We start from the raw sequence: 230,686 nt of genomic DNA on the forward strand, positions 1-230,686 counted from the left end.
GTGAACTACGTGAAGGGCATCGCGCACGACACGGGGCGGCTGTTGTGCCGGGGGGAGGTCATCCACCTGGGCGGCCGCGTGGCGACGGCGCAGGGGCGGCTGGTGGACGAGAAGGGCACGCTCTACGCGCACGGCACCACGACGTGCATGGTGTTCCGGCCGCCGGGCGCGGGCGGCAAGGAGTAGTCGCCATGCGCTACACCGCTGAGCACAAGCAGGCCACGCACGCGCGCATCCTCGCGGCGGCGGAGAAGCTGTTCCGCGCGGAGGGCTTCAGCGGTGCGAGCGTGGAGCGGGTGATGCGCGCCGCGGGCCTGACGGTGGGCGGCTTCTACGCCCACTTCGCCTCCAAGGAAGCGCTGCTCGCGGAGTCGCTGCGCGCCTTCATGGCGGTGAACAAGTCGCGCTGGCTCGCGGGGCTGCGGGAGGCGCGGGGGCAGGAGTTCCTGGAGCACTTCGCGCGGCGCTACCTGAACCAGTACGACCGGGACACGGGGGACACGAGCTGCATGATGCCGTCGCTCCTGTCGGACCTCACGCGCGCGAAGCCGGAGGTGCAGGCCGCGTTCGGACAGGGGCTGGAGGCGCTGGTGGGCGAGGCCCAGGCGCAGCTCCCCGCGCGCGAGGGCGCGACGCCCCGGCAGCAGATGCTGGCGACGGTGGCGCTGTGCTTCGGCGCGATGACGCTCGCGCGGGCCACCGCGTCCCAGCCGCTGGCGGGGGAGATCTTGGACGCGGCGCGGGCGCTGCTCATCGCGGGGGCTCCGGTGGAGGAGGAAGAGAAGCAGCACTCGCCCCGGAAGCGCCGTGCAGGAGCCATCGCGGATGCGAGGCGCCCGCCCGCGCGCCTTGCCCGTCCCTCGCGCAAGAAGTCCCAGTGAGGGGGCGTCCCGCCGGCGTGTGTCCTCGTGCGTCCGCATTCCGGGCTGGACGGCATGGGGGCCTCCGTGGAGTCCTTCCGCGCGGATGACGGACCGGGTGAGCGGGGTGGATGCAATGAAGACGCTGGTGGCTCGCGCGGGGCTTCTGTGCCTGGCGCTCACGCTGGGGGCCTGTGCCTCCGTGCCCCTCGCGGCGCCGTGGGAGGACGCGGATCACCTCCGCTACAACATCCTCTACACGAACGACCCCGCGCCGGGCCTGAACGTGGAGGTCTTCCTGCCGAGCTCGTTGCCGCGGTCGGTGCCGCGGTCGTACCCGCTCGACTTCCTCTTCCGGCAGCCGGGGCGGGTGGGGTCCCTGGTCGCCACGGCCCAGGACGGCACCCGGTTCGAGTTCTTCCCCCGGGAGGGAGGCGTGGTGCAGGCCCCCCGGGGGACGAGCGTCATCCGCTACCACTACCCGCTGGCCTCCGCCCCGGGAGGCAGCGGCCGGCACCTGTTCGGAGGCATGGGGGAGGGGGACGCGTGGCACGTGGCCGGCAAGGCCTATCTGCTGACCCCCCGCCACGTGACGCCCGAGATGCGCGTGGACCTCACCGTGTCCGGCGCGGACGCGCTCCTGCCCTGGCAGCCCGATGCCAGCGGCGTCTACCGCCTGAGCGGCGCGGACCTCATCGACGCGGGCTTCCATGCCTTCGGCGGCAGGCGCTGCGAGGCGCGCGTCGGCGCCTCCGTGTTGGAGGTCGCGGTGCTGGGCCGCTTCACGCACCTGACGGACGCGGAGCTCTGCGCGTGGCTGGAGCAGGCCGGGCGTGAAGTCGTCACGGTGCGCAAGGCGTTCCCGTTCCCGCGCGTCACCGTGCGCGTCGTGCCCGTGCCCGGCAAGGCCACGCCCGGCGACTTCGGCATGACCTTGTGGAGCGCTCCGCCCAGCATCTCCATCCTGGTGGGCCAGGACGCCACCGCCGCGTCCTTCGCGAAGGACTGGGTCGCCGTCCACGAGCTGTTGCACCTCACGCATCCGACGCTGATGCCCCGGGAGGCCTGGCTCACCGAGGGCCTTGCCACCTACTACACGGAGCTTGCCCGCGCCCGCTCCGGACGCCAGACGTCCCAGCAGGCCTGGCAGGAGCTGGCAAACGGCTTCGCGCGAGGCCAGGCCGCCGCACGCTCACGCCCCATGAAGGCGGTCATCGCCGAGGAGGGGAACTTCATGGGCATCTACTGGACCGGCGCGCTCTTCGCGCTCCACCTGGACGTGGAGCTGCGCCGCGCGACGCAGGGCCGCGGCCGCCTGGAGGACGTGCTGGAGTTGCTCGCCACGCGTGGCCCCACCGCGACACTCGAAAGCTTCGGTGCCGCCGTGGACACGGTTGCCGGCCAGCCCCTCTTCGACGCGCTGCTCGCCCGCCACCTGCCGAAGCCCGCCTTCGCCGAACTGCCCCCCTTGCTGGAAGCGCTGGGCGTCCGAATTGACCCGGGTGGCGTCAAGCTCCATGCTGCGCCGGACAGTGGATTGCGTGAGGCAATGGACGGCGGACGCACCCCGGACGACGCGGGGTGAACACCCGCGAAGAGGAAGAGGCCTGTAACCGGCTTCCGGATGTCGCGTATCGCATGCGTCCACGGCGTCACGCGTGAGGAGCGCGTGGAGGTGACGGCCACTCCACGCGGTTCAAGCCGTTGTTGTCCGTCCCCCCGTAGTCACACCCCCTGCGGTACGAAAGGAAGCAACACATGAACGTCAAGGCTCTTGCGGCGGTTGTCGGCACCCTGTCCCTCAGCGCGCTGGCCACCGGCTGCGCGTCCAACAAGGCGTCGGAGGGCAGCAAGGTGCACGCGGCTTCGCCGGGCGCTCCCGAGGCCTCCGAGTCCAGCGCGGCTCCCGCCGAGGGCACCGCTCCCGCCGCCGCCCCCGCCGCGACCCCGGAGAAGGGCGCCGAGGGCAGCTGTGGCGCCGGCTCCTGCGGCGCCGGCTCCTGCAGCGGCAAGAAGTAGTCCTCCCCGGGAGGGCCTGCGTGACAGGTCTCCTCCCAGGCTCGCGGGCGGCGGGAAGGGTTCTTCCTGCCGCCCGTGTTGTTTCCACCCCTCGCATCCGCGAGTCCCCATCTCCCGGCTCCAAGGAGGAGCGCCGCATGCCGTCCCCCCGCTACGCAGACCGCCATGGGTTGAAGCCGCTGGGGGCGGGCATCGGGCTGCGCCGCGACTTCTACGAAGCCTTGCCGCGCACGCCGCGAGCGCTGGACTGGGTGGAGATCATCCCGGAGAACTTCCTCACGCTGGGTGGCCGCTCCCAGCGCGCCCTGGACGCGTGCCGCGAGCGCTGGACGCTGCTGCCGCACGGGGTGGGGCTCAACATCGGCGGGCCGGACGCGCTGGATGACGACTACGTCACCCGCCTGGCCGCGCTGGTGAAGCGCCTGGACGCGCCGTTCTTCTCCGACCACCTGTGCTACTCGCGCCTGGGCGGCGTGCACCTGCACGACCTGTTGCCGCTGCCCTTCACGGAGGCCGCGGTGGAGCACGTGGTGCCGCGCGTGCGCGAGGTGATGGCGCGCGTGGAGCGCCCCTTCCTCCTGGAGAACCCCAGCTACTACGCCGCCATGCCGGGCGGCACGCTGAAGGAGGCGGACTTCCTGCGCCAGGTGGTGGAGGCCGCGGACTGCGGCCTCTTGCTGGACGTGAACAACGTCTGGGTCAACGCGCGAAACCACGGCTACGACCCGCGCGCCTTCGTGGACGCGCTGCCCCTGGAGCGCGTGGTGCAGGTGCACCTGGCCGGCCACGACGCGAGGGAGACCGTCCTCATCGACACGCACGGCGACCGCGTCTGCGACGACGTGTGGGCGCTGTACCGCTACACCCTGGAGCGCACCGGCCCCGTGTCCACGCTGATTGAGTGGGACCAGGCCATCCCGTCCCTCGACGCCGTGCTGGACGAGGCGGACCATGCTCGGGGCGTGCTCGCGGAGGGAACACGATGAAGTCGTCGTTGAAGCACTTCTTCGACAGCATGGACGCGTACCTCGCCGGCCCGCCGGGCGCGGAAGGGTTGCTCAAGCTGTCCGCGTCGCACCCGGGCTGGGACGTGGATCCGGAGCGCATGGCGCTCTACGGCCAGTTCGTGCGCGGCCACGTGCGCTCCACGCTGGAGAAGCTCTTCCCGCTGACGCGCAAGGCGGTGACGCCGGAGGCGTGGGACGCGCTGGTGGAGGGCTACACCCGCACGCGCCCCGCGCGGCACTACGAGCTCAACCGCCTGGGCGAGGGCTTCGCGCCCTTCGTCGCGGACGCCGCCGCGAAGGGCCTGCCCCCGTTCCTGCCCGCGCTGGCGCGCTTCGAGTGGACGGACTTCGCGGTGTTCGCCTCCGAGGAGGACCTCCCGGACGCCGTGGAGCGCCTGACGCCCAACCCCACGCTCGCGGTGCTGGAGCAGCCCTACCGGCTCTGCGCGTTCGTGCGGGCCCGGGGCGCGGAAGGCGCGCCCGTGGCAGGGGAGGAGCTGGCGCTGCTCTGGCGCCATCCGGAGCGGCTGGTGACCTTCTACATGGAGGCCACGCCGCCCGCGCTGCTGGTGCTGAAGATGGCCGTGGAGGGCCTGTCCGAAGAGGCCGTCGCCCAGGCCACCGGCATGGCCGCCCCGGACGTCCACGCACAGGTGGCGCGCTTCGCGAAGGACGGCCTGGTGCTGCGGCCCCAGGTGTGAGGCCGCGGTCGCGGGCTCAGGCGATCCCGGTGCCAGACCCGTTCGCCGTGGGCGAGGCGCTGCGGGAGTCCCCCTCGCCCGAGCTCGAGTCCGTGTTGCGGACCTCCTTCCCGGGAACCCACTCCTGGAGGAACGCCGTCACCGCGTCGCCGATTTTCTCGAGGCCGTCGCCGATGTCCCGGACGGCGTCCCGGAGGTGTTGGAAGACAGGACTGTTCAGGATCCGGATGAACGGCGGGTCAATCCCTCCATTCGCCTGGGTCGAGCCGGTGTCGCCGGAGCCGCCGGACAGGTCCTGGGGGAAGAACGGGACGCTGTAATCGGGGGCCGGCCGGGTGCGCGCGTACTCCGGCTCCCCCAGCCTGGCCGGTGGCTTGTCGGAGGACGCGGGCTCGAACGCCGTGGTCGACAGCGCCTGGACCTTCCGGGCCAGGACCGTCTGTCCTTCCCCGGCCACCTTCGGCGGCGGCGGCGGAGCGACCCTGGGCGGCGGCGGCGGTAGGGCCTTCGGGTGGATGGGAAGGGGCATGACGGGGTTCTCCTGGAAGGACTGCTGTTCTCATTGTCCGAGAATCCGGGCGGAAGTTGCGGTGGGCCCGGCTCAGGGATGGACGTGTTCTCTTCTCCACTTCGCCACGGTCCGGGCGAGCTCCGCGGTGGGTTCCCCGGCCTCGGTGAGGGCCGCGAGCGCGGTGTCCGCGAGCGCCAGGGCCTGGGGGCGTGCGTCACCCGCGTCCCATGAGGCGCGCGCCAGCTCGAACTGGAGCACCGCCATGCGCTCCGGACTCCAGCCCAGGGGGCGGATGATGGCCAGGGCGCGCTCCGCGGCGTCACGGGCCCGCCGGGGCTGCTTCAGCTCCAGCGCGGTCCGCGCCAGCTCCGTGAGGCTGGAGACGAGCCAGGGCGACTTCGGGCCCGCCTGCGCCTCCTTGAGGGCCAGCAGCCGCTCCAGCTCGTCGGAGGACTCGCGCGCCCGGCCCAGCCTGCGCAGGAGCGCGGCGCGCGCCTCGCGCGTGGCCAGCGTGGCGTTGTTCTTCGGCTCCAGCAGGCGGCCCTGGAGCGCCAGGACGCGGTCGTAGCCCTCCAGCGCCACGTCCAGCTGGCCCCTGCGCGCCTGCATCCGGGCCAGCTCCTGGAGTGACACGGCGTACTCCGCGTGCTCCCGGCCCCGGCCGCGCTCGGTCAACGCCAGCGCCTGCGCGTGGTAGCGCTCCGCGACGTCCCACTCGCCCAGGTCTTCGTGGATGCGGCCCAGGTCGTTGTGGAGCCGCACGGTGGCCAGGTGCGTGTCGCCCAGCATGGCGCGGCGCAGCTCCAGGGCCTGGGTGTAGAGCGGCAGCGTGGCGCGTCCTCCCTCCAGCGCGCGGCGCGCGTCCGCCAGGAGGATGAGGGTGTTGGCGACGGTGGGGTGATGCGCGCCCAGCAGCCGCCGCTGGGTGGCGAGCGCCCGCTCGTACATCTCCCGGGCCTCCCGGGGACGGCCCTGGCGCTTTCGCACCAGCGCGAGGTTGGTCAGGACCTTGACCGTCTCCACGTGCTCCGGGCCCAGGACGCGCTCGCGCACGGCGAGCGACTTCTCATAGTGCTCCGTCGCCTGGGGAAGCAGTCCCTCGCCGAAGTAGAGGACGCCCAGGTTGTTCTCCAGCTGGGCGGCGACCTCCTCCACCGGGCCGGAGCGCTCCAGCAGCGACCTGGCGAGCACGGCCAGCTCCAGCCCCTGGTCCATGTGCTCCAGCTCATAGCCCGTGATGAAGACCCGCTCCGTCACGGCGCGCAGCGCCTGGAGGTCGTGGCGTCCCGCGAGCGCGGCGTGGAAGCTGGCGGTGTAGCTGCGCTCCGCGTCCTCGTAGCGGGCCAGCCGGTACTCCAGCCAGCCCTGGGCATACAGGGCCTCCGCCTCCAGCGGCCGGTACGCCAGCTCGCGCGCCACCGCGAGCGCCGCCTGCGCATCCGCCAGCCCCTGCGCGAAGCGCCCCGTCTCCAGCAGCACCTGCGCGCGGGAGAGCTTCGCGCGCGCGTCCGCGAGCTTCGCGGCCACCCCGGGCCCTTCCGGCGGCGGCACCACGGCGAGGAGCGACTCCACGCGCGCGCAGTCCGACACGCGCGGCAGCTTCTGCGACGCCTCCGCGGCCTTCTCCACCAGCGGCGCGTCCGCGTGCTCCAGCACGTCCGCGAACACGCCCAGCGACTGCAGCCGCGAGTCCAGGCACGCCATGCGCAGCGCGAGCACGGACTCCGGCTGCTCCTGCCGCACGCGCGTGGCCTGGCAGGTCCGGACGTAGCCCGCCTCCCAGCCGCGGGCGTAGTCCTCCAGGTTGCGCACCACCGCCTCCGCGGCCTCCGCGGCCAGCGGGCTGCCGGTGGCGGCCAGCGCCTGCTTCACCTTCGCGCCCCGGGCCTCGCTCCAGACGGGGGACATGCGCGCGGGGGCGCCGCCGCAGGGGTCGGACGCGCTCCGCGACACGAGCGCGAGCGCCGCGACCACCGCGAGGCCGAGCGCGCCCACGGCGACCTGGGTGCGCCGGCGGGGCGGGTCGCGTGCCAGGTCCTCCAGCAGCGCGTCCATGGACGGGTAGCGCTCCGCCGGTGACACGCTCAGCCCGCGCACCACCGCGCGGCGCACCCACGCGGGCACGCCGGTCTCCTTCACCGGAGCCTGGAGCCGGCTGAAGTCCGGGGGCTGGCCGCGCGCGAAGGGGCGGACGCCGAAGAGGGCTTCGTACAGCGCGACGCAGAAGCTGAACTGGTCGCCGCGCGCGTCGCCGGGCTCACCCCTCCACTGCTCGGGCGGCATGTACGCGGGCGTCCCCATGAGCGAGCCCGTGCGCGTGAGGTCCACGGGCCCGGGCGTGGGCGTGATGCCTTCCGGGAGCGCGCCCGGTGCCAGCGCAGTGGAGCCCTCCGGCAGCCGCGCCAGCCCGAAGTCCGTCACCCGCACGCGGCCCTGGCCGTCCACCAGCACGTTGTCCGGCTTGAAGTCGCGGTGGATGAGGTGCGCCGCGTGCGCCGCGGCCAGTCCCAGGCCCGCCTGCCGGTACGCGGCGAGCACCTCGCGCCACGAGCGCGGCTGTTCCTTCAGCCACTGGCGCAGCGTGCGGCCCTCGACGAACTCCATCGCCATGAAGAGCCGGCCGCCCACCGTGCCCACGTCGAAGACGGTGATGACCTGCGGATGCGACAGCCGCGCCACCGCCTGCGCCTCGCGCAGCAGCCGCTGCTCCAGCTCCACCGCGCCGTCTCCCTTGAGCGTGCGCACCAGCTTGAGCGCCACCTTGCGGTCGAGCTGCGGGTCATACGCGCTCAGCACCACGCCCATGCCGCCGGAGCCCACCCGGTCGATGACGACGTAGCGGCCCAGCACGGTGCCCCGTCCGAACGCCTCGTCCTGGACGCGCGGCCGGCCCGTGTCGGGGCGCTCCGGAGGCAGCACGTCGGGCAGGGTGGAGGGCTCGCTGCCCCGGGCCGCCTCGGCCACCAGCGCGAGGCACGTGGAGCACGCATCCAGGTGCGCCTCCACCGCGCGGGCCTCCTCGGCGCCGAGCGAGCGCGCGCAGTACGCCAGCAGGGTGTTCTCGTCGGGGCAGGTCATGGCGGGGCTCAGCGCAGCAGGTGACGCACGCTCAGGTCCAGGCCGCTCAGGAGCGATTGAGCCAGGCTGTGCAGTTCCGGTTCGTCGACGTTGAGCCGGCGGCGCAGCTCCGCGTGGGTCCGCTCGGCGAGCGTGTCGCGCGCGGCCTTGAGCCAGCGCGTCATGGTGGCGCGGCTCACCCCGTGCACCCGCCCGATGTCCTCCACGCCCACGTTCTCCACTAGGTGCAGCCGCAGGAAGGTGCGCTGGCGGGGCTCCAGCGACGCGAGCGCCGCGGCGATGGACGCCTCGATATCCGCGTGGTGACGGTGCTTGAGCGCCGCGAAGGATGGATCCTCCGAAGGCAGCAGCGTGGGCAGCAGTGCCTCCACCGGACGCGTGGCGCGCTCGCGCAGCTCGGTCATCGCCAGGCGCAGGGCGACGGTGCGCACCCACGCCTCCAGCGGTCCCCGGCCGTCGTACTCCGCCAGGCGCGGAGGCCCGTCCGGCCGGGGCAGCAGCAGCCGCTCCCGCAGCCGTTGCAGCGCCTCGTCCACCACGTCCGGCGCGATGCCCCGGCGGCCCAGGGCCATGCGCGCGGCGGGGAGGTGCTGGCGCTCGAAGTGGGCGAGCGCCGCGGGCACTCCCCGCGCGCAGGCACACGCGAGGAAGAGGTCCTCCGCGTGTGCGACCGGAGCGCCCCCGGAAGCCGCCGTCCGCGCGGCGAGGTGGGCAAGGAAGTCCTCGCGCGGCAGCTCCACCCCGGGCCATGCGGCGCGGGCCCGGAGGTAGATGGCGTCGGCGGGGGCGGACGGCTCCATGGGGCAGGGGAGTCTAGCGAAGAAGCGGCCTACCCGATTCCGAGCTGCCGGCGCACCTCGGCCGCATCGTCGTTCACCTGCTGGACGTACAGGTTGGAGTCGTTCTCCACCGGCGGCGCGTAGCGGTTGACCAGCGCCGTCCAGTCCCCGCTGTCCAGCTCGGCCCGGTAATGGGTCCCCAGCAGCTTGAAGTACGCCTCGATGCCCTGCTGAAGCGTGGGCCAGCCCGCGAAGCTGCCGGAGGCGTCCGGGGACGTGAAGGCTTCGAACGCGCCCTCCTGGCCCACGAACTTGAGGTTGCCCGGGTTGTTGGCCGCGACGGACGCGCCCGCGGTGCCCCACTGCGACTCCTTCCACAGCATCGCGAGCGCCAGGTCGATGGGCACGTCGTACTTCTCGGCCATGCGCATCAGGAACTCCCCCTGGCCCTCGAAGCCGGACTCCGCGAGGGACGTGGCGCCCGGCGCCAGCCGCACCGACTCCAGCGCCTGGCCCTGGGCCGTGACGTCCGGGGACGGCGCGTCGGTGGGGGCCACGCCCGGGGGCGGGTGGATGGCGACGGAGTAGCCGCCGTACTGGTGCTCGCCGAGGAAGCGCTGGAGCTCCGCGGGCGTCAGCTCCGTCACGGTGCTGGACGGGTCATGGACGATGAAGTTGCCCTCGGGCGTCATCCCGGTGACGGCGATCCAGTGCCCGCCGCTGAAGTTGCCGGAGGTGAAGGCCGGCGACTCGTTCTGCAGCATGACGTGGCTCTCGCCGTTGACCGCCACCAGGTTGCCGGAGGCGAGCTGCTCTTCAATCCAGCCCACGTCGGTCCCCGGGTTGACCTCCGACGTGAGGCCGTTGTTCGCGGCCATCCGCTGGATGTCCGCGTACCCCACGCCCGCGGAGGTGATGCCCACGCCCTGGCCCAGCTGGTTGATGAACGCGCCGTCGGACATGCCGGTCCCCAGGCCGTAGCCCTTGAGGATCATCGCCATCGTGGTGGGGCCGCAGTTGGACTGCTGGTTCCAGTCGTCCTCAGTGCCTTCGGAGGACATCTGCTTGATGGAGGGCACCGGGTAGCGCTCCCCGGGCCGCGCCGGACCGCCCGTGGGCGTTCCCCCCGGGGTGCCCGTGGGCGTTCCCGGGGTGCCCGTCGGGGTGCTCGGAGGACCGGAGGGCGAGCCCGTCACCGCGCCCGGAACGGCCGGGAGCTGGAGCGTCGCGCCCGCGATGATCAGGTCCGGGTTGGTCAGGCCGTTGAGCTGGACGATCTGGTCCGCGATGGCCTCCACCGGCCCCGGCACGCCCTGCTGCATCAGGTTCCAGGCGAGGTCGCCCACGGTGTCCCCCGGCTGGACGGTGTAGGCCGTCGTGGCCGGCGAGCGCGGGGGCAGGGCCTCGCGCAGGGCCTCCCCCGCGTCGCGCAGCCGCTCTCGCAGCACGGCCTGCCGGAAGTCCTCCAGGGAAGGGTGGGGCACCGTCGGAGGCCGAGGGGGGCGGCGATCGAAGCCGTCCGGAAAGTGATGGGCGCCAGCGGGGCGGACCGCCGCGCGCGGGGCGGGCTTCGCCGGGGGAGCGGGCAGGGAGGGACGGGAGGGCGCCAGGGAAGAGAGGAGATTGCGAATGGTCATTTCAAACTCCGAAGACAGCGTTTGAAATGTTTGTCGATAAAATGCGAATTGTTGTTTCGTTCCCCCTGGTCGATTTGGCGGACGGCGCCCCGGGCTGAAATCCCCAGTTGAATCAGTAGGTTGGAAGAAAGTGGAGGTGGAAATGAGCCACTAATCCGGCCCGGCCCGTCTCCCTGTGGGGCGGGGTGAAACAGGATATTCAATTGGCGTCTGTCTTTGCTTCGCGGCTGCCTGGAGGCCTCCTTCCCGACAGGGGGCGGGCGGTCATGACGCTTCGCGCTGGCCTCCAGGGGCCGGTCGGGGGGAAGAATGGGGGACGTCGTTTCCCACCGTGAGGTCCTTTGTCATGCGCGTCATCAACTTCAACGCCGGCCCCGCCGGTCTGCCCCTGCCGGCCCTCGAGCAGGCCCGGGATGAGCTGCTCGACTTCCATGGCACGGGCATGTCCGTCATGGAGCACAGCCACCGTGGCAAGGACTACGAGGGCGTCCACGACGAGGCCGTCGCGCTGCTGACGGAGCTGTTGGGCATCCCCGCCACGCACCAGGTGCTGTTCCTCACCGGCGGCGCGTCCCAGCAGTTCGCGCAGGTGCCCATGAACTTCCTCACGCAGGGCGCCTCCGCCGACTACCTGATGACGGGCGTCTGGAGCGAGAAGGCCTTCGACGAGGCGAAGTACTTCGGCGCCCCGCGCATCGCGGCCACCACCGTGCAGCCGGACAAGCGCTACCTGCGCGTGCCCCGGCAGGGAGAGCTCCAGCTCGACCCCCAGGCCGCCTATGTGCACCTGACGAGCAACAACACCATCTTCGGCTCGCAATGGCACACCTTCCCGGACGTGGGCCGCGTGCCGCTGGTGGCGGACATGAGCTCGGACTTCCTCTGGAAGCCCACGGACGTCAGCCGCTTCGCGCTCATCTACGCGGGCGCGCAGAAGAACCTGGGCCCCTCCGGCGTCACGCTCATCATCGCGGCGAAGGACTTCATCGCGAAGGGGCGCAAGGACATCCCCAAGTACTTCCGCTACGCGACGCACGCGGAGAACAACTCGCTCTACAACACGCCCCCCACGCTGGCCATCTACCTGGTGCGCAACGTGCTCCAGTGGGTGAAGGGGCTGGGCGGCCTCCCGGCGCTGGAGCGGCGCAACCGCGAGAAGGCGGACGCCCTGTACGGCACCATCGACCGCAACGCGGGCTTCTACCGGGCCCCGGTGGAGCGCGAGTCCCGTTCAGTGATGAACGTCGTCTTCCACCTCCCCACCGAGGAACTGGATGCGGCCTTCGTCGCGGAGGCGAAGAAGGCCGGGATGGTGGGAATCAAGGGCCACCGCACGGCGGGAGGCATCCGCGTGTCGCTCTACAACGCGGTTTCGCCGCAGGACGTCAAGACGCTGACGTCCTTCATGGATCAATTCGTGAAGACGCACGGCTAGGTTTGCGTCCAACATCGCGCAGGAACCCACCCGGAGGTTTTCCATGAAGAAGACGCTGACCGCCGTGCTGCTGTCGCTGACCCTCGCCGCGCCCGTCATGGCCAAGGACATCGCGGGGGTGAAGTACCCGGACACCGCCACCGTGGCGGGCAAGGAGCTGAAGCTCAACGGCGTCGGCCTGCGCAAGAAGGCCATCTTCAAGGTCTACACCGTGGGCCTCTACGTGGAGAACCCCACGCAGGACGCCGCCGCGCTGCTCAACGCGGATGAGGTGAAGCGCGTGCGCATGTTCATGAAGCGCGACCTCAAGAAGGAGCAGATCACCGAGGCCATCGAGAACGGCTTCAAGAAGAACGCCGGCGCGAACCTGCCCAAGCTCCAGGACCGCCTGAACACCTTCAAGAACGCCATCCCCGCGGAGGTGAAGGAGGGCCAGGAGCTCATCCTCACCTACGTCCCCGGCAAGGGCACCAACGTGCAGGTGTCGGGCGGACAGGCCATCGACGTGGAGGGCAAGGACTTCGCGGACGCGCTCTTCTCCGTGTGGCTGGGCAAGGACCCCGTGGATGACGGCCTCAAGAACGGGATGCTGGGCAAGGAAGACTGACGCACCGCCTCCCCTGAGCTTCTTTCGCGCGCGCCCCGGGCGTGTCCCTTCTTCACTCGGAGGGACGCTCCCCGGGGCGTCGTCGTTTCGCGGCGACGCCATTGCTTCAATGGTGGACAGCGCGGGGCGCCCCTGTCACACGCTCGTGAGTTGCCGCTGGAATGCCCTGGCGCATCCGGCGTTGATGCGCGCCAAAACCGCACCCCACCCCTGTCCGTGCTGGAGAACGCTGTGAAGCGACTGGCCCTGTTCGCCGCCTCCTGTGTCCTTGGCGCCGCCTGCAAGACGGCGGAGCCCACCCCCGAGCCGCCCCGGGCCTCCACCCCGGCCCCCGTGGCCAGCGCCGCCCCGTCGGAAGCGGCCGCGCCCGCCCCGTCCGAGCCCGGGGCCCCCAACGCCAACGTGCCCATGGCCGAGCGCCCCATGCCCCCGGGCCTGGACGCCGCGGTGATGGACCCGTCCGTGAACCCCTGTGACGACTTCTACCAGTACGCCTGCGGCGGCTGGCTGAAGACCACGGAGATCCCCGCCGAGCGCGCGCGCTGGAGCCGCGGCTTCGAGACGGTGGCCGAGCGCAACCAGACCGTGCTGCGCGACATCCTCACGAAGGCCGCGGAAGGGCAGGGCGAGGGCACCCCGGAGGAGAAGAAGCTGGGGGACTACTACGGCGCCTGCATGGACGAGGCGAAGCTGGAGGAGTCGCTGCCCACGCTGCGCACCTACCTGGCGAAGCTCAACGGCCTGAAGAACGCGGAGGCCGTGGCGAAGGCGGTGGCGTGGCTGCACGCGCGCAACGTGAACGCGCTGTTCCGCGTGACGTCGGACCAGGACCAGAAGGACGCCACGCAGGTCATCGCCGTCGTGGACGCGGCGGGCCTGGGCCTGCCGGACCGCGACTACTACCTCAAGCCGGACCTGAAGATGCGCGAGGCGCGCGCCGCCTACCAGGCGCACGTGCAGAAGGTGTTCGAGCTGCTGGGCGACGCGCCCTTCGTCGCCAGCCGCAAGGCCACGGGCATCGTCGCCATCGAGACGCGCCTGGCCACCGCGCGGCTGCCCAAGGCCGAGACGCGCGAGCCGGAGAAGGTCTACCACCGGCTGGAGCGCCAGGGCCTGAAGAAGCTGGCCCCCGCCTTCCAGTGGGACACGTACTTCGCCGAGGTGGGGCTGCCCGCCGGTGAAGCGCTCAACGTGACGCAGCCGAAGTTCTTCTCGGAGGTGTCCGGGCTGGTGCGCCAGCAGCGGCCCACGGACATGGGGCCGTACCTCTCCTACCACCTGGTGAAGAAGGTGCAGACGGCGCTGCCCAAGGCGCTGCGCGACGAGTTCTTCCGCTTCGAGTCCACGGTGCTCACCGGCGCGAAGGCGGACCTGGCGCGCTGGAAGAAGTGCGTGGAGGCCACCGACGACGCGCTGCCGCACGCGCTGGCCAAGCCCTTCATCGCGCGCACCTTCGGCGCGGAGGGCAAGGCCACCACGCTGGACATGGTCCAGCAGATTGAGCAGTCCTTCGAGCGCAACCTGGACACGCTGTCCTGGATGGACGCGGAGACGAAGGCCCAGGCGCTGGTGAAGGTGAAGAAGATCACCAACAAGATCGGCTACCCGGACCAGTGGCGCAGCTACGACGGGCTGGACGTGAAGCGCGACTCGTTCCTGGACAACCTGCTGGCGGCGGACGCGTTCGAGCAGGCGCGCCAGCTGCGCAAGGTGGGCCAGCCGGTGGACCGGCAGGAGTGGTTCATGTCTCCGCCCACGGTGAACGCCTACTACAACGCGGCCACCAACGAGATTGTGTTCCCGGCGGGCATCCTCCAGCCGCCCTTCTTCGGGCGGGACGCGTCCGCGGCGGTGAACTTCGGCGCCATGGGCATGGTGGTGGGCCACGAAATCACCCACGGCTTCGACGACGAGGGCCGCCAGTTCGACGCGGACGGCAACCTGCGCACGTGGTGGACCCCGGCGTCGGACAAGGCCTTCCGCGAGCGCGTGGCCTGCGTGAAGAACCAGTACGACCAGTACACGGCCGTGGACGACGTGAAGGTGAACGGCAAGCTCACCCTGGGCGAGAACGTCGCGGACCTGGGCGGCCTCAAGCTGGCGTACGCGGCCATGGAGGCGTACCTGGCCAAGTACCCGGACCAGGCGGCGAAGGCGAACTCCTACCGGTTCACCCCGGGGCAGCAGTTCTTCCTCGCGCACGCGCAATCGTGGTGCTCGAAGATTCGTAACGAGGCTGCGCGGCAGCGGGCGCTGACGGATTCGCACTCGCCGGCGTTCCTGCGCGTGAAGGGGCCGGACGTGAACCTGCCGCAGTTCCAGCAGGCCTTCTCCTGCCCCGCGGGGTCGAAGATGGTGGCCCCGGCTGCGAACCGCTGTGAGGTCTGGTAGGCCTTCGGGCCCTACCTGGAGGAGGACGTCATGGGAATCTGCTCGTGGCTGGTGTTGGGCGGTATCGCAGGCTGGCTGGCCAGCATCATCAAGGGCACCAACGCCCGGATGGGGATGTTCGCCAACATCGTCGCCGGCATCGTCGGCGCGATGGTGGGCGGCTGGGTGTTCAGCTTCTTCGGCGGCAGCGGCGTGACGGGCTTCAACCTGTACTCGCTGCTGGTGGCCACGGTGGGCGCCGTCATCCTGCTGTCCATCCTGCAGATCATCCGCAGATAGGGCCCTCCCGCGTCGCTGCCTAGAAGAGCGACAGCTGGGGGGAGGTGGAGGGCCGCGCGGGGCGCCGGAAGGTGTCCGGCGCGGCCTCCGTGACGGACGAGGCGCGCATGCCCACCTTGCGCGCCGCCGTCGCGAAGAGCTGGTGGATGGTCTGCGCGTAGAGCCCTTCGCCGCGCATGCGGTGCTTGAAGCGGCCGTCGGTGAGCTCCCCGCCGCGCGTCTCGCGGATGCGGTGCAGCACCCGGTCCGCTCGCAGGGGCAGCTTCGCGCGCAGGCGCTCCTCGAACACGGCCTGCACGGGGCCTGGAAGCCGCAAGAGCGTGTAGTGCGCGCGCGCGGCACCGGCCTCGCGCGCGGACGCGAGCACCCGCGCGATGTCCTCGTCGTTGAGGCCGGGGATGATGGGGGCCACGGACACGGCCACGTCGATGCCGGCCTCCGTGAGCTTGCGGATGGTGGCCAGCCGGCGCTTCGGCGTGGCGACCACCGGCTCCATGGCGCGCGCCAGCTCCTCGTTGTGGAAGGGGAGGCTGATGCTCACGCTGAGCCGGGCCTCGCCCGCGAGCCGCTGGAGCACGTCCAGGTCGCGCTCGATCAGCACGCCCTTGGTGATGATGCCCACGGGGTTGCGGTACTCGGCGCAGACCTCCAGGCACTGGCGGGTGAGCCGCAGCGACGCCTCCAGCGGCTGGTAGCAGTCCGTGACGCCGCTGAAGACGACCGTCTCGCCCTTCCACGACGGGCGGTCGAAGGCCTCGCGCAAGAGCTCCGGGGCGTTGGGTTTGACGACGAGGCGGGTCTCGAAGTCGGTGCCCGCGCCGAAGTCCAGGTACTGGTGCGTGGGGCGCGCGTAGCAGTAGGCGCAGGCGTGGAGGCAGCCCCGGTACGGGTTGACGCTCCAGGAGAAGCACACGTCGGGGCTGTCGTTGCTCGCGATGATGGAGCGGCTGTGGTCCTCCCAGACTTCCAGGCGCGCCGGGGGGATCTCGTCCAGGTACTCCACCGCGGTGCTCGCCCAGGGGTTGGGCGGATTGTCGACGGGACGGGCCTTCACCTTCCCAGGGTGTGACTGAAAGCGCGTTCAGTCAAGGCGTTGCTGGGAGTGTTGGAAAGAAGAAGGCCGGTGGTTCCAGGAAGGAACCACCGGCCTTGGTTCTTCAGAGCGGCGGAAGGGATTCGAACCCTCGACCCCGAGCTTGGGAAGCTCGTGCTCTACCAACTGAGCTACCACCGCGTGCGACGGGTGAAGCAGGGCCCAAAGTAGGGGCGGGGCCCTGCCTTGTCAATCAGAAGTCGGGGCTACTCCCCCTCCTCGACGGTGAGCTGGTACGAGTCCTGGAAGTTCGCCTCGCGGTTCTTCGCGTCGCGGACTTCGAAGACGTAGACGCCGGGCTCGGCGCTGTAGCGGATGGTCTCCGGCTGGTCGCCCTTCGCGCGGTCGGACGTCTGCACCAACGACAGCTTCCCGTCCGGCTGCAGCCGGTGCAGGTACAGCCCCACGTCCACCTTGAGGATGCCCAGCAGCGTCGCGGTCAGCGCCGTGCGCACCGGCCGGTCGGACAGGTCCACCCGGTAGTAGTCCACGTCCTTCGCCGGATACACCGTGCCCCGCACCGCCTTGCTCAACGTCAGGTCCTGCGCGCGGTCGGACGTGTTGTTGGGCTCGCGCTCCTCGCTGCCGTTGTCCGGCACCGTCGTCACGCTGATGCGGTAGGGCTGGTCCGCGTTCTCGAAGTCCCGCACGAACTTGCCGTTCACCTTGCGGAACGACCCCTCCACCCGGAAGTAGCAGGTGCCGCTGCACGCGACGTTGTTGAGCCGCTCCGGCTCCTTCAGCGCCCCGTCGTTGGCCTTGAGCAGCACCGTCTCCTTCAGCCCGTCGCCCTGCGGCGGCTCCACCATCGACAGCGTCAGGTCCAACCGGTCCACGCCCGACAGCTCCACCTTCGCCAGCACCGGCTCGCGCGCCGTCAGCACGTAGTGGTCCACGTCCGACTTCGGCGACAGGAAGCCCTCGCGATAGCCCGCCCCCGTCAGCGGCGTGGCCTTGAGCAGCTCGTCGTTGGGCTCCAGCTCCGCGTGCGCCCCCGCCTCCTCCTGGGACACCGTCAGCGTGTACGGCACCTGCGCGTTGTAGGTGCGCCGCTGCGCCTTGCCCGTCCCCGTCCAGCCGCCCTTCACCACCACGTAGACCACCCGGTCCGTGGCCCGCACGCCGATGTTGCGCAGCGCGAGCGGCTCGCCCTCCTTGCCCTGCAGCGTGAACAGCGGCGCCTCCGCGGCGGACAGCACCGAAATCTCCGGCCGCACGCCCTCCACGGCGGACAATTCAATCTTCAGCGCCACCGACGGCACCTCGGGCTCGGGCGGAAGGCCCGCGTCCACCACCTGGGCGGCCAGCGCACCGCCCAGCTCCCCGATGGGCGCCGTCGGGGCCGCGTTCTCCGGCGGCGGCGCGGGCGGCTCGCCCCCCCCGAACGTGCCCTCCGGGGTGGGGGAGGGCGCCGCGTTGTCGTCGATGACCGGCGTCTCGTCCGGCACGGGCGGCGGCGGAACGGCCGCGGGCGTCGAACCCGGCGCCGGTGCCCCCGGAGCCTGGGCGCCGCTGTCCTGCGCCGCCGGCACGTCCTCGGGCGCGACCGGACCGGCCAGCTCCACCCGGTACCAGTCCTCGTCCCCCGAGTGCCCCAGGAACGCCGTCACCGTCTGCCCCAGGGGCAGCGCGGCGGCGTCCACGGCGCGGTCGTTGGGCTCGCGCTCCTCGCCGTCGTTGGGCTGGCGGTACTTCACCTCCAGCGTGTACGCGCCGCCCATGCCCTTGCGCGCGGGCGACACCACCAGCCAGCGCTCCTGCTCCACGTAGAGGTTCGGAAGGCGCTCGCCCTTGCCCTCGCCCTCGCTGTTGACGCCCACCAGCCGGTTGCGGTCCTGGTCGTAGACGTCCAGCTTCACGTCCCCGCCGGGCAGGCCCGTCACCGTCACGTCCGCGATGCGCGGGGTGCCGGGGGCCAGCCGGTACCAGTCCTCGTCCAGCTTGTTGGGCTCCGCCGCAAGGCCCCCCGTCACCACGCTGTCGCGCGTGACGGCCAGCGCCTGGTCGGGCCGCTCGTTGGGCTCCTTCTCCGTGAGGGCGGAGGGGCCCGTCTCCACCGCGCCCGCGTCCGGCGCTTCCGCCGGCACGTCCTTCTTGCACGCGGCCACCCCCAGCAGCCCCAGGACACAGACCCAGCCCCAACGTCGCATCACGTCCTCCTCCTCGGTCGGTCCGCCTTGTCGGCCTGGGCGTGTCCGGGTGTCAAGCACCCCCAACCCCCGGCGGGCCGCTTTCATCCGGGGTTCCCCGTACGTCGCCTGGAGAACGTCCGGTCCCACGTCGCGGCCCACCGCGAGGTCTGGTGACGGCGGAAGGGACACACCCGGACTGGAGCCCCGGGGTGGGGACGATCCAAGATGCGCCCCATGCGCCGCCTGTCCCTGGTCTCCCTGCTGCTCGTGTCCCCATCCGTCCTCGCCGCTGGGCCCGCCGCGCCCGGCTATGCCCAGGCGGAGGCCTGGGCGGAGAAGGAGGCGCGCCCGGACCACTACGTGCCCTTGAACCTCCTGGACGGCAGGGACACCACCGCCTGGTGCGCGGAAGGGGAGAAGCCCGCCCACGTCTTCATCGGCTTCAAGGAGCCCGTCACCCTGGACGAGGTGCGCGTCTACACGGGCGACGGCACGTCCCGCGACGCGTTCAAGGCCAACGGCCGCGTGCGCAAGTTCACCCTCACCAGCGTGGACGCGTCCCGCAGCGTCACCGTGCAGGACAAGCGCGGCCTGCAGGCCGTGCCCCTGTCCCAGCCGCTCTTCGGCGCGCGCTTCATCCTGGAGGTGACCGACCGCTTCCCCGGCACCAAGGAGGGCGCCCCGGTGTGCCTCACCGACGTCGTCCTCTACTCGGGCGGCAAGCCCCTCAACGGCCCCGCGCTCGCCACCCGGTACAAGTACGACGCGCGCGTGGCCCCGCTCGTGGGCACCTGGTTCGGTGGCCACGAGGGGGCGCCGGAGCGCTTCCTCTCCTTCTTCGTGGACGGCACCTGGCGCTTCTCCCTGGAGCCCCTGGAGACGCCCGAGCCCACCACCGTCGTCAGCGGCACCTACACCGTGTCCGGCAACCGTGTGACGCTGGACATCCCCAAGAAGGGGAAGGTGACGGCCCGCTTCGAACGGACCCCGGCCGGCGAGGGGCCGAAGGCGGCCGCCGCGCTGTCGCTGGACGGGACGCTCCCCGAGGAGTGGGGGAGCGATTTCCGCAGCCAGCCGTGAAGGCGCCCGGGCCGGCGTGAGAGGGCCCGGGCCGCGGCCTAGATGGCGGCCTTGGCCTTCTGCTTGCCGCTGAAGGCGCGGAAGAACTCGATGATCTTCTTCTCCGCGGCGGCGGTGTCGTTCGCGTCAGCGAACTCCGACTCCAGGAAGATGCCCCCGCACGACTCGCAGGTGTCGAACTGCAGGGGGTGATGCCGGTCCCCGCCGACGTAGCGGACGAGGTCCACCTGGCAGTCGGGGCACTGGCCCGTCAGGGCGTCGGCGTCCATCTTGCCGCCCTGTCCCTCCAGGCCGGGAAGGTTGTTGTGGAGGAGGATCCGGTTCAGATCCGCGACGTCGATCCACAAACCGCCACACTCTTTACATTCCCGCAACGTCTCGTGATCCCCTTCGAGATCAGTCATTTCGGCGTTGCAACCGGGGCAATTCATGGGGCGGCTCGTTCTCCTGAAGGGGGGAGCACTGGGTGCTCCCCGGTGAATGGAGAATGATAGGTCGCACAAAAATTGGGATGCAACCCGTGCCGCCGCTTCTGTTGGCAACGCGCCGTCTACCGGCCCCCTGGGCTCAGGTCGACGCTCAGGCCGACGCTCAGGCCGACGCTCAGGCGCGCTCCTTCACGCGGCGGATGTCCGCTCCCAGGCCCCGCAGTTTGCGCTCCAGCCGCTCGTACCCGCGGTCCAGGTGGTAGACGCGGCTGACCTCGGTGTGGCCGTCCGCCCGCAGGCCCGCCAGGATGAGCGACGCGCTGGCGCGCAGGTCGGTGGCCATCACGGGCGCCCCGCTGAGCGCCTTCACGCCCTTCACCACCGCCGTGTGCCCCTGGATGGTGATGTCCGCGCCCAGCCGGTGCAGCTCCGGCACGTGCATGAAGCGGTTCTCGAAGATGTTCTCGGAGATGACGGACGTGCCGTGGCTCACCGTCATCAGCGCCATCAGCTGCGCCTGCATGTCCGTGGGGAAGCCCGGGTGCTCCGTGGTGGTGATGTTCACCGACTTGATGGACCTGGGCGCCTTGCAGCGGATGCCGCCGTCCTCCACCGTGAGGGTGCAGCCCGCCTCGCGCAGCTTGTCCATCACGGCGTCCAGGTGCTCCGGCCGCGCGTGCTTCACCAGCACGTTGCCCCCGCTGATGGCCGCCGCGACCAGCAGCGTGCCCGCCTCGATGCGGTCCGGGAGGATGGCGTGCTCCACCGGGTTGAGGGACTCCACGCCCTCGATGGTGATGACGGACGTGCCCGCCCCCTCCACCTTCGCGCCCATCTTGTTGAGGACGCGCGCCAGCTCCTCCACCTCCGGCTCTCGCGCGCAGTTCTCCATCACCGTGCGGCCCTTCGCGAGGACCGCCGCCATCATCACGTTCTCCGTGCCGGTGACGGTGATGACGTCGAAGTTCACCATGCCGCCCTTGAGCTGCTTCGCCCGGGCCTCCACGTAGCCTTCGGTCAGGTGGATGTCCGCGCCCAGCGCCTTGAGCCCCTTCAGGTGCTGGTCGATGGGCCGCGCGCCAATGGCGCACCCGCCCGGCATGGACACGCGCGCGCGGCCGAAGCGCGCGACGAGCGGCCCCAGCACCAGGACGCTGGCGCGCATGGTCTTCACCAGCTCGTAGGGGGCCTCCGGGGTGATGTCCCCCTCGATGCTGATTTCACACGTGTCCGCCTTCCTGCCGGTGAGCCGCTCGGCCTCGCAGCCCATGGTGCGGAGCACTTCCAGCATCGTGGCCACGTCCGCCAGGTCCGGCACGTTGCGGAAGGTGGTGGTGCCGTCCGCCAGCAGCGCGGAGGCCAGGATGGGCAGCGCCGCGTTCTTCGCGCCGGACACTTCCACCTCACCGTGCAGCGCGGTGCCACCCTTCAAGACGATCTTGTCCATGTCTTTCCCGTGCCCTCTTGCGGTGCTGCTGCCGGGCCGCACGCCCGTGGCCCTCAGGCCGCGGGCTGTGTCCCGAACGCCATGCGTTCACGCCGCTCCAGGTCCTTCTCCACGCGCGCGTCCGCGTACCCCGCGGCGCGCAGGAGCTCCAGGACGGCGCTGCCCTGGGTCTCGCCCATCTCCAATGCAAGCAGTCCGCCAGGCTCCAGCACCCGCCGGGCGCCCTGAATCACCCGGCGCAGCGCGGTAAGCCCATCCGGCCCGCCATCCAGCGCCAGCCGGGGCTCGCGCCGCACCTCCGGAGACAGCCCGGCGATGTCGCCCGAGTCGATGTACGGCGGGTTGGACACCACCACCCGGAACGTCTCGCCCGGGGGGAGGGGAGCGAAGAGGTCGCCCTCCAGCACGCTCACGCGCTCGGCCACGCCCAGGGCCTGCGCGTTCTCACGCGCCAGCGCGCACGCGTCCTTGGACAGGTCCGTGGCCAGCACCGTCGCCTGGGGCCGCTCCGCCGCCACGCTGATGGCGATGCAGCCGGAGCCCGTGCACACGTCCAGCACGCGGCTGGGCGCGTCCTTCGGCACCGAGTGCAGCACCGCCTCCACCAGCAGCTCCGTCTCCGGCCGGGGGATGAGCACGCGCGCGTCCACCTTGAACGAGCGGTTGTAGAACTCCTTCGTGCCCGTCAGGTAGTTCGTGGGCTCGCCCGCCATCCTGCGCTCGATGAGCGCCTTGAAGGCGGCCAGCTCGTCCTTGGACAGGGGGCGGTCCAGGTCCACGTACAGCCGCACCCGGCCCGTCTTGAGCACGTGCGCGAGCAGGATCTCCGTCGTGAGCCGCGGGGCGTCCACCCCGCGCTTCTCGAAGTGCCCCGTCGTCCAGGTGAGGATCCGGCGGATGGTCCAGACGTCGCTCATGATTCGCTGGGGGGCCGCCCGCCGCCCGTCTGCGCCTTGAGGGCCTCCGCCTGGTAGTGCGTACGGCAGGCGGTGATCACTTCGTCCACGTTGCCCACCATGATGGCCGGCAGGTTGTGCACGGTGAGGCCGATGCGGTGGTCGGTGAGCCGGTCCTGCGGGAAGTTGTACGTGCGGATCTTCTCGCTGCGGTCGCCCGTGCCCACCTGGCCGCGGCGCATGGAGTCGCGCTCGTTGCGGATGCGCTCCTGCTCGATTTCGTAGAGCTTCGCGCGCAGCATGCGCATGGCCATGGCGCGGTTCTTCCCCTGGCTCTTCTCCTGCTGGCACTTCACCACGATGCCGGACGGCTTGTGGATGAGGCGCACCGCGGAGTCCGTGGTGTTGACGCTCTGGCCGCCGGAGCCCGTGGAGCGCATCACCTGCATCTCGATGTCCGCCGGGTTCACCTGCACGTCCACGTCCTCCGCCTCCGGCATCACCGACACGGTGATGGTGGAGGTGTGGATGCGGCCCTGCGTCTCCGTGGCCGGCACGCGCTGGACGCGGTGCACGCCGGACTCGTACTTCAGGTTGCTGAACACCGCGTCGCCGGACAGCGTCACCGTGGCGTCCTTCACGCCGCCGGCGTTGCCCGCGCTCATGTCCACGATGTCCGCCTTCCAGCCCCGGCGGTCCGCGTAGCGCAGGTACATCTGCATGACCTCCTCGGCGAAGAGGGCCGCCTCGTCGCCGCCCGCGCCCGCGCGGATCTCCAGGATGACGTTCTTGTCGTCATTGGGGTCCTTGGGCAGCAGGAGGATCTTCAGCGACGCCTCCAGCTCCTCGCGCTGCGCCTTCAGGCCGGGCAGGGCCTCCTTGGCGTAGGCCTTCTCGTCGGGGTCGGCGCTGGACAGCCACGCCTCCACCTCGTTGAGGTCCGCCAGCACCTTGCGGTAGCCGCGGAAGGTCTCCACGAGCTTCTCCAGCCCGGCGCGCTCCTTGGACACCTTCTGGAGCTTCGCCGTATCGGCGAGGATATCGGGGTTCGACAGGTCGGCCGTGAGCCGCTCGAAACGGCGCTCGACCTCTTCCAGTTTGTCAATCATGCGTGGTTCCCGGGGCGTCTTGCCCCTTTGGCCGCCCCGTGGCAAGGGCCGAGGGCGTCAAGGAAAACCTTGGCCGTGCGGGCAGCGGCATGTAAGAACGGCCCCCGTCGCCGCCCGGTGCGGCTCGATTCACGCTCAACACGGAGTCCTTCAACATGGCCGCACAGAAGGGAAATCGTTCCAAGAAGAAGCTGAAGAACCGCGCCAAGACCCGCAAGGCGCAGCTCAAGCGCCGCCGCACGCGCTTCAAGCGCGGCCAGCGCAACAACAAGTAGTCCCGGAAGCTACTGCCCCCCTCTCACACTGGAGGAGGGGGGCGGTGGGCTCCCTGCTCCCCCGGCTTCCAACGCCGGGAGCATCCGCTCCAGCCCCGGTGTCCCCTGCGACGCGGTGCGCAGCAGCGTCATCACCCCTTCGGCCTCGGCACCCGTCACGGGCACCGGCTGGACGGGGAACTCGGGGTAGCGGTCGGTCCTGAGGGGCAGCACGTCACTGGAGAGATAACCCGAGGAGTCGAAGCGCGCCCGCCACAGGACGCTGCGCTTGTCCCGGGGGTTCCAGTTCCCGCCGAACACGAAGTTGCCCAGCGAGTAGACCACCGGCCTGCCCTGGTACAGCTCCATGGACTGGAGCACGTGCGGGTGGCTGCCCAGCACTCCCGCCGCCCCCGCGTCGATGGCCGCGTGCGCCAGGCGCACCTGGTACGGCTCCGGGGTGGTGTTGCCCTCGATGCCCCAGTGGAAGAAGGGCAGCACCAGGTCCGCCTGGGCCTTCGCCGCGGCGATGTCCTCGCGCAGCATCCGCTCCATCACCTCCACGTCGGAGAAGTGCCCCGCCACGCCCGGCGTGGTGTCCGTGGCGTAGACCTCCCGGGGCTCGATGTTGCGCGTGCCCAGGAAGAAGTAGCCCAGGAACGCGACCTTCAGGCCCCCCACGGTGAGGACCGCCGGGCGGCGCGCCTCCGCCAGGGTGCGGCCCGCGCCGAAGTAGGGGATGCGCGCGGCGTCCAGGGCGGCAAGGGTGTCCAGCAGGCCCTGCGCGCCGTAGTCCATCATGTGGTTGTTGGCCAGGCTCACCACGCCCACGCGCCCCGCGGTGAGCACGTTCACCAGCTCCGGGCGCGCGCGGAAGTTGAAGTTCTTGGGCAGCTTCTGCGTGCTGTCCGTGTACGGGCACTCCAGGTTCACGACGAACAGGTCGCCGGAGTCCACGATGGGCATCACCTCGCGGAAGCCGTAGGCGAACATCTCCTCGCGCGTCTTCCCCTTGGCCACCTGGTCGTCGAAGTACTCCTCGTAGTGGTAGCCCACCGTCACGTCGCCGCCCACCACCAGCGTCACCGGGCGGGCGGGGGCTGGAGGGGTCGGCTGCCCGGTGGGGTGTCCGGTAGTGGACCCGGCCGGCGTGGCGGGCGGGGCCTCGCGCGGCGGGCCTTCCGTGGCGGCGGAGGGCTCCAGGCCCGGGGGCGGCCCCGAGGGCGTCACGGGGCGGGGATGACAGGCGGAAAGCGACAGCAGGAGCAGCAGGGCGGCGTGGCGCATGGGCAAGGGGAAACTCTACCTTGCACGGGGAAACGCGCGACGCGTAGATTGCCGCGCGCCCATGGCCCGGGAAAAGGACAACATCGCTCTGTCCGACGAGCACAACACCCGCGGCATCGAGCTGGCGGATCGCGGCTGGCTGGACGAGGCCATCAAGGAGTTCCGGAAGGCCATCGACCTGGACCCCACGTCGGCGCACGCGCACGACAACCTGGCCACGGTCTACGCGGAGAAGAAGCAGTTCCGCGAGGCGCTGGGCGAGTACCTCACCGCGCTCAAGCTGGAGCCGGAGAGCGCCACCGCCCACTACAACCTGGCCTGCTTCCTCTCCACCCACGCCAGCGAGATGGCCGTGGAGGAGTACAAGGAAGCCATCGAGCTGGATCCGGAGTACCCGGACGCCCACCTGAACCTGGGGCTCACCTACGCGGACCAGGGGCGGGTGGAGGAGGCGATGCGCGAGCTGCACTCCGCCATCGAGCTGGACCCGCAGGACGCCTTCCCCCGGCATGAGCTGGCGGCGCTGATGATGGACGAGGGCGACTACCGCTCGTCCATCACCCAGCTGAAGGAAGTGGTGCGGCTGGAGCCGGACAACTTCGAGGCGCAGCTGGACCTGGGCATCTGCTACGCGCAGAAGGGCTTCTACGCGGAAGCGGAGCGCGCCTACGAGCGCGCCCGGGCGCTCAACGCGGAAGACCTCCTGCTCAACTACAACCTGGCGGCGCTGTACGCGCTGTGGGGCCGTCCGAAGGACGCCGTCCAGTACCTGCAGAAGGCGCTGGCGGCGGACCGGCAGAAGGTCCTGGGGTGGCTGTCCGCGGACCCCATGTTCGACGTGCTCAAGGGCGATCCGGACTTCGAAGCCCTCTTCTGAGGGAATCACACAATGGAATGGGTTTTCCTGGGGCTGGCGCTGCTGCTGGTCGTCGCGAACGGTTTCTTCGTGGCGACGGAGTTCGCCATCGTGAAGATCCGCGCCACGCGCCTGCAGTCCCTGGTGGACGAGGGCACGCCGGGCGCGGGCATGGCCCTGAAGATGGTGGGCGAGCTGGACGCGTACCTGTCCGCCACCCAGTTCGGCATCACGCTCGCGTCGCTGGGCCTGGGCTGGCTGGGTGAGCCCGCGTTCGAACACCTGCTGCACCCGGTGATGGAGAAGGTGCTGCCGGAGGCGGTGGCGGCGAAGTACGGCTCCACGGCGGCGGGCATCCTCGGCTTCAGCATCATCACGTTCCTGCACATCGTGATGGGGGAGCTGGCGCCCAAGAGCGTCGCCATCCAGCGCGCGGAGCAGACGACGCTCGCGGTGGCGCTGCCCATGCGCGCGTTCTACTTCCTCTTCTACCCGGCCATCCGGCTGCTCAACTGGCTGGCGGGGCTGGTGCTCAAGGCGGTGGGCCTGCACTCCGCCAGCGAGACGCACGAGGCCACCAACGAAGAGGAGCTGCGCGTCATCCTGCACAGCTCCGCGCAGGCGGGCGCCATCACCACGGCGCGGGCGGAACTGTTGGAGCGCGCGCTGGAGATGGCGCAGAAGACGGCGCGGCAGGTGATGGTGCCGCGCAACCAGATGCGCTACCTGGACGTCGAGGAGCCGCTGGACAAGAACGTCATCGACGCGCGGGCGTCCGGGCACACGTGGCTGCCGGTGTGCCGGGGCAACCTCGACGAGCTCGAGGGCGTGGTGAACGTGAAGGACCTGTTCTTCCTCCTGTCGCGCGGCGAGCTGCGCAGCCTGTCCCAGGTGCAGCGCCCGGTGCTCTTCATCCCGGAGAACGCGACGCTGGAGCAGCTCCTGGCGGAGTTCCGCCGCCGCCGCCGGCAGATCGCCATGGTGGTGGACGAGCACGGTGGCACGTCGGGGCTCGTCACCATCGCGGACGTGGTGGCGGAGGTGGTGGGCGACGTGGCGGAGCTGGGCCGGCGCGTGGAGGAGGTCCGCGCGCTTCCGGGCGGCCGCTTCGAATTGCCCGGCACCGCGCAGCTGGACGACCTGGAGGCCCAGCTGGACGTGAACTTCGACCTGGACGACGAGGAGAAGGGCGAGGTCACCACCATCGCCGGCTACCTCATGACGAAGCTGGGCCGGGTGCCGGAGAAGGGCGACAGCCTCAAGCTCGACATGTGGCGCATCCTCGTGGAGGAGGTGGACGGCCCCCGCGTGGTGCGCGTGACGGTGGAGCCGCAGTCGCGCCCCACCGCGGTGCCCAAGGACGGCGGCGGCCGCCCCTCGGAGCCGCCCGCGCCCTCCGGCGAGACAGGGTGAAGGCCTAGCCCTTGGTGGGCTTCACGGCCTTCTTCTTCGCGCCGCCCTGGATGGAGGCCGGCTTCACCTTGGCGTTGGGCCGGTCCACCTTGAGCAGCTCCAGGTTCGTTTCTCCGTCCGTGGTCAGCTTCAGGATGCCCACGTCCGGCGCGAACCACATGAAGCTCTCCATGGAGCGCCCCTCCGCGCCGGGGCGGCTGGCGCGGGCCGTGGTGATGTTCTTGATCTTCAGCGCCTTGAAGGTGCCCGCCGCGACGGTGACCTCCTCCTCGCCCACCACCGTGGCCTCCTTGTCGAAGGTCGTGGCGATGATGGGGCGCAGGCCGCCCTTCTTCGCCGGGGGCTGGAGCTTCACCGACAGGCTGTTCTTCCAGGTGCCGCCCGGCACCATCACGGACGGCGCCGGCACGGCCGCGCCCTCCGCGTTCACCACCTGCACGTCCATGCCGGACGCGGACAGGAGCGTGCCCTCCAGGCCGCCCAGGCCCGTGCGGACACCGTTGGCGTCGCAGGTGAGGTCCGTCTGGCCGCTGCGCCCCTTGAGGCTCACCGCCAGCGTGGCCTTCACCGTCCCGTCCGGGGCCGGGGCGACGTCCTTCGTCGCCAGCACCAGCTCCGAGGAGCGGCCCGCCCGGTAGGTCAGCGACAGGCCTTCCTCCATGGGGAACCAGGGGTTCGGACAGGGGGCCGGCGCCGCCGCCGCCACCATGTCAGACCGGGGTGCTACCTGAGACGTCGGGGACGCGCCCACGAGGAGCGACAGGGCAAGCAAGGGCTGAAACGTAGGACGCCTCCAGAAAGATCAAGTGGAAGGTAGGGTGGGTCGGCTGCTTTGCAAGGGTGGTGCAAGGCCTCGGGCACACGGGCCTGTAGCACTCGACATAGGGTCATGCGTGGCATGGTCACGCTTGATCCCCGGTGGGGTGCGTTGGTACTCCTGCCGAACGCTGCGGAGCCGATTTTCCGGCCTCGCGCGCGTTTTCACCCCGTCACACCGACGGCCGTAGGGAGAACCGCTGGCATGCGAATCAAGCGCCTGGACATCACCGGCTTCAAGTCGTTCATGGAGCGGAGCGTCTTCTCCTTCGACGAGGGCGTCACGGGCGTCGTCGGCCCCAACGGGTGTGGCAAATCCAACGTCGTGGACGCCATCCGCTGGGTGATGGGCGAGCAGAGCGCGAAGAACCTGCGCGGCCGCGGCATGGAAGACGTCATCTTCAACGGCTCGGAGAACAAGCCGCCCCTGTCCATGGCGGAGGTGTCGCTCACCTTCCTCGTGGACGACACGGACACGCTGTCGCCCCAGTACCAGGGCTTCAGTGAAATCACCGTGACGCGGCGCCTCTTCCGCAACGGCGACTCCGAGTACCTCATCAACAAGACCGTCTGCCGCCTGCTGGACATCACGGAGCTGTTCCTCGGCACGGGCGTGGGCACCAAGGCCTACTCCATCATCGAGCAGGGCCGCGTGGGCCTCATCGTCTCCAGCAAGCCGGAGGACCGCCGGCACCTCCTGGAGGAGGCCGCGGGCGTCACCAAGTACAAGGCCCGCCGCAAGGCCGCCGAGCGCAAGATGGAGGCCACCGAGGCCAACCTCCTGCGCGTCAACGACATCACCGGCGAGCTGGAGAAGCGGCTCGACACGCTGTCGCGCCAGGCGAAGAAGGCGGAGAAGTACCGCAAGCTCAAGGCGCGCATGCGGGAGATTGATTTGCACTCCACCAGCCACCGCTCGCTGGAGCTGATGGCGGAGAAGCGCGTGCTCCAGTCCCGCCTGGAGAACCTGGGCGGCGAGGAGCGCGAGGGCCTGGACAAGGTGAAGGAGCTGGAGGAGGCCATCACCCGGCGCCGCGCGGAATTGGACGCGGAAGGGGCCGCCCTCCAGCAGTACGCCGGCGAGGTCCACGCGCTGGAGAGCGCCCTGCAGCGCGAGGCGCAGGAGCTGGCGTACGGCCGCCGTGACTTCGAGGAGACCCACACGCGCGTGGAGTCCGCGCAGGCGGAGCTGGACGCGCTGCTCGCACGGCAGGCGGAGGTGGTGCAGACCATGACGGCCCGCGAGGCGGAGCTGTCGGGCATCGCCGGGTCGTACAAGGAAGACGAAGTGGCCATGCAGGTGGCCCTGGAGGAGCAGCGCCGCGTCTCCGTCCTCCAGACGGAAATCTCCCTGCGCCTGGAGCAGGAGCGGGCGGGGCTGGTCGCCGTGGCCACGCGCCTTGCGAACCACGAGAGCAACCTGGTCAACCTCGCGCGCCAGCGCGCGGACCTGGAGGCCCGCCGCGCGAAGCTGGCCGGTGAGCTGGAGGCCCTGCGCGCCCAGGAGCAGGAGCTGGACTCCGTGCGCACCCAGGCGGCGAAGCACGTGGAGGACACGCGCCACCTGGCCTCGGAGCTGGCCGAGCGCCGGGGCCAGGAGGAGGAGGCCCTCACCCGCACGCGCGAGGCCTTCACGGAGAACGAGGTCCAGGTCATCGCGCTGCGCGAGGAGCTGAGCGACAAGCGCAGCCGCCTGGCCTCCCTGGAGGACATCCAGAAGAACTACGACGGCTTCGACCGGGGCGTGCGCGCCGTCATGGTGCGCGCCGCGGAGGCCGCCCGCGAGCAGGGCATCTTCGGCCTGGTGGCGGATGTCCTCACGGTGAACTCGCCGCGCTACGAGCGCGCGGTGGAGGCCGCCCTGGGCGAGCGGCTCCAGCACGTCATCGTGGACAGCCGCGAGAAGGGCGTGGAGCTGGTGGAGTACTTGAAGGGCCACGCCGAGGGGCGCGGCACCTTCCTGCCGGTGCCCTCCGGCGAGCAGGCCCGGGCCTTCGTGGAGCCGGACCTCACGCGCCCGGGCGTCCTGGCGCACGCGCTGAAGGAAGTGTCCTGCGAGCCCGCGCTGGAGCCGGTGCTCAAGCTGCTGCTGGGTGACGTGGTCATCGTCCAGGACCTGGCCGCCGCGCGCGAGTACGCGGAAGCCACCCCCGTGCCGTGCACGCTCGTCACCCTGGAGGGTGAGGTCTTCCGCACGGACGGCTCCATCACCGGCGGCGAGCGCGAGGGCGCGGCGGTGGGCGCGCTCCAGAAGAAGCGCGAAATCGCGGAGCTGGCGGCCGAAGTGGCCCGGGTGGAGGAGCGCTACAACGAGATTTTGACCCGCCACTACACGCTCCAGAAGCAGATGGGGCAGGCGGAGGCCGTCCTCAAGGGCCTGGGCAAGGAGCAGCACGCGGAGGAGGTCAACCTGGCCAGCCAGGAGAAGGACCTCCACAAGGCGAGCGAGGACCTGGCCCGGGTGCGCGAGCGGCTGCGCTCGCTGGAGGGCGAGGAGGGGCAGCTCTCGCAGAGCCACACCGCGCTCGCCAACGAGGAGGAGTCCAGCCGCGGCGAGGTGGCTCACGGCCAGGCGGACCGCGAGGCGCGCGAGGAGCGCGTGCGCCAGTACGCCGGGGAGCTGGAGGGGCTGCGCCAGCGCGCGGACACCGCGTCCTCGGACCTGATGGGCCTGCGCGTGAAGGTGGCCGCCGGCAGCGAGCGCGGCGAGTCCGCGCGCAAGGAGCTGGAGAGCCTGGTGGCGCAGCGCCGCGACATGGAGGCGCGCGTCAGCCGCCTGCAGGCCACGGTGACGGACGGCCGCGCCAAGGTGGAGGTGCTGCAGGGCCGGCTCGCGGAGCTGGAGTCCACCCGGGAGCAGCGCGCGGAGGAGCACCGCGTGGCCGCGGAGGCCCTGGAGGCCCGCCGCACCGCGCACACCACCGCCACCACCGAGGTGCGCGAGCAGGACACCGCCTTCCGCGAGCTGCGCGGCCGGCTGGACGAGCTCATGCAGGGCCTGTCCCAAATCACCCTGCGCGAGAAGGAGATTGGCCTGGAGCTGGAGCACCTGGCCGCCGGCATCCGCGAGCGCTACCAGCTGGAGCTGTCCGCGGAGCTGCACAACTACCACCTGCTGGCGCCGCTCTCGCCGGAAGTGGAGAGCGAGCTCAAGGACCTGCGCGCCCAGGTGGAGAAGATGGGGGAGATCAACCTCACCGCCATCGACGAGCACGCGGAGCTGTCCAAGCGCTTCGAGTTCCTCTCCACCCAGCGCCAGGACCTCCAGGCGTCCATCAGCCAGCTGAAGGAAGCCATCGTCCGCATCGACGCGACCAGCCGCGAGCGCTTCAAGCAGACCTTCGACGTGGTGAACGACAAGTTCCAGGCCATCTTCCCGCGCCTGTTCGGCGGTGGCCGCGCCAGCCTCATCCTCACGCAGGAGGGCCCCAACGGAGAGCCGGGCGTGGAAATCGTCGCCCAGCCCCCGGGCAAGAAGCTCCAGAGCGTCAACCTGCTCTCCGGCGGCGAGAAGGCGCTCACCGCCGTGGCGCTCATCTTCGGCATCTTCCTCATCAAGCCCACCCCCTTCTGCCTCCTGGACGAGGTCGACGCCCCGCTGGATGAGGGCAACGTGGGCCGCTACAACGACATGGTGAAGGAGATGAGCCGCCAGTCGCAGTTCATCCTCATCACCCACAACAAGCGCACCATGGAAATCGCCGACACGCTCTACGGCGTCACCATGGAGGAGCCCGGAATCTCCAAGCTCGTCAGCGTGAAGATGCGCGAGGCCTCCGCGCACAACGACGACAAGGTCCCCGCCGCGTCGTAAGGGCGCGGGGCAGGGCAGTGCGCTGAAAAGAAGACGGGCGCCCCGGAGAAGTTCCTCCGGAGCGCCCGTTCTCATTTCAGCGGCTCACGCCGAAGGGTTACTTCTTCTTCGCCGGCGCGTAGCTCTTCTTCGGGCAGGCGCCCTGGTCCGCGGCCAGACGCTGCTGGGCGGCGGAGAGGTCCTTCTGGGTGTTGGCCAGGGCCTCCTGGCTGGCGGTCTCCACCGGGGCCCAGTCTTCCTTCTGGGCCTTGAGCTGCTGCACCAGCGTCAGGGTCGTCTGGTCCACCGTCTCCTGCGCCTTGAGCGCGTCCACCCACTTGGTTGCCGACTCCACCAGCGCCTGGCACTTGGAGGACAGCTCGTCGAAGAGCTTGTAGTCCTTCGTCTTGGTGTACTTCTGCACGACGGCGTCATACGTGTCCGCCGCGTTGGTGCGCGCGCCGAAGGCGATGGCGGACGCGGCGGCCGTCTGGGTGCGCGCCAGCTCCAGCTGGAAGAAGCGCAGCTCCGGCGGCATGTCCGCGGAGGCCTCCACCGGGGCCTGCGAGTTGAAGAACACGAAGCGGAAGGGGAACTTCAGCTCGCCCGTCGTCGCCGCGGGCATCTTCGCGATCTTCGCCTGCAGGCAGGACGCGAGCTGGTCACCCTCGGTGCTGCCGGAGGGCTTGAAGACGACCTCCGTGGGGTTCGGCTGGCCCTTCACGATGTGGATGTCGGACGTCAGCACCGGCGGCGTGGACGCCTTGTAGCCGGCGAAGCAGTCACACCAGCTCTTCTCCGCCAGGCGCACCGTGCCGGAGAAGTCCGAGCCCTCGTTGATGCCCATGGTGACGGAGGCGTTGTTGGCCGTCGCGTGGTCGTACTCGTACGAGGCCTCCACCGGCTTGGCGTCCGCCGCCAGCGCCGCGGGCTTCACGTGCGTGTCCAGCACCTGCTGGATGCAGGTCGTGCCGGCCGGGGTGAGGTTCTCACCGGAGACGGCGTGCGTGGCGCCCTGGGCGTTGACGGTCGTCTTCACCGTCACCTTGGTGCTGGCCGCGGGACCGCGGTTGGCCGGGTCCACCAGGCACTCCAGCACGTCCGGACGGACGCTCAGGAGCGCGCCCACGAGGACGCCCTCGTTGGCGGGAGAGGGCAGGGTCTGCTCGTGCGGGAAGCAGGTCGCCAGGTCGAACGGAGGCTGGTTGGTGATGCGCAGCCGCTCTTCCTTGGTCAGCTGCTTCTGACCCTCGGCGGGGGCATCGGTCTTCTGCTGACCGGCACAGGCGGCGGTGAGGATGACGGAGGCGACGGCGAGACGTCTCAGCATGGTGAGGCTTTCTCCCGGTTGGGGTGTTTGGGACTGCGCTCGGGCGCTCACTTCTCCAGGCCCTCGGCGTTCTTGAGGTCCTTGAGGCGGAGCCCGTTCTTCTTCAACAGGCGGTAGAGGCTCTGCATGGACAGGCCGGTGCGCTGCTCCGCGGCCTTCATGTCGAAGGCCACCTCGCGCATGATTTCGGCGAAGTACAGCCGCTCGAAGTCCGCGAGCACCCGGTCCTTCGCTTCGTGGTACGGCATGCCGGTGACGATGGCCGTCACGTTGGTGGCGGGCTCCGTGCCTTCCGTGCGCTTGGGCGCGTGCGCCAGGAAGTCCAGCCAGCTGGTGTTGCCCGTCTCCTGCATCAGCGCGCCGCGCTCCAGCACGTTGCGCAGCTCGCGCACGTTGCCCGGCCAGTCGTAGCCCTCGAAGAGGGCCAGCGTCTGCGGCGTCAGCTCCAGCGCGGCCTTCATCCCGCGCGACAGGGCCTGCGAAAGCGTGGGGATGTCGTCGCGGCGGGTGCGCAGGGGCGGCAGCCGCACGCGTGCCACCGCGAGCCGGAAGTAGAGGTCCGCGCGGAAGCGGCCCTGGCGCACGTCCTCCTCCAGGTTGCGGTGCGTGGAGGCGATGACGCGCACGTCCACCGCCACCGGCTGCCCGTCCAGCGACGGCACCTCGCGCGTCTCCAGCACGCGCAGCAGCTTGCCCTGCACGGACAGGGGCAATTCGCCCACCTCGTCCAGGAAGAGGGTGCCGCCGCGCGCCGCCTCGAAGATGCCGCGCGCGGCCTTGTCCTCGTTCTCCCCGGCGCGCAAGCCCCCGAACAGCTCGCGCTCCGCCTTCTCCTCGGAGATGAGGTTGCAGTCCACGACCTTGAAGGCGCCGTGGCGGCGCAGCGAGTGCTGGTGCACCGCCCGCGCGGCCAGCTCCTTGCCCGTGCCCGTCTCACCCTCGACGAGCAGGTTCATGTCCTCGCGCGCGATGCGGCGCAATTCCGTGAAGACCCAGCGCATCTTCTCCGAGCTGCCCACGAGCTGCCCGAAGGACTCCGTGCCGGCGACCTCCACCTCCGTCGCGCGGGCGGCCACCTTCACCACGAGCTTCGTCTTGCCCAGCTCCACCTTGTCGCCGCTGCTGACGAAGGCCTGGAGGATGCGGCGGCCGTCGAGGAACGTGCCGTTGCGGCTGCCGGTGTCACGCAGCAGCAACCCCTGCGGCAGCCGCTCCACCTCCAGGTGACGGCGGCTCACCGTCGGGTCGCTCAGCACCAGGTCCCCCGCGGCGTCGGAACCCACGCGCACCAGCCCGTCCCGCGTGGTGACCTTCTTGCCCTTGTCCGGACCGCCCACCACCTCCACCGTCCACTCGTGAAGGGGGACGCGGGTGGCCTGGGCTTCGCGCTCCGCCTGGACGGTTTCGGTGACATCCGGTCTGTCAATCATGGTCACGGACCCCTGGTCGCAACGGGGCGCGGGGGGCAGAAAGACCCCGCCTCGCCCTGAATCCCGCCTCTTTAGGGGGGACTGCACACAGGGGGCAAGCGGAACAAGTGGACTCGGAAACGTCCGTTGAAGGTGAAGACAGAAGGGGCCCGGTGCGCCCCCTACCGGGGACGTCGGGCCTGCCTCCCGTGCGTCGTCACGCGTCAGTACTTCGCGGGGGCGTCGCTCGCGGGGAACGACTCCTTGGACTGCTCATCCACCGCGTCGTCGTTGGCGTTCCCGCCCGAGCGCACGCTGGCGTTGGTCTGGCTCTTCACCTCGCGCATCGGCACCTTGCCCTTGGACCCGGAGGCGGCCGCGCGGCCCGTGCCGGCCTGCGCGTTCACCATGCGCGCGCCCAGCAGGTTCTTGGCGCGCTCGGCCAGGTTGCGCTGCTCGTCCTGCCAGTCCCGGAAGAGCTGCGCCAGCTCCTGGTCCCCCGCGGCCTCCGCGTCGCGCAGGTACTGCTCGCTCACCGACGCGCCCTTGAGCAGGTGATAGAGCGTGCTGATGAGGTCGTGGTGCTCGTCCCGGGTCCCCGTCGTTTCCTGTCCGCCCGCCATGGTGTTCCTCCCGTGAAAGGGGTGAATGCCTTGACGGAGAAGCTAGGCACGGTGGGCACGGGTGGCGTCCGGACCCGGGGCCCGGCCGCCTGGCTGCTTACGCGTGGAGCATCGGGTCCAGCTTGCCCTCGCGGTCGAGCGCGGCCATGTCGGAATAGCCGCCCACGTGCGTGTCGCCGATGAAGATCTGCGGCACGGTGCGCTGGCCGCCGCTCATCTCCACCAGCTTCGCGCGGGCGTCGTCGTCCCCGGTGACGTCCACCTCTTCGTACGCCACGCCCTTGCGCTTGAGCAGGTCCTTCGCGCGCACGCAAAAGCCACAGTAGGTCGTCGTGTAGATCTTCACGGGCTTCATGGATTTCCTCCTGGTCTCTTGATGCCAAACCTAAGGGTCCGTTGCGCGCGCGACCACGGCCTTGCCGCGTGCCTGGCCCCTTGAAACACAACGGCCCCCGGCAGCCCTGGTGGGCGCCGGAGGCCGTCAAGTCCCGTCCCCCGATGCGCGCGGGGAAGGGTGGGGCGGCTACATGCCCATGCCGCCCATACCGCCCATGCCACCCATGCCGCCCATGCCACCGCCCGCGGCGCCCTTGTCGTCGTCCGCCTTCGGGCGCTCGGCGACCATGGCCTCCGTGGTGAGCATCAGCGAGGCGACCGACGCCGCGTTCTGCAGCGCGGTGCGGCTCACCTTGGCCGGGTCGATGACGCCCGCGGCCAGCAGGTCCTCGTAGGTGCCCGTGGCGGCGTTGAAGCCGAAGGCGCCCGTGCCCTCCTTGACCTTGTTCACCACCACGCTGCCCTCCAGGCCGCCGTTGCCGACGATCTGACGCAGCGGCTCCTCGACGGAGCGACGGATGATGTCCACGCCGGACTTCTCACCGTCGGCGACCTTCAGGTTCTCCAGGGCCTTGAGGCAGCGGATGTACGCCACGCCGCCGCCGGGGACGACGCCCTCTTCCACGGCCGCGCGGGTCGCGTTGAGCGCGTCCTCCACGCGGGCCTTCTTCTCCTTCATCTCCGTCTCGGTCGCGGCGCCCACGTTGATGACGGCCACGCCGCCCACGAGCTTCGCGAGGCGCTCCTGGAGCTTCTCACGGTCGTAGTCGCTGGAGGTCTCCTCCACCTGGGCGCGGATCTGCTTCACGCGCGCCTCGATCTCCGTCTGCGCGCCGGAGCCGTCGACGATGGTGGTGTTGTCCTTGTCGATGGTGACGCGCTTGGCGCGGCCCAGGTCCTGGAGCGTCAGCGTGTCCAGCTTGATGCCCAGGTCCTCGGCGATCATCCGGCCGCCGGTGAGGACCGCGATGTCCTCCAGCATGGCCTTGCGGCGGTCGCCGAAGCCCGGCGCCTTCACCGCCGCCACGTTCAGCACGCCGCGGATCTTGTTCACCACCAGGGTGGCCAGGGCCTCGCCCTCCACTTCCTCGGCGATGATCAGCAGGGGCTTCCCGGCGCGCGCCACCTGCTCCAGGATGGGGAGCAGGTCCTTCATCGACGAGATCTTCTTCTCGTGGATGAGGATGAGGACGTCGTTCAGCACGGCCTCCATGCGCTCCGGATCCGTCACGAAGTACGGGGACAGGTAGCCGCGGTCGAACTGCATGCCCTCGACGACGTCCAGGGTGGTGTCCAGGCCCTTGGCCTCTTCCACCGTGATGACGCCCTCCTTGCCGACCTTCTCCATCGCGTCCGCGATGATCTGGCCGATGGTGGTGTCACCGTTCGCGGAGATGGTGCCAACCTGGGCGATTTCCTTGTTGCCCTTGGTCGGCTTCGCCAGCGTCTTCAGCTCGGCGGTGATGGCGGCGACGGCCTTGTCGATGCCGCGCTTGATGTCCATCGGGTTGTGGCCCGCGGCGACCAGCTTCGCGCCCTCGCGGAAGATGGCCTGCGCCAGCACGGTGGCCGTCGTGGTGCCGTCACCGGCGACGTCGGAGGTCTTGGAGGCGACCTCCTTCACCATCTGGGCGCCCATGTTCTCGAACTTGTTCTCCAGCTCGATTTCCTTCGCCACCGTCACGCCGTCCTTCGTGATGGTGGGGGAGCCGAAGCTCTTCTCGATGACGACGTTGCGGCCCTTGGGCCCCAGGGTCACCTTGACCGCGTCGGCCAGGATGTTCACGCCGCGCAGGATGGCGTCACGCGCGCGCACTTCGAAAATGATGTCCTTCGCCATGGTCTGAATCCTCTAAAGGTTGGGAGTGGGAAGACGAACGGCGGGCTTCACTTCTCGATGATGCCCAGCACGTCCTCTTCGCGGAGGATCAGGTGATCCTCGCCGTCCAGCTTGATCTCCGTGCCCGCGTACTTGCTGAAGAGGATGGTGTCGCCGGCCTTGATGTCCATGGCGCGCACCTTGCCGTCCTCCAGCACCTTGCCGTTGCCGACGGCGATGACCTTGCCCTCGAGCGGCTTCTCCTTCGCCGTGTCGGGGATGAAGAGGCCACCCTTGGTCTTGTTCTCCTCGGCGACGCGCTTGATGATGAGCCGATCCTGCAGGGGACGAATCTTCATGGCTTGCTCCTGTGAATCGCGGCTGCCGGAGGCGGACGGAAGGTCCGGACCGGGACGCCGCAGGGGTTGTTGAAAAAGAGCCTGTGGGCCCCGGCGTTGGCACTCGCACCCGCTGAGTGCTAACGCCCAGGCGCGGCGGATAATAACCAGGGACTTCACCTCGTCAAGCGACGTCGGGACATCTGTCCGGATGCGGCTAAACACCCGTCCTGATTGGGCTTTTCGCAAAAAGATTCCCGCGCGGCGCGCCTGCCCGCAAGGCCGTCCCGGGTGTCGTGCCGTTGGCACTCGGCGCCCTGGAGTGCCAGCGTAAGTCCTTGATAAGACTTGGGTCCCTTTTGCCTGTCCCTTCGCGGGTGACTACGCTTGTGGGGAGCGTGTCCTGGGAGGTCCGGGCGCCGGCCCGGTGGCCTTCCAGGCTTCATCCGGGAGGTGTGCTCGATGAGCGGACTGGTGACGTCCTCTTCCTCGCTGAAGGAGTTCTTCCGGGAACTCCTCTTGGAGGTCGCGGCCCGGCAGCGGGTGGCGCTGGGCGAGTCCACCGAGTTCTATCTGGTGAACCTGCTGGCGGAGTTCGCGGCCACGGACAAGCTGTTCAGCCGTGACGCGGAGGGCCGGCGCGACCACGAACCCCTGGCGGAGCTGTACCACCGCGCGCTGCAGCAGGAGCGCGAGGAGCGCATCCGCACGCTGCGGCGGCTGGGAGACGTGTCGCTCTACAAGGTCGGCTTCTTCTCGGGCGCGTTGCAGCAGGGGATGGTGGGCCCCGACTACTACATCCAGATGGGCGGCGCGGCCTACGGACAGGTGGCGGAGCTGGTGCCCCCGGGCGGCTTCACCGGCGTGTACCGCGAGCTGTGCGACAAGTTCCGCTCGCTGGTGGAGGTGCTGGAGGAGATCAGCGCGCGCGGACTGATGAGCGCGGGGCCGGAGGGCGCGCTGCGCGTCTACGAGTCCTGGTCGCGCACGGGAAGCGACCGGCTGGAGCGGGTGCTGGTGGATGCGGGTTGGGTCCCGCGCAAGGGGTCGCTTGCCAACTGACGCCGCGGACTTCCCGCTCGTGGGAAGGCTCCAGGCCCACCTGGAGGCCATCTACGGCTTTGAGTGCGAGGCCCGCGCGGAGGCCTTCGTGGTGGTGGACGCGGAGGTCGCCGCGCTCCTGGGCGGCACCGGGCGCGCGCCCGAGGAACTGCTGGTGCTGGAGGCCCGGGGCGACCTGGAGGTGGCGCTCTACCTGGACCCCTCCTTGCGCGAGCGCATGGAGCGCTACGCGGGCAGCCCCCTGGGCTCCGTGCTGGAGGGTGACCTGGACGGCTACTGCCAGGTGACCGAAGGCGTCAGCCACTTCCTCTACGTCGCGCACACGGCCCACTACGAGCGCACGGTGTCGCTCCTGGAGCTGGAGGCCCAGGCGGAGGTGGACAAGTTCGTGGTCTGCCTGCTGCACCGCTGGGGGGAGGGCGTGGCCGGGTGGGCGCGGGAGCTGCTGACGCGCCTGTTCGACCGGGTCGCGTACCAGCCGCTGCTGTCCGGGGAGGAGCGCTGGCGCTACGAGGAAGCGAACCGGCTGTCCCGGCGCTTCTGCACGCGGCTCATGCCGCACGTCCTGGACCGGCGGTTGGACCGGCTCCTCGGCGACCTGCGTTATGCGTACCGGCTGGGCGCGGAGGCCAAGCTGCGCCACTTCGCGCACGGCGGTTGAGGGGTCCCGGCCGTCCTCCGCTTCGGGTAGGGTGGAGGGCATGCCGCGCGAGGCGTCCTCAGGAGGCATCGTCATCCGCTTCCAGGACGGTGCCTGGGAGGTGGCCGTCATCCGTCCGCACGGGCGCCACCTGTGGGCGCTGCCCAAGGGGCACGTGGACCCGGGCGAGTCGCCGGAGCAGACCGCGCGGCGCGAGGTGCGGGAGGAGACGGGGCTCTCCTCGGTGGTGCTGCTCGCGCCGCTGGGGGAGATCCGCTACGTCTACCAGTTCCGCGGGCAGCGCATCTTCAAGCGCGTCCACTTCTTCCTCTTCCGCTACGAGGCGGGAGAGCTGGGGCCGCTGCCGGGGCCGCGCGTGGAGGTGGACGAGGTGCGCTGGATGCCGCTCGAGGGGCTGATTCCGGCGCTGGGCTACAAGGGTGAGAAGGCCGTCGCCGGCCGGGCGCTGCGGTGGATGCGCGCCCAGGGCCTGGCGTCCGGGGCTCCTCCTCCCGTGGAGGAGAAGGAGCCGGGATAGGACGGAAGGCTACTTCTTGGCTTCCTCGCCCACGTACTTGCCGGACAGCGCCTCGCGCACGTCGCGGTCGAACTTCACGCGCTGGGTGGCGACCTCGCGCAGGGCGAGCACGGGCGGCTTGTTCTTCGAGGTCTCGATGATGGGCCGGGCGCCGGCCATCAGCTGGCGCGCGCGCTTGGCGCCCAGGAGCACCAGCGCGAACCGGTTGTCCACGTAGGGAAGGCAGTCTTCAACGGTAACGCGGGCCATGGAACATCCTTCTTGGCTCTGATCCGAGCCGATGGAAGCCTCTCAACCTAAAGAGCAGGTCTGGATCAGTCAAGGAAGGATGGCGGGCCGCAAGCCCCACCGGGCGCCCAGCCGGGCACCGCCTCCCCGCCCGCCCTCCGTCTCCCGTGACTGGCGGCCAGCGGACGGACTCGCACTCTGAGTGTTGGTTGGCATACGCTCCCTTCTCAGCCTCCGGAATCCGAGAGCCCGGGGCCTCAACGGATCCGGAAGCGCGCGTTGTTTTTGCGAGTAGGGAATAGGACTCCAGGGTGGGTCCTCATCACCCCGCGCCGGCGGACTTTCCGGGGCGCGGGCTCGCAGGAGGAGGTTCCGCATGAGCGCAGGAGCGTCCCGTGGCGCCGGTCGTGCCGGGCGGGTGGCGGTGGGGGAGGCGGAGGCATGGGAGGGCTGTCCGTGGTGAGCGGGCCGGTGCTCGTCACGGGGCCCACGGGCAACGTGGGGCGGGCGGTGGTGCGCGCGCTGCTGGCGGAAGGGGTGGCGGTGCGCGCGGCGGTGAAGTCACCGGAGCACACGGTGTCGCTGCTCAAGGAGATGGACGGGGACGTGATGCCGGTGCCGCTGGACTTCCGGCGGCCGGAGACGTTCCTCCCCGCGCTGGAGGGCGTGCGGGGCGTGTTCCTGATGCGGCCGCAGGTGCTCGCCCACGCGGAAGGGACGCTCCACGCGTTCGTGGACGCGGCCGCCACGCAGGGCGTGAAGCAGGTGGTGTTCCTGTCCATGGCGGGCGCGGAGAAGCGCGCGTGGGCGCCGCATCACGCGGTGGAGGAGCACCTGAAGCGCTCCACCGTCGGGTGGACGCTGCTGCGCCCGGCGTTCTTCGCGCAGAACCTGGGGGACGCGTACCGCGAGGACATCCGCCAGGACGGCCGGCTCTACATGCCCGCGGGCCACGGCAGGGTGGCCTTCGTGGACGTGCGCGACGTGGGCGAGGTGGCGGCGCGGGCGCTGCTGGACACGTCGCTGCGCAACCGCGCCTTCACGCTCACCGGCCTGGAGGCGGTGACGTTCGACGAGGTGGCGTCGGTGCTGTCGGAGGTGCTGGGCCGCCCCATCCGCTACGTGCCCGCGTCGGTCCCCGGCTACGTGCGCCACCTGCACCAGCGCCGGCTGTCGTGGGACCAGCTGGGCATGCAGACGCTGATGCACGTGGGGCTTCGCTTCGGGAAGGCGGAGCAGGTGGACCCCACGCTCACCAACCTGCTGGGCCGCCCCACGCGCACGGTGCGCCAGTACATCGAGGACCACGCGCCGCTCTGGCGCTGACGAGGCCCGGGCGTCCTCAGGCGTACCAGAGCGCCCAGGCGATGAGCACCACCTGGAGCGGCAGCCGCGCCCAGAGCAGCGCCCGGGGAATCTTCCGGAACTGCTCCGGGTGCTGGGCCATGTAGACGTTCGCGGGGAACACGGCCACGAACAGCGCCACCAGCCCCCAGGCCGCGAGCCGCGTGGTGGCGGGCACCAGCAGGAAGATGCCCAGCAGCACCTCCGCCACGCCGCTTGCGAGCACCAGCTCCCGGGGCCGGGGCAGGTACGGCGGCATGATGCGCATGTACATGCGGGGCTTGAGGAAGTGGTTCACCCCCGCGGCGACCATGAACAGCGCGAGCACGTACTGCAGGATGGTTTTCACGTCCATGGGCGGTGGGGCTCCTCGCGGCGGCATGCAAGCCCGCGCGAGGCGCCTGAGTCCACGCCTACTTTCCGGCGAACGCCTCACCGACGATGGCGCGCGCCTCCTGGACGATGGTGTCCAGGTGCGCCTGGTCGCGGAAGCTCTCCGCGTAGATTTTGTACACGTCCTCCGTGCCGGACGGCCGCGCGGCGAACCAGCCGTTCTCCGTCGTCACCTTCAGGCCGCCCAGGTCCGCGTTGTTGCCCGGCGCGCGCGTGAGGCGCTGGAGGATGGGCTCGCCCGCGAGCGACGTGGCCTTCACCGCCTCCGGGGACAGCTTCTTCAGCGCGGCCTTCTGCGCGGACGTGGCCGGCTGGTCGATGCGCGTGTACAGCGGCGCGCCGAACTTCCTGGCCAGGTCCTGGTAGTGCTCGCCCGGGTCCTTGCCGGTGCGCGCGAGGATTTCCGCCGCGAGCAGGTCCAGGATGATGCCGTCCTTGTCGGTGGTCCACACGGTGCCGTCCTTGCGCAGGAAGGACGCGCCCGCGCTCTCCTCGCCGCCGAAGCCCAGCGAGCCGTCCAGCAGCCCGTCCACGAACCACTTGAAGCCCACCGGCACCTCCACCACGCGCCGGCCCAGGTCCTTGCCCACGCGGTCGATGAGGCTGCTGCTCACCAGCGTCTTGCCCACCGCCGCGTCCGCCTTCCAGCCCGGGCGGTTGCGGAAGAGGTAGCTGATGCAGACAGCGAGGTAGTGGTTCGGGTTCATCAGCCCCTGGCTGCGGGTGACGATGCCGTGGCGGTCGGAGTCCGTGTCGTTGCCGAACGCGAGCGCGTACTGGTCCTTGAGCTTCACCAGGTTCGCCATCGCGTACGGCGACGAGCAGTCCATGCGGATCTTCCCGTCGTGGTCCGCGGGCATGAAGCCGAAGGTGGGGTCCACGGTGGGGTTCACCACCGTGAGGTCCAGGCCGTACTTCTGGGCAATGGGCGCCCAGTAGTGCAGGTTGGAGCCGCCCAGCGGATCCGCGCCCAGCTTGAGCTTCGCGCCCCGGATGACCTCCAGGTCCACCACGTTCGCCAGGTCCGCCACGTACGGGGTGATGAAGTCGTACGGCTTCACCGTGGCGCTGGAGCGCGCCCGCTCGTAGGGGACGCGCTGGACGGCCTTGTTGCCCGCGGCCATCAGCTCGTTGGCGCGCTTCTCCACCAGGGAGGTGACGTTCGTGTCGGCGGGGCCGCCGTTGGGCGGGTTGTACTTGATGCCGCCGTCCTCCGGCGGGTTGTGGGACGGGGTGATGACGATGCCGTCCGCGAGCCCGCTCGTGCGGCCCCGGTTGTACGTGAGGATGGCGTGGGAGATGACCGGCGTGGGCGTGGCGCCGTCCGTGTAGCGGACCTCCACGCCGTGCGCGGCCAGCACCTCCAGCGTGGAGCGCTGGGCGGGCTCGGAGAGGGCGTGCGTGTCCATGCCCAGGAACAGGGGGCCGTCATAGCCCTGCTGCTTGCGGTACTCGCACAGGGCCTGCGCCACCGCGAGGATGTGCGCCTCGTTGAAGCTGCGGCGCGCGGCGCTCCCCCGGTGACCGGAGGTGCCGAAGGCCACGCGCTGCTCGGCCACGGACGCGTCGGGCGTGTCGTCGTAGTACTGCGCGCGCAGCTTCTCGGGGTGGATCAGCAGGTCGCGCGAAAGGGGCTTGCCAGCGGAAGGGTGTGCCATGACGGGGCCACCCTAGCCGCGCGCGCTTTCCAAAGGGGAGCCGAAGTCGCATCCCCTGTCCGGCGCCGCACCCGCCCCGCCGCGCTTCCGTCCAGTAGCGGGCGGGAGCGCGGGCGGTCAGGACGGGGGCGCGTGTCTTGAAGCCGTCAGCGCGCCACGGCGACGGAGGCCGCGGAGGAGGAGGCGGGAGGCAGGGCCTCGGGCGCGGGGGGCTCGTCCTCCTGGGGCTGGGCGGCGTGCTCCGGCAGGAACATCAGCAGCACCAGCGCGGGGATGGCCGCCGCGGCGGTGAAGGCGAAGAACGTGGGCCAGCCCATCCACGTGGCCAGGAAGCCGGACAGGGAGCCGATGAGCCGGTTGGCGATGGTGCCCAGCGCGGACAACAGCGCGTACTGCGTGGCGCTGAAGCTCTTGTGGCACAGCGACATCAGGAAGGCCGCGAACGCGGTGACGCCCAGGCCGGTGCACACGTTGTCCACCGCGATGGTGGCCGCGAGCATCAGGTCGTTCTTGCCCACCAGCGCCAGGGCCATGAAGGCCAGGTTGGTGAGGCCCTGCGCGGCGCCGAAGATGAACAGCGCGCGGCGCATGCTGAGCTTCACCATCAGCACGCCGCCCAGCAGGCCTCCGCCGATGGTGGCCACCATGCCCAGCGTCTTGCTGAGCGCGCCAATCTCCGTGTTGGAGAACCCCAGCTCGATGTAGAAGGGCGTCACCATGCTGGCGGCGATGCCGTCCCCCAGCTTGTAGAGCACCAGGAACGCCAGCACCCCCAGCGCGTACTTGCGGCGGAAGTAGTCCACGAAGGGCCGCACCACCGCGTCCGCCAGGTTGCGCGGAGGCCGCACGCTCTGGGGCTCCGGGGCCAGCAGCGTCGCCACCACGCCCACGCCCATGAGCAGGCCCATCACGTGGTACGTGCGCGACCAGCCCAGGTGGTCCGACAGGATGAACGCGAGCCCGCCCGCGACGAGCATGCCCAGCCGGTAGCCGGTGACGTACATCGAGTTGCCCAGCCCGCGCTCCTCCATCGTGAGGATGTCCGTGCGCCACGCGTCCGCGACGATGTCCTGGCTGGCGGACAGGAACGTCACCACCACGGTCATGCACGCCATGGCCAGGGGCGCGTCCTTCGGGTTCACCAGCCCCATGGCGGAGATGGCGCCCATGAGCAGCACCTGCGTGAGCAGCATCCAGCCGCGCCGCCGGCCCAGGAAGGGCAGGGTGTAGCGGTCCATCAGCGGCGCCCACAGCACCTTGAAGGTGTAGGGCAGCGCCACGAGGCTGAAGATGCCAATCGTCTTGAGGTTCACCCCCTCGTTCTTCATCCACGCGGACAGCGTGACGCCGGTCAGCCACAGGGGGAGGCCGGACGCGAAGCCGACGGCCATCAGGAGCCAGATGCGCCGGCTCTTCAAGACGGTGAGAAGCGAGGAGTTGGGCATGGGGGCGCGGGAAGACAGCCGCCAGCATAGAGAATCCACCCCGCGCGTCACCTTCCGGAGGCCCGGGACTGTCCGCCCGGCTGCTGTCCGGCCCTGAGCCCGGGCGGCCTCTTCGGGGCTACGGGTTCAGCGCGGACACGTCCGGGCAGCTGCCCCGGTCACCCTCGGTGGGGTTGAGGAAGTCCCAGTTGCGCTGCATGAAGGTGATGCGCGTCCGGGCGTCCCAGCACTCCGTGTACTGCGCTCCCTTCGCGTCCCCCTCCAGGATGTTGAGCACCAGCACGCCCCGGCCGTCCGGCGTCCAGCGCGCCAGGATGTCCAGCGTCTCCTGGAGCCCGCCGGGCACGAAGTCCACCGCTGGCAGCCGGAACGCCATCTCCCCCAGCCCCTCCGGCGTCTGACGCGACGCATAGCGCGTGAGGGGCACCGTGGCCCCCGCGCCGGTGAAGAGCAGCTCCACGCTCGTGGGCAGGGCCTGGGTCTGGTAGTCGATGTCCAGCCGGTCCAGCGCGGTCGCATCCTTCGTGTCGAAGCCGTTCTTGCGCGCCTCCTTGAGGTCCAGCGCGAGCGTCCCCGTGCCCTTGCGGATGCCGCCGTCCGCCTTGAAGGTGCCGGGCAGGTAGGTCCACCACGCGCTCTCGCCGCTGCCCATGGCGCGGTATTGGAGGAGATAGGCGAAGTCGACGCCCTGGCGCTCCATCACGAAGCGCAGCTCGTGGCCCGGGTGGTCCTTGGCGGGGAAGGGGCCCCAGATGCGCCGGTCCGTTTCGCGCGTGGTGGGCGGGGCGTTGCGGAACAGCTCCAGCAGGGAGAGCAGGCCGTCCACGCTGGTGTTGAACCGCGTGCCCGCCGTGTAGGCCTGGAGCGCGAGCTCCGACGTGCCGCCCAGCACCAACGACGCGCCCAGCCGCTGCGCGCGCGTGTCCAGGCCCTGGCCGGAGCGGGCGGTGTCCGGCAGCTTCGCGGCCAGGTCCTCGCGCTGGGGCAGGGCGTTCTGGAACTCCAGGTCGTCGTTGGAGAAGTCGCCGCCGCACGCGACCGCGAGGAGGCAGGGGAGGGCCAGGGCCAGCTTTCGCGTCACGGGGTCCCTCATGGCTCGTACGTGAGGAGCGCGGCCAGCTCCCAGAACCCCAGGGAGCGCTGCGCGTCGACGGTGTATTGCAGGTACTGCAGGCGGGTGCGCGCGGTGAGGTTCAGGCGGCGCGTGAGCTGGAAGCGCGCGCCGGTCGCCAGGCCCGGCGACACCATGGCGAAGCGCTGATCCGGGAACGCCCCGTCGTCGAACTTGCGGCCCATGATGAGGTACGCGACGCGCACGCCCACGAACGGGGAGACGCGGCCCACGGGCCACTCGGCGGTGAGGCTGGTGCCCACGTTCACCACGGAGTAGCGGTACGCCGGCCCCTCCAGCGTGGGCAGCGCGAGCACGCCGTTCGTGCCGCCCACCGCCGCGTCGAAGCCCCAGACCCAGTCGCGGCGGAAGTAGTCGTGCAGCTCCGCCTCCGCGCCGAACAGGGGCACGGAGAGGAAGAGGGACTGGCGCGTCTGGGCGTCGAAGAAGGACTGGAAGCCGCCGGTGAGGCCGAAGGTCCACCAGGCGCCCTTGTCCAGCATGGCGCCCTTCACCGGGTCGTCGGAGAAGGGCGCGTCCTTGAAGCGCGGCTCCTGCAGGATGGTCGTGCGTCCGCGCGCGACCTCCACCTCGCCAATGCGCAGCCGGTCGCTGAGGCGGCGCTTCACGCGGTAGGTGCCGGGGGCCAGGGCCACGCGGCGCTCGGTGTCCGCGGCCTTGTCCAGCTCCGCGACCACGAGGCCCGCCGGATCCACGAAGTAGTAGGAGCCCGCGGGGGCGTTGCCGGGGACGACCAGGCCTTCGGCGGCCGCGCGCAGGTCGGTGAGGACCAGGTCGCCGTTGCCCGCCAGGTCGTAGCTGAACGTCGGGTGCTGGGGGCCCGCGCTGCTGTCGGCCGTGTCCGCGACGGTGCGGGCGTAGGCGTGCGAATAGGCCTCGAAGAGCGTCACGCGCCCGTCGCCGCTGCGGTCCGCGTCGCCCAGCAGGCCGCTGGCCAGGTGGTGGGAGAAGTAGCTGCCGCCCAGCGCGTCCGACTCCTGCGAGTCCTCGTCCGCGGCGCTGGAGGTGAGGATGACGACGCCCCGGGCATCGCGGGCCGCGCCGGACTCCACGTCGAAGGCCGGGGCCTTGCGGGCGCCCTTGGTACGGGTGAGCGCGCCGGAGCGGCAGGAGTCGAGGATGGCGATGCGGATGTCCACGGGCGCGTCCGCCAGCCGGCGCTTGAGCGCGTCGAAGGCGAGCTGTGAGGCGCCCAGCCGCAGCGCTCCGTCCTTCGCGTGGCCGGAGTAGTAGACGAACAGCGCGGTGCGCTCGCCGCGAGCCTGGGCCGCGCGGGCCCGCTGCTCCAGGTCCGACAGCGCGACGAGGAAGTCCTTCGCGTCGTCATCCAGGAGGAGCTTCGCGTCGGCCGGAGCCACGCCGCCCAGCCGCGTGAGCAGGTCGTGCATCTTGCGCGCATCGTCGCGCGCGTAGCTCAAGGGCCGCGTGTCCGCTCCGCCCGTGTCGTTGCCCGCGATGAGCGCGAAGCGGTGCAGCGTGTCCGCGCGCGCGGCGGTGGAGGCCAGCGCCAGCGCGGGAATCGACGCCCGCATCGCCGCTGCCACGGCCCTCGCCCAGGCCTCCATGGGAGCAAGCCACCCTCGCGCCTGTTGAACAGGGCCGTCGCTCATGGCTTCAGGAGGATCCACTGCGTCTGCGCGCCCGCCACGTCCAGCGGCGCCATGCGCGTGACGTCCCGGCCCGCGGCGTCGAAGGCCTTCCGGGCCGCGTCGCTCAACGCGTCCATCGACACGGGCGCGTCCGTCAGCACCAGCACCACGCGCTCCGCCCCCGCGCCGGTGAACTCCACGCTCTCCGGCAGCCAGTGCTGTCCCGCGCCCGGCTCCACCGCGAGGCTGTCCCCGGACTCCGGATACAGCGGCGTCACCTCGCCCTGCGCATCCACCGACAGCGCCGCCACGTAGCGGTACGCGTCCGCCGTGTAGCCCAGCCGCACACGCTCGCCGGGCTGAAGCGCTTCCGGCGCCTCCGTGCCCGCCACCCGCTGCGGATCCATGCCCCCACCGATTCGCAGCTCCGCGCCCGCGCCGCCCTTGAGGCGATTGCCCGCCACGGGAGGCCGGGCCGGATCCGCAGTCCCGTGGGTCTCCAGCAGCGGACGCGCCAGCACCAGCACCACCACGGACGCCGCCACCGCCATCAGCGGCCGGACCCACTGTGCACGGGTCGCCGGCTGCTCGGAGGCCTTCACCTGCCTCGCGTGGGCGCGCTCCACGCCGGCCTCGAAAGCTTCGAATGGAACCTCCGCCTCGAAGGCGGCCTGCGCGTCCACGAAGGACCGGAGCGTCGCGCCGCACGCCTCGCACGCTTCCGCATGCGCCTGGGCGCGGGTGGCCTCCGGGGCGGGGAGCTCGCCGGCGTGCAGGCGGCGCAAGGTCCAGCTCGATTCATGCGCGCTCATCGGACGCTCAGCTCCTCTCCACCCAGCTCCGCGAACTGCTCCAGCCGCTTCCTCACCGTGGGCACCGAACGCCCCAGCACCGCGGCCACCTCTTCCAGGGTCATCCCGTCCACGTGGTAGTGGATGGCCGCCGCCTGCGTCTCCGCGTCCACCCGGGCCAGCAGCTTGCGCACCAGGTCGCGCGTCTCCATTGCCTCCGCCCCGCCGTGGCCCTCCGAACGGGCCGCCTCGTCCCGCGCGAACCACTTCCGCCACGCCGCCCCTTCCGAGCGCAGCTGGTTGAGGCAGTGGTGCGTGGCGATCTTCATCAACCACGTGAGCGGTGACGCCTCCGCCCGGAACGAGTCCCCGTGCACGAGCACACGGGCGAAGACGTCGTGCATCGCGTCCTCCGCCCGGCTCGCGTCCTTCAGCAGGTAGCGGCAGCGCTCACGCACGCTGCCGCCGTACTTCACGTACAGCTCGCGCAGGACGGCCCGCCGGTCCTCGTTGGGACGGGGAGTCACCACCTTCAGGGCCAGCGGGGTCGGTCCGGTCACGCGCGGCTGTAGCCTACCGTGACCCGGCTCACAGCGACGAGTACACCGCCGTCGTGAACCCGCCGCAGGCCGCCTCCGCCTCGCCGTAGCCCACGCGCGGGTCCAGGCTGACGCGGAAGTAGGTGCTGAGGAAGTTCGTGTCCCAGCACTCGTTCAGCGTGGCCTCGCCCGCCAGGTCGCCCCCCGTCACCTTGATGTCCGAGCGGCCCGCCCCCGTCGCCGTCCAGCGGCTCTTGATGGACAGCCGCTCCAGCTTCGCGCGCAGCGGATTGTCCTTGTCGATGTCCTGGTCCGTCGCGAACTCGAACTCGCCGCCCGCCGTCGCGGACGCCTTGTAGTGGTAGTTCCCGTCCACGCGCTTGCTGGCGTCGTTCTCGTCACGCACCTGGCGGAAGTCCGCGTCCACCGTGGCCTCCGCGGTGGCGCTCGGGCGCGCGTAGCGGATCTCCACCGTGCCCACGTGGTCGTCCGCGTCCGGCAGCGTGCGCGCCGCGTCCCAGTCGATGAACAGCTCGCCGGAGCCGAAGCCCTTCATGCGCTCGCCGTCCGCGTCCACCGCCACCTGCTGCGTGCCGGACAGCACCGCCCGGAAGGCGCTGTCCTCCTCCGTCTTCGCCTTGCCCTCCAGCACCCAGGAGAACGACGCCTCCCCCGACTTCGTCACCGTCAGCCGCCACGACGTGGGGCTCAGCGCCTCCGTGCTCGGACCCCACACCGCCTTGTTCTCCTCCAGCGTCGTCGGCGGATACTTGACGATCTGCTCGATGAGGTTGAGCACCCACAGCGTGCCGCCGTTCACCGCCACCGTGGCGTTCACCGTCGCCTGGTAGTACTCGGCCTTCTGTCCCTGGCCGTACTGCGCGGAGGGGCCGGCCGCCGTCAGGCCCTGGCCGTCCTGCTTCGGCGCCTTCACCTGCGTCATCTCCTTGGAGGGCAGGCCGTCACGGAACGTGTCCGCGTCGTTGCCCTGGACGTCGCTGCAACCGGCGAACAGCAGGGAGGCACACAGCAAGCTCTTGCGCAGCATGGTCGGGTGTCCTTTCAGGGCCCGTCGTGCGGGCCGTACGGCAGGGAATTCGCCCCTATGGACACCGGCCGGGCGAAAAACAGAAAAAGGGCTCGCTCGGGTGGGAAAACCTCAACGAAACCAGCCCCTTGGCGGCTGGCTGCCTGCTCCCCGGGCGCTCACGGCCGCTTGCCCGACGGTTGAAATGGGCCATCCCTACCTTTCGCCCATGGAAAAACGACACCCGAACCATCCCGGGGAGATGGGTACGGACGCCACGCTGGCCGAGCGGGAGCGTGAGCCGGACGAGATCAACGCCCGCGCCAGAGCCGTCGGTCTGCTTCATGAGGCCGGGGTGCCGTTCGTGGTGGGCGGGGCGTATGCCTACGCCACCTATACCGGCATCTACCGCGACACCAAGGACCTGGACCTGTTCCCGCGCAAGCAGGACGCCATCCGCGCCCTGGACGTGCTGGAGAAGGATGGCTGGCGCACGGAGCGGCCCGACGAGGTCTGGCTCTACAAGGCGTACAAGGGCGACTACTTCGTCGACTTCATCTTCTCCTCCGGCAACGGGGTCGCGACGGTGGACGACGAGTGGTTCACCCACGCCAAGAAGGCCACCATCTTCGGCTACGAGTGCCTCATCGCGCCGGCCGAGGAGATGATCTGGTCCAAGGCCTTCGTCACCGAGCGCGAGCGCTATGACGGCGCGGACATCAACCACCTCATCCTCAAGGCAGGGCGGGAGATGGACTGGGACCGCATCCTCCGGCGCTTCGACCGCTATTGGGAGGTGCTGCTCAGCCACCTGATGATGTTCCGCTTCGCGTACCCCAGTGAGCGCGACATCGTGCCCAACTACGTGATGACGGAGCTGATGAGCCGCACGCTCCAGACGGTGCGCGACGGCAACTGGGATGAGCGTCTGTGCCGGGGCAACCTGGTGTCCAAGGTGAACTACCACGTGGACATCCACCACTGGGGCTTTGGGGACGGCAGGGCGTGGGACGAACAGGACAGACCCGAGGGGGGGACGACCCGTGGTGCGAGATCCGAGCTCGAAGATTCGGCTGGCGGCGGTCGGTGATCTGCACTGCCGGGATGATCAGCACGGGCGGTTCCGCCAGCTCATCAAGCAGGTGAACGCCTCGGCGGACCTGCTCCTGCTGTGCGGTGACCTGACGGACCGCGGGATGGCGGAAGAGGGCAAGGTGCTGGCGGAGGAGCTCTCCGCCTTGCGCGTCCCGTGCGCCGCGGTGCTGGGCAACCACGACTACGAGCACGGGCAGGTGAAGGACATCTGCTCGGAGCTCTCCAAGGTCGGGGTGCACATCCTCGACGGGGACCACTTCATCTTCGAGAAGACGCTCGGCGTCGCGGGGGTGAAGGGCTTCGGAGGCGGCTTCGGCAACGCGACGTTGCAGGCGTTCGGCGAGGGCCAGACGAAGTCCTTCGTGCAGGAGGCCGTCACGGAGTCGCTCAAGCTGGAGGCGGCGCTCAGCCACCTGGACACGCCCAAGAAGGTCGTGATCATGCACTACGCCCCCATCCCGGAGACGCTGGAGGGGGAGAACATCGAGATCCGCCCCTTCCTGGGGACCAGCCGCCTGTCGATGCCCATTGACCACTACGGCGCGGCCTACGTCTTCCACGGCCACGCGCACCACGGCGCGCGCGAGGGCAAGACGAAGAGCGGCATCCCGGTGTTCAACGTCGCCATGCCGCTGCTCACCAAGTTCACGCCGGAGCAGCGCTTCGCCCTGCTGGAGGTGTAGCGCTCCTCAGGGCGCGGGAGCCCCGCCGTCCACCGCTTCGGACGGCGCCTCCCGCAGGTCCGCGGCGCGCGTGGGCAGGTCCGCCACCGCGCCCATGGACACCTCCACCAGGTCCGGCCCGGAGCCTCGCGCGTAGAGCCGGTCCTCCGTGTCCGGCACGGCGTCGCCCAGCCACAGCCGCGCCAGCTCGCGCCCTTCCGCGTCGCGCAGCACGACGCCCCGGGACGCGTCGGTGATGCCGTAGCGCTCCCAGCGCTTCACCTTCGCCTCGCCGAACGCGGCGGCCTTCAGCGCCTCCAGCCGGCCCAGGAGCTTCACCACGCGGAAGTGCAGGGCGCGTCCGCCACCGGGGCCCTCCACCTGCCACGCCTCGCTGTTCCCCTCGCCGCGCGTCACCACCACGGGGGCGGCCTTGCCTCCGGGATGGAACTCCAGCCGCCGCACGGCGTCGCGCGGGAACGACAGCACGCGCCGGTCCCTCAACTCCTGCACGCCCACGTCCAGCGTCGTCAACGCGCGGGCCTCCACCTCCGCCAGCGTGGCGCGGGCGCCCTGTTCACGAAGCGCATGGACGACGGGCGAGCCCTCGCGTGTCACCTGGGCCAGCCGGACGCGGATGGGCTCACCGGAAGCAGGGACGAAGCGCGCGTCCACGACGGGGGTGTCCAGGCCCAGGGCCTTCCGGGTCGCGGCGGTGTCCTGGGGGAAGGACAGGGCTCGCTGTCCCGCGAGCTCCTTGAGCAGGTCCGTCAGCTGGCCGGGGTTCGCGCGGGTCTGCTCCGGCTTCTCCATCCGCCACGACTTGCCGTCCGCCTCGCGCGTCAGCACGTACGCGTGGTCCTTCGCCGTGACCTCGATGGACTGGAGCGTCGCGAGGTCCAGCGGTCCCAGGAACTCCTTGGCGCGCAGCTCGAAGGGGCTCTTGTCCAGCGAGTACCGCACGGCCCCGTCCGCCGCGTACACGGTCGCGTCGCCTTCGCGGCGTACGTAGACGGAGCCGTCGAAGGGGTTCTCATCGCCACCGGCCAGCGTCACGGTGCGCTGGCGGGACGGCTCCTCCGCGCCCTCGCCGTTCGCGTCCGGAAGGTACGCCCGCGCGGTCACGGTGAACTTCGGGGATGCAAGGCCGTACTTCTTCAGGTCCGCGTCCGACGGAGAGGCGTTCACGGTGGCCTTGAACTTCGCCGAGGTGAGCTGCTGCACCAGGGCCTCCACCGCGTACGGATCCGCCTTCGCCTCCACGGGCGACACGAGCCGCCAGCCTTCCGGCGTCCGCTCCAGCTCCGTGGTGGCTCCGCGCGCCTTCACCGTCAGGTGCGTGAAGACCGGCGCGGCATCCGGAGCCGCGCCACGTGAGGGCTCCGCAGGCTCGGTCGCGAAGAGCTTCGGCGGCGGAGGCGGCTTCTCCGCGTCGCGCGAACACCCGGCTGACAGCCACAACCCCAGCATCACGACAGTGGAAGTCCTCACCGGTTCCTCCGGGACAACCAGACCGCGAGTCCCACGCCCAGCAGTGACAGGGGGAAGAGGTCGGTGGCCACGAAGCGCAGGGTCCGCATCTGGTCCTCGCTCAGCTCCAGGGTGGACGTCTCACGGTCGGGGGGGCGCAGGGTGATCTTCTCCACCTGATGGGACGCCCAGCCCAGGGCGTTCATCACCAGGTTGCGGTTGGCCTCGTAGCGCCAGTTCGGATCCAGCAGCAGCTCCGACTCGCCCACCGCCACCAGCCGCGCCTCGTCGAAGCGCTTGTGCTCCGCCCCGCGCGTGTCCCGGGACGCGGCGGCCACGAGCGTGAGCTGCCCCATCTTCTCGCCGCTGGACGGAGTGGTGTCCTCCAGGGGGCGCGACTCCACCCACGCATGGGGCGAGCTGAACAGCACGGGCTCCACCGTCACTCCCGGCAGCAGGAAGCCCTCGCGGATGAGCGTGAAGCTGCGGGCCGTGGGCAGCTGCACGTTGAAGCCTCGCTCCTGCAACGGGCGCGTGATGGCGTGCTTGCCGTAGAAGTTCGACATGAGGACGAACGGGTTCCCCGAGTTGAACCGCGGATCCGCCGCCACGCCTTCGTCCACCTGCACGCCGTAGTCCGCGAGGAACAGGCCCAGCCCGTCCTCCGTGTTCGCGTCGGTGAAGTACAGCAGCCGGCCGCCTTCCCCCAGATAGGTGCGCAGGGCCGCCACCTCCGGCGCCGTGTAGTCCTGCTTCGCTCCGGCGATGATTACCAGCCCCGCGTCGCGAGGCACCTCCTTGCGGCCCAGGAGGTTGAGCGGTTCGGGGCGGTAGCCCTCGCGCTGCAGCTGGCGCCGGAGCTCCGACAGGCCGTCCCCACCGGCGGGGGGCTCCAGCGGCCACTCGCCGTGCCCCTCGAGGAAGTACACCTTCAGCGCGCCCGTCGCGCCCAGCTGGATCAGGGCGTTCGTCAGCTCCTGCTCGGCGGGGAGGGGCAGGGTGGTGTGGGGCGCGGCATCGCCCTCGCCGCGCGAGATGACGACCAGCGTCTGGCCGTCCTTGAGCTGGTACTTCGCGGCCAGGGACGGCTCGCGGCGCGGATCCACGAAGGTGTAGTCGAACGCCTCCGGCGCGGCCTCGTGGTAGCGCCGGAACAGCTCCTCCAGCTCGCCATAGGACGGGTGCGTGGGCGGGACGAGCGCCAGCGCATGGGCCTTCTCCTTCAGCCCCGCCAGCGTCTGCACCGTCTGCGGCGCGAGCGAGAAGATGCGCTCCCGCGTCAGGTCCCACCGCTGGTTCTTGCGGAACGCGAGGACGTTGAGCGCCACCAGCACGCCCAGCACCGCCAGCGTGGCGAGCACCGAGGACGCGAGGAACCGTCCCGTGCGCCGCGTCCCCGCGCGTCCCAGCTCCCGCCGGTGCGCGACGACATAGGCCGCGAGCATCGCCGCGCCCAGCACCGCCTTGCCTCCCGCGAGCGCCACGCTGCCGGAGGTGAGGAACAGCGTGAACGGGCTGGACAGGAGGAGCAGCAGGCCGAAGGCCCCCAGCACCCGGGTGACGTGGGTCGCTCTCATGGTCACGCGTAGCGCTGCGCTTCCACCGCGCGGTGGGTGAGCAGCAGCGAGAACAGGATGACGGACGCGAAGAACACCAGCGCCTGCACCTCCAGCACGCCCTGGATCATCCCCTGCAGCTGGGTGTCGAAGGACAGGTAGGCCAGGACTGAGCGCAGCGGCTCCGCGGTGGACTGGGCCACGCCGCGCAGGAGCATCCACGGCAGGAGCACGGTGAAGGTGAGGAACGCCGCCAGCATCTGGCTCTCCGTCAGCGCGGAGATGAACAGCCCCACCGCCATGCAGGTCGCGCCCCAGAGCAGCACCGCGCCGTAGCCCAGGAGCACCGTGGGCCACTCCAGCGCGGAGCCGGACGGGCCCGAGCCCACCACCGACAGCAGCACGGGGAACACCAGCGTCAGCCCCAGCGTGACGAAGATGAGCCCCAGGCCGCCCAGGTACTTGCCCAGCACGATGTCCACCGGCCGCACCGGCGTCGTGAGCAGCAGCGCGAACGTCTTCTGGCGCTTCTCCTCCGCGAACAGCCGCATGGACAGGAAGGGCGCGACGAAGAGCGTGATGATCAACACCACGCCCCACAGCTGCACCACCACGCCGTCGGTGAGGTTGCGGTAGACGATGGAGTCCGGAGGCAGCCGGCTCCAGCCGTGCTCCCGCGCCAGGGACTGCACCTGCTGGAACTGCTCCAGCAGGCTGACGAAGAAGAACGACGAGAGCGCCGCCATCGCGGTGATGACGGCGTAGGCCCACGGGGTGGTGAAGGCGACGGCCAGCTCCTTGCGGGCAATGGCCAGGGCGGTGCGCATGCGCTGGGGGTTCCTGTTCAGGCGGCGGTCAGCTTGATGAAGACTTCTTCCAACGACGCGTGCTCGCCCTGGCCATGGGACTTCGCCAGCTGGCCGATGGCGTCATGGGCCACCACGCGGCCCTGGTGGAGGATGAGCACCGTCTCGCACGTCACCGTGACCTCCGGGAGGATGTGCGTGGACAGGAGCACCGTGTGCTTGCCCTTGAGGCTCCGGATCAACGCGCGCAGGTCCGCGCGCTGCGCGGGATCCAACCCTTCCGTGGGCTCGTCGAGGATGAGCACCGGCGGCGAACCGAGCAGCGCCTGCGCGATGCCCACGCGCTGCTGGTAGCCCTTGGACAGGTTCTGGAGCACACGGCCCAGCACGTCGCTCACGCCGGTGAGCCCCGCCACCCGCTCCACCTCCGCCTTCACCGCGCGGCCGGGCACCTGCTTGAGCGCGGCCACGAACGTCAGGTAGCCGTGCACCGTCAGCTCCGGGTACAGCGGCGGCGTCTCCGGCAGGTAGCCGATGCGCCGTTTGACCTCCATCGGGTGCGTGGACACGTCGAAGCCCGCCACCTTCACGCGGCCCTCGGACGGAGGGAGGAAGCCGGTGAGGACCTTCATCGTGGTGGACTTGCCCGCGCCGTTGGGGCCAAGGAAGCCCAGGAGCTCTCCCTCACCCACGGTGAAGGACAGGTCCTCGATGGCCACGCGATCGCGATAGCGCCGGGTGAGGTTGCGCACCTCGATGATGGGCTTCTCGGTGATTGGCATGCGCGGGGGCGAACTCTACACTGCCCCGGAAGCGAGGCGTGGATGCCAATCGTGGTGCAGAAGTACGGCGGCTCATCGGTCGCTGACGCGGAGAAGCTCGGCAAGGTCGCGCGCCGCGTGAAGCAGAAGCGGGACGCGGGCTATCAAGTGGTCGTCGTCGTGAGCGCCATGGGCGACACCACGGATGACCTGCTCTCTCTGGCCAAGAGCGTGTCCCAGGACCCGCCCCGGCGTGAGCTGGACATGCTCCTCACCTGCGGCGAGCGCATCTCCATGGCGCTGCTCTCCATGGCGCTCCAGGAGCAGGGCGTGCCGGCCATCAGCTTCACCGGCAGCCAGAGCGGCATCATCACCAACGACGCGCACGCCCAGGCGCGCATCGTGGAGGTGCGCCCCTACCGCATCCAGGACGAGCTGACGCACGGCAAGGTCGTCATCGTCGCGGGCTACCAGGGCGTCTCCTACAAGAAGGAAGTGACGACGCTGGGGCGCGGCGGCTCGGACACCACCGCGGTCGCGCTGGCGGCGGCGCTGGACGCGGAGGCGTGTGAAATCTACTCCGACGTGGACGGCGTCTTCAGCGCGGATCCGCGCGTGGTGCCGGACGCACGCAAGCTGGAGTCCTTGAGCTACGACGAGATGCAGGAGCTGGCGAGCGCCGGCGCCAAGGTGCTCAACGCCCAGGCGGTGGAGTGGGCCAAGGCGCGCGGCATCACCATCCTCGCGCGCACCGCGCACGGCCAGGGCACCGGCACCAGCGTGCAGGAGCTCGCCGTGCCCACCGACAGCCGCGTGAAGGGCGTGACGGCGGACACGGAGATGGCCGTGCTCGTCGCCCAGGCCAGCGTGCCCCTCCAGGAGCTGCTGGAGTTCCTGGACGCCCGCGCCGTCCGGGGCCGCACGCTCGCCCATGACGGACTGCCGGGCACGCCGGGGCGCACGTTCCTGGCGGTGCCGCTCGCGGACATCCACGGCCCGGAGGCGCTCCAGCGCGAGCTGGCCACGCGCTTCGGCGCGGGGGTGGAGTGGCAGGACGGCTGGGGCACCGTCACCTGCGTGGGCGTGGGCCTCAACGCGGACTGGGTGCCGTTGCGCAAGGCGTTGTCAGCGGCCGAAGCCCTGTCTGCCCGGGTGCACGCCGTGAGCACCTCGCCGCTGCAGGTGACCCTCCTGGTGGACAAGGCCCACCTCAAGACCCTCACGGCCCGTCTGCATCGCGAACTGCTCGGTAGCTGACACGCCCTGCGCGCGCACAACCTTCGTTGATCCGAACACTTGCGGGTTGTCCCTGGGGACGAAACGCCATTGTTTGTCGAACTGCCGTTCCCAAGGGGGGCAGGGCCCTTCCCTCTCCAGAGTCGATGCCTACCCTCCGCCCCTGAACACCTTGGAGGGCTGGCATGGGACACGGGCGTCGCTGGATGGGGCTGGGGGTGGTGCTGGCGCTCCTGGTGACGGGGGCCTCCGGATGCAAGGACTCCGGTCCGGCGCCCGGCACGCCGCCCCCGGGCGACCGCCATGATGATCCGCCCCTCAACAACGACGACGCGGGCGTCATCGGTCCGGACGGCGGCATCGTCGTTCCCGAATACGACGCGGGCACTCCGGAGGAGGAGCCGGACGCGGGCACGCTGCCTGACGGTGGCAGCGCGCTGCCCGAGCGCGACCCGGATGCCGTCCACAAGGAGAACCAGAAGAAGGGCACCACGGGCTGGCGCATCGACAAGAACGCCAACAGCCGGGAGATTGAAGGCTACGCCCTCAAGGCCACCCTGAAGCAGGGCGAGTCGCTGCGCGTGGCGGTGTCCCTGTCCGAGGAGCGCAAGTTCAGCTGGTTCGTCTACCGCCTGGGCTACTACGGCGGCGTGGGCGCCCGCGAGGTCGCGCGCGGCGGCCCGGTGCAGGGCACGCGGCAGGCGGACTGTCCGGCGGATCCAACGACGGGTGTCATCGCCTGTTCCTGGTCTCCCACGCTGGAGATCCCCATCGGCGAGGACTGGGTGCGCGGCGTGTACGTGGTGAAGCTCGTGCGCGACGACCGGCCGTCGCGCTACGTGCCCTTCTTCGTGCGGGACGCCAACCCGCGCGCGGAGGTCGCGGTGCTCATGCCCACCGCGAACTGGGCGGCGTACAACACCTGGGGCGGCACCAGCCTCTACGATGATCAGAAGGGCGTGATGAAGGCGCATGGCGTCGCGCGCGCCTTCCAGTCCTCCTACGACCGGCCCTACTACCGGGGCCAGGGCTCCGGGCACCTGATGTTGGACGACCTGAGCCTGGTGACGTGGCTGGAGTCCCAGGACCTGGACGTGGGCTACTTCACCGACGAGGACATGGACGAAAGCTACGACTTCCTGCGTGGCGCGAAGGTGCTCGTGATGTCCGGCCACGATGAGTACTGGTCCTCCAGGCAGCGCGACCACGCGGACCGCGCGCTGTCGGAAGGACGGTCCATCATCAACCTGGGCGCGAACAACGCGTACTGGCAGGTGCGGATGGAGCCCTCCGCGGACGGCCGTCCGCGCCGCATCGTGACCTGCTACAAGGGCGCGCCGCAGGACCCGTACAAGGACCAGCGCAGGACGGTGAAGTTCCGCGACCTGCCCGCGCCACGTCCGGAGAACGCGCTCCTGGGCGTGCAGTTCGCCGCGCGCTGGCACCAGTGGCCCTTCCCGACCGTCATCACCAACCCGGACCACTGGGTCTTCAACGGTACGGGCTTCAAGGCCGGTGACACGCTGTGGATGGCGAACGGCTACGAGGTGGATCAGCTGGTGAACAACGGCCGCCAGCCGGCCGGCGTGGAGGTGCTCGCGGAGTCCCCCTCGCTGTCGCTCCAGGGCGGCTTCGGCTTCGCGCACATGGTGGTGCGCAAGCAGGGGGACGCGTACGTCTTCTCCGCGGGCGGCATCGACTTCGTGCAGAAGCTGGCCGGGGTGGCGGACCGCGTGGCGGATCCGCGCGCGGGCCGCATCGTGGCCAACGTGCTCTACAAGGCGCTGGGCCGGAAGCTGCCGGGCGACCTGGTGAAGTTCCAGCCCCCGGCGGCGCCCGCGCCCATGGGCCCGTTCGCCGCATCCGTGACGACGGTGGCGGGACAGCCCGGCAAGCGCTGCCACGCGGGCGCGAAGGTGGCGCCGGATGAGCTGGGCGCGCCGCTCGCCGTCGCCGTGCTGCCGGATGGCGGCTGGGCGGTGGCGGACGCGCTGGGCAACGCGGTGAAGCGCGTGTCCGCGGACGGGAAGATCCGCACGGTGCTCGACAAGCTCTACGGCCCCATGGGCATCGCCGCGGACGCGCTGGGCAACCTCTACGTGTCCGACACCGAGAACGCCGTCATCCGTCGCATCACCCCCGAGGGCAAGTCGGAGGTCTTCGCGGGCACCTCGTGGGGCTACCAGGACGGCCCCGCGCTGGCGGCCGCCTTCAACCAGCCGGCGGGCCTGTCCTTCACGCCGGACGGCACCGCGCTGCTCGTGGCGGACCTGAACAACAGCGTCATCCGCCGCATCGACATGGTGACCCCGGGCAACCCGGTGACGACGCTCCAGGGTGACTGGCTCTACCGTCCCTCCGCGGTGGTGCAGGCCGCGGACGGCACCGTCTACGTCGTGGAGAGCGGCATGGCGCGCGTGGTGCGCGTGCGCGACGGCGTCACCACCGTGGTAGCGGGCTCCACGCCCGGCTACCGCGACGGCGACCCGAAGGAGGGCCAGATGCTGCCGTACCTGGGCCTGGCGCTGCTGCCGGACGGCTCGCTCGCCATCTCCGACCCGGGCAACTACCGCGTGCGCCGGCTCGTCTTCGACGCGTCGGGCGAGCCGCAGAAGCTGACCACGCTCGCGGGCAGCGGCCGCTACGGCGCGGAGGACGGCGCGGGCAGGGACGCCCAGCTGGTGCTGCCCGCCGGGCTCGCGGTGGGACCGGACGGCACGCTCTACGTCGCGGACGCCGGCAACTCGCTGGTGCGCGCCATCCAGCGCTGACTACCGGCCCGGGTTGCGCATGCCGCCCAGCGGCGGCGGCGCGTCCATCTCCTGCCGCGTGCGCCGCCGGTCCGGGGTGTCGCGCGGCAGCTCCACGAAGGTGCACATCTCGCAGAGCCGGCTGTAGATGCGCTCGCCCACGCGCTCGCGCAGCAGCTCCGCGTCCTTCATGGCGGAGCGGGCGTCGTCCGTGGTGCGGTAGCCCGAAGGCGCGCTGCTCCGGGCGCCCTTGCGCTCCGGCTCCAGCGAGTAGTTCGTCGCGAAGAGCGTCGTGCGCCCCGCGTTGTAGCGCCGGGCGATCAGCTCATCGAGCGTCTCCATCTCGAAGGGACTGCCGCGCCCCTTGCCCAGCTCGTCGATGGCGAGCACCTCCACCTCCGACAGCGGCCCGATGATCTCCCCGCCGCTCTTGCCGTCCTGGAAGCCGCGCCGGATGGTCGCGTAGAGGAGGGAGATTTCGACGTAGCGGGACTTCACGCCCATCTCCAGCACCAGGTGGCCGAGCGTCGCCGCGAGCAGGTGCGTCTTGCCCGTGCCCACCGGCCCGCTCAGCACGAAGCCCTTGTTGGTGGCGCCCTTCACGTACTGGTGGGCGAAGTGCATCGCCACGCCGCGGCCCCGGTCCTGCGCCTCGTTGAAGGGCCGGTAGTTGTCGAACGACGCGTGCGCCATGACGCCCGGCATCTGCACGTCGTTGTAGAGCGCCACCCGCGTGCGCCTGAGCGTGCACACGCACGGCTCCAGCACCTCATACGTCCGGGCGCCCATCTTCGCGCTGAAGGTGCCTTCCTTCTGCACCAGGATGTGCCCGCGTCCACCGCACACCGGGCAGTCCGCCGAGCACGTACACACCCGCGCCGACGCAAGCTCTCCGCGCCGCTCGATGAGGTACGTCCGCCCGCCGCACAGCCCACACGCCTCGCCGTTCGCCTTGGCAGCCATCGTGCCCAGCCAATAACACCGTCCCCCGCGCCCGTCAGCCCACTGACCGGCCGTTCAGGCGTGCGGGAAGAGGCCCACCTGTCAGGTCTCCTTCATGTCCAGCCGCCGTCTGACGGCCGCCTGGAGCCGGAAGCGCCGGGCCACGCGCCGCGCGCGGGCCGTCATCAGCTGCTGTTCACCGGTGCGCGCATCGCGCCACACCGTGCGTCGCTCCGAGAAGGGCAGGGCGCGCAAGAGCGCCATCAGCGCCCACGCCTCCTGTTGATCCATCGCCGCGGGCTCGTGTGGCACGCACGCGAGCACCGTGTCCAGCAGCCGGTGCACCCGGGGCGCCAGCGCGGTTTCACGCTCCGTCAGGGCCCGCAGCGCCGCGCACAGCCGCGCGTGCCGCACCTCTTCCCAGGAGCGCGCGGGGCGCTTCTTGGAGGACGGGCGCGCCTCCTCACCCTGGCCCGCGGACAGGTCGCGATACTTGCGGATCTCCGTCTCCACCTGGCGCCGGCACGCGCGCAGTGAGCGCAGCACCGGCTCTCCGGGCCGCGCGTCCCACAGCGCCTTCTCCGCCGAGCGCGAGATGCCGCGGGCCACGACCTCGAAGGGCACGCCTTCCCGCGCCCACGCGGTGACGAGCTCGGTGTCCAGCGCGGACAACATCAGGCCCGCGCCACGCACCGCGAGGAAGTAGTCCTGCACCAGTTCTTCGAAGCTGGCGCTCTCCGGCAGAAGGCTCATGATCCGACAACCACTCCAGGCAGGGCGACCAGGCGAACAGCCGCCAGCTTCCCATACCCGTTGGGGCCGCCGGTGCAACCTTCCTGTCGCTGTCTGAAGCGGGCCTTTTCCACAGCGAAATTGAAGTTTTCCCGCCTGCTATCCAACGGACCGGACGTCCGTCCGTCCAAGTTGACCCGCCTTGCGGAAACCGCGCATAGTACGGGTCCCCTCATGGAAATTCCCGAAGATTCCCGGACACTTGCCAAGCAAGCAGGCATCCAGGGACGCCGGTTCCCCGCTCCTAGGAAGACCATGCGCCGCTCGTTACTCGTTTGCCTCGTTCTCCTGACTTCCATGGCTTCGGCCCAGGAGAAGAAAGCACTGCGCGACGCTGACCTGGGCAAGAAGTCCACGACCACCGTGGACAAGTCCCTCGCTGGCGACATCACGCGCCCGAAGGAAGCCCAGCAGGCCGCTCCCGCGCTTCAATATGATCAGTTCCGCCTGGGCGTGGAGGTGCAGGTCGCCTCCAAGCGCCGCGAACAGATCGAATCGCTGAAGAAGATCATCTCGCTGTCTCCTGATCAGAAGGAGGCCCCCAGCCTGCTGTTCCGCCTGGGCGAGCTCTACTGGGAGGAGTCGAAGTTCTTCTTCTTCGAAGCCAACCGGAAGGACGACGAGCTCATCGTCGCCATGAACCGCAACGACGCCGCGGCCCAGCAGAAGGCCAAGGCGGAGAAGGCGGAGCTGATGGCGAAGGTGAAGGAGAACGGCAAGTACGCCGTCGAGCAGTACACGAAGATCGTCCAGGAGTACCCGAAGTTCGAGCGCACGGACGAAGTGCTCTTCTTCCTCGGCCAGTACCTGATGGAGGACGGCCAGGACAAGAAGGCGCTCGTCGCGTTCAAGCGCCTGGTGGAGAAGTACCCGCAGTCCAAGTACATCCCGGACGCGTACTTCGCCTTCGGCGAGTACTACTTCAACAACTCCAAGGGCAAGCGCCCGGAGCTGGAGAAGGCGCTCGCGGCCTACAAGAAGGCCGCTGAGTTCCCGGAGAACCAGGTCTACGCCTTCGCCCTCTACAAGCAGGGCTGGTGCTACTTCAACATGGGCGAGTACGAGTCCGCGAAGGACAAGTACAAGACCGTGGTCCTCTACGGTGAGCTGGCCGGCGCCGGCGCCGTGGAGAAGGACGGCAAGGCCAAGGCGAAGGGCTCGCTGGTGCGTGAAGCGCGCGGCGACTACGTGCGCGCGTTCGCCCGCGAGGGTGACGTCACGCAGGCCCGCGCGGACTTCGGCAAGGTCGCCACCAATCCGGAAGACCGCTTCGCGATGATGAAGCAGCTCGCGAACCTGTACTACGGCGACGGCAAGGACCGCGAAGCGGCCATCACCTACAACTCGCTGATCAAGGAGAAGCCGCTGTCGCCGGAGGCTCCTGGCTTCCAGGGCAAGATCGTCGACTGCATCCTGCGCATGGGCAACAAGGAGCGCACCGTGGCCCAGGTGCGCCGGCTCGTGAAGATCATGAAGGACGTCGAGTCCTCCGGCGTCATCAAGGACGACAAGGACAAGAAGGCGCTCGCGGAGGCGAAGGAGCTGTCCGAGCGCACGCTCTCCAACCTCGCCGTCACCTGGCACAACGAGGGCAAGAAGACGCGCAGCGAGGAGACCTTCAAGTACGCGGACGCCGTGTACAGCGACTACCTCACGCTCTTCCCGGAGAACCCCAAGGCGTACGACCTGCGCTTCTTCTGGGCGGAGCTCCTCAACGACAACCTCCAGAACTTCGACAAGGCCGCCGCCAACTACACGCTGGTCGTCCTCCAGGACGCCAAGGTGCTGGAGGCCAAGGACGACAAGGGCAAGCCCAAGCCGGGCAAGCCGGGCAAGTGGCTGACCAACGCCTCCTACAACGCCGTGCTCGCCTACGACGAAGTGGTCAAGGCGGCCGAGGCGCGCGGCGAGGCCAAGTCCGAGTCCGCCGGCACGGACATCCAGAAGAAGATCGCCATCCCCACGCTGAAGAAGTCGCTGCTCGACGCGTGCGAGCGCTACCTCAAGTACGTCCCCAAGGGCGACAAGCGCGTGGAGATCGCCTTCAAGGCGGCGAACATCTACTACCGCCACAACCACTTCGACGAAGCGGTGCTGCGCTTCTCTGAAATCGCGCTCGGCTACCCCGAGTACAAGTTCGAGGACGGCCAGCGCGCCGCGGAGATCGCCGCCAACCTCATCCTCGACTCGTACAACCTGCTGGGCGACTTCGCGAAGGTCAACGAGTGGGCCCGCCGCTTCTACGCCAACGACAAGCTGGCCACCGGCAAGTTCCGCGACGACCTGGCGAAGCTGATTGAGCAGTCGTCGTTCAAGCTGGTCAGCCAGCTGGAGGAGAAGAAGGAGTTCTCCAAGGCGGCCGAGGCGTACCTGAACTTCGTCCACGACTTCCCGCAGACGGAGATCGCGGACCTGGCGCTCTACAACGCGTCCGTCGACTACTACAAGGCGAAGAGCCTGGATAAGGCCATCGAGGTCCGCAAGCGCCTGTTCGCGGAGTACCCCCGGTCCAAGTACGTGCCGGACTCCATCTACGCGAACGCGGAGGCGCTGGAGGCCATCGGTGACTTCGAGGAAGCGGCGACCACCTACGAGCTCTACGTGCGCGGCTACGAGCGCAACCTGAACGAGAAGGGCGGCGCGCCCGCGGCGAAGGCCAAGGCGAAGAGCAAGGCCAGGGGCAAGGCGAAGCAGGCCTCCAACGACTCCGGCCCCGCGAAGCCCGCGGTGGTGCAGAAGTGGGACGAGTCCAAGGCGCAGATCGCCCTGTTCAACGCGGCCACCTACCGCGAGGGCCTGGGCCAGCTGAAGGCCGCGCTCAAGAACCGCGAGCACTACATCGAGCTGTGGCCCAAGTCGAAGGACGCCGAGGCCGCCTTCCTGTCCGTCGTGGACCTGCACGTGAAGCAGGGCGCGTACATGAAGGCCATCAAGCTGCTGGAGGAGTACGAGCGCGACAACATGCGCTCCCAGAGCAAGTTCCTCATGGCCGAGGGCCGCATCGTCGACATCTACACGAAGATGAAGAAGACGCGCGACGTGGCGCGCATGAACAAGCGCATCTACGAGTACTTCGACCAGCTGCCCCGCCGTCAGCAGACCGCGCTGGAGAAGCCCGCGCTCGCCGCCGCCGCGCAGGCGAACCTGCTGGCCATCGAGCCGGACTGGCACGAGTTCCGCCGCCTGAAGCTGTACTGGGGCGTGCCGCCGTCGCCCGAGCGCTTCAAGGGCTCGCTGGCCGACAAGGGCCGCGCGCTGGAGGTGGTGCAGAAGAAGTACGTGCAGACCGTGGCCCTGGGCGCCCCGGAGCCGGCCATCTGCGCGCTGCAGCGCATTGGCCTCGCGTATGACCACATGGCGGAGCTCGTCGTGAACGCGCCCATGCCGCGCGGCCTGGACGAGGAGTCGCAGCAGGCGCTGCGTGACGAGTTCAGCAACCAGGCGCAGCCGCTCAAGGACAAGGCCACGGAGGCCTTCTCCAGCGCGGTGGCCAAGAGCCGCGAGCTGGGCGTGTTCAACGACTGCGCCGCGGCGAGCCTGAAGATCCTGCGCACCACCTACGCCCCGGACCGCTACCCGGAGGTGCTGGAGGAGAAGCTCGCGCTGAAGAACAAGGAGCTGGTGCTGGGCGGCGACCTGCTGGCCGCCGTGCAGGACATCCCGCCCCCGGTCACCAAGGTGGAACCGGAGAAGCAGGCCAAGAGCGAGGCGCTCAACGAGGACCTGTCCGCGCTGACCAACGCGCTTCGCCAGCAGACCGAGTCCGAGGTCGCCAAGCCCGCCGCCGCGTCCCAGGACGGCAGCGCCCCCAAGAAGACCGTTGATGATCAGGAGCCGGAGGACTTCCTCTAATGAATCGCCGCATGCACCCGTTCCGCCCCCTCCTGCTGGCCACGCTGGCGCTGACCGCCGTCGGCTGCTCCACCACGCAGACCGCCGCCCCGACCCCTGCCGCCAAGCCCGTGGCCGCCCCCACGGGCCCGGTGTCCATCTCCAACCGCGCCATGCTGCTGTTCGATGACGCGGTGAAGTCCTTCGACGCGCAGAAGAAGGCCAAGGCCTTCGACTACCCGTCGCTGGAGCGCAAGTTCAGGGCCGCCCTGGAGGCGGACCAGAACCTCGCGGAGGCCGAGTACAACCTGGGCGTCATCGCCGAGCGCATGGGCAAGCCCGACGAGGCGAAGGCCCGCTACGCGGCGGCCCTCACCAAGAAGCCGTCCCTGCGGCAGGCGTCCGACAACCTGGCCATCATGAAGCAGAACGGTGGCGACGTGGCCGGCGCGGTGGCGCTCTACCAGGACGTGCTCACGCGCTACCCGGATGACGCGGGCTCGCGCGCGCGCCTCGCGGAGATCTACCGGCAGAACAACGACCACGACAAGGCGATGGAGCTGTCTCGCGCCGCGCTCATGCGCGACCCGATGAACACCAACGCCCTCAAGGTGATGATCCGCAGCTACCTGGACCGCAAGCAGCTGGCCATGGCGAAGCTGGTCGCGCTGCGCGCGGTGAAGCTGGACAGCACGGATCCGGAGCTGCACCAGGCCGTGGGCCTCATCCTCCTCAAGGAGGGCGACAGGGAGGGCGCGCGCCTGCAGTTCAAGAGCGCCCTGGAGGCGAAGGCGGACTACGTGCCGGCGCACGTGGAGCTGGCCCAGCTGGCGCTCAACGCGGAGGACTTCCCCGGCGCGGAGGAGCACCTGCGCCGCATCCTGCAGTCCGACGGCAAGAACGCCGCCGCGCACGTGGACCTGGGCATCGCGCTCAAGGGCCAGGGCCAGTACGACAAGGCCATGCAGGAGTACGACGAGGCGGAGAAGCTCAACCCGGACCTGGGCGCCACGTACCTCAACCGCGGCATCATCCTGCACAAGGTGAAGGACGCCCCCGAGCGCGCGGTGGAGCTCTACAAGAAGTACGTCGCGCTGGCGGGCGGCGAGGTCGCGCTCAACGCGGAGTCCCCCGTCTTCGGCCTCATGCGCGAGGCGGAGAGCATCGTGCAGGCCAAGCGCGAGGCGAAGGCCGCGGAGGACCAGGCCAAGCAGATGGAGGCCCTCCAGGCCCAGCAGCAGGCCGCGATGAAGGCGGAGGAGGCCAAGCAGAAGGGCCAGACGCCGCCGCCTCCTCCTGGCGCCGCGACGCCCGTGTCCGGCACCGGCACCGCCCCGCAGGCCACTCCGGCCGCCGCGACGGGCGCGCAGCAGCCGGCCGCGACCCCCGCCGCGGGGAAGCAGGCAGAGCCTGCCCAGAAGAATGCAGCCCCGGTGGACTCGGACGAGCCCACGGACGACCTGCTGTGATGTGGGAGACGCCCGCCAGTGGCTTCACGCTGGCGGCGCGGCTCGGGAAGATGCGAACCTTGAGAGCCCCCCGCGCGCAAGGGCGGGGGCCGCCATGCGGAAACACCAGTGGGCCTTCGGAAGGGGCCCCACGTGGAGGCAGGATGCGGAAGTGGCTGATGCTGTGCGTGACGATGTCGGTGGCCCCGGCCTTCGCCCAGGACGAGGGCAAGGCGCAGGGTGAGGGTGGCGGCGCCCGGATGCAGAAGACGACCAACATCGACTTCGAGGACGACACCATCGAGGGTGATCTCACGAAGCCGGATGGTGAGTACGTCGAGGCGCGCAAGACCGTGAAGCACTCCAACCTCATCCGCATCCGCGAAGACTTCGAGGACAAGGTGATGCAGTCCGTGGGCGAGCTGTAATCCCCCCTCCACGAACTGAAAACCGCGGCGGGAACCTTCCGCCGGCACCGTTGTCCAAGAGCGCAAAGCCTACCTGGAGCCCCCCATGGCCGTACCCCTGACACTCAAGGTCTTCAAGGGCGACACGCTGGTCGCCTCCAAGGACTACGAGCGCGACATCATCAAGATTGGCCGTCTGTCCTCCGCGCACCTGTGCCTGGAGGACGACAAGGTCAGCCGCATCCACTCCGTCATCGAAGTGGCCGCCGACGGCTCCATGTCCATCATCGACATGGGCAGCGTCGAGGGCACCTACGTCAACGGCAAGCGCGTCAACAAGGGGCAGGTCTCCTTCGGTGACGAGGTCCGCGTGGGCGGCACCACCATCCGTCTGGAGAACCCGGCCGCCGTCGCCGCGGTGAACCTGGCCGCCGCCGTCGCGCAGGCGGACGCGCCCACGGACAAGAACCCCACCATCGCGCCGGTGGCCCCCGCCGCCGCCATCGCGCAGGCCGTGGCCGCGCCCGTCGCCGCTCCGGTGGCCGCGCCCGTCGCGACGCCGGCTCCGGCGCCCGCCGCCGCGCTGGACGCGTCCGTCGCGCCCACGCAGAAGAACGTCGTGGTGCCCGCCCGGGCTCCCAAGGCCAGGGCCGCCGTGGCCGTGGAGGACGACACGCACGAGGAGCAGGACGCCGCGCCGCGCGTGCGCACCGTGAAGAAGACGAAGTCCAGCGGCCCGCAGGGCGTGTCGCTGCGCCTGCTCTGGGGTGACCAGCGCGTGGGCGAGTTCTTCGTGCCCCCCGGCGCGAAGAAGGGCTTCACGGTCGGCAGCGCCAAGGGCGTGGACTTCGTGATGGGCGACACCAAGCTGGGCGCCCCCACGTTCGAGGTCCTGCGCACCGACGGCCAGTCCTTCACCTTGCGCTTCGTGCGCAAGATGAAGGGCGAGCTCACCCGCAAGGGCGAGACGCTGGACCTGGAGGCCGTGATGGAGTCCGGCAAGGCCTCCCAGGACGGCGACGCCTACGGCCTCACGCTGGAAGCGGACGACTTCGTCTGGGTGGACCTGGGCGGCCTCACGCTGGAGGCGCAGTTCCAGCCGGTGCCCAAGCGCGTCGTCGTGCCGGTGGGCGAGAGCATCGACTACACGGCGCTCAACATCTTCCTGGTGATGTTCTTCATCGCCACCGCGTTCGTCATCCACTCCATGAACCAGAGTGGGGAAGGGGACGAGTACGCGGATGAGCTCGCGGGCAACGACGCGCGCATCGCGAAGCTGATCATCAAGGCTCCGGAGGCCCAGAAGAACAAGTTCCTGGAGAAGCTGAACCAGCAGAAGGAGAAGAAGTCGGGCGAGATGGCCCAGAAGTCCCGCGGCGACGAGGGCCAGATGGGCAAGAAGGACGCGCCCAAGTCCAACAACCGCACCGCGCCCAAGGGCGACCCGAACAAGAAGGACGAGGCGCGCGCCCTCACCGCGAAGATCTTCGGCGGCGGCAAGGGCGGCATCTCCACCATCTTCGGCAAGGCGGGCCTGGGCGGCGAGCTCAAGAGCGCCATGGGCAACATGTTCGGCGCCAAGGCCGGCGACGCGGGCGGCTTCGGCGGCCTGGGCCTGCGCGGCAGCGGCGGCGGCGGCGGCGGCACCGGTGACAGCATCGGCATCGGCGGCATCGGCACCAAGGGCCGTGGCGGCGGCAGCGGCAGCTACGGCACCGGCGTGGGCACGCTCGGCGGCAAGCAGAGCGTGGACGTGGGCATCACCTCGTCCGATCCGGAGGTCATGGGCTCGCTGGACAAGGAGCTCATCCGCCAGGTCATCCAGCGCAACCGCGGGCAGATCCGCTACTGCTACGAGAGCCTGCTCAACCGCTTCCCCAAGCTGGGCGGCAAGGTGTCCGTGAAGTTCGTCATCAGCGCCAACGGCTCGGTGGCCACGTCCAACGTCGCGCAGTCCACGGCGGGCAACTCGGACCTGGAGACCTGCGTGGCCGGCCGCGTGCGCACCTGGAAGTTCCCGGAACCCAAGGGTGGAGGCTCCGTGATCGTCACCTACCCGTTCATCTTCAAGCAGGCCGGTGACTGACGTAGAATCAACACATCCGTAAGTCCGCGCGGGCGGTCCTGGACACAGGGCTGCCCGCTTCTTCAATTCACCCCTCCCGCCCCCGCGGGAGGCCTGCCCCCCACCAGGCCGCCTTCCATGCAGAAACTTGCTCCTCTTGCCCTGAGCGCCGCCCTCCTTCTTCCCGCGATGGCGGGCGCCCAGGACACCCCCAGCGCCGGCTCCAACGCGATGAAGGACCGGCCCGCGGTGACCTTCAACGAGGTCGAGCGCGGTGTGTACTTCGGCGTGTACGGCGGTCCCTCGTGGATCACCAACCCGCCCGCGGACTCCGGCCCGCGGCCCTTCTCCTCCGGCCAGATGGCCCAGGTGGAGCTGGGCGTGGACCTGGGGGAGCGCCTGTCCCTGGGCGTCTTCTTCATGGGCTCCGCCAACCGCGCGGGCGCCGAGTACGTCGGCTACTCGCAGGGCGCCGCCTCCGGTGACTTCACCATGCTGGTGCCCGGCGCCGTGGCGCGCGCCCGCCTGGTGGGCTTCGCCGACAGCCAGGAGGTCAAGCGGACGTGGATCTACGCCCGCGCCGGCGTGGGCTACGCGATGTTCTCTCCCAAGAAGCTCCTCCCGGATTCCGACATTCTTGTGTTTGCCGGGCCCGGAGTGGAGTACTACACGCGGCTGCGCCACTTCTCGGTGGGGCTGGAGGTCGTGGGGAACTACCTCGCCTCCAAGGGCGCCTTCGGGTTCGCGGTGGCGCCCAACATTCGCTACGCGTTCTAGCGGGAGATTCACGTGGCTCAGGAGAATGGAAGCGGTGGATCGCGTCCGGGTGGACGCGGTCCGAACGGGGGCGCGCCGGGCCAGGGGCCCCGTCGTGACGGACCGGGAGGCTTCGGCGGTCGTGGCGGTCCTGGCGGTGGCCGGGGCGAAGGACGCGGCCGGGGTGAAGGCCGAGGCCGTGATCGCGACGCGGGCCCGGTGGGTCCCGGCCAGCGCGTCATCGCCGAGCTGAGCGTGCTGGAGAAGGCGCTCTCCAAGAACGACTTCGCGGCGGAGAAGGGTCCGCTGGAGGCCATCGTCCGCTCGCTGCGGCCCATGAACCTCAAGTCGCTCGACGACCTGGACCTCAACACGCGTGGCCGTCTCATCACCACGCTCCTGCGCGTGCAGCGTCAGCCGAAGCCGGCCCTGCCGGAAGCGGGCGCGGAAGGCGCGGCGCCGGAGGCCGCTGCCTCCACGGAAGCCGCTCCGGCCGCGGAAGGCGCGGCCGAGGGTGCCACGCCGGCCGAAGGGGGCGCGCCCGCCGAGGCGGCTCCCGCGGCTCCTGCCGTGGATCCCGCCAAGGAGAAGCACGCGGCCTGGGTGGACGTGATGGCGCTGGTGGGCCGGGTCTGGCGGGCCGCGGGTGACGCGGACCGTTCCCAGGCGGCCTTCGCGCTGAGCGGCCGTGAGCCGACGCCGGAGCCCGCGGCCCCGGCCCGCGAGGAGCGCGCCGAGCGTCCTCCGCGCGGTGACCGTCCGGAGCGCGGCGAGCGTCCGGCTCGCGGTGAGCGTCCTCCGCGCGGCGAGCGTCCGGAGCGCGGCGCGGCCGGTGAGCGGCGCGAGCGTCCGCCCCGGGGCGACCGTCCCGAGCGTGGCGAGCGTCCTCCCCGCGGTGAGCGCCCCGAGCGCGCGCCGATGCCGGAGCTGACGGGCGACTGGAAGGAGCAGGCGACCCAGCTGGAAGGCATGGGCCGCACGCGCGACGCCGCGCGCCTGCACGAGCGCAACAACAGCTTCGCGGACGCCACCCGCCTGTTCGAGGCGGGCGGGGACCTGAAGAGCGCGCTGCGCACGGCGCTGTCCGGCCAGGACAACGACGCGGCCCGCCGCCTCGTGGGCACGCTGCCCGCGGAGCAGATCGGCCCCACGCTGGAGAAGGCCGGCGCGTACGAGCTGCTCATGGAGCACTACGTCGCCAAGGCCGACTTCGAGAACGTCGCCCGCCTGTACGAGCGCGCGCGGCAGTTCGACCAGGCGGCCCTCGCGTACGAGCGCGCGAACAAGCTGACCCTGGCGCGCAAGGCGTACGAGCGCGCCCGGGACCTGGCCAGCGCCAACCGCATCCGGGGCATGGAGGTGAAGGCCCTGGTGGAGCGCGGCGACCGGCTGGGCGCGGCGACCCTGCTGGTGGCCGTGGGCCAGCGGCGCGAGGCGGTGGAGGTGCTCAGCCCCCTGCCTCCTCCGAAGGCGTTCCACTTCATGCAGCGGCTCACCCTGGAGGACGAGGCCAAGGAGCTCGCGCAGCGCGAGCTGGCCCGCGCCGAACAGGAGCAGAAGCCCGCCGGCCGCGCCCGGTGGCTGGAGCTGCTGGGGGACACGGCCGCCGCGGCGGAGACGTGGACGCAGGCGGGCCGCAAGGACAAGGCGCTGCCCCTCTACGAGAAGCTCGGTGGGGAGCACCTGCCCCGCGCCGCGCAGATCGCGGAGGAGCTGCAGCAGCGTGACAAGGCCATCGCCCTGTACACGCAGCTGAACGACGCCGCCGGTCTGGAGCGTGCGAAGGCCCTCCCCGAGGCCCCCGCCACGCCTCCCGCCGGCAGCACGCCGGACGCCGGTGACGACGCGGACTCCGCGGCGTCGCCGACGGAAAATGCTTCCTCGGCTGGCGAGCAAGAAAGCCAATAATTCCCGCCGGTTGACAGGTTTTGCATGATTGCCCGGGGGCGCCCGTGGCCGGTACACTCCGGCCGCTGGCGCCCTCGTTTCATTCCCCCTTTGGCCAACGAGCATCATGGAACAGCCTTCCGCCCCTGCGCGTCCCACGCTGCGTGTGACCGACGACCGCTCCTTCGTTGAAACCGAAGCGGCCCTGGAGAAGACGGGCCGTGTCGAGGAGCTGATCCGCCTGTACGAGGGTCGCTCGCGGGACGTTCCCACGGAGGAGGCGGCGCGCCTGCTGTGCCGCGCGGCGGAGCTGGCCCACGAGCGTCAGCGCAACGCGCCGCGCGCGGAGGACCTGCTCAAGCGCGCGCTGCTCGTCGCGAAGGACCCGATGCCCGCGCTGCGCGGTCTCAAGCGGCTGCATGAAATCCGCCAGGACTCGTCGTCGCTGGTGGACGTGCTGGAGCGGCTGGGCGCCGCGACGCAGGGCGAGGAGAGCGCGGCCCACTACCTGAAGGCCGCGGACCTCTACGAGCAGAAGCTCTTCCGGCGCGACCGCGCGGTGCTGTGCCTGCAGCGCGCGGCGCGGGTGAAGCCGGACCGCGCGACGTTCCGGCGCGTGCGCCAGCTGCTCCTGTCCGAGGAGCGCTTCCAGCCGGCGTTCGAAGCGCTGCAGCGCGAGCGCGCCGCGCTGGGCGACGCGGGCATGGCGGAGGAGTACGCCGCGCTCGCGGAGCGGCTGGTGGACGACCCCACCGAGCACGCGCTGGCGCAGCAGGTGCTGGACGTGGCGCGGGAGCTGGATCCGCAGAACGCGCGCGCGGACAAGGCCGCCCGCGCGATGCAGCGCTTCGAGCAGGTGTGGCGCGACAAGGTGCGCATGCTGCGCGGCATGTCGCTGGAGGAGCGCGACCGCAAGAGCGCCGCGCGCCTGTCGCTGCTCGTGGCGAAGCTGTTCGCCTGGTACGACCCGGGCTCCGCCGCCAAGGTGAAGGAGGCGCTGGATCGCTGCTTCCTCCTGTGGCCGGGCATGCCGGAAGCGCTCACGCTCATCGAGCGGATGGCGGGGCGCGCGGGCGACTACGGACCGGCGCTCGCGCAGCTGGAAGCGATGGCGGGCGAGGCCCGCGACCGCACGGCGCAGGTGGACCTGTGGCTGCGCGTGGGCACGCTCAAGCTGGGCCGGATGAACGACGCGGCCGGTGCGCTGGCCGCCTTCGAGAAGGCCGTGGCGGCGGATGCGTCGCGCGCGGACGCGGCCAGCCTGGCGGCGGAGCTGATGCTGGGCCAGGAGCGCTACGCGGACGCGGTGGCCACGCTGGAGCGCTACCTGGGCACGGTGAAGGACCGCGCGCAGCAGGCCAGCCTGCGCCTGCGCCTGGCGGACCTGTGCATGCAGCAGCTGAAGGACGCGGACGCGGCGCGCGCGCACCTGGAGGCGGCGCTGAAGCTGGAGCCCACCAACGCGCTCGCGGCCTTCCAGCTGGCGCGCCTGCTGGCGGAGGACGAGAAGCTGGACGAGGTGCTGCCGCTCCTGGAGCTGGCCATGCTCGCCCCGCGTCCGCGCGCGGAGCGCGTGGCGTTCTGTGAAGCGCTGGCGCTGATGTTCGAGGAGCAGGAGAACGCGCGCGGCGCCTTCGAGGTGCTGGCGCGCGCGCTGGAGCTGGAGCCGGGCCGTCCGCTCTTGCTCAACACGGTGGTGGAGCACGCGGAGAAGGCCAACGCGCAGCCGGCGCTGGCCCATGCGCTGTTGCGCGCGGCGCAGGGCGCGACGCCTCCGGCCGTGGCGGTGGCGCTGTGGCGGCACCTGGCGCAGCTGCTCCAGGGTCCGCTGGCGGACCCCGTGCGGGCGGAGGCCGCGTGGCGCGAGGTGCTCTCGCGCGTGCCGGGCGACTCCGTGGCGAGCGAGGCGGTGAAGTCGCTGCAGGCGGCCGCCGCGCTGGCGGATGATCCGAAGACGCGGCTGGAGACGGACATCGCGCGGCGCGAGGCGTCCGGTGCCTCGCCCGTGGAGCTGGAGCCGCTGGTGCGTCAGTGGGTGCAGCTGGCGCCCGAGGACACCCAGGCGCTGCAGCGGCTCCAGGCGCTGTGCGTGGCGCTGTCGAAGTTCGACGAGGCGGCGACGCTGGCGGGGAAGCTGGCGACGCTCTCCGAGACGCAGCTCGAGCGCAACGAGTGGACCGCGCGGCAGGCGAAGCTGTACGCGGAGCGGCTCAACCGCCAGGAGGACGCGGCGGACCTGTTCCTCGCGCTGCTGGCGGAGAACGTGTCCACGGGCGTGGTGGTGGGCGGCCTGGAGCGGCTGGCGGCCGGAGGCGTGCGCACGGCCGCGCTGACGGAGGCCCTGGCGAACCACTACGGCCGCACGGGTGACCATCAGCGGCAGGTGGCGGCGCTCCAGCAGCAGCTGGAGTCCACGACGGACGCGGCCACGCGCAAGCGGCTGCTGACGGTGCTGGCCAGCATCCACGAGAAGCAGCTGGCGGACAGCCGCGCCGCCTTCGACACGCGGCTGCGCATGGTGCGCGAGGAGCCGAAGGACGAGGCGGGACGCGCGGAGACGGCGCGTCTGGCGCGCGACCTGTCCGCGCACGCGGAGCTGGGCCGGGTGCTGCGCACGCTCGCCACGGAGTCCGAGGATCCCCTCCTCGCCGTGCAGCTGCTCTCCGAGGCGTCGGTGCTGGCGGAAGAGGGCGGCATGGCAGCGGAGGCCATCACGGCGCTGGAGGCCGCGCTGTCGCGCTCGCCCGAGTCGCCGCAGGTGCTCCAGCGCCTCGTGCGGCTGTACGGGCGCGCGGGCCGCTCCGCGGACGCGGAGACGCTGCTGCGCAAGCGCATCCACGCCACGCGCGGGCCGGAGCGGTTGGAGCTGCTCCTGCGGCTCGTGGACCTGAACGTGGAACTGGGCCGTCCGCAGCAGGCGGCCGAGGCGCTCCAGGCCGCCATCACGCACGGCGGCGAGGAAGGCCGGCACCTGCCGCGCCTCGCGGAGCTCTACGAGAAGGCCGGCATGCAGCGCGAGCTGGGGGACACCCTGGCGCGGATGATCGGCCTGGCGGAGACGGCCGGTGACGCGGACCACGTGTCGCGGCTGAAGCTGCGCCGCGCCCAGCTGCTGCAGGGCTCGCAGGACGGCAGCGCGGAGGCGGTGCAGAGCTACGCGGACCTCCTGCGGCAGCGTCCGTCGGATCCGGACGCGCTCTCGGCGCTGGAGGCGATGCTGGCCTCGGGCCCGTCGCGCGAGGCGGCGGCGCGCGCCTTGATTCCCGCGTACGAGCGCACGAAGGAACACCGCAAGCTGGTGGCGACGCTGGACGTGCTCGCGGAAGTGGCTCGCGACGACGCCGGCCGGGTGCAGGCGCTGCGTCACGCGGCCCAGGTGCACCTGGCGCACCTGCGGCAGCCGGAGCTGGCGTTCGCGTCGCTCGCGCGGGCGATGCGCCTGGCGCCCGCGGACGGGGGCCTCCGGGCCGCCGCGCGTCAGGCGGCGGAGGACGCGGACTCGCTCGACAGCTTCGCGGAGATCCTCTCCGAGCTGACGGAGGAGGGCGACGTGGGCCCCGCGCGCGCGGCGCTGCTGCGCGAGCTGGCGGAGGTGCAGGAGAAGAAGCTCGACGACCGGGCAGGCGCGGTGAAGGCGCTGCGTGCGCTGCTGGAGCTGGAGCCGGGCAACATCGACAGCCTGCGGGCGCTGCAGCGGTTGCACCGCGCGGGCGAGGAGTGGGCGGCGCTGGCGGAGGTGCTGGAGAAGCTGGCGGCGGCCATCCAGGAGCCGGCGGATCAGCTGGTGTGCCTGCGCGAGGCCGCGCTGCTGCACGAGGCGAAGCTCACCGACAAGGAGAGCGCGGCGTCCGCGTGGCGCGCCATCGCGGAGCGCGACCCCGCGCAGCGTGAGGCCGCCACCGCGTTGGACCGCCTCTACACGGACCTCAACCGTCCCAAGGACCTGGCGTGGACGCTCGCGCTGCGGCGCAACCAGGAGGGCCAGAGCCCGCAGGGGCGTGAGGTGTCCTTCCGCCTGGCGGAGCTGCTGCGCACGGTGCTGGACGACGCCAACGCGGCGCTCGGCCTCTACAAGCGCATCCTCACCGAGGACCCCGGCCACCCGGGCGCGAGGGCCGCGCTGGAGGCCTGGGTGAAGGCGGCGGTGCCCACGAGCGGCGCGGCGCTGGAGGTGCTGGACAAGGTGCTCGCGCAGGTGGGCGACCATGCCCGCCGCGTGGCGCTGCGCGAGACGCGGATGGAGTCCGCGCTCACGGTGGAGAAGATCATCCTCGCCGGGGAGATCCGCCGCATCTACGAGCGCGACATGCAGCAGCCGTCGCTCGCGTTCATGGCGGCGGTGAAGGCGTTCGCCAACGACCTGGACCGCGAGGGCGTGCGTCCGGACCTGGAGCGGCTGGCGCGCGAGACGGGCAGCCACGAGGTGCTGGCGGAGATCTACGAGAGCGCCGCCGTGGACCTCACCGCCGGCGATCCGGTGATGCTGGACCTGCTGCGCCGCGCGGCGGAGCTGCGCGAGAGCCTGGATCAGCCGGAAGAGGCCACGCGCCTCTGGAAGAACCTGCTGGCGGACGCGCCGCAGGACCGCCAGGCGCTGGAGGCGCTGTCCCGGCTCTACGAGAAGGGCCAGAACGCCAAGAGCCTGTCGGAGGTCTACGCCCGCCAGGCGCAGCTCTCCACCGACCCGGAGACGCGGCTGGGGCTGCTGCTCAAGGCCGGCGAGGCCTACGCGAGCGCGGGCGAGGACGCGAAGGCCATCGAGGTGCTGCGCTCCGCGCTGGCGCTGCGCAAGGTGCCGGAAGGGCTGCTCGCGCTGGACAAGCTGTACGCCAAGACGCGCCACTTCGTGGAGCAGGCGGACGTGCTGGATCAGCTCGCGGAGCTCGCGCCGGACGAGCCCGGCCGCCGCGCGTACCTGCTGCGCCGCGCGCAGCTGCTGGAGAAGGAAGTCGGCCCCGCCGAAGCGCTGCCGGTGTACCGCCGGCTGCTGGAGCTGTCGCCGGGCGACGGCCAGGTGGTGGCGGGGCTGGAGCGCCTGCTCGCGCACGACGGCCCCCGCCTGGAGGCGGCGCGGCTGTTGGAGCCCGTCTACCGCGGCCTCAACGACACGCGGAAGCTGGTGGACGTGCTGGAGGTGCTCCTGCCGGGCGTTCCGCCGGAGCAGCGCCTGGAGCGGCTGCAGGAGATCGCCATCCTGCGCGAGGGCCTGGGCCAGACGTCGCTGGCCTTCGTCGCGCGCCTGCGCGCGTTCAACGAGCTGCCCGCGGAAGCCGGCGTGCGCGACGAGCTGGAGCGGCTCGCGGCGGACTCGGGTTCCTTCGAGGAGGTGGCGGCGGCCTACGAAGACCAGCTGGAGCGCGACCCCGCGGAGCCCCTGGCGGGCGACCTGTGGCGGCGCCTGGCGGCCATCTACGACAACCGCCTGAAGCGCTACGACCTGGCGGTGCGCGCGCTGGAGCAGGTGAGCCGGCGCGACCCGATGAACAAGCCGGTGCTGGAGGCCATCGCCCGCGTGCACCGCCGCACGGGCGCGCACCGGGAGCTGGCGCTGGTCATGCGCCGGCAGGTGGCCGCGGAGGCGAATCCGGCCTCGCAGGTCAACCTGCTCTTCGAGCTGGCGCACCTCGCCGAGGAGACGCTGGCGGACAAGTCGCTGGCGGCGCAGGCGTACCGCGAGGTGCTGGAGCGCCGGCCGGAGAATGCCAACGCCCTGAAGCTCCTGGGCCGCGTGCTCGCGGACATGGAGCGCTGGGCGGAGCTCGCGCAGCACGTCGAGCGTGAAATCCAGATGGCGGACGCGCGCGACGCGCAGGAAGAGGCGTCCGACCTGCGCGTGCGCCTGGGCCGGCTGAAGGTGTCGCGCCTGGATGATCCGCGCGGCGCGCTGGAGCTGTACCAGGCGGTGCTCGCGCGGCGCGCGGGCCACCCGGGCGCGGTGGGCGCGCTGGAGGAGCTGGCGCGCTCGGAGAGCCCGCTGCGTGGCGCGGCGGCGAGCGCCCTGGAGCCCATCTTCGCGTCGGTGGGCAACCACCTGAAGCAGGTGGAGATGCTGGAGTCGCGCGCCTCCGCGGAGGCCGTGCCGCAGGAGCGGGCCGCGCTCTTGCGCCGCATCGCGGAGATCTACGCCAGCTCGCTGGAGAACGCGGAGATGGGGTTCCTCTCCGCCACGCGCGCGCTGCGAGAGCTGCCGGAGGACCCGCGCTCGCTGGAGCTGTGCGTCGCGCTGGTGGACAAGGCGGAGGCGCCGGAGGAGCTGTGCGCGGTGCTGGCGGAGGTGGCCCCCAAGGCCAGCGACGCGGCCCGCGCGGAGCTGTACCGCGCGCTCGCCCGGATGCAGGTGGACCTGGGTGAGCCGGCGGAGGCGCTCCAGTCGTGGAAGCGCGTGCTGGAGCTCAAGCCCACGGACAACGAGGCGCTGGACGGCACCGCGCGGCTCGTCGCCTCGCAGGGCCGTCCCACGGAGCTGCTGGAGGTGCTGCGCCGTCAGCTCGCGCTGTCGGAGGAGCCGGCGCGTCGCGCGGCGGTGCTCCACCAGATTGGCGTGCTGCAGGAGGAGCAGCTCAAGGACCCACTGGGCGCGCTGGCCACGTTCCGGCGGCTCTTGGAGCTGCAGCCGGACGACGCGGTCGCGCTCGCGCGGATGGATGCGCTCTGCCAGAAGCAGGAGCGCTGGCCGGAGCTCGCGGACGTCCTCGCGCGGCGCATCGCGCTGATGCCGCCGGAGGAGGGGCTGGAGCTGAAGTTCCGCCTCGCGACGGTGCGCGAGTCCAAGCTGCTGGACAAGGCGGGCGCGCTGTCGCTGTACGGCGAGGTGCTGTCCGTGCAGCCCAACCACCCGGGCGCGGTGGGCCGCATGGAAGCCATCGTGGCGCGCGAGCCGCAGAACCTGCTCGCGGTGGAGACGCTGCTGCGCGCCTTCCGCGCGAGCGGTGACGTCACGCGGCTGGCGCAGGTGATTGAGACCCGCGTGGGCGTGTCGCCGGACGCCGTCGAGCGCAAGCAGCTGCTCGGCGAGCTGGCCACGCTGCGCGAGACGCAGGGCGAAGGCGAGCTGGCCTTCCTCGCGCTCTACCGCGGCTTCAAGGAGGACCCGAACGACAGCGAGGTCCGCCGCCGCCTGGAGAACGCCACCGACGTCGCGGGCAGCTACGACGAGCTGGTGGTGCTCTACGAGGAGGCCCTGCCGCGCATCGCCGAGGCCGCCGACGCGGCCCAGGTGTGCCTCAAGCTGGGCCAGGTGCTGGAGACGCGCCTGCGCGATCCGGACCGCGCGGTGTCCTACTTCGAGCGTGCGCGCACGCTGCACGCGTCGGTGCAGCAGAGCTCGCTCGTCGCGCTGGACCGCCTCTACCTGCACCTGGAGGCGTGGCCGGAGCTGGCCGGCGTGCTGGAGGCGCTGGCCACCGGCGCGACGACTCCCGCGGACAAGATCGGCTTCCTCTTCCGCCTGGGGCAGCTCTACCAGGAGCGGATGGACAGCCCGGACCGCGCCGCGAGCGCCTACGAGGCCATCCTCGCGCTGGAGCCGGGGCACCTCGCCTCGGCGCGGCTCCTGGAGGGCATCTACGAGGGCGCGGGCGCGTCCGAGAAGCTCTACGCCATCCTGAAGCTCCAGGCGGACAAGGTCTCCGGCAGCGAGCGGGACCGCGTGCTGGGCAAGATGGCGCAGGTGTCGGCCGAGGGGCTGTCGGACTTGGGCCGCTCCATCGACCTGTACCGCGAGCTGCTGGCGAAGAACCCGCGCAACGAGCAGGTCTTCTCCTCGCTGGAGTCGCTGTACGAGCGCGCGGGCCGTCCTCAGGACCTGCGTGAGCTGCTCGAGGGCCGCCTGGCCATCACGCTGGATCCGCGTGAGGTGGTGCGCCTGAACGAGCGGCTGGGCCGCGTGGTGTACCGCCTGCTCAAGCAGCCGGAAGCGGCGGTGCCGTTCTTCAAGGCGGCGCTGGACCGCGACGCGCGCCACCGCGGCGTGCTGGACACCCTGCGCGAGCTGTACGACGAGACGGGCCAGCGCGAGGAGCTGGTGGGCATCCTGCGCCGCCTCATCCCGCTGCAGGACAGCAGCGACGGCGTGAAGGCGCTGCGCCTGCGCATGGCGGAAGTGCTCGCGGGCATGGGCCGGCGCGAGGAGTCGCTGGACGCGGCCCGCCGCGCGCTGGAGGTGGAGCCGCACACGGTCTCCGACCTGGAGCGCGTGTACGCGCTGTCCGTGTCGCTGCGCGCGTGGAACGACGCCGTGCGCGCCCTGGAGCTCAAGGTCCAGGTGCACCTGGCGGCGGAAGAGCGCGACCCGGCCGTCGCCGCGTACTTCACCGTCGCGGAGCTGTGGGAAGGGCAGGGCGGCAAGCCGGAGCTGTCCGCCGGCGCGCTGGAGAAGGTGCTGGAGCTCGACCCCGCCAACCGCACCGCCTACGAGCGCGTGTGCACGCTGTACCGCACGCACAACGACTGGCGCGCCTACGCCACGGTGATGGACCGCTACATGCCCCACCTCGTCACCGACGAGGAGAAGATGGCGGCGCTGCGGGAGATTGCCCGGGTGCAGGAAGAACGCCTGGGCCAGAAGGACGTGGCCTTCCTGGCGCTCTGCCGCGCGCTGCAACTGGACGCGGCCGAGGACGCGCTGCGCGAGGAGGTGGAGCGCCTCGCGGACGAGACGGGCAGTCACGAGGAGCTGGCGGCGGTCTACGAGGAGGTCGCGGACGAGCTGCCGCGCGGCCCGCTCGCGGAGCGCATCTACGCCACGCTCGCGCGCATCCACGACTCGCGGCTGGATGATCCGCAGGCCGCGGAGGCCGCGTTCCGCAAGATTCTGGAGTTCGACCCCACCAACGCCACCGCGCTGGACGGGCTGGCGGCGGTGTTCCAGCGGCGCGGCCGCGACCGCGAGTACGTCGTCGCGCTGGAGCAGAAGCTGGAGGCGGCGGGCTCCATCGAGGCGCGCAAGGGCATCCTCAAGGAGATCGCCCGCGTCTGGGACGAGACGCTGGACGACCCCACCGAGGCGGCCAGCGCCCTGTTGCGCGCGCTGGAGCTGGAGCCGGACCTGGAGACGCTCGGCGTCCTCACGAACCTCTACCGGCGCGGGAACGCGTTCCGCGACGTGGCCACCACGCTGCTGCGGGCCCGCGACCTCGCGGCGTCCAACGAGGAGCGTGCGCGCATCCAGGTGGAGGTGGCGACCGTCTACGAGCGCGACCTCAAGGACGACGAGTCCGCGGTCTCCGCGTTCCGCATGGCGCTGGAGTTCGACCCGTACAACCGCGAGGCGCTGGAGGCGCTGGAGCGGCTGCACACGCGGTTGGATCAGCCGGCGGACCTGCTCGCCATCTACGAGCGGATGCTGGAGCTGTCCCAGGACTACCGGGAGAAGGTCCGCGTCCTCTTCCGCAGCGCGACCATCTGGGAGGACACGTACCAGAACCCCGCCAACGCGGACGCGTGCGTGGAGGGCGTGCTCTCCATCGACCCGCAGAACGCGCAGGCCATCAAGTCCCTCATCCGCCTGCGCCGCGCGCAGTCGCGGTGGGAGGACCTCATCCTCGCGTACGAGCGGCAGCTGGCGCTCGCCACCAGCCCGCAGGAGCAGGCGGAGCTGTACGTGGAGATCGGCAACGTCCAGTACCAGAACCTCAAGGCCGTGGACCGCGCGGTGAACAGCTACCACGCGGCGCTCGCCACGGACCCCGAGTCCCGTCCCGCGCTGCACGCCCTGGGCAAGCTCTACGAGCGCAGCGGCAACTGGCCCTTCGCGCTGGAGATGCTGCAGAAGGAAGCCCAGGTCGTGGGCAGCGACCCGGCGGCGGTGGAGCTGTGGCACCGCCTGGGGAAGATCAACGAGGACATGCTCGCGGACATGGCGAGCGCGCGGACCGCGTACCAGCAGGCGCTCGCCATCGACCCGGGCCACCTGCCCACCATCCGCGCCCTCAAGGGCATCCAGGAGCAGGAGCAGGACTGGAGCGGCTACGAGCAGACGCTGCTGCAGGAGGCGCAGCAGACGGATGATCCGGCCGCCAAGGGCCGCGCCCTGCTGGACGTCGCGCGCTACCACGCGGAGACGCGCGAGGACCGCGAGACGGCGACGCCCTACTGGGAGGAGACGCTCAAGCACATCCCGGACAGCCTGGAGGCGGCGCGCCCGCTGGCGGACGTCTACATCGCGCGTGAGGACTGGGCGTCCGCGGAGCGGATGCTGGACATCGTCACGCGCAAGATGGCGGAGAAGGCCATGGCGGAGAAGGACGCCGCCATCGCGCAGGACCTCTGCCGCCAGCTCTACCGGCTGGGCTACGTGACTGAGAAGCTGGGCCGCCGCGACAAGGCCCTGTCCTCGTACGAGAAGGCCTACGGCCTGGACGCCACGTACCTGCCCGCGCTCGAGGGCTACGGCAACCTGCTGGTGCAGGCGAAGCGGTACGAGGACGCGCTCAAGGTCTTCCAGACCATCCTCATCCACCACCGCGAGGAGCTGACGGACCTGGAGGTCGTGGAGGTCTACTGGCAGCTGGGTGACGTGCACGCCGCCCTGGGCCAGACGGACCGCGCGCAGAACCACTTCGAGAAGGCGCTCGCCATCGACCCGCAGCACGAGCAGACGCTGCGCGCGCTGGTGGCGCTGATGGACAAGGCGGGCAACTTCGACAAGTCCGCGGAGCTGCGCCAGGAGCTCGTCAACAGCCTGGAGGGCGAGGCCAAGGTCAAGGTCTACCTGGAGCTGGGCCGCATCGCGCGCGACGAGCTGCATGATCCGTACATGGCCATCGACGCGTTCACTGGCGCCCTCAAGGCCCAGCCGGACGCGCCGGAGGTGATGGACGCGCTCTACCGGCTGCTGCGCGAGACGCGTCAGGGCCAGAAGGCCGCGGACGTGCTGGGCCGCATGCTGGCGCTGCCCGCGCTCGCATTGGAGCCGCACAAGGCCAAGCGCGTGTGGTTCGCGCTCGGCGAGATCCGCCGCGACGAGCTGAAGGACGTGGAGGGCGCGGCGCAGGCCTTCAACGCCGCGCTCGACCTGGACCACCGCTTCGTGGAGGCCTTCAGCGCGCTGGAGGCGATGCTCGGCGGCGCGCGCCAGTGGAAGGTACTGGAGGAGAACTACACGCGCATGCTCGCGCGTCTGCCCAAGACGCCGGACACGCACCCGGCGCGCATGACGCTGTGGCGCGCGCTGGGCGACCTGTACCTCCAGGTACTCAAGCACCCGGAAGGCGCGGTGGCCGCCTACGGCGTCGCGGCGAAGGGCCTGCCGGACGACGCGTCCATCCAGGAGACGTTCGCGGAAGTCGCCGGCCAGATGCCGGGCCGCGAGGAAGAGGCCATCGTGGCGCTGCGCCGCGCGCTGCCGAACACGGAGAACCCGCGCAAGGTGGTGGGCCACCTGGTGCGGCTGTCCGCGGTGCGCAAGGACTACGACGCCGCGTGGCTCGCCGCGCAGGCGGTGTCGGGCCTCCTGGGCGAGGCGGGCGAGGACGAGCAGGAGATCCTCACCAAGCTGGGGCCCTACGCGAAGAAGAAGGAGCTGGCGCAGCGTCCGCTGACGGACCGGCTGTGGCAGACCGCGCTCTTCCACCCGAAGGTGCGCGGGCCGCTGTCGGAGCTCCTGGGCCTGCTCTTCGAGAAGGCCGGCCACCTGTACGCGGTGCCCTTCCCGCAGTACCAGCTGGTGCCGAAGCGCCACCGCATCGACGTGGCGACGGCGCAGGAGTACCACGTCAACCACTACCGCTACGTCGCGCGGCTCTTCGGCATGGAGGCGGTGGAGCTGTACTCGCCCTTCCTCGTGGCCACGCGCGAGCGGCTGGCGAAGCGCTCCAACGAGCCGGCCCCCGAGCCGCTCGTGAACGTGGATCTGCTCCAGACGCATCCCGCGTGCGTGCGTGTGGGCGGCAAGTACTTCGCGGAGCAGGGCCAGAAGGAGGTGTACTACCTCCTGGGCCGTACGCTGGCCCTGGCCCGTGCGGAGCTGGCGTTCAGCCAGCGCGTGGCGCCCGAGCGGCTGGAGGCCGTGGTGCAGGCGGCGCTCAGCCTGGTGGTGGGCAACGTGCGCTACACGGTGGATCCGCGGCTGGTGGACGTGGAGCGGCAGCTGCTCCAGAAGAGCCTGAGCGAGCCGGACCGGGCCGCGCTGGCGAAGGTGGCGAGGGCCTACCTGCCCACGGCGACGCCGCAGGACGTGCGCACGTGGCTGGAGGGCGCGGAGCTCACCGCGTCGCGCGCGGGCCTCTTCGCCGCGGGCGAGCTGGAGCCCGTGCGCCGCATGGTGCAGGGCGAGACGGGGTCCGCGTTCCGCGTCGCCCCTCGCACCAAGCTGCGGGAGTTGCTGGTGTTCGCGACCTCCGAGGACCTGCACGAGCTGCGTGTGGCCGTTGGCACACACGTGGAAGTCCAGGTGCGAAAGTAGGGCCCTCAGACCGCCGCGAGGGTTCACGCGTTGAAAGCAGGCGGGCGTTCAAGGCAGGTGTCCTTGATCTCCGCCGGTGGGCACTTCTACGATTCCGACGGGATTTCGCCCGTCATTTTCGAGGCTTACGGGAACGATGCGTTTCGTCTGCGACAGCTGCCGCGCGCAGTACATGATCAGCGACGACAAGGTTGGCCCGAAGGGGGTCAAGCTTCGTTGCAAGAAGTGTGGTCACTCCATCCTGGTGAGGCCCGCCGGTGCATCGGCGGCGAAGGAGGGCGGGGCGGAGGCCACCGCGGCCACGGAGGCCAAGAGCAGCGCGGATGCGAACGCGCCACGCATCGTGGAGTCGTCCGGCACGGGGCTTCCCGCCACGCTGGGCACGCCGCCGGAGGGCGGCCTCTTCACGGACGTGGAAGAGGATGAGATTGGCGCGGTCTTCGACCAGGTCCTGAGCACGGGCTCGCAGAAGGTCAAGGCCGCCGAAGCGGAAGCCGAGGCCAAGGCCGCGAAGACAGAGGCCGTGCGCAAGCTCGCGGAAGCCGAAGCCGCCGAGCCGACGGCGGAGGAGAAGGCCGCCGCAGCGGCGCACGAGTGGTACGTCGCCATCGACGAGAAGCAGGTCGGCCCCTGGTCCGTGGAGAAGGTGAAGGACGCCTGGGACCGCGGCGAGGTGGGCCCGGACAACCTCTGCTGGCGCTCGGGCTTCAGCGACTGGATTCCGCTGTCGGAGACGGCGGAGCTGGCGTCGGTGCTGGCGCCGCGTCCGGCCAAGCCGGTCATCGTCGCGCCCGCGCCGGTGTCCACGTCCTCGCCGACGATTCCCGCCGGCCCGGTGGAGTCCGCCTTCAGCGCGGGCAGCGCTCGTCCGGGCATGAGCGGGGGTTCGAGCGCGCCGGATGAGCCGGTGGGCTGGAAGCCTTCGGCCGCGAGCGTGCTGGCCTCGCTGGTGAAGGAGGAGAACGACGCCCTCAGCAAGCCGCCGCCGCGTCCGGCGCCGTCGCTGGAGCGCGAGCCGTTGTCGCAGTCGCGCCTCCTGGACGTGCCCGTGCCGCCGCCGGAGCCGGTGTCCTCGCCGTCGATGCCGGGAGCCATGATGGCCCCCGCGCCGGGCATGGCCGCGCCCCAGGCCTACGCGCCGCAGCCGCAGCAGGGCTATGCGCCGCAGCCGCCGGCGCCGCAGTACGCGCCGCCGCAGCCGGTAGCGTATGCGCCGCAGCAGGCGCAGATGCCCTATGGGCAGCAGCCGCAGGGCTATCCGCCTCCGGGGTATCCGGCGGCCTATCCGCCGCCTGCCGCGGCACCCGCGGGCGGCAAGGGCCGCACGGGGATGCTGGTCGCGGTGACGGCGGGGGTGCTCGTGATGGCGGGCGCCGCGGTCGTCTACGTCGCGCGCGGCAATTCGTCCGAGCGTCCCGTGGAGGCACCGGTCCAGGTCGCGGCCGCGCCGACGCCCAAGGCGGAGCTGCCGCCCATGCCGCCGCCTCCGGCCGCGGTGCAGACGCCTCCCGCGGCGGTCCCGCCCGCGGCAACGCCTGCCGCGACGCCCGTGGAAGGCACCGCTGCCACCGGAACGCCCGCCGCCGCTGGCACCCAGCCCGCGGCCGGTGGAACGCCTCCTCCGGCCGTGGCGACGGCTCCGGCCGCGACGCCCACTCCTCCTCCCGCGGCGGAGGTGAAGCCCGCCAGCACGACGCCCAACATGGGGACGGCGGTGGCGCGGGTGGATTCGCGCAATCATCGCAAGACGGGTTCCAGTGGAAGCCGCGGCTCGCAGCGAGATGAGGACGAGGGCGACGCGATCACCGTGTCGAAGCCTTCCTCTTCTTCTTCGTCCTCGTCGAGCTCCGGGGGCGGAGATGACGACTTCGACGAGCTGTTCGGCACGAAGAAGCCGGCGGCCACGAAGCCCTCGAGCAAGCCGACGACGACGGCGTACATCCCGCCCGAGCCGGGAGGCGGCACGCTGGAGCGCCTGCAGCAGTCGGACATCATGCAGGTGGTGCTGAACAACAAGCCGGCCATCGTGAAGTGCGTGAACGAGCAGAAGCAGAAGGACCCGTCGCTCAGCGGCAAGCTGGTGATGCGCTGGACGGTCCAGCCGAGCGGCAGGACGACCTCGGTGTCGTGCCGCACGGACGAGTTCCGCTCGAGCTACATGGCCACGTGCATCACGGGGCTCATCAAGAGCTGGTCGTTCCCCAAGCACCAGAAGCAGGGCGACCCCATCGACTTCCCGTTCACGTTCTGAAATCCAGGAGCGACATCGCCGTCATATGTGACGGCGATGTCGCTGTGATGTGCGTCGGGATTGTGCGCTTTCGTGAACAGTGAATTTCCCCCGGTTGGAGTCGTAGGAAGGTCGGTCGACACTCGTTGACACGTCCGGAGCGAGAGGACTAAAGGCCGCTCGACTTCAAACCCGGTGTCTGGAGTCAGGTGGCCGGAGACACCGGGCGACGTAACCAATCCAGGAGGAAGTTCCGAATGCAGCTGCGCAAGATGATGGTGATGCTCGCCGCTTTGAGCTCGATGAGCCTGGCCCTGACGGCCTGTGGCGATGACGCGACGACGGCCGAGACGTGTACGTCGGACACCGACTGCTCCTCCAACTTCTGCAACACGGCCGCGGGCGTGTGCATGGACACCTGCGAGAGCGGCTCTGACTGCCCTGACACGGAGAAGAACTGCGCCCCGCTGGCCGGTGCGACCAACACGGCGAAGGTCTGCCAGTGCCAGACCAACCAGCTGTGCAACGAGGACGACTCCACCAGCCTCGTCTGCGGCACCGTGTCCAAGCGCTGCGAGGAGCCCGGCTCCACCCCTGCCGCCTGCACCAAGGACGCTGACTGCGGCGCCGGCAACACCTGCAACACCTCCACGGGCGTGTGCAGCCCGGCCGCGACGACCTGCTCCGGCGAGGGCCAGTCGACGTGCGCGTACGGCAGCTACTGCAGCGGCACCACCTGCACCGCGGTGCCGGCGCCCACGTGCGAGAACTTCGATCCTACCAAGGGCGGTAAGACGCCTGTGTGGAACGCGGGCACCTCCACCGGCCCGATCATCTACAACGTGACCAGGGTTTCGGTTGGTTCCGATAGCTTCTGCACGTCCCCGCAGGTGACGTTCAAGGCTCGTGTGAAGGCCTACATTCCTTCCAGCTCTTCGACGACGTTCCCGACCCAGAAGTCCGGTCTGCCCGGCCTGTTCTATGTCACCGTGAACGGTCAGGAACTCTCGGGTCCCGATCTGATTCGTCCTTCCGAGTATGCGACGTCGAATGGTGGAAAGACGGCCGAGTTCACCATGAACTTCTGCCGCCCGCAGGGCTCGACGACGCTGTCCGTTGGGCTCTACTTCACTGGCGGCAACGAAATCTGCAGCCAGCTCTAGAATCAAGCGAGGTCTGGTAGGACTCGCTCGGCTATAGATCCGCCTCACCCCAACGTTGGGGTGAGGCGTTGTTTTTTATCTGAAGGCACCACCGCCAAGGTCTGATTGCATTCATGGTTCGCCAAATGGCGGTTGAATTTCTCTGACCTGCCTTCGTGTTACCGGGTGGTAGTCCTGAAGCAACAGCAATCTTCCTTGGATGGAAAGGGGACGCGCATGAACTTGAAGAAGTTTGCGCAGGCAGCCGCAGTGTCGATGGTTGTAATGGCGACTCCCAGTCTTGCCTCAGAAGTTCGACTGTCCTGTCCGGAAGGCACGGTGCAGAAGGGAAAGACGACCCAGAATGAGTCGGTCTACTGCATCAAGCCGAATTCAAAGCCTGGGGAACAGGTCATCCATGGGCCCTACGTGGACTTTTGGGCTAACGGCCAAAAGCAGGCGGAAGGCCAGTACCTCAACGGGTTCCGCTCCGGCCGTTGGACGTTCTGGGATGCCAATGGAGTGAAGACTGGCGAGACCGAGTTCGTGGCAGGCGACTATCATGGGACGCGCGTGCAGTACTTCGCGAACGGCAAGCCCAAGATGATCGAGCAGTACCGAAAGGGCTTCCGGAACGGTACGGTCCAGGAACTGAGTGAGGACGGAAAGGTCATCCGCCAGCTGCAGTTCGCGGACGGACGCGAAGTCGCCTCTCGGTAGCGCTCGGATGGCACGCGGCCTTGCTGGTTTGCAGGGTCACGCTTGCCCTCTGCAGAGGACAAGACCGCTGAGATGGGAGGAGCTTTGAGGGCGAATGAGGCTCTTTCCCTTCGCGTCGGGGCCTACTAGGAACGGTGCCTGTGAAGGCACCTTCTCTCGCCCCTGTCCTCCCTTCCATCCCCGTCTGCACCGTGGCGCAGATGGGGCTTCGGGAGCTTGAACGCATCCGGCTCATCCTTCGTGGTGGGTCCGTGATCGACTGGCGTCGCATGCACTTCCAGACGCGGGACGAGGTGGATCGCTTCTTGCGTCTGTGCCAGCTCGACGTGTCCCGCCCCTACGACGATGCGTGGGCGCGGACGGTCCTGGCGGACGCCGTGGAGTATCTTCGGAAGACCTTCGACTACCGGGTTGCAGAGGCCGTCGCGGAGCCGGAAGAGCTCCACGACTTGTTTCTCTTCGCGTCGGGAGCGAAGGGCCTTGCCCGATATCGACGCATCGCCTGCATCGTGCTGAAGGTCATGCACGTCATCCAGCACATTGAAGGGCGGGACCTGCTCTTCCGCCTCGCGGCTTCGGAAGCGGAGTTGGCGGAGATGGTCACGGAGAAGGTGCTGGGCGTCGCTCGTGAGATGAAGGAGATGGGTCTTCCCATCGTGGAGTTCGCCCACTCCATCAAGACGCGGGACTCCCTGATCACGAAGCTGATCGCGAAGAAGGAGACCGTGGCGGCCCAGGTGTATGACCGCACGCGGTTCCGGGTCATCACCCGCAAGCGGGAGGACCTGCTGCCTGTCCTCTACTTCCTGACGCAGCGCTTGTTCCCCTTCAACTTCGTCGTCCCGGGACAGACGGAGAACACGCTGCTGCCGTTCAAGGGGCTGCTGGAGGAGAACCCTCACTTCGAGCAGTTCATCCCTCAGCTCCACCTGGATCGGGACTTCGAGGACCGCGAGGACCGGACGGGGAACACCTTCTCCGGGAGCTCCTACCGGGTCCTCAACTTCGTCGTAGACCTCCCGCTGCGGATGGACCCCTACCTGCCGCCGCCTGAAAGCGACACCCGCCCCCGGAAGGGGCGAGTCACCTTCGCGCTCGTTGAATTCCAGATCGCGGACGAGGAGACGGCCCGGCGCAATGAACTCGGGGACAATGCCCACGAGAGCTACAAGCGCCGGCAAAAGCGACGCGTCCTCAACCGTCTGAGCCGAGGTCTTGTCGTTCCCAAGCGCCAGGGGTAGGGCGAGCTCACCTTCTGGTGAACAGACCTGAAGGTGTAGAGCCACTCGCACATCCTCTTGCGCGAGTGGCTCACCTCGAAAGTCAGTCGTTGAGCCTGAACGTATAGACGCTTCCTGACGATGCATCAGCTTCGACAAAGGAAATCATTGGCGTCCCCGTGTTGCTCAGCTGGAGCGATGGCGATGTGGCGGGCGTACTGGTGCCAGTCAATGCGGTGAGTGGGTATCCGAGTGACTGCCACTGATTGGAAATCCATCGGTTGACGAGGATGCTCCGTTCTGACGAAACGATACCGCTCCATGCAAGTGTATGAGGCGCTCCTTTCGTCATGCTCATGACTGGCGTGCTATTGCCAGTGGTGGAAGTGCTGGCGAGCAAAGGAGTACTCCACGCGGATCCTTCCCACCGCGCCCAGTAGATTTGTCCGTCAGAAGATGGCTGGTTGGAAGGTGATTCGACCCACGCGACCCAGGGGCGCCCGTTTCCATCGACGGACAGGGTCGGTGTTGCTGCCGCCGTACCCAGAAGCCGACCGCCAAGGAGGACCCCATCATTTTCGACGACAGAGATTCCTCGTGTGCCATCGCCTTCGCCATTGAAGTCAAAGATGCTGAAGGCAGAGAAAGTCTGGGTCCCCGAAATCACCACCGTAGGGTCTTGCGCTCGAGAATACCCGCTAGGTGTTGGCAATGTCGAAAGCGACCAGGATATAGCCCCGTCAGTGAGCCGATAATGCCTGATGACGGATTCGCCTTCATTGGCGTAATTGGCATACAGGCTCAGTGCGCCTGTTTCCTCAAGGGCGAGGGTGGGCGAACCAAGGTAGTCATAGCCCCCGTAGTAGGGGAGCGTGAGGGAGGGCAAGGTTTCCCAGGTAGTGCCAGTCCATCGGCGGGAGAAGATGTTGTTGATCTCGCCGTCGCCAGAGGCTTCGTGCCATGCGACAATGGGCTGATTTGATTTATTGATGACTATCGAGGGATGTTCCGCGTCAGTTCCTGCTGTGCCCAAGCCATTCAGGGCTCCTCCCAGGATGCTCCATGCGGTTCCTGTCCATCGAGCCACATAGACGTTCAGCGCCATGCCATCGGACTCAGTCCATGCAATGACCGGTTGCTCTTCGTGGTCGAGCTTCAGGACGACTTCGTTCGCGGAAGTTGCGCCCCCCACCGCGCTGATGGCGCCGCCCAAGGGCAGCCAGGTGGGAACGGAGAAGGACCACGCCGGAGCGCTCACCACCCCATTGCCCGCCAGGTCCGTCAGCACGCTCGTCGCTGCGGTGAGGTCGACCTGGACGGTGCTCGGTGCGGTCAGGGCGCTCAGTGGAGTCACGTTCAGCGTCTTGCCGTCCGAGGAGAGCGTCACCGACTTTGCGATGGCAGCCCCGGTACCTGTCTTGAGCCCCACCGCAGCCTCCGTCACGGAGAGCGGGTTCATGGGCTCACTGAAGGTGACCTGGATGGACTCGTGGACTCCCACTGCCGCCGCATCCCTGGCCGGCAGGAAGGACGCCACGGTGGGCGCGGTCCGGTCGACGATGACCGTCCTTGGCGCACTGGTGAAGACCGCTCCGCCACGGGTCGCGCGGATGGACAGCTGGTACGTGCCCTCCGCTTCCTGGGTGGTGTCCCAGGTGAACGAATACGGGCTCCCCGTGGGCTTCACGAGCACGGTGGCGTCCTTCAGGATCTCCACCTGCTCCGCCGCTCCGCCTTCCACGGTGAACTGAAGGAGCAGGGGACCTCGCGTGTAGGCCTTTCCGGGCGTGGGCACGACCCAGTTCACCACCAGGTCGCCGGGCTTCCCGACCGTCACCGCCAGCGTCGCCTGCTTCGTGACCGAGCCGCTCTTGCCCTGGAGCGTCAGCGTGTAGGGCCCGGGCACGGTGCTCGCTCCCACGCGGATGCTCAGGGTCGCGCGCGTTTCTCCCTTGGGCAGGGTGAACGCCTGGAGTTCGATGCCCGCGGGCGGTGAAACGAGGCTCCACGTGACGGCGCCTCCGGTGGCCTCGGTCCAGGCGAGCTGGACGTCACAGTCCAGGGTTCCCCCCGGGAGGACCTGCTCCTGGGCCGGTACCGCCGTGAAGGTGAAGTCCGCATCGGGGTCCGCCCGCGGGTCCTCCTTGGGCGGGTCCTCCAGCGGCGGGACGTCAATGCATGCGGGGCTCAGGCCGACGCAGCTCAACAACAACCAGAGTCTCAGATTGGGCATGGGGGCGTGTTCTGCAAGGTCGGGTCCGTTCGGTCCCGACGAGGAACACTGCCACGGGTGTCCAGGGGACAGGACAGGCGTCCGTCCCAGGAGGCCCCGGAAACACGCCTGCCCGCCGCCCCGGACTTCGGTGGGGACGCGCGGGCAGGGGAGGACCGAGAAGGCCGCGGGCTACTTCTTCTTGCGGTTCTTCTTCTTGTTCTCCTTCTCCTTCTTGCGCCGCTCCTTGATGGCGTCGCGGTCGTCCGGCTTGCTCACGGACGGGGGCGCGTAGCCCATCAGGCGGGCCTTGGCCATGGCGGCCTGGCCCATGGGCGGCGTGTAGCCCGGGGCGATCTGCGGCAGCTGCATGGGCATGCCGCCCATGCCACCGCCCATCGCGGACATGGCCTTCTCCAGCGCCTTCGGGTCCTTCCCGAACATGCTGCCCAGGTCCATGTTCTTCATCTGGCCCAGCTGCCCCAGCTGCTTGAAGCCGGGGATGCGGCCCAGAAGGCCCGGGTTCTGGCCGATGGTGCCCATCACCTGCTGCATCATCCCGAACTTCTGCAGCAGCTCGCGCACCTCCTCCGGCTTGCGACCGCTGCCCTTGGAGATGCGGTTGATGCGGCTGGCGTTGATGATGTCCGGACGCAGGCGCTCCTTCTGCGTCATCGAGTCGTACATCGCCTCGATCTTCGTGAGCTCCTTCTCGTCCGGGTTCAGGTGCTCGGTGAGGTCGCCGAAGAGGGGGAACTTCTCCAGCAGGTCCTTCAGCGGGCCCATCTTGCGGACCATGCGGATCTGCTCGACGAAGTCCTTCATCGAGAACTGGCCGGAGAGCAGCTTGCGCGCGTCGTCCTCGGCCTTCTTCTCGTCGACGACCTTCTCGAAGTCCTTCATCAGGCCGACGATGTCGCCGAAGCCCAGGATGCGGCCCGCGAGGCCCTCCGGACGGAACTCCTCCAGCTTGTCCATCGACTCGCCCATGCCGAGGAACTTGATGGGCTTGCCCGTCACTTCCTTGATGGACAGCGCCGCGCCGCCGCGCGCGTCACCGTCCAGCTTCGTCAGGATGAAGCCGTCCAGCGTGAGGCGCCGGTCGAACTCGGCCGCCGTGCGCACCGAGTCCTGGCCGATCATCGCGTCGCACACGAGCAGGATGGTGTCCGGCTGCACGTTGGACTTGATGGACTCCAGCTCCGTCATCAGCGTCTCGTCGATGGCGAGCCGGCCCGCCGTGTCGATGAGCACCACGTCGCACTTCTGCTCGCGCGCGGCCGCGTAGCCCCGCTTCGCCAGCTCGGGCGGCTGCACGCCGGGCTCGTGGTAGACGGGGACCTTCAGCCGCTCGCCCAGGACCTTGAGCTGATCCACGGCGGCCGGGCGGTAGATGTCCGCGGCCACGAGCAGGGGCTTGCGCCCCTCCGCGAGGAGCCGGCTGGCGAGCTTGCCCGTGGTCGTCGTCTTACCGGAGCCCTGGAGGCCCACCATCATGATGCCGGACAGCTGGCCCTTGGGCTTCAGGTGGAGGCTCGTGTCCACCGGGCCCATCAGGGCCTCCAACTCGTCGTGGCAGATCTTGATGAAGTGGTCCATCGCGCTGACCTTGCGCTTCTGGCCCCCTGCGTCCGTGACGGACGTCTGCACGACTTCGCCCACGGCCTTCTCGCGGACGCGGGCGACGAACTTCTTCACCACGTCGAAGGCGACGTCGGCCTCCAGCAGGGAGACGCGGATGTCGCGCAGCGACTCGTCCACCAGCTCGGGGGTGAGTTCGCTCTTGCCGGCGAGGCGGTTCTTGGCGGCCCGGAAGCCCTTGGTGACGGTCTCAAGCATGGGGGGCGCTTTATAACAGCGTCCCGCCGGATGCGACGTCCTCGGAAGCCCCGGCCGTCCAGCAGTGGAGGAATCAAGGGGCTTTCCCCACCACCCGGAATGCCGGCCCCCGCCGGGGACCCCCTCCTGGAGGGCCTCCCACCCCACCGGGCTCAGCCCGGCGCCGCCGTCCAGGGCCCGGGGGAGGCCTCCGCCTCGCCACCCGGCTTGGGAAGTCCGTCCGGGCGCCCGAGCGCCGTGCCCAGCGCCTTCAGGACCACGCGGGACTTGAGGAGCATCTCGTCCAGCTCGGCCGCCGGATCCGAGAGCGCCACGATGGCCCCTCCCGCGCCGATGCTCACCTCGCCGGGGCGGACCACCGCTGTGCGGATGACGACGTTCAGGTCCGCGGCGCCGGTGGCGGAGAAGTACCCGATGGCACCCGAGTACACCCCCCGGGCCTCCCGCTCCAGCCGGTCGATGAGCTCCATCGTGCGCTCCTTGGGGGCCCCCGTCATGGAGCCTCCGGGGAAGGCGGCTCGCACCGCGTCCACGGCCGTGAGCCCCTCGCGCAGGCGGCCCCGGATGGTGCTCACCAGCTGGTGCACCGTGGCGTACGACTCCACGTGCATGAGCCGGGGGACGTGGACCGAGCCCACCTCGCACACACGCCCGAGGTCGTTGCGCACGAGGTCCACGATCATCAGGTTCTCCGCCCGGTCCTTCTCCTGGGCGCCCAGCTGCTGGCGGAGGCGTTCGTCCTCGTCCGGGGTGGCCCCGCGGCGCAGGGTGCCCTTGATGGGCTTCGACTCGACCCAGCGGTCGGCGTCCACGCGCAGGAAGCGCTCGGGGGAGGAGCAGGCGATGCCCAGCGGGCCCATCCGGAGGTACGCGGCGTAGGGGGCCGGGTTGAGCCGGCGAAGGCTCCGGTAGAGGTCCAGTGGGTCGACGTGGGTCCGGGCGAGGAGCTTGGTGGTGAGGCAGACCTCGTACGTCTCACCCTCGTGGAGCTGTTCCAGGCAGTGCTGGATGTCGGCCAGGTAGGTCGCGTGGTCCCTGGCGAGGCGGACGGGGAAGGGGGCTTCAGGACTCGGAGCAAGCGGCGCCAGGGGCGGAAGGGCGCGCAGGGCGGCTTCGGTGGAGTCGAACCAGGCCTGGACCTGGGACGCCTCGTGTTCAGGAGCGAGCGCCACGAGATACACCGTGCGCTCGAGGTGGTCCCAGGCCAGCAGCCGATCCGCCAGGACGAGGCTGGCGTCTGGATCCGGGGAGGGATGCGGGGCGCTCGCGCCGCAGTCGTGCTTCAGCTCGTAGCCGAGGTAGCCCACGAAGCCGCCCTGGAAGTCGAAAGGCAGCAGCCCGGAGGGGGCCGCTCGCAGCCGCGCCAGTTCCTGCTGGAGGAACTCGAACAGCTCCGTGGTGTGCTCCTCCGTTCGCTGACTCCGGCTCACGGTGAGTCTGCGTGGATTCACCCGGTAGTGGATGACGGCGCTGTGGGGGCCCGTCGCGTCCCCCATGAAGGAGAAGCGTGACAGGCCGGCTTCGACGCGGCTGCTGTCCAACCAGAACGCGGGGTCCTTGCCTCCGAGGAGCGCGACGAAGGCCTGCTCCGGGTCGGCATCGAGCCGCAGCTTCCGGTGATGGACCCGGAAGGTCTCGGGCGGGGCGGCGGGCCTTGGCGGCGGTGCGCTCGTGGGGAGCGCAGGGCGCGGACGGCGGGCGTGGTGCTCGCGGCTCAAGCGGACGAAGTTGGTGAGGAGCTGGCGGCCGTGGGTGGTGGCGATGGACTCCGGATGGAACTGGACGCCCCAGCGGGGGAGGGAGGCGTGGCGCAGGGCCATGAGGACGCCGTCGGAGGTCCAGGCGGTCTCCATCAGGTCCTCGGGCAGCGGCCGGGCGAGGCAGAGGGAGTGGTAGCGCACCACCGGGAAGTCCTGCGGAAGTCCCTGGAAGAGGTCCGTCCCCGAGTGGCGCACGGGACTCAGGCGTCCGTGCATGACCTCCGGTGCGTGCTGGATGCGCGCTCCATGGACGTGGCCCATGCCCTGGTGCCCCAGGCACACGCCGAGGATGGGGACGTCCGCTTCGAGGAGCGCATCCCGGCAGACGCCGAAGTCCGCCGGATGGTCGGGACGGCCGGGACCGGGGGAGAGGACGATGTTGTCGAACGCGAGCGCGCGCAGCTCCCGCCACGACCGCTCGTCGTTGCGCACGACGAGGGGCTCGGTCCCACCGACCTCCGCCAGCAGCTGGAAGAGGTTGAACGTGAACGAGTCGTGGTTGTCGATGATGAGCGTCCGCAGCCGCACGGCGCGCACCTTACCCCTCGACGGCCTTCCGGGAGGCGCCTGTTCGAGCACGGCTGCCAGGCGGCCGTACTTGGCGGCCCAAGGATGCAGGTGCGGGAGGCCCCAGCATGTGCAGGTGCCTCGCATGCGCTGCGGGGTCTGCTATCTTTCCTTCCATCGCACGAGTGGCGGAACTGGCAGACGCAGCGGACTTAAAATCCGCTGACTCGCAAGGGTCGTCCGGGTTCGATCCCCGGCTCGTGCACTTCTAACTGGCGAGAATCACTGAGGGGTTTTCGTCCGGTTTATCCATGTGCCCCCAATGTGCCCCTGGGCTGTGACTCCAGCGCCCGCACCGCGTCCTTCTTCACGTCCGGACTCAGGTGCGAGTACCGCATCGTCATCTCGATGGATGCATGCCCTAGCAGCTCCTGGACGGCCTTCAGAGGCACTCCTCGCATGATGAGGTGACTTGCGAAGGAATGCCTCAGCGTGTGCCATCCGATTGGACGCAGGCCGGCTCTCTTACTGCTCCTCAGGATGGCGTTTCGGCAGGTGTCATTCTTAAGGAATTCCCCAGCCTCGTCGCAGAAGACGAACGGACCACGCAGGTGGCGTTGCTCCTTCAGCGCGTTGAGAGCAACCGCGTTAAGGGGCACCTCTCGCGAACGGCCACCCTTGGGACTGCCGAAGTGGCCACGCCAAACGTTGCGCTTCACGATGAGGCGGCCAGCAACGAGATCGAGTGCGTCCCATTGGAGTGCAATGAGTTCGCCACGCCGCAGCCCCGTGTGGAGTGCCACTGCGATCATTGCTCGCCACGTTGGCTCGGCTGCTCCAACCAAACGATCCGCCTCCTCGAAGTTGAGGAAGTCGAACTCTGGCTTCTCTGCCTTCAGGAGCTTCACGCGAGGCGCATGCGTAAGCGCCTCCTGCTCAACAGCAACGGCGAATAAGGTCCGGAGAACCGTGAGCGCGTTGTTTATTGTCTTGGCGGTGAGCCCCTCCTTGCGCTTTCGGGCCTTGAAGTCCTCGATGGCTTCACGGCTGACACGGTCAAGGCGCATGCTTCCGAAGGTCGGCAGCAGGTGGCTCTTCAGGAGTTGCTGTTTGGCCGCAACGGTGCTGGCCTTGTTGTGGTTCTCGCTGTAGGTGATGAAGCGCGGTTCGAACTCTGCGACGGTAAGGACGCGCTTCTCCTCTTGCTGCTCCTTTCCAAGGGCTCCTGTGAGAAGGGCGTGCCGGACTTGACGCTCGTACTCTTCAGCTCCTCGACGGGTGTTGATGGGCGAAGCCTTGCGGATCCGCTCCACCCTTCCATCAGGGTGCTGGTACTTCACGTCTACCCACCACGCCTCCTGCACCTTTCCCTCCTTCGACTTCCACTTCCGCAGCCTGACGCTCATTTCTTCGCTCCGAGCGCAGGACCGCCGTTACCCGAAGCCCAGGACAGCATCGTGGCGCGGGAAAGTCGAACGCAGCGACCAAGCCGAACGACCCCTGGCACCTGCCCAAGTCGAATGGCCTCGTAGAGGGTCTTGCGGTTCACTCGAAGTAGCTCTGCGGCTTCGTCCACGGTGAGGAACGAGGGCGCGGATTCCTTTGGTGGAGTGGCCTCGGACATGGCTACCTGGGGAAGATGCGGCGGGGGGCAAGCCGGCTGAGCGCGTGCAGCCCAATGCCAATGGCGTCCCAGACGTTGTGGTGGAGGTCCTGCGCGGCTGGCAGCTCGACGCGAAGGTGCTCGGCGGAGGCCAGGCGCTGCTTGATGCGCTCGATGAACGCGTCCGCGTCGAGGGTGCCCTTCCACTCCCGTGGGAAGACGCTCCGGCGCTCCGTGACGGGCGCCAGTGCCCCGCCGAGCGTGCCAACGACGCCGGCAAGCTGGATGAGGTCGTTCTGATCACCCCGCTGGTGCGCAGCGGCGTAGACGCGGGGCAACTCGATGACGAGTTGGAAGGGATCCTCGTGGACGCGCGGGCGAAGCCATGCCTGCACTGCGCCGGCCATGGATGCCCAGGAGGCGAGGGACAGCACACCGTGGGCGGGCTCGGGGTTCTTCGGCAGTCCCGCGCAGAGCAGGGACGCGGAGGGCATGTCGAAGAGGGCCACGCCGCAATGCCGGAGCCCAGGGTCGATGGAGACGAGCTTCATGGCGTCGCCTCGTCGCATCCCTGCGTCAGGGCGTGCTCGAGGCGCGCCTTCGCGAGCGCCAAGTACTCAGCCTCACGCTCAATGCCGACGAACTCGAAGCCCTCGGCGAGGGCCGCGACGCCCGTCGTGCCGCTACCTGCGAAGAGGTCGAGCACCACGCCGCCCGGAGGCGTCACCAGCCGGCACAGCCACCGCATGAGCGCGATGGACTTCACGGTGGGATGGGTGTTGAGCCCGGTTCCCGCGTGTCGTTCCGAGCGCGAGGGCTTGGCCACGTAGAAGAACCGCGACACCTCGTCGGACAGGTACGAGGCAGCCTTCTCGTCAAACGTGACGTGGGCCGGCCAACGCTCCTTCCCGTCACTGGAGACGCGGCACGCCTCGATGTTGAGGGCTCCGGTGCCGTGGCTCAGGACGTTCGCCGCCACCGTGCCGGAGAGGGGCTTGCGTACGAGGATCCAGTGCTCCGCAGCGGGCTTGAGGGCGGTGCCCCATCCCTGCCACTGGCGTGCGGCCTCCGTGGCCGGCTCGTCACGGCGCTCCTTGGGCGCCAGGTTGGCGTTGAAACCGTTCCTGGAGCGCCAGCGCTGGCCTGCGGACGCTTCCTGGTGCTGCCCGGTAACGGCGCGTTGGAACCAGTTGGGGCCCGGCTTGCCCTTCTCCGCGATGATGCGTTCAGCAATCGAGCGGATCGGCTCTGGCGGTTCGGTGACTCCGAAGAGCTTGAGGAGCGCCAGCCAGTGCTGCCGGTGCGGCACGTAGGGCTGGGCGCCTTGGCTCGTCCAGTGGCCAGCCATCCCGCGAAGGCCGAGCGCCGCGTTGAGTTGGGCGTTTGTCAGGCCGGCCTTGTCCCGCATTTCGGCAATCCAGCGGGTGACGACGAGCACCTCATCCCGGTTGCCCTTCTGCTTGTCGATGGCCTGGGCGACGTCGAGCGACTTGGGAAAACCCGTGCCGAAGAGGTGCATGAGGATGTCGCGCACCTCGAAGCCCGCGTCCTCGAGCGCGGTAGCCGTCCAGTGCGACGTGCGCGGCAGTGCCCAGACGAGGGCGTGTCCCCCAGGCTTGAGCACGCGGAAGGCTTCGCGCATGACACCCGCGAGCCACGACACCCACTGGTCGCGGCCTCCCTTGTCACTGTCCCAATCCTTTTCCAGGAGCCCGATTCCAGCTGGCGGGTCGGTGACGATGGCGTCGATGCTGTTGGGAGAGAGCACCTGGGCGACTTGAGCTGCATCGCCCTGAAACAGTGCGATTCGTTCCGTGAGGAGTTCTGTCTTCACCTCACTGCAATGGGGGCAATCCGCGTGGGCGATTACGCCGCGACTCTCACCTCGGGCTCCCACACCAGAAGGCGCCCTGCAGCGTCGCGCACGGTGGCGGCGTCCTTCGACATCACGCGCGACAGGGCGGGCTCCGCCTCGATGGCATCTGAGAGGTCCGGCGTCGTCTCCCGCATGGCCTGCCGCATGAGGTGCGCCATGCGCTCGGCGGCGTCGTGCAGCCGGTTGGGGCAGTCCGCGCGCAGCTCCGCCACCAGCTCGTCGTGCACCATGAGGACGAGCCGCGAGCCCCAGAGAGGGGAGCGCCGGGCCGTATACATCTCGCGAGCGACGCGCCAGGTGGCCAGCTTCGCCCCCACGGCGCCGAGGGCTTGAAACGGTGTGTTGAGCCACTGCGTGTAGCCGCACCCGCCCCGGAGGATGTCGGCCCCGGGAATGAGCACGTCCACGAGCTGCCCGCCGTAGGTGAGGCGGCTGGCGCGGGAGAACAGCTCCCGCTGTTCGGGCCATGCGTCCATCCACCTGTCGCCATAGCGCTGGGAGACTTCCACGCACGCGGCGCAGACCATCTTCACTTTGCCCTGGACGCGCACAGGCACGCGTTCCACACCGCACGTCTGCGCCACCTTGGCCAGCAGGCAGAAGCGGACGTCGTCCTTCGCCCGCGCGTGGTAGGCCATGGCGCCCGCGCCCATGCCGCCGCCCTTGCCGAAGTTGAAGACCTTGGCGAGCGCGCGGAAGGACGTAGCCGTGGCGTCCTTCGCCTTCACACGCGGCAGCAGGGCGAGGTAGCTCTCGCCCAGGAATGTCGCGGCGGCGGACGTGTGGACGTCTTCCTTGGTCAGCAGAGCCTCCGCCATGCGCGACCAGCCCACGTCCCAGATGGCTCGCTGGGCCATGGTGCGCAGCTCTAGGCCCGCGTAGTCCACGGAGCAGTAGACGAAGCCAGGGCGGGCCTCGTGGCACTCTCGGACGCCGCCTTTCTGGGGGAGCTGCTGGTAGTCGCTGGAGACGCGCGTGGTGGAGACGAGGACGTTGAAGCGCGGGTTGAGCGGCACCGCGACGCCAGCCTCCAGCTTGCCCAGGTAGGTGGAGCGGTACTTGTCCACCTTGCCGGCCTTGCCCAACTCCTCCAGCAGCGGATCGCCCGAGTCGAGGAGCGTGTCCCTGTCGGTGGCCACCTGGCCGTCCGGGAAGCGCTCCGAGGGCGAGGTGACGGGCGGCGTGCCGTTGTAGGCGGCGGACACGAGAGCGGAGAGGCGCTTCGCATTCTTGGACCCGTCGGGCCGGAAGATGCCCGCTGCGAGGAATCGGGCTCGGTTGGCGCTCCACTCCGTCTCCACGCGCTGCCGCAGCTCCGCGACGCGCCCGCCGTGAGTCCGCAGCCCCCAGATGGAAGCGAAGTGCAGCGCCAGGGCGGCGCGGACCTGGTCGCCTTCCGCGTGGAGGTTGCCGCCGTTGGGGACAGTGGCCGCGAGGTGCTCCTGGGCGAGGTGGACATCCAACGTGAAGCGGGCGTCCCGCTTCGGGTAGGCCACGGCGGCGGCGGGCCACTGCTCCAGCGGCACGTCGTCGAGTTCCGCGTAGCGCAGGCGCCAGGCGTCCGGAGCTTTCTTCTCCGCGCTGATGTCGAGGCCCAGGTGGCGCTCCACCAGGAGGGAGAGCGGATAGCGGGCGCCCTCGTCGTCCCCCAACTGGCGGCCCGTCTCCGGGTCAACGCCGTGCAGTCCTCGGGCGATGTCGATGAGTGCCTCGCGGATGGCCACGTCGTGCAGGCGGCCGGCTTCGGCAGCATCGAAGACAGCATCCACGAGCCGCGCGTCATCCGCGCACATGACGCCCAGGTCGTAGGCGAGGTTGGCGCCCGTCAGGTGGATGCTTGGGGAGGAGAGAGCATCTCGGAACCAGTCACGCGCCTGGGCTGTGGAGAGAAGGCGCTCGCTGCCCGGTTCCGCATGCGCGAGAGAGGCGCAGACGAGCGGCGGTGCGAGGAGCCCGGGTTGAATCAGGTGCGTCTCGGTGTCGAAGCTGAAGAGGGAGGTGGGCACAACACGAAGAGGCCCGTGTCGTGGGCCAGCCGTGGCGGTAGGGGAGTCGCGCCAGGTACTCAGCAGCGTTGGGGGAGGGGACTGCTCAGGCCAGGGCGACGGTGAGGGCCGGCAGCTTCGCTTCGGCGCGCTTCGCTTCGATGGCTGCCAGCTCGTCGTCCGTGGGGCTGACGGTGCTCCAGCGGTAGCCCTCGATGACCTTCCCGGGCTTACCGTCCTTCTCGGGCAGCGTCTTGGGAAAGACCTCGCAGTCGATGAGGAGAAAAGCCCCGGCCTGCTTGTCGCCCGTGAACTTGGCGAGCTGCTCCAGGGACAGCTCCTGCTCCTCGGCGCCAGCCAGCGCCATAACGAAGGCCTTGAAGCGCCCGCCACCATTCTTCTTCGCGTCGGAGAGGTTCTCCACGTAGGAGGCCACCATGCCGATGCGGCTGGGCTCGCTGGTGGGCTGCGTCCGCTCTGCGGATACCACCTTCAGCTCCGCAATGGCGGACAGGCCTTTGAAGCCGTCCTTGGTGCGGATGGACTGCACCTCCAGCCGGTAGCGGCCGGCCTTGAGGTACTGCGCGCCAAGCGCCGCCTGGGCGCTGACAATTCGCGAAAGTGCCGCGTTGCTCATGCTGCAGTGCTCCCATTAAGGGTGGGACTTCGGAAGGACGTCCCACCCTTAATGGGGGCAATTATATCGGGCTGATAGACCGTGAACCGCTTGTCAGGTCTTGGGTCTAGATGCCTTTTTGCGGGACGGCTTCTTCCTGGGAGAGGCAGGTCCAATGGTTTGATCTACGTGGGTCGGATTGTCGAAAGGCTGTCTTCCAACGATGCGAAAGGCCTCGTCCAAATCTCTCAGGAAGTCGGGGTGTCTGCGGTCGAGATAGCCGGTGAACATCGAAAACAGATATTCCCCCTGCTTGGGATCGGCAACCTTTTCGGACAGTCGCTTGAACAGGTCGCGACTGGTGGTGGCGTCAAGCAAGCACTGCTTTATGTCTTCGAGCTTGATCCCGAAATAATTATGAACATAGCCTGTAAGTCCACTGTCTTTCAGTCTTGATAATGTCTTGGCTTCGCTTAGGCGCTCTTTTTCGGTGTCAATTATGCTCTCGGCTTTTTGGGGAGAGACAGTGGAAACAACCTCTTCCAAATAATGGCGCAGGGTTTGGCTAATCTCTGTTAGCGAAGAGACTTGCGCCGCTATACTGGAAATTTGCTGTTGGGTCGACATCTTAAGGAGCAGTTCTCTGAATAATCCAGCCCATTGAAGGCGAAGCCATTCCTCGATGTCTGAGTATTTGTCAAATGGATAGACTGGATTGTTGCGAGGCTTTGAGAATATCTCTTCAATAAACCTAAAAACATTCACCGAGTCGACATGGGCGTATGAAATGTCGTTGTTGTTCTTGTTTTTTAAGTAGGTGACGTATTCTGCGTTTACGGATTTTTCGATGAGGATGTATACTGGAATGTCCTTGTCTATGGCGGCTCGATATTCCGTCCTTGTTATGCTTTCGTAGTGTTCGGATGGTGTTTTCTGTTGGTCCGTTTTTGTCGCACTGGCTTCTGAACCGTATCGTCCTCCCACTATGAGGACGTAGATGTCGCAGCTCTGGACTTCTCGATAGCATGACTGATCCAATGCTTGGTCGGGCGTGTAGGTTACATCTCCGCGCTCTGAGAGAACTGCCTCGTAGCCTAGCGTGCTGATGAATAGTTCAAGAGATGATCTGATGTACTTTAGGTCGTAATACGTGGAGCTGATGAAAATTCTCGGAATTGCCATTGGGCTCTCGCTGTTTTAAGCGTCTGAAGATTTACCTCTGGCGCGCTCAACTTGAAGATTACTTGACGTTAGAAAAGGCGGAAATTTAATCTCCGTGGGTGTGGGGTGACCCATGGTGCAAATCAATCCCATCGCGCGTGTCTGGCCAAACGAGCATCTTTTGCGGTTGTCCATCCGTTTGCTGGATGAATCGAGCTCGCTCCTGCGCGGTCGCAAAGGCGTTGACGTAATCTTGCGTATGTAGGCACACCTCTACCTCGATGCACGCCGCCTGCTGCCCGGGACGGTGCGTGCGCGCGAGGAGTTGCTCCCAGAGGGCTCCGTCCGAAGGCGGCGTCACGACGAGATTACGGCAGAACTGCTGGAGGTTCTTCCCCGTCGCGTGCGCTTTGATGCTCGCGACGATGGAGCGCCGCCCGCTCTCCTGGAGGATTGCCTCGGACGCCGTACGTCCCCCTCCGTAGAACGGCACGCCAGCGGCGCGGGCAATCCTCTCCCCCAGCTCCGGGAACTCCACCCAGACGATTCCGACCTGGGTCCGCGCCCACTCCGCTGCGTCCTGCACGAGGAAGTCCGACACCCATACGGCTTGGGGCTCGGGCTGCACCGCGTCGTGAATTCCCGCCCAGTCCATCCACGTTGCCGCCTGCCAAACCGGCTTGTCGCCTTCGTAGGGAGGCATCATGTGCGCGCGGATGGCCGCCTTGGTGATCAGGCCCGGCGAGTCGAGGTGCTCGCGGCGCTCGCCCTTCAACTCCTCCCACACCTCTTTGTTCCAGGCCTTCCGCTTCGCGAACCACTCCTCGATCAGCTCCGGTGGCTCGCCCCGGGGGTAGCGCCAGCGATGGTAGAAGCCGGCCGACAGCTGCCGCGCGCAGGCCATGGCCTGGAGCTGCTCCTGGAACTGCTCCCCGTCCGGTCGCTCGCCACCGTGCGCCAGCTCAATGAGCGCCAGCAACTCGGCGGGCACCGGCCCCGGGTAGCGCGGGCGGATGATGAGCGGCTTGTCTAGGGCGCTCTCGTCCGTGGCGACGACGCCGCGCGTGTCGTTGCGGCGGCGCCGGAAGCCCTCACGGACGTGCTCCTCGGGCTCGCACAGCCGCTCCAGCGCGCCAGGTGGGGCTATCACCTTGCCCGGGTCCAGCGCGGTGCCCCATTCCTCCACGACGTGGTGGGCCAGCGGCAGGGGAGAGCCCTCACGCAGCGCCAGTCGCGACAGGTGCGCGTAGTCCTTGATGCTTTTGGACGCGAACGTGCCGGACAGGGCCACGAGCCGCGTCTCCGGACGCTTGTCGAAGTAGCGGAGGAATCGCCCGGTGCGCGAGGCTTTCGGGTCCTTGAGGTTGTGTGCCTCGTTGAGGATGACGAGGTCCGGGCGGATGCGCTCCAGCAAATCCGTCGCTTCCTGGCTGGAGAGCTTGTTGTAGGTGATGACGTGCAGCACCGGCAGGCCAGGCCGGAACCAGCGCCCGCCCGCGAGGTTCGGCAAGCGCCAGTGAGCGCCGTAGTAGTCCCACTCCGCCGTGAACTGGGGCAGCAGGTTGGCGGGGATGAAGAGGCACGCCACGCGGCAGCCCGGCATCACCATGGGCATGAGTAATGTCGTCAGCTCCTTGCCGTGGCCGGTGCCGATGGGGCCCAGTAAGCCACCTACGCGGGATGTCTCCAGCAGCGCCAGGGCCTGGACGCGCCGCAGACGCGTGGGGCAGGGCCGGGCAGGGGACATAGCCGCGCAGCCACACGGGCCTGCAGGGGCGCGCAGCTGGGCCTCCAGCGCCTCGACGTCTGCCATCGTGTAGGACGCGGCCAGGACGCGGCGGGGCAGGGCGAGGATGCGGGCCAGGTCCGAGGACCAGCCCACGGGCGAGCGGCCAGTGCGTGAGTAGTTCTCGGCTACCTGGGGCACGTCACTCGGGAGCGGAGACGGCGGTTGGGGCACGCCAAGGCGCTGGAGGAGCTTCACGGGCGGCCCTCGCTACCGGACGCCCCGGACGAAGTGCCCCGTGCCGCACAGCGGCTCCAGGACCTCCACGGCCACCTGCATCAGCTCGCTGCCGGCCACGCCCAGGGCGGCGTAGGTGCCGGGCTCGGGCAGCTCGGCGCGGATGGTGGCGGCCAGGACGCCCTTCCACTTCCCGTAGGCCAGGGGCGAGTCGTTGGGGGCGACGCGGATGTCTACGACGCCGCATTCCTGCTCAATCTTCGCCACCATGCGGCCGACGTAGCCGGCCAGCGGCTCCGCGGGGCAGTTGGGCACGCAGTCCACGTAGAGGGACAGGCTGGCCTCGGCGGGCCGCGTAGGCTCCCCAGCGCGGGCGGCCTCCATCTCCGCCTTCGTCCGTCGCTTGCGGCGCGGGGCCTCGTTGCTGGCGGCCTGGGCGGGCGTCTCGGGCGCGGGGATGGACGCGAGCGCCGGGTTGCTCTTGGGCGCGTCCGGAGGCAGCACCGCCGCCAGCTCCAGCTCCGGGGCCGCCTGGGCATGGACGGGCGGCGTGGAGGCCGTCACGGGGGCGGACGCGGCGGGCTGCGTGGGCGGAGTCTGGGGCTTCAGGATGCGATCCATCAGGGCCATGGGCTTGCTTCCTTGCGACTGCGAGTTGAGGCACTGCGCCTGGAAGGAGCACCCGCCGTACTTCTGGCAGGCGCTCCAGGTGGGTTTGACCTGGCTGGGGGACGTGGCCCGCACGACGTCGCGCATGCGGCGCGCCAGCGGCTCGACGTGCGTGTGCCACTCGTCGCGGACGTGCTCGACGCTGACGGTTGCGACAACGGAGCGGGTGAGCTTCGCGCCGTGGGTCTGGAAGTAGAGGTGCTCCAGTTCCAGCCGCTTCAGTCCCGGGAAGCGCTCAGCGGCGAGGACGGCCCAGTAGCCGTAGCCCACCATCTGGATGCCGGAGTCATGCGCGGCGGAGGCGAGTTGCTCGGGCGTGGCGGCGTAGCTGGCGATGGACTTCGTAGTCTTGTGGTCCGTGACGCGCAGCACGCCCTCTGCGAGGCGTCGCGGGTTGACGAGGTCGATGTAGCCGGTGAGCGGGATGCCGTCCGCGAAGAGCGGGGAGGGCTGGCCGAAGTGCTCCTCCACGAGGAGATCCGGACCTGGGGCGGGTAGCAGGTGCTTGCCGGCCGCCGCGAGGGGGCCCAGCACGTCCTCGCCCGTGCGCAGGTAGTGCTCAAGCTGGGCGTGGACTGCGGTGCCAAGGTCCCGGGCCTTGAGGGGCCGCTCAGGCAGCCGCAGGACCTTGGCGAAGAACCACGCACGCTCGCAGAGGGCGAACTTCCGCAGCTGGGAGACGGACAGGTAGCGGAGGACGCCCGCTTCAACGGCGTGCCGTGTTGGTCCTTCAGGGGCGGTACTCACCCCCATTGAATGGGGGCAGCATCCGGCCGTGGCCCTTACCGTGTGACTTCAGAGCCAAACGCAGCGTGAGAACACGCGAGGAGCTGGTTTCGCCTAGCAGTTATAGGCAAAACAGCTTTCGGAGATATTCACGGTTGTCTTACTAATCACCGTGCGACCAATCCGCAGTGAAGTCCTCAGCCTCGCCATAAGCCTCGTCTTCTTCATCCGAGGTCAGCTTCCGGAACCCCTTGCTCAGCATCGAGGCAACTTCCGTTGCGGGCACACCCTGCACTTCGGAGAAGGGCCCGCCTTTCGGATCGGCCGCCGGGACGAGGACCTCCAACTCTCGGGCCCAGTACCGGCTGATTCCAATGTCTAGGGGGTAGACCCTTTCAGGTTCGGGCCGACTCTTCACGGTGGGTTCCCCGGCAGAGCCCGCGAGAAGGCCGAGCACATGCATCCGGGCGATGGTGTAGCTCTCGCCCGTCTTCGCCATGCGCTCACGAATTCGCTGCTTCAGGTCGGACTTCGCTGTCATCGTTCAATCCCTCGGTTCCCGAGGCGCGCGGACCCATGCTCCTCGACGCCAAGGGCGAGAGGACGGACGACAGCTCGACCCGAGGAGAAGGCTCCCCTTTGCCCCGACTGCAAGGCCGAGCATGGGCCGGCCGACTGGGGTTACGCGTGGGCGACGCGCTGCTTGAAGATACAAAGGCCGCGCCCGCACATCAAGATGCTTACTGGCCACCGCGAGGGGGCCCAGCACGTCCTGCCCGTGCGCAGGTAGTGCTCCAACTGGGCATGGACGGCGGTGCCAACGTCCCGGGCCTTGAGGGGCCGCTCAGGCAGCCGGAGGACCTTGGCGAAGAACCACGCGCTGGCAGAGGGCGAACTTCCGCAGCTGGGAGACGGACAGGCTCCTGAGGGAACCGCTCTCTACGGCGCACTGCTTCGGCCCCTCGGAGGATGGATTCCCCCCCACTTAATGGGGGCAATCAATTTAGTAGAGTGCCTCTGTGCTGGTCGGCAGGGCAAGTCGGTGGCTGGTCACCCACGAGCCGCCATTTGTGAAGCATTCTGAACAGTGAAGTTTGATGCCAAGCGGTTGGGTATTTCGCGTGGTAAGTATTTGTTGGGGAGGGAGCGACCATGGACGAAAAAGCCGGATTGGATGCGATTGCGCAAGTTGTTCGTATGATTGGTGATGACAAGTCTGTTCGGAGTGTCGGATTCGACTATAGCGACCCGGGCACCATCATCATTACGGCAGGGGAGATTGGTGAGAGACTGGAGTCGCTGACGGCACTGAAGAGCGACGGGTTTAAGATTATTGTGCGCAAAGGCCCACGCATTGAAGAGCAAGTAGGCAACGTTGCCTCAACGACGCCAGTGAATCCCATGGTTGTGGATGGGGAAAAGACAGTCGATGTCATGGGTGGAGACGCCGTTACGAGCTCGCGAGCTCCAACTTATTATGGGACGGTTTCGCTTATTGGTGCGGTGCGAATCGTCGTGCAGGGCGAGAGGCAGTATGATCTGTTGAGTCTTGATGGCATAGTCTCGAATAATCATGTGATTGCTCAGAATGATACGGGGGTGAGGGGGGATGTTCTGAGTCATAAAGGGCGGAAATTTGGTTCTTTAATGGATGCGGTCCCGATGACTGACCTTAAGGTTCGGTGCGATGTCGCATTGGGCGAGGTTGATGTTGATCATCTCGGTGCTCGAAAGCCGCCGGCCGTGACAGTTTCGCGCTACAGGCTTCGAGGGCTTGGAGATATCACGGGGGTGAGGGCTCCTGTGGCCGAGGAAAAGGTGATGAAGTCTGGGGCCACCAGCGGGGTCACCGAGGGAACTATTGTGGGGCGCGCAACTGTGTTTATGCCCGGTAGGACGTTTCCTGAGACATATAAAACCTCAGGCGGATTTACGAAGGGTGGAGACTCCGGTGCGTTGATTGTTGGATCGGATATGCGGGCAATAGGAATTCATGCATGGGGGGATGTGGCTGTTGAGAACGGCCCTCCTCCAGCAAGCTATTTCGCCGGTTTTATTAATGACGATGCTGAGTTCGATTTTAGCGGGGAGTTGGTCCTGAGGTTTTGAGGAAGCCAGTGGAACTGCCCGAGAGAATTAGTCCCTGCCAAGTGGGCCGCCAAGCAGAGTTGTTGGATGGCAGCTCTGCCTGGCGGGTGCTCTTGGGGGAACTGTCCCTATGTTCGCTGCTTGGTGGGTGTTTTTAGAATGTCGTCTGGCGTGCGATACATGCGAGGCCGCCGCCCGTCCATTCGGCGCTGGTGCTTCTCGAAACCAAGCGCGACGAGGCACGTGCCAATCTCCGTTGAGATGCGGTGGTCCACGTGCGCAGTGGGCATGCCAAGCGCTTCGGTTGCTACCTGAAGAATGGATACCTCGGTGGGGCGCCGCTCCTTCGGCATGAGAAGGAGCCACTGGACGATAGCCTCCTCTCGCCCGTCACCTGCCCCCTCTGCCCGAAGCGCCGCCTGTGCTTCCGCACGCTGCGCCTCCTCCTCGGACAGCCACCAGGGCTCGCCCTGCTTGAAGCGAAGCACGGCCTCCGCCCAGAGTTGCTCCCGGTCTTGGAGTAGCCCCTCAATATCGATGCTCGTGCAGCGCACAGGCCAGAAGCGACGATGTCCCGTTGGGTCCCGCAGGTACGCGTCGTCGTTCGTCGTACCCACGAAGATGCAACGCCGCGCCGTCTTCACGTTGGCGCGTCCGTAGGGCGGCCGATACGTGTCCTCAGTGCGGCTGATGAAACCCTTGAGGGCTTGGTTCTCCGCTCGGCGCAGCGTGGAGAGTTCCGCCAGCTCGATGAACCAGAATTGGGACGCCAGCATGGCCGAGTCCTTGTTGTGGACGTCGATAGGCGCGTCGCTGAACCACGGCGCGGCTAGCTCTCGGAAGGCCGTGGACTTCCGCAGGCCCTGGGGCCCTTCGAGGATGAGGACGGTGTCCACCTTGCAGCCCGGCTTGAGTGCCCGCGCCACGGCGCCGATGGCGAACTTGGCACCGATGGTGTGCAGGTGGGCCTCGTCACCCTGGGCGCCGAAGTAGCGCTGCAGCATGCCGTTGAGACGCGGCGTCCCATCCCATTCCAGGGCGTTCAGGTAGTCCGCGACCGGGTCGTAGCGGTTGCGCTTCGCTACCGCGAGGAGCTGAGGAGCGACGACGGCCGCTTTGGGCTGGAGCCCGAGGCGCCCGTACTCGCTTTGCTGAAGCCAGTTGGTGATTTCGACGTCCAGCGTCTCGGGGTCGATGCCGGGTGGCAGCGGGCCGCCCTCGAACTCCAGGCGCTTGTTCACCTCGTTGAAGCGCAGCACGCCACGCCATTCGGGCGACGACAGCAGCACCGTGAAAATGTTCGCCTCGCAGTTGCGGATGCGGCTCTCGCCCTTGCTGCTGACGTCCACGACGAGGTTGCGGCCCCATGCCTCCGGGTCTTCCTCTCCCTCCTCCAGTGGCAGGGCCGGCCCCTTGGGCGCAGGTGGGTGAGTGCCGAGCGCGCGCCAGATGGCCTCGTTGTCCGCGATGCGCTTCGCGTCCACGTCCATGCGGCGTGCGCGGTGTCGACGCAGCTTGAGGCGGGCCTGCTCCACCAGGTGCTCCGTGCCCTCGCCCCAGTCGGTAGCCGCGAAGCTGTTCCGGAACAGCTCCAGGACGACCTCCTCCGGCGTCTCCTGGGGCAGGACGAAGGCGCAGCAGCTCATCAGCGAGTTGAGCGTGGTGTCTTGCATGCCGCGAGTGGCCAGCGGCTCGCCTGCGAGCGTACGGCGGATGAGTTCGCGGTGCTCCGGCTTGCGGACACGGCGGAGGAGGGCGCGCAGGTCGAAAAGGTCCGCAGCGTTCTCCAGGGCCGGCGCCACGGGCTGCATCGGCACGGCTGGCCTGGTCCTGGCGCGCGCCGTCGCGAGCAGCGCGTCCACGTCCACGGGCTTGCCCGCCGTGGCTTCGGCGCCCGCTTCGAATTCGCCCGAGTGGTTGGGCAGCAGGTAGAGGCGAGACAGGTTGCGGGTGGTGGGGTCCGCCGGCATGGCCAGCAGCCGCTCCGCTTCCTCGCGTACCGTCGGCCACTCCGCGCTGAGGATGGGGCGGCTCACCGGCAGGACAATGCGCAGGCTGATGTGGCCCGGCCGGTGCCCATGCGTGGTGTGGGTGATGGTTGCGTAGCCCTCCAGGCGCTTTGACGCTTCCTCCAGCTGCGCCTCCTGGACCGCGTCCACGTCGAAGACGAGGGCTGTGACGGCGCGCACCTCGCTATCCAGGCGCCGGGTGCCAATGTCCACGGGCGACCAGCAGCGCTGCTTCCGCTTCGCCTGGCACCCATGGCCCACGCAGGGCGCGCAAGGCGACACGGTGTGCGTGGTGAGAAGCTGCTTCAGCTCCTCCCAGGTGACGTCCTGGTGCTTGGGCTTCGTGTCGGTGACGTCATCGAAGTAGGCGATCAGCATGTCCAGGCCTCGCGGTGGAACCTGGGTGTGACGGGTGTGGCTGTGACAGCCGCAGGCGCGCTCATGCTGATTGAATGGGGGTGGTTTTATGTGGTGGCTCAGATTTCTCGCGCTGGCACATCGCACGCGAGGGGTGTGCCACCTGTGACGTGTGACGTGCGATGCACTTCCGCAGCGCGTGGCGCCACCACCACCACCCCATTTCCTAAACCCTTTAGAAAGATGAGGTAGGAATAAGGAGGAAAGATACACACGCGCGCGTAGGGAAGTCCTACATGATCGCGCGTAAGGGTTTAGGACGTCGTTCCTGGGCTGTGCACCACGCGCCAGGCTGCCGCGCAGCGTGATTGATCCGCCACGGCCTGAGTCCGCCCCCATCTACAGGGGAGGGGCTGGTGACCTGCCGGGTGATGGCGGCGCGAGACGCCGTGTCAGACGGCGATGCTACTCCCCAGGTCCTGGCCGTTGGAGGCAACCATGTGGGTCCATCCGGACACAGCAAGTCGGCACGCCCTGTATCCCGCCATGTCACAAGTGCGTGGATGTTTCACGCATAGCGGAGGCATGCCCTCCCTGCGTGACATGGCAGGTGTCTTGCTGGGTGCTGCGCACATTGTCGCATGGGGAACGGCGTGTTTCTCAACGCGCGAGAGGGGCAAGGCGTGAAGAAGGGCAGTGCAGCGAAGCGGGAGTTTCATGTTTCACGCAGTGGAGCGTCGCGGCCGAGCCCGGATGAGCTGGTGAGCGAGATTCACAGGCGCCATGCGGCGGGCGAGTCCGCGCGGGCCCGGCAGCTGGTGGACGCGCTGCTGCGCCTGCTGGAGCCCCAGCTGCGGCGGCAGGCCCGTGGCTACGACAAGCTCAGCGGGTCGCTGCTGGAGGATGACCTCGTCCAGGTAGCGCTCCTCGAAGCGCTCAAGGCCGTGGAGACGTACAAGCCCGAGAAGCGCGGCCGGCAGACGTTCTCCACCTGGGTGGAGTGGAGAGCGCGGCGGGCCATCATGGAGCAGATCCGCCTGCACTACGCGGACGTCCGTCCCTCGGACGCAGCCCAGCGCGGGCGCAAGGGCCAGCCGAAGACGCGGCCCATGCCACTGGTGAGCCGCGACGACGCGGCAGAGTCACTGCCCGGCTCGCTGACGCAGATGCACGACGCGGCCCTGGCGCTGGAGGTGGCCACCGTCGAGGAGTTGTTCGCGCTGCGCGAGGAGTGCGCGCGGCTCCGGCGTGAGGTGCTGCGGCTGGACCCCAAGCTGCGAGAGCTGGTGACTCGCGTCCATGGCCTGGGGCAGGAGGCGTGCGGCATCCGCGAGGTGGCCGAGGACTGGAACGAGCCACGCAGCCGACTGGACGTGCTGCTGGCCCGTGCCCACGAGCAGCTCCGCGAGCGCCTGTCGGACATGGGCGACTGACTGATGCCCGTCCTCGTCGCCCAGCGTGGCGGCCCCTGTGCCGCATGCGGTGCGCCCGTGCTGAAGGGCGAGCGCATCGAGTACACGCTGGGGGCGGGGCCGCGTCACCTCGCGTGCGCTGACAAGGCGCCGGAGCTGCGTCGCAACCAGCACGCCGCGCTTTGCGTCCTGTGCGGCGTCCAGGTGCCGAGGGTCGCCGGAGCCCTGGCCGTCACGGAAACGTGCGAGGGCGGGGCGTATACGCGGCGCTGGGCGGTGTCCTGCGTGGACTTCCTGGCCTGCCACGAGCGCATCGTGGCCCTGGCCTTACGCGACCAAGTGGCACGCACCCAGTCAGATTAGAGCCGCCTGACGCCTGTCGCTGGCCCGAGGTTCAAGCCACCGTTCTTGTTCACGGTTCGGAGGATCTCGTAGCGGGACCGGCAGCCACGGCATGTCACCAGGATCTCCGTGTCGCCAGTGCGCCCGCCAAGTAGTTCCTCGCACCCTTCCGTTGTGCAGAGCCAAGCCGCGTTGTTGCCCCAAACCAGTGCCTTGCTTCCGGGGAGCGGCGCACCTGCACTCTTGGTGATGGACACTTTCTTGGTTTCCATGGACGAAGAATGCGCGCAGGGAAGTCACTGCTCAACAGGCCATCACCGCGCGGTCCTGTTGATGCTGTCCAGGGCAGATCCTGTGTAGCCCCCCGGGTCCAGATTTGGGACGGTCGTCCCTTTTCCGCCTTGCTCGGCGGGCCCCCACGCTCGAAAAATCTTGAGAAAAATCAGCCCCGGCCCGCGCCGCCCTGAGTTTTGTCGGGCGTAAGGCCGAATTCTTCCGCGAAACCGCCCCCATTTCTCAGGGGAAATGGCTCGCCCCTCCAAGCTGACCCCCGAGTTACAGGCACTTATCTGCGGCCACCTGGAGCGCGGCCTCTTCCGTAGAGCCGTGGCGGGCCTCGTCGGCATCAACGAGCAGACGCTTTCGCGCTGGTTTCACCGTGGTGCGGGGGAGGAACGCGGCGTTTACCGCGACTTCCACCTCGCGGTGAGCGCGGCGGAAGCGAGGTTCATGCAGTCCGCCACGGACATGCTGATGGCGGCAGCGGCCCACAACCCGAAGCACGTCCAGTGGCTGCTCTCCCGTCGCTTCCCGGAGCTGTACGGACGGCGCGACAACGTCGAGGAGAAGGCGCCCGAGGACAAGGCCGCCGACGAGGTCGCCCTGCGCGAACTCCTCATGGAGCGGCTGGGCCGCTTCCTGCCGGATGCTCCGGAGCCCACGCCGGACGCCAGCGGGGTAGGGGGCGGCGATGCTCCGTGAGGCCCTGGACTGGGAGGCCGCGCACCGCAAGCGCCTGCTCTTCTCCGGGATGCTGGAGAAGCTCGCCCCGGACGAGTCCCCCGCAGCGTACCTGGTGAAGCACGCGGGCACGCGCCAGGGCCTCGAGCGCCTCTTCGGGAAGCTGACCCATCCAGAGGTGGAAACGCTCGTCCACGACCTGGACTTCTGGGCGCGCCGCGAGCAGGTGCCCCCGGCCTCCTTCTCCACCTGCTTCATCATGGCGGGGCGAGGCTTCGGGAAGACGTGGAGCGGGGCCCGGTGGGTAATTCAGAAGGCCCGCGAGGCGAAGACGATTGGTGCCCTCATCGGCCCCACGGCGGCCGACGTGCGCGACACCATGATTCGCGGCTCCAGCGGCATCCTGGCGCTGTCTCCGCCCTGGTTCCTGCCGGTGTACGAGCCCAGCAAGCGGCGCGTGACGTGGCCCAATGGCGTCTACGCCATCTGCTACTCGGCGGATAAGCCGGACCGGCTTCGCGGCCCCAACTGCGGTTGGGCCTGGGGCGACGAGCCGGCCAGCTGGAAGCACGAGATGGCGGCGCTGGACCAGCTCCCCATGGTGCTGCGCATCGGCACCGCGGCGCGCCCGCCCCAGCTGCTGCTCACCGGGACGCCCCGCCCGCTGAAGAAGCTGGAGGAGCTGCTCTTCGCTGATGCGGAGTCGAAGGCCCTGCGGCCCGGCGTGGTGCTGCGCACGGGCTCCTCCCTGGCCAACCGCGCCAACCTGGCGCCCAGCGCCGTTGCCACCATGCGCGCCCTCATGCACACGCGCTGGGGCCAGCAGGAGGTCCTGGGACGGCTGCTCATGGACGTACCCGGCGCCATCTTCGGCTCGGCGAAGTGGGGCAGGGTGGAGGCGGACGCACATGAGTACGCGCGGGGACTGGACCGGCGCATTGTGTCCGTGGACCCGGCGCCCACCAGCGAGACGGGCTCGGACGAGACGGGCATCGTCGTCCAGGGCGTGAGAACCAGTCCGCTTGTCGGGACGGACGGGGCTCCTCTCAAGCGCGTGTCGGTGCTGAAGGACGCGAGCCTCCGGGGCTCGCCGCGCGAGTGGGCCGCCGCCGCGATCCGCGAGTACCTGGCCTTCGGCTGCGACGCCCTGGTGGCGGAGGTGAACTCGGGTGGGGAGATGGTGGAGACGACCATCCAGACCGTGGCCTCTGAGATGGGTGTCCAGGTCAACGTGAAGCCGGTGCGCGCCCGAGAGGCGAAGTCGAAGCGCGCCGAGCCGGTGAGCGCCCTTGCGGAGACGGGCCGCATTGAGCTGGTGGGCACCTTCCCGAAGCTGGAGGCGCAGCTCGCCAAATTCAGCGGCATTAACGGCCGTCGCGATGACCGGGTGGATGCCCTGCTCTGGGGCGTCCACGAGCTGGTGTTCGCCGACTCCTTCTTCTGCCTGTGAGGACTGCAATGGGGTTGTGGGAGCGGATGAAGTCGGCGGTGGTGCGTTCTCCGCGACAGGGGACGGGACTGGAGCTGGCGCGCTGGCAGCAGGCGCCGCCGCGCCGAGGCACGGCGCAGCTCCTGGCAGCGTACCGCGAAATGCCCTGGCTCCGGGCCGTCGTTGACGTGGTCGCGGACTCCGTGGCCGGGGTGAACTGGCGCGTGTACCGCCGCGTCTCGCGCGAGGGCCAGCCGGTGAAGGACTACGCGCTACGGAGTGCGACGCGCGAGGTCCGCGCCATGCGGTTGAAGGCCATGCTGGATGCGGGAGAAGTCCAGGAGGTGCCAGACCATCCCATTCTGCGGATGCTCGCGGACCCGAATGACTACCTGACGGGCCGCTCCGTGACGAAGCTGGTGCAGGTGTATCTGGACCTCGTCGGCGAGGCCTTCCTGGTGTTGGAGCGTGTGGCGGGTTTCCCGGTGGGCTTCTGGCCGGTGCCTCCCAACCTAGTGACGCGGCTGCCAGCCATGGACGTGCCGCGCGAACAGCGGACCTTCTCCGTGTTCGTGGGCGGCATGATGCGGGAGGTACCAGCGGCGGACGTTCTCCATCTGCGCAACCTAGACCCGGAGGATCCGCTTGGGCGCGGAGTCGGTCCCGCCTTCGCGCTTGGGGACGAACTGGACACGGACGAGTTCGTGGCGCGGTTCCTGCGCGCGTCCTTCTGGAACAACATGCTGCCGCCCGCCATCGCTTCCATCGAGGGCCTGACGGACGCGAACAGCGCAGGGGCGAAGGCCTTTAAGGAGTCACTGGCCCGCGAGCACCAAGGGCCGGACAAGGCGGGCAAGCTGCTCCTCACGAGCGGCCGGGTGACGTTCGCTCGCCTCGACACAAGCTTCCGCGACATGCAGCTGGTGGAACTGCGGAAGTTCCTCATGGGCTTCGTGCGGATGACGTACCGCGTGCCGCCCGAAATCGTGGGCGACATCTCCAGCTCGAACAAGGCGACAGCCTTCGCCGCGCGGGAGAACCTCGCCGAGCAGGCGACGTTCCCGCGCATGGAGTTCCTGCGAACCGAGTACCAGATGCGGTTGATGCCGCTATTCGGCGACTCAGAGGCCATCCTCGACTACGACAGCCCCGTGCCAGCGGACCGTGAGCATCAGCTTCGGGTCATGAGCACCATGCCGGAGGCCTTCAGCTACGACGAGTGGAGAGAACTCGCGGGATTCAAGGCGGATCCGAATCGGCATGGGTATCCGTTGCCTATGCCGGGACAAATGTCGCATAGAGATCGGACGCCAGCAGCTCTGGCGGAGGATAATTCAGACTAATAAAACATGGGCTTTCTGGGCGCCTTTAGTTGTCGCGCTCCTGTCTTCGACATCTGTAATTCATAGTGTTTCGTTAACTGTGCTGAGTATTTTTCAAAATGACTTCGCCCAACAACGTCCACCCACCAGTCAGCAACCCCGGTTCGATCGATGTGTACGTGTCTGCACCAAGGTATTTCGTCTAGGTGCGTTTCATGCAATTTCCATAGTCGTGACTCGATGACGATGATTGGATGGAAAACGTTGATTTCGTGGGATAATTTATTTGCAAACGCCATGGCTGAGTCATGGACGGAATTGCTTGTCCTGCGTGCAGTCTGCATGATGTCCTGCAGTGAGGAGTAGTCGTTCTCGAACTGCGTTTTGCGGAAACTGTCAATCGCGGAGCGAAGAGACTGATTGGCTCGCCAGAGCACGGAGGCATCTAGGTCTTTGTCGACCTTTATGTTGGTTTCCTTAAAGGCTGTTGATGCTAACGGAGCCTTGGGGTGTGGCGTTTCAAAGTCCATGAGCAGGGACCGTCCGTTCGGAAACGCCAGCTCCTCTAGGTTGCGAATAAATAGCGATGTCTGTTTCGAATTGAGTTCCGTGGTTTCTAGGTTTGATGCGAGCTTTTGAAGGCGTCCTTCGCCCGGAAACCAGTATGCTTGGACGGCTGAGTAGTGGTTGTCGAGTGTTTCGGGGGCGAATATTATGTTGTAGTCTTTTACGCTCTTGCACTCTATGGTTAGGTTTATTGTGCAGTACTGTGTCCCGGACTTTCTTTGTCGTGCCCAGCTGCGGCGTGCGATGATGTCAGTTTCGCGCCATTTCTTTTCTTTTTGGTCTTCGTAATAGACGCTATGTGCTGCTTTCCAAGAGGCTTGCTGTAGGGAGTTGAAGATTTCGCGCTCCCCTGTGAGTGAGAGTACGGCGTCGCATTTGAGGAGTCTTTCTGGGAGCTGTTCTGGGGGCGGAGGGGGAGAATCGCTTGGTGGTGGTTCGGTGTTGATGCCTTCTGGCTTGTTTTGTTTTCCTGTCGTCATTCTTGTGTCCGTGAGTTGTGTTTTTTGTTGGTGTGTTTCTTTGATCGCGGCTTGCTTGGTGCTGTGGGTAGAACTCCTTCTTTATCAATTTTGAGAGGTGTAAGGCGGGGATTTTAGTGCTTTCGGAAAAATGGGCGAGTACTTCCTCGTGCCTCGCTGCGTGGGGGAAACCCTTGTGGGTTATGCTTCCATAGTGAGAGAGTTGCCCCCATTGAAGAGGTGAATGCTCAAGCCTCTTTTCAGGTTCCGCCTGGCTGCCCAGCAGGACGCCCCACTCCCTGCTGAGGGCCGACCGAAGCTCTTCACCTTTCGCGCCAACGACGCCGACTTCGACCGCTACAACGACCGACTGTCCGTCCAGGGCTGGCGCCTCGACGCCTACGCGGCGAACCCCGTCATTCTCTACATGCACGACGACGGTTCTGGTGGGCTGTTCGGCGCAGGCCGCACGGACATCCTGCCAATCGGCAAGGGACGCGCCTACGTCCAGGGCGACGCTCTCCTGGTGGACATCGAGTTCGACCAGGATGACGAGTTTGCCCGGCGCGTCGAGCGGAAGGTGGAGAAGGGCATCCTCAACGCGGTGAGCGTCCGCTACCGCATGCTGCGCTACCACGAGAACGAGCGCGGCGGTTACGACTGCGACGAGCAGGAACTTCTTGAGATCTCCGTCGTCACGATTCCCGGCAACCAGCGCGCGGTGCGTCTGAAGAAGCACTCCGACGAACGCGCCGCCCTCATCCGCGACATCGCGGATGCGGTGGTGAAGGCGCTGGGTCGTAAGCCACGGAAGAAGAGCAAGACCTCGCCGCCCGCCGCACCTCCTTCCCTTTCCGAGTCCGACACCCATGCCCTTGCCGCTCACACGGCGCGGGCCCTGTTGCAGCACCTCCAGGAGAAAGCATGACCCCCGAGCAGATGCAGGAAATGGCGAAGTCATTGGGCCCGTTGGTGGCCGCGCAGTTGGTGGAGCAGTCCAAGGGACACCGCGACAGCTACGCGGCCCTGCTGGGCTCCAAGGCGGCCGACACCGCGCCCGAGGAGCCCCGTCGCGCGCCGATTACCGGCAAGCACATGACGGAGGGCACGGGCCTCAACCTCATTCGCTACGTGAAGGCGAAGGCCGTCGCGCGCATGGATGGGCGCAACGTGGTGGACGTGTTGAAGGGCTGGGGCGATGAGGTGGTGAGCAAGGCGCTCTCCCAAGGGAACTACTCCGGCCTGGGCTCGATGGTGCACCCCCAGTTCGCCTCCGAGTTCATCGAGCTGCTGCGCAACAAGGCCGTGGTGCGGCAGGCCGGCGCCCGCGTCATCCCCATCGGTGCTTCGCTTACCTTCGACCGGCAGTCCAGCACGGGCACGGCCTTCTACGGCGGGGAGACGAGCACCATCCAGGAGTCGGAGCCGGGCACGGACACGGTGTCGCTGTCCGAGAAGAAGCTCACGGCGCTGACGGCGGTGCCCAACGACCTCATCCGCAACGCCTCCATCAACGCCGAGGAGTTCATCCGCAACGACCTACTGAACGTCATGGCGCTGCGGGAGGACGCGGCCTTCCTCCGGGGCAGCGGCACGCAACTGGAGCCGCGCGGCATCCGCAACCAGGTGGACGCAGCCCACGTCTACGCGGAGACGGTAGCCACGGCAGGCGCGCCCACGTTGGGCGAGATGAAGAAGGAGCTGAATAAGGCGAAGAAGAAGCTGAAGAAGGCCAACGTGCCCATGGTGCAGCCGGTGTGGCTGATGTCCCCCAACGCGGAGACGGCCATTCTCGATGCCCCGGGACCTGGCGGGGAGGGGACCAACGCCCTGGAGCGGGAGATGGTGGAGCGCGGCACGCTACGCAACGTGCCCTTCTTCGTCACAAACCAGATTCCGGAGACGCTCGGCTCGGGCAAGAACTGCTCGGAGCTCTACCTCGTGGACATGGCCGAGGTGCTCATCGGCGAGTCCATGGCGCTGGAAATCGACGTCTTCCCCAACGGCTCGTTCACGCGCGGCGGCCAGGTGGTGTCCGGCATCTCCACGGACCAGACGGTGCTTCGCGCCATCTCCAAGCACGACCTGGCCATGCGCCACCGGCAGTCCGGCGTCGTGGTGAAGGACCTGAGCTGGGGAAGCAACTGACGGGGCGACGCCCCACGAAAGGACATCATGAGCGCACCGCACATCAGCCAGATCGGCGCCTTCGTTGCCGCTCGCCTGGGCACGCCGCCCGCCGCGACGCCTGCTGGAACCCGCCAGGGGACGGGCCACGACCGGCTTGTCCTGGGCGAGAGCTGCGTCCTCGTAGCGGCCACAGGCGCTGTGACGGGTGGCCCCACCGCGCAGGGCTACGAGGTGAAGCTCCAGCACTCCAGCGACAATGGCGCGGATGACGCCTGGACGGACTTCGTGCCAGCCGGGTCGGGTTCGGCCTCCGTGCAGCTGACGGCGGCGAACGCCTTCGCGGAGAAGGACGTGGACCTCGGCGCAGCGAAGCGGTTCATCCGCGTGGCGGAGGCCACGACGCTGACGGGCGGGACGGCGCCTAGCCTCCAGGCGTGCGCCTTCGTCGTCTTTGGCGGCGCCATGACGCTGCCGGTGTGAGGCCATGGCGAGTCCTGCTGACCTGTGCCTGGCTGCCACCGTGGCGGATGACCTGGGCGTGGCGGTGACGCCGCGCCTGGAGTCCCTCGTCACAGCGGCAAGCCGGGCCGTTGCTGGCTACTGCGGCAGGGTCTTCGAGTACGGCCAGGGCCTCGTGGAGTACCCGGCGGGCTATGGGCGCCCATTGCTGCTGCTGGAGTGCCCGCCCGTTGTCCTGGTAGTGGGCGTCTGGGAGGGCGGTGCCTTCGTGCCGTCCGAGGAGTACGAAGCCCACGGGAAGCTAGCGGATGCCGGCATGCTGTACCGCAGGCGCGGCGTGTGGCGGGAAACGGCGCGCTCGGGCGGACTGGTGGTCGTGGCGGCGGACAGCTTCCAGGGCAGCGAGGACGGCATCCGTGTCGTCTACGACGGCGGCTTCGTGACGCCGGGGCAGCGGGCCCTGGACGCGTCGCGCGTGGTGACGCTGCCGGAGGACGTGCAGGAGGCCACCGTTCTCACTGCGGCGCAGATGTACCGCTCACGCGGCGTGGACGCGATGGTGGCCAGCGAGTCCATTGGCGACTGGTCTGTGAGCTACTTCGCGGCGAAGGCCGAGGGGAAGAGTCCCATCCCCGGTGTCGCGCAGGCGCTGCTCGCGCCCTACGTCATTCACCGGGTAAGCTGATGGCGTCTCCCTCAGACACCTTCCGGCAGTCGATCACCTATGCAGTGCTGACGGGGCGAGATGCCTATGGAAAACCAACGCTCGGTCCCCAGTTGACAGCGCGGGCTCGCGTGCAGCCGTCCCGGCGTCTCATACGTGACGCCAACGGCAACGAGCATCTGGCGGCGCACATTGTCTACACGGACGCGGTTCTCACGTTGCTGCACCGTGTCTGGCTGCCGGGCGAGGACGTGGCGGACTTCAACCGTGCGCGGCGTCCCGTGGCTGTGGACGAGAGCGTGGACGGCACGGGTGCGGTGCGCTTTCGGAAGGTGTGGTTCTGATGCGAGACATCGCTTCGGAACTGGCGGTGCTGCTGGAGGACGCGGGCATTGGGCTGGTGCGTCCACCCTCTCCAGGCGCCAACCTCTTCACTGCGCCCATGCCCGATGCGGATGGTGATGTGCCGGCCAGGTCCGTGGCCCTGGTCGTAACGGGTGGTGCAGAGCCCCAGCTCTATTTGGGGCTAGGACAGGCTGCGTATCTGGTGGTGCATTGCCAAGTTCGTGTCCGGTCGGGGCGTGAGGACTTCCAAGGTGGGCAGCAACTCGCGCTGATGGTCTTTATGACCCTCAATCAATCCTGTTTCCGCCCACAAGCCTTTGTGCAGGCCAATGAGAGTTGGCCGACTTACTTGGGAGATGACTCGTCAGGACGGCATCGTTGGATGACTAATTTGATGTTTCGATACATGGCTCGTTGACGGAGTGGATGGCTCTGGCTGGCAGTTTGGCGTTTTATGGTTCATTGCCAGGAATGGGAGGGCGTCCGTTGACGGGTCCTACGTAGCGCCTCATGACCGCATATCTGTATTGCAGGGCTACTGAGTCATTTGGGCTTTGACTGAAACGGTCGAACTCAAGCAGGGTGTAATCGGCCTTGACCTCGCCGTGTTCAGCGATCTCTCGATTTTTTATGCGAGCATCTTCAAAGTCGAGCAGTGCCTTTCGACTTATGTCGGAAGTCCAGCCCTCTTCTTGTGCCTCATGGAACAGATAGTAATAGACAACAATCATGCCGACTGAGCGAAGAAGTGGGTCCTCGTCAGTGAATACCGACGCCATAGACCAGAGAACCTTCTCGGATTTTACAGCCAGGATGTTGGCGGTGGGCTGGTCGACTGGTTTGAATGATCGCACAAAGTCATCCAGATATGCCTTTTTTGTGTCTGTTAACTTCCCCTTGTGTTCGATGTAGAGAAACTTTGTTGCCAGTTCATAGTGGCGGTAACGAGTGTTTTTAAATGGGAGCTTGTTGGTAAAGAATGTCAGCTGGGCCTGTTGTCGCGAGATGGGGGGTATTGGCCCGGTCCATGCGTTCCTTTTCTCGGCTGCGTTGAGTGGGATTGCCTCGTTTAGGCGAGAGAACATTTCTTCGATAAAATCTGAATCGCTTGTCTGGACCGTGACAATCGGAAGCGTGAAGCTATCAAATTTGATTTTAATCATCGGGTGGCGCTGAGCGAGTTCTTTGTAGCTAAGCTCCCGAAGGTCGATGGTGGAGTCATGGATGTATTCGATCTCGCTGCTGAGCGCGAATGTGCCATTGATGAATTCGAAAATGCTCTGAATTCGTTGTTTGCCGTCAATGACCGCGTAGTCGTACTGTTTTCCGCCAACGGATTTTGGCTTGTTAAATTCGTGGAAGTAGAATTTCGGTATGTCGTAGCCGTTGATGATTGAGTCGATAAGCAATTGTCGCTTTTGGATGGACCAGATGTCGCTCTGTCTTTGGTATGGCGGATCTGTCCAGATCGACTCTCTCATTGCATAAACATATAGCACCGCGCTGTTGTGCATTGAGCTTAGTCTGAATTTGCTCATGGCAGGAACTCCTTGGTGAGCGTGGCGACGCTTGCGAGTTCAGGAAATAGTGTCATGCGAGTGATGTGTAGGCTTTGTAGCTCTTCGCGAAGGCGGATTTTGGCTCCAGTGGGAATGGTGAATCTTGCGAGGCAGTCGTCTGCAATATTTTCAATTGGGGTTGCATCTCTATGCATTATTGTAAAAACGCCAAGCTGTGCCATTATTCGCTCGTTTTGTCGGTGAGCGATTGCTGCAACAGGGAATTTGGTGGTTGCCGTCTCAAGGGTAACTATGTCCGGGCGGTAGTCCTCCAGGACTTTGTCGACCTCAAAACTTGGAATGTCGATGTTTACCTTGAAGCGAATGCGGGGGAAGTCGGAGTTGTACTTGGCGGGGAGCAGAGCCCAAAGGTGTGCGTCTTCTGCCTCGTTTTCGGGAAGATCGTTTATTGCGAAGTAGAGGCCTGCGAGAGGGCTTTCGGTCCAATCGAGAAGACGTGTAGGAACTCCGAAATGCTGCATCAGGAATAGCCATTCCCATTCGCTCTTGGGGGGGAGGGTTCGAAAAGGATAGGCGTTCTGTTTGAATTTTTTTATCAAGAGTCCTTCGAGGTCGAGGCCCTTGGGGTTTCTTGCAATTGAGGGCAGCAGTTTAAATTTCTTGTTGGCATGCCCTCTGAACCAGATCGGCTCCCCTTTGGGAGTTTTGTTTCTTAGGTCTGATAGTCCTGTGACTAGCTCTGCAATTGTCTCTATTTTGATGTCGAGTATCATGGCGTGAGATGGCCTTATGTGTGCTGAGCTTCCTGGCTGGGATCGTTGGCGACGGCGTACATGTCGTGTGAGGACAGTATGGGGCTCTGCGGGTTCTTGCTAGAGATCCTGTGGCGAGTGTCGGATGACTCATGGGCGAGTTGACTGCTGCCGGGTTGATTCTCTAGCTCATCTTCCCGGCAATTTACCGTTGGTGCCCTGCCCAGACTTGCCTTCAGGGATCTCCGGAGTGCGTCGCCAGCTGCCAGATTGCCCCCATTGAAGTAGGGGATGCCTGTCCGAGTCAAAGTCGATGCGGTGAAGCTGGAGCGTCTGCGTCGCTCGCCTGTCGAGGTGCTGCGCGCGCTCGATGCGCCTTGCCGGAACATCGCCCGCCTCGCCCTGGACTACTCCCTCTTCCTCGTACCGGTGGGAGAGGGCCACCTCCGGGACAGCGCCTTTCTGAGCGGCCCCCTCCACAACATGAGTCGGCGCCTCTCCACGACGTGGACGGCGGGCTACGCGCACCCGTCTGCAGGTCCCATTCACGAGGGCTGGCACTGGGGCGCGCAGCTCTTTAACCCGCCACCGCACTTCCTCCGCAAGTCCTTCCGTCGTGCTCGGGGCAGCGCTCGCCGCCGCATGGCCGCCGTCCTGAAGGACTTCCTGGCGCAGCGCTTCCCCTCCCAATGACTGGAGCCACCACCATGCCCGAACCCCGAGAGGCCTTCTTCGACAAACTCTACATCCGCGCCACGGACACCGCGCCCGTGGAAGCGGACTCACTGGACGGTGTCCTGGAGGCGCCCGTCAACAGGGCCAAGGACACCGTGGATGCCAACTACTTTGGCGGCGACGGCTACAAGCGCACGAAGGGAACCTGGAAGTCCTTCTCCATCCCCCTGTCCGGCCACGTCTTCAAGGGCAGCGCGCCGCAGCAGGTGCTGCGGGATGCCTTCGAGAGCGACGCCACCGTCTTCTTCACTATCGTGGAGGACGAGACGGCGCCCGTGGGCACGCAGGGCTACCGCTACCCGGTGAAGGTGACGTCCTACGAGGAGGGCCGCAGCTCCACGGACGTCGTCACCTTCTCCGCGACCCTTGCCGGCCAGGGCGCGCCCGTCGCGGTGTAGCCGGCTCCCTTCCAACGTCTCTACCGAGGCTCCACCATGACCGCCCCCACCACGCTCCGAAAGCCCCTCGGCACCCGACGCAAGTTGCACAAGCGCGTTACGCTCGACGGCGCCGACTACGACATCTGCCAACCGCCTCTGGGCGAGAAGCTTGAACTGCTCGCCGCCGCGAAGGCCGCCAAGGAACTGGGGCCCGACAGGAAGCCCGTCGATGAGTTCGCGGGGATGGCGATGATCGCCCGCATCGCTGTCCTCTGCCTCTACCACCCAGACACGGCCATCCGGGTTTTCGATGAGTCGGAGGTGGGCCAGGTCAAGCGCGAGCCCTGGCTGGAGGAGATTCAGGACGAGTTAGCCCGGGCCTTCGCGGGCCCGACGCTGGAGGAAGCAAAGGGAAACTCCGTAACCACCCCGAGCTGAGGGCGCTGCACGCGGTGGTGAAGCTGACGGGCCAGTCGCCCGAGGAAGTGCGTAGCTGGGCGTGGGAGGACGTCGTTCACCTCCTGGCCCACTGCGCCCTGGAGGCCGAGGAGGTGCGCGGAATGCGCGCTTCGGGCCCCGCCTCTCATGCCGGCCCGCTGACGACGACAACGGTTTTCAGAAAACGTCCCAAGAGGTGAGGCATGGCCGGAGGCCTGCGCGTAGGCGATTTGTATGTGGCGGTGACGGCCTCCGTGGGCGAGGCACTGTCCAACCTGGGCAAGGTGGTGGAGGCCGTCGAGAAGGCCGCAAAGCAGGTGAAGGAGAAGTCCAAGGGCCTGGGCGAGATTGGCGCGGCGGTGGCTGCGGGGATTGCCGGCGCAGTCGCGGCGGCGTCCAAGTCCAACGCGGCCATGGAGCGCGAGACGGAGCGGATGACGGCGCTCCTCTACACGCTGGCTGCGGACGTGGGCGACGCCTTCCTGCCGGTGGTGCAGCACGTCGCGGACGGCGTCGAGCGCGTGGTGGCGAGCTTCCAGTCTCTCTCTCCGGAAATGAAGGCCGCCGCCTCGGATGTCCTGGTGTGGGTCGCCGGGGCGGGCCTCGCCACTGGGGCGCTAGGGAAAGTGGCGGGCGTGGTGGAAGGCGTGGCCACGGGAGCTGGTGGGCTGGTGAAGGTGCTGGGCCTGCTCAACAAGTCCGTGGCCCTGGCCTCCCTAGCGGCCTCCATGGACAAGGTGACGGCCTCCATGGGCGGCATGGTGGCGAGCACGCCATCCGTTACCGGAAGCCTGGGGCGCCTGGCCCTGTCCACTGGAAGCCTGCTGGTGCCGCTCGCGGCGGTGGCAGCCGCCGTGGCGGCGCTGGTGCTGCTGGCGGGCAGCGTCTACGCCGCCTGGGAGGACAGCAGCACGGGCCTCGCGGACTTCTTCCGGGACATCGGCGACCAGTTGGCGAAGTGGGCGGGACGCATCGCGGACGGCTTCTCCCGCGCCTTCCTGGCGCTGGGCGACTTCGTGAAGGGAGCGGCCCTGAGCGTCCTGGACGGCGTCGCGGTGCTGGTGCGCGGCGTCTCTCGCCTCCTGGAGCCCGTAGCTCGTCAGGCCGGCTTCCCGGAGCTAGCAGCCACGTTCCGGCAGGTGTCCACCGTCACGGGCCGGGAGCTGCTGGAGACGCTGGGGCAGGGCGCCCAGGTGCTTTGGGACGGTGCGCGGCAAACGGCGGTGGCGGTGGGGGACGCCGTGGCCGGAGCGGGGCGGGAGCTGGAGGAGAGCGTCGCCTACGGCCTGCGCACCAGCACGGCGGGCGCGAAGCGGCTGGGCGCGGACCTCGCCCGGGCCCTCAACCTGGAGGGCGTCACGTCGCAGATTCAGGCCCTCCTGGCGAAGCTGGCGGGTGGGGGAGGGGCGCAGGGCAAGGCGCGCATCCGCAAGCCCACGGACAAGGCCGCCCTGGAGGCCGCTCAGAAGCAGGAGGCGGCGGAGCAGGCCGCCATGGCGAAGCTCCAGGCGCAGGCCAACGAGGAGTCACGCAAGGAGTACCTGGCCAGCGTGCGCGCGGAGGAGGCTGCCGGTGCCGCTGCCTTCCACGAGCTGCGCCTGGAGGCGGAGAACCTCGCTGCCGAAGCGGAAGCGGCCATGGAAGCCGCGAGGGAGTCGCTGGTGGATCGCTTCATCGGCGGCCTGGGCCAGCTGGGCGACCTCATCAACGCGGGCGTCCAGGGCATGGAGGCGGGCGGTGTCTACGGCGCCATCATCGCCGTAGTGGGCGAGTTGCTCATGCAGTCCGAAGGCTTCAAGGGCGTCATCGAGTCCGTCAACACGCTCATCCAGAAGGTGGCCGACTCGCTGGGGACGCTGCTGGAGCCGCTCCAGCCCCTGCTCAACGCAGTGACGATGGTGGTGGATGGCTTCCTCTCTGCCCTGACGCCTGTCTTCGAGATGCTGGGGGAGGCCATCGAGCCGCTGGTGCCGCCGCTGGTGGTGCTGGGCGACATCCTGAAGGGCCTGGCGCCCCTCTTCGAGGTGCTGGGCCGCACCTTCCTGCTGATTCAGCAACCGCTGAGCATCCTGGGCGGGCCCATCATGAAGGCCCTTTTCACGGCGCTGAAGTTCGTCGGCAGCGTCGTCCTCACCATCGCGAAGGCCATCAGCGAAGTCTGGAATGCAGTCATCGGCGCGGTGCAGACCGTCATTCGCGCCATCTCAAGCCTCATCGACTGGACGGGCTTCGACGGACTGAAGAAGTTCGCGCGCTCGCTTAACAAGCTGAAGGTGGACACCGACAGCATGGATGACTCCCTGCGCGTGCTGGAGGACACGACGTGGGACTCGGCGAAGGCGCGTGCCGAGGAAACCGCCCAGGTGGAGGAGCACACGGAAGCCGTGGCCCGCGCCACGGCGGCCCTCACCAACGTGCCGGCCGCGTGGAAGGTGGCGCTGCGCCGCTTCGAGTCCGAAGACACGCAGGACGGCCCCACGGTGCCGTCCAAGCCGAAGCCCACGCCCGAGGCGCCTGCCGCTGGGGAGCCGGAGGAAGACGGCCCGTCCTCGCCCAGCGGGCCGGTGCCGGGATGGCTCCTCGGCATGTTCCCGCCCGCCATTCAGCAGCTCCTCTTGGGGCAGGTGCCCGCGACGCCTGCGGTGCCGGGATGGCTCGGCAGCTACCTGCCTCCTGGCTTCAACGGAGGAGGTCAGGTGCGTGCGCCGGAGGCGGGCAACGTCTCCGCCATGGCCGCGCCCGTCACCTACAACATCACCGGCTACGACATCGACGCCGCCATGGAAGCCACGCGGCGGGACGAGTCGCTACGCCAGCAGCGCGCGAGCATCCGCGTCGCTGGCAGCCGCGTGCGCCTCACGGCGCGCTTCTCTAGCTCTTGAGGATTCCCTCATGCCCGCTGCCCTGGCCCTTTCTGGAATCCCCTTGCCCGTTTCAGCGGAGCGGGGCCTCACGTACACGCCGACGCTGCTGGGCGAGCACCGCCGCGCCTTCTCCGGGTGGCTTCGCAGCAGCGAGCGGCGCGAAGTCTTCACCCTGGCGGGCAACACCGGCCCGCTGACGCAAGAGGAGGCCCGCGCGTACCGGGGGCTCCTCAAAGGCGAGGGCCAGGTGTGGAGCTTCGAGGACGGGCTGCGCAGCCAAGCCTTCCTCTCGCCGAGCGCCATGGTGGGCAACGTGTCGGCGGTGGAGGCCATGGGGCGCCTTGGCGGATGCATGCTGATGGAGGCGGGCGCGAGCGTCACCTTCCCCACGGGCCTCGGCGCGAAGTGGACGGTGGCGTACTGGTGGAAGCGCCAGGGGACAAAGGACAGGTGGCGCCACCACGTCCACCGCGCGGGCGTGGGCCTCAGCGTCAACGGCGTGCCGGGTGCCAGCCCCCACGCGGACGGCTTCCTCGCCGTGGATGGCACGGGCCAGCTTCCCTTGGGCGCGGTGACGCTCAGCAACGCAGCGGCAGCGGGCGAGTTGCTGGTGGATGAGCTGGTGGTGCTGCCGTGGGTGGCGCCCGCGTCGTGGGTGGCTCCCTGGTTCGCTGCCGGCGAGTCCTTCGGCGCGCCGTACCCGTACCACCGGGCCTCGGGCGCTGCCCTTTACGAGCCACTTCCCGTGCTGGGCCGGGTGGGAACAGGACGCGCGGTGCAGTGGTGGGAGGGCGGCGTGCTCGTCCTCGGGCAGGAGTTCGACTTCGAGTTGCAGGAGCGCTGACGCATGCGGCCCCTCTCTTCCTTCCAGGCGGCCCTGCTGGGCAGCCCTTCCGGTTACTCCACCCATCCGCGCGTCTGGGTACGCGACGCGGCAGGGGAGTGGCGCAACCTGCATACCCTCCTGGGCTTTGACTGGGTGCTGGGCGTTCGCATCAACGACAAGCTGGACGCGCCCGTGGCCGAAGCGGAGGTGTCGCTGGTGCGCAGTGGTGCGGCTGGCGCTCGCCTCTCCCTTTCGCCCCTGGTGGTTCAGTCCCTCGCGAATACGTCCGGGGAGGGCACGTTCGCGCCGCTGCTGGTGGAGGGCGCCTACTTTCGCGTGGAGCTGGGCCTCGCGCCGCTCTCCGCCGCGCCGAAAGAGGCGGACTACTTCGAGGTCTTCCGGGGTCGCATCGATGAGGTGGACGCCGGGCCCGACGAGCTTCGTGTCGTGGGCCGCGACTTGGGCGGCCTGCTGCAGGACACCTTCATCGAGGTAGAGCGCGAATACGGCAACGACACGGTGGGCGTGGCTGTGCAGTCCATCATCCAGTCGCTGCTGGACGACAACGGCCTCGCTTCATTCGCGCTCTTTACGCCCGTGGACCCCATGTCCCAGCGCGGCCGGTACGTGCAGAAGGTGGAGCCGGTGCTGGACGCGGCGCGCACTCTGGCGCAGCGGATTGGCTGGGACTGCCGCATGCGCTGGCAGCCTGCCGCTGGCGCTTTCGCCCTCACCCTCGCGGCCCCTGACCGCCTCCAGACGGAGGAGGACTGGAGCTATGGCCCGGACGAATACGGCAACCTCGATGGGGTGACGCGGCAGTTAGCGGACATCCGCACGGACGTAGAGGTCGTCTACAGCGACAAGTTTGACTTGGACGCCTCGGGCACGCCGAAGCGAAAGACAGTGACGGCCAGCAACCCCACGGCGCGCGCCCAGGTGGGCCGCCGTTGGATGCAGGTGGCGAACGACGACCTCGACAACATCGACACGGAGCCCGAGGCCCAGCGGCTGGCGGACGCGGCCCTCGCGGACCTCTCCGTCTCGCCCCTGACTGTCTCCATGACGGTGGATCCGCACCCAGGCCTGGAACTGGCTGACCTGGTGCTCGTGCTGCCGGACGGCGTGCGCCTGGACACGGCGCAGCGGCTCGCGGTGCAGGAGCTTGAGCACCAGTGCGCCACGGACGGCACAGCGCGCATGAAGCTGGTGCTGCGCGGCCAGCCCTCTACGTCGCTGCGCGAGTGGCTGGAGCGCGACAGCCGACCGGGCATTGCTCCCAGCGCAGCCTTCACGGGCCCAGCTGCGCCGCAGGAGGTGCGGGCGACGCCTACCGTCAACGGATGCGTGGTGACGTGGACCCCCGCCACCACCGGTCCGGCCTGGGACGAGTACGAGGTGCATGCTTCGCGCACACCGGGCTTCCAGCCCTCGGAGGCCACCTTCCAGGGGCGGGCCTCGGCGACGCGCTTCCCGCTTCCCGACCTGCGTCCCGGAGCCACGTACTACTGCCGGGTGGTTGGCCGCGACGCCTCGGGCAACCTGGGCGCGCCATCCGCCGAGGTGTCCGTCACCACGGCCTACGTAACGCCTGCCACGCTGCAGCCCGCCGTGGCCTTCGGGGAGTCGCCGCCCAACCCCGACTTCGAAGCGCACTCCTTTGAGGAATTGCCCCCGGACGCCTGGACGATGGGGGCGGGCCTTTGGGGCGCACATTCCCAGGTGACGGCGGACGCGTACACGGGCGCGCGTGCCATCCGGTTGGTGGCGAGCGGCACGCGGCTGGACTCCCAGGCGATGATTGCCCGGCCGGGTGACAGGTACAGCGTGGATGCCCTCGCGAGGGCGTCACAGACAGGGACGGCCTTCTCCGTCCAACTTGTCTGGTACGACGGCGCATTCAACGTCTTGGGTACGGTGAGCACGACGAAGGTGCTGCCGATGAGTGGCTGGGAGCGGATGACAGGCTTCCACAACGCGCCCGTCGGGACGCGCTACGTCCAGGTGCGCCTGCTGGCCCATGCGACGCAAGGCGCGCCGTGGGTGTACGTCGATTCGGTGCGACTGGAGCGCATCGGTGGCCTTGTCGAGCCGTGGACAACCATCCGCACAGGGCAGATTAGCGACTTGGAGAATGGCTGGGTGGCGTGGAACGCGACCAACTGGCCCCCGGGCTTCTACAAGAACAGCGACAACGAGGTGTCCGCACGCGGCCTCATCAGCCCTGGGGCGGTGGGCTACGTGAACGCGTACCGCTTCCCGGTGGGCTACCGGGCCAGCTCCAACCGCATCTTGGCGCTGCCGACGAGTCACGGCCTCGCCATGGCGCAGCTCAACGTCGACGGCGGCCTCCAGGTCTTCAGCCTGCCCACGGGTACCGCGTGGGTGAGTCTGGACGGGGTGCGCTTCCGCGCGGAGGGGTAGCGCACGCCACACGCTTCAGTCTGCCCCCATTCAGTGGGGGATGATTCACAACCCCGAACTCTTTTCCCGTCTCGACTTGAAGCTCCTCTACCCGCCTTTCGCGGCGGTGATGGGTGAAGTCATCGCCCGTTGCCGTGTGCGCGGCGCGGACTACGTCGCCACCCGTGGCTACGCCACCTTTGCGGAGCAGCGCGGGCTGCACCTGCGCTACCTGAAGGGGGAGGGTGGCCGTGCGGCACCGGAGGGCCTCTCCGCGCACAACTACGGCCTGGCGAACGACTTCTGCCGCGATGGCGACGTGGACCGTCCGGGCCTTCAGCCGCGCTGGGATGGGCCGGCCTACGCCATTCTTGGCGAGGAGACGCGCCGCGCGGGCCTGGCCTGGGGCGGCTCCTTTGGGGATGCTCCGCACTGCCAATGGCCCAGCCTCGTGAGCGGTAGCCAGCTGGAGCCCGTGCGCGGCCTCTTCCTCTCGGAGCCAGCGGGCAGCACGGACGCGCAGCGGCTCGCCGCCGTCTGGCGCTTCCTCGACACGGTGCGCTCGATGCCCGAGTGGCGCGCCATGCACCCAACGCTTGCCGCTTCGCTGGCGCGACTCGGCTTCTGACTTCCCCGCGCGGCACTTCGCCGCGCCTCACCCACGAAAGGCATGCCCATGCTGCGACGTCTCGCCGTCCTCTCCCTTTGCCTCGTCTTCCCCTCCGTCGCCTTCGCGCAGGCGAGCGGCACGCCCGACCCGGGCAACATGGAGGCCTTCGCGCGCCTCATCCTCGACGCGGTGACGGCCCGCAACTGGGCCCTCGTCGCATCCCTGGCCGTCATCGCTCTCGTCTACGCGCTGCGCCGCTTCGTGGGGGCGTGGTGGCCGCTGCTGCGGACGGCGCGGGCAGGCGCGGTGCTGGCGCTGCTGCTGTCCGTCGCGGGGGCGGTGTCCAACGCCCTCCTGGCAGGCGAGTCCTTCACGGTAGCCCTGCTGCTGAAGGCGCTCGCCATCGGCCTGAGCGCGGCGGGTGGCTTCACCGTCATGAAGACGCTCGTCTTCGGAGACGCCGTGGAGGACGCGGCGCGCGAGGCGGGGGAAGTGGCGGCCGGGGAGATTGCTGGCAAGGCGGCGGCGGTGGCTGCCCTCAACGAGCTCCAGCCGGGCGACAAGCGGTGAGGGGCCTGGTGCTGGCGTTGGCCCTGCTTGTGGCGGGGCGTGCGCGCGCGGAAGGGGAGGTGCTAGACGTGGCCCGCGCCACCGTGACGCTCCAGGATGGGCGCACTGTGGCTGTGTCCGAGGGCTGCTGGTTGTCCACGGAGCGCTGCATCCTCACGGCCCGCGAGCTGCGCCGCCTTCAGGCGGAGAACGAGGTGCTACGCCAGCAGCCGCGCCCAGTCCCTGTCCTGGCTGTGGTGCTGGCGGTGGTACTCGGCGCTGGGGCAGGCTTCGCCCTCGCCCAGGTGCGGTGATTGCCCTTTAGAGTCCGTGGTTGTGGACTTTAAAAGTCAACTGCGCTCAAACTCCTTGGGAGGCGCTGTCGCGCCTTTCTCCCGCCTCCCGAGGAGCCATGCCCGACACGACGACCGATGACCTGGCGCGCACCGAAGCCTCCGCGCGCCGCAGGCAGCTTCCGCCGACGCCTGAGAAGCCGCAGCACCTCTTCACCATCGACGGCATCCGCTACGAGGCCGTCCGTGAGCTGGTGCTGATGCAGACGGGCGAGCTGCTGATGCTGGCTCAGCGCTTCTCGGAGCGGGGCAACAAGCTGCCCGGCTTCTGCTTCGTGCGGCGGCTGGCGAACCCCTCCACCTTCATGCAGCGCACGCGGCTGGGGGAGGAGATTCAGCTGGCCTTCCGTTTGCGCCATCCGGCCATTGCCACGGTCTTCCACCGCAAGGTGAACAAGGGCGCGCTGCACGTCGTCATGGAGTACGTGGACGGCCCCTCGCTGGAGACGCTGGTGAGTGCGGGTGTTGCGCGCGGCCGGCCTGTCTCCGAGGCCTTCGCCCTCTATGTCGGCGCGGAAGTCGCTGAGGCCCTGCACCACGCGCATACGCTGACGGATGCGGACGGCAAGTCACTGGGCGTCATCCACCGCGACGTCAACCCCCGGCACGTCTACGTGGGGACGCAAGGCGAGGTGAAGCTGACGAACTTCGGCGCGGCCTACTCGCTGGTGGTGGGGCGCGAGGAGTCTCCCGCAAGCCTCGTCCGGGGCGACGTGGCGTATGCCTCGCCGGAGTACCTGACGCGGCAGCCCCTCACGCCGCGCTCCGACGTCTTCGGCCTGGGCGTGCTGCTGGTGGAACTCTTCACAGGCAAGCACCTCTTCGACGTGGAGGACGTGCCGCGTCCGCTCAAGGGCATGGTTCACCTCCAGCCTGAAATCCTCCCTTCCCTGCCGCTGACTCAAATGCAGGTGCTGCTGGCCAGCTTCAGCCCGGAGGACGTCGAGAAGGCCGTGGCCTCACTCTCCCCGGACGTGAAGGCGATGCTGCATGTCGCGCTACGCGCTAATCCCGAGGAGCGCTTCGCCACGGCGGCGGACATGCGCGACGCGATGCGAGTCGCCCTGGCGAGGCGGCACCCGGGTTTCGGCCGGCAGGAAGCCGCAGCTGAGTGGGCCCAGGTGCTGGCGGAGGGCAGCGTCCTTCGCGACGAGGTGGAATTCGGCGAGGAAGGCTTCTTCCCCGAGGGGCTGGACGCCCACGAGTTGGAGGGCTTGAAGCGGGAGTAATGCTTCAGCGCGCCAGGGCGGAGGCAACGTGGAGGAGGGCTGCGAGGTCCTCCGCGTCCAGCTTGCGCGCGAGGTGGAGGAGGCGTCGCAGCTCCGGGGCGTCCTCTTCCTTCTTGGGCTTCTCCCTCGTGTCCTTCCGCACGTCGCCTGTTGCGGTGAGGCCCATCAGCTTCTCAGGGGAGACGCGCAGCTCCCGGCAGAGGCGATAGAGAGAGGGGACGCTGGGCAGCATCTTCCCGCGCTCCAAGCGGTTGTAGACGGGGTGCACCAGTCCAATGCGCTCCGCGACTTCGGCCTGCGTCAGGCCCAACTGCTGGCGGGCGGCGCGGGCCTCCGTGCCGATGGTGATGCCGAGTTCCTCATTCATGGCGGGCGCAGCGTAGCCGAGGGCGCGCGCCACCGGGCTGCTTACCGAGAGTCGGGAAGGAGCAGGAGTAGCGCCTGCACCTGGGACTCCTCCAGGTTGCGCACACGCAGGAGGAGTCGGTGCCGCGCAGGGAAGTCGTCGGAAGGTGGCGTGTGGCCCATCAGCTCGTCTGGGGTGACGCCCAGCGCTCCGCACATGCGTTGAAGCGTGGAGACGCTGGGAAGCATGCGGCCTCGCTCCATGCGGCTGTAGACGCTGTGCGCAAGGCCCACGCGCTTGGCCATCTCAGCCTGCGTGAGGCCCAGGCGGGTGCGCGCGGCCCGCGCGGCGTCACCAATGATGCTGGCGAGTGGCTGGGAGTGTGCCGGCTGCGAGGAATGGCGCGCCATGGCGGAAGCGTAACCGAAGGCCTGCCAAGAGTGAATGCTAGAGGTTGGGTGGATGTTGGTGGACTCCATGAGTCCTTTCTGGAGGGGGTGGCCAGAGGGCGGGATTCCCGGGCTTCTCACGCTTCTGGTAGGGTCCGCGCCCCGTTGGGAGGACGCCGCATGCGAGAGGCCTGGGAGCCCGAAGGAAGGACGCCATGATGCGGGGGCCGCCTCCGGCTGCGCTGTCTCCTGGGGCCCAGGTGCTGGGCTACGCGGTGGAGCGCCAGTTGGGGCAGGGCGGCTTCGGCACGGTGTACCTCGCGCGCTGCGAGAGCCAGCGCTGCGCCCTGAAGCTGCTGCACCTGCCTCGCGTGGGCGAGCGGGCGGAGCGCGAAGTCTCCATCCTCACCCGCCTGCACCACCCCAACGTGGTTCGGATTCTGGGCCATGGCTACTGGCCGGTGGCCCAGCCGCAGTTCGCCGTCATCGCCATGGAGTACGTGGAAGGGCGCCAGTTGGACGCGTGGGCCGACGCGGAGAACCCCACGGCACGGCAGGCGGCGCGCGTGCTGCTGGGCGTGGCGCGGGCACTCGCCGCCGCCCACGCGGAAGGGGTGGTGCACCGGGACGTGAAGGAGGCCAATGTCATGGTGCGCGCCTCGGACGGCCTGGCCAAGCTGGTGGACTTCGGCATCGGCGACTACGCGGGCGCGCGAGAGCTGACGGCGGACATCCTCCCGCCCGGGACGGTGGACTACCGCTCTCCGGAGGCGTGGCGTTTCCTGCGTGCTCACCTTGAGGCAAGGGACGCCCGTTACACAGCGGGGCCGGCGGACGACTTGTGGGCGCTGGGACTCGTCTCCTACCGGCTGCTGACAGGGCGCTTTCCCTTCGATGGGGGGGACGGGGCCAGCTTGACGGAGGCGATTCTCTCCAGCGCGCCCACGCCGCCGCACGAGGAGAACGAGCGTGTGCCTCGGGCGCTGAGCGACGTGTGCATGCAGCTCCTGGAGAAGACGGCCGAGGCACGCACGCCCAGCGCCCTGGCGCTTTGCGAAGCGCTGGAGCAGGCGCTACGCGGCGCGGACGCGACGTGGGACGTGCCGCTCTGCGACGCCTACGACGTGGACTCCGCGACGACGGAGGGGGAGGACATTGACAGCTTCGAGCAGTGGCGGCACGAACCCCGGCACCGCCCTCGTCGAGGCAAACGCGTACCCCCGAAGCTGGCGCCAGCAATGGACGCGGCTGCCGTAGCGAACAACGTGCCGCCTCCCGCGACGACCGTGCGTGTGGCGCCTGCGAAGCGCGGGGCATTCCGCGCCTGGGCGGCTCTCGCGGTGGTGCTCGTTCTGGCGGGGGCCGCGTGGGGACTCGGGACGTCACGCGTCGCGCGACCAGTCCCCACCCGTCAGGAAGTAGCGCCCTCTAGAAAGACGCCTCAAGCTGACCGGGCCGCAGCTCCCACCGGGCCGGAGGCCACCGCTGCGGCCGTCGCTCTTTCCGCGACGCTCCAGGAGGATTCCGCCACCGTGACGACGCAGCCCAAAGAGACGCAGCCTCTTCTGCTCCCCTCGAAGCCCATGAAGAAGGGCATGAGGGTCATGGCCCGTGCTGTCGGCACAGCGGTTGTCTGCACGGCACTCGGCTGTCCTGGGCAGCAGGTGCGCCCAGCGCCTCCTCCTGAGCCGTGCCCAGTTGGAGCTGCAAAGGCGATGGCGAAGCTGGGGATCGGCATCGGGAGAAAACAGACCGTGGTCTTCGCCGACGGCCTGCCGAGGGTCATCTCGGTGAGGGAAGGCCCGACGCAATTGGTCCTGGCTGGCCCTTGGGGGGATATACCAAGCAACACAGTGCTGTCTGGTCGGCTCATCGTGGGGGAGCGTGTGTATGGGCGCCTAACTTGGGCGACGCCGCCGAAGGGCGACAGCTTCCCCGTGTGCTTGGAGCTCCTCGCGGAGGAGGGGGACCGAGGCATGGCCCGCGAGCCTGGAGACGACTCGCCCTCCAGCGCTCGGATCTTCACTACAGGTCAAGTAAAGGCGGTACGCGAGTTCGAGTAGCCGAATTGCCTGGGAGCCATCGCAGAGTGCCTTCTTCTTCCTTCGTCGTACTCTTGGGGGTCCTACTCGCCAGTGGAGTATCGGTCGCTCAATCGGAAGCCGCCGCTTCGTTGCCGGGCGTGCGCCGAGTTGAGTTGACTCCTGACGACGCTCTCTCCGTACCCGAGATTGCGATCAGCGCTGGGCTTTCGACGACATTCCTCTTCGATTCCGGCTTGAAGCGCGACGAAGTCGAACTGGAGGGGCGGGACCGTTTCTCCCTCGTGGATGAGGGACAGGCCACTCTGCGATTAGTGCCTTCGGCACGTTTGACTGTTGGCGAGAGGCTGCGTCTGGTCGTGCGGTTCCGGGATGGGGCAGCGCCAGCAAGCGCCTCATTCCTTCTTCGGGTCCATCCCGCCAAGGCGGAACCTCTCGTCGAGGTCTATCGCGACATGCGGACGCTTGAGACGTACCAGCAAGAAGCCAGGGAGGTTCGTGCGCAGTTGGTGCAGTGCCAGGGCGACGTCGCACGATTATTGGCTGAACAGAGTGTCCCGGGCGGGCTGGCAGGTCTCGTGTCCTCCGGTGTTTTGGACGAGAACGGGGTGACCGGAAGAGTCGTGACCAAGGACATCGTCCAGGCGGTTGGGAATGCGAATGCGCTTGAGGCAGCTTCCGTCAAGAGCTACCGGTCAGCGACGGGAGTTGCTGTCGAAATCAAGCTGAAGGTGAAGGCGGGTGCTCCGCCATGGGTCGCGAAGGGGGCGACGCTTCGAGGCAAGGCCGGGGCAGAGCTGAACGTGCTTCGTCTGTGGCAGCAGCGCCCCATCGCGATAGGAGAGTTCGGGCTCGTTGTGGTGGAGGCCGATGCCACGACAGAAGCAGCCCAGGGAGCCTTCTCGCTCAAACTGTGGGAGGAAGACGGGCCGCGCACCATCACGCTCGGCAACGTGACGTTCCCGTAGTGGGGCGCATTGCTTCTGGTCGGTCTTGCGCTGCGCCATGTGCCCCCAGTGTGCCCCTCCAGCGTGGATTGAGAGGACACACCAGGGAACAGCGCGGCACGAGGCGGGATAACGAACTCGAAGAAAATCAGGGGGATGGCGGGTAACAGCGCGTCCTGCCTAGGTTTTTCCATCACCCTGCCCAGGGTTCGATCCCCGGCTCGTGCAATCGAAATCCTGGCCAGATGTTTGTCTTTCGCTCAGGCGACCAGGACATTTCGCCGCTATCCTTGTCGTCATGACCGGACCGCGAGCGAAGACCTGTGCGACGTGCGGGCGCGTCATCGCGGCCCACGCCGTCTACTACCGCTTCAGCCTGGTGCTGGAAGGGGAGCAGGACATCCTCGACCCTTCGGATGACCTGGAGGGCAGTTCCGCGGAGGAACTCGCGGAGCTGGTCCGGCGGCTGGATGAAGGCTCCGCGGACCCCGGTGAGCTGGAGGCCCAGGTGCACTGGGAGCGCACCGGGGTCGTCTGCGCTGAATGCCGCTCCGTGGCGATGCGATTGCTCAGCACCGCCACGGAGGACTCGGGACCGCATTGAGCGTCAGTCAATGGATCCGGATCGTGTACTTGCCCAGGTGGTGCTTGAGGACCTCCTGCTGCGCCTTCGCGGCTTCCTCCAGCGCGTAGCTGCGGCCGATCTCCAGGTGGAAGGGGCCGGCTTCAATCAGCGCGTTCATCCGTTTCATGGCGTCAGGGCGGGGAATGCCGTCGTAGGCCTTGGCCTGGATGCCCTCGGGGACCTTGGGCGCGGGCTCCACTCCATTCGGCCAGGCGATACGTCCTTCCTTTCGTACGTGCCGGAGTGCTTTCTCCGCCGCGTCGCCACTGGCCAGCACCAGCGCCGCGTCGAAGCCTTCCGGCGCGAAATCACGGCAGGCCTTGTCGAGGTCCCCGTTCCGCCCCTCCACCACCGCGTCCGCGCCCAGCCTCCGGGCCAACTCCACCCCGTCCTCTTCCGACGCCACCGCCAGCACCTTCGCTCCCATCCGCTTCGCGAACTGCACCGCCATGTGGCCAATGCCACCGTTGGCGCCGAAGATGAGCAGCTTCTGCCCTGACTTGAGCTGAAGGTGCTCCTCCAGGCCCAGAAGCCCGGTGAGCCCGTCCGCCGCGAGCACCGCCGCCTGCTCCACCTTCAGCCCCTTGGGAATCCGCGACGCCTGGTCCCCCTTCACGGCGACGTACTCCGCGTAGAACCCTCCCTTGGCGCTCATGAACGCGGAACCGTAGACCTGGTCGCCCACCTTCAGGTCCTTCACGTTCTTGCCCACGGCGACAATCTCTCCCGCGCCGTCCGTTCCCGGCACGTACGGGAACTTCGGGCCTCCTGGGAGCATCTCGGCCATCTGGCCTTCTCGCTCCATCCAATCCCAGGCACCAATGCCCGCCGCCGCGACGCGGACGAGGACTTCGTCGTCGCCGCAGCTGGGAACGGAGACGGTCTTGATGCCCAGGACCTCTGGACCGCCGAAGCGGTCGAGCGCTACGGCCTTCATCTTGTCTGGAATGGTTGCTGGCATGCTGTGACTCCTTCACGGGGAATGCCTGTCCTCCGAGACGATGCGCACTCCGCGTCTCACGACCAGCGGTCGCAGTGCCCCCTGGGCGCCTATTCCCTCCCTCGCGAATCGGGCATCCTGACGGCCTCCAGGCTCCACGGGGGGAAACATGCACTCAGGTAAGGAAGCCATCGTCCTCATCCATGGCTCGGACTCCAAGCAGCGGGATTCCGGCCGGAGTCTCCTGACCGAAGGGTTGCTCAAGGTCCCCGAAGGCGTCGTCGTCACGCAGCAGGGGCCCATCACCATCCAGGGCGCCAGTGGCCTCCAGTTCCAGGTCACGCGTCACGAGGACCGCGCGACGCGCTCCGTGGATGTCTATGAAGCGTTCTGGGCGGACTTGATTCCATCACTCACCCGGATGGGACTCCGGGCCCGCGTGCTGGGCGGACTGGAGCTGCTGGTCTACTGGGGCTGCTCCGGCGTCTGGAAGGGCTTCCTCAAGCGCAAGGTCCTGACGTCCAGCATCATCACCGGCCTTGTCTTCCTGCTGTACTGGTACCTGTCCACGCTGCTCCTGTTCTTCTCCGCCCTGCAGCAGGACCCGACCTTCCCGGCGATGGCGCTGCCGGACAGCTCCGTGAGCGCCGCGAACTCGATGCTCAAGGGGCTGGCCCGCGTCGTCGCGCCCGTGGCCTCGAGCCTGGGCGGCTGGAAGGGGTGGGTGCTCCTGTCCCTCGTCATGGGCGCGCTCCCCGTCCACCGGGCCGTGGATGTCGCGAACCTCGCCCATCGCTACCTGACCGATGCGCTCATGGGAAATGGTGTCGTCGGCCTGCGCACGGACCTTCGCAGCCGCGTCAGCGCCACGCTCCGGGCCGTCGTCGAGAGCGGGACGTATTCGCGGGTGACGGTGGTGGCCCACAGCTTCGGCGCCGCGATGGCCGTGGACGTGCTCGCGGACTTCCGCTCCAGGTCGGGGACCCCCATCCGGCTCATCACGCTGGGCGGGCCCCTGGAGTTGCTCGCGCGCCGTGCGGACTGGCTGGAGAAGGAGATCCAGCGCTGCGCCGACAATGATCAGCTCATCCAGTGGTTGGACTTCTATTCGGACGAGGACTGGTTCTGCACGAAGACGCCCTTCCGCGCGGATGACACGCGGCTCATCCACCGCCCCATCCAGCAGAAGGCCTCCCTGGGCGCCAGGATGTCTGGCGAGACGCACAATCGCTATCTCGGGGACGCGCGGGTGCTGCAGGCGCTGCTGGAGCCAGCGCCCGTTCCTGCTTCGGAGCCGCCGGCCGCGGAGCCCGTCAATCCAAGAGCTGCATGAGGTCCGCGCGCGTGAGCGCGGTGCCTCCCGTGGCGCCTCCGAGCGCGGCCTCGAAGAGGGCCCGCTTCTTCTCCTGGAGGAGGAGGATCTTCTCCTCCACCGTGCCCTGGGACACCATCCGGTAGACCATCACCGGCCGCTGCTGCCCGATGCGGTGCGCACGGTCCGCCGCCTGCGCCTCCACCGACGGGTTCCACCACGGATCCACCAGGAAGACGTGGTCCGCCGCGGTGAGGTTGAGCCCCGTCGCTCCCGCCTTCAGCGAGATGAGCATGACGGGCGCTCCCTTCTCGTCCTGGAAGGACGTCGCCACCGCGCCCCGGTTGGCCGTGCTGCCGTCCAGGCGGATGAACCCGATGTCCGCCTCGCCCAGCGCGGGCTCGATGAGGTCCAACATCGACGTCCATTGCGAGAACACCAGCGCCTTGTGCCCGTCCGCCACCGCCGTGCCGAGCGCCTCCACCAGCGCCTGCACCTTCGAGGACGTCCTCGCCTGCTGCCCCGGCACCAGCGCCGGATGACAGGCCGCCTGCCTCAGCCGGAGCAGCGCCTCCAGCGCCTTCATCACGCTGCCTCCCTCCTCGAGCTGGGACACCACCTCCTCGCGGGTCGCGGCATGGACCGCGTCGTAGACGGCGCGCTCCTGCTCGGTGAGGGTGACGTGCCGCACGGCCTCCGTGCGCGGCGGCAACTCGGGCGCCACGTCGCGCTTGAGCCTGCGCAGCACGAAGGGCCGGATGCGCGCGCGCAGCGCCTCCGCGGCGCCCTTCTGGTTCTCCGACACCGGCCGGGCCCAGCGCTCCTCGAACGCCTTGCGTCCGCCCAGCAGGCCCCGGTTGGTGAAGTGCATCAGGCTCCACAGCTCCTCGAGCCGGTTCTCGATGGGCGTGCCGCTGAGCGCGATGCGGAAGCCCGCGTCCAGCTCGTACGCCGCCCGCGCCACCTGGCTGTCCGGGTTCTTGATGGCCTGTGCTTCATCCAGCACCACCGTGTCCCACGTCCTCGCCGCGAGGATGGCCGCGTCCAGGCGCAGGAGCGCGTACGTGGTGAGCGTCACGTCCGCGGACTCGTCCAGCGTGCGCCCCACGCCGTGATAGACGGACACCTTCAGCGACGGGCGGAAGCGCTTCACCTCCGCCTCCCAGTTGGGCAGCACGCTCGTGGGCGCCACGACCAGCGTTCCCCGGCCCAGCGTGCAGATGGTCTGCAGCGTCTTGCCCAGGCCCATGTCGTCCGCGAGCACGCCGCCCAGCCCCGCCTGCCGCAGGAAGGTGAGCCAGCTCACGCCCTGCAACTGGTAAGGGCGCAGCGTCGCGGTGAGGTCCTTGGGCAGCTGGGGCTCGGGCAGCTTCTCGAAGCCCTGCACCAGGGGCGCGAGCCGCTCCATGACGGGCGGGGCGGGGTGCTCCAGCGCCTCGCACAGGCCGGTGAGCTGCGGGATGGCGTGGTTCGCCAGCCGGCCGTCCCGCTCGCGCGCGGCCAGCAGGTCCGTCACGCGCTGGCCGTGGGCCTTCAGCCAGCCCGTGGGCAGGGGCGCCCAGCCTCCGCCCTCCAGGGGAACGAGCCCCAGGCCTTCCTCCCACGCCCGCATCACCGCGCCCGCGTCCACGGTGCGCTTCTCTCCAGGGCCCAGGCCCTCCACCTGGAAGTCGAGCGAGAAGCCCACGCGCCGCACGCCCGCGTCGGTGGTGGCCGTGTCCAGCGTGAGCAGCGGCTTGAGCTTCACGTCGGGGCTGACCACGCCCGCGGCGTTCCCCGTGAGGCCTCCGCGCCACTTGCGCAGCTTGTCCGCGAGCTGCACGGCCTCCTTGCCGTGGACCGTCACGCGGCGGCCCGGCGCCATGTTCAGTTCGTCCCTCAGCTGGTGGATGAGCTTCGTCTCGGTGGGCTCGTCGCGCACGGGCGCGGCGCCCTGGAGGTACACCAGGCGCCCGTTGTCGATGCGCGCGGTGGGCGGCGAGCCGTACACCAGCGTGGGCAGCACGGAGAGGCCCGTGTCCAGCTTGTCGAGCTCCAGCGAGATGCGCGGCTTGAGCGTCCGGTCGATGGGCGGCAGCCGCCGGCTCTTCACGTCCACCGGCATGCGCCGCGCGAAGTCCGGCAGCACCTTGCTCGTCAGGTCCGCCAGCTGCTCCGGGGAGAAGACGCGCTCCTGGGGCAGGTTCTCCAGCCGCGCGCCCGTGAGGGGCTGCTCGCCCAGCCGGCAGAGCGCGCCGGCGGCCAGCGCGACGCCGGGGCTCACCAGCTCGTTGATGCGCGGATCCTTCTCCACCTTGAGCACGGTCTGCTCGCCCCGGTCCTCCACGGTGACGCGGGGGAGGAGCGGCTCGTTGGAGACGGAGACGAGCGCGCCGTCGAAGAGGACGGTGCGCGCCTTCTCCAGCACGTGCAGCAGGGCGTCCAGCTTGCTCTGCGGCAGCGCGCCCCGCGTGGGCTGCGCGAGCAGCTTGTCCGCGAGCAGGTCGCATGGATCCACGTGGATGCGCGCGGCCTCCACCGGGTTCTGGAGCACGGACGCCAGGCTCCGGGCCAGCAGCCGCGCGGTGTTGTCCGGCCGGACCACCAGCCGCTCCAGCTGGAGGCCGCCGTCCACGCGCTTGAAGCGGTACACCAGCCGCTCCGGCTTCGGCGCGGTGCCGGGGCGCGAGGCCGTGGAGGCGGGGCCCGGGCGGGCAGGGGACGCCGCCGCCGTGGCCTTCCGGCCTTCCGCCTGCCGCAGGACGATGGCCGCGGCGATGACGTGCTCGCACGGGTCCACCTTCCCCCGGCAGTCGCACTCCCAGATTTCGTCCTCGGGGTAGAGGGTGGTGGTGAGCGGGGTGGGGCGGCCGGGGATGCGGACGCGGAGGACGACCTCCTCCTCGTCCACGGACTGCACCGACACGACCCCCGCGCGAGACAGGGCCTGTCCGGCGGACCACGTGGCCGGGCCTGACTCCTCCCGGATGGCTTCGAGCAGTTCCGCGAGCGCCGACATACGAGGGGCGATTCCCTAGCCCCGCGCGGGGCCTGGCGCAAGCAACGGGGCGCGTCGGTGTGACACCGGGAGATACACGCTCCGGCGCCCCTGTAACCCGTGGCGCTACAGGCCCTGCGACAAGCGTGTCACCTGGGATGGGGCCCTCCGAGGAAGGCCTCGAGACCTTGGACCATGGCGTGACCGGTGCATGACGCACGACCTGGAGCGCGCATCCGGTGCCTTCCCCCTGCCGGCCTCTCCGCGTCTCCACCCGATGTGAGCGAACCAGGCAGTGCGCCCCACACAATCGAAGTCCCACATGCACCTGAAGATGAGGTGTCCGTGATGCGTTGTCTGCCCGTCGAGGAGTCGTGACGATGCGCGTGCCCTGGTCCCTCGCTGGCATCTCCGCCGGAGCGCTGCTCATCGGCGCCGCGTGGGCCACCGTCGTCCGCCGCCCCGAACCCCTGGTGCTGGGCGCGCTGCCCCCTGTCGCCCTGCCGGACGTCGAGCAGTCCGGCGGCGCCACCACCGTGGCGGACACCGGCCGCAACGCCTTTGGCCGCGCGCCCATGAACATGCCGCGCTCGCGCTGGCCGGACTTCCACGCGGGCAAGGGCGTCTTCGACCGCGACTGGAGTGATTCGCGCCAGCGCCCCGCCGTGGCCGGCCCCTTCTTCAGCGCCACCGGCTGCATGACCTGCCACGTGAAGGACGGCCGGGGACAACCTCCCTCGAGCCCCACGGAGGCGCCCGTCTCGCTGGCGTTCCAGCTGAGCGCGCCCCGCGGCTCCGGTCCCCACCCGCTGTACGGCATGCAGCTGGACGCGCACGCCGTGGAGGGCCAGGTCCCCGAGGGCCACGTCCGCGTCGCCTTCGAGGAGACGCGCGGCACGTTCGCCACCGGCGAGCCGTACTCCCTGGTGCGCCCGCGCTACCAGTTCCAGGGGCTGGTGCACGGCCCCCTGGGCGACGGCGCCACGTTCTCCGCCCGCGTGTCGCCCGTGAACTTCGGCCTGGGCCTGCTGGAGGCCCTGCCCGAGGCCGGCCTCCTGGCCCGCGCGGACCCCGAGGACCGCGACCAGGACGGCATCTCCGGCCGGGCCAACCGGGTGCTCGACGTGGAGACGGGCGAGACGCGCCTGGGCCGCTTCGGGTGGAAGGCCAACCAGCCCACGCTGCGCCAGCAGGTGGCGCACGCGCTCGTCGCGGACATGGGCGTCACGACGACGCTCTACCGCCAGGAGCAGGGCCGGGACGCGCCGGGCGAGCCGGAGGTGTCCCAGGACGACCTGGACCTGCTGATGATCTACATGCGCCTGCTCGCCGTGCCGAAGCGGCGCGACTGGGAGGCGCCCGAGGTCCAGCGGGGCCACGCGGTGTTCCGCGCCCTCGGCTGCGCGGCCTGCCATGTGGACACGCCCCAGGAGACGGGGGCGGTGGAGGGCTTCGAGGAGGTCTCCCGGCAGGTCATCTACCCCTACACGGACCTGCTGCTGCACGACCTGGGCGAGGGCCTGGCGGACGGGCGTCCGGATGGGCTCGCCACGGGCAGCGAGTGGCGCACGCCACCCCTGTGGGGCATCGGGCTGGTGGAGTCCGTCAACCGGCACACGCGCTTCCTGCACGACGGCCGGGCCCGCTCCCTGGAGGAGGCCGTCCTCTGGCACGGGGGCGAGGCCGCCTCGGCGCAGGGCCGCTACGTGCGGCTGCCCCGGGAGGACCGGGCCGCGCTGCTCGCCTTCCTGAAGTCACTCTGAGGCACAGGCGGGACGCCCTCCCGTCCGGACGGCGGCCAGGAGGACCGTCGCCTGGAGGGGGCTTCCGCCTTCGGAGGGCACGGAACGGTGGACGGCCCGGGCCCTTGGGCTACCCTGCGGGCCCCCTTCATGCAGCCTCCAGCCCCCATCCCCGACGCAGTCCCCGACGTCCCGCTCGCGGTCGACCTGGACGGCACGCTGGTGCGCACGAACACGCTGCATGAGAACCTGCTCGTGCTCCTGAAGCTCGCGCCGTGGCTGCTGCTGCTGATGCCGCTGTGGGTGCTGAAGGGCAAGGCCTTCTTCAAGGCGGAGGTGGCCCGCCGCGCGCGGCTGGACGTCGCGTCGCTGCCCTACAACGCGGAGGTGCTGGCCTTCCTGCGCGAGGAGCACGCGCGGGGGCGGCGGCTCGTGCTGGCCACGGCCGCGGACCGCAGCATCGCCGACGCGGTGGCCTCCCACCTGGGCCTCTTCCACACGGTGGTCGCCAGCGAGGCCGGCGTGAACCTGTCCGGCGCGCGGAAGCTGGCGCGGCTGCGCGAGGTGCTGGGCACCTTCGACTACGCGGGCAACGACGCGGTGGACCTGCCGCTGTGGCGCGAGTGCCGGCAGCTCGTCGTGGTGCACGCGACGGCGGGAGTGCTGCGCCAGGCCCAGGGGCTGGGCCGTCCCGTGCACCGCGTCTTCGCGCTTCCGCCCGGCGGGGTGCGCCCCTGGGTGAAGGCGCTGCGGGTGCACCAGTGGGCGAAGAACGCGCTCGTCTTCGTGCCCTTGCTGGCGGCGCACAAGGCCACCCAGGGCGACATGGCCCCGCGCGCGGTGCTGGCGTTCATCGCCTTCAGCCTCTGCGCCTCCAGCGTGTACGTCATCAACGACCTGCTGGACCTGGCGTCGGACCGGCGGCACCCGTCCAAGTCCCAGCGGCCCTTCGCGTCCGGGGCCCTGCCGGTGCGCGTGGGCGTGGTGCTGGCGCCGCTGCTGCTGGGGGGCGCCGCGGCGCTGGCGCTGGCGACGCTGCCCCTGTCGTTCGCCGCGCTGCTGGCCGCGTACTTCGCGCTGACGCTGGCGTACTCGCTGCGGCTCAAGCAGGTGGTGATGCTGGACGTGCTGGTGCTGGCGGGCCTCTACACCGTGCGCATCTTCGGCGGCGCGCTGGCGGTGGGCGTGCCCACGTCCAGCTGGCTGCTCATGTTCAGCATGTTCCTCTTCCTGTCGCTGGCCCTGCTCAAGCGGCTGAGCGAGGTGCGGCGGCTGCGCCAGTCCAACGAGACGTCCGCCCACGGGCGCGGCTACCTGGCGCAGGACCATGATCAGCTCGCGAGCCTGGGCGCGGCGGCGGGGCAGGTGTCCGTGCTGGTGCTGGCCCTCTACATCACCAGCAAGGAGGTGACGGCGCTGTATGCCCATCCGGAGCGGCTGTGGCTGCTGTGCCCGGTGATGCTGTACTGGGTGGGCCGCATCTGGGTGCTGGCGCACCGGGGGCTCGTGAACGAGGACCCGCTCATCTTCGCGCTGCGCGACCGGGTCAGCTACATCGTGGGCGCGGTCGCGGCGCTGGTGCTGTGGGTGGCGACGTGACGGGAGCATGGCGATGAGCACGTCGGATTCCTGGGGCCGCTTCCCCCGCGTGGAACAACAGACGCGCGCGCTCGTGTGGCGCTCGGACACGCTGCCCCGGGTGGACGGGCCGGTGCTGCCGCACGGCCTGGGCCGCAGCTACGGCGACTCCTGCCTCAACGGCGGGGGCACGGTGCTGCTCACGGCGGGCCTGGACCGGCTCATCGACTTCGACCCCACGACGGGCGTGGTGCGGTGCGAGGCCGGTGTGTCCCTGGACACGCTGCTGCGGCTGGCCGTCCCGCGCGGCTGGTTCCTGCCGGTGACGCCGGGCACGAAGTTCGTCACGGTGGGCGGCGCCATCGCCAATGACGTGCACGGCAAGAACCACCACCGGGCCGGGACGTTCGGCCGGCACGTGCGCCGGTTTGAGCTGGTGCGCTCGGATGGCAGCCGCCGGATGTGCTCGCCCGAGGAGAACGCCGACTGGTTCGGCGCGACGATTGGCGGCCTGGGGCTCACGGGGCTCGTCACCTGGGCGGAGGTGCAGCTGACGCCCATCCGCAACCCCTTCGTGGTGCAGGAGACCGTCCCCTTCGAGAACCTGGACGGCTTCATGCGCGTGTCCGCGGAGTCCGAGGCGGACCACGACTTCACCATGTCCTGGGTGGACTGCCTGGCGCGCGGCCGCAAGCTGGGACGCGGCCTGTTCTACCGGGGCAACTTCGCGCCCACGCAGTTCGACCGGCTGCCCCTGGCGAAGAGCCACCTGTCGCATGGCAGCGGGCTCGCGGTGCCCATGGACCTGCCGGGCTTCTGCCTCAACCGGCTGTCGGTGTCCGCCTTCAACTTCCTGTACTACCACCGCGAGCGGACCAAGCCGTCCCCCCGGCTCGTGCACTACGATCCGTTCTTCTACCCGCTGGACAGCGTGTACGGCTGGAACCGCATCTACGGCCGCCGGGGCTTCCTCCAGTTCCAGTGCGTGGTGCCCCACGCCACCGCGCGCGACGCGCTGAAGGAGCTGCTGGAGCGCAGCGCCCGGGGGGGGCTACCCAGCTTCCTGTCCGTGCTCAAGACGTTCGGCGACCTGCCGTCGCCCGGGTGGATGTCCTTCCCGCGCCCGGGCTACACGCTGGCCCTGGACTTCGCCAACCGGGGCGAGAAGACGTGGCGGCTGGTGGAGGAGCTGGACCGCGTGACGCGTGAAGCGGGCGGCGCGGTGTACCCCGCCAAGGACGCGCGCATGAGCCCGGAGAGCTTCGCGGCGTACTTCCCCCAGCGCGAGCGGTTCTCCGCGTACATCGACCCTGCCTTCTCGTCCTCCTTCTGGCGCCGGGTGAATCCGGCGCCGCTGCCCCTGCCTTCGCTGGAGGGACGCCAGGTCTCCATCCCATGAAGAAAGTCATTGTCCTCGGCGCCACGAGCGCCATTGCCCAGGCGACGGTGCGGCTGCTCGCCGCGCGCGGGGCCGCGCTGTACCTGGTGGGCCGCAACGCCGCGAACCTGGAGGCGGTGGCCAAGGACGCGGCCACGCGCGGCGCGCCGAAGGTGGAGTTCCGGGCGCTGGACTTGAACGACTGCGAAGCGCACGCGAGCCTCGTGGAGCGGGCGTGGCAGGCCCTGGGCGGGCTGGACGGGGCCGTGCTGGCGCATGGCGTGCTGGGAGACCAAGCGGAGAGCCAGCGCTCGTGGGCGGCGACGGAGCTGGTGCTGCGCACGAACTTCCTCTCCGCCGCGTCGCTGCTGACGGAGCTGGCCAACCGCTTCGAGGCGCAGAAGGCCGGCACGCTGGTGGTGATTTCGTCGGTGGCGGGAGACCGCGGCCGGCAGAGCAACTACGTGTACGGCGCGTCCAAGGGCGCGCTGACCGTGTTCCTCCAGGGCCTGCGCAACCGGCTGGCGAAGTCCGGCGTGGCGGTGGTGACGGTGAAGCCCGGCTTCGTGGACACGCCGATGACGGCCCACGTGCCGAAGAACAAGCTCTTCGCCTCGCCGGAGCAGGTGGCGCGCGGCCTGCTGAAGGCCGCGGATGGACGCAAGAACGAGGTCTACGTGCCCGGCTTCTGGGCGCTCATCATGCTCATCATCCGGAGCATCCCGGAGCCGGTGTTCAAGCGGCTGAAGCTCTAGGCGTCTGTCATTGCCCGCGCGGGCAGCCGGTGGAGCGGGGCGCAGTGGGGCGCGTGCGTCTGGAGGAACTGGCGCATCCGCTCCGCGCGGTCCAGGTCCTTCACCTGGACGAAGGCGGCCCGGAGGGCCCAGGCGCTCACCAGGCGGATCACGATGAGGGACGACACCTCGTGGTGGTGCTCCAGGGTCCGCATGCCCTCCGGCGTCACCGTGCCCATGAGGACTTCCGCGGAGTGGAGGATGACGTCGTAGAAGACGCGGCCCGCCTTGGCTCCGGGGATCGCGGGGTTGAGGTCGGCCATGGCGAGGGCTTCCCGCGCGAGCGTCAGTCCCCGCTCGGGGTCATCCGTGCAAAGCAGGTGGAGGAGTGCGTCCGTGCCCCGCTCCATGGCCTGGAGCAGGGGCGCCTTGCCCCGCTAGGTCACCTGGTTCAACTCGTGGCGGGCCAGCGCGTCCTGCCCGTAGAGGATCCTCCCCAGGGCCTGTCTCTGCGCTCGCAGCAGGTCCACATCCGGGAAGGGGCTGGTCGGGGGAAGGAACTCGTCCGTGAGCCGGAGGTAGGCCTCCGGGCCCGGCTGCAGGAGCGCCTCGGCTTCCTTCCTGCGCGCTTTGCGAGCCTGGAGCTGCCGCCAGAGCAGACTCGCGCCCAGGACCGTGGAGACGAGGGTGAAGATGGCGATCAACTTCGGGGCCAGCTCCGGATGGAGCATGGGCGATGGGGCGGGCTGGCTCCGGCCCGCGTGCGTGGGGTTGGAGAAGAAGACGTAGAAGCCGCCATAGAGCGCCAGCAGGACGGCCCAGAGGAGCAGGAGCTTCAGGAACGGATGGGAGCCCAGACGACTCAGGAGCGGCAGCTTGCGGAGCTGGTCCTTGGTGACATTCCGGAGATAGCGATTGTTCTCTTCGCGCGACATGCGCGCACCGTAACCCGTTTCCACTCCGTGCCTGGAAGACAGACACGGAGTGGGGGCGGGCTTCAACTGCCGGTGGCTACCTGCTTCGAGTCGACGGACAGGGCCTTGCGCAGGTGCTCGACGACGGGTGCGAGGTGCGGGTCCTGCATCAGGGCGTGGTGGCCACCCGGGACGGTGTGCACTTCCAGTCCGCCACGGACGAGGGATTCCCAGCCGCGGTGACGCGGGAGTTCGGTGGGGGCTTCACCGGCGCTCAGGAGCAGGGCGGTGCCGTCGTACGGCCGGGGGACGTACTTCTCCTGCGCGAAGAGGTTGGCGCGGTAGACCTGGAAGAGGGCACGCAGCTGGGCGGGCCCGGAGTGCGTGTCGAGGATGCGCGCCCGGAGTCCTTCCTGCAGCAGGTGGCCCAGCATCGCGTCGTCACTGCCCTGTTCCAGGACGTCGTCGGAGACGGAGAGCTCCTGGCCAAAGGCGGTGGCCGTGGCATGGGCGAAGGCGAGCCGCGCGCGGGCTGCCGCGTCGAGGCGCGGGGTGTCCTGCGAGGGCTTCGTCAGGCCGGGGACGTAGGTGTCGATGAGGGCGAGCAGGTCCACGGCTTCGCCTGCTTCACGCAGCCGCTGGGCCATCTCGTAGGCGACGAGTCCACCCAGGGACCAGCCTCCGAGTTGGTAGGGGCCATGAGGCTGCACCGAGCGAATGGCGTCGAGGTAGAGGCTCGCCATCTCCTCGATGGACTCCGCGACGGGACGTCCGTCGAGGCCGCGTGACTGGAGGCCGTAGACGGGCAGTGAGGGGCCCAGGCGGCGCGCCAGCTCCGAGTAGGCGAGGACGTTTCCGCCGCCCGGGTGGACGAGGAAGAAGGGCCGGTGGCCGGGCTCTCCGCGCTCCAAGGGGACGAGGGGCGTCCACGCCTGCGAGTCCTCGCGGAGCACCAGGGCAAGCTGCTCGACGGTGGGCTGCTGGAAGAGGACGGAGAGGGGAATCGACTGGCCCAGGCGCTCGCGCACGGAGGCGACCATGCGCACGGCGAGCAGGGAGTGGCCGCCGAGTTCGAAGAAGCTGGTGCGGACGCCGACGGAGCGGACGCCGAGGACGTCCTCCCAGATGCGGGCGAGCTGCATCTCGAGGGCGTCACGGGGTGCGACGAAGTCCCGGGCCGCGACGGCGTGGGCGTCGGGCTCGGGCAGGGCCTTGCGGTCCACCTTGCCGTTGGCGTTGAGGGGCAGGGCGTCGAGGACGAGGAGGGCGGAGGGCACCATGTACTCGGGCAGCCGCTGCTTGAGGCTCGCCTTGAGGGCTTCGGAGTCCAGCGCATGGCCATCGCGCGCGGTGACGTAGCCGATGAGGCGCTTGTCCGCGTCCGCGCCCCGAGCCACGACGACGGCCTCGTTGACGCCAGGGAATGCACGCAGCGCGGCTTCGATTTCGCCCAGCTCGATGCGGAAGCCGCGCACCTTCACCTGGAAGTCGACGCGGCCCAGGAAGTCGAGCGTGCCGTCTTCCCGGAAACGTGCCTTGTCGCCCGTGCGGTAGAGGCGCTCGCCGGGAGTGGAGGCGAAGGGATGGGGGACGAAACGCTCCGCGGTCAGGTCCGGCTGCCGCAGATAGCCCCAGGCAAGGCCCTGGCCACCGACGTACACCTCGCCCGCGACGCCCAAGGGCACGGGGCGCAGGTGCGCGTCGAGCACGTAGACGGTGGAGTTGGAGAGCGGGCGGCCAATGGGAACCGCACCGTCCACCACTGAGTCGCGACTCAGGGTGAACGTCGTGGAGAAGGTGGTGTTCTCCGTGGGGCCGTAGCCGTTGATGAAGGTAGCGCCTTCAGGGATGCGAGCGAGGTGCTCACGTACGCGCGCGGCAGGCAGCACGTCGCCACCTGCGAGCACCTGACGCACACCCGCGAGGGCTTCGCCCTGGTGCAGCGCCATCTGCTCGAAGAGGGCGGCGGTGAGCCACAGGGACGTCACGCGGTGGTGACGCAGCTGCGCGGCCAGCTCCTCCAGCGAGAGGGAGTGAGGCGGAGTGAGGACGAGCTTCGCGCCATGCAACAGCGCACCCCAGATTTCGAGCGTGGACGCATCGAAGGCAACGGGAGCGGCCTGGAGCCAGACTTCGTCCGGCCCGAAGCGCATGAAGGAGTTTCCGAGCACGAGGCGGGTGATGCCCCGGTGGGGCACGCAGACGCCCTTGGGGCGGCCCGTGGAGCCCGAGGTGAACATGACGTAGGCCAGGGCCTCGCCGTCCACCTGGACCTCCGGCGCATGGGTGGGCCGCGCGGCGATGACGTCCCGCTGCGCATCCAGCCAGACGCGGGTGCCGGAGGCGGGCAGCAGCGAGGCGAAGGGCTGGTGGGTGACGATGACGTGGACGTCGGCGTCCTCCAGCAGGGCTGCGATGCGCTCCACGGGGGCGTTGCGATCCACCGGGACGAAAGCGGCGCCCACCTTGAGGATGGCGAGCAGCGCCGTCACCATTTCGAAGGAGCGTTCGACGGCGAGGCCGACGCGTGCACCTGGGACGACGCCCAGCGAGCCCAGGTGATGGGCCAGTTGGTTCGCACGGGCTTCGAGCTGCGCATACGTCAGCGAAGCCTCTCCCAGGACCAGGGCGACGGCGTGAGGCGTGCGCTGTGCCTGCCGGGCGAAGTGGACGTGGACGGGGACGTCCGTCGGGCTGACGGCCGCCGTGTCATTCCACTCCACGAGGATGCGCTGACGTTCCACTCCGGTCAGCAATTGCACCTCGGCCAGGGACTGCTCGGGCTTCGCGGCCACGGCCTCCAGCAGCGCGTGCAGGTGGCCCGCCATCCGCTCGATGGTGCCCTGCTTGAAGAGCGTGGTGCTGTACTCCAGCGTGCCGCGCAGCCCTTCGGTCCCTTCGGTGAAGAAGACGCTCACGTCGAACTTCGACGTCGAGTGGATTGCCTCCAGCCCTCGCAGCCGGAGGTCCGACAGCCGCACGTCCTCCGTAGGCACGTTCTGGAGCGCCAGAAGCGTCTGGAAGAGCGGCGTGTGGCTGAGGCTGCGCGTCGGTTGCAGGGCCTCCACCAGCTTCTCGAAGGGCACCTCCTGGTGCTCGTAGGCCTCCAGCACCGTGGCGCGCACTTGCTGCAGCAGTGCCCGGAAGGACTGGCTTTCCTCCACTCGAGCACGCAGGACGAGTGTGTTGACGAAGAAGCCAATGAGGCCTTCCGTCTCCGCGCGAGTACGGCCAGCGATAGGTGAGCCGACGCTGATGTCGTCCTGCCCCGTGTAGCGTGCAAGCAGGCCCTGCCAGGCGGCCAGCAGCACCATGAAGAGCGAGCCGCCTTCCCGGTGGGCGAGGCCGCGCAGTGCTTCTGTCAATTCACGCGACAGGGTGAAGCTGAAGGTGGCACCCGCGGTGCTCCGGACAGCCGGGCGAGGGAAGTCGGTGGGCAACTCCAGCACGGCGGGAGCGCCGGAGAGCTTCGTCTCCCACCAGGCCACCTCCTGCCGCAGCGCCTCACCGGAAAGCGTGCGGCGCTGCCAGTCCGCGTAGTCCGCGTATTGCACCGGCAACACGGGCAGGGGCGACGGCTGTCCGGCTGAGAAGGCCGTGTAGAGGGCGGCGACTTCACGCACCAGCACGCCCAGCGACCAGCCGTCGGAGACGATGTGGTGCATCGTGACGACGAGGACGTGCTCGGTTTCGGTGAGCTTGAAGAGGAGCGTGCGGAGAAGGGGGCCGGTGCGCAAGTCGAAGGGCCGGCGCATCTCCGCTTCCACGAGGGCCCGTGCCTCGGACTCACGCTGTGCTTCGGGCACGTCCGTGAGGTCCACGAGGGCCAGGGGCTGGTGGCTGTTGGGATGGATGATCTGGACAGGAGAGCCCTCCACCTGGGCGAAGGTGGTGCGCAGGGCGTCGTGACGGCGCACGACTTCCTGCAGGGCACGCTCCAGCACTTCGGTGCGCAGGTGGCCTTCCAGCCGGACGGCGACGGGCACGTTGTAGAGGGCGCTGCCCGGCTCCAGTTGGTCGATGAGCCACAGCCGCTGCTGGGCGAAGGACAGCGGCAGCGGGCCGTCATGCGAGACACGGGTGAGTGGCGAGGCGCTGGTGCGGGTGAGGCCCGCGAGGCGCGCGGCAAGGGCCTCCACCGTGGGCGACTCGAAGAGGGCGCGCAGGGGCAGTTCCACGCTGAACTCGGCGCGCACGCGGGACACCACCTGCGTGGCCAGCAGCGAGTGGCCACCCAGTTCGAAGAAGGAGTCCTTCACGCCCACTTGGGGCAGACGCAGCACCTCCGCCCAGATGGACGCCAGCTTCGCCTCGACTTGCGTGCGAGGTGCTTCGTAGGTGCTGCCTGCTTGCGGCGCCTCCGGCTCCGGCAGGGCTTTGCGGTCCACCTTGCCATTGGAGTTGAGAGGGAGCGCCTCCAGGACGAGGAGGGCGGAAGGCACCATGTACTCGGGCAGTTGCTGCCGGAGGTGCGCTTTGAGGGCGTCCACCTCCAGCGAGGTATCCGCCTTGGGCGTGACGTAGGCGACCAGCCGCTTGTCGGCGGCTTCGCCCTTGGCGACGACGACGGCGTCCTTGAGGCCCGGAGCACGGCGGAGCGCCGCTTCGATTTCGCCCAGCTCGATGCGGAAGCCACGCACCTTCACCTGGAAGTCGATGCGGCCGAGGTACTCCAGTCGCCCGTCCATGCGGTAACGGACGCGGTCACCCGTGCGGTACATGCGGCCACCCGGGGGGCCGTAGGGTTCGGGCAGGAAGCGCTCCGCGGTGAGCTCCGGGCGCAGCAGGTAGCCACGCGCCTGGCCTTCACCTGCGAGGTACAGCTCTCCGGCCACGCCCACGGGCACCGGCTGCAACGAGGCGTCCAGCACATAGGCGCGCGTCGCGGGGAGCGGGCGGCCGATGAGGGGCACCTCGTCACGGCCGACGAGGGAGGCCGTGGAGTAGGTGGTGTCTTCGGAAGGCCCGTAGAGGTTGTAGAGCTTCTGCACCGTGGGCACTGCGTAGACCTGCTTGGCCAATGTCTCCGGCAGTGCTTCGCCCGCGAGGTTGATGACGCGCACCCCTGGAGGCACAGCGCCCAGGCGCAGCAGCTGCGCCATGGCGGAGGGCACCGTATTGACGAGGGTGACGTGCGAAGCGGTGGGTAGCTCCGCCAGGTGAAGCGCGTTGCGCGCCACCACCACCGCGCCGCCGCTGCTCAATGGGGCGAAGAGCTCGAAGACGGAGAGGTCGAAGTTGAGGCTCGTCGCGGCGAGCGTGCCCTTCAGTTCCTCCGGGGTGAACGTGGCAAGGGCCCAGTGCAGGAAGGAGACAGCATTGCCGTGGGAGATGGCGACGCCCTTGGGCCGGCCGGTGCTGCCGGAGGTGTAGATGAGGTAGGCGAGGTGCCCGGCGTGGATGTCCACGGCAGGCGCAGTAGTGGGCTGATTCGCCAGCTCCGCATCCGAGTCGAGGCACACCGCTGTGGCGGTGGTTTCAGGCAGCGCGGCGAGCAGATGCGAGTGGGCGACGAGGGCAGGGCCCTGGGCGTCCTCCAGCAACCAGCCCAGGCGCTCACGCGGGTAGCTGGGGTCCAGAGGCACGTAGGCGCCGCCGGCCTTGAGAATGCCGAGAGCGCCGATGACGAGGTCCTCAGTGCGCTCGACGCAGAGGCCCACGCGGACTTCAGGACCGACGCCCAGATCGCGCAGACGGTGGGCAAGCTGGTTCGCCTTCGCGTCCACCTCGCGGTAGGTCAGTTGACGCTCGGGCGTGATGACGGCCAGCGCATCCGGCGTACGGCGCACCTGGGCTTCCACCATCGCGGGGATGCTCGGCTCGCGAATCGCCAGTGCTGCTTCCGGGTTCCACTCGACCAGGAGTTGCTGGCGCTCGGAAGCGGTGAGCAGGGGCAGATCGCCCAGTCGCGTATCCGGCTTGTTCGCGATGGCCTCCAGCAACACGCCGAAGTGCCCCGCCATGCGCTGGATGGTCGCCGCGTCGAACAGGTCCGTCGCGTACTCCAGCGTGCCGGCAAACCCGTCCCGTCCCTCACTCATACCCAGGGAGAGGTCGAACTTGGCGAAGTGGGCTTCTAGCGGCAGGCCCTGGAACGAGAGGCCCGGCAGGCGCAACGCCTCGGTGGGCGTGTTCTGCAGGACGAACATGGCCTGGAAGAGGGGGCTGCGGCTCAGGTCGCGCGCGGGCTGCACCGCTTCGACGAGCTTCTCGAAGGGCAAGTGCTGGTGGTCGTAGGCCGCGAGCGTCGTGCCTCGCACCTGGGCCAACAGCTCCCGGAACGTCGCGCGCGGGTTCAGCTGGGCGCGCAGGACCAGGGTGTTGATGAAGAAGCCGATGAGGCCTTCAGTCTCCGCCTGGGTGCGGCCGGCAATGGGAGAACCCACGCTGACGTCGTCCTGTGCGGAGTAGCGCGACAGGAGCACCTGGAAGGCCGCCAGCAACGTCATGAAGGGCGTGGCGCCTTCACGCTGGGCCAAGGCCTTGAGGGCTTCCGTGATGTGCTTGGGAATGCGCACCTCCGCCATGGCGCCACGGTGGGACTGGACGGGCGGACGCGGACGGTCCGTGGGCAGCTCCAGCGCCGCGGGGGCGCCAGCCAGCTGCTGCTTCCAGTAACCCAGCTGCGCGTCGAGCACCTCGCCCTGGAGCCAGTTGCGCTGCCACGCCGCGAAGTCCGCGTACTGCATCGGCAGCGGCGAGAGGGCCGGCACGCTTCCGGTGGTGAAGGCCTCGTAGAAGGCGGCCATTTCCCGCACGAGGACGCCCATGGACCAGCCGTCGGAGACGATGTGGTGCATCGTCACCAGCAGCAGGTGCGAGTCGTCCGTCAGGCGCACCAGCGTGCTGCGCAGCAGCGGACCCCTGGCGAGGTCGAACGGCCGACGTGCTTCCGCATTGGCCAGCCGTCGCGCCTCGTTCTCCCGCTGCTCCTCGGGCAGGGTGGAGAAGTCCACCAGGGGCAGCGTCCATCCCGCCGGAGCGTGGATGACTTGGATGGGCTGGTCCTGGTGTTCGTGGAAGGTGGTGCGCAGGGCTTCGTGGCGGGCGACGAGTGCCTCGAAGGCGCGGCGCAGGGCCTCCACGTCCACGTGCCCCGTAAGCTGGAGCGCGGTGGGGATGTTGTACGACGCGTCTCCGGGCTGGAGTTGATCCAGCAGCCACAGCCGCTGCTGGGCGAAGGACAGGGGGCGAGGGCCCTCGTGCGAGGCACGGATGAGCTTCGGAGCCTGAGGGCCCGTGGTCCCATGCAACCGCCCGGCAAGGGCTTCCACCGTGGGCGACTCGAAGAGCGCGCGCAGGGGCAGCTCCACGCTGAACTCGGCGCGCACACGGGACACCACCTGCGTGGCCAAGAGCGAGTGGCCACCCAGCTCGAAGAAGGAGTCCTTCACGCCCACTTGGGGCAGACGCAGCACCTCCGCCCAGATGGACGCAAGCTTCGCCTCGACTTCGGTGCGAGGCGCTTCGTAGGTGTTGCCCGCCTGAGATGCTTCCGGCTCTGGCAGGGCCTTGCGATCCACCTTGCCGTTGGAATTGAGGGGCAGGGCGTCCAGCACCATGAAGACAGCGGGCACCATGTACTCAGGGAGCCCCTGGCGCAGATGCGCCTTGAGTGCTTCCACCTCCAGCGAGGCATCCGCCTTGGGCGTGACGTAGGCGACCAGCCGCTTGTCGGCGGCTTCGCCCTTGGCGACGACGACGGCGTCCTTGAGTCCGGAGACTCGACGGAGCCCCGCTTCGATTTCGCCCAGCTCGATGCGGAAGCCACGCACCTTCACCTGGAAGTCGATGCGGCCGAGGTACTCCAGCCGCCCGTCCATGCGGTAACGGACGCGGTCACCCGTGCGGTACATGCGGCCACCCGGGGGGCCGTAGGGTTCGGGCAGGAAGCGCTCCGCGGTGAGTTCCGGGCGCAGCAGGTAGCCACGCGCCTGGCCTTCACCGGCGAGGTACAGCTCTCCGGCCACGCCCACGGGCACCGGCTGCAACGAGGCGTCCAGCACGTAGGCGCGCGTCGCGGGGAGCGGGCGGCCGATGAGAGGCACCTCGTCGCGGCCGACGAGAGAGGCGGTGGAGTAGGTGGTGTCTTCGGAAGGCCCGTAGAGATTGTAGAGCTTCTGCACCGTGGGTACTGCGTAGACCTGCTTCGCCAGCGTCTCCGGCAGGGCCTCACCGGCGAGGTTGATGACGCGCACGGTGGGCGGCACCGCATTCAGGCGCAGCAGCTGCGCCATGGCGGAGGGCACTGTGTTGACGAGGGTGACGTGCGAAGCGGTGGACAGCTCCGCCAGATGCAGCGCGTTGCGTGCCATCACCACCGCGCCGCCGCTGGAGAGAGGCGCGAAGAGTTCGAAGACGGAGAGGTCGAAGTTGAGGCTCGTCGCGGCGAGGGTGCCCTTCAGCTCTTCCTGAGAGAACGTCGCGAGTGCCCAGTGGAGGAAGGCCACGGCGTTGCCATGGGAGATGGCGACGCCCTTGGGGCGGCCGGTGCTGCCGGAGGTGTAGATGAGGTAGGCGAGGTGCCCGGCGTGGATGTCCACGGCAGGCGCAGTAGTGGGCTGATTCGCCAGCTCCGCATCCGAGTCGAGGCACACGGGCGTTGCCGAGGTTTCGGGCAGCGCTGAGAGCAGGTGCGAGTGGGCGACGAGGGCGGGGCCCTGGGCGTCTTCCAGTAGCCAGCCCAGGCGCTCACGCGGGTAGCTGGGGTCCAGTGGTACGTAGGCGCCGCCGGCCTTGAGGATGCCGAGGGCACCGATGACGAGGTCCTCGGTGCGCTCGACGCACAGGCCGACGCGGACTTCGGGACCGACTCCGAGGCCGCGCAGACGGTGGGCAAGCTGGTTCGCCTTCGCGTCCACCTCCCGGTACGTCAGTTGACGCTCGGGCGTGATGACGGCCAGGGCAGCCGGCGTGCGGCGTACCTGGGCTTCCACCATCGCGGGGATGCTCGGCTCGCGAATCGCCAGTGCTGCTTCCGGGTTCCAGTCGACGAGGAGTTGCTGGCGCTCATCGTCGGTGAGCAGGGGCAGATCGCCCAGCCGCGTGTCCGGCTTCACGGCAATGGCTTCCAGCAGCACGCCGAAGTGGCCGGCCATGCGCTGGATGGTTGCCGCGTCGAAGAGGTCCGTCGCGTACTCCAGCGTGCCGACGAAGCCATCCTGGCCCTCACGCAGACCCAGCGAGAGGTCGAACTTGGCGAAGTGGGCCTCCAGGGGCAGGGCCTGGAAGGACAAGCCGGGCAGACGCAACGCCTCGGTGGGCGTGTTCTGCAGGACGAACATGGCCTGGAAGAGCGGGCTGCGGCTCAGGTCGCGCGTGGGCTGCACCGCTTCGACGAGCTTCTCGAAGGGCAGGTGCTGGTGGTCATACGCCGCGAGCGTCGTGCCTCGCACCTGGGCCAGCAGCTCGCGGAACGTCGCACGCGGGTTCAGCTGGGCGCGCAGGACCAGGGTGTTGATGAAGAAGCCGATGAGGCCTTCGGTCTCCGCCTGGGTACGGCCGGCAATGGGCGAACCCACGCTGACGTCGTCCTGTGCGGAGTAGCGCGACAGGAGCACCTGGAAGGCCGCCAGCAACGTCATGAAGGGCGTGGCGCCTTCACGCTGGGCCAAGGCCTTGAGGGCTTCCGCGATGTGCTTGGGAATGCGCACGTCCACCGTGGCACCACGGTGGGACTGGACGGGCGGACGCGGGCGGTCCGTGGGCAGCTCCAGCGCCGCGGGGGCACCGGCCAGCTGCTGCTTCCAGTAGTGGATCTGCGCATCCAGGGCCTCGCCCTGGAGCCAGTTGCGTTGCCACGCCGCGAAGTCCATGTACTGCACCGGCAGTGGCGCGAGGGAGGACGACTGGCCGGTGCTGAAGGCTGCGTAGAAGGCCGCTACCTCCCGGACGAGGACGCCCATGGACCAGCCGTCGGAGACGATGTGGTGCATCGTCACCAGCAGCAGGTGCGAGTCGTCCGTCAGGCGCACCAGCGTGCTGCGCAGCAGCGGACCCCTGGCGAGATCGAACGGCCGCCGCGCTTCTTCGTCGGCCAGACGCCGCGCCTCGTCCTCCCGCATGGCTTCAGGCCATGTGGAGAGGTCCACCCGTGGCAGTGTCCATTCCCCTGACGCGTGGAGGGTCTGGACGGGTTGGTCCTGGTGCTCGTGGAAGGTGGTGCGCAGGGCTTCGTGCCGCTGGACGAGCGCCTCGAAGGCGCGGCGCAGGGCCTCCACGTCCAGGTGCCCGGAGAGCTGGAGCGCCGTGGGGATGTTGTACGACGCGTCTCCGGGCTGGAGCTGATCCAACAGCCACAGCCGCTGCTGGGCGAAGGACAGCGGCCGAGGTCCATCCGCCTGGGCCCGGGTGAGCGGAGGCAGGTGGACGTTCGAGGTGTTCGCTTGGATGCGCTCCGCGAGCGCGGCGACCGTGGGTGCCTCGAAGAGAGCCCTGAGCGGCAACTCCTGACGGAAGGTGGCACGCACGCGCGAGACGAGCTGCGTGGCCAGGAGCGAGTGGCCGCCGAGCGCGAAGAAGTCGTCGTGGACGCCGACTCGCTCCACGCGCAGCACCTGGGTGAAGAGGGCCGCGAGCTGCTCTTCGGTGGGCGTGCGCGGGGCGGCGTAGGTGGTGGCGAGCGCGGTGCCCTGCGGCGCGGGCAGTGCCTTGCGGTCCACCTTGCCGTTGGTGTTGAGCGGCAGGGCCTCCAGCACGATGAGCGCGGAGGGCACCATGTACTCGGGCAGGTGCTGCTTGAGGAAGGCACGGACCTCCGTGGCGTCCAGGGACTGGCCCTCCTCGGGGACCAGGTACGCGACGAGCCGCTTGTCTCCGGGCACGTCCTCGCGCGCCAGCACGACGGCCTGATGCACGGAGGGGTGGCTCAGCAGGCGGGACTCGATTTCGCCCAGCTCGATGCGGAAGCCACGCACCTTCACCTGGAAGTCGGCGCGGCCCAGGTAGTCAATCATCCCGTCCGCGCGCCAGCGCACCACGTCTCCCGTGCGGTAGAGGCGGGTACCGGGCGTGGAGGAGAAACCATCCGGAATGAAGCGGTCCGCCGTCAGCTCCGGGCGGTTGAGGTAGCCGCGAGCGACGCCTTCGCCGCCGATGAACAGCTCACCCGCGACACCCACGGGCACGGGGCGCAGCGTGCGGTCCAGCACGTAGACGCGCACGTTGGGCAGGGGCCGGCCGATGGTGGGCGTGGGCGAAGCGTCGAAGGCGCACGCGGTGGCGTCGACGGTGCACTCGGTGGGGCCGTAGACGTTGAAGACGCGCGGACGCGGGACTTGGGCCAGGTGGCGCCAGGTGGCCGGGTCCACGGCTTCGCCACCCACGAGGACGCGGCGGGGAATGGCCTCGCGCCGCAGCAGGCCTTCGTCCAACAGCAGGCGCAGGTGCGCGGGCGAGCAGTCGAGGACGTCCAGCGCATCCGTTTGGATGCGATTGACGAGCTCGCCCACGTCGGCGCGGGCCTCGTCCGGGACGATGCAGAGGGTGTGACCATCGAGCACCTGGATGAGCTGCTTGACGGAAGCATCGAAGGACAGCGGCGCGTTGACGCTGACACGCTCTCCAGGCCGGGCCTCCGCGTGCACGGTGGCGGCAAGCGCGACGCGCAGGTTCAGCACGGAGCGGTGCTGGATCATCACGCCCTTGGGGCGGCCGGTGCTGCCGGAGGTGTAGATGATGTAGGCCAGGTGCTCCGGCGTGACCGACGTCACCGGAGCCTCCAGCGCCTCACGGGAAAGGTCCGCGGCGTCGGAGTCCAGGCAGATGTCATTCGCGGAGTGCGGAGGCAGCGTGTCACGCAGTCGCTGCTGGGTGAGCACCACCGGCGCGCCGGTGTCGATGAGGACGTGAGCCAGCCACTCACGCGGGTAGCTGGGATCGATGGGCACGTAGGCGCCACCGGCCTTGAGCGTGCCCAGGATGCCGACAAGGGCCTCCACGGAGCGCTCCACGCAGAGCACCACGCGCACGTCGGGGCCGACGCCCAGCTTCACCAGCCGGTGGGCCAGTTGATTGGCGCGCGTGTCCAACTCGCGGAACGTGAGCTGCTCATCCCGGCAGATGACGGCCAGGGCTTCAGGCGTGCGAAGGGCCTGCGCGGCGAAGGCCTCATGGAGGCAGAGGTCGCGAGGGAACTCGGCGCTGGGGCCGTTCCAATCCACGAGAAGCTGCTGACGCTCCGGGGCGGTGAGCAGCGGCAGGCTCGCGAGCGTTGAGTCCGGCTGCGCGGCGATGGCCTCCATCAGCACACCCAGGTGGCCCGCCATGCGCTGGGCCGTCGAGGCCTCGAAGAGGTCCGTGGCGTACGTCAGCGTTCCGACGAAGCCCTCGGGTGACTCGGAGAGGGTGAGCGTGAGGTCGAACTTGGAGGACCGGGTGTCCACCGCGACGCCCTGGAAGGACAGCCCGGACAGGCGCAGCGCTTCGGTGGGCGCGTTCTGCAGGGAGAACATCGCCTGGAAGAGCGCGCTGCGGCTCAGGTCGCGTGAGGGCTGGAGCACCTCCACCAGCTTCTCGAACGGAAGGTGCTGGTGCTCGTACGCCGCGAGCGTGGTGCCGCGCACCTGGGCCAGCAGCTGGCGGAAGCTCAGCTCCGGCTGGAGGTGGGCACGCAACACCAGCGTGTTGACGAAGAAGCCGATGAGCCCCTCCGTCTCCGCCTGCGTGCGGCCCGCGATGGGCGTACCCACGCTGATGTCGTCCTGCGTGGAGTAGCGGGACAGGAACAGCTGCCAGGCCGCCAGCAGCACCATGAAGGGTGTGGCGCCTTCACGCTGCGCCAGGTCCTTGAGGGCCTGGGAGACCTGCGGCGGAAGGCGCACGTCCACCATGGCGCCCCGGCGTGACTGCACCGGAGGACGCGGATGGTCCGTGGGCAGGTCCAGCGCGGACGGCGCACCCGCGAGCTGCTTCTTCCAATAACCCAGCTGCGCGTCCAGGGCCTCCCCCTGGAGCCAGCCTCGCTGCCACACGGCGAAGTCCGCGTACTGCACGGGTAGCGGCGGAAGGGCGGGCGTCTGGCCGGTGCTGAAGGCTCCGTAGAAGGCCGCCACCTCCCGGACGAGGACGCTCATGGACCAGCCGTCGGAGACGATGTGGTGCATCGTCACCAGCAGCAGGTGCGAATCATTGGCCAGCCGCACCAGCGTGCTGCGCAGCAGCGGACCCGTGGCGAGGTTGAAGGGACGCCGGGCCTCCGTGGCCGCCACGCGCTGGGCCTCCTCCTCGCGCTGCGACTCGGGGAGGGCGGTCAGGTCGATGAGGGGCAGCTCCCAGGCGGAGGGTTCCTGGACGAACTGCGACGGTTCCTCCTGCGCCGTGGAGAGCGTGGTGCGCAGCGCTTCGTGGCGCTCCTCCAGCGCCTGGAAGGCGCGACGCAGCGACTCCAGGTCCACCTGGCCCGTCAGCCGCAGGGCGGTGGGGATGTTGTACGAGATGTCGCCCGGCTGGAGCTGATCCAGCAGCCAGAGGCGCTGCTGGGCGAAGGACAGCGGGATGGCGCCTTCGCGCGGCATGGGCCGCAAGGGCGGTGCGCCGAGCCCGGCGGACCGGGCGCCCTCGATCTTCGGAGCAAGTCCTTCGACGGTGGGCGCCTCGAAGAGGGCCCTGAGCGGCAGCTCCACGCGGAAGGTGGACCGCACGCGGGAGACGAGCTGGGTGGCCAGGAGCGAATGGCCTCCCATGGCGAAGAAGTCGTCCAGGACGCCGATGCGCTCCACGCGGAGGACTTCGGCGAAGAGGTCGGCCAGCTGTCCCTCGAGGGCGGTGCGCGGCGCGACGAAGACGGAGCTCCGAGGCACGTCTCCCGGTTCCGGCAGGGCCTTGCGATCCACCTTGCCGTTGGCGTTGAGGGGCAGCGCGTCCAGCACCATGAGGACCGACGGCACCATGTACTCGGGCAGCCGCTGCTTGAGGCTGGCCTTGAGGGTGTCCGCGTTCAGTGACTGTCCCGCGCGCGGGGTGACGTAGCCGATGAGGCGCTTGTCCGTGCCGGTGCCCCGGGCCACGACGACCGCTTCGTTGACGCCAGTGGCGGAGCGCAGGGCGGTTTCGATTTCGCCTGGCTCGATGCGGAAGCCACGCACCTTCACCTGGAGGTCGGCACGGCCGAGGAAGTCGAGCGTACCGTCTTCCCTCCAGCGCGCCTGGTCACCCGTGCGGTAGAGGCGCTCGCCGGGAGTGGAGGCGAAGGGATGGGGGACGAAGCGCTCCGCGGTCAGGTCCGGGCGGTGGAGGTAGCCCCAGGCGAGGCCGGGGCCGCCGACGTACACCTCGCCCGCGATGCCCACGGGCACGGGGTTCAGGCGCGTGTCGAGCACGTAGGCGGTGGAGTTGGAGAGCGGCCGGCCAATGGGCACCGCGCCCTCCACCACCGTGTCGCGACGCAGGGTGAACGTCGTGGAGAAGGTGGTGTTCTCCGTGGGGCCGTAGCCGTTGAGGAAGGTGGTGCCTTCGGGGATGCGAGCGAGGTGTTCGCGCACTCGGGCAGCGGGCAGCACGTCGCCACCCGCGAGCACCTGACGCACACCCGCGAGGGCTTCGCCCTGGTGCAAGGTCATCTGCTCGAAGAGGGCCGCGGTGAGCCACAGGGACGTCACGCGGTGGTGACGCAGCTGGGTGGCCAACTCCTCCAGCGAGAGGGAGTGAGGCGGAGCGAGGACGAGCTTCGCGCCATGCAGCAGCGCGCCCCAGATTTCGAGCGTGGAGGCGTCGAAGGCAACGGGAGCGGCCTGGAGCCAGACTTCGTCAGGCCCGAAGCGCATGAAGGTGCTGCCGAGCACGAGGCGGGTGATGCCACGGTGGGGCACGGAGACGCCCTTGGGGCGGCCCGTGCTGCCCGACGTGAACATGACGTAGGCGAGGGCTTCGCCATCCACGCGGACGTCGGGGGCGTACGTGGGCAGCGCGGCGATGACGTCCCGCTGCGCGTCCAGCCAGACGCGGGTACCGGAGGCGGGCAGCAGTGAGGCGAAGGGCTGGTGGGTGACGATGACGTGGACGTCGGCGTCCTCCAGCAGGGCGGCGATGCGCTCGACGGGAGCGTTGCGGTCCACGGGAACGAAGGCCGCGCCTACCTTGAGGATGGCGAGCAGCGCCGTCACCATTTCGAAGGAGCGCTCGACGGCGAGGCCGACGCGCGCACCCTGCGCGATGCCGAGGGCTCGCAGGTGATGGGCGAGCTGGTTGGCGCGCGACTCCAGCTGGGCATACGTCAGCGAAGCCTCGCCGAAGACGAGTGCCACGGCGTCAGGCGTGCGTCGGGCCTGCTGGGCGAAGTGGACGTGGACCGGGACCTCCGTCGGACTGGCAACGGTGGTGTTGTTCCACTCCACGAGGATGCGCTGGCGCTCGTCGCTGGAGAGGAGGGACAGCTCGGCCACGGGCTGCTCGGGCCTGTCGGCCACGGCCTCCAACAGCGCGCGCAGGTGGTGGCCCATCCGCTCCACGGTGCCGCGCTTGAAGAGGGCGGTGCTGTATTCCAGCACGCCCACGAAGCCCTGAGACGAGTCCTGCATCGCCAGGTTGAGGTCGAACTTGGCGGAGCGCCTTTTGGGGGTCAGCTGCTGGAAGGTGAGGCCCGGCACACGCAGGTCCCCGGCAGGAGCGTTCTGCAGGGCGAACATCACCTGGAACAGCGGGCTGCGGCTGGTGTCCCGCACCGGCTGGAGGGCTTCCACCAGCTTCTCGAACGGCAGGTGCTGGTGCTCGTACGCCGCGAGCGTCGTGACGCGCACCTGGGCCAGCAGCTTCCGGAACGAGGCCTCCGGCGTCATGCGCGTGCGGAGGACGAGCGTGTTGACGAAGAAGCCGATGAGGCCCTCGGTCTCCGCCTGGGTGCGGCCCGCGATGGGCGAACCCACGCTGATGTCGTCCTGCGCGGAGTAGCGCGACAGGAGCACCTGCCAGGCCGCGAGCAGCACCATGAAGGGCGTGGCGCCTTCGCGCTGGGCCAGGGCCTTGAGCGCGTCGGACGTCGTCTGGGGAACCTGGACGGCGACGACCGCGCCCTGGTGGGACTGGATGGCCGGGCGGGGATGGTCGGTCGGTAGCTCCAGCGCGAAAGCCGCACCCGCGAACTGCTGCTTCCAGTAGCCGAGCTGCGCGTCCAGCGTCTCGCCCTGGAGCCAGTCGCGCTGCCACGTCGTGAAGTCCGCGTACTGCACGGGCAGCGGCGCAAGCGTGGGCGTCTGGCCGGTGCTGAAGGACTCGTAGAGGGCCACCAGCTCCCGGACGAGCACGCCCATGGACCAGCCGTCGGAGACGATGTGGTGCATCGTCACCAGCAGCAGGTGCTCTTCGCCGGCCAGCCGCACGAGCGCGGTGCGCAGGAGCGGGCCTCGCTCCAGGTGGAAGGGTTGGTTCGCTTCCTCCACGATCCGGCGCTGGGCCTCGGCTTCGCGCTGCGCTTCGGGCAGCGCGGACAGGTCCACGAGCGGCAGCGTCCAGGCGCCCGGCTCGTGGATGGCCTGCGTGGCCTGCCCTTCCTGCTCATGGAAGGTGGTGCGCAGGGATTCGTGACGGGCGACCAGCGCTTCGAAGGCGCGGCGCAGCGACTCCACGTCCACCTGGCCCTTCAGCCGCAGCGCCGCGGGGATGTTGTACGACGCATCGCCGGGCGTGAGCTGATCGAGGAACCAGAGGCGCTGCTGGGCGAAGGAGAGCGGAATGGCTCCCTCGCGAGACGCGGGTCGAAGCGTAGGACCCATCCGGGCCGCCGTGAGCCGCGCATCCGCGAGCTTCAGCGCGAGGGCAGCCACGGTCGGAGCCTCGAAGAGGGCTCGCAGGGGGAACTCCAACCCCAGCGTCGCCCGCATGCGCGAGACGAGCTGGGTGGCCAGAAGCGAATGCCCACCCAGGGCGAAGAAGTCGTCCTGGATGCCCACCCGCTCCACGCGGAGGACTTCGGCGAAGAGGGCGGCCAGCTTCTCCTCGGTCGCGGTGCGCGGCGCGACGAAGGCGGTCGCGCGCGGTGCATCTCCCGGTTCGGGCAGGGCCTTGCGGTCCACCTTGCCGTTGGCGTTGAGGGGCATCGCGTCCAGCACCATGAGGACCGACGGCACCATGTACTCGGGCAGCCGCTGCTTGAGGCTGGCCTTGAGGGCGTCCACGTCCAACGCGAGTCCGTCGTGCGTGGTGACGTAGCCGATGAGGCGCTTGTCCGCGTCGGCGCCGCGAGCCACGACGATGGCCTCGTTGACGCCCGGGAAGGCGCGCAGGCCCGACTCGATTTCACCCAGCTCGATGCGGAAGCCGCGCACCTTCACCTGGAAGTCGACGCGGCCCAGGAAGTCGAGCGTGCCGTCCTCCAGCCAGCGGGCCTTGTCGCCCGTGCGGTAGAGGCGCTCGCCCGGAGTGGAAGCGAAGGGGTGGGGGACGAAGCGCTCCGCGGTCAGCTCGGGGCGGTGGAGGTAGCCCCAGGCGAGGCCCGGGCCACCGACGTACACCTCGCCCGCGACGCCCACGGGCACGGGGTGCAGGTGCGCGTCGAAGACGTAGGCCGTGGCGTTCGGGATGGGCCGGCCGATGGAGACGGGACCTTCCACACGCGAGTCCCGGTACAGGGGGAGCGTGGTGGAGAAAGTCGTGTTCTCCGTCGGACCGTAGGCGTGCAGCAGCGTCGCGTCCTCGGGGAGGCGTCGGAGGTGGTCACGCAGGCGCGACCAGGGCATCACGTCTCCGCCCGTGAGGAGCTGGCGCACTCCGGCCAGGGCTTCGCCCTGATGCAGCACGAGCTGCTCGAAGAGAGCCGTCGTCACGAACATGGCCGTCACGCGGTGGCGGCGCACCTGCTCCGCCAGCTCCTCCAGGGAGAGCGCATGGGGCGGTGCGAGGACGAGCTTCGCGCCGTGCAGCAGCGCGCCCCAGAGCTCCAGGGTGGACGCGTCGAAGGCGATGGGGGCGATCTGCAGCCACACCTCGTCGGGCCCGAAGTGCATGAAGGTGCTGCCGAGCACCAGGCGGGTGATGCCCCGGTGGGGAATGCTGACGCCCTTGGGACGGCCCGTGGAGCCCGACGTGAACATGACGTAGGCGAGAGACTCCCCATCCACGCGGACGTCGGGCGCATGGGTGGGCAGCGCGGCCAGGACGTCCTGCTGCGAGTCCAGCCAGACGCGGGTGCCGGAAGCGGGCAGCTTCGAGGCAAAGGGCTGATGCGTGAGCACCACGCCGACGTCGGCGTCCTCCAGCAGCGTCGTGATGCGCTCCACGGGCGCATTGCGGTCCACGGGGACGAAGGCCGCGCCCGTCTTGAGGATGGCGAGCAGTGCAGTCACCATCTCGAAGGAGCGCTCGAAGGCAAGGCCGACACGCGCGCCGGGCGTGATGCCGAGGGCTCGCAGGTGATGGGCGAGCTGGTTGGCGCGCGACTCCAGCTGGGCATACGTCAGCGTCGCGTCTCCCTGCACCAGGGCTACGGAGTCGGGCGTGCGCTGGACCTGCTGGGAGAAGTGAACGTGGACCGGGACGTCCATGGGGCTGGCGGCGGCCGTGTCATTCCACTCCACGAGGATGCGCTGGCGCTCCTCATGGGAGAGGAAGGACAGCTCGGCCACGGACTGCTCGGGCTTCGCGGCCACGGCCTCCAGCAGGTTGCGCAGGTGGCCTTCCATCCGCTCGATGGTGCTCCGCTCGAAGAGGGCGGTGCTGTACTCCAGCACGCCCACGAAGCCCTGCGGCGAGTCCTGCATCGCCAGGTTGAGATCGAACTTGGCGGTGCGCCCTTCGTTGGTCACCTGCTGGAAGGTGAGGCCTGGCACGCGCAGGTCCCCGGCCGGGGCGTTCTGCAGGGCGAACATCACCTGGAACAGCGGGCTGCGGCTCGCGTCCCGCACCGGCTGGAGGGCTTCCACCAGCTTCTCGAAGGGCAGGTGCTGATGCTCGTAGGCCGCGAGCGTCGTGCCGCGCACCTGGGCGAGCAGCTCGCGGAAGGTCGCCCGCGGATCCACCCGGGCCCGCAGGGCGAGCGTGTTGACGAAGAAGCCGATGAGGCCCTCGGTCTCCGCCTGGGTGCGGCCCGCGATGGGCGAACCCACGCTGAAGTCGTCCTGGCCGGCATAGCGCGACAGCAGCACCTGCCAGGCCGCGAGCAGCACCATGAAGGGCGTGGCACCTTCGCGCTGGGCCAGGGCCTTGAGCGCGTCGGACGTCGTCTGGGGAATCCTGACGGAGTGGGTCGCACCGGCGTGGGACTGGATGGCTGGGCGGGGATGATCCGTGGGCAGCTCCAGGATGGTGGGAACGTCCGCCAACTGCTGCTTCCAGTAGCCGAGCTGCGCGTCCAGCGTCTCGCCCTGGAGCCAGTCGCGCTGCCACGTCGTGAAGTCCGCGTACTGCACGGGCAGCGGCGCAAGCGTGGGCGTCTGGCCGGTGCTGAAGGCCTCGTAGAGGGCCACCAGCTCCCGGACGAGGACGCCCATGGACCAGCCGTCGGAGACGATGTGGTGCATCGTCACCAGCAGCAGGTGCTCTTCGTCGGCCAGCCGCACCAGCGCGGTGCGCAGGAGCGGACCTCGCTCCAGGTGGAAGGGCTGGTTCGCTTCCTCCGCGATCCGGCGCTGGGCCTCGGCTTCGCGCTGCGCTTCGGGCAGCGCGGACAGGTCCACGAGCGGCAGCGTCCAGGCGCCCGGCTCGTGGATGGCCTGCGTGGCCTGCCCTTCCTGCTCATGGAAGGTGGTGCGCAGGGATTCGTGACGGGCGACCAGCGCTTCGAAGGCGCGGCGCAGCGACTCCACGTCCACCTGGCCTGTCAGCCGGAGTGCCGTGGGGATGTTGTACGACGCATCCCCCGGCGTGAGCTGATCGAGGAACCAGAGGCGCTGCTGGGCGAAGGAGAGCGGGATGGCGCCTTCGCGTGACGCGGGCCGCAGCGGCGGCGCACGGAGCGCGGCGGACGGCGTCGCCTCCAGCTTCGGTGCGAGGGCTTCGACGGTGGGCGCTTCAAACAAGGCCCGCAGCGGCAGCTCGGCGCCGAACCCGGCCCGCACGCGCGAGACGAGCTGGGTGGCCAGAAGCGAATGCCCACCCAGGGCGAAGAAGTCGTCCTGGATGCCCACCCGCTCCACGCGGAGGACTTCGGCGAAGAGGGCGGCCAGCTTCTCTTCGGTCGCGGTGCGCGGCGCGACGAAGGCGGTCGCGCGCGGTGCATCTCCCGGTTCGGGCAGGGCCTTGCGGTCCACCTTGCCGTTGGCGTTGAGAGGCATCTCCTGCAGTACCAGGAGCGAGGCGGGCACCATGTACTCGGGCAGCCGCTGCTTGAGGCTGGCCTTGAGGGCGTCCACGTCCAACGCGTGGCCTTCGTGCGTGGTGACGTAGCCGATGAGGCGCTTGTCCGCGTCAGCGCCGCGGGCCACGACGATGGCCTCGTTGACGCCCGGGAAGGCGCGCAGGCCCGACTCGATTTCACCCAGCTCGATGCGGAAGCCGCGCACCTTCACCTGGAAGTCGACGCGGCCCAGGAAGTCGAGCGTGCCGTCCTCCAGCCAGCGCGCCTTGTCGCCGGTGCGGTAGAGGCGCTCGCCCGGAGTGGAAGCGAAGGGGTGGGGGACGAAGCGCTCCGCGGTCAGCTCGGGGCGGTGGAGGTAGCCCCAGGCGAGGCCCGGGCCTCCGACGTACACCTCGCCCGCGACGCCCACGGGCACGGGGTGCAGGTGCGCGTCGAACACGTAGGCCGTGGCGTTCGGGATGGGCCGGCCGATGGAGACGGGGCCATCCACACGCGAGTCCCGGTACAGGGGGAGCGTGGTGGAGAAGGTCGTGTTCTCCGTCGGACCGTAGGCATGAATCAGCGTCGCGTCCTCGGGGAGGCGTCGGAGGTGATCGCGCAGACGCGACCAGGGCATCACGTCTCCGCCCGCGAGGACCTGGCGCACTCCGGCCAGGGCTTCTCCCTGGTGCAGGGCCATCTGCTCGAAGAGAGCGGTCGTGATGAACATCGCCGTCACGCGGTGATGACGCAGCTGCCCGGCCAGTTCTTCCAGCGACAGGGTGTGGGCCGGAGGGAGGACGAGCTTCGCGCCGTGCAGCAGCGCGCCCCAGAGCTCCAGGGTGGACGCGTCGAAGGCGATGGGGGCGATCTGCAGCCACACCTCGTCGGGCCCGAAGCGCATGAAGCTGCTGCCGAGCACCAGGCGGGTGATGCCCCGGTGGGGAATGCTGACGCCCTTGGGACGACCCGTGGAGCCCGACGTGAACATGACGTAGGCGAGCGACTCCCCGTCCACGCGGATGTCAGGCGCGTGCGTGGGCAGCGCGGCCAGGACGTCCTGCTGCGAGTCCAGCCAGACGCGGGTGCCGGAAGCGGGCAGCTTCGAGGCGAAGGGCTGATGCGTGAGCACCACGCCGACGTCGGCGTCCTCCAGTAGCGCCGTGATGCGCTCCACGGGCGCATTGCGGTCCACAGGGACGAAGGCCGCGCCCGTCTTGAGGATGGCGATCAGGGCAATGACCATCTCGAACGACCGCTCGACGGCGAGCCCGACGCGCGCGCCGGGGACGATGCCCAGAGAGCACAGGTGATGGGCGAGCTGGTTCGCGCGCGACTCCAGCTGGGCGTACGTCAGCGTCGCGTCTCCCTGGACCAGCGCCACGGCGTCGGGCGTGCGCCGGGCCTGCTGGGAGAAGTGGACGTGGACGGGGACGTCCATGGGGCTGGCGGCGGCCGTGTCATTCCACTCCACGAGGATGCGCTGGCGCTCGTCGCTGGAGAGGAAGGACAGCTCGGCCACGGACTGCTCGGGCTTCGCGGCCACGGCCTCCAGCAGGTTGCGCAGGTGGCCTTCCATCCGCTCGATGGTGCGCCGCTCGAAGAGGGCGGTGCTGTACTCCAGCCAGCCGGTGAACCCCCGCGGTGAGTCCTGCAGCGTCAGGGTGAGGTCGAACTTGGCGGAGTGGCCTTCGGTGACGACCTGCTGGAAGGTGAGGCCGGGAACCTGCAGCGCTTCACCCGGAGCGTTCTGGAGAACGAACATCACCTGGAACAGCGGGCTGCGGCTGGTGTCCCGCACCGGCTGGAGGGCTTCCACCAGCTTCTCGAAGGGCAGGTGCTGGTGTTCGTACGCCGCGAGCGTCGTGCCGCGCACCTGGGCCAGCAGCTTCCGGAACGAGTCCTCCGGCGTCACGCGCGAGCGGAGGACGAGCGTATTGACGAAGAAGCCGATGAGGCCTTCGGTCTCCGCCTGGGTGCGGCCCGCGATGGGCGAACCCACGCTGAAGTCGTCCTGGCCGGCATAGCGCGACAGCAGCACCTGCCAGGCCGCGAGCAGCACCATGAAGGGCGTGGCGCCTTCGCGCTGGGCCAGGGCCTTGAGCGCGTCGGACGTCGCCTGCGGAATCCTGACGGAGTGGGTCGCGCCGGCGTGGGACTGGATGGCCGGACGGGGATGATCCGTGGGCAGCTCCAGGGTGGTGGGAGCGTCCGCCAACTGCTGCTTCCAGTAGCCGAGCTGCGCATCCAGCGTCTCGCCCTGGAGCCAGTTGCGCTGCCACGTCGCGAAGTCCGCGTACTGCACGGGCAACGGCGCAAGCGCGGGCGTCTGGCCGGTGCTGAAGGCCTCGTAGAGGGCCACCAGCTCCCGGACGAGGACGCCCATGGACCAGCCGTCGGAGACGATGTGGTGCATCGTCACCAGCAGCAGGTGCTCTTCGCCGGCCAGCCGCACCAGCGCGGTGCGCAGGAGCGGGCCATGCCGCAGGTCGAACGGCTGACGTGCATCCGCTTCGGCCTTCCGTTGCGCTTCGGCTTCGCGCTGCGCTTCGGGCAACGCGGACAGGTCGATGAGCGGCAACGCCCACGTCTCAGGGGCGTGGAGGTGCTGGGCGGCCTGGCCCTGGTGCTCGCGGAAGGTGGTGCGCAGGGATTCGTGGCGGGCCACGAGTGCTTCGAAGGCGCGGCGCAGCGACTCCACGTCCACCTGGCCTGTCAGCCGGAGTGCCGTGGGGATGTTGTACGACGCATCGCCGGGCGTGAGCTGGTCGAGGAACCAGAGGCGGTGCTGGGCGAAGGACAGGGGCTGCGGGCCGTCCGCGCGAACGCGCGTGAGCGGAGGGAGGCGGACGCTGGGCGTCTGTGTCCGCAGGCGCTCGGCGAGCGCGGCCACGGTGGGGGCCTCGAAGAGGGCCCGTAGCGGCAGCTCCACGCGGAAGGTGGTACGCACGCGCGAGACGAGCTGCGTGGCCAGGAGCGAGTGGCCGCCGAGCGCGAAGAAGTCGTCGTGGACGCCCACGCGCTCCACGCGCAGCACCTGCGTGAAGAGGGCCGCGAGCTGCTCCTCTTCAGGAGTGCGGGGCGCGACGTAGGTGGAGGCGAGCGCGGCGCCCTGCGGCGCGGGCAGCGCCTTGCGGTCCACCTTGCCGTTGGTGTTGAGCGGCAGGGCCTCCAGCACGAGGAACGCGGAGGGCCGCATGTGCTCGGGCAGGGACTGCTTGAGCCAGTCCTTGAGGACGTCAGGCGTGGGGGCGGGAAGAGCGCCCTCCGTGGGCACCACGTAGGCGACGAGCCGCTTGTCGCCGGGGATGTCCTCGCGCGCCAGCACGACGGCGGCATGCACCTGGGGATGCTTGAGGAGGGCCGCCTCGATTTCGCCCAGCTCGATGCGGAAGCCGCGCACCTTCACCTGGAAGTCCGCACGGCCCAGGTAGTCAATCATCCCGTCCGCGCGCCAGCGCACCACGTCGCCGGTGCGGTAGAGGCGGGCGCCGGGCGTCGAGGAGAAGCCATCCGGGATGAAGCGCTCCGCCGTCAGCTCCGGGCGGTTGAGGTAGCCGCGAGCGACGCCCTCGCCCCCGATGAACAGCTCACCCGCGACGCCCGTGGGCACGGGGCGCAGCGTGCGGTCCAGCACGTAGACACGCACGTTGGACAGCGGCCGGCCGATGGTGGGCGTGGGGGAGGCGTCGAAGGCGCAGGCGGTGGCGTCAACGGTGCACTCGGTGGGGCCGTAGACGTTGAAGGCGCGCAGGCGCGGGGCCTGGGCCAGGTGGCGCCAGGTGGCCGGATCCACCGCTTCACCGCCCACGAGGACACGGCGGGGGATGGCCTGACGCTCCAGCAGGCCTTCATCCACCAGCAGGCGCAGGTGCGCGGGCGAGCAATCGAGGACCTCCAGCGCGTCCTGCCCAATCCGCTTCACCAACTCCCCGGCATCCGCGCGGGCCTCTTCCGGGACGATGCAGAGGGTGTGGCCGTCGAGCACCTGGACGAGCTGCTGGACGGAGGCGTCGAAGGACAGCGGGGCGTTGACGCTGACCCGCTCCGCCATGCCTCGGCCCTGGTGCACGGTGGCGGCCAGCCCCTGCCGCAGGTTCATCACGGAGCGGTGCTGGATCATCACCCCCTTGGGACGGCCGGTGCTGCCAGAGGTGTAGATGATGTAGGCCAGTTGCGCGGCGGAGACGGCCACGCCGGGCGCTTCGCGGGACTCGGCCGTGAACTCCGCCGCGTCCGGGTCGAGGAGGACGACCTGGGCCGTATGCGGAGGAAGCACGCCGCGCACGCGCTGCTGGGTGAGGACGACGGGCGCGCCGGTGTCGGTGAGGACGTGGGCGAGCCACTCGCTCGGGTAGCGGAAGTCGAGAGGGACGTAGGCGCCGCCGGCCTTGAGGATTCCGAGGATGCCAACGAGGGCCTCCACGGAGCGCTCCACGCACAGCACGACGCGCACGTCGGGCCCGACGCCCAGCTTCAACAGCCGGTGCGCCAGTTGGTTGGAGCGCGTGTCGAGCTCCTGGAACGTGAGCTGCTGGTCGCCGCGGATGACGGCCAGGGCTTCCGGCGTGCGGAGGGCCTGGGCCGTGAAGGCCTCGTGGATGCTGGTGTCGCGAGGGAAGGCGACGTCCGTCTCATTCCACTCCACCAGCAGCCGCTGCTGCTCCGCGGCGGTCATCAGGGGCAGCGCGGAGACACACGCGTCAGGCTGGGCCGCGAGGCCGGCGAGGAGGACGCCGAAGTGCCCCATCATGCGCTGCATGGTGGATGCGTCGAAGAGGTCGGTGCTGTACTCGATGAAGCCGGTGAGCCCCTGAGGCACCTCGAAGAGGGTGAGGGACAGGTCGAAGCGGGAGGAGTTGCCCTCCAGGGGGATGGGCTGGAAGGCCATGCCCGGGACGCGCAGTGCCTCGGCGGGGGCATTCTGCAGGACGAGCATCACCTGGAAGAGCGAACTGCGGCTCATATCGCGCGAGGGCTGGAGGACCTCCACCAGCTTCTCGAAGGGCACGTGCTGGTGCTCGTAGGCCGCGAGCGTGGTGGCCTTCACCTGGGAGAGCAGCTGGCGGAACGAGTCCTCCGGGCGCACGTGGGCGCGCAACACCAGCGTGTTGACGAAGAAGCCGATGAGGCCCTCGGTCTCCGCTTGCGTGCGGCCTGCGATGGGAGAGCCGACGCTGATGTCGTCCTGGCCGGAGTAGCGCGAGAGGAGCAGCTGGAAGGCGGAGAGCAGCAGCATGAAGGGCGTCGCGCCCTCACGCTGAGCAAGGCCTCGCAGTGTGTCCGTCAGCTCCGACGGGAAGTGCACGGGCAGGGTGGCGCCGCGCCGCGACTGGACGGGCGGGCGGGGGCGGTCCGTGGGCAGCTCCAGCGCCGCGGGGGCACCGGCCAGCTGCCGCTTCCAGTAGGCAAGCTGCGCGTCCAGCGTCTCACCCTGCAGCCACTGGCGCTGCCAGAGAGCGAAGTCCGCGTACTGCACGGGCAACGGCGGCAGTGCGGGCGAGCGGCCACCACTGAAGGCTTCGTAGAGGCTCGCCAGCTCGCGGATGAGGACACCCATGGACCAGCCGTCGGAGACGATGTGGTGCATCGTCACGAGGAGGACGTGCGTCTCCTCGGCCAGCCGCAGCAGGGCGGTGCGCAGCAGCGGACCGTGGACGAGGTGGAAGGGCTGCCGGGCCTCGCGGGTGGCAAGCCGCACCGTCTCCGCTTCGCGCGCAGCGTCGTCCAGGGAGGAGAGGTCCTCCACCGGAAGGGCCCACGCAGCCGGAGCATGGATGCGCTGGAAGGGCTGGCCCTCGTGCTCGAAGAAGGTGGTGCGCAGGGCCTCGTGACGCGCCACGAGCGCTTCAAAGGCGCGGCGCAGGGCTTCGACGTCCAGGCGTCCCAGGAGGCGGAGCGTGACGGGAAGATTGTAGGAAGCGTCGTCCGGCGCCAGCTGGTCGAGGAACCAGAGGCGCTGCTGGGCGAAGGAGAGGGGCTGGGGACCTTCGGTGCGCGTGCGGGTGAGAGGCGGCAGCCGCGTGCCCGTCGCCGTGCGCTGGAGGCGTTCAGCGAGGGAGGCGATGGTGGGGGCCTCGAAGAGCGCGCGGAGCGGCAACTCCACGTCGAGTGCGGCGCGCACGCGGGCCACCAGCTGGGTGGCGAGCAGCGAGTGGCCACCCAACTCAAAGAAGTTGTCCGTACGGCCCACGGTGGGCACGCGCAGCACCTCGCTCCAGAGCGCTGCGAGCTTCTCCTCCAGCGGCGTCACCGGCGCTTCGTAGGCGTGCGAGGCCCGAAGCAGGCTCGCATCCGGAGCAGGGAGGGCCTTGCGGTCCACCTTGCCGTTGGACGTCAGCGGCAGCGTCTCCAGGGAGACGAAGGCGGCGGGCACCATGTACTCGGGAAGGTGCTGCTTGAGGTGCGCGCGGAGGGCCGTGACGTCGAGGGCTTCACCCACGACGTAGGCCACCAGCCGCTTGTCGCCCGGAGCATCCTCGCGGGCGAGCACCACGGCGTCCTTCACGGACGGGACGGCACGCAGGGCGTTCTCGACTTCGCCCAGCTCGATGCGGAAGCCGCGCACCTTCACCTGGGCGTCTATGCGGCCGATGAAGTCCAGCTGTCCGTCCGCGCGCCAGCGCACCACGTCGCCCGTGCGGTAGAGGCGCGCGCCCTCCTCACCGGAGAAGGCGTCCGGCACGAAGCGCTCAGCGGTGAGGCCCGGACGTCCCGCGTACCCACGCGCGACGCCCACGCCACCGATGTGCAACTCACCGCGCACGCCCACAGGCACCGGCTGCCCATGCGGGTCGAGCACGTAGACGCCCACGTTCGCCAGCGGCCTGCCAATGGACGGCACGTTCCCATCCGCGGCCACCTCGCCCAGCGTGGCGATGACGGTGGCCTCCGTGGGGCCATACGTATTGAGCAGGCGCCGCCCGGGGGCCCAGCGCGCGACGACATCCGCGGGCAGGGCTTCACCGCCGGAGATGACCGTGCGCAGTTCCGGCAGTCTCTCGGAGGACGTCGCCGCCAGTGCCGCCGGGGTGAGGCTGACGACACTCAACTCCTGCTCCCGCAGCAACACGGGCAGGGGCGCGCCCGGCATCAGCTTCTCCAGCGGCGCGAGCACCAGCGTGGCGCCGTTGCAGAGCGTGGTGAAGATCTCCTCGACCGACAGGTCGAAGCTGAGGCTCGCGAACTGGAGCACGCGACTGCCGGGCCCGATGCCGTAGGCCACCGCTTCGTGGGTGACGAGGTTGGCGACACTGCGGTGCTCCACCGCCGTGCCCTTGGGAGTCCCCGTGCTGCCCGACGTGTAGAGCAGGTACGCCATGTTCGCGGGCGTCACGCCCGTCCTAGGCGCATCCGTGGGCTCCTCCGCGAGAGCACCGCGCTCCGTGTCCAGGCAGAGCGCCCGGACATGCAGCGTCTCCGGGAAACGGTCCACCAACCCCTGCTGGGTGACGAGCACCTGGGCGGCGCTGTCCTCCAGCATGAAGGCCAGACGCTCACGGGGCAGCAGCGGATCCACCGGCACCCAGGCGCCACCGGCCTTCAGGATGCCAAGCAGGCCGATGACGATATCGAGCGAACGCTCGACACTGAGTGCGACGCGGACTTCCGGGCCGACGCCACGACGGCGCAGGGCGTGGGCGAGCTGATTGGCGCGCGCGTCCAGTTGCGCATACGTCAGCTGCGTCCCCTCGAACACCGCGGCCACCGCCTTGGGCGTAGCGCACACCTGCGCCTCGAAGAGCGAGTGCATGCACGCTTCCGGGAACGGTGCTCGCGTGGCGTTCCACGCCACCAGCATTTCGTGCCGTTCCTCCGGGGTCAGCAGCGGCAAGCGGGCCACGGACTCATTCGGCTGCGCGACGGCCTCCTGCAGGAGCACGCGCAGGTGCTCGGCCATGCGAGCGGCGGTGGAGTGGGTGAAGAGGTCGGTGGTGTACTCGAGGTAGCCCTTGAGGCCCGCGTCCGTCTCCAGCACCTGGAGCGTCAGGTCGAACTTGGCGGAGAAGGTGTCCAGCTCCAGCGCTTCCAGCTTCACGCCCTCGACGGAGGCCGCGCCGCGGAAGGAGGCCTGGTAGGTGAGCATCACCTGGAAGAAGGGCGTACGCCCCGGGATGCGCTCGGGCTTCAACTCCTCCACGAGGCGCTCGATGGGGAGCTCCTGGTGCTCCTGGGCCCCGAGCACCGTCTCGCGCACCTGGCGCAGCAGGGTGCGGAAGGAGTCGCGGCCCGTCACCCGCGTGCGGAGCACCTGGGCGTTGACGAAGAGGCCGATGAGGCCCTCCACCTCTCCGCGCGTGCGGCCCGCCATGGGGGAGCCGACGGTGACGTCCTCCTGGCCGGAGTAGCGGGCCATCAGCAGCTGCCAACCCGTCAGCAGCGCCATGTAGAGGGAGGCGCCTTCCTGCTGTGCCAGCGCTCTCAGCGCGTCCGTCAACTCACGAGGCAGCAGCACGTCATGACGGGCACCCCGGCCGTCACGGAGGGCGGGACGGGGGAAGTCGGTGGGCAGCTCCAGCGCGGAGGGCACTCCGGCCAGCTGCTGCTTCCAGTAATCGAGTTGCTTCGCCAGCCGGGGGCCCTGCAACCACTCGCGCTGCCAGACGCCGAAGTCCGCGTACTGCACGCCCAGGGGCGGCAGAGGGGCCGCCTGGCCTCGCACGAAGGCCCCGTAGAGCAGCGCCACCTCGCGCACCAGCAGCGTCATGGACCAGCCGTCGGAGACGATGTGGTGCACCACCACCACGAGCAGGTGCTCCTGCGGTGACGTCGTCAGCAGCAGGGCGCGCAGCAGCGGACCTTTCGAAAGGTCGAAGGGCTGGGCCGCGGCTTCACGCGCCAGGCGCCAGGCCTCGTCCGGCGATGAGTCCAAGAGCTCCTTGCGCTCCAGGGTGAGCACCGGCTCGTGCGACACCACCTGCACGGGCCCCGAGGCGTCCTCGCGAAAGGTGGTGCGGAGCACTTCGTGACGGCGCACGACTTCACGCAGCGCGCGCTCCAGCACGGCCACGTCCAGCGCGCCCTCCAGCCGCACCGCCATGGGCACGTTGAAGAGGGAGGTGCCCGGTTGCAGCTGATCAATGAACCAGAGGCGCTGCTGAGCGAAGGACAGCGGCAGGGGGCGCGAGCGGTCCTGCACCGGGATGAGGCCCTGCACGGTGTTGCCCGCGGCGGCCTTCTGCGCGGCCATCTTCTTGAGCAACTCGGCGCGCTTCTCCGGTGAGAGGTTGGCGATCCGCTTCGACAGCTCGTTGCTCATCTCGTGTACTCCGCGCTCGGGGACGCCATCGCGAGCGCCACCCGGGGCGGTGGCGTTCGCGAGAACTTGAAGCTGTTGTTGATGCTGGGGTGCCGTTGTGCGCCGCGCTCCCGGGTGAAGCGCGGCGTTGGGCAACTCGCGGCGGTTACATTATTCCGCGACAACGTGATGTGTCATGAGGGCGACTCAGCACCCCAGGGACGAGCCTGGGGATTTCTTAAATTCTGATGTTTACGGCCCCATCCTAGGAGGGGGCTCCGACGTTGGAGCCCCGCCCGACCCAGGAACAACGCCACGGGTTCGAAGGCTTCCATGAATCTGGGGCCCTTGACGAATCCGGGAAGAGACTCCCCGCGCCTGACGGATCAGGCACGAGGCAGAAGGGGCTCAACTTCCCGTGAGTGCCTGGGGCTCACTGCCCGATGCACGGGTGAGGAGCACCCGCAGTCGCTCCACGATGAAGCCGAGGTGCGGATCCTGTAGCAGCTCATGGTGGCTGCCGGGGACGTCGCTCACCTCCAGGCCGCCACGCACCAGGGGCTCCCAGCCTCGGTGACGCGGGAACTCGGAGGGGGCCTCGCTGGCGCTCAAGAGCAGGGCGGTGCCGTCGTACGGGCGGGGCACGTACTTCTCCTGGGCGAAGAGGTTGGCCTGGAAGACCCGGAAGAGGGCACGCAGCTGGGCGGGACCGGAGTGCGCGTCGAGGATGTGCGCCCGGAGTCCTTCCCGCAGCAGGTGATCCAGCATCGCGGCGTCGTCGCCCTGTGCCAGCGCTTCGGCGGAGACGGAGAGCTCCTGGCCAAAGGCGGTGGCGGTGGTCTGGGCGAAGGCGATCCTCACCCGGGCCTCGGAGGAGAGGTGGCTGTCCTCCCCGGAAGGCCGCGTGAGCCCGGGCACGTGGGCGTCGATGAGCGCGAGCAGGTCCACGGCTTCGCCGGCCTCACGCAGCCTGCGGGCCATCTCGTAGGCGATGACGCCACCGAGGGACCAGCCTCCGAGCTGGTAGGGGCCCTGCGGCTGCACGGAGCGGATCGCTTCGAGGTAGAGGCCCGCCATCTCCTCGATGGATTCCGCGACGGGGCGTCCGTCGAGGCCACGCGACTGGAGGCCGTAGACGGGCAGTGAAGGCCCCAGGCGGCGCGCCAGCTCCGAGTACGCGAGGACGTTGCCTCCGCCCGGATGGACGAGGAAGAGCGGCCGATGACCGGGCTCTCCACGCTCCAACGGGACGAGGGGCGTCCAGGCCTGGGAGGCGTCTCGGAGCACCAGGGCGAGTTGCTCCACGGTGGGCTGCTGGAAGAGGACGGAGAGCGGAAGGCTGAGGCCCAGGCGCTCGCGGATGGAGGCGAGCATGCGCACGGCGAGCAGGGAGTGGCCGCCGAGCTCGAAGAAGCTGGAGCGGACACCGACGGAGCGGACGCCGAGGACGTCCTCCCAGATACGGGCGAGCTGCAGCTCAAGCGCATCACGGGGAGCGACGAAGTCCCGGGCCGCGACGCCAAGGGCGTCGGGTTCAGGCAGGGCCTTGCGGTCCACCTTGCCGTTGGAGTTGAGGGGCAGTGCCTCCAGCACCAGGAGCGCGGAAGGCACCATGTACTCGGGGAGCTGCTGCCGGAGGTGGGCCTTGAGGGCCTCGGAGTCCAGCGAGTGGCCGTCGCGTGCGGTGACGTAGCCGATGAGGCGCTTGTCGGCGGCTTCGCCCTTGGCGACGACGACAGCGTCCTTGAGGCCCGGAGCGCGGCGGAGCGCTGCTTCGATTTCACCCAGCTCGATGCGGAAGCCGCGCACCTTCACCTGGAAGTCGATGCGGCCCAGGTACTCCAGGCGCCCGTCCATGCGGTAACGGACGCGGTCCCCCGTGCGGTACATGCGGCCACCCGGGGGGCCGTACGGCTCTGGCACGAAGCGCTCCGCGGTGAGCTCCGGGCGCAGCAGGTAGCCACGCGCCTGGCCTTCACCGGCGAGGTACAGCTCACCTGCGACGCCCACGGGCACCGGCTGCAATGAAGCGTCCAGTACGTAGGCGCGCGTCGCGGGTAGGGGGCGGCCGATGAGAGGCACCTCGTCGCGGCCGACGAGAGAGGCCGTGGAGTAGGTGGTGTCCTCGGAAGGCCCGTAGAGGTTGTAGAGCTTCTGCACCGTGGGCACGGCGTAGACCTGCTTCGCCAGCGTCTCTGGCAGCGCTTCGCCCGCGAGGTTGATGACGCGCACCCCTGGAGGCACCGCATTCAGGCGCAGCAGCTGCGCCATGGCGGAGGGCACCGTGTTGACGAGGGTGACGTGCGAGGCGGTGGGCAGCTCCGCCAGGTGCAGGGCGTTACGTGCCACCACCACCGCGCCGCCACTGGAGAGGGGCGCGAAGAGCTCGAAGACGGAGAGGTCGAAGTTGAGGCTCGTCGCGGCGAGCGTGCCCTTCAACTCCTCCGGGGTGAACGTCGCGAGCGCCCAGTGGAGGAAGGCCACAGCGTTGCCATGGGAGATGGCGACGCCCTTGGGACGGCCGGTGCTGCCGGAGGTGTAGATGAGGTAGGCGAGGTGCCCAGCGTGGATGTCCACGGCAGGCGCAGTAGAGGGCTGCTTCGCCAGCTCCGCATCCAAGTCGAGGCACACCGCTGTGGCGGTGGTTTCGGGCAGCGCGGAGAGCAGATGCGAGTGGGCGACGAGGGCGGGGCCTTGTGCATCCTCCAGCAACCAGCCCAGGCGCTCACGCGGGTAGCTGGGGTCCAGAGGCACGTAGGCGCCACCGGCCTTGAGAATGCCGAGAGCACCAATGACGAGGTCCTCGGTGCGCTCGACGCACAAACCCACGCGGACTTCAGGACCGACGCCCAGACCGCGCAGACGGTGGGCGAGCTGGTTCGCCTTCGCGTCCACCTCCCGATACGTCAGTTGACGCTCGGGCGTGATGACGGCCAGGGCGTCTGGCGTACGGCGCACCTGGGCCTCCACCATCGCGGGGATGCTCGGCTCGCGAATCGCCAGTGATGCTTCCGGGTTCCACTCGACGAGGAGCTGCTGGCGCTCGGAGCCGGTGAGCAGCGGCAGGTCGCCCAGCCGGGTGTCGGGGCTCTTCGCGATGGCCTCCAGCAACACGCCGAAGTGGCCCGCCATGCGCTGGATGGTCGCCGCGTCGAACAGGTCCGTCGCGTACTCCAACGAACCGGCCAGTCCCGTTTGAACCTCCTGCAGGGCCAGCGAAAGGTCGAACTTGGCGAAGTGGGCTTCCAGCGGCAGTGCCTGGAACGACAGTCCCGGCAGACGCAGCGCCTCGGTGGGCGTGTTCTGCAGGACGAACATGGCCTGGAAGAGCGGGCTGCGGCTCAGGTCGCGCGTGGGCTGCACCGCCTCGACGAGCTTCTCGAAGGGCAGGTGCTGGTGCTCGTACGCCGCGAAGGTCGTGCCTCGCACCTGGGCCAGAAGTTCACGGAACGTCGCGCGCGGATTCAGCTGGGCGCGCAGGACCAGGGTGTTGACGAAGAAGCCGATGAGGCCTTCGGTCTCCGCCTGCGTCCGGCCGGCGATGGGTGAACCCACGCTGATGTCGTCCTGCGCGGAGTAGCGCGATAGCAGCACCTGGAAGGCCGCGAGCAGCACCATGAAGGGCGTGGCGCCCTCGCGTCCGGCCAGCGCCTTGAGCGCGTGAGAGACCTCCGAGGGAATGCGCACCTCCACCGTCGCGCCCCGGTGGGACTGCACGGGCGGACGCGGGCGGTCCGTGGGCAGCTCCAGCGCCGCGGGTGCTCCGGAGAGCTGCTGCTTCCAGTAGTGGAGCTGCGCGTCCAGGGCCTCACCCTGGAGCCAGTTCCGCTGCCAGGCCGCGAAGTCCGCGTACTGCACGGGCAGCGGCGTGAGGCCGGGCTCCTTGCCGTCATGGAACGCGGCGTACAGCGAGGCGAGCTCGCGGACGAGGACGCCCATGGACCAGCCGTCGGAGACGATGTGGTGCATCGTCACCAGCAGCAGGTGTGAGTCCTCGGCCAGGCGCACCAGCGCACTGCGCAGCAGGGGGCCCGTGGTGAGACGGAAGGGACGCCGGGCTTCTTCGTCGGCCAGCTTCCGGGCCTCGTTCTCGCGCTGATCCCCGGGCAGGGAGGAGAGGTCCGTGAGCGGCAGCGTCCAGCCCGCCGGAGCATGGATCCGCTGTGTGGGCTGACCCTGATACTCGTGGAAGGTGGTGCGCAGGGCTTCGTGACGGGCGACGAGTGCCTCGAAGGCGCGACGCAGGGCCTCCACCTCCAGGTGTCCTGTGAGCTGGAGTGCCGCCGGGAGATTGTAGGACGCGTCCTCCGGCTGGAGCTGATCCAGCAACCACAGCCGCTGCTGGGCGAAGGACAGCGGCAGCGGGCCCTCGTGCGTGGCTCGGGTGAGCTTCGGCGCATGCGTGCCCGTGCTCCCGTGCAGCCGTCCGGCCAGGGCTTCCACCGTGGAGGATTCGAAGAGGGCACGCAGCGGCAGCTCCACACCGAGTTCCGCGCGCACGCGGGACACCACCTGCGTGGCCAATAGCGAGTGGCCACCCAGCTCGAAGAAGGAGTCCTTCACTCCGACCTGGGGCAGACGGAGGACCTCTGCCCAGATGGAAGCAAGCTTCGCCTCCGTCTCAGTGCGAGGTGCCTCGTAGGTGCTGACCGACTGCGGCGCCTCGGGCTCCGGCAAGGCTTTGCGGTCCACCTTGCCGTTGGCGTTGAGGGGCAGGGCGTCCAGCACCACGAAGGCTGCGGGCACCATGTACTCGGGAAGTCCCTGACGCAGCTGCGCCCTGAGGGCTTCCGCTTCCAGCGAGGCGCCCGCCTTGGGCGTGACGTAGGCGACCAGCCGCTTGTCGGCGGCTTCGCCCTTGGCGACGACGACAGCGTCCTTGAGGCTCGGAGCGCGGCGGAGGGCTGTTTCAATTTCGCCCAGCTCGATGCGGAAGCCACGCACCTTCACCTGGAAGTCGATGCGGCCGAGGTATTCCAGCCGCCCGTCCATGCGGTAACGGACTCGGTCGCCCGTGCGGTACATGCGGCCGCCGGGAGGACCGTACGGCTCCGGGACGAAGCGCTCCGCGGTGAGCTCCGGGCGCAGCAGGTAGCCGCGTGCCTGGCCTTCACCCGCGAGGTACAGCTCTCCTGCCACGCCCACGGGCACCGGCTGCAATGAAGCATCCAGCACATAGGCGCGCGTCGCGGGGAGCGGGCGGCCGATGAGGGGCACCTCGTCGCGGCCAACGAGGGAGGCGGTGGAGTAGGTGGTGTCCTCGGAAGGCCCGTAGAGGTTGTAGAGCTTCTGCACCGTCGGGACGGCGTAGACCTGCTTCGCCAACGTCTCCGGCAGGGCTTCACCGGCGAGGTTGATGACGCGCACGGTGGGCGGAACCGCATTCAGGCGCAGCAGTTGCGCCATGGCGGAGGGCACCGTGTTGACGAGGGTGACGTGCGAAGCGGTAGGCAGCTCCGCCAGATGCAGGGCATTGCGTGCCACCACCACCGTGCCGCCACTGCTCAGCGGGGCGAAGAGCTCGAAGACGGAGAGGTCGAAGTTGAGGCTCGTCGCGGCGAGGGTGCCCTTCAGTTCCTCCGGGGAGAACGTGGCAAGGGCCCAGTGCAGGAAGGAGACAGCGTTGCCATGGGAGATGGCGACGCCCTTGGGCCGGCCGGTGCTGCCGGAGGTGTAGATGAGGTAGGCGAGGTGTCCGGCGTGGATGCCCACGGCGGGGGCCGTAGTGGGCTGCTTCGCCAGCTCCACATCCGAGTCGAGGCACACCGGCGTGGCGGACGTTTCAGGCAGCGCAGAGAGCAGGTGCGAGTGGGCGACGAGGGCAGGGCCCTGGGCATCCTCCAGCAACCAGCCCAGGCGCTCACGCGGGTAGCTGGGGTCCAGCGGCACGTAGGCGCCGCCGGCCTTGAGGATGCCGAGAGCGCCGATGACGAGGTCCTCGGTGCGCTCGACGCACAGGCCGACGCGGACTTCGGGACCGACTCCGAGGCCGCGCAGACGGTGGGCGAGCTGATTGGCCCTCACGTCCACCTCCCGGTACGTCAGCTGCCGCTCGGGCGTGATGACGGCCAGGGCATCCGGCGTACGGCGCGCCTGGGCTTCCACCATCGCGGGGATGCTCGGCTCGCGAATCGCCAGTGCTGCTTCCGGGTTCCACTCGACGAGGAGTTGCTGACGTTCGGAGTCGGTGAGCAGGGGCAGGTCACCCAGCCGCGTGTCCGGCTTCGCGGCGATGGCCTCCAGCAGCACACCGAAGTGGCCCGCCATCCGCTGGACCGTCGAGGCGTCGAAGAGGTCCGTCGCGTACTCCAGCGTGCCCGTCATTCCCGTGGGGGCCTCGCGCAGGCCCAGGGAGAGATCGAACTTCGCGAAGTGGGTTTCCAGCGGCAGCGTCTGCATGGACAGCCCCGGCAGGCGCAACACCTCTCCCGGCATGTTCTGCAGGACGAACATCGCCTGGAACAACGGATTGCGGCTCAGGTCGCGCGTGGGCTGCATCGCTTCAACGAGCTTCTCGAAGGGCAGGTGCTGGTGCTCGTACGCCGTGAGCGTCGTGCCGCGCACCTGGACCAACAGGTCGCGGAACGTCGCGCGTGGATTCAAGCGCGCCCGCAGGACCAGCGTGTTGACGAAGAAGCCGATGAGGCCTTCGGTCTCCGCCTGCGTCCGGCCCGCGATCGGGGAACCGACGCTGACATCGTCCTGCGCGGAGTAGCGCGACAGCAGCACCTGGAACGCCGCGAGGAACACCATGAAGGGCGTGGCGCCTTCACGCTGGGCCAGGGCCTTGAGGGCGTCCGCGATGCTGGCGGGGACTCGCACGTCCACCGTGGCGCCCCGGTGGGACTGCACGGGCGGACGCGGTCGGTCCGTGGGCAGCTCCAGCGCGGCGGGGGCTCCTGCCAACCGCTGCTTCCAGTAATCGAGCTGCGCCTCCAGGACTTCACCCTGGAGCCAGCTGCGCTGCCACGTGGCGAAGTCCGCGTACTGCACCGGCAGCGGCGCGAGGGCCGGCGTGCTGCCCGTGCTGAAGGCTTCGTAGAAGGCCGCGACCTCGCGAACGAGGACACCCATGGACCAGCCGTCGGAGACGACGTGGTGCATCGTCACCAGCAGCAGGTGCTCCTCCGCTCCCAGACGCACCAGGATCCCGCGCAGCAGCGGTCCCGTGGCGAGGTGGAACGGACGACGGGCGTCCGCGGCCACGATGCGCTGGGCTTCCTCCTCGCGCTGCGCCTGCGGCAGTGCGGTCAGATCAACGACAGGCAACTCCCACGCCGCCGAGTCCTGGACGCGCTGTGACGGCGCCTCATGGGACGCGGCGAGCGTGGTGCGCAGGGACTCGTGGCGGGCGATCAGCGCTTCGAAGGCGCGGCGCAGGGCCTCCACGTCCACCTGGCCCTTCAGCCGCAGCGCAGTGGGGATGTTGTACGACGCGTCCCCGGGCTGGAGTTGATCCAGCAGCCAGAGGCGCTGCTGAGCGAAGGAGAGCGGGAGGGCGCCTTCGCGAGACGCGGGCCGCAACGGCGGCGCACGGAGCGCGGCGGATGGCGTTGCCTCCAGCTTCGGTGCGAGGGCTTCGACGGTGGGCGCTTCAAACAGGGCCCGCAACGGCAGCTCGGCGCCGAACCCGGCCCTCACGCGCGAGACGAGCTGGGTGGCCAGCAGGGAGTGTCCCCCCAACGCGAAGAAGTCGTCGCGGATGCCGACCCGCTCCACGCGGAGGACTTCGGCGAAGAGGGCCGCGAGCTTCTCCTCGGTCGCGGTGCGCGGCGCGACGAAGGTGGCCGCGCGCGGTGCATCTCCCGGTTCGGGCAGGGCCTTGCGGTCCACCTTGCCGTTGGCGTTGAGCGGTAGGGCTTCCAGCACCAGGAGCGAGGCGGGCACCATGTACTCGGGCAGCCGCTGCTTGAGGCTGGCCTTGAGGGCGTCCGCGTCCAACCCGAGTCCGTCGTGCGTGGTGACGTAGCCGATGAGGCGCTTGTCCGCGTCAGCGCCGCGGGCCACGACGACGGCCTCGTTGACGCCCGGGAAGGCGCGCAGGCCCGACTCGATTTCGCCCAACTCGATGCGGAAGCCGCGCACCTTCACCTGGAAGTCGACGCGGCCCAGGAAGTCGAGCGTGCCATCCTCCAGCCAGCGCGCCTTGTCGCCGGTGCGGTAGAGGCGCTCGCCGGGAGTGGAGGCGAAGGGGTGGGGGATGAAGCGCTCCGCGGTCAGCTCGGGGCGGTGGAGGTAGCCCCAGGCGAGGCCGGGGCCTCCCACGTACACCTCGCCCGCGACGCCCACGGGCACGGGGTGCAGGTGCGCGTCGAAGACGTAGGCCGTGGCGTTCGGGATGGGACGGCCGATGGGGACGGGCCCCTCCACGCGCATATCGCGGTGCAACGGCAGCGTGGTGGAGAAGGTGGTGTTCTCCGTCGGACCGTAGGCATGAATCAGCGTCGCGCCTTCGGCGAGACGCGGGAGGTGATCGCGCAGTCGCGACCAGGGCATGACGTCGCCGCCCGTGAGGACCTGGCGCACCTCCGCCAGGGCTTCGCCCTGGTGAAGGACCATCTGCTCAAAGAGGGCCGTGGTGAGCCACAGGGTCGTCACGCGGTGGCGACGCACCTGTTCCGCCAGTTCTTCCAGCGACAAGGCGTGGGCCGGAGGGAGGACGAGCTTCGCGCCGTGCAGCAGCGCGCCCCAGAGTTCCAGGGTGGACGCGTCGAAGGCGATGGGCGCGAGCTGTAGCCACACCTCATCGGGCCCAAAGCGCATGAAGGTGCTGCCGAGCACCAGACGGGTGATGCCCCGGTGGGGAACGCTGACGCCCTTGGGACGGCCCGTGGAGCCCGAGGTGAACATGACGTAGGCGAGGGACTCCCCATCCACGCGGACATCGGGCGCGTGCGTGGGCCGCGTGGCCAGGACGTCCTGCTGCGCGTCCAGCCACACTCGGGTGCCGGACGCGGGCAGCTTGGACGCGAAGGGCTGATGCGTGAGCACCACGCCGACGTCGGCGTCCTCCAGCAGCATCGCGATGCGTTCCACCGGGGCATTGCGGTCCACGGGGACGAAGGCCGCGCCCGCCTTGAGGATGGCGAGCAGGGCAATGACCATCTCGAACGAACGCTCGACGGCGAGCCCGACGCGCGCGCCGGGAGCGATGCCCAGCGAGCACAGGTGATGGGCCAGCTGGTTCGCGCGGGCTTCGAGCCGGGCGTACGTCAGCGTGGCATCCCCCAGGACCAGGGCCACCGCGTCGGGCGTGCGCCGGGCCTGCTGGGAGAAGTGGACGTGGACGGGGACGTCCATGGGGCTCGCGGCCCCGGTGTCGTTCCAGTCCACGAGGATGCGCTGGCGCTCCTCAAGGGAGAGCAGCGGCAGCTCGGACAGGGCCTGCTCGGGCTTCGCGGCCACGGCCTCCAGCAGCGTGCGCAGGTGGCTGGCCATCCGCTCCACGGTGCTCCGCTCGAAGAGGGCGGTGCTGTACTCCAGCCAGCCGGTGAACCCCCGCGGTGAATCCTGCAGCGTCAGGGTGAGGTCGAACTTCGCGGAGCGCGCGTCGGAGGCGACCTGCTGGAAGGCGAGGCCGGGGACGCGCAGGTCCTCGGTGGGCGCGTTCTGCAGGGCGAACATCACCTGGAAGAGCGGGCTGCGGCTGGTGTCCCGTACGGGCTGGAGGACCTCCACCAGCTTCTCGAAGGGCAGGTGCTGGTGCTCGTAGGCGGCGAGCGTCGTGCCGCGCACCTGGGCCAGCAGCTGCCGGAAGGTCGCCTTCGGCTGGACGTGGGAGCGCAGGACGAGCGTGTTGACGAAGAAGCCGATGAGGCCCTCGGTCTCCGCCTGCGTCCGGCCGGCGATGGGCGTGCCCACGCTGACGTCGTCCTGGCTGGCGTAGCGCGACAGCAGGAGCTGGAAGCCCGCGAGCAGCACCATGAAGGGCGTGGCGCCCTCGCGCCGGGCCAGGGCCTTGAGGGCCTGGGAGGCTTCGGACGGGAGCTGGAGGGAGAGGGCCGCGCCCGCATGGGATTGGACGGACGGCCTCGGATGATCCGTCAGCAATTCCAGCGCTGCGGGCGCTCCGGAGAGCTGCTGCTTCCAGTATCCAAGCTGCGCCTCCAGCGTCTCGCCCTGCAGCCACTGGCGCTGCCACGCCGCGAAGTCAGCGTACTGCAGGGGCAGGGGGCTGAGGGCCGGCGCGGCACCCTGGGTGAAGGCCGCATAGAACGTCACGAGCTCGCGCACGAGGACGCCCATGGACCAGCCGTCGGAGACGATGTGGTGCATCGTCACCAGCAGCAGGTGCTCCTCCTCGCCGAGCCGCACGAGGGCCGTGCGCAGCAGCGGTCCCCGTTCCAGGTGGAACGGCTGACGGGCATCCTCCGCGACGAGGCGCTGGGCCTCGGCTTCGCGCCGCGCTTCTGGCAGGCCGGACACGTCGAAGAGCGGCAGGGTCCATGCGCCGGGCGCGTGGATGCGCTGGGTGGCCTGGCCCTGGTGCTCATGGAAGGTGGTGCGCAGGGATTCGTGGCGGGCGACCAGCGCTTCGAAGGCACGGCGCAGGGACTCCACGTCCACGCGGCCCGTCAGGCGCAGCGCCGTGGGGATGTTGTACGACGCGTCACCCGGGGTGAGCTGATCCAGGAACCAGAGCCGCTGCTGCGCGAACGACAGGGGCAGGGCGCCTTCGTGCGAAGAAGCACGCAGCGGCGGTGGACGATGTTCGGAGCGCTGGGCGCCGTCGAGCTTCGTCGCGAGCGCCTCCACCGTGGGCGCCTCGAAGAACATGCGGAGCGGCAGCTCCACGCCGAAGGTGGCCCGCACGCGGGAGACGAGCTGGGTGGCCAGGAGGGAGTGACCTCCCATCGCGAAGAAGTCGTCCCGGACGCCAATGCGCTCCACGCGCAGCACTTCCGCGAAAAGGGCGGCCAGCTGCTCCTCGGTGTCGTTCCGTGGCGCGATGAAGTCGGACGAGCGCTCGAGGTTGCCCGGCTCGGGCAGGGCCTTGCGGTCCACCTTGCCGTTTGCGTTGAGAGGCAGGGCCTCCAGGACGACGAGCGCCGAGGGGACCATGTACTCGGGCAGCTGCTGCCGGAGGTGGGCCTTGAGGGCCTCGGAGTCCAGCGAGTGGCCGTCGCGTGCGGTGACGTAGGCGACCAGCCGCTTGTCAGCGGCTTCGCCCTTGGCGACGACGACGGCGTCCTTGAGGCCCGGAGCGCGGCGGAGCGCTGCTTCAATCTCTCCGAGTTCGATGCGGAAGCCGCGCACCTTTACCTGGAAGTCGATGCGGCCGAGATACTCCAGCCGCCCGTCCATGCGGTAACGGACGCGGTCACCTGTGCGGTACATGCGGCCACCCGGGGGGCCGTAGGGTTCGGGCAGGAAGCGCTCCGCGGTGAGCTCCGGGCGCAGCAGGTAGCCACGCGCCTGGCCTTCACCTGCGAGGTACAGCTCTCCGGCCACACCCACGGGCACCGGCTGTAGCGACGCATTCAGCACGTAGGCGCGCGTCGCGGGGAGAGGCCTGCCGATGAGGGGTACCTCGTCACGGCCGACGAGGGAGGCGGTGGAGTAGGTGGTGTCCTCGGAAGGCCCGTAGAGGTTGTAGAGCTTCTGCACCGTGGGCACTGCGTAGACCTGCTTCGCCAGCGTCTCCGGCAGGGCTTCGCCCGCGAGGTTGATGACGCGTACTCCCGGCGGTACCGCATTCAGGCGCAGCAGTTGCGCCATTGCGGAGGGCACCGTGTTGACCAGGGTGACGTGCGAAGCGGTAGGCAGCTCCGCCAGGTGCAGGGCGTTGCGCGCCACCACCACCGCGCCGCCGCTGCTCAATGGGGCGAAGAGCTCGAAGACGGAGAGGTCGAAGTTGAGGCTCGTCGCGGCGAGGGTGCCCTTCAGTTCCTCAGGAGAGAATGTCGCGAGCGCCCAGTGGAGGAAGGAGACAGCGTTGCCGTGGGAGATGGCGACGCCCTTGGGCCGGCCGGTGCTGCCGGAGGTGTAGATGAGGTAGGCGAGGTGTCCGGCGTGGATGCCCACGGCGGGGGGCGTAGTGGGCTGCTTCGCCAGCTCCACATCCGAGTCGAGGCACACCGGCGTGGCGGACGTTTCAGGCAGCGCAGAGAGCAGATGCGAGTGGGCGACGAGGGCGGGGCCCTGGGCGTCTTCCAGTAGCCAGCCCAGGCGCTCACGCGGGTAGCTGGGGTCCAGCGGCACGTAGGCGCCACCGGCCTTGAGAATGCCGAGGGCACCGATGACGAGGTCCTCGGTGCGCTCGACGCACAGGCCGACGCGGACTTCTGGACCGACGCCCAGACCGCGCAGACGGTGGGCAAGCTGGTTCGCCTTCGCGTCCACCTCGCGGTAGGTCAGTTGACGCTCGGGCGTGATGACGGCCAGCGCATCCGGCGTGCGGCGCGCCTGGGCCTCCACCATCGCGGGGATGCTGGGCTCACGCCGGATTTCAGTGACAGCCGGGTTCCATTCGAGGAGGAGCTGCTGGCGCTCGGAAGCGGTGAGCAGGGGCAGGTCGCCCAGCCGCGTGTCCGGCTTCGCGGCGATGGCCTCCAGAAGCACGCCGAAGTGGCCCGCCATCCGCTGGACCGTCGAGGCGTCGAAGAGGTCCGTCGCGTACTCCAGCGTGCCGATCATCCCCTCCTGGAGCTCTTGCAGGGAGAGCGTGAGATCGAACTTCGAGAAGTGGGCCTCCAGGGGCAGGGGCCGCAGGGAGAGGCCCGGAACCTGGAGCGTCTCGGTGGGCGTGTTCTGCAGGGCGAACATCACCTGGAAGAGCGGGCTGCGGCTGGTGTCCCGCACGGGCTGGATCGCTTCCACCAGCTTCTCGAACGGCATGTGCTGGTGCTCGTAGGCCGTGAGCGTCGTGCCGCGCACCTGGGCGAGCAGCTCACGGAACGTCGCGCGCGGCGCCACGTGGGCGCGCAGGACCAGGGTGTTGATGAAGAAGCCGATGAGGCCTTCGGTCTCCGCCTGCGTCCGGCCCGCGATGGGCGTGCCCACGCTGACGTCCTCCTGGGCGGCATAGCGAGACAGCAGCACCTGGAAGGCCGCGAGCAGCACCATGAAGGGTGTTGCTCCTTCGCGCCCCGCCAGCGCCTTGAGTACGTGGGCGATCTCCGCGGGAATGCGCACGTCCACCGTGGCGCCCCGGTGCGACTGCACGGGTGGACGCGGACGGTCCGTGGGCAGCTCCAGCGCGGCTGGCACACCCTCGAGCTGCTGCTTCCAGTACTTGAGGTGCGTCTCCAACGTCTCGCCCTGGAGCCACTGGCGCTGCCACGCCGCGAAGTCCGCGTACTGCATGGGCAGTGGCGCGAGCGACGGGCTCCGGCCCGCGCTGAAAGCCTCGTAGAGGGCCATCAGCTCGCGGACGAGGACGCCCATGGACCAACCGTCGGAGACGATGTGGTGCATCGTCACGAGCAACAGGTGGTCTTCCTCTCCCAGCCGCACGAGGGCGGTGCGCAGGAGCGGCCCTTCCTCCAACTGGAATGGCTGGCGAGCGTCCTCGGTGACCAGGTGTCGTGCTTCGGCGTCGCGCCGTGCTTCGGGCAGGGCGGACAGGTCATGCAGGGGCAGGGTCCATGCACTCGGAGGATGGATGGACTGGGTGGCCTGACCCTGGTGCTCGCGGAAGGTGGTGCGCAGGGCTTCGTGGCGCTGGACGAGCGACTCGAAGGCACGGCGAAGGGACTCCACGTCCACCCGGCCCTTCAAGCTGAGCGCGCTGGAGATGTTGTACGACGCATCCCCCGGAGTGAGCTGATCCAGGAACCAGAGCCGCTGCTGCGCGAAGGACAGGGGCGCCGTGGTGGCACGCACCCGGGGGATGCTCGGCGGAGCCTGCACCCCGGAGGACCGTGCGGAGTCGATGCGCTGGGCAAGCCCGGCCACGGTCGGGGCCTCGAACAGCGCGCGCACGGGAAGCTCGCGCCGGAAGGTGGCACGCACGCGGGACATGAGCTGGGTGGCCAACAGCGAGTGGCCACCGAGCGAGAAGAAGTCATCGTGGATGCCCACGCGCTCCACGCGCAGCACCTGCGTGAAGAGGGCCTCGAGCTGCTCCTCGGTGGCCGTTCCCGGCGCGACGTAGGTGGAGGCGAGCGCGGTGCCCTGCGGTGCCGGCAGGGCCTTTCTGTCCACCTTGCCGTTGGCGTTGAGGGGCAGGGCCTCCAGGACGAGGAAGGCGGAGGGCACCATGTACTCAGGCAGCCGCTCCTTGAGGAAGGAGCGCACCGCGGTGGTGTCCAGCGCCTGGCCCGAAGCAGGCACGAGGTAGGCGACGAGTCGCTTGTCGCCGGGCACGTCCTCACGGGCGAGGACGACGGCTTCATGCACGGAGGCATGGGCGAGGAGGGAGGCTTCGATTTCGCCCAACTCGATGCGGAAGCCGCGCACCTTCACCTGGAAGTCGAGCCGCTGCAGGTAGTCCAGCTGGCCGTCGGCCCGCCAGCGCACGACGTCACCAGTGCGGTAGAGGCGAGCGCCGGGGGAGGAGGAGAAGGGGTGCGGGATGAAGCGCTCTGCACTCAGGGCGGGCTGGCCGAGGTAGCCCCAGGCGAGGCCCTCGCTGGCGAGGAAGAGCTCGCCCGGGACGCCGATGGGCACCGGCTGCAGGTGCGCGTCGAGGACGTAGGTGCGGGTATTGGCGATGGGGCGGCCGATGGGCGGGCGCGTGCCGTCGTCGCGCGCGGAAGGCGGGACAGGAGTGAAGGTGGCGACGACGGTGCTCTCGGTGGGGCCGTAGTGGTTGAAGAGGGTGGCGGGCAGCGAGGGAGGCGGGCCGTGGTGCAGGGCGTCTCCGCCCGTCAGCAGGGCACGGAGGGCCATGGGACGGGGCCACTCCTCACGCAGGACAGCCTCGGCCAGGGGCGTCGGCATGAAGCAGGTGGTGATGGCTTCGCGGGCCATCCACTGCAGCAGTTGGGAGGGCTCCGCGCGCACGGCGTCCGGAGGGACGACGAGGCTGGCGCCCGAGGCGAGCGAAGGCCACACCTCCCAGGTGGAGGCGTCGAAGGCGACGCCCGCGGTGAGGGCGGTGGAGTCGTCAGGCGTCAGCGAATAGGTGCGCTGGTGCCAGGAGACGAGGTTCATCAGCGCGCGGTGGTGGACGGCGACGCCCTTGGGCTTGCCGGTGCTGCCGGAGGTGTAGATGACGTAGGCCAAGTCCTCCGGGCCCACCGGCGTCACCGGCAGCGGCTGCTGAGTCGCACCCGCCTCCATCTCCAGAGAGAGGACGCGCGCGGAAAGCGAAGGCAGAGAGGAACGGAGGTGGTGCTGGGTGAGGAGGACGGATGCAGCGGAGTCCTCCAGCATGAAAGCCAGACGCTCGGGCGGGACACCGGGAGCGACGGGGACGTAGGCGGCGCCCACCTTGAGGACGGCCAGCAAACCCGCCACCAACTCCGGGGAGCGCTCAGCGAGGACGGCGACGCGGTCGACACGAGAGACGCCCGCCGCGTGCAGTTGGACGGCAAGGCCATGGGCCCAGGCATCGAGGCCCGCGTAGGTGACGCTTCGCTCGCCCATGCGCACGGCGACGGCGTCCGGAGCCCTGCGGGCCTGCTCTGCGACGACGTGGTGGATGCAGGTGTCGCGAGGGAAGGTGACGTCCGTCTCGTTCCACTCGACGAGAAGCTGCTGCTTCTCGGAGGCGGTCAGCATCTCCAGGGAGGAGACGCGTGAGTCGGGCTGGGCAGCGAGGGAGGAGAGGAGGACAGCGAAGTGGCCCATGAGACGCTGGACGGAGGCAGCGTCGAAGAGGTCGGTGCTGTACTCGAGGAAGCCGGTGAGGCCCTGGGGCACCTCGAAGAGGGTGAGGGCCAAGTCGAAGCGGGAGGAGTTGCCCTCCAGGGGAATGGGCTGGAAGGCCATGCCCGGGACGCGCAGGGCCTCGGCGGGGGCATTCTGCAGGACGAGCATCACCTGGAAGAGGGGACTGCGGCTCAAGTCGCGCGAGGGCTGGAGGACTTCCACCAGCTTCTCGAAGGGCACATGCTGGTGCTCGTAGGCCGCGAGGGTGGTGGCCTTCACCTGGGAGAGCAGCTGGCGGAACGTCTCTTCCGGGCGCACGTGGGCGCGCAACACCAGCGTGTTGACGAAGAAGCCGATGAGGCCTTCGGCCTCGGCGTGGGTGCGTCCGGCGATGGGGGAGCCGACGCTGATGTCGTCCTGGCCGGAGTAGCGCGAGAGGAGCAACTGGAAGGCGGAGAGCAGCAGCATGAAGGGCGTGGCGCCCTCACGCTGCGCAAGGCTGCGCAGTGAGTCCGTCAGCTCCGACGAGAAGTGCACGGGCACCGTGGCGCCGCGCCGTGACTGGACGGGCGGACGGGGACGGTCCGTGGGCAGCTCCAGCGCCGCGGGGGCACCAGCCAGCTGCCGCTTCCAGTAGCCGAGCTGCGCGTCCAGCGTCTCGCCCTGCAGCCACTGGCGCTGCCAGAGGGCGAAGTCCGCGTACTGCACCGGCAACGGCGGCAGTGCGGGCGCGCGGCCGCCACTGAAGGATTCGTAGAGGCTCGCGAGTTCGCGGATGAGGACACCCATGGACCAGCCGTCGGAGACGATGTGGTGCATCGTCACGAGGAGGACGTGGGAGTCCGTTGAAAGTTTGAGGAGGGCGGTGCGCAGCAGCGGACCGTGGACGAGGTGGAAGGGCTGCCGGGCCTCGCGGGTGGCAAGCCGCACCGTCTCCGCTTCGCGCGCGGACTCTTCCAATCCAGACAGGTCCTCCATGGGGAGCGCCCACGCGCTCGGCGCATGGATGCGCTGGAAGGGCTGGCCTTCGTGCTCGAAGAAGGTGGTGCGCAGGGCCTCGTGGCGCGCCACGAGCGCTTCAAAGGCGCGGCGCAGGGCTTCCACATCCAGGTGCCCCAAGAGGCGCAGGGTGACAGGGAGGTTGTAGGAAGCGTCGTCCGGCGCCAGTTGGTCGAGGAACCAGAGGCGCTGCTGGGCGAAGGAGAGGGGCTGGGGGCCTTCGGTGCGCGTGCGGGTGAGCGGCGGCAGCCGTGTGCCGGTGGAAGCCCGCTGCAACCTTTCCGAAAGGGCCGCGATGGTGGGGGCCTCGAAGAGGGCGCGAAGGGGCAACTCCACGTCGAGCGCGGCGCGCACGCGGGCCACCAGCTGGGTGGCGAGCAGCGAGTGGCCACCCAGCTCGAAGAAGTTGTCCGTGCGGCCCACGGCGGGCACGCGCAGCACCTCGCTCCAGAGCGCCGCGAGCTTCTCCTCCAGCGGAGAGGAAGGGGCCTCATAGGCGTGCGAGGCCCGAAGCAGGCTCACATCCGGAGCAGGGAGGGCCTTGCGGTCCACCTTGCCGTTGGACGTCAGCGGCAGCGTCTCCAGGGAGACGAAGGCGGCGGGCACCATGTACTCGGGCAGGTGCTGCTTGAGGTAGGCACGGAGGGCCGTGACGTCGAGGGCTTCACCCACGACATAGGCCACCAACCGCCTGTCGCCCGGAGCATCCTCGCGGGCAAGCACCACGGCGTCCTTCACGGCCGGGGCGGCACGCAGGGCGTTCTCGACTTCGCCCAGCTCAATGCGGAAGCCGCGCACCTTCACCTGGGCGTCGATGCGGCCGATGAAGTCCAGTTGTCCGTCCGCGCGCCAGCGCACCACGTCGCCCGTACGGTAGAGGCGCGCCCCCTCCTCACCGGAGAAGACATCCGGGATGAATCGCTCGGCGGTGAGGCCCGGACGTCCCGCGTACCCACGCGCGACGCCCACGCCACCAATGTGCAGCTCACCGCGCACGCCCACAGGCACCGGCTGCCCATGCGGGTCGAGCACGTAGACGCGCACGTTCGCCAGCGGCCTGCCAATGGACGGCACGTTCCCATCCGCGGCCACCTCGCCGAACGTGGCGATGACGGTGGCCTCCGTGGGGCCATACGTATTGAGCAGGCGTCGCCCCGGGGCCCAGCGGGCAACCACATCTGCGGGCAGGGCTTCACCGCCAGAAATGACGGTATGCACCTCCGGTAGTCCCTCGGAGGACGTGGCCGCGAGTGCCGCGGGCGTGAGGCTGACGACAGAGAGATGCTGCTCCCGCAGCAGCACGGGCAGGGGGGCGCCCGGCATCAGCCTCTCCAGCGGCGCGAGCACGAGCGTGGCGCCGTTGCAGAGCGTGGTGAAGATCTCCTCCACCGACAGGTCGAAGCTGAGGCTCGCGAACTGGAGCACGCGACTGCCGGGCCCGATGCCGTAGGCCACCGCCTCATGGGTGACGAGGTTGGCGACGCTGCGGTGCTCCACCGCCGTGCCCTTGGGCGTCCCCGTGCTGCCCGACGTGTAGAGCAGGTACGCCATGTTCGCGGGCGTCACGCCCGTCCTGGGCGCATCCGTGGGCTCCTCCGCGAGAGCACCGCGCTCCGTGTCCAGGCAGAGCGCGCGGGCATGCAGCGCCTCCGGGAAGCGGTCCACCAATCCCTGCTGGGTGACGAGCACCTGGGCGGCGCTGTCCTCCAGCATGAAGGCCAGACGCTCACGGGGCAGGAGCGGATCCACGGGGACCCATGCACCGCCAGCCTTCAGGATGCCGAGAAGGCCAATGACGGTATCGAGCGAACGCTCGACACTGAGTGCGACGCGGACTTCCGGGCCGACGCCACGACGGCGCAGGGCGTGGGCGAGCTGATTGGCGCGCGCGTCCAGTTGCGCATACGTCAGCTGCGTCCCCTCGAACACCGCGGCCACCGCCTCGGGCGCGCCGCGCACCTGCGCCTCGAAGAGCGAATGCACGCACGCTTCGGGGAAGGGCGCCCGCGTGGCGTTCCACTCCACCAGTACCTGTTCGCGCTCCTCCCCTGCGAGCAGCTGCAGCGAGGACACGCGGTGGTCGGGCTGCGCGACGGCTTCGTGGAGGAGCACGCGCAGGTGCTCGGCCATGCGGACGGCGGTGGAGTGGGTGAAGAGGTCGGTGGTGTACTCGAGGTAGCCCTTGAGGCCCGCGTCCGTCTCCAGCACCTGGAGCGTCAAATCGAACTTGGCGGAGAAGGTGTCCAGCTCCAGCGCTTCCAGCTTCACGCCCTCGACGGAGGCCGCGCCGCGGAAGGAGGCCTGGTAGGTGAGCATCACCTGGAAGAAGGGCGTCCGCCCCGGGATGCGCTCGGGCTTCAACTCCTCCACGAGGCGCTCGATGGGGAGCTCCTGGTGCTCCTGGGCCCCGAGTACCGTCTCGCGCACCTGGCGCAGCAGGGTGCGGAAGGAGTCGCGTCCTGTCACCCGCGTGCGGAGCACCTGGGCGTTGACGAAGAGGCCGATGAGGCCCTCCACCTCTCCGCGCGTGCGGCCCGCCATGGGCGAGCCGACGGTGACGTCCTCCTGGCCGGAGTAGCGGGCCATCAGCAGCTGCCAGCCCGTCAGCAGCGCCATGTAGAGGGAAGCACCCTCCTGCTGTGCCAGCGCTCTCAGCGCGTCCGTCAACTCACGAGGCAGCAGCACGTCATGACGGGCACCCCGGCCGTCACGGATGGCGGGACGTGGGAAGTCGGTGGGCAGCTCCAGCGCGGAGGGCACTCCGGCCAGCTGCTGCTTCCAGTAATCGAGTTGCTTCGCCAGCCGGGGACCCTGCAACCACTCGCGCTGCCAGACGCCGAAGTCCGCGTACTGCACGCCCAGGGGCGGCAGAGGGGCCGCCTGGCCTCGCACGAAGGCCCCGTAGAGCAGCGCCACCTCGCGCACCAGCAGCGTCATGGACCAGCCGTCGGAGACGATGTGGTGCACCACCACCACGAGCAGGTGCTCCTGCGGTGACGTCGTCAGCAGCAGGGCTCGCAACAGCGGACCCTTCGAGAGGTCGAAGGGCTGGGCCGCGGCTTCACGGGCCAGTCGCCAGGCCTCGTCCGGGGATGAGCCCGTGAGGTCCTTGCGCTCCAGCGTGAGCACCGGCTCCGGCGACACGACCTGCACGGGCCCCGAGGCGTCCTCGCGAAAGGTGGTGCGGAGGACCTCGTGACGGCGCACGACTTCACGCAGGGCGCGCTCCAGCACGGCCACGTCCAGCGCGCCCTCCAGCCGCACCGCCATGGGCACGTTGAAGAGGGAGGTGCCCGGTTGCAGCTGATCAATGAACCAGAGGCGCTGCTGAGCGAAGGACAGCGGCAGCGGACGCGAGCGGTCCTGCACCGGGATGAGGCCTTGCACCGTGTTGCCCGCGGCGGCCTTCTGCGCGGCCATCTTCTTGAGCAACTCGGCGCGCTTCTCCGGTGAGAGGTTGGCGATCCGCTTCGACAACTCGTTGCTCATCTTGTGTACTCCGCGCTCGGGGACGCCATCGCGAGCGCCACCCGGGGCGGTGGCGTTCGCGAGAACTCAGACCTGCTGCTGATTTCGGATTGCCCCCCTTGCGCCGCTCTCCCGGGAGAAGCGCGAGGGTGGGTCAAATTCACGCGAGTAAGATTATTCCGCCTACGGAGGTCCTGTCATGAGACCGGCGGAGAACCACCCGAGTGAATTCAGGTATTTGCGGGATTGCTCTGGCTCCCTGCGTTCAGGGAGGGAAGGACGTCACATGTCCTCCGGAGTGAGACCTGCTCCTGGAGTCTCCTCCTTGTAGGCGGATGAGACAGGCCTCGGGCTTCGCGCCTGAGACGGCCGCGCGCCACCGGCGAAACCGGAGGGCTCATGCCTTGAAACATGTTTCAGAGGCGTCGCGAACGCACCCACCGTCGCGATGATCAGCGACGGTGGGTCCTTCCACTTCACTTCAAGCTCGACGTCACTGCCCCGTGGCCTGACGGGGGGCGCTGCCCGACACCTGCGTGAGCGCATCCCGCAGGTGCTCGACGACGGGTGCGAGGTGCGGGTCCTGCATCAGGGCGTGGTGGCCACCCGGGACGGTGTGCACTTCCAGGCCACCGCGGACGAGGGGTTCCCAGCCGCGGTGACGCGGGAGTTCGGTGGGGGCTTCACCGGCGCTCAGGAGAAGGGCGGTGCCGTCGTACGGCCGGGGCACGTACTTCTCCTGCGCGAAGAGGTTGGCGCGGAAGACCTGGAAGAGGGCACGCAGCTGGGCGGGCCCGGAGTGCGTGTCGAGGATGCGCGCCCGGAGTCCTTCCTGCAGCAGGTGGCCCAGCATCGCGTCGTCGTCGCCCTCCGCCAGAACCTCGTCGGAGACGGAAAGCGCCTGGCTGAATGCCGTCGCGGTGGCGTGAGCGAAGGCGAGCCTCGCGCGGGCTTCTGCGTCGAGGCGCGGGGTGTCCTGCGCGGGCTTCGTCAGGCCGGGGACGTAGGTGTCGATGAGGGCGAGCAGGTCCACGGCTTCGCCTGCTTCACGCAGCCGCTGGGCCATCTCGTAGGCGACGAGTCCACCCAGGGACCAGCCTCCGAGTTGGTAGGGGCCATGAGGCTGCACCGAGCGAATGGCGTCGAGGTAGAGGCTCGCCATCTCTTCGATGGACTCAGCGACAGGACGTCCGTCGAGGCCACGTGACTGGAGACCGTAGACGGGCAGTGAGGGGCCCAGGCGGCGCGCCAGCTCCGAGTAGGCGAGGACGTTTCCGCCGCCCGGGTGGACGAGGAAGAAGGGCCGGTGGCCGGGCTCTCCGCGCTCCAGGGGGACGAGGGGCGTCCACGCCTGCGAGTCCTCGCGGAGCACCAGGGCAAGCTGCTCGACGGTGGGCTGCTGGAAGAGGACGGAGAGGGGAATCGACTGGCCCAGGCGCTCGCGCACGGCGGCGACCATGCGCACGGCGAGCAGCGAGTGGCCGCCGAGTTCGAAGAAGCTGGTGCGGACGCCGACGGAGCGGACGCCGAGGACGTCCTCCCAGATGCGGGCGAGCTGCATCTCGAGTGCGTCACGGGGTGCGACGAAGTCCCGGGCCGCGACGGCGTGGGCGTCGGGCTCGGGCAGGGCCTTGCGGTCCACCTTGCCGTTGGCGTTGAGGGGCAGGGCGTCGAGGACGAGGAGCGCGGAGGGCACCATGTACTCGGGCAACCGCTGCTTGAGGCTTGCCTTGAGGGCTTCGGAGTCCAGCGCATGGCCGTCGCGAGCGGTGACGTAGCCGATGAGGCGCTTGTCCGCGTCCGCGCCCCGAGCCACGACGACGGCCTCGTTGACGCCAGGGAATGCACGCAGCGCGGCTTCGATTTCGCCCAGCTCGATGCGGAAGCCGCGCACCTTCACCTGGAAGTCGACGCGGCCCAGGAAGTCGAGCGTGCCGTCTTCCCGGAAACGTGCCTTGTCGCCCGTGCGGTAGAGGCGCTCGCCGGGAGTGGAGGCGAAGGGATGGGGGACGAAACGCTCCGCGGTCAGGTCCGGGCGGTGGAGGTAGCCCCAGGCCAAACCCTTGCCACCAACGTACACCTCGCCCGCGACGCCCACGGGCACCGGGCGCAGGTGGGCGTCGAGCACGTAGGCGGTGGAGTTGGAGAGCGGACGGCCAATGGGCACCGCGCCATCCACCACCGAGTCGCGGTGCATGGTGAAGGTGGCGGAGAAGGTGGTGTTCTCCGTGGGGCCGTAGCCGTTGATGAAGGTAGCGCCTTCAGGAATGCGAGCGAGGTGCTCACGTACGCGTGCGGCAGGCAGCACGTCGCCACCTGCGAGCACCTGGCGCACGCCCGCGAGGGCTTCGCCCTGGTGCAGGGCCATCTGCTCGAAGAGGGCGGCGGTGAGCCACAGGGACGTCACGCGGTGGTGACGCAGCTGGGCGGCCAGTTCTTCCAGCGAGAGGGAGTGCGGCGGAGCGAGGACGAGCTTCGCGCCATGCAGCAGCGCGCCCCAGATTTCGAGCGTGGAGGCGTCGAAGGCAACCGGGGCGGCCTGGAGCCAGACTTCGTCCGGCCCGAAGCGCATGAAGGAGTTTCCGAGCACGAGGCGGGTGATGCCCCGGTGGGGCACGCAGACGCCCTTGGGGCGGCCCGTGGAGCCCGAGGTGAACATGACGTAGGCCAGGGCTTCACCGTCCACCTGGACCTCCGGTGCATGCGTGGGCAGCGCGGCAATGACATCCCGCTGCGCATCCAGCCAGACGCGGGTGCCGGAGGCGGGCAGCAGCGAAGCAAAGGGCTGGTGGGCGACGATGACGTGGACGTCAGCGTCCTCCAGGAGCGCCGTGATGCGCTCCACGGGGGCGTTGCGATCTACCGGGACGAAAGCGGCGCCCACCTTGAGGATGGCGAGCAGCGCCGTCACCAAGTCGAAGGAGCGCTCGACGGCGAGGCCGACGCGTGCACCTCGGACGATACCCAGCGAGCCCAGGTGGTGGGCGAGTTGGTTCGCGCGTGCGTCCACTTGGGCATACGTCAGCGAAGCCTCTCCCAGGACCAGCGCGACGGCGTCAGGTGTGCGCTGTGCCTGCCGGGCGAAGTGGACGTGGACGGGGACGTCCGTCGGGCTGGCGGCGGCGGTGTCATTCCACTCCACGAGGATGCGCTGACGCTCGTTGCTGGAGAGGAGGGACAGCTCGGCCACGGGCTGCTCGGGGCTGTCGGCCACGGCCCCCAGCAGCGAGCGCAGGTGGCCCGCCATCCGCTCGATGGTGCCGCGCTTGAAGAGGGCGGTGCTGTACTCCAGCGTGCCGCGCAGTCCTTCAGTCCCTTCGGTGAAGAAGACGCTCACGTCGAACTTCGACGTCGAGTGGGTGGCCTCCAGGCCGCGCAGTCGGAGGTCCGACAGCCGCACGTCCTCCGTAGGCACGTTCTGGAGCGCCAGAAGCGTCTGGAAGAGCGGCGTGTGGCTGAGGCTGCGCGTCGGTTGCAGGGCCTCCACCAGCTTCTCGAAGGGCACTTCCTGGTGCTCGTAGGACTCCAGCACCGTGGCGCGCACTTGCTGCAGCAGCGCCCGGAAGGACTGGCTTTCCTCCACTCGAGCACGCAGGACGAGCGTGTTGACGAAGAAGCCAATGAGGCCTTCCGTCTCCGCGCGGGTGCGGCCGGCGATGGGGGAGCCCACACTGATGTCGTCCTGGCCCGTGTAGCGCGCAAGCAGGCCCTGCCAGGCGGCCAGCAGCACCATGAAGAGCGAGCCGCCTTCCCGGTGGGCGAGGCCGCGCAGGGACTCCGTCAATTCACGCGACAGGGTGAAGCTGAAGGTTGCACCCACGGTGCTCCGGACGGCCGGGCGAGGGAAGTCCGTAGGCAGCTCCAGCACGGCCGGAGCACCTGAGAGCTTCGTCTCCCACCAGGCCACCTCCTGCCGCAGCGTCTCACCGGAAAGCGTGCGGCGCTGCCAGTCCGCGTAGTCCGCGTATTGCACCGGCAACACGGGCAGGGGCGACGGCTGTCCGGCGGAGAAGGCCGTGTAGAGGGCGGCGACTTCACGCACCAGCACACCCAGCGACCAGCCGTCGGAGACGATGTGGTGCATCGTGACGACGAGGACGTGCTCGGTTTCGGTCAGCTTGAAGAGGAGCGTGCGGAGAAGGGGGCCGGTGCGCAAGTCGAAGGGCCGGCGCATCTCTGCTTCCACGAGGGCCCGTGCCTCGGCCTCGCGCTGTACTTCGGGCACATCCGTGAGGTCCACAAGGGCCAGGGGCTGGTGGCTGTTGGGATGGATGACCTGGACGGGCGTCCCCTCCACCTGGGCGAAGGTGGTGCGCAGGGCGTCGTGACGGCGCACGACTTCCTGCAGGGCACGCTCCAGCACTTCGGCGCGCAGGTGGCCTTCCAGCCGGACGGCGACGGGCACGTTGTAGAGCGAGCTGCCCGGCTCCAACTGGTCGATGAGCCACAGCCGCTGCTGGGCGAAGGACAGCGGCAGCGGGCCGTCATGCGAGACACGGGTGAGTGGCGAGGTGTTGGTGCGGGTGAGGCCCGCGAGACGCGCGGCAAGGGCTTCCACCGTGGGCGACTCGAAGAGGGCGCGCAGGGGCAGCTCCACACCGAGCTCCGCGCGCACGCGGGACACCACCTGCGTGGCCAAGAGTGAGTGGCCACCCAGCTCGAAGAAGGAGTCCTTCACTCCGACCTGGGGCAGACGGAGGACCTCTGCCCAGATGGACGCAAGCTTCGCCTCCGTCTCCGTGCGAGGTGCCTCGTAGGTGCTGACCGACTGCGGCGCCTCGGGCTCCGGCAAGGCCTTGCGGTCCACCTTGCCATTGGAGTTGAGAGGGAGCGCCTCCAGGACGAGGAGGGCGGAAGGCACCATGTACTCGGGCAGTTGCTGCCGGAGGTGCGCTTTGAGGGCGTCCACCTCCAGCGAGGCGCCCGCCTTGGGCGTGACGTAGGCGACCAGCCGCTTGTCGGCGGCTTCGCCCTTCGCCACAACGACGGCATCCTTGAGGCCCGGAGCGCGACGGAGCGCCGCTTCGATTTCACCCAACTCGATGCGGAAGCCGCGCACCTTCACCTGGAAGTCGATGCGGCCGAGGTACTCCAGCCGCCCGTCCATGCGGTAACGGACGCGGTCACCCGTGCGGTACATGCGGCCACCCGGGGGGCCGTAGGGCTCCGGCACGAAGCGCTCCGCGGTGAGCTCCGGGCGCAGCAGGTAGCCACGCGCCTGGCCTTCACCGGCGAGGTACAGCTCTCCGGCCACGCCCACGGGCACCGGCTGCAATGAAGCATCCAGCACGTAGGCGCGCGTCGCGGGGAGCGGGCGTCCGATGAGGGGCACCTCGTCGCGGCCAACGAGGGAGGCCGTGGAGTAGGTGGTGTCCTCGGAAGGCCCGTAGAGGTTGTAGAGCTTCTGCACCGTGGGCACGGCGTAGACCTGCTTCGCCAGCGTCTCCGGCAGGGCCTCACCGGCGAGGTTGATGACGCGCACGGTGGGCGGCACCGCATTCAGGCGCAGCAACTGCGCCATGGCGGAGGGCACCGTGTTGACGAGGGTGACGTGCGAAGCGGTGGGCAGCTCCGCCAGGTGCAGGGCGTTGCGTGCCACCACCACCGCGCCACCGCTGCTCAACGGGGCGAAGAGCTCAAAGACGGAGAGGTCGAAGTTGAGGCTCGTCGCGGCGAGCGTGCCCTTCAACTCTTCCTGAGAGAACGTCGCGAGTGCCCAGTGGAGGAAGGCCACAGCGTTGCCATGGGAGATGGCGACGCCCTTGGGCCGGCCGGTGCTGCCGGAGGTGTAGATGAGGTAGGCGAGGTGCCCAGCGTGGATGTCCACGGCGGGGGCCGTAGTGGGCTGCTTCGCCAGCTCCACATCCGAGTCGAGGCACACCGGCGTTGCCGAGGTTTCAGGCAGCGCGGCGAGCAGATGCGAGTGGGCGACGAGGGCAGGGCCCTGGGCGTCCTCCAGCAACCAGCCCAGGCGCTCACGCGGGTAGCTGGGGTCCAGCGGCACGTAGGCGCCGCCGGCCTTGAGAATGCCGAGAGCACCGATGATGAGGTCCTCGGTGCGCTCGACGCACAGGCCGACGCGGACTTCGGGACCGACTCCGAGGCCGCGCAGACGGTGGGCAAGCTGGTTCGCCTTCGCGTCCACCTCCCGGTAGGTCAGCTGCCGCTCGGGCGTGATGACGGCCAGCGCATCCGGCGTACGGCGCACCTGGGCTTCCACCATCGCGGGGATGCTGGGTTCCCGCGGCATCTGCGACGCAGCAGGATTCCACTCGACAAGGAGTTGCTGACGTTCGGAGTCGGTGAGCAGGGGCAGGTCGCCCAGCCTCGTGTCCGGCTTCGCGGCGATGGTCTCCAGCAGCACGCCGAAGTGGCCGGCCATGCGCTGGATGGTCGCCGCGTCGAAGAGGTCCGTCGCGTACTCCAGCGTGCCGGCGAACCCGTCCCGTCCCTCACGCAGACCCAGCGAGAGGTCGAACTTGGCGAAGTGGGCCTCCAGCGGCAGGCCCTGGAAGGACAAGCCGGGCAGACGCAACGCCTCGGTGGGCGTGTTCTGCAGGACGAACATGGCCTGGAAGAGGGGGCTGCGGCTCAGGTCACGCGTGGGCTGCACCGCTTCGACGAGCTTCTCGAAGGGCAGGTGCTGGTGCTCGTACGCCGCGAGCGTCGTGCCTCGCACCTGAGCCAGCAGCTCGCGGAACGTCGCACGCGGGTTCAGCTGGGCGCGCAGGACCAGGGTGTTGATGAAGAAGCCGATGAGGCCTTCAGTCTCCGCCTGGGTGCGGCCGGCGATGGGCGAACCGACGCTGACGTCGTCCTGCGCGGAGTAGCGCGATAGCAGCACCTGGAAGGCCGCCAGCAGCGTCATGAAGGGGGTTGCGCCTTCACGCTGCGACAGGGCCTTCAATGCCTCCGCGATGCGGGCGGGGATCCGCACATCCACGGTGGCGCCACGATGCGACTGCAGTGGCGGACGCGGGCGATCCGTGGGCAGCTCCAACGCCGCTGGCGCACCCGCGAGCCGCTGCTTCCAGTAGTGGATCTGCGCTTCTAGGGCCTCTCCCTGGAGCCAGTTGCGCTGCCAGGTCGCGAAGTCCGCGTACTGCACGGGCAGCGGCGAGAGGGCCGGTGTGCTTCCCAGGGTGAAGGCCTCGTAGAAGGCCACCATCTCGCGCACGAGGACGCCCATGGACCAGCCGTCGGAGACGATGTGGTGCATCGTCACCAGCAGCAGGTGCGAGTCGCCCGTCAGGCGCACCAGCGTGCTGCGCAGCAGCGGGCCCCTGGCGAGGTCGAACGGCCGTCGCGCTTCCTCGTCGGCCAGCCGCCGGGACTCTTCCTGCCGTTGGGCATCTGGCAGGGAGGAGAGGTCCACGAGAGGCAGTGCCCAATCCACCGGCGCGTGGATGCGCTGGGTGGGCTGGCCCTGGTGCTCGTGGAAGGTGGTGCGCAGGGCTTCGTGGCGCTGGACGAGCGACTCGAAGGCACGGCGCAGTGCTTCCACATCCAGGTGGCCGGAGAGCTGGAGCGCGGTGGGCAGGTTGTAGGAGGCGTCTCCCGGCTGAAGCTGATCCAACAGCCACAGCCGCTGCTGCGCGAAGGACAGCGGCCTCGGGCCGTCCGCGTGGGAACGGGTGAGCGGAGGGAGGTGGACGTTCGGGGTGCTCGCCTGGATGCGCTCCGCGAGCGTGGCGACCGTGGGCGCTTCGAAGAGGGCCCGGAGCGGCAGCTCCACGCGGAAGGCGGCGCGGACGCGGGAGACGAGCTGGGTGGCCAGCAGGGAGTGACCACCCAGGGCGAAGAAGTCGTCGTGGATGCCCACGCGCTCCACGCGCAGCACCTGTGTGAAGAGGGCCTCGAGCTGCTCTTCGGCAGGGGTTCGCGGCGCGACGTAGGTGGAGGCGAGCGCATTGCTCTGAGGCGCGGGTAGGGCCTTGCGGTCCACCTTGCCGTTGGTGTTGAGCGGCAAGACCTCCAGCACGAGGAACGCGGAGGGCCGCATGTGCTCCGGCAGGAACTGCTTGAGCCAGTCCTTGAGGGCCTCGGGCGTGGGCGCGGAGTCCGTTCCTTCCGGAGGCACCACGTAGGCGACGAGCCGCTTGTCACCGGGTACGTCCTCGCGCGCCAGCACCACGGCGGCGTGCACCTGGGGATGCTTGAGGAGGGCTGCTTCGATTTCGCCCAACTCGATGCGGAAGCCGCGCACCTTCACCTGGAAGTCCGCACGGCCCAGGTAGTCAATCATCCCGTCCGCGCGCCAGCGCACCACGTCGCCGGTGCGGTAGAGGCGGGCACCCGGGGTGGAGGAGAAGCCATCCGGGATGAAGCGGTCCGCGGTGAGTTCCGGCCGGTTGAGGTAGCCGCGAGCGACGCCTTCGCCGCCGATGAACAGCTCTCCGGCGACACCCACGGGCACGGGGCGCAGCGTGCGGTCCAGCACGTAGACGCGCACGTTGGGCAGGGGCCTGCCGATGGTGGGCGTGGGCGAGGCGTCGAAGGCGCAGGCGGTGGCGTCGACGGTGCACTCGGTGGGGCCGTAGACGTTGAAGACGCGCGGACGAGTGACCTGGCCCAGGTGACGCCAGGTAGCCGGGTCCACGGCCTCACCGCCCACGAGGACGCGGCGGGGAATGGACTGGCTCTCCAGCAGGCCTTCGTCCACCAGCAGGCGCAGGTGCGCGGGCGAGCAGTCCAGGACGTCGAGCGCGTCCTGGCCGATTCGATTGACGAGCTCGCGCACGTCGGCGCGGGCCTCGTCCGGGACGATGCAGAGGGTGTGGCCGTCGAGCACCTGGATGAGCTGCTTGACGGAGGCATCGAAGGACAGCGGTGCGTTGACGCTGACGCGCTCAGCAGGCTGGGCGCCGGAGTGCACGGTGGCGGCAAGGGCGACGCGCAGGTTCAGCACGGAGCGGTGCTGAATCATCACGCCCTTGGGACGGCCGGTGCTGCCGGAGGTGTAGATGATGTAGGCCAGATGCTCCGGCGTGACTGCCGTCACCGGCGCGTCCTGGGACTCAAGCGCGAGGTCCGCGGCGTCGGAGTCCAGGCAGATGTCGTGCGCGGCGTGCGGGGGCAGCGAGTCGCGCAGGCGCTGCTGGGTGAGGACGACGGGCGCGCCGGTGTCGATGAGGACGTGGGCAAGCCACTCACGCGGGTAGCTGGGGTCGATGGGGACGTAGGCGCCACCGGCCTTGAGGGTGCCGAGGATGCCGACGAGGGCCTCGACGGAGCGCTCCACGCAGAGCACCACGCGCACGTCGGGGCCGACGCCGAGCTTCACCAGCCGGTGGGCGAGCTGATTGGCGCGGATGTCCAGCTCGCGGAAGGTGAGCTGCTCATCGCGGCAGATGACGGCCAGGGCGTCGGGTGTGCGAAGGGCCTGGGCGGCGAAGGCCTCATGGAGGCAGAGGTCGCGGGGGAACTCGGCGCTGGGGCCGTTCCAGTCGACGAGGAGTTGCTGGCGCTCCGGAGCCGTGAGCAGCGGCAGGCTTGCGAGCGTTGCGTCCGGCTTCGCGGCGATGGCCTCCAGCAACACGCCCAGGTGGCCCACCATGCGCTGCACGGTCGAGGCGTCGAAGAGGTCCGTGGCGTACGTCAGTGCTCCGACGAAGCCCTGGGGCGACTCCACAAGGGTGAGCGTGAGATCGAACTTGGAGGAGCGCGTATCCACCGGGACGGTCTGGAAGGACAGCCCGGCCAGGCGAAGCGTTTCGGTGGGCGCGTTCTGCAGGGAGAACATCGCCTGGAAGAGCGCGCTGCGGCTCAGGTCTCGCGACGGCTGGAGGACCTCCACCAGCTTCTCGAACGGGACGTGCTGGTGCTCGTACGCCGCGAGCGTCGTGCCGCGCACCTGGGAGAGCAGCTGGCGGAACGAGTCCTGCGGCTGCATCCGGGCGCGCAGGACCAGCGTGTTGACGAAGAAGCCGATGAGGCCCTCGGTCTCCGCCTGCGTGCGACCGGCAATGGGCGTACCCACGCTGATGTCGTCCTGCGTGGAGTAGCGCGACAGCAGCACCTGCCAGGCCGCGAGCAGCACCATGAAGGGCGTCGCGCCCTCACGCTGGGCCAGGGCCTTGAGTGCCTGGGAGACCTGCGATGGGACTCGCACGTCCACCGTGGCCCCCCGCCGTGACTGAACGGGCGGACGCGGGCGGTCCGTGGGCAGGTCCAGCGCGGACGGCGCCCCCGCGAGCTGCTGCTTCCAATAGCCAAGCTGCGCGTCCAGGGCCTCCCCCTGGAGCCAGCCTCGCTGCCACACGGCGAAGTCCGCGTACTGCACGGGCAGTGGCGGCAGGGCCGGCGTGCTTCCCCTGCTGAAGGCTTCGTAGAAGGCCGCCACTTCCCGGACGAGGACGCCCATGGACCAGCCGTCGGAGACGATGTGGTGCATCGTCACCAGGAGCAGGTGCGAGTCCTGTCCCAGCCGCACCAGCGTGCTGCGCAGCAGCGGGCCCGTGGTGAGGTGGAAGGGACGCCGTGCCTCGGTGGCCGCCGCGCGCTGGGCCTCTTCCTCTCGCTGCGACTCGGGGAGGGGCGTCAGGTCGATGAGGGGCAGCTCCCAGCCAGAGGAAGGCTGGATGCATTGCGACGGTTCTTCGTGCTCCGCGGAGAGCGTGGTGCGCAGCGATTCATGGCGCTCCACCAGCGCCTCGAAGGCGTGGCGCAGCGCTTCCACGTCCACGTGGCCCGTCAGCCGCAGGGCGGTGGGGATGTTGTACGAGATGTCACCGGGCTGGAGCTGATCCAACAGCCAGAGCCGCTGCTGGGCGAAGGACAGTGGAATGACGCCTTCGCGCGGCGAGGGCCGCAGGGGCGGTGCGCGGAGCGCGGAGGACCGGGCTCCCGCGAGCTTCGGTGCGAGGCCTTCAACGGTAGGGGCTTCGAAGAGGGCCCGCAGCGGCAGCTCTACCGCGAACGTAGCCCGCACGCGCGAGACGAGCTGGGTGGCCAGCAGGGAGTGGCCGCCCAACACGAAGAAGTCGTCCTGCAAACCAACTCGCTCCACGCGGAGGACTTCGGCGAAGAGGGCCGCGAGCTGCTCCTCGGTGGGCGTGCGAGGCGCAACGAAGGCGCGAGGCGTGTCCACGGGGGCCGGCAGGGCCTTGCGGTCCACCTTGCCGTTGGCGTTGAGGGGCAGGGCCTCCAGGACGAGGAGAGCGGAAGGCACCATGTACTCAGGCAGCCTTTGCTTGAGGCTCGCCTTGAGGGTGTCTGGGGTCAGCGCATGGCCTTCGCGCGCGGTGACGTAGCCGACGAGGCGCTTGTCCGCGTCCGTGCCCCGGGCCACGACGACCGCTTCGTTGACGCCAGAGCCCGCCCGCAGGGCCGCTTCGATTTCGCCCAACTCGATGCGGAAGCCGCGCACCTTCACCTGGAAGTCGACGCGGCCCAGGAAGTCGAGCGCACCGTCCTCCCGCCAGCGGGCCTTGTCGCCCGTGCGGTAGAGGCGCTCGCCGGGAGTGGAGGCGAAGGGATGGGGGACGAAGCGCTCCGCGGTCAGGTCCGGCTGCCGCAGATAGCCCCAGGCAAGGCCCTGGCCACCGACGTACACCTCGCCCGCGACGCCCAAGGGCACGGGGCGCAGGTGCGCGTCGAGGACGTAGGCGGTGGAGTTGGAGAGCGGCCGGCCAATGGGCACCGCGCCCTCCACCACCGAGTCGCGGTGCATGGTGAAGGTGGCGGAGAAGGTGGTGTTCTCCGTGGGGCCGTAGCCGTTGATGAAGGTAGCGCCTTCAGGAATGCGGGAGAGGTGCTCACGCACGCGCGCGGCAGGCAGCACGTCGCCACCTGCGAGCACCTGACGCACACCCGCGAGGGCTTCGCCCTGGTGCAGGGTCATCTGCTCGAAGAGGGCCGCGGTGAGCCACAGGGACGTCACGCGGTGGTGACGCAGTTGCGCGGCCAGTTCCTCCAGCGAGAGGGAGTGAGGCGGAGCGAGGACGAGCTTCGCGCCATGCAACAGCGCACCCCAGATTTCGAGCGTGGAGGCGTCGAAGGCAACGGGAGCGGCCTGGAGCCAGACTTCGTCACGCCCGAAGCGCATGAAGGAGTTTCCGAGCACGAGGCGGGTGATGCCCCGGTGGGGCACGGAGACACCCTTGGGGCGGCCCGTGGAGCCCGACGTGAACATGACGTAGGCCAGGGCTTCGCCATCCACGCGGACGTCGGGGGCGTACGTGGGCAGCGCGGCGATGACGTCCTGCTGCGCGTCCAGCCAGACGCGGGTACCGGAGGCGGGCAGCAGCGAAGCAAAGGGCTGGTGGGTGACGATGACGTGGACGTCAGCGTCCTCCAGGAGCGCCGCGATGCGCTCCACGGGGGCATTGCGGTCCACGGGGACAAAGGCCGCGCCCACCTTGAGGATGGCGAGCAGCGCCGTCACCATTTCGAAGGAGCGTTCGACGGCGAGGCCGACGCGAGCACCCGGGACGATGCCCAGCGAGCCCAGGTGATGGGCCAGTTGGTTCGCGCGTGCGTCCACTTGGGCATACGTCAGCGAGTCATCCCCTAGAACCAGGGCGACGGCGTGAGGCGTGCGCTGTGCCTGCCGGGCGAAGTGGACGTGGACGGGGACGTCCGTCGGGCTGGCGGCGGCGGTGTCATTCCACTCCACGAGGATGCGCTGACGTTCCACTCCGGTCAGCAATTGCACCTCGGCCAGGGACTGCTCGGGCTTCGCGGCCACGGCCTCCAGCAGCGCGTGCAGGTGGCCCGCCATCCGCTCGATGGTGCCCTGCTTGAAGAGCGCGGTGCTGTACTCCAGCGTGCCGCGCAGGCCTTCGGTCCCTTCCGTGAAGAAGACGCTCACGTCGAACTTCGACGTCGAGTGGGTGGCCTCCAGCCCCCGCAGTCGGAGGTCCGACAGCCGCACGTCCTCCGTAGGCACGTTCTGGAGCGCCAGAAGCGTCTGGAAGAGAGGCGTGTGGCTGAGGCTGCGTGTCGGTTGCAGGGCCTCCACCAGCTTCTCGAAAGGCACTTCCTGGTGCTCGTACGCCTCCAGCACCATGGCGCGCACCTGCTGGAGGAGTGCACGGAAAGACTGGCCCTCTTCCACCTTCGCGCGAAGGACGAGCGTGTTGACGAAGAAGCCGATGAGGCCTTCCGTCTCCGCGCGGGTGCGGCCCGCGATGGGCGAACCCACGCTGACGTCGTTCTGGCCCGTGTAGCGCGCGAGCAGGCCCTGCCAGGCGGCCAGCAGCACCATGAAGAGCGAGCCGCCTTCCCGGTGGGCGAGGCCGCGCAGTGCTTCCGTCAATTCACGCGACAGGGTGAAGCTGAAGGTGGCACCCGCGGTGCTCCGGACGGCGGGACGGGGGAAGTCGGTGGGCAACTCCAGCACGGCCGAAGCACCCGCGAGTTTTCCCTCCCACCAGGCCAGTTCCTGCCGCAGCGTCTCACCGGAAAGCGTGCGGCGCTGCCAGTCCGCGTAGTCCGCGTACTGCACCGCCAGCGCAGGCAAGGGCGACGGCTGTCCGGCGGAGAAGGCCGTGTAGAGGGTGGTGATTTCCCGCACCAGCACACCCAGCGACCAGCCGTCGGAGACGATGTGGTGCATCGTGACGACGAGGACGTGCTCGGTTTCGGTCAGCTTGAAGAGGAGCGTGCGGAGGAGGGGGCCCGTGTGCAGGTCGAAAGGCCGGCGCATCTCCGCTTCCACGCGGGCCCGTGCCTCGGCCTCACGCTGCGCTTCGGGCACGTCCGTGAGCTCCACGAGTCCCAACGGCAGGAGGCTGTCGGGATGGATGACCTGGACGGGCGTCCCCTCCACCTGGGCGAAGGTGGTGCGCAGGGCGTCGTGACGGCGCACGACGCCCTGCAGGGCGCGCTCCAGTACGTCGGCGCGCAGGTGGCCTTCCAGCCGGACGGCGACGGGCACGTTGTAGAGGGCGCTGCCCGGCTCCAACTGGTCGATGAGCCACAGCCGCTGCTGGGCGAAGGACAGCGGCCGTGTGCCTTCATGCGAGACGTGGGTGAGGTGTGGGCTGCTGGTACGGGTGAGGCCCGCGAGGCGCTCGGCGAGGGCGGCGACGGTGGGGGACTCGAAGAGGGCGCGCAGGGGGAGTTCCACGCTGAACTCGGCGCGCACGCGGGACACCACCTGCGTGGCCAGCAGCGAGTGGCCACCCAGCTCGAAGAAGGAGTCCTTCACTCCGACCTGGGGCAGACGCAGCACCTCCGCCCAGATGGACGCCAGCTTCGCTTCGACTTGCGTGCGAGGTGCTTCGTAGGTGCTGCCTGACTGCGGCGCCTCCGGTTCCGGCAGGGCCTTTCGGTCCACCTTGCCGTTGGCGTTGAGGGGCAGGGCGTCGAGGACGAGGAGGGCGGAAGGCACCATGTACTCAGGCAGCCTTTGCTTGAGGCTCGCCTTGATGGTGTCTGGGGTCAGCGCATGGCCTTCGCGCGCGGTGACGTAGCCGACGAGGCGCTTGTCCGCGTCCGCGCCCCGGGCCACGACGATGGCCTCGTTGACGCCCGCGAAGCCACGCAGCACGGCTTCGATTTCACCCAGCTCAATCCGGAAGCCGCGCACCTTCACCTGGAAGTCGACGCGGCCGAGGAAGTCGAGCGTGCCGTCCTCCCGGAAACGGGCCTTGTCGCCCGTGCGGTAGAGGCGCTCGCCGGGAGTGGAGGCGAAGGGATGGGGGACGAAGCGCTCCGCGGTCAGATCTGGCTGATCCAGATAGCCCCAGGCAAGGCCCTGGCCACCGACGTACACCTCACCGGCGACGCCCAAGGGCACGGGGCGCAGGTGGGCGTCGAGCACGTAGACGGTGGAGTTGGAGAGCGGGCGGCCAATGGGAACCGCACCGTCCACCACTGAGTCGCGACGCAGGGTGAAGGTGGCGGAGAAGGTGGTGTTCTCCGTGGGGCCGTAGCCGTTGATGAAGGTAGCGCCTTCAGGAATGCGGGAGAGGTGCTCACGCACGCGCGCGGCAGGCAGCACGTCGCCACCTGCGAGCACCTGACGCACGCCCGCGAGGGCCTCACCCTGGTGAAGGGCCATTTGTTCGAAGAGGGCCGCGGTGAGCCAGAGTGACGTCACGCGGTGGTGACGCAGCTGCGCGGCCAGCTCCTCCAGCGAGAGGGAGTGAGGCGGAGCAAGGACGAGCTTCGCGCCATGCAGCAGCGCCCCCCAGATTTCGAGCGTGGACGCATCGAAGGCAACCGGAGCGGCCTGGAGCCAGACCTCGTCCGGCCCGAAGCGCATGAAGGAGTTTCCGAGCACGAGGCGGGTGATGCCCCGGTGGGGCACGGAGACACCCTTGGGGCGGCCCGTGGAGCCCGAGGTGAACATGACGTAGGCCAGGGCTTCACCGTCCACGCGAACGTCAGGCGCATGGGTGGGCCGCGCGGCGATGACGTCCCGCTGCGCGTCCAGCCAGACGCGGGTGCCGGAGGCGGGCAGCAGCGAAGCAAAGGGCTGGTGGGTGACGATGACGTGGACGTCAGCGTCCTCCAACAGGGCCGCGATGCGCTCCACGGGGGCGTTGCGATCCACGGGAACGAAGGCAGCGCCCACCTTGAGGATGGCGAGCAGCGTCGTCACCAACTCGAAGGAGCGCTCGACGGCGAGGCCAACGCGTGCACCCGGGACGATGCCCAGGGTGCGCAGGTGATGGGCCAGTTGGTTCGCACGGGCTTCGAGCTGCGCATACGTCAGCGAAGCCTCTCCCAGCACCAGGGCGACGGCGTGAGGCGTGCGCTGTGCCTGCCGGGCGAAGTGGACGTGGACGGGGACGTCCGTCGGGCTGACGGCGGCCGTGTCATTCCACTCCACGAGGATGCGCTGACGCTCGTTGCTGGAGAGGAGGGACAGCTCGGCCACGGGCTGCTCGGGGCTGGCGGCCACGGCATCCAGCAGCGAACGCAGGTGGTGGCCCATCCGCTCCACGGTGCCGCGCTTGAAGAGGGCGGTGCTGTACTCCAGCCAGCCAGTGAACCCCTGCGGTGAGTCCTGCAGCGTCAACGTGAGGTCGAACTTGGCGGAGTGTCCTTCGGCGACGACCTGCCGGAAGGTGAGGCCCGGAACGCGCAGTGCTTCACCCGGGGCGTTCTGGAGGACGAACATCACCTGGAACAGCGGGCTGCGGCTCGCGTCCCGCACGGGCTGGAGGGCTTCCACCAGCTTCTCGAAGGGCACGTGCTGATGGTCGTACGCCGCGAGCGTCGTGCCGCGCACCTGGGCGAGCAGCTTCCGGAAGGAGTCCTCCGGCTTCACGCGCGAGCGGAGGACGAGCGTGTTGACGAAGAACCCGATGAGGCCCTCGGCTTCCGCCTGGGTCCGCCCCGCGATGGGGGAGCCCACACTGATGTCCTCCTGCGCCGAGTAGCGCGACAGCAGCACCTGCCAGGCCGCCAGCAGCACCATGAACGGCGTGGCGCCTTCGCGCTGGGCCAGCGCCTTGAGCGCGTCGGACGTCGCCTGGGAAATCCCCACGGAGAGGGTGGCACCCGCGTGGGACTGGATGGCCGGACGCGGATGGTCCGTGGGCAGCTCCAGCGTGGTCGGAGCCCCCGACAGCTGCTGCTTCCAATAGCCGAGCTGCGCCTCCAGCGTTTCTCCCTGGAGCCAGGTGCGCTGCCACGTCGCGAAGTCCGTGTACTGCACGGGCAGCGGGGCAATCGCAGGCGTCCGGCCGGCGCTGAAGGCCTCGTAGAAGGCCACCAGCTCGCGAACGAGGACGCCCATGGACCAGCCGTCGGAGACGATGTGGTGCATCGTCACCAGCAGCAGGTGCTCCTCGGCCGCGAGCCGCACGAGCGCGGTGCGCAGGAGCGGGCCGTGCCGCAGGTCGAACGGCTGACGTGCATCCGCTTCGACCTTCCGCTGGGCCTCGGCTTCGCGCTGAGCCTCAGGCAGCGACGACAGGTCGATGAGCGGCAACGTCCACGTGGCAGGCGGGTGGATGTGCTGGGTGGCCTGGCCCTGGTGCTCGTGGAAGGTGGTGCGCAGGGAGTCGTGGCGGGCGACCAGCGCTTCGAAGGCGCGGCGCAGCGATTCCACGTCCACCTGCCCCGTCAGCCGGAGCGCCGTGGGGATGTTGTAGGACGCATCGCCCGGCGTGAGCTGATCCAGGAACCAGAGGCGCTGCTGGGCGAAGGACAGGGGCTGAGGGCCTTCCACCTGGGTCCGGGTGAGCGGAGGGAGGCGGAGGCTCGGCGTCTGGGATTGGAGGCGCTCGGCGAGGGCTGCCACGGTGGGCGCTTCGAAGAGGGCTCGCAGCGGCAGCTCCACGCGGAAGGCGGCGCGGACGCGGGAGACGAGCTGGGTGGCCAGCAGGGAGTGGCCACCGAGCGCGAAGAAGTCGTCGTGAATGCCCACGCGCTCCACGCGCAGCACCTGCGTGAAGAGGGCCGCGAGCTGCTCTTCGGCGGGAGTGCGCGTCGCGACGTAGGTGGAGGCGAGCGCATTGCTCTGAGGCGCGGGCAGGGCCTTGCGGTCCACCTTGCCGTTGGTGTTGAGCGGCAAGGCCTCCAGCACGAGGAGGGCGGAGGGCACCATGTACTCGGGCAGGTGTTGCTTGAGCCAGGCCTTGAGGTCATCCGCCGACGGCGCGGTCTCCACTTCGCCGTCCGTGAGGACCACGTAGGCAACGAGCCGCTTGTCACCGGGCACGTCCTCGCGCGCCAGCACCACGGCTTCATGGACTCCCGAGTGCTTGAGGAGGGCTGCTTCGATTTCGCCCAGCTCGATGCGGAAGCCGCGCACCTTCACCTGGAAGTCCGCACGGCCCAGGTAGTCAATCATCCCGTCCGCACGCCAGCGCACCACGTCGCCGGTGCGGTAGAGGCGGGCACCCGGGGTGGAGGAGAAGGCGTCGGGGATGAAGCGATCCGCGGTGAGTTCCGGCCGGTTGAGGTAGCCGCGAGCCACGCCTTCGCCGCCGATGAACAACTCACCGGCGACACCCACGGGCACGGGGCGCAGCGTGCGGTCCAGCACGTAGACGCGCACGTTGGGCAGGGGCCTGCCGATGGTGGGCGTGGGCGAGGCGTCGAAGGCGCAAGTGGTGGCGTCGACGGTGCACTCGGTGGGGCCGTAGACGTTGAAGACGCGCGGACGCGGGACTTGGGCCAGGTGACGCCACGTAGCGGGGTCCACGGCCTCACCGCCCACGAGGACGCGGCGGGGAATGGACTGGCTCTCCAGCAGGCCTTCGTCCACCAGCAGGCGCAGGTGCGCGGGCGAGCAGTCCAGGACGTCCAGCGCGTCCTGGCCGATTCGATTGACGAGCTCGCGCACGTCGGCGCGGGCCTCGTCCGGGACGATGCAGAGGGTGTGGCCGTCGAGCACCTGGATGAGCTGCTTGACGGAGGCATCGAAGGACAGCGGTGCGTTGACGCTGACGCGCTCAGCCGGCTGGGCGCCGGAGTGCACGGTGGCGGCAAGGGCGACGCGCAGGTTCAGCACGGAGCGGTGCTGAATCATCACGCCCTTGGGCCGGCCGGTGCTGCCGGAGGTGTAGATGATGTAGGCCAGATGCTCCGGAGTGACTGCCGTCACCGGCGCGTCCTGGGACTCAAGCGCAAGGTCCGCGGCGTCGGAGTCCAGGCAGATGTCGTGCGCGGCGTGCGGGGGCAGCGAGTCGCGCAGGCGCTGCTGGGTGAGGACGACGGGCGCGCCGGTGTCGATGAGGACGTGGGCAAGCCACTCACGCGGGTAGCTGGGGTCGATGGGGACGTAGGCGCCCCCAGCCTTGAGGGTGCCGAGGATGCCGACGAGGGCCTCGACGGAGCGCTCCACGCAGAGCACCACGCGCACGTCGGGGCCGACGCCGAGCTTCACCAGCCGGTGGGCGAGCTGATTGGCGCGCGTGTCCAGCTCGCGGAAGGTGAGCTGCTCATCGCGGCAGAGGACGGCCAGGGCTTCGGGCGTGCGAAGGGCCTGGGCGGTGAAGGCCTCATGGAGGCAGAGGTCGCGAGGGAACTCGGCGCTGGGGCCGTTCCAGTCGACAAGCAACTGCTGGCGCTCCGGAGCCGTGAGCAGCGGCAGGCTCGCGAGCGTTGCGTCCGGCTTCGCGGCGATGGCCTCCAGCAGCACGCCCAGGTGGCCCACCATGCGCTGCACGGTCGAGGCCTCGAAGAGATCGCTGCTGTACTCCAGGACGCCGACGAAGCCCTGGGGAGAGTCCTGCAGCGTCAGCGTCAGGTCGAACTTCGCGGAGCTCGATTCGAGCGGGAGCTGCTCGAAGGACAAGCCTGGGACGCGCAGCGCTTCGATGGGCGTGTTCTGCAGGGAGAACATCGCCTGGAAGAGCGCGCTGCGGCTCAGGTCACGCACAGGCTGGAGGACTTCCACCAGCTTCTCGAACGGGACGTGCTGGTGCTCGTAGGCCGCGAGCGTCGTGCCGCGCACCTGGGAGAGCAACTCACGGAACGTCGCACGCGGCTCCATGCGAGCGCGCAGGACCAGGGTGTTGATGAAGAAGCCGATGAGGCCTTCGGTCTCCGCCTGCGTGCGGCCCGCGATGGGCGTGCCCACGCTGATGTCGTCCTGCCCGGAGTAGCGGGACAGGAGCAGCTGCCACGCGGCGAGCAGCAGCATGAAGGGCGTGGCGCCTTCGCGCTGGGCCAGAGACTTGAGGGCCTGTGAGATCTCCACGGGGAGGCGAACGTTCACTGCCGCGCCCCGGTGCGACTGCACGGGCGGACGCGGACGGTCCGTGGGCAGGTCCAGCGCGGACGGCGCGCCCGTGAGCTTCTCCTTCCAGTAGGAGAGCTGGGTCTCCAGCGTTTCGCCCTGGAGCCATTCCTGCTGCCAGAGGGCGAAGTCCGCGTACTGCACGGGCAGCGGCGCGAGTGCGGGCACCTGCCCCGCGTGGAACGCCGCATACAGCGAGGTGAGCTCCCGGACGAGGACGCCCATGGACCAGCCGTCGGAGACGATGTGGTGCATCGTCACCAGCAGCAGGTGCTCCGCGTCACCCAGGCGCACCAGGGACGTGCGCAGGAGCGGCCCGGCTTCCAGGTTGAAGGGCCGACGGGCCTCCAGGTTCGCGAGGCGCCGCGCCTCTTCATCCCGCTGAGCTTCAGGCAGGGAGGACACGTCGAGCACGGGCAGCGTCCACTCCGCGGGCGAGTGGATGCGCTGCGCGGGCTGTCCCTGGTGCTGGACGAGGGTGGTGCGCAGCGTCTCATGCCGGATGACGAGGGCCTCGAAGGCACGGCGCAGGGCTTCGACGTCCACCTGGCCCTTCAGCCGAAGGGCAGCGGGGATGTTGTACGCGGCGCTGCCCGGCTGGAGCTGGTCCAGGAGCCACAGCCGCTGCTGAGCGAAGGAGAGCGGCGGCGGGCCTTCGTGGGTGGCGCGGGTGAGCGGCGGCAGTCTCGGGCCGGAAGTCGCAGTGCGCACGCGCTCGGCGAGGGCGGCGACGGTGGGGGCCTCGAAGAGGGCGCGCAGGGGCAGCTCCGCGCCGAAGGCGGCGCGGACGCGGGAGACGAGCTGGGTGGCCAGCAGCGAGTGGCCACCGAGGGAGAAGAAGTCGTCGTGAATGCCCACGCGCTCCACGCGCAGGACATGGGCGAAGACTTCGGCGAGCTTCTCTTCGGTGGGGTTGCGCGGGGCGACGAAGTCCGCGCGGGGCGAAGCGTCAGGGACAGGCAGGGCCTTCCTGTCCACCTTGCCGTTGGCGTTGAGGGGCAGGGACTCCAGGACGAGGAATGCGGAGGGCACCATGTACTCAGGCAGCCGCTCCTTGAGGAAGGAGCGCACCGCGGTGGTGTCCAGCTGCTGGCCCGAAGCGGGCACGAGGTAGGCAACGAGTCGCTTGTCGCCGGGCACGTCCTCACGGGCGAGGACGACGGCTTCATGCACGGAGGCATGGGCGAGGAGGGAGGCTTCGATTTCGCCCAATTCGATGCGGAAGCCGCGCACCTTCACCTGGAAGTCGAGCCGCTGCAGGTAGTCCAGCTGGCCGTCGGCCCGCCAGCGCACGACGTCACCAGTGCGGTAGAGGCGAGCGCCGGGGGAGGAGGAGAAGGGGTGCGGGATGAAGCGCTCTGCACTCAGGGCGGGCTGGCCGAGGTAGCCCCAGGCGAGGCCCTCGCTGGCGAGGAAGAGCTCGCCCGGGACGCCGATGGGCACCGGCTGCAGGTGCGCGTCGAGGACGTAGGTGCGGGTATTGGCGATGGGGCGGCCGATGGGCGGGCGCGTGCCGTCGTCGCGCGCGGAGGCCGCGACGGGGGTGAAGGTGGCGACGACGGTGCTCTCGGTGGGGCCGTAGTGGTTGAAGAGGGTGGCGGGCAGCGAGGGAGGCGGGCCGTGGTGCAGGGCGTCTCCGCCCGTCAGCAGGGCACGGAGGGCCATGGGGCGAGGCCACTCCTCACGCAGGACAGCCTCCGCGAGCGGCGTCGGCATGAAGCAGGTGGTGATGGCTTCGCGGGCCATCCACTGCAGCAGTTGGGAGGGCTCCGCGCGCACGGCGTCCGGAGGGACGACGAGGCTGGCGCCGGAAGCCAGGGAGGGCCACACCTCCCAGGTGGAAGCGTCGAAGGCGACGCCCGCGGTGAGAGCGGTGGAGTCGTCAGGCGTCAGCGAATAGGTGCGCTGGTGCCAGGAGACGAGGTTCATCAACGCGCGGTGGTGGACGGCGACGCCCTTGGGCTTGCCGGTGCTGCCGGAGGTGTAGATGACGTAGGCCAAATCCTCCGGGCCCACGGGCGTCACCAGCAGCGGCTGCTGAGTCGCACCCGCCTCCATCTCCAGGGAGAGGACGCGCGCGGAAAGCGAAGGCAGAGAGGAACGGAGGTGGTGCTGGGTAAGGAGGACGGATGCAGCGGAGTCCTCCAGCATGAAAGCCAGACGCTCGGGCGGGACACCGGGAGCGACGGGGACGTAGGCGGCGCCCACCTTGAGGACGGCCAGCAAACCCGCCACCAACTCCGGGGAGCGCTCAGCAAGGACGGCGACGCGGTCGCCACGAGAGACGCCCGCCGCGTGCAGCTGGACGGCAAGGCCATGGGCCCAGGCATCGAGGCCCGCGTAGGTGACGCTTCGCTCGCCCATGCGCACGGCGACGGCGTCCGGAGCGCGACGGGCCTGCTCTGCGACGACGTGGTGGATGCAGGTGTCGCGAGGGAAGGCGACGTCCGTCTCGTTCCACTCGGCGAGAAGCTGCTGCTTCTCGGAGGCGGTCAGCATCTCCAGAGAGGAGACGCGTGCGTCGGGCTGGGCAGCGAGGGAGGAGAGGAGGACAGCGAAGTGGCCCATGAGGCGCTGGACGGAGGCCGCGTCGAAGAGGTCGGTGCTGTACTCGAGGAAGCCGGTGAGGCCCTGGGGGACTTCGAAGAGGGTGAGGGCCAAATCGAAGCGGGAGGAGTTGCCCTCCAGGGGAATGGGCTGAAAGGCCATGCCCGGGACGCGCAGGGCCTCGGCGGGGGCATTCTGCAGGACGAGCATCACCTGGAAGAGAGGGCTGCGGCTCAAGTCACGCGAGGGCTGGAGGACTTCCACCAGCTTCTCGAAGGGCACGTGCTGGTGCTCGTAGGCCGCGAGGGTGGTGGCCTTCACCTGGGAGAGCAGCTGGCGGAAGGAGTCCTCCGGGCGCACGTGGGCGCGCAGCACCAACGTATTGACGAAGAAGCCGATGAGGCCTTCGGCCTCGGCGTGGGTGCGTCCGGCGATGGGGGAGCCGACGCTGATGTCGTCCTGGCCGGAGTAGCGCGAGAGGAGCAACTGGAAGGCGGAGAGCAGCAGCATGAAGGGCGTGGCGCCCTCACGCTGCGCAAGGCTGCGCAGTGAGTCCGTCAGCTCCGACGAGAAGTGCACGGGCACCGTGGCGCCGCGCCGCGACTGGACGGGCGGACGGGGACGGTCCGTGGGCAGCTCCAGCGCCGCGGGGGCACCGGCCAGCTGCCGCTTCCAGTAGCCGAGCTGCGTGTCCAGCGTCTCACCCTGCAGCCATTGGCGCTGCCAGAGGGCGAAGTCCGCGTACTGCACCGGCAGCGGTACGAGTGAAGGCTCACTGCCGGCGGTGAAGGCGGCGTAGCTCGTGGCCAGCTCCTTCACGAGGACACCCATGGACCAGCCGTCGGAGACGATGTGGTGCATCGTCACGAGGAGGACGTGCGTCTCCTCGGCCAGCCGCAGCAGGGCGGTGCGCAGCAGCGGACCGTGGACGAGGTGGAAGGGCTGCCGGGCCTCGCGGGTGGCAAGCCGCACCGTCTCCGCTTCGCGCGCGGACTCTTCCAACCCAGACAGGTCCTCCACCGGAAGGGCCCAGGACGCCGGGGCATGGATGCGCTGGAAGGGCTGGCCCTCGTGCTCGAAGAAGGTGGTGCGCAGGGCCTCATGGCGTGCGACGAGCGCTTCAAAGGCGCGGCGCAGGGCTTCCACGTCCAGGCGTCCCAGGAGGCGCAGCGCGACGGGGAGATTGTAGGACGCATCGTCCGGCGCCAGCTGGTCGAGGAACCAGAGGCGCTGCTGGGCGAAGGAGAGGGGCTGGGGGCCTTCGGTGCGCGTGCGCGTCAGCGGTGGCAGGCGGGTGCCCGTCGCCGTGCGCTGCAACTTCTCCGCGAGGGCCGCGATGGTGGGGGCCTCGAAGAGGGCGCGGAGGGGCAACTCCACGTCGAGCGCGGCGCGCACGCGGGCCACCAGCTGGGTGGCGAGCAGCGAGTGGCCGCCCAGCTCGAAGAAGTTGTCCGTGCGGCCCACGGTGGGCACGCGCAGCACCTCGCTCCAGAGCGCCGCGAGCTTCTCCTCCAGCGGCGTCACCGGCGCTTCGTAGGCGTGCGACGCGCGAAGCAGGCTCGCATCCGGAGCGGGGAGGGCCTTGCGGTCCACCTTGCCGTTGGACGTCAAAGGCAGCGTCTCCAGGGAGACGAAGGCGGCGGGCACCATGTACTCGGGCAGGTGCTGCTTGAGGTGCGCGCGGATGGCCGTGACATCGAGGGCTTCACCCACGACGTAGGCCACCAGCCGCTTGTCGCCCGGAGCATCCTCGCGGGCGAGCACCACGGCGTCCTTCACGGCCGGAGCGGCACGCAGGGCGTTCTCGACTTCGCCCAGCTCGATGCGGAAGCCGCGCACCTTCACCTGGGCGTCGATGCGGCCGATGAAGTCCAGCTGTCCGTCCGCACGCCAGCGCACCACGTCGCCCGTACGGTAGAGGCGCGCGCCCTCCTCACCAGAGAAGGCGTCCGGCACGAAGCGCTCGGCGGTGAGGCCCGGCCGTCCCGCGTACCCACGCGCGACGCCCACGCCACCGATGTACAGCTCACCGCGCACACCCACGGGCGTCGGCTGCCCATGCGGGTCGAGCACGTAGACGCGCACGTTCGCCAGCGGCTTGCCGATGGAGGGCACGCCGTTGCCCGCCACGACATCGCCCAGCGTGGCGATGACGGTGGCTTCCGTGGGGCCGTAGGTGTTGATCAACCTTCGCCCCGGGGCCCAGCGCGCGACGACATCCGCCGGCAGCGCCTCTCCGCCGGAGATGACGGTGCGCACCTTGGGCAGCCCTTCGGACGACGTGGCCGCCAGTGCCGCGGGGGTGAGGCTGACGACGCTCAATTCCTGCTCACGCAGCAGCACGGGCAGGGGCGCGCCCGGCATCAGCTTCTCCAGCGGCGCGAGCACAAGCGTGGCGCCGTTGCAGAGCGTGGTGAAGATCTCCTCGACCGACAGGTCGAAGCTGAGGCTCGCGAACTGGAGCACGCGACTGCCGGGCCCGATGCCGTAGGCCACCGCCTCATGGGTAACGAGGTTGGCGACACCGCGGTGCTCCACCGCCGTGCCCTTGGGCGTCCCCGTGCTGCCCGACGTGTAGAGCAGGTACGCCATGTTCGCGGGCGTCACGCCCGTCCCGGGCGCATCCGTGGACTCCTCGGCGAGAGCACCGCGCTCCGTGTCCAGGCAGAGCGCGCGGGCATGCAGCGCTTCCGGGAAGCGGTCCACCAACCCCTGCTGGGTGACGAGCACCTGCGCGGCGCTGTCCTCCAGCATGAAGGCCAGGCGCTCACAGGGCAGGAGCGGATCCACGGGCACCCATGCACCGCCGGCCTTCAGGATGCCAAGCAGGCCGATGACGATATCGAGCGAACGCTCGACGCTGAGTGCGACGCGGACTTCGGGCCCGACGCCACGACGACGCAGGGCATGGGCGAGCTGATTGGCGCGCGCGTCCAGTCGCGCGTACGTCAGCTCCGTCCCCTCGAACACCGCGGCCAGTGCCTCGGGTGCGCCGCGCACCTGCGCCTCGAAGAGCGAATGCACGCACGCTTCGGGGAAGGGCGCCCGCGTGGCGTTCCACGCCACCAGCACCTGCTCGCGCTCCTCCCCCGCGAGCAGTTGCAGCGACGACACGCGCTGCTCCGGCTTCGCGACGAAGCCCTCCACCAACAGCCGCAGGTGCCGCATCATCCGCGTGACGGTGGACCTGTCGAAGAGGTCGGTGTCGTACTCCAGCTCGCCCGTGAAGCCCTTCTCGGTCCGGGACAGCGAGAGCGTGAGGTCGAACTTCGCGGACGCGCCCGTGCGCTCCTCGACGTGCACCTTCACGCCCGCGAGCGAGAGGTCCACCTCCGGGATGTTCTGCATGAGGAACATCACGTTGAACAGCGGCGACGTGCGCAGGTTGCGCATCGGCTGGAGCTCTTCGAACGGCACGTACTGGTTCGCGAGCACCCCCAGCGTGGTGGTGCGCACGCGGCCCAGCAGCTCCCGCACGGTGGGCTCGCCGCCCATCCGGGTGCGCAGCACGAGCGTGTTGATGAAGAACCCGAGCAGCCCCTCCATCTGCGCGTCGTTGCGGCCCGCCACGGAGGAACCGATGCTCACGTCGTCCTGGCCGGAGTAGCGGCCAATCAACACCTGGAGCGCGCCGAGCAGGAACATGAAGGGCGTGATGCCCTCGCGCACGCAGAGGGCCTCCACGGCCCGCGTCAGCTCCAGGGGGAGCGCGACCTGCATCAGGGCGCCGGGATGCGCCTCGAGCAGGCCGCGCGGACGGTCCGTGGGCAGCTCCAGCACGGACGGCATTCCCTCCAGCTGCTGGCGCCACCAGCCGAGCTGCCGCTCCTTCTCCGCGCCCGACAGCCACTGGCGCTGCCACACCGCGAAGTCCGCGTACTGGAAGGGCAGGGCGGGCAGGGCGGGCTGCGTCCCCGCCACCAGGGCGCGGTAGGCCTCCGACAGCTCCCGCATCAGGATGCTCATGGACCAGCCGTCGAAGACGGCGTGGTGGAGGGTCAGCAGCACCAGGTGCTCCTGCGCATCCAGCACCAGCGCCGACACGCGCAGCAGCGGCCCCGCCTCCAGGTTGAACGGGAGCCGCACCTCCAGCTCCGTGCGGCGCTTCACCTCCGCGTCGCGCTCCTCCGGCGACAGGGCGCGCAGGTCCACCAGCGGCAGCACCAGCGGCTCGGGCGGCGCGATGACCTGCACGGGCCCGTCCGTGTCCGGCCGCAAGGTGGTGCGCAGCGCCTCATGCCGGTGCACCACCAGCTCCAGCGCGCGGCGCAGGGCCTCCAGGTTCAGCGCCCCCGTCAGCCGCAGCGAGAACGGCATGTTGTACGCGGCCGAGCCCGGATTGAACTGCTCCAGCACCCAGAGGCGCTGCTGCGCGAAGGACGCGGGCAGCTTCTGCGTGCGCGGCACCGGCACCACCGGGGGCGGGCCGGCGAAGCGCGGATCCTTCGAGGAGGACGCGATGCGCGCCGCCAGGTCCGCCACCGTGGGGGACTCGAACAACGCCTGCAGGGGCAGGTCCACCTGGTACGCCGTGCGCAACCGCGACGTCAGCCGCGTGGCGAGCAGCGAGTGGCCTCCCAGCTCGAAGAAGCTGTCCGTCGCGCCCACCCGCTGCACGTTCAGGAGCGACGCGTAGAGCTCCGCGACCTGGGCCTCCATGGGCGTGCGCGGCGCGACGAACTCGCGCGCGGCCTCGGTGGACACGTCCGGGGCGGGCAGGGCCTTGCGGTCCACCTTCCCGTTGGGCGTCAGGGGCATGGCGTCCAGCACGACCAGCGCGGACGGCACCATGTACTCGGGCAGCCGCTCCTTCAGGAGCGCCCGCAGGGCCGGGGACTCCAGCGTCTGGCCGGGACGCGCCACCACGTAGCCCACGAGGCGCGCGTCGGCCGCGCTGCCGCGCACCACCACCGCGGCGTCGCGCACACCGGGGGCCTGGCTCAGCACCGCTTCAATCTCGCCCAGCTCGATGCGGTAGCCGCGCAGCTTCACCTGGTTGTCGACGCGGTTGAGGTACTCCAGCACGCCGTCCGCCGCCCACCGCACGCGGTCGCCCGTGCGGTACACGCGCAGGCCCGCCACGCCGCCGTGCGCGTCCGGGAGGAAGCGCTCCGCCGTCTGGTCCGGCCGGTGGAGGTAGCCGCGGGTGACGCCCTCGCCACCGATGAACAGCTCGCCCGGCACGCCGCGCGGCACCGGGTTCAGCCCGCTGTCCAGCACGTACACCCGCGTGCCGGAGATGGGCCGCCCGATGGGGACGCTGCCCGTGCCCGACGCCACCGCGTGCGCGGTGGACCACACCGTCGTCTCCGTGGGGCCGTACACGTTCCACAGCGCGCGGCAGCGCTGGAGCAGCGACTCGGCCAGCTCGCGCGGCAGTGCCTCTCCGCCGGTGAGCGCCGTCAGCCCCGGGTCCCGCCAGTCCGTCTCCAGCAGCAGCCGCCAGGTGCTGGGGGTGGCCTGGAGCACCGTCGCCCCGCACTCGCGCAGCAGGCCCGCCAGCCGCGCGCCGTCCACGGCGACGTCCCGCGACGCGATGACGACCTGCCCACCCACCGACAGCGGCAGGAACAGCTCCAGCACCGCGATGTCGAACGACAGCGTGGTGACGGCCACCAGCACGTCCCGGGCGGACATGCCCGTCGTCTCGCGCAGCGCCGCGAGGAAGCGCGCCACCGCGCCGTGCGGCACCTGCACGCCCTTGGGCCGGCCGGTGCTGCCGGAGGTGAAGAGCACGTACGCCACGGCCTCCGGCGGCACCGTGTCGCGCAGCGGCGAGCCGTCCTCCGCCGCGATGGCCTCCGCGTCCCCGTCCAGCAGCACCACGCGCGCCGAGTGCGGCGGCAGGAGGGACTCCAGCGAGCGCTGGGACACCAGCACCGGCATCCCGCTGCTCTCCACCATGTACGCCAGGCGGTCCGTGGGGAACGCCGGATCCAATGGCACGTAGGTGCCCCCGGCCTTCAGCACGGCGAGCACCGCCACCAGCATGTCGAGCGAGCGCTCCACGCACAGGCCCACGCGCACCTCGGTGCCCACGCCCAGCCGGCGCAGGTGACGCGCCAGCCGCGACGCGCGTTCCTCCAGCTGCGCGTACGTGAGCGACGCGTCCCCGAAGGTCGCGGCGACCGCGTCCGGCGTCAGGTCCGCCTGCGCCTCGAAGGCGCCGTGCTGCGAGCTCCACGGCAGCGGGGCGGGGCGGGGCGGCTGCCAGGCGAGCAGCACCTCGTGGCGCTCGGCGTCGGTGAGCAGCGGCAGCCGGGCTACGGCCTCTTGCGGACGGCGGACGGCGCCCTCCAGGAGCACGCGCAGGTGCTCCGCCATGCGCGCCATGGTGGGCGCGGTGAAGAGGTCGGCGTCGTACTCCAGGAAGCCCTTGAGGCCGCTTTCCGTCTCCAGCACCTGGAGCAGCAGGTCGAACTTCGACGTGTGCGTGTCCAGCTCCAGCGCCTCCAGCTTCACGCCCTCCACGGAGGCCGCGCCGCGCAGGGACGCCTGGAGCGTGAGCATCACCTGGAAGAACGGCGTGCGCCCCTGGGTGCGCTCCGGACGCAGCTCCTCCACCAGCCGCTCGAAGGGGACCTCCTGGTGCTCATGGGCCGCGAGCACCGTCTCGCGCACCTGACGCAGCAGGGACCGGAAGGACGCGGAGGGCTCCACCTGCGTGCGCAGCACCACCGTGTTGACGAACAGGCCGATGAGGCCCTGCACCTCGCCGCGATCCCGGCCCGCCACCGGCGAGCCCACCGTCACGTCCTCCTGCCCCGCGTAGCGCGACAGCAGCACCTGCCAGCCCGTCAGCAGCACCATGAAGAGCGAGGCGCCCTCCTGCTGCGCCAGCGCCTTCAACGCCTCCGTCAGCTCGCGCGACAGCAGCAGCTCATGACGGGCGCCCCGGCCGCTGCGGGCCGCGGGGCGGGGCAGGTCCGTGGGCAGCTCCAGCGCGGAGGGCACCCCGGCCAGCTGCTGCTTCCAGTAGTGGAGTGGCTTCTCCAGCCGGGGGCCCCGCAGCCACTCGCGCTGCCAGACGCCGAAGTCCGCGTACTGCACGCCCAGGGGCGGCAGGGGCGCGGGCTGGCCTCGCGCGATGGCGCCGTAGAGCAGCGCCACCTCGCGCACCAGCAGCGTCATGGACCAGCCGTCGGAGACGATGTGGTGCACCACCACCGCGAGCAGGTGCTCTCCCGGCGCCCACGTCAGGAGCAGCGCGCGCAACAGCGGACCGTTCGCGAGGTCGAAGGGCCGGGCCGCGGCTTCACGCGCCAGGCGCCACGCCGCCTCCGGCGAGCCGACCGCGGCAGGGTGCTCCAGCGTGAGCACCGGCTCCGGCGACACCACCTGCACGGGCTGCCCCGAGGCGTCCTCGCGGAAGGTGGTACGGAGCACCTCGTGGCGGCGCACCACCTCGCGCAGCGCGCGCTCCAGCACGGCCACGTCCAGCGCGCCCTCCAGCCGCACCGCCATGGGCACGTTGTAGAGGGGGCTGCCGGGCTGCAGCTGATCAATGAACCACAGGCGCTGCTGGGCGAACGACAGCGGCAGCGGGTGCGAGCGGTCCTGCACCGGGATGCCCTGCACGGTGTTGCCCGTGACGGCCTTCTGCGCGGCCATCTTCTTGAGCAGCTCGGCGCGCTTCTCCGGTGAGAGGTTGGCGATCCGCTTCGACAGCTCGTTGCTCATCTCGATGGACTCCGCGCTCGGGTACGCCAGCGCGAGCGTCACCCGGGGCGGTGACGTTCGCGGGAACTCAGGCCTGCTGTTGATTCTGGATTGACGCCCTGCGCTGCTTTCCCAGGGAATGCGCGGGGTGGGTCAAATCCACACTCGCCATATTATTCTTGAGCGAGCGACCTGTCATGGGGGCGGCCTGATGGAAGCCCGAATGAATCCACGTATTTGCTGGAAAAGTCGGGTTCCCCGAAGTCGTTGCGGGAAGAACTTCCGGTGTCTCCCAGAGAGGGCGCTGCTCGCGGGGTCGTCCCTCCGTCTGGCGGGGGAGCAGGATCAGGGCCTGCCGACCGTCTGGTGCGAGCGCGGTGGACCCCGCCCAGATTCTGGCCAGCGAGGACCCTTCCATGGCCCCTTCCACGCCTGCCCTGTCCCGCCCGCTGCCTTCCGGTACCCGGGCCCCTTCGTTCCAGCTCTCGGCCGCGCCCGACACGTCGGTGTCGCTGGCGGACTGCGCGGGCTCGCCCGTGGTGCTCGTCTTCTACCCCGCGGACTTCAGCCCGGTGTGCGGTGACGAGCTGGCCCTCTTCAACGAGCTGCTCCCGGAGCTCCAGCGGCACGGCGCTCGGGTGTTCGGCGTGTCGGTGGACAGCGTGTGGTCGCACCTCGCGTTCGCGAAGGAGCGCAAGCTGCGCTTCCCGCTGCTCGCGGACTTCCACCCCAAGGGGGAGATGTCGCGGCGCTACCACGCCTGGCGCGAGTCGGAGGGCGTCTGCGAGCGCGCGCTCTACG

The 230,686-nt window shown here is 69.4% G+C and carries 123 protein-coding genes and 2 tRNA genes (2 of these 125 running past the window's edge); 65 read left to right on the forward strand and 60 right to left on the reverse strand.

The features are described from left to right. The 6 genes from NR792_RS39810 to NR792_RS39835 all read left to right on the forward strand — a co-directional run. On the forward strand, positions 1 to 186 hold the 3' end of the coding sequence (locus NR792_RS39810; protein ID WP_375757899.1) for a PaaI family thioesterase. It extends 339 nt beyond the left edge of the window; the window shows 186 of its 525 coding nt (coding positions 340-525); the start codon falls outside the window, past its left edge; the stop codon is at positions 184 to 186. 5 nt (positions 187 to 191) lie between these two features. Then, a complete protein-coding gene (locus tag NR792_RS39815) occupies positions 192 to 881 on the forward strand; it encodes a TetR/AcrR family transcriptional regulator (RefSeq protein ID WP_375757900.1) in 690 nt (229 codons plus the stop codon). 85 nt (positions 882 to 966) lie between these two features. Then, complete coding sequence (locus NR792_RS39820) at positions 967 to 2,445, forward strand: hypothetical protein (RefSeq protein ID WP_375757901.1); 1,479 nt, start codon at positions 967 to 969, stop codon at positions 2,443 to 2,445. A gap of 173 nt (positions 2,446 to 2,618) precedes the next feature. Next, positions 2,619 to 2,879 (forward strand): hypothetical protein, encoded by a 261-nt coding sequence (locus tag NR792_RS39825; protein ID WP_375757902.1) that lies wholly within the window; start codon positions 2,619 to 2,621, stop codon positions 2,877 to 2,879. Positions 2,880 to 3,016: 137 nt separating this feature from the next. After that, entirely contained in the window at positions 3,017 to 3,865 is an 849-nt protein-coding gene (locus NR792_RS39830) for a DUF692 domain-containing protein (protein ID WP_375757903.1), read from the forward strand. Then, positions 3,862 to 4,587 carry a DUF2063 domain-containing protein gene (locus NR792_RS39835; RefSeq protein ID WP_375757904.1) on the forward strand — a complete coding sequence of 242 codons (726 nt, stop codon included), beginning with the start codon at positions 3,862 to 3,864 and terminating at the stop codon, positions 4,585 to 4,587. Before NR792_RS39830 ends, NR792_RS39835 begins: the two co-directional genes overlap by 4 nt. Before the next feature lie 16 nt (positions 4,588 to 4,603). Here the strand turns inward: NR792_RS39835 and NR792_RS39840 are convergent, their stop codons facing one another. The 4 genes from NR792_RS39840 to NR792_RS39855 form a co-directional block, all read right to left on the reverse strand. After that, positions 4,604 to 5,116 (reverse strand): hypothetical protein, encoded by a 513-nt coding sequence (locus tag NR792_RS39840; protein WP_375757905.1) that lies wholly within the window; start codon positions 5,114 to 5,116, stop codon positions 4,604 to 4,606. Positions 5,117 to 5,188: 72 nt separating this feature from the next. Continuing rightward, entirely contained in the window at positions 5,189 to 8,176 is a 2,988-nt protein-coding gene (locus tag NR792_RS39845) for a tetratricopeptide repeat protein (RefSeq protein WP_375757906.1), read from the reverse strand. Positions 8,177 to 8,184: 8 nt separating this feature from the next. Further along, positions 8,185 to 8,976, reverse strand: coding sequence for a sigma-70 family RNA polymerase sigma factor (locus NR792_RS39850; protein ID WP_375757907.1), 792 nt, complete (start codon positions 8,974 to 8,976; stop codon positions 8,185 to 8,187). A gap of 29 nt (positions 8,977 to 9,005) precedes the next feature. After that, a complete protein-coding gene (locus NR792_RS39855) occupies positions 9,006 to 10,439 on the reverse strand; it encodes a C39 family peptidase (protein WP_375757908.1) in 1,434 nt (477 codons plus the stop codon). A 499-nt stretch (positions 10,440 to 10,938) separates the two neighbouring features. Between NR792_RS39855 and serC the strand changes: the two genes are divergently transcribed. The 4 genes from serC (at position 10,939) to NR792_RS39875 (ending at position 15,304) form a co-directional block, all read left to right on the forward strand. Beyond that, positions 10,939 to 12,027: a 3-phosphoserine/phosphohydroxythreonine transaminase gene (gene serC, locus NR792_RS39860; RefSeq protein WP_375757909.1), complete on the forward strand. Its 1,089-nt coding sequence runs from the start codon at positions 10,939 to 10,941 to the stop codon at positions 12,025 to 12,027. Between the two features lie 43 nt (positions 12,028 to 12,070). After that, positions 12,071 to 12,634, forward strand: a complete 564-nt coding sequence (locus NR792_RS39865; protein ID WP_375757910.1) for a chalcone isomerase family protein — start codon at positions 12,071 to 12,073, stop codon at positions 12,632 to 12,634. A 231-nt stretch (positions 12,635 to 12,865) separates the two neighbouring features. Next, a complete protein-coding gene (locus NR792_RS39870) occupies positions 12,866 to 15,025 on the forward strand; it encodes a M13 family metallopeptidase (protein WP_375757911.1) in 2,160 nt (719 codons plus the stop codon). Between the two features lie 30 nt (positions 15,026 to 15,055). Then, positions 15,056 to 15,304: a GlsB/YeaQ/YmgE family stress response membrane protein gene (locus NR792_RS39875; RefSeq protein WP_375757912.1), complete on the forward strand. Its 249-nt coding sequence runs from the start codon at positions 15,056 to 15,058 to the stop codon at positions 15,302 to 15,304. Between the two features lie 19 nt (positions 15,305 to 15,323). Here the strand turns inward: NR792_RS39875 and NR792_RS39880 are convergent, their stop codons facing one another. The 3 genes from NR792_RS39880 to NR792_RS39890 form a co-directional block, all read right to left on the reverse strand. Beyond that, positions 15,324 to 16,358 carry a PA0069 family radical SAM protein gene (locus NR792_RS39880; protein ID WP_375757913.1) on the reverse strand — a complete coding sequence of 345 codons (1,035 nt, stop codon included), beginning with the start codon at positions 16,356 to 16,358 and terminating at the stop codon, positions 15,324 to 15,326. 107 nt (positions 16,359 to 16,465) lie between these two features. Continuing rightward, positions 16,466 to 16,538, reverse strand: a tRNA-Gly gene (locus tag NR792_RS39885). Between the two features lie 65 nt (positions 16,539 to 16,603). Further along, positions 16,604 to 18,547 (reverse strand): ABC transporter substrate-binding protein, encoded by a 1,944-nt coding sequence (locus NR792_RS39890; protein ID WP_375761764.1) that lies wholly within the window; start codon positions 18,545 to 18,547, stop codon positions 16,604 to 16,606. 216 nt (positions 18,548 to 18,763) lie between these two features. Between NR792_RS39890 and NR792_RS39895 the strand changes: the two genes are divergently transcribed. Next, positions 18,764 to 19,609, forward strand: a complete 846-nt coding sequence (locus NR792_RS39895) for a discoidin domain-containing protein (protein ID WP_375757914.1) — start codon at positions 18,764 to 18,766, stop codon at positions 19,607 to 19,609. Between the two features lie 38 nt (positions 19,610 to 19,647). Here the strand turns inward: NR792_RS39895 and NR792_RS39900 are convergent, their stop codons facing one another. The 5 genes from NR792_RS39900 to NR792_RS39920 all read right to left on the reverse strand — a co-directional run bounded on the left by NR792_RS39900 (position 19,648) and on the right by NR792_RS39920 (position 25,030). Then, a complete protein-coding gene (locus NR792_RS39900; protein WP_375757915.1) occupies positions 19,648 to 20,040 on the reverse strand; it encodes a zf-TFIIB domain-containing protein in 393 nt (130 codons plus the stop codon). A gap of 172 nt (positions 20,041 to 20,212) precedes the next feature. Then, positions 20,213 to 21,484 (reverse strand): UDP-N-acetylglucosamine 1-carboxyvinyltransferase, encoded by a 1,272-nt coding sequence (murA, locus tag NR792_RS39905; RefSeq protein WP_375757916.1) that lies wholly within the window; start codon positions 21,482 to 21,484, stop codon positions 20,213 to 20,215. A gap of 53 nt (positions 21,485 to 21,537) precedes the next feature. Next, on the reverse strand, positions 21,538 to 22,404 hold the full coding sequence (gene prmC, locus NR792_RS39910; RefSeq protein WP_375761765.1) for a peptide chain release factor N(5)-glutamine methyltransferase: 867 nt from the start codon (positions 22,402 to 22,404) through the stop codon (positions 21,538 to 21,540). Then, positions 22,398 to 23,489: a peptide chain release factor 1 gene (prfA, locus tag NR792_RS39915; RefSeq protein ID WP_375757917.1), complete on the reverse strand. Its 1,092-nt coding sequence runs from the start codon at positions 23,487 to 23,489 to the stop codon at positions 22,398 to 22,400. The genes prmC and prfA overlap by 7 nt, the downstream gene beginning before the upstream one ends. 284 nt (positions 23,490 to 23,773) lie before the next feature. Continuing rightward, complete coding sequence (locus NR792_RS39920; protein WP_375757918.1) at positions 23,774 to 25,030, reverse strand: CapA family protein; 1,257 nt, start codon at positions 25,028 to 25,030, stop codon at positions 23,774 to 23,776. A 61-nt stretch (positions 25,031 to 25,091) separates the two neighbouring features. Here NR792_RS39920 and NR792_RS39925 point away from each other — a divergent pair, with 61 nt between their 5' ends. Both NR792_RS39925 and NR792_RS39930 read left to right on the forward strand, forming a co-directional pair. Beyond that, positions 25,092 to 25,907, forward strand: coding sequence for a tetratricopeptide repeat protein (locus tag NR792_RS39925; protein ID WP_375757919.1), 816 nt, complete (start codon positions 25,092 to 25,094; stop codon positions 25,905 to 25,907). A gap of 12 nt (positions 25,908 to 25,919) precedes the next feature. After that, complete coding sequence (locus tag NR792_RS39930) at positions 25,920 to 27,299, forward strand: hemolysin family protein (RefSeq protein WP_375757920.1); 1,380 nt, start codon at positions 25,920 to 25,922, stop codon at positions 27,297 to 27,299. Positions 27,300 to 27,303: 4 nt separating this feature from the next. Here the strand turns inward: NR792_RS39930 and NR792_RS39935 are convergent, their stop codons facing one another. Then, on the reverse strand, positions 27,304 to 28,008 hold the full coding sequence (locus NR792_RS39935) for a hypothetical protein (RefSeq protein ID WP_375757921.1): 705 nt from the start codon (positions 28,006 to 28,008) through the stop codon (positions 27,304 to 27,306). 312 nt (positions 28,009 to 28,320) lie between these two features. On the opposite strand from NR792_RS39935, the gene smc reads away from it, so the two are divergent. Then, positions 28,321 to 31,929, forward strand: a complete 3,609-nt coding sequence (gene smc / locus NR792_RS39940; protein ID WP_375757922.1) for a chromosome segregation protein SMC — start codon at positions 28,321 to 28,323, stop codon at positions 31,927 to 31,929. 97 nt (positions 31,930 to 32,026) lie between these two features. Here the strand turns inward: smc and NR792_RS39945 are convergent, their stop codons facing one another. From NR792_RS39945 to groES, 6 genes are all read right to left on the reverse strand, one after another. After that, positions 32,027 to 33,238, reverse strand: coding sequence for a hypothetical protein (locus NR792_RS39945; protein ID WP_375757923.1), 1,212 nt, complete (start codon positions 33,236 to 33,238; stop codon positions 32,027 to 32,029). 47 nt (positions 33,239 to 33,285) lie between these two features. Continuing rightward, positions 33,286 to 34,668, reverse strand: a complete 1,383-nt coding sequence (locus tag NR792_RS39950; protein ID WP_375757924.1) for a sigma 54-interacting transcriptional regulator — start codon at positions 34,666 to 34,668, stop codon at positions 33,286 to 33,288. Positions 34,669 to 34,871: 203 nt separating this feature from the next. After that, positions 34,872 to 35,270, reverse strand: a complete 399-nt coding sequence (locus tag NR792_RS39955; protein ID WP_375757925.1) for a hypothetical protein — start codon at positions 35,268 to 35,270, stop codon at positions 34,872 to 34,874. 97 nt (positions 35,271 to 35,367) lie between these two features. Then, positions 35,368 to 35,625 (reverse strand): glutaredoxin 3, encoded by a 258-nt coding sequence (grxC, locus tag NR792_RS39960; protein WP_120621901.1) that lies wholly within the window; start codon positions 35,623 to 35,625, stop codon positions 35,368 to 35,370. Between the two features lie 168 nt (positions 35,626 to 35,793). Continuing rightward, a complete protein-coding gene (groL, locus tag NR792_RS39965; RefSeq protein WP_375757926.1) occupies positions 35,794 to 37,446 on the reverse strand; it encodes a chaperonin GroEL in 1,653 nt (550 codons plus the stop codon). A gap of 47 nt (positions 37,447 to 37,493) precedes the next feature. Beyond that, positions 37,494 to 37,784, reverse strand: coding sequence for a co-chaperone GroES (gene groES, locus NR792_RS39970; RefSeq protein WP_014395362.1), 291 nt, complete (start codon positions 37,782 to 37,784; stop codon positions 37,494 to 37,496). Between the two features lie 441 nt (positions 37,785 to 38,225). Between groES and NR792_RS39975 the strand changes: the two genes are divergently transcribed. Genes NR792_RS39975 through NR792_RS39985 form a run of 3 tightly spaced genes read left to right on the forward strand, consistent with a single transcriptional unit; the run spans position 38,226 to position 40,003 of the window. Next, positions 38,226 to 38,825: a hypothetical protein gene (locus tag NR792_RS39975; protein WP_120527950.1), complete on the forward strand. Its 600-nt coding sequence runs from the start codon at positions 38,226 to 38,228 to the stop codon at positions 38,823 to 38,825. Further along, on the forward strand, positions 38,785 to 39,486 hold the full coding sequence (locus tag NR792_RS39980; RefSeq protein ID WP_375757927.1) for a hypothetical protein: 702 nt from the start codon (positions 38,785 to 38,787) through the stop codon (positions 39,484 to 39,486). Before NR792_RS39975 ends, NR792_RS39980 begins: the two co-directional genes overlap by 41 nt. A gap of 40 nt (positions 39,487 to 39,526) precedes the next feature. Further along, positions 39,527 to 40,003, forward strand: coding sequence for an NUDIX hydrolase (locus NR792_RS39985; protein ID WP_375757928.1), 477 nt, complete (start codon positions 39,527 to 39,529; stop codon positions 40,001 to 40,003). Between the two features lie 9 nt (positions 40,004 to 40,012). Here NR792_RS39985 and rpoZ read toward each other — a convergent pair whose 3' ends face one another. Next, positions 40,013 to 40,252 carry a DNA-directed RNA polymerase subunit omega gene (rpoZ, locus tag NR792_RS39990; RefSeq protein WP_014395366.1) on the reverse strand — a complete coding sequence of 80 codons (240 nt, stop codon included), beginning with the start codon at positions 40,250 to 40,252 and terminating at the stop codon, positions 40,013 to 40,015. Between the two features lie 420 nt (positions 40,253 to 40,672). On the opposite strand from rpoZ, the gene NR792_RS39995 reads away from it, so the two are divergent. Beyond that, positions 40,673 to 41,557 (forward strand): SDR family oxidoreductase, encoded by an 885-nt coding sequence (locus tag NR792_RS39995; protein WP_375757929.1) that lies wholly within the window; start codon positions 40,673 to 40,675, stop codon positions 41,555 to 41,557. Positions 41,558 to 41,573: 16 nt separating this feature from the next. Here NR792_RS39995 and NR792_RS40000 read toward each other — a convergent pair whose 3' ends face one another. The 8 genes from NR792_RS40000 to NR792_RS40035 all read right to left on the reverse strand — a co-directional run bounded on the left by NR792_RS40000 (position 41,574) and on the right by NR792_RS40035 (position 50,170). Next, positions 41,574 to 41,930 carry a DoxX family protein gene (locus tag NR792_RS40000; RefSeq protein ID WP_375757930.1) on the reverse strand — a complete coding sequence of 119 codons (357 nt, stop codon included), beginning with the start codon at positions 41,928 to 41,930 and terminating at the stop codon, positions 41,574 to 41,576. A gap of 58 nt (positions 41,931 to 41,988) precedes the next feature. Beyond that, positions 41,989 to 43,626: a phosphoglucomutase (alpha-D-glucose-1,6-bisphosphate-dependent) gene (pgm, locus tag NR792_RS40005; RefSeq protein WP_375757931.1), complete on the reverse strand. Its 1,638-nt coding sequence runs from the start codon at positions 43,624 to 43,626 to the stop codon at positions 41,989 to 41,991. Between the two features lie 146 nt (positions 43,627 to 43,772). Further along, positions 43,773 to 45,071, reverse strand: coding sequence for an AmpG family muropeptide MFS transporter (locus NR792_RS40010; protein ID WP_375757932.1), 1,299 nt, complete (start codon positions 45,069 to 45,071; stop codon positions 43,773 to 43,775). Between the two features lie 118 nt (positions 45,072 to 45,189). Continuing rightward, positions 45,190 to 46,152 carry a hypothetical protein gene (locus tag NR792_RS40015; RefSeq protein ID WP_375757933.1) on the reverse strand — a complete coding sequence of 321 codons (963 nt, stop codon included), beginning with the start codon at positions 46,150 to 46,152 and terminating at the stop codon, positions 45,190 to 45,192. Positions 46,153 to 46,160: 8 nt separating this feature from the next. Beyond that, the gene (locus tag NR792_RS40020; RefSeq protein WP_375761766.1) at positions 46,161 to 47,768 is read right to left on the reverse strand and encodes a caspase domain-containing protein; all 1,608 of its coding nucleotides are present in this window, start codon (positions 47,766 to 47,768) and stop codon (positions 46,161 to 46,163) included. 41 nt (positions 47,769 to 47,809) lie between these two features. Beyond that, entirely contained in the window at positions 47,810 to 48,604 is a 795-nt protein-coding gene (locus tag NR792_RS40025; protein ID WP_375757934.1) for an ACP synthase, read from the reverse strand. After that, a complete protein-coding gene (locus tag NR792_RS40030; protein ID WP_375757935.1) occupies positions 48,601 to 49,143 on the reverse strand; it encodes an RNA polymerase sigma factor in 543 nt (180 codons plus the stop codon). The genes NR792_RS40025 and NR792_RS40030 overlap by 4 nt, the downstream gene beginning before the upstream one ends. A gap of 28 nt (positions 49,144 to 49,171) precedes the next feature. Further along, on the reverse strand, positions 49,172 to 50,170 hold the full coding sequence (locus NR792_RS40035) for a hypothetical protein (protein ID WP_375757936.1): 999 nt from the start codon (positions 50,168 to 50,170) through the stop codon (positions 49,172 to 49,174). Positions 50,171 to 50,411: 241 nt separating this feature from the next. Here NR792_RS40035 and NR792_RS40040 point away from each other — a divergent pair, with 241 nt between their 5' ends. Together NR792_RS40040 and NR792_RS40045 are read left to right on the forward strand one after the other, a co-directional pair. Then, the gene (locus tag NR792_RS40040; RefSeq protein WP_375757937.1) at positions 50,412 to 51,239 is read left to right on the forward strand and encodes a nucleotidyltransferase; all 828 of its coding nucleotides are present in this window, start codon (positions 50,412 to 50,414) and stop codon (positions 51,237 to 51,239) included. Further along, positions 51,223 to 51,927, forward strand: coding sequence for a metallophosphoesterase (locus NR792_RS40045; RefSeq protein ID WP_375761767.1), 705 nt, complete (start codon positions 51,223 to 51,225; stop codon positions 51,925 to 51,927). Before NR792_RS40040 ends, NR792_RS40045 begins: the two co-directional genes overlap by 17 nt. A gap of 6 nt (positions 51,928 to 51,933) precedes the next feature. Here NR792_RS40045 and NR792_RS40050 read toward each other — a convergent pair whose 3' ends face one another. From NR792_RS40050 to NR792_RS40065, 4 genes are read right to left on the reverse strand one after another with little or no spacing between them, the layout of a single operon-like run. Beyond that, complete coding sequence (locus NR792_RS40050) at positions 51,934 to 53,397, reverse strand: DUF4340 domain-containing protein (RefSeq protein ID WP_375757938.1); 1,464 nt, start codon at positions 53,395 to 53,397, stop codon at positions 51,934 to 51,936. After that, positions 53,394 to 54,953, reverse strand: coding sequence for a GldG family protein (locus tag NR792_RS40055; RefSeq protein ID WP_375757939.1), 1,560 nt, complete (start codon positions 54,951 to 54,953; stop codon positions 53,394 to 53,396). Before NR792_RS40055 ends, NR792_RS40050 begins: the two co-directional genes overlap by 4 nt. Before the next feature lie 2 nt (positions 54,954 to 54,955). Then, positions 54,956 to 55,759 carry an ABC transporter permease gene (locus NR792_RS40060; protein ID WP_375757940.1) on the reverse strand — a complete coding sequence of 268 codons (804 nt, stop codon included), beginning with the start codon at positions 55,757 to 55,759 and terminating at the stop codon, positions 54,956 to 54,958. Positions 55,760 to 55,776: 17 nt separating this feature from the next. Next, positions 55,777 to 56,520: an ABC transporter ATP-binding protein gene (locus tag NR792_RS40065; protein ID WP_375757941.1), complete on the reverse strand. Its 744-nt coding sequence runs from the start codon at positions 56,518 to 56,520 to the stop codon at positions 55,777 to 55,779. Positions 56,521 to 56,562: 42 nt separating this feature from the next. Here NR792_RS40065 and NR792_RS40070 point away from each other — a divergent pair, with 42 nt between their 5' ends. Together NR792_RS40070 and NR792_RS40075 are read left to right on the forward strand one after the other, a co-directional pair. Further along, on the forward strand, positions 56,563 to 57,756 hold the full coding sequence (locus NR792_RS40070; RefSeq protein ID WP_375757942.1) for an aspartate kinase: 1,194 nt from the start codon (positions 56,563 to 56,565) through the stop codon (positions 57,754 to 57,756). Positions 57,757 to 57,920: 164 nt separating this feature from the next. Then, entirely contained in the window at positions 57,921 to 60,506 is a 2,586-nt protein-coding gene (locus tag NR792_RS40075; RefSeq protein ID WP_375757943.1) for a N,N-dimethylformamidase beta subunit family domain-containing protein, read from the forward strand. Here NR792_RS40075 and NR792_RS40080 read toward each other — a convergent pair whose 3' ends face one another. Both NR792_RS40080 and NR792_RS40085 read right to left on the reverse strand, forming a co-directional pair. Beyond that, on the reverse strand, positions 60,507 to 61,448 hold the full coding sequence (locus NR792_RS40080) for an ATP-binding protein (RefSeq protein WP_375757944.1): 942 nt from the start codon (positions 61,446 to 61,448) through the stop codon (positions 60,507 to 60,509). 81 nt (positions 61,449 to 61,529) lie between these two features. After that, positions 61,530 to 62,180, reverse strand: coding sequence for a hypothetical protein (locus tag NR792_RS40085; protein ID WP_375757945.1), 651 nt, complete (start codon positions 62,178 to 62,180; stop codon positions 61,530 to 61,532). A gap of 294 nt (positions 62,181 to 62,474) precedes the next feature. Between NR792_RS40085 and NR792_RS40090 the strand changes: the two genes are divergently transcribed. The 11 genes from NR792_RS40090 (at position 62,475) to NR792_RS40140 (ending at position 90,349) form a co-directional block, all read left to right on the forward strand. Then, positions 62,475 to 66,071 (forward strand): tol-pal system YbgF family protein, encoded by a 3,597-nt coding sequence (locus tag NR792_RS40090; protein WP_375757946.1) that lies wholly within the window; start codon positions 62,475 to 62,477, stop codon positions 66,069 to 66,071. Next, positions 66,071 to 67,519, forward strand: a complete 1,449-nt coding sequence (gltE, locus tag NR792_RS40095; RefSeq protein ID WP_375757947.1) for an adventurous gliding motility TPR repeat lipoprotein GltE — start codon at positions 66,071 to 66,073, stop codon at positions 67,517 to 67,519. The genes NR792_RS40090 and gltE overlap by 1 nt, the downstream gene beginning before the upstream one ends. A 143-nt stretch (positions 67,520 to 67,662) precedes the next feature. Beyond that, positions 67,663 to 67,926, forward strand: coding sequence for an adventurous gliding motility protein CglF (gene cglF / locus NR792_RS40100; protein WP_375757948.1), 264 nt, complete (start codon positions 67,663 to 67,665; stop codon positions 67,924 to 67,926). A gap of 85 nt (positions 67,927 to 68,011) precedes the next feature. Beyond that, positions 68,012 to 69,991 (forward strand): adventurous gliding motility protein GltG, encoded by a 1,980-nt coding sequence (gltG, locus tag NR792_RS40105; RefSeq protein WP_375757949.1) that lies wholly within the window; start codon positions 68,012 to 68,014, stop codon positions 69,989 to 69,991. Positions 69,992 to 70,108: 117 nt separating this feature from the next. Next, entirely contained in the window at positions 70,109 to 70,747 is a 639-nt protein-coding gene (gene cglE, locus NR792_RS40110) for an adventurous gliding motility protein CglE (RefSeq protein ID WP_375757950.1), read from the forward strand. Positions 70,748 to 70,945: 198 nt separating this feature from the next. Then, positions 70,946 to 72,634 (forward strand): DEAD/DEAH box helicase, encoded by a 1,689-nt coding sequence (locus NR792_RS40115; RefSeq protein WP_375757951.1) that lies wholly within the window; start codon positions 70,946 to 70,948, stop codon positions 72,632 to 72,634. 106 nt (positions 72,635 to 72,740) lie between these two features. Next, positions 72,741 to 85,016 (forward strand): tetratricopeptide repeat protein, encoded by a 12,276-nt coding sequence (locus NR792_RS40120; protein WP_375757952.1) that lies wholly within the window; start codon positions 72,741 to 72,743, stop codon positions 85,014 to 85,016. 136 nt (positions 85,017 to 85,152) lie between these two features. After that, entirely contained in the window at positions 85,153 to 87,267 is a 2,115-nt protein-coding gene (gene gltJ / locus NR792_RS40125) for an adventurous gliding motility protein GltJ (protein WP_375757953.1), read from the forward strand. Between the two features lie 236 nt (positions 87,268 to 87,503). Further along, entirely contained in the window at positions 87,504 to 88,409 is a 906-nt protein-coding gene (locus NR792_RS40130) for a hypothetical protein (RefSeq protein WP_375757954.1), read from the forward strand. A gap of 216 nt (positions 88,410 to 88,625) precedes the next feature. Next, a complete protein-coding gene (locus tag NR792_RS40135) occupies positions 88,626 to 89,108 on the forward strand; it encodes a toxin-antitoxin system YwqK family antitoxin (protein ID WP_375757955.1) in 483 nt (160 codons plus the stop codon). A 140-nt stretch (positions 89,109 to 89,248) separates the two neighbouring features. Continuing rightward, positions 89,249 to 90,349, forward strand: a complete 1,101-nt coding sequence (locus tag NR792_RS40140; protein WP_375757956.1) for a TIGR04552 family protein — start codon at positions 89,249 to 89,251, stop codon at positions 90,347 to 90,349. Positions 90,350 to 90,431: 82 nt separating this feature from the next. On the opposite strand, the gene NR792_RS40145 is transcribed toward NR792_RS40140, so the two are convergent. The 3 genes from NR792_RS40145 to pabB all read right to left on the reverse strand — a co-directional run bounded on the left by NR792_RS40145 (position 90,432) and on the right by pabB (position 96,676). Continuing rightward, entirely contained in the window at positions 90,432 to 92,561 is a 2,130-nt protein-coding gene (locus NR792_RS40145) for an Ig-like domain-containing protein (RefSeq protein ID WP_375757957.1), read from the reverse strand. A 171-nt stretch (positions 92,562 to 92,732) separates the two neighbouring features. Then, positions 92,733 to 94,379, reverse strand: a complete 1,647-nt coding sequence (ffh, locus tag NR792_RS40150) for a signal recognition particle protein (RefSeq protein WP_014395398.1) — start codon at positions 94,377 to 94,379, stop codon at positions 92,733 to 92,735. Between the two features lie 152 nt (positions 94,380 to 94,531). Further along, positions 94,532 to 96,676, reverse strand: a complete 2,145-nt coding sequence (gene pabB / locus NR792_RS40155) for an aminodeoxychorismate synthase component I (RefSeq protein WP_375757958.1) — start codon at positions 96,674 to 96,676, stop codon at positions 94,532 to 94,534. Between the two features lie 149 nt (positions 96,677 to 96,825). Here pabB and NR792_RS40160 point away from each other — a divergent pair. Beyond that, a tRNA-Leu gene (locus NR792_RS40160) sits at positions 96,826 to 96,911 on the forward strand. A gap of 40 nt (positions 96,912 to 96,951) precedes the next feature. Here the strand turns inward: NR792_RS40160 and NR792_RS40165 are convergent. From NR792_RS40165 to NR792_RS40210, 10 genes are all read right to left on the reverse strand, one after another. Next, positions 96,952 to 98,052, reverse strand: a complete 1,101-nt coding sequence (locus NR792_RS40165; RefSeq protein ID WP_375757959.1) for a tyrosine-type recombinase/integrase — start codon at positions 98,050 to 98,052, stop codon at positions 96,952 to 96,954. Then, positions 98,049 to 98,270, reverse strand: a complete 222-nt coding sequence (locus NR792_RS40170) for a helix-turn-helix domain-containing protein (protein WP_375757960.1) — start codon at positions 98,268 to 98,270, stop codon at positions 98,049 to 98,051. The genes NR792_RS40165 and NR792_RS40170 overlap by 4 nt, the downstream gene beginning before the upstream one ends. A 2-nt stretch (positions 98,271 to 98,272) precedes the next feature. Then, positions 98,273 to 98,800, reverse strand: coding sequence for a hypothetical protein (locus tag NR792_RS40175; protein WP_375757961.1), 528 nt, complete (start codon positions 98,798 to 98,800; stop codon positions 98,273 to 98,275). After that, on the reverse strand, positions 98,797 to 100,083 hold the full coding sequence (locus NR792_RS40180; protein WP_375757962.1) for a DNA-methyltransferase: 1,287 nt from the start codon (positions 100,081 to 100,083) through the stop codon (positions 98,797 to 98,799). Before NR792_RS40180 ends, NR792_RS40175 begins: the two co-directional genes overlap by 4 nt. 32 nt (positions 100,084 to 100,115) lie before the next feature. Continuing rightward, complete coding sequence (locus tag NR792_RS40185; RefSeq protein ID WP_375757963.1) at positions 100,116 to 102,131, reverse strand: DNA polymerase I; 2,016 nt, start codon at positions 102,129 to 102,131, stop codon at positions 100,116 to 100,118. A gap of 85 nt (positions 102,132 to 102,216) precedes the next feature. Then, positions 102,217 to 102,747 (reverse strand): hypothetical protein, encoded by a 531-nt coding sequence (locus tag NR792_RS40190; RefSeq protein WP_375757964.1) that lies wholly within the window; start codon positions 102,745 to 102,747, stop codon positions 102,217 to 102,219. Between the two features lie 93 nt (positions 102,748 to 102,840). Beyond that, positions 102,841 to 103,908 carry a DUF4062 domain-containing protein gene (locus tag NR792_RS40195; protein WP_375757965.1) on the reverse strand — a complete coding sequence of 356 codons (1,068 nt, stop codon included), beginning with the start codon at positions 103,906 to 103,908 and terminating at the stop codon, positions 102,841 to 102,843. Between the two features lie 85 nt (positions 103,909 to 103,993). Next, entirely contained in the window at positions 103,994 to 105,634 is a 1,641-nt protein-coding gene (locus NR792_RS40200) for a DEAD/DEAH box helicase family protein (RefSeq protein ID WP_375757966.1), read from the reverse strand. A gap of 249 nt (positions 105,635 to 105,883) precedes the next feature. After that, positions 105,884 to 107,272, reverse strand: coding sequence for a PD-(D/E)XK nuclease family protein (locus tag NR792_RS40205; protein WP_375757967.1), 1,389 nt, complete (start codon positions 107,270 to 107,272; stop codon positions 105,884 to 105,886). Between the two features lie 136 nt (positions 107,273 to 107,408). After that, positions 107,409 to 107,786 (reverse strand): hypothetical protein, encoded by a 378-nt coding sequence (locus NR792_RS40210; RefSeq protein WP_375757968.1) that lies wholly within the window; start codon positions 107,784 to 107,786, stop codon positions 107,409 to 107,411. A 611-nt stretch (positions 107,787 to 108,397) separates the two neighbouring features. Here NR792_RS40210 and NR792_RS40215 point away from each other — a divergent pair. After that, positions 108,398 to 109,354: a hypothetical protein gene (locus NR792_RS40215; RefSeq protein WP_375757969.1), complete on the forward strand. Its 957-nt coding sequence runs from the start codon at positions 108,398 to 108,400 to the stop codon at positions 109,352 to 109,354. A 107-nt stretch (positions 109,355 to 109,461) separates the two neighbouring features. Here the strand turns inward: NR792_RS40215 and NR792_RS40220 are convergent, their stop codons facing one another. Further along, complete coding sequence (locus NR792_RS40220) at positions 109,462 to 111,555, reverse strand: VapE domain-containing protein (protein WP_375757970.1); 2,094 nt, start codon at positions 111,553 to 111,555, stop codon at positions 109,462 to 109,464. Here NR792_RS40220 and NR792_RS40225 point away from each other — a divergent pair. The 6 genes from NR792_RS40225 to NR792_RS40250 all read left to right on the forward strand — a co-directional run bounded on the left by NR792_RS40225 (position 111,548) and on the right by NR792_RS40250 (position 117,185). Beyond that, positions 111,548 to 111,709 (forward strand): hypothetical protein, encoded by a 162-nt coding sequence (locus NR792_RS40225; protein ID WP_375757971.1) that lies wholly within the window; start codon positions 111,548 to 111,550, stop codon positions 111,707 to 111,709. The genes NR792_RS40220 and NR792_RS40225 overlap by 8 nt on opposite strands. Positions 111,710 to 112,460: 751 nt before the next feature. Next, positions 112,461 to 113,132 (forward strand): sigma-70 family RNA polymerase sigma factor, encoded by a 672-nt coding sequence (locus NR792_RS40230; protein ID WP_375757972.1) that lies wholly within the window; start codon positions 112,461 to 112,463, stop codon positions 113,130 to 113,132. A gap of 3 nt (positions 113,133 to 113,135) precedes the next feature. After that, complete coding sequence (locus NR792_RS40235) at positions 113,136 to 113,474, forward strand: hypothetical protein (RefSeq protein WP_375757973.1); 339 nt, start codon at positions 113,136 to 113,138, stop codon at positions 113,472 to 113,474. A gap of 504 nt (positions 113,475 to 113,978) precedes the next feature. After that, positions 113,979 to 114,434 (forward strand): hypothetical protein, encoded by a 456-nt coding sequence (locus NR792_RS40240; RefSeq protein WP_375757974.1) that lies wholly within the window; start codon positions 113,979 to 113,981, stop codon positions 114,432 to 114,434. After that, the gene (locus NR792_RS40245; protein ID WP_375757975.1) at positions 114,424 to 115,863 is read left to right on the forward strand and encodes a terminase large subunit domain-containing protein; all 1,440 of its coding nucleotides are present in this window, start codon (positions 114,424 to 114,426) and stop codon (positions 115,861 to 115,863) included. Before NR792_RS40240 ends, NR792_RS40245 begins: the two co-directional genes overlap by 11 nt. 41 nt (positions 115,864 to 115,904) lie before the next feature. Beyond that, complete coding sequence (locus NR792_RS40250) at positions 115,905 to 117,185, forward strand: phage portal protein (RefSeq protein WP_375757976.1); 1,281 nt, start codon at positions 115,905 to 115,907, stop codon at positions 117,183 to 117,185. Here the strand turns inward: NR792_RS40250 and NR792_RS40255 are convergent. Further along, entirely contained in the window at positions 117,182 to 118,210 is a 1,029-nt protein-coding gene (locus tag NR792_RS40255; protein WP_375757977.1) for a hypothetical protein, read from the reverse strand. The genes NR792_RS40250 and NR792_RS40255 overlap by 4 nt on opposite strands. A 223-nt stretch (positions 118,211 to 118,433) precedes the next feature. Here NR792_RS40255 and NR792_RS40260 point away from each other — a divergent pair, with 223 nt between their 5' ends. From NR792_RS40260 to NR792_RS40285, 6 genes are read left to right on the forward strand one after another with little or no spacing between them, the layout of a single operon-like run. Beyond that, positions 118,434 to 119,117 (forward strand): HK97 family phage prohead protease, encoded by a 684-nt coding sequence (locus NR792_RS40260; protein WP_375757978.1) that lies wholly within the window; start codon positions 118,434 to 118,436, stop codon positions 119,115 to 119,117. Next, complete coding sequence (locus NR792_RS40265) at positions 119,114 to 120,337, forward strand: phage major capsid protein (RefSeq protein ID WP_375757979.1); 1,224 nt, start codon at positions 119,114 to 119,116, stop codon at positions 120,335 to 120,337. Before NR792_RS40260 ends, NR792_RS40265 begins: the two co-directional genes overlap by 4 nt. Before the next feature lie 27 nt (positions 120,338 to 120,364). After that, positions 120,365 to 120,799 (forward strand): hypothetical protein, encoded by a 435-nt coding sequence (locus NR792_RS40270; RefSeq protein WP_171447009.1) that lies wholly within the window; start codon positions 120,365 to 120,367, stop codon positions 120,797 to 120,799. Between the two features lie 4 nt (positions 120,800 to 120,803). Beyond that, positions 120,804 to 121,463 carry a hypothetical protein gene (locus NR792_RS40275; protein ID WP_375757980.1) on the forward strand — a complete coding sequence of 220 codons (660 nt, stop codon included), beginning with the start codon at positions 120,804 to 120,806 and terminating at the stop codon, positions 121,461 to 121,463. Beyond that, the gene (locus NR792_RS40280; RefSeq protein ID WP_171448656.1) at positions 121,463 to 121,786 is read left to right on the forward strand and encodes a hypothetical protein; all 324 of its coding nucleotides are present in this window, start codon (positions 121,463 to 121,465) and stop codon (positions 121,784 to 121,786) included. Before NR792_RS40275 ends, NR792_RS40280 begins: the two co-directional genes overlap by 1 nt. Next, positions 121,786 to 122,205: a hypothetical protein gene (locus tag NR792_RS40285; RefSeq protein WP_375757981.1), complete on the forward strand. Its 420-nt coding sequence runs from the start codon at positions 121,786 to 121,788 to the stop codon at positions 122,203 to 122,205. The genes NR792_RS40280 and NR792_RS40285 overlap by 1 nt, the downstream gene beginning before the upstream one ends. Positions 122,206 to 122,239: 34 nt before the next feature. On the opposite strand, the gene NR792_RS40290 is transcribed toward NR792_RS40285, so the two are convergent. Both NR792_RS40290 and NR792_RS40295 read right to left on the reverse strand, forming a co-directional pair. Next, positions 122,240 to 123,325, reverse strand: coding sequence for a DUF262 domain-containing protein (locus NR792_RS40290; RefSeq protein ID WP_171448658.1), 1,086 nt, complete (start codon positions 123,323 to 123,325; stop codon positions 122,240 to 122,242). Next, positions 123,322 to 124,080 carry an FRG domain-containing protein gene (locus NR792_RS40295; RefSeq protein WP_171448659.1) on the reverse strand — a complete coding sequence of 253 codons (759 nt, stop codon included), beginning with the start codon at positions 124,078 to 124,080 and terminating at the stop codon, positions 123,322 to 123,324. Before NR792_RS40295 ends, NR792_RS40290 begins: the two co-directional genes overlap by 4 nt. 270 nt (positions 124,081 to 124,350) lie before the next feature. Between NR792_RS40295 and NR792_RS40300 the strand changes: the two genes are divergently transcribed. From NR792_RS40300 to NR792_RS40340, 9 genes are all read left to right on the forward strand, one after another. Beyond that, complete coding sequence (locus tag NR792_RS40300) at positions 124,351 to 124,752, forward strand: hypothetical protein (RefSeq protein ID WP_171448660.1); 402 nt, start codon at positions 124,351 to 124,353, stop codon at positions 124,750 to 124,752. 14 nt (positions 124,753 to 124,766) lie between these two features. After that, entirely contained in the window at positions 124,767 to 125,192 is a 426-nt protein-coding gene (locus NR792_RS40305; protein ID WP_143909410.1) for a phage tail tube protein, read from the forward strand. Between the two features lie 36 nt (positions 125,193 to 125,228). Next, on the forward strand, positions 125,229 to 125,612 hold the full coding sequence (locus NR792_RS40310) for a phage tail protein (protein ID WP_172811611.1): 384 nt from the start codon (positions 125,229 to 125,231) through the stop codon (positions 125,610 to 125,612). 203 nt (positions 125,613 to 125,815) lie between these two features. After that, complete coding sequence (locus NR792_RS40315; RefSeq protein ID WP_375757982.1) at positions 125,816 to 128,494, forward strand: hypothetical protein; 2,679 nt, start codon at positions 125,816 to 125,818, stop codon at positions 128,492 to 128,494. Between the two features lie 43 nt (positions 128,495 to 128,537). Further along, a complete protein-coding gene (locus NR792_RS40320; RefSeq protein WP_375757983.1) occupies positions 128,538 to 129,320 on the forward strand; it encodes a hypothetical protein in 783 nt (260 codons plus the stop codon). A gap of 3 nt (positions 129,321 to 129,323) precedes the next feature. Continuing rightward, entirely contained in the window at positions 129,324 to 131,726 is a 2,403-nt protein-coding gene (locus tag NR792_RS40325; protein WP_375757984.1) for a fibronectin type III domain-containing protein, read from the forward strand. A gap of 40 nt (positions 131,727 to 131,766) precedes the next feature. Further along, positions 131,767 to 132,333 (forward strand): M15 family metallopeptidase, encoded by a 567-nt coding sequence (locus NR792_RS40330; RefSeq protein WP_375757985.1) that lies wholly within the window; start codon positions 131,767 to 131,769, stop codon positions 132,331 to 132,333. 48 nt (positions 132,334 to 132,381) lie between these two features. Continuing rightward, complete coding sequence (locus NR792_RS40335) at positions 132,382 to 132,885, forward strand: hypothetical protein (protein WP_375757986.1); 504 nt, start codon at positions 132,382 to 132,384, stop codon at positions 132,883 to 132,885. Positions 132,886 to 133,276: 391 nt separating this feature from the next. Next, complete coding sequence (locus NR792_RS40340; protein ID WP_375757987.1) at positions 133,277 to 134,446, forward strand: serine/threonine-protein kinase; 1,170 nt, start codon at positions 133,277 to 133,279, stop codon at positions 134,444 to 134,446. A gap of 4 nt (positions 134,447 to 134,450) precedes the next feature. Here the strand turns inward: NR792_RS40340 and NR792_RS40345 are convergent, their stop codons facing one another. After that, the gene (locus NR792_RS40345) at positions 134,451 to 134,813 is read right to left on the reverse strand and encodes a helix-turn-helix domain-containing protein (protein ID WP_375757988.1); all 363 of its coding nucleotides are present in this window, start codon (positions 134,811 to 134,813) and stop codon (positions 134,451 to 134,453) included. A 41-nt stretch (positions 134,814 to 134,854) separates the two neighbouring features. After that, complete coding sequence (locus NR792_RS40350; protein WP_375757989.1) at positions 134,855 to 135,202, reverse strand: helix-turn-helix domain-containing protein; 348 nt, start codon at positions 135,200 to 135,202, stop codon at positions 134,855 to 134,857. A 239-nt stretch (positions 135,203 to 135,441) separates the two neighbouring features. Between NR792_RS40350 and NR792_RS40355 the strand changes: the two genes are divergently transcribed. The 3 genes from NR792_RS40355 to NR792_RS40365 all read left to right on the forward strand — a co-directional run bounded on the left by NR792_RS40355 (position 135,442) and on the right by NR792_RS40365 (position 138,774). After that, entirely contained in the window at positions 135,442 to 137,244 is a 1,803-nt protein-coding gene (locus NR792_RS40355; RefSeq protein ID WP_375757990.1) for a serine/threonine-protein kinase, read from the forward strand. Positions 137,245 to 137,270: 26 nt separating this feature from the next. Then, complete coding sequence (locus NR792_RS40360; RefSeq protein WP_375757991.1) at positions 137,271 to 138,191, forward strand: DUF2381 family protein; 921 nt, start codon at positions 137,271 to 137,273, stop codon at positions 138,189 to 138,191. Between the two features lie 277 nt (positions 138,192 to 138,468). Beyond that, a complete protein-coding gene (locus NR792_RS40365) occupies positions 138,469 to 138,774 on the forward strand; it encodes a hypothetical protein (protein ID WP_375757992.1) in 306 nt (101 codons plus the stop codon). Between the two features lie 7 nt (positions 138,775 to 138,781). Here NR792_RS40365 and NR792_RS40370 read toward each other — a convergent pair whose 3' ends face one another. Then, complete coding sequence (locus NR792_RS40370; protein ID WP_375757993.1) at positions 138,782 to 139,756, reverse strand: NADP-dependent oxidoreductase; 975 nt, start codon at positions 139,754 to 139,756, stop codon at positions 138,782 to 138,784. A 148-nt stretch (positions 139,757 to 139,904) separates the two neighbouring features. On the opposite strand from NR792_RS40370, the gene NR792_RS40375 reads away from it, so the two are divergent. Then, on the forward strand, positions 139,905 to 141,068 hold the full coding sequence (locus NR792_RS40375; protein WP_375757994.1) for a hypothetical protein: 1,164 nt from the start codon (positions 139,905 to 139,907) through the stop codon (positions 141,066 to 141,068). Here NR792_RS40375 and NR792_RS40380 read toward each other — a convergent pair. Then, positions 141,049 to 144,045, reverse strand: a complete 2,997-nt coding sequence (locus NR792_RS40380) for a DEAD/DEAH box helicase (protein ID WP_375757995.1) — start codon at positions 144,043 to 144,045, stop codon at positions 141,049 to 141,051. The two genes, NR792_RS40375 and NR792_RS40380, sit on opposite strands and share 20 nt — an antisense overlap. Positions 144,046 to 144,404: 359 nt before the next feature. On the opposite strand from NR792_RS40380, the gene NR792_RS40385 reads away from it, so the two are divergent. From NR792_RS40385 to NR792_RS40400, 4 genes are all read left to right on the forward strand, one after another. Beyond that, complete coding sequence (locus NR792_RS40385) at positions 144,405 to 145,787, forward strand: di-heme oxidoredictase family protein (protein ID WP_375757996.1); 1,383 nt, start codon at positions 144,405 to 144,407, stop codon at positions 145,785 to 145,787. A 129-nt stretch (positions 145,788 to 145,916) separates the two neighbouring features. Then, the gene (locus NR792_RS40390) at positions 145,917 to 147,365 is read left to right on the forward strand and encodes a UbiA family prenyltransferase (RefSeq protein ID WP_375757997.1); all 1,449 of its coding nucleotides are present in this window, start codon (positions 145,917 to 145,919) and stop codon (positions 147,363 to 147,365) included. Between the two features lie 13 nt (positions 147,366 to 147,378). Further along, on the forward strand, positions 147,379 to 148,743 hold the full coding sequence (locus NR792_RS40395; protein ID WP_375757998.1) for an FAD-dependent oxidoreductase: 1,365 nt from the start codon (positions 147,379 to 147,381) through the stop codon (positions 148,741 to 148,743). Beyond that, the gene (locus tag NR792_RS40400; RefSeq protein ID WP_375757999.1) at positions 148,740 to 149,477 is read left to right on the forward strand and encodes an SDR family oxidoreductase; all 738 of its coding nucleotides are present in this window, start codon (positions 148,740 to 148,742) and stop codon (positions 149,475 to 149,477) included. Before NR792_RS40395 ends, NR792_RS40400 begins: the two co-directional genes overlap by 4 nt. Here NR792_RS40400 and NR792_RS40405 read toward each other — a convergent pair. From NR792_RS40405 to NR792_RS40425, 5 genes are all read right to left on the reverse strand, one after another. Further along, positions 149,474 to 149,779, reverse strand: a complete 306-nt coding sequence (locus NR792_RS40405) for a hypothetical protein (RefSeq protein ID WP_375758000.1) — start codon at positions 149,777 to 149,779, stop codon at positions 149,474 to 149,476. The two genes, NR792_RS40400 and NR792_RS40405, sit on opposite strands and share 4 nt — an antisense overlap. A gap of 114 nt (positions 149,780 to 149,893) precedes the next feature. Further along, positions 149,894 to 150,391, reverse strand: a complete 498-nt coding sequence (locus NR792_RS40410; RefSeq protein ID WP_375758001.1) for a hypothetical protein — start codon at positions 150,389 to 150,391, stop codon at positions 149,894 to 149,896. A 62-nt stretch (positions 150,392 to 150,453) separates the two neighbouring features. After that, positions 150,454 to 179,832 (reverse strand): non-ribosomal peptide synthase/polyketide synthase, encoded by a 29,379-nt coding sequence (locus NR792_RS40415; RefSeq protein ID WP_375758002.1) that lies wholly within the window; start codon positions 179,830 to 179,832, stop codon positions 150,454 to 150,456. 387 nt (positions 179,833 to 180,219) lie between these two features. Next, positions 180,220 to 200,055, reverse strand: a complete 19,836-nt coding sequence (locus NR792_RS40420) for a non-ribosomal peptide synthase/polyketide synthase (protein WP_375758003.1) — start codon at positions 200,053 to 200,055, stop codon at positions 180,220 to 180,222. A 472-nt stretch (positions 200,056 to 200,527) separates the two neighbouring features. Next, positions 200,528 to 229,906 carry a non-ribosomal peptide synthase/polyketide synthase gene (locus NR792_RS40425; RefSeq protein ID WP_375761768.1) on the reverse strand — a complete coding sequence of 9,793 codons (29,379 nt, stop codon included), beginning with the start codon at positions 229,904 to 229,906 and terminating at the stop codon, positions 200,528 to 200,530. 395 nt (positions 229,907 to 230,301) lie between these two features. Between NR792_RS40425 and NR792_RS40430 the strand changes: the two genes are divergently transcribed. Further along, on the forward strand, positions 230,302 to 230,686 hold the 5' portion of the coding sequence (locus NR792_RS40430; RefSeq protein WP_375758004.1) for a redoxin domain-containing protein. Its footprint extends 131 nt past the window's final position; the window shows 385 of its 516 coding nt (coding positions 1-385); the start codon lies at positions 230,302 to 230,304; the stop codon falls past the right edge of the window.

Origin of the sequence: Corallococcus exercitus (assembly GCF_042231735.1) — a bacterium.
GTDB classification, from domain to species: domain Bacteria; phylum Myxococcota; class Myxococcia; order Myxococcales; family Myxococcaceae; genus Corallococcus; species Corallococcus exercitus_B.

What these genes read in the sequence shown, in the direction of transcription:
- NR792_RS39815 (WP_375757900.1), top strand. Translation starts at nt 192, where the DNA reads ATGCGCTACACCGCTGAGCACAAGCAGGCCACGCACGCGCGCATCCTC.
- NR792_RS39820 (WP_375757901.1), top strand. Translation starts at nt 967, where the DNA reads ATGACGGACCGGGTGAGCGGGGTGGATGCAATGAAGACGCTGGTGGCT.
- NR792_RS39825 (WP_375757902.1), top strand. Translation starts at nt 2,619, where the DNA reads ATGAACGTCAAGGCTCTTGCGGCGGTTGTCGGCACCCTGTCCCTCAGC.
- NR792_RS39830 (WP_375757903.1), top strand. Translation starts at nt 3,017, where the DNA reads ATGCCGTCCCCCCGCTACGCAGACCGCCATGGGTTGAAGCCGCTGGGG.
- NR792_RS39835 (WP_375757904.1), top strand. Translation starts at nt 3,862, where the DNA reads ATGAAGTCGTCGTTGAAGCACTTCTTCGACAGCATGGACGCGTACCTC.
- NR792_RS39840 (WP_375757905.1), bottom strand. Translation starts at nt 5,116, where the DNA reads ATGCCCCTTCCCATCCACCCGAAGGCCCTACCGCCGCCGCCGCCCAGG.
- NR792_RS39845 (WP_375757906.1), bottom strand. Translation starts at nt 8,176, where the DNA reads ATGACCTGCCCCGACGAGAACACCCTGCTGGCGTACTGCGCGCGCTCG.
- NR792_RS39850 (WP_375757907.1), bottom strand. Translation starts at nt 8,976, where the DNA reads ATGGAGCCGTCCGCCCCCGCCGACGCCATCTACCTCCGGGCCCGCGCC.
- serC (WP_375757909.1), top strand. Translation starts at nt 10,939, where the DNA reads ATGCGCGTCATCAACTTCAACGCCGGCCCCGCCGGTCTGCCCCTGCCG.
- NR792_RS39865 (WP_375757910.1), top strand. Translation starts at nt 12,071, where the DNA reads ATGAAGAAGACGCTGACCGCCGTGCTGCTGTCGCTGACCCTCGCCGCG.
- NR792_RS39875 (WP_375757912.1), top strand. Translation starts at nt 15,056, where the DNA reads ATGGGAATCTGCTCGTGGCTGGTGTTGGGCGGTATCGCAGGCTGGCTG.
- NR792_RS39890 (WP_375761764.1), bottom strand. Translation starts at nt 18,547, where the DNA reads ATGCGACGTTGGGGCTGGGTCTGTGTCCTGGGGCTGCTGGGGGTGGCC.
- NR792_RS39895 (WP_375757914.1), top strand. Translation starts at nt 18,764, where the DNA reads ATGCGCCGCCTGTCCCTGGTCTCCCTGCTGCTCGTGTCCCCATCCGTC.
- NR792_RS39900 (WP_375757915.1), bottom strand. Translation starts at nt 20,040, where the DNA reads ATGAATTGCCCCGGTTGCAACGCCGAAATGACTGATCTCGAAGGGGAT.
- murA (WP_375757916.1), bottom strand. Translation starts at nt 21,484, where the DNA reads ATGGACAAGATCGTCTTGAAGGGTGGCACCGCGCTGCACGGTGAGGTG.
- prfA (WP_375757917.1), bottom strand. Translation starts at nt 23,489, where the DNA reads ATGATTGACAAACTGGAAGAGGTCGAGCGCCGTTTCGAGCGGCTCACG.
- NR792_RS39920 (WP_375757918.1), bottom strand. Translation starts at nt 25,030, where the DNA reads ATGCGCCACGCCGCCCTGCTGCTCCTGCTGTCGCTTTCCGCCTGTCAT.
- NR792_RS39925 (WP_375757919.1), top strand. Translation starts at nt 25,092, where the DNA reads ATGGCCCGGGAAAAGGACAACATCGCTCTGTCCGACGAGCACAACACC.
- NR792_RS39930 (WP_375757920.1), top strand. Translation starts at nt 25,920, where the DNA reads ATGGAATGGGTTTTCCTGGGGCTGGCGCTGCTGCTGGTCGTCGCGAAC.
- NR792_RS39935 (WP_375757921.1), bottom strand. Translation starts at nt 28,008, where the DNA reads ATGGTGGCGGCGGCGGCGCCGGCCCCCTGTCCGAACCCCTGGTTCCCC.
- smc (WP_375757922.1), top strand. Translation starts at nt 28,321, where the DNA reads ATGCGAATCAAGCGCCTGGACATCACCGGCTTCAAGTCGTTCATGGAG.
- NR792_RS39945 (WP_375757923.1), bottom strand. Translation starts at nt 33,238, where the DNA reads ATGCTGAGACGTCTCGCCGTCGCCTCCGTCATCCTCACCGCCGCCTGT.
- NR792_RS39950 (WP_375757924.1), bottom strand. Translation starts at nt 34,668, where the DNA reads ATGATTGACAGACCGGATGTCACCGAAACCGTCCAGGCGGAGCGCGAA.
- NR792_RS39955 (WP_375757925.1), bottom strand. Translation starts at nt 35,270, where the DNA reads ATGGCGGGCGGACAGGAAACGACGGGGACCCGGGACGAGCACCACGAC.
- grxC (WP_120621901.1), bottom strand. Translation starts at nt 35,625, where the DNA reads ATGAAGCCCGTGAAGATCTACACGACGACCTACTGTGGCTTTTGCGTG.
- groL (WP_375757926.1), bottom strand. Translation starts at nt 37,446, where the DNA reads ATGGCGAAGGACATCATTTTCGAAGTGCGCGCGCGTGACGCCATCCTG.
- groES (WP_014395362.1), bottom strand. Translation starts at nt 37,784, where the DNA reads ATGAAGATTCGTCCCCTGCAGGATCGGCTCATCATCAAGCGCGTCGCC.
- NR792_RS39975 (WP_120527950.1), top strand. Translation starts at nt 38,226, where the DNA reads ATGAGCGGACTGGTGACGTCCTCTTCCTCGCTGAAGGAGTTCTTCCGG.
- NR792_RS39980 (WP_375757927.1), top strand. Translation starts at nt 38,785, where the DNA reads ATGCGGGTTGGGTCCCGCGCAAGGGGTCGCTTGCCAACTGACGCCGCG.
- NR792_RS39985 (WP_375757928.1), top strand. Translation starts at nt 39,527, where the DNA reads ATGCCGCGCGAGGCGTCCTCAGGAGGCATCGTCATCCGCTTCCAGGAC.
- rpoZ (WP_014395366.1), bottom strand. Translation starts at nt 40,252, where the DNA reads ATGGCCCGCGTTACCGTTGAAGACTGCCTTCCCTACGTGGACAACCGG.
- NR792_RS39995 (WP_375757929.1), top strand. Translation starts at nt 40,673, where the DNA reads ATGGGAGGGCTGTCCGTGGTGAGCGGGCCGGTGCTCGTCACGGGGCCC.
- NR792_RS40000 (WP_375757930.1), bottom strand. Translation starts at nt 41,930, where the DNA reads ATGGACGTGAAAACCATCCTGCAGTACGTGCTCGCGCTGTTCATGGTC.
- pgm (WP_375757931.1), bottom strand. Translation starts at nt 43,626, where the DNA reads ATGGCACACCCTTCCGCTGGCAAGCCCCTTTCGCGCGACCTGCTGATC.
- NR792_RS40010 (WP_375757932.1), bottom strand. Translation starts at nt 45,071, where the DNA reads ATGCCCAACTCCTCGCTTCTCACCGTCTTGAAGAGCCGGCGCATCTGG.
- NR792_RS40020 (WP_375761766.1), bottom strand. Translation starts at nt 47,768, where the DNA reads ATGGAGGCCTGGGCGAGGGCCGTGGCAGCGGCGATGCGGGCGTCGATT.
- NR792_RS40025 (WP_375757934.1), bottom strand. Translation starts at nt 48,604, where the DNA reads ATGAGCGCGCATGAATCGAGCTGGACCTTGCGCCGCCTGCACGCCGGC.
- NR792_RS40035 (WP_375757936.1), bottom strand. Translation starts at nt 50,170, where the DNA reads ATGCTGCGCAAGAGCTTGCTGTGTGCCTCCCTGCTGTTCGCCGGTTGC.
- NR792_RS40040 (WP_375757937.1), top strand. Translation starts at nt 50,412, where the DNA reads ATGGGTACGGACGCCACGCTGGCCGAGCGGGAGCGTGAGCCGGACGAG.
- NR792_RS40055 (WP_375757939.1), bottom strand. Translation starts at nt 54,953, where the DNA reads ATGAGAGCGACCCACGTCACCCGGGTGCTGGGGGCCTTCGGCCTGCTG.
- NR792_RS40060 (WP_375757940.1), bottom strand. Translation starts at nt 55,759, where the DNA reads ATGCGCACCGCCCTGGCCATTGCCCGCAAGGAGCTGGCCGTCGCCTTC.
- NR792_RS40065 (WP_375757941.1), bottom strand. Translation starts at nt 56,520, where the DNA reads ATGCCAATCACCGAGAAGCCCATCATCGAGGTGCGCAACCTCACCCGG.
- NR792_RS40070 (WP_375757942.1), top strand. Translation starts at nt 56,563, where the DNA reads ATGCCAATCGTGGTGCAGAAGTACGGCGGCTCATCGGTCGCTGACGCG.
- NR792_RS40075 (WP_375757943.1), top strand. Translation starts at nt 57,921, where the DNA reads ATGGGACACGGGCGTCGCTGGATGGGGCTGGGGGTGGTGCTGGCGCTC.
- NR792_RS40080 (WP_375757944.1), bottom strand. Translation starts at nt 61,448, where the DNA reads ATGGCTGCCAAGGCGAACGGCGAGGCGTGTGGGCTGTGCGGCGGGCGG.
- NR792_RS40085 (WP_375757945.1), bottom strand. Translation starts at nt 62,180, where the DNA reads ATGAGCCTTCTGCCGGAGAGCGCCAGCTTCGAAGAACTGGTGCAGGAC.
- NR792_RS40090 (WP_375757946.1), top strand. Translation starts at nt 62,475, where the DNA reads ATGCGCCGCTCGTTACTCGTTTGCCTCGTTCTCCTGACTTCCATGGCT.
- gltE (WP_375757947.1), top strand. Translation starts at nt 66,071, where the DNA reads ATGAATCGCCGCATGCACCCGTTCCGCCCCCTCCTGCTGGCCACGCTG.
- cglF (WP_375757948.1), top strand. Translation starts at nt 67,663, where the DNA reads ATGCGGAAGTGGCTGATGCTGTGCGTGACGATGTCGGTGGCCCCGGCC.
- gltG (WP_375757949.1), top strand. Translation starts at nt 68,012, where the DNA reads ATGGCCGTACCCCTGACACTCAAGGTCTTCAAGGGCGACACGCTGGTC.
- cglE (WP_375757950.1), top strand. Translation starts at nt 70,109, where the DNA reads ATGCAGAAACTTGCTCCTCTTGCCCTGAGCGCCGCCCTCCTTCTTCCC.
- NR792_RS40120 (WP_375757952.1), top strand. Translation starts at nt 72,741, where the DNA reads ATGGAACAGCCTTCCGCCCCTGCGCGTCCCACGCTGCGTGTGACCGAC.
- gltJ (WP_375757953.1), top strand. Translation starts at nt 85,153, where the DNA reads ATGCGTTTCGTCTGCGACAGCTGCCGCGCGCAGTACATGATCAGCGAC.
- NR792_RS40130 (WP_375757954.1), top strand. Translation starts at nt 87,504, where the DNA reads ATGCAGCTGCGCAAGATGATGGTGATGCTCGCCGCTTTGAGCTCGATG.
- NR792_RS40135 (WP_375757955.1), top strand. Translation starts at nt 88,626, where the DNA reads ATGAACTTGAAGAAGTTTGCGCAGGCAGCCGCAGTGTCGATGGTTGTA.
- NR792_RS40145 (WP_375757957.1), bottom strand. Translation starts at nt 92,561, where the DNA reads ATGCCCAATCTGAGACTCTGGTTGTTGTTGAGCTGCGTCGGCCTGAGC.
- ffh (WP_014395398.1), bottom strand. Translation starts at nt 94,379, where the DNA reads ATGCTTGAGACCGTCACCAAGGGCTTCCGGGCCGCCAAGAACCGCCTC.
- NR792_RS40165 (WP_375757959.1), bottom strand. Translation starts at nt 98,052, where the DNA reads ATGAGCGTCAGGCTGCGGAAGTGGAAGTCGAAGGAGGGAAAGGTGCAG.
- NR792_RS40170 (WP_375757960.1), bottom strand. Translation starts at nt 98,270, where the DNA reads ATGTCCGAGGCCACTCCACCAAAGGAATCCGCGCCCTCGTTCCTCACC.
- NR792_RS40175 (WP_375757961.1), bottom strand. Translation starts at nt 98,800, where the DNA reads ATGAAGCTCGTCTCCATCGACCCTGGGCTCCGGCATTGCGGCGTGGCC.
- NR792_RS40190 (WP_375757964.1), bottom strand. Translation starts at nt 102,747, where the DNA reads ATGAGCAACGCGGCACTTTCGCGAATTGTCAGCGCCCAGGCGGCGCTT.
- NR792_RS40195 (WP_375757965.1), bottom strand. Translation starts at nt 103,908, where the DNA reads ATGGCAATTCCGAGAATTTTCATCAGCTCCACGTATTACGACCTAAAG.
- NR792_RS40200 (WP_375757966.1), bottom strand. Translation starts at nt 105,634, where the DNA reads ATGTCCCCTGCCCGGCCCTGCCCCACGCGTCTGCGGCGCGTCCAGGCC.
- NR792_RS40205 (WP_375757967.1), bottom strand. Translation starts at nt 107,272, where the DNA reads ATGGGGGTGAGTACCGCCCCTGAAGGACCAACACGGCACGCCGTTGAA.
- NR792_RS40210 (WP_375757968.1), bottom strand. Translation starts at nt 107,786, where the DNA reads ATGACAGCGAAGTCCGACCTGAAGCAGCGAATTCGTGAGCGCATGGCG.
- NR792_RS40215 (WP_375757969.1), top strand. Translation starts at nt 108,398, where the DNA reads ATGGACGAAAAAGCCGGATTGGATGCGATTGCGCAAGTTGTTCGTATG.
- NR792_RS40225 (WP_375757971.1), top strand. Translation starts at nt 111,548, where the DNA reads ATGTCCACGGGCGACCAGCAGCGCTGCTTCCGCTTCGCCTGGCACCCA.
- NR792_RS40235 (WP_375757973.1), top strand. Translation starts at nt 113,136, where the DNA reads ATGCCCGTCCTCGTCGCCCAGCGTGGCGGCCCCTGTGCCGCATGCGGT.
- NR792_RS40240 (WP_375757974.1), top strand. Translation starts at nt 113,979, where the DNA reads ATGGCTCGCCCCTCCAAGCTGACCCCCGAGTTACAGGCACTTATCTGC.
- NR792_RS40245 (WP_375757975.1), top strand. Translation starts at nt 114,424, where the DNA reads ATGCTCCGTGAGGCCCTGGACTGGGAGGCCGCGCACCGCAAGCGCCTG.
- NR792_RS40255 (WP_375757977.1), bottom strand. Translation starts at nt 118,210, where the DNA reads ATGACGACAGGAAAACAAAACAAGCCAGAAGGCATCAACACCGAACCA.
- NR792_RS40260 (WP_375757978.1), top strand. Translation starts at nt 118,434, where the DNA reads ATGCTCAAGCCTCTTTTCAGGTTCCGCCTGGCTGCCCAGCAGGACGCC.
- NR792_RS40265 (WP_375757979.1), top strand. Translation starts at nt 119,114, where the DNA reads ATGACCCCCGAGCAGATGCAGGAAATGGCGAAGTCATTGGGCCCGTTG.
- NR792_RS40270 (WP_171447009.1), top strand. Translation starts at nt 120,365, where the DNA reads ATGAGCGCACCGCACATCAGCCAGATCGGCGCCTTCGTTGCCGCTCGC.
- NR792_RS40275 (WP_375757980.1), top strand. Translation starts at nt 120,804, where the DNA reads ATGGCGAGTCCTGCTGACCTGTGCCTGGCTGCCACCGTGGCGGATGAC.
- NR792_RS40280 (WP_171448656.1), top strand. Translation starts at nt 121,463, where the DNA reads ATGGCGTCTCCCTCAGACACCTTCCGGCAGTCGATCACCTATGCAGTG.
- NR792_RS40285 (WP_375757981.1), top strand. Translation starts at nt 121,786, where the DNA reads ATGCGAGACATCGCTTCGGAACTGGCGGTGCTGCTGGAGGACGCGGGC.
- NR792_RS40290 (WP_171448658.1), bottom strand. Translation starts at nt 123,325, where the DNA reads ATGAGCAAATTCAGACTAAGCTCAATGCACAACAGCGCGGTGCTATAT.
- NR792_RS40295 (WP_171448659.1), bottom strand. Translation starts at nt 124,080, where the DNA reads ATGATACTCGACATCAAAATAGAGACAATTGCAGAGCTAGTCACAGGA.
- NR792_RS40300 (WP_171448660.1), top strand. Translation starts at nt 124,351, where the DNA reads ATGCCTGTCCGAGTCAAAGTCGATGCGGTGAAGCTGGAGCGTCTGCGT.
- NR792_RS40305 (WP_143909410.1), top strand. Translation starts at nt 124,767, where the DNA reads ATGCCCGAACCCCGAGAGGCCTTCTTCGACAAACTCTACATCCGCGCC.
- NR792_RS40310 (WP_172811611.1), top strand. Translation starts at nt 125,229, where the DNA reads ATGACCGCCCCCACCACGCTCCGAAAGCCCCTCGGCACCCGACGCAAG.
- NR792_RS40315 (WP_375757982.1), top strand. Translation starts at nt 125,816, where the DNA reads ATGGCCGGAGGCCTGCGCGTAGGCGATTTGTATGTGGCGGTGACGGCC.
- NR792_RS40325 (WP_375757984.1), top strand. Translation starts at nt 129,324, where the DNA reads ATGCGGCCCCTCTCTTCCTTCCAGGCGGCCCTGCTGGGCAGCCCTTCC.
- NR792_RS40330 (WP_375757985.1), top strand. Translation starts at nt 131,767, where the DNA reads ATGATTCACAACCCCGAACTCTTTTCCCGTCTCGACTTGAAGCTCCTC.
- NR792_RS40335 (WP_375757986.1), top strand. Translation starts at nt 132,382, where the DNA reads ATGCTGCGACGTCTCGCCGTCCTCTCCCTTTGCCTCGTCTTCCCCTCC.
- NR792_RS40340 (WP_375757987.1), top strand. Translation starts at nt 133,277, where the DNA reads ATGCCCGACACGACGACCGATGACCTGGCGCGCACCGAAGCCTCCGCG.
- NR792_RS40345 (WP_375757988.1), bottom strand. Translation starts at nt 134,813, where the DNA reads ATGAATGAGGAACTCGGCATCACCATCGGCACGGAGGCCCGCGCCGCC.
- NR792_RS40350 (WP_375757989.1), bottom strand. Translation starts at nt 135,202, where the DNA reads ATGGCGCGCCATTCCTCGCAGCCGGCACACTCCCAGCCACTCGCCAGC.
- NR792_RS40365 (WP_375757992.1), top strand. Translation starts at nt 138,469, where the DNA reads ATGACCGGACCGCGAGCGAAGACCTGTGCGACGTGCGGGCGCGTCATC.
- NR792_RS40370 (WP_375757993.1), bottom strand. Translation starts at nt 139,756, where the DNA reads ATGCCAGCAACCATTCCAGACAAGATGAAGGCCGTAGCGCTCGACCGC.
- NR792_RS40375 (WP_375757994.1), top strand. Translation starts at nt 139,905, where the DNA reads ATGCACTCAGGTAAGGAAGCCATCGTCCTCATCCATGGCTCGGACTCC.
- NR792_RS40380 (WP_375757995.1), bottom strand. Translation starts at nt 144,045, where the DNA reads ATGTCGGCGCTCGCGGAACTGCTCGAAGCCATCCGGGAGGAGTCAGGC.
- NR792_RS40385 (WP_375757996.1), top strand. Translation starts at nt 144,405, where the DNA reads ATGCGCGTGCCCTGGTCCCTCGCTGGCATCTCCGCCGGAGCGCTGCTC.
- NR792_RS40390 (WP_375757997.1), top strand. Translation starts at nt 145,917, where the DNA reads ATGCAGCCTCCAGCCCCCATCCCCGACGCAGTCCCCGACGTCCCGCTC.
- NR792_RS40395 (WP_375757998.1), top strand. Translation starts at nt 147,379, where the DNA reads ATGAGCACGTCGGATTCCTGGGGCCGCTTCCCCCGCGTGGAACAACAG.
- NR792_RS40400 (WP_375757999.1), top strand. Translation starts at nt 148,740, where the DNA reads ATGAAGAAAGTCATTGTCCTCGGCGCCACGAGCGCCATTGCCCAGGCG.
- NR792_RS40405 (WP_375758000.1), bottom strand. Translation starts at nt 149,779, where the DNA reads ATGGCCGACCTCAACCCCGCGATCCCCGGAGCCAAGGCGGGCCGCGTC.
- NR792_RS40410 (WP_375758001.1), bottom strand. Translation starts at nt 150,391, where the DNA reads ATGTCGCGCGAAGAGAACAATCGCTATCTCCGGAATGTCACCAAGGAC.
- NR792_RS40415 (WP_375758002.1), bottom strand. Translation starts at nt 179,832, where the DNA reads ATGAGCAACGAGCTGTCGAAGCGGATCGCCAACCTCTCACCGGAGAAG.
- NR792_RS40420 (WP_375758003.1), bottom strand. Translation starts at nt 200,055, where the DNA reads ATGAGCAACGAGTTGTCGAAGCGGATCGCCAACCTCTCACCGGAGAAG.
- NR792_RS40425 (WP_375761768.1), bottom strand. Translation starts at nt 229,906, where the DNA reads ATGAGCAACGAGCTGTCGAAGCGGATCGCCAACCTCTCACCGGAGAAG.